Origin of the sequence: Microbacterium sp. DT81.1, assembly GCF_049844955.1 — a bacterium.
GTDB lineage: Bacteria > Actinomycetota > Actinomycetes > Actinomycetales > Microbacteriaceae > Microbacterium.
Genome location: NZ_JBNCMA010000007.1, coordinates 1 through 225,793 on the forward strand (window position 1 = coordinate 1; position 225,793 = coordinate 225,793).

At 68.6% G+C, this 225,793-nt stretch carries 213 protein-coding genes and 1 pseudogene (1 of these 214 cut by a window edge); 137 read left to right on the forward strand and 77 right to left on the reverse strand.

The genetic code is table 11. The annotated features are described in order from the left end of the window. Positions 1-521 precede the first annotated feature (521 nt). Both ACLQ2Q_RS17795 and ACLQ2Q_RS17800 read right to left on the reverse strand, forming a co-directional pair. Complete coding sequence (locus ACLQ2Q_RS17795; RefSeq protein WP_425822341.1) at positions 522-995, reverse strand: hypothetical protein; 474 nt, start codon at positions 993-995, stop codon at positions 522-524. Between the two features lie 672 nt (positions 996-1,667). Continuing rightward, positions 1,668-2,291, reverse strand: coding sequence for a hypothetical protein (locus tag ACLQ2Q_RS17800; protein ID WP_425822343.1), 624 nt, complete (start codon positions 2,289-2,291; stop codon positions 1,668-1,670). A 527-nt stretch (positions 2,292-2,818) separates the two neighbouring features. On the opposite strand from ACLQ2Q_RS17800, the gene ACLQ2Q_RS17805 reads away from it, so the two are divergent. The 3 genes from ACLQ2Q_RS17805 (at position 2,819) to ACLQ2Q_RS17815 (ending at position 6,065) form a co-directional block, all read left to right on the forward strand. Beyond that, entirely contained in the window at positions 2,819-3,367 is a 549-nt protein-coding gene (locus ACLQ2Q_RS17805; RefSeq protein ID WP_425822345.1) for a hypothetical protein, read from the forward strand. Between the two features lie 263 nt (positions 3,368-3,630). Then, positions 3,631-5,424 (forward strand): ATP-binding protein, encoded by a 1,794-nt coding sequence (locus ACLQ2Q_RS17810; RefSeq protein ID WP_425822347.1) that lies wholly within the window; start codon positions 3,631-3,633, stop codon positions 5,422-5,424. Beyond that, positions 5,421-6,065: a response regulator transcription factor gene (locus ACLQ2Q_RS17815; protein WP_425822349.1), complete on the forward strand. Its 645-nt coding sequence runs from the start codon at positions 5,421-5,423 to the stop codon at positions 6,063-6,065. Before ACLQ2Q_RS17810 ends, ACLQ2Q_RS17815 begins: the two co-directional genes overlap by 4 nt. A 299-nt stretch (positions 6,066-6,364) precedes the next feature. Here ACLQ2Q_RS17815 and ACLQ2Q_RS17820 read toward each other — a convergent pair whose 3' ends face one another. Further along, on the reverse strand, positions 6,365-6,694 hold the full coding sequence (locus ACLQ2Q_RS17820; protein ID WP_425822351.1) for a hypothetical protein: 330 nt from the start codon (positions 6,692-6,694) through the stop codon (positions 6,365-6,367). A gap of 256 nt (positions 6,695-6,950) precedes the next feature. On the opposite strand from ACLQ2Q_RS17820, the gene ACLQ2Q_RS17825 reads away from it, so the two are divergent. From ACLQ2Q_RS17825 to ACLQ2Q_RS17835, 3 genes are all read left to right on the forward strand, one after another. Then, a complete protein-coding gene (locus ACLQ2Q_RS17825; protein ID WP_425822353.1) occupies positions 6,951-7,301 on the forward strand; it encodes an ATP-dependent DNA ligase in 351 nt (116 codons plus the stop codon). Further along, positions 7,288-7,497: a hypothetical protein gene (locus tag ACLQ2Q_RS17830; RefSeq protein ID WP_425822355.1), complete on the forward strand. Its 210-nt coding sequence runs from the start codon at positions 7,288-7,290 to the stop codon at positions 7,495-7,497. The genes ACLQ2Q_RS17825 and ACLQ2Q_RS17830 overlap by 14 nt, the downstream gene beginning before the upstream one ends. Positions 7,498-8,117: 620 nt before the next feature. Then, complete coding sequence (locus ACLQ2Q_RS17835) at positions 8,118-8,330, forward strand: three-helix bundle dimerization domain-containing protein (protein WP_425822357.1); 213 nt, start codon at positions 8,118-8,120, stop codon at positions 8,328-8,330. Positions 8,331-10,226: 1,896 nt separating this feature from the next. On the opposite strand, the gene ACLQ2Q_RS17840 is transcribed toward ACLQ2Q_RS17835, so the two are convergent. Both ACLQ2Q_RS17840 and ACLQ2Q_RS17845 read right to left on the reverse strand, forming a co-directional pair. Further along, the gene (locus ACLQ2Q_RS17840) at positions 10,227-10,883 is read right to left on the reverse strand and encodes a GntR family transcriptional regulator (protein ID WP_425822359.1); all 657 of its coding nucleotides are present in this window, start codon (positions 10,881-10,883) and stop codon (positions 10,227-10,229) included. An 86-nt stretch (positions 10,884-10,969) separates the two neighbouring features. Beyond that, complete coding sequence (locus tag ACLQ2Q_RS17845; protein ID WP_425822361.1) at positions 10,970-12,310, reverse strand: MFS transporter; 1,341 nt, start codon at positions 12,308-12,310, stop codon at positions 10,970-10,972. A 169-nt stretch (positions 12,311-12,479) separates the two neighbouring features. On the opposite strand from ACLQ2Q_RS17845, the gene ACLQ2Q_RS17850 reads away from it, so the two are divergent. From ACLQ2Q_RS17850 to ppsA, 6 genes are all read left to right on the forward strand, one after another. After that, positions 12,480-13,253 carry an SDR family NAD(P)-dependent oxidoreductase gene (locus ACLQ2Q_RS17850; protein WP_425822878.1) on the forward strand — a complete coding sequence of 258 codons (774 nt, stop codon included), beginning with the start codon at positions 12,480-12,482 and terminating at the stop codon, positions 13,251-13,253. 49 nt (positions 13,254-13,302) lie between these two features. Further along, entirely contained in the window at positions 13,303-14,199 is an 897-nt protein-coding gene (locus ACLQ2Q_RS17855; RefSeq protein ID WP_425822363.1) for a transketolase, read from the forward strand. Further along, entirely contained in the window at positions 14,196-15,188 is a 993-nt protein-coding gene (locus tag ACLQ2Q_RS17860) for a transketolase family protein (RefSeq protein WP_425822365.1), read from the forward strand. The genes ACLQ2Q_RS17855 and ACLQ2Q_RS17860 overlap by 4 nt, the downstream gene beginning before the upstream one ends. Before the next feature lie 18 nt (positions 15,189-15,206). Then, on the forward strand, positions 15,207-16,052 hold the full coding sequence (locus ACLQ2Q_RS17865) for a sugar phosphate isomerase/epimerase family protein (protein WP_425822367.1): 846 nt from the start codon (positions 15,207-15,209) through the stop codon (positions 16,050-16,052). Positions 16,053-16,184: 132 nt separating this feature from the next. Next, complete coding sequence (locus ACLQ2Q_RS17870; RefSeq protein ID WP_425822369.1) at positions 16,185-16,997, forward strand: pyruvate, water dikinase regulatory protein; 813 nt, start codon at positions 16,185-16,187, stop codon at positions 16,995-16,997. A gap of 53 nt (positions 16,998-17,050) precedes the next feature. Beyond that, positions 17,051-19,444, forward strand: a complete 2,394-nt coding sequence (gene ppsA, locus ACLQ2Q_RS17875) for a phosphoenolpyruvate synthase (RefSeq protein ID WP_425822371.1) — start codon at positions 17,051-17,053, stop codon at positions 19,442-19,444. 128 nt (positions 19,445-19,572) lie between these two features. Here ppsA and ACLQ2Q_RS17880 read toward each other — a convergent pair whose 3' ends face one another. Both ACLQ2Q_RS17880 and ACLQ2Q_RS17885 read right to left on the reverse strand, forming a co-directional pair. Then, a complete protein-coding gene (locus ACLQ2Q_RS17880; protein WP_425822373.1) occupies positions 19,573-19,701 on the reverse strand; it encodes a hypothetical protein in 129 nt (42 codons plus the stop codon). Positions 19,702-19,726: 25 nt separating this feature from the next. Then, positions 19,727-21,970, reverse strand: a complete 2,244-nt coding sequence (locus ACLQ2Q_RS17885) for an alpha/beta hydrolase-fold protein (RefSeq protein ID WP_425822375.1) — start codon at positions 21,968-21,970, stop codon at positions 19,727-19,729. A gap of 282 nt (positions 21,971-22,252) precedes the next feature. Here ACLQ2Q_RS17885 and ACLQ2Q_RS17890 point away from each other — a divergent pair, with 282 nt between their 5' ends. Together ACLQ2Q_RS17890 and ACLQ2Q_RS17895 are read left to right on the forward strand one after the other, a co-directional pair. Then, positions 22,253-22,753, forward strand: a complete 501-nt coding sequence (locus ACLQ2Q_RS17890) for a hypothetical protein (protein ID WP_425822377.1) — start codon at positions 22,253-22,255, stop codon at positions 22,751-22,753. A 472-nt stretch (positions 22,754-23,225) separates the two neighbouring features. Then, positions 23,226-24,365 carry a toll/interleukin-1 receptor domain-containing protein gene (locus ACLQ2Q_RS17895; protein ID WP_425822379.1) on the forward strand — a complete coding sequence of 380 codons (1,140 nt, stop codon included), beginning with the start codon at positions 23,226-23,228 and terminating at the stop codon, positions 24,363-24,365. Between the two features lie 417 nt (positions 24,366-24,782). Here ACLQ2Q_RS17895 and ACLQ2Q_RS17900 read toward each other — a convergent pair whose 3' ends face one another. The 3 genes from ACLQ2Q_RS17900 to ACLQ2Q_RS17910 all read right to left on the reverse strand — a co-directional run bounded on the left by ACLQ2Q_RS17900 (position 24,783) and on the right by ACLQ2Q_RS17910 (position 29,139). Next, positions 24,783-26,018, reverse strand: a complete 1,236-nt coding sequence (locus tag ACLQ2Q_RS17900) for a hypothetical protein (protein WP_425822381.1) — start codon at positions 26,016-26,018, stop codon at positions 24,783-24,785. Between the two features lie 79 nt (positions 26,019-26,097). After that, positions 26,098-26,964, reverse strand: coding sequence for a hypothetical protein (locus ACLQ2Q_RS17905; RefSeq protein ID WP_425822383.1), 867 nt, complete (start codon positions 26,962-26,964; stop codon positions 26,098-26,100). A 360-nt stretch (positions 26,965-27,324) separates the two neighbouring features. Further along, positions 27,325-29,139: a TIR domain-containing protein gene (locus tag ACLQ2Q_RS17910; RefSeq protein WP_425822385.1), complete on the reverse strand. Its 1,815-nt coding sequence runs from the start codon at positions 29,137-29,139 to the stop codon at positions 27,325-27,327. A gap of 188 nt (positions 29,140-29,327) precedes the next feature. Here ACLQ2Q_RS17910 and ACLQ2Q_RS17915 point away from each other — a divergent pair, with 188 nt between their 5' ends. Next, positions 29,328-29,738 carry a hypothetical protein gene (locus ACLQ2Q_RS17915; RefSeq protein WP_425822387.1) on the forward strand — a complete coding sequence of 137 codons (411 nt, stop codon included), beginning with the start codon at positions 29,328-29,330 and terminating at the stop codon, positions 29,736-29,738. 137 nt (positions 29,739-29,875) lie between these two features. On the opposite strand, the gene ACLQ2Q_RS17920 is transcribed toward ACLQ2Q_RS17915, so the two are convergent. Beyond that, the gene (locus ACLQ2Q_RS17920; RefSeq protein WP_425822389.1) at positions 29,876-33,286 is read right to left on the reverse strand and encodes a BTAD domain-containing putative transcriptional regulator; all 3,411 of its coding nucleotides are present in this window, start codon (positions 33,284-33,286) and stop codon (positions 29,876-29,878) included. Positions 33,287-33,638: 352 nt separating this feature from the next. Here ACLQ2Q_RS17920 and ACLQ2Q_RS17925 point away from each other — a divergent pair, with 352 nt between their 5' ends. From ACLQ2Q_RS17925 to ACLQ2Q_RS17935, 3 genes are read left to right on the forward strand one after another with little or no spacing between them, the layout of a single operon-like run. Then, the gene (locus ACLQ2Q_RS17925) at positions 33,639-34,181 is read left to right on the forward strand and encodes a hypothetical protein (RefSeq protein ID WP_425822391.1); all 543 of its coding nucleotides are present in this window, start codon (positions 33,639-33,641) and stop codon (positions 34,179-34,181) included. A gap of 25 nt (positions 34,182-34,206) precedes the next feature. Continuing rightward, positions 34,207-34,944 carry a hypothetical protein gene (locus ACLQ2Q_RS17930; RefSeq protein WP_425822393.1) on the forward strand — a complete coding sequence of 246 codons (738 nt, stop codon included), beginning with the start codon at positions 34,207-34,209 and terminating at the stop codon, positions 34,942-34,944. Between the two features lie 34 nt (positions 34,945-34,978). After that, positions 34,979-35,623, forward strand: coding sequence for a hypothetical protein (locus tag ACLQ2Q_RS17935; RefSeq protein ID WP_425822395.1), 645 nt, complete (start codon positions 34,979-34,981; stop codon positions 35,621-35,623). Here ACLQ2Q_RS17935 and ACLQ2Q_RS17940 read toward each other — a convergent pair. Next, the gene (locus ACLQ2Q_RS17940) at positions 35,608-36,363 is read right to left on the reverse strand and encodes an SDR family NAD(P)-dependent oxidoreductase (RefSeq protein ID WP_425822397.1); all 756 of its coding nucleotides are present in this window, start codon (positions 36,361-36,363) and stop codon (positions 35,608-35,610) included. The two genes, ACLQ2Q_RS17935 and ACLQ2Q_RS17940, sit on opposite strands and share 16 nt — an antisense overlap. Before the next feature lie 754 nt (positions 36,364-37,117). Then, on the reverse strand, positions 37,118-37,918 hold the full coding sequence (locus ACLQ2Q_RS17945) for a hypothetical protein (protein WP_425822399.1): 801 nt from the start codon (positions 37,916-37,918) through the stop codon (positions 37,118-37,120). A gap of 200 nt (positions 37,919-38,118) precedes the next feature. On the opposite strand from ACLQ2Q_RS17945, the pseudogene ACLQ2Q_RS17950 reads away from it, so the two are divergent. Further along, a pseudogene (locus ACLQ2Q_RS17950) lies at positions 38,119-39,069 on the forward strand (nucleoside hydrolase). Positions 39,070-39,147: 78 nt separating this feature from the next. Here ACLQ2Q_RS17950 and dinB read toward each other — a convergent pair. Continuing rightward, entirely contained in the window at positions 39,148-40,344 is a 1,197-nt protein-coding gene (dinB, locus tag ACLQ2Q_RS17955; RefSeq protein WP_425822401.1) for a DNA polymerase IV, read from the reverse strand. A 164-nt stretch (positions 40,345-40,508) separates the two neighbouring features. Next, on the reverse strand, positions 40,509-41,219 hold the full coding sequence (locus ACLQ2Q_RS17960; protein WP_425822403.1) for an alpha/beta fold hydrolase: 711 nt from the start codon (positions 41,217-41,219) through the stop codon (positions 40,509-40,511). 201 nt (positions 41,220-41,420) lie between these two features. Here ACLQ2Q_RS17960 and ACLQ2Q_RS17965 point away from each other — a divergent pair, with 201 nt between their 5' ends. The 6 genes from ACLQ2Q_RS17965 (at position 41,421) to ACLQ2Q_RS17990 (ending at position 48,755) form a co-directional block, all read left to right on the forward strand. Continuing rightward, complete coding sequence (locus ACLQ2Q_RS17965) at positions 41,421-42,053, forward strand: GntR family transcriptional regulator (protein ID WP_425822405.1); 633 nt, start codon at positions 41,421-41,423, stop codon at positions 42,051-42,053. Positions 42,054-42,258: 205 nt separating this feature from the next. Continuing rightward, positions 42,259-45,522, forward strand: coding sequence for a M36 family metallopeptidase (locus tag ACLQ2Q_RS17970; RefSeq protein ID WP_425822407.1), 3,264 nt, complete (start codon positions 42,259-42,261; stop codon positions 45,520-45,522). A gap of 93 nt (positions 45,523-45,615) precedes the next feature. Then, entirely contained in the window at positions 45,616-45,921 is a 306-nt protein-coding gene (locus ACLQ2Q_RS17975; protein ID WP_425822409.1) for a hypothetical protein, read from the forward strand. Between the two features lie 138 nt (positions 45,922-46,059). Beyond that, complete coding sequence (locus tag ACLQ2Q_RS17980) at positions 46,060-47,106, forward strand: hypothetical protein (RefSeq protein WP_425822411.1); 1,047 nt, start codon at positions 46,060-46,062, stop codon at positions 47,104-47,106. Positions 47,107-47,161: 55 nt separating this feature from the next. Further along, positions 47,162-48,229: a winged helix DNA-binding domain-containing protein gene (locus ACLQ2Q_RS17985; RefSeq protein ID WP_425822413.1), complete on the forward strand. Its 1,068-nt coding sequence runs from the start codon at positions 47,162-47,164 to the stop codon at positions 48,227-48,229. 169 nt (positions 48,230-48,398) lie between these two features. Next, entirely contained in the window at positions 48,399-48,755 is a 357-nt protein-coding gene (locus ACLQ2Q_RS17990; RefSeq protein WP_425822415.1) for a PRC-barrel domain containing protein, read from the forward strand. 83 nt (positions 48,756-48,838) lie between these two features. Here ACLQ2Q_RS17990 and ACLQ2Q_RS17995 read toward each other — a convergent pair whose 3' ends face one another. Continuing rightward, a complete protein-coding gene (locus ACLQ2Q_RS17995) occupies positions 48,839-49,798 on the reverse strand; it encodes a GlxA family transcriptional regulator (protein WP_425822417.1) in 960 nt (319 codons plus the stop codon). A gap of 185 nt (positions 49,799-49,983) precedes the next feature. Between ACLQ2Q_RS17995 and ACLQ2Q_RS18000 the strand changes: the two genes are divergently transcribed. Continuing rightward, positions 49,984-51,021, forward strand: coding sequence for an alpha/beta fold hydrolase (locus ACLQ2Q_RS18000; protein WP_425822419.1), 1,038 nt, complete (start codon positions 49,984-49,986; stop codon positions 51,019-51,021). Between the two features lie 132 nt (positions 51,022-51,153). After that, entirely contained in the window at positions 51,154-52,590 is a 1,437-nt protein-coding gene (locus ACLQ2Q_RS18005; RefSeq protein WP_425822421.1) for an MFS transporter, read from the forward strand. Positions 52,591-52,594: 4 nt separating this feature from the next. Here the strand turns inward: ACLQ2Q_RS18005 and ACLQ2Q_RS18010 are convergent, their stop codons facing one another. From ACLQ2Q_RS18010 to ACLQ2Q_RS18025, 4 genes are all read right to left on the reverse strand, one after another. Next, complete coding sequence (locus ACLQ2Q_RS18010) at positions 52,595-53,575, reverse strand: aldo/keto reductase (RefSeq protein ID WP_425822423.1); 981 nt, start codon at positions 53,573-53,575, stop codon at positions 52,595-52,597. Positions 53,576-53,778: 203 nt separating this feature from the next. Continuing rightward, a complete protein-coding gene (locus ACLQ2Q_RS18015; RefSeq protein ID WP_425822425.1) occupies positions 53,779-54,522 on the reverse strand; it encodes a ThuA domain-containing protein in 744 nt (247 codons plus the stop codon). Between the two features lie 31 nt (positions 54,523-54,553). Next, positions 54,554-55,597, reverse strand: coding sequence for a Gfo/Idh/MocA family protein (locus tag ACLQ2Q_RS18020; protein ID WP_425822427.1), 1,044 nt, complete (start codon positions 55,595-55,597; stop codon positions 54,554-54,556). Between the two features lie 133 nt (positions 55,598-55,730). Then, entirely contained in the window at positions 55,731-56,657 is a 927-nt protein-coding gene (locus tag ACLQ2Q_RS18025; protein WP_425822429.1) for a LysR family transcriptional regulator, read from the reverse strand. A gap of 131 nt (positions 56,658-56,788) precedes the next feature. Here ACLQ2Q_RS18025 and ACLQ2Q_RS18030 point away from each other — a divergent pair, with 131 nt between their 5' ends. Continuing rightward, positions 56,789-56,911 (forward strand): hypothetical protein, encoded by a 123-nt coding sequence (locus ACLQ2Q_RS18030; protein ID WP_425822431.1) that lies wholly within the window; start codon positions 56,789-56,791, stop codon positions 56,909-56,911. Between the two features lie 116 nt (positions 56,912-57,027). Further along, positions 57,028-57,294 carry a hypothetical protein gene (locus ACLQ2Q_RS18035; protein ID WP_425822433.1) on the forward strand — a complete coding sequence of 89 codons (267 nt, stop codon included), beginning with the start codon at positions 57,028-57,030 and terminating at the stop codon, positions 57,292-57,294. Positions 57,295-57,412: 118 nt separating this feature from the next. On the opposite strand, the gene ACLQ2Q_RS18040 is transcribed toward ACLQ2Q_RS18035, so the two are convergent. Together ACLQ2Q_RS18040 and ACLQ2Q_RS18045 are read right to left on the reverse strand one after the other, a co-directional pair. Continuing rightward, positions 57,413-58,723 carry an Nramp family divalent metal transporter gene (locus ACLQ2Q_RS18040; RefSeq protein WP_425822435.1) on the reverse strand — a complete coding sequence of 437 codons (1,311 nt, stop codon included), beginning with the start codon at positions 58,721-58,723 and terminating at the stop codon, positions 57,413-57,415. 124 nt (positions 58,724-58,847) lie between these two features. Beyond that, positions 58,848-59,783 (reverse strand): dihydrodipicolinate synthase family protein, encoded by a 936-nt coding sequence (locus ACLQ2Q_RS18045; RefSeq protein WP_425822437.1) that lies wholly within the window; start codon positions 59,781-59,783, stop codon positions 58,848-58,850. A 98-nt stretch (positions 59,784-59,881) separates the two neighbouring features. On the opposite strand from ACLQ2Q_RS18045, the gene ACLQ2Q_RS18050 reads away from it, so the two are divergent. After that, positions 59,882-60,991 carry a LacI family DNA-binding transcriptional regulator gene (locus ACLQ2Q_RS18050; protein ID WP_425822439.1) on the forward strand — a complete coding sequence of 370 codons (1,110 nt, stop codon included), beginning with the start codon at positions 59,882-59,884 and terminating at the stop codon, positions 60,989-60,991. Between the two features lie 153 nt (positions 60,992-61,144). Here ACLQ2Q_RS18050 and ACLQ2Q_RS18055 read toward each other — a convergent pair whose 3' ends face one another. The 4 genes from ACLQ2Q_RS18055 to ACLQ2Q_RS18070 all read right to left on the reverse strand — a co-directional run bounded on the left by ACLQ2Q_RS18055 (position 61,145) and on the right by ACLQ2Q_RS18070 (position 64,752). Next, positions 61,145-61,504 carry a hypothetical protein gene (locus ACLQ2Q_RS18055; RefSeq protein WP_425822441.1) on the reverse strand — a complete coding sequence of 120 codons (360 nt, stop codon included), beginning with the start codon at positions 61,502-61,504 and terminating at the stop codon, positions 61,145-61,147. A 126-nt stretch (positions 61,505-61,630) separates the two neighbouring features. Beyond that, positions 61,631-62,824: a hypothetical protein gene (locus ACLQ2Q_RS18060; protein ID WP_425822443.1), complete on the reverse strand. Its 1,194-nt coding sequence runs from the start codon at positions 62,822-62,824 to the stop codon at positions 61,631-61,633. Between the two features lie 98 nt (positions 62,825-62,922). Continuing rightward, the gene (locus tag ACLQ2Q_RS18065) at positions 62,923-63,906 is read right to left on the reverse strand and encodes a hypothetical protein (protein ID WP_425822445.1); all 984 of its coding nucleotides are present in this window, start codon (positions 63,904-63,906) and stop codon (positions 62,923-62,925) included. Positions 63,907-63,912: 6 nt separating this feature from the next. Further along, positions 63,913-64,752: an SDR family oxidoreductase gene (locus ACLQ2Q_RS18070; protein WP_425822447.1), complete on the reverse strand. Its 840-nt coding sequence runs from the start codon at positions 64,750-64,752 to the stop codon at positions 63,913-63,915. Between the two features lie 77 nt (positions 64,753-64,829). Between ACLQ2Q_RS18070 and ACLQ2Q_RS18075 the strand changes: the two genes are divergently transcribed. The 9 genes from ACLQ2Q_RS18075 to ACLQ2Q_RS18115 all read left to right on the forward strand — a co-directional run bounded on the left by ACLQ2Q_RS18075 (position 64,830) and on the right by ACLQ2Q_RS18115 (position 74,381). Further along, on the forward strand, positions 64,830-65,711 hold the full coding sequence (locus ACLQ2Q_RS18075; protein ID WP_425822449.1) for a sigma-70 family RNA polymerase sigma factor: 882 nt from the start codon (positions 64,830-64,832) through the stop codon (positions 65,709-65,711). Positions 65,712-65,839: 128 nt separating this feature from the next. Then, positions 65,840-67,060 carry a right-handed parallel beta-helix repeat-containing protein gene (locus ACLQ2Q_RS18080; protein ID WP_425822451.1) on the forward strand — a complete coding sequence of 407 codons (1,221 nt, stop codon included), beginning with the start codon at positions 65,840-65,842 and terminating at the stop codon, positions 67,058-67,060. A gap of 52 nt (positions 67,061-67,112) precedes the next feature. Next, a complete protein-coding gene (locus tag ACLQ2Q_RS18085; RefSeq protein ID WP_425822453.1) occupies positions 67,113-68,330 on the forward strand; it encodes a right-handed parallel beta-helix repeat-containing protein in 1,218 nt (405 codons plus the stop codon). 149 nt (positions 68,331-68,479) lie between these two features. Next, a complete protein-coding gene (locus ACLQ2Q_RS18090; RefSeq protein ID WP_425822455.1) occupies positions 68,480-69,604 on the forward strand; it encodes a right-handed parallel beta-helix repeat-containing protein in 1,125 nt (374 codons plus the stop codon). 81 nt (positions 69,605-69,685) lie between these two features. Then, entirely contained in the window at positions 69,686-70,951 is a 1,266-nt protein-coding gene (locus tag ACLQ2Q_RS18095) for an endo-1,4-beta-xylanase (protein ID WP_425822457.1), read from the forward strand. Positions 70,952-71,172: 221 nt separating this feature from the next. Next, entirely contained in the window at positions 71,173-71,559 is a 387-nt protein-coding gene (locus tag ACLQ2Q_RS18100) for a hypothetical protein (protein WP_425822459.1), read from the forward strand. Between the two features lie 22 nt (positions 71,560-71,581). Beyond that, complete coding sequence (locus ACLQ2Q_RS18105; RefSeq protein WP_425822461.1) at positions 71,582-73,117, forward strand: phage tail sheath family protein; 1,536 nt, start codon at positions 71,582-71,584, stop codon at positions 73,115-73,117. A gap of 2 nt (positions 73,118-73,119) precedes the next feature. Continuing rightward, positions 73,120-73,644, forward strand: a complete 525-nt coding sequence (locus ACLQ2Q_RS18110) for a phage tail protein (protein ID WP_425822463.1) — start codon at positions 73,120-73,122, stop codon at positions 73,642-73,644. Then, positions 73,644-74,381 carry a hypothetical protein gene (locus ACLQ2Q_RS18115; protein WP_425822465.1) on the forward strand — a complete coding sequence of 246 codons (738 nt, stop codon included), beginning with the start codon at positions 73,644-73,646 and terminating at the stop codon, positions 74,379-74,381. Before ACLQ2Q_RS18110 ends, ACLQ2Q_RS18115 begins: the two co-directional genes overlap by 1 nt. On the opposite strand, the gene ACLQ2Q_RS18120 is transcribed toward ACLQ2Q_RS18115, so the two are convergent. After that, on the reverse strand, positions 74,382-74,894 hold the full coding sequence (locus tag ACLQ2Q_RS18120) for a hypothetical protein (RefSeq protein WP_425822467.1): 513 nt from the start codon (positions 74,892-74,894) through the stop codon (positions 74,382-74,384). A 246-nt stretch (positions 74,895-75,140) separates the two neighbouring features. On the opposite strand from ACLQ2Q_RS18120, the gene ACLQ2Q_RS18125 reads away from it, so the two are divergent. From ACLQ2Q_RS18125 to ACLQ2Q_RS18195, 15 genes are read left to right on the forward strand one after another with little or no spacing between them, the layout of a single operon-like run. Beyond that, complete coding sequence (locus ACLQ2Q_RS18125; RefSeq protein WP_425822469.1) at positions 75,141-76,418, forward strand: DUF4255 domain-containing protein; 1,278 nt, start codon at positions 75,141-75,143, stop codon at positions 76,416-76,418. Beyond that, the gene (locus ACLQ2Q_RS18130) at positions 76,415-78,370 is read left to right on the forward strand and encodes an ATP-binding protein (RefSeq protein ID WP_425822471.1); all 1,956 of its coding nucleotides are present in this window, start codon (positions 76,415-76,417) and stop codon (positions 78,368-78,370) included. Before ACLQ2Q_RS18125 ends, ACLQ2Q_RS18130 begins: the two co-directional genes overlap by 4 nt. Further along, the gene (locus tag ACLQ2Q_RS18135) at positions 78,361-78,627 is read left to right on the forward strand and encodes a hypothetical protein (RefSeq protein WP_425822473.1); all 267 of its coding nucleotides are present in this window, start codon (positions 78,361-78,363) and stop codon (positions 78,625-78,627) included. Before ACLQ2Q_RS18130 ends, ACLQ2Q_RS18135 begins: the two co-directional genes overlap by 10 nt. Beyond that, positions 78,624-83,030: an eCIS core domain-containing protein gene (locus ACLQ2Q_RS18140; RefSeq protein WP_425822475.1), complete on the forward strand. Its 4,407-nt coding sequence runs from the start codon at positions 78,624-78,626 to the stop codon at positions 83,028-83,030. The genes ACLQ2Q_RS18135 and ACLQ2Q_RS18140 overlap by 4 nt, the downstream gene beginning before the upstream one ends. Next, positions 83,018-83,593, forward strand: a complete 576-nt coding sequence (locus tag ACLQ2Q_RS18145) for a hypothetical protein (protein ID WP_425822477.1) — start codon at positions 83,018-83,020, stop codon at positions 83,591-83,593. The genes ACLQ2Q_RS18140 and ACLQ2Q_RS18145 overlap by 13 nt, the downstream gene beginning before the upstream one ends. A gap of 13 nt (positions 83,594-83,606) precedes the next feature. Next, positions 83,607-84,266 (forward strand): hypothetical protein, encoded by a 660-nt coding sequence (locus ACLQ2Q_RS18150; RefSeq protein WP_425822479.1) that lies wholly within the window; start codon positions 83,607-83,609, stop codon positions 84,264-84,266. Beyond that, positions 84,263-84,568, forward strand: coding sequence for a hypothetical protein (locus ACLQ2Q_RS18155; protein ID WP_425822481.1), 306 nt, complete (start codon positions 84,263-84,265; stop codon positions 84,566-84,568). Before ACLQ2Q_RS18150 ends, ACLQ2Q_RS18155 begins: the two co-directional genes overlap by 4 nt. 2 nt (positions 84,569-84,570) lie before the next feature. Next, positions 84,571-85,683 (forward strand): hypothetical protein, encoded by a 1,113-nt coding sequence (locus tag ACLQ2Q_RS18160; protein ID WP_425822483.1) that lies wholly within the window; start codon positions 84,571-84,573, stop codon positions 85,681-85,683. Further along, the gene (locus ACLQ2Q_RS18165) at positions 85,680-86,183 is read left to right on the forward strand and encodes a phage baseplate assembly protein V (RefSeq protein ID WP_425822485.1); all 504 of its coding nucleotides are present in this window, start codon (positions 85,680-85,682) and stop codon (positions 86,181-86,183) included. The genes ACLQ2Q_RS18160 and ACLQ2Q_RS18165 overlap by 4 nt, the downstream gene beginning before the upstream one ends. Continuing rightward, positions 86,183-86,503 (forward strand): hypothetical protein, encoded by a 321-nt coding sequence (locus tag ACLQ2Q_RS18170; protein ID WP_425822487.1) that lies wholly within the window; start codon positions 86,183-86,185, stop codon positions 86,501-86,503. Before ACLQ2Q_RS18165 ends, ACLQ2Q_RS18170 begins: the two co-directional genes overlap by 1 nt. 4 nt (positions 86,504-86,507) lie before the next feature. Further along, positions 86,508-86,873 (forward strand): GPW/gp25 family protein, encoded by a 366-nt coding sequence (locus tag ACLQ2Q_RS18175; RefSeq protein ID WP_425822489.1) that lies wholly within the window; start codon positions 86,508-86,510, stop codon positions 86,871-86,873. After that, positions 86,870-89,377 carry a putative baseplate assembly protein gene (locus ACLQ2Q_RS18180; protein ID WP_425822491.1) on the forward strand — a complete coding sequence of 836 codons (2,508 nt, stop codon included), beginning with the start codon at positions 86,870-86,872 and terminating at the stop codon, positions 89,375-89,377. Before ACLQ2Q_RS18175 ends, ACLQ2Q_RS18180 begins: the two co-directional genes overlap by 4 nt. Continuing rightward, positions 89,374-92,067: a putative baseplate assembly protein gene (locus ACLQ2Q_RS18185; protein WP_425822493.1), complete on the forward strand. Its 2,694-nt coding sequence runs from the start codon at positions 89,374-89,376 to the stop codon at positions 92,065-92,067. The genes ACLQ2Q_RS18180 and ACLQ2Q_RS18185 overlap by 4 nt, the downstream gene beginning before the upstream one ends. Next, complete coding sequence (locus ACLQ2Q_RS18190) at positions 92,064-94,103, forward strand: hypothetical protein (RefSeq protein ID WP_425822495.1); 2,040 nt, start codon at positions 92,064-92,066, stop codon at positions 94,101-94,103. The genes ACLQ2Q_RS18185 and ACLQ2Q_RS18190 overlap by 4 nt, the downstream gene beginning before the upstream one ends. Before the next feature lie 36 nt (positions 94,104-94,139). After that, positions 94,140-97,364 (forward strand): DUF6519 domain-containing protein, encoded by a 3,225-nt coding sequence (locus tag ACLQ2Q_RS18195; RefSeq protein ID WP_425822497.1) that lies wholly within the window; start codon positions 94,140-94,142, stop codon positions 97,362-97,364. Between the two features lie 386 nt (positions 97,365-97,750). Here the strand turns inward: ACLQ2Q_RS18195 and ACLQ2Q_RS18200 are convergent, their stop codons facing one another. Further along, the gene (locus tag ACLQ2Q_RS18200; protein WP_425822499.1) at positions 97,751-99,091 is read right to left on the reverse strand and encodes an APC family permease; all 1,341 of its coding nucleotides are present in this window, start codon (positions 99,089-99,091) and stop codon (positions 97,751-97,753) included. 172 nt (positions 99,092-99,263) lie between these two features. Here ACLQ2Q_RS18200 and ACLQ2Q_RS18205 point away from each other — a divergent pair, with 172 nt between their 5' ends. Continuing rightward, a complete protein-coding gene (locus ACLQ2Q_RS18205) occupies positions 99,264-101,237 on the forward strand; it encodes a family 43 glycosylhydrolase (protein ID WP_425822501.1) in 1,974 nt (657 codons plus the stop codon). A 3-nt stretch (positions 101,238-101,240) separates the two neighbouring features. On the opposite strand, the gene pip is transcribed toward ACLQ2Q_RS18205, so the two are convergent. Further along, positions 101,241-102,224, reverse strand: coding sequence for a prolyl aminopeptidase (pip, locus tag ACLQ2Q_RS18210; protein ID WP_425822503.1), 984 nt, complete (start codon positions 102,222-102,224; stop codon positions 101,241-101,243). A 386-nt stretch (positions 102,225-102,610) separates the two neighbouring features. Here pip and ACLQ2Q_RS18215 point away from each other — a divergent pair, with 386 nt between their 5' ends. The 6 genes from ACLQ2Q_RS18215 (at position 102,611) to ACLQ2Q_RS18240 (ending at position 108,998) form a co-directional block, all read left to right on the forward strand. Continuing rightward, entirely contained in the window at positions 102,611-103,642 is a 1,032-nt protein-coding gene (locus ACLQ2Q_RS18215) for a LacI family DNA-binding transcriptional regulator (RefSeq protein WP_425822505.1), read from the forward strand. A gap of 98 nt (positions 103,643-103,740) precedes the next feature. Further along, on the forward strand, positions 103,741-105,030 hold the full coding sequence (locus tag ACLQ2Q_RS18220; protein ID WP_425822507.1) for a sugar ABC transporter substrate-binding protein: 1,290 nt from the start codon (positions 103,741-103,743) through the stop codon (positions 105,028-105,030). 59 nt (positions 105,031-105,089) lie between these two features. Then, positions 105,090-106,028 (forward strand): carbohydrate ABC transporter permease, encoded by a 939-nt coding sequence (locus ACLQ2Q_RS18225; protein WP_425822509.1) that lies wholly within the window; start codon positions 105,090-105,092, stop codon positions 106,026-106,028. A 1-nt stretch (position 106,029) separates the two neighbouring features. Beyond that, positions 106,030-106,971, forward strand: a complete 942-nt coding sequence (locus tag ACLQ2Q_RS18230) for a carbohydrate ABC transporter permease (RefSeq protein WP_425822511.1) — start codon at positions 106,030-106,032, stop codon at positions 106,969-106,971. Beyond that, positions 106,968-107,954 (forward strand): carbohydrate kinase family protein, encoded by a 987-nt coding sequence (locus ACLQ2Q_RS18235; protein ID WP_425822513.1) that lies wholly within the window; start codon positions 106,968-106,970, stop codon positions 107,952-107,954. The genes ACLQ2Q_RS18230 and ACLQ2Q_RS18235 overlap by 4 nt, the downstream gene beginning before the upstream one ends. Positions 107,955-107,957: 3 nt before the next feature. Continuing rightward, the gene (locus tag ACLQ2Q_RS18240; RefSeq protein WP_425822515.1) at positions 107,958-108,998 is read left to right on the forward strand and encodes a family 43 glycosylhydrolase; all 1,041 of its coding nucleotides are present in this window, start codon (positions 107,958-107,960) and stop codon (positions 108,996-108,998) included. Between the two features lie 40 nt (positions 108,999-109,038). On the opposite strand, the gene ACLQ2Q_RS18245 is transcribed toward ACLQ2Q_RS18240, so the two are convergent. Further along, complete coding sequence (locus ACLQ2Q_RS18245; RefSeq protein WP_425822517.1) at positions 109,039-109,842, reverse strand: alpha/beta fold hydrolase; 804 nt, start codon at positions 109,840-109,842, stop codon at positions 109,039-109,041. Positions 109,843-109,988: 146 nt separating this feature from the next. Between ACLQ2Q_RS18245 and fdhA the strand changes: the two genes are divergently transcribed. The 3 genes from fdhA to ACLQ2Q_RS18260 all read left to right on the forward strand — a co-directional run bounded on the left by fdhA (position 109,989) and on the right by ACLQ2Q_RS18260 (position 112,573). Continuing rightward, on the forward strand, positions 109,989-111,209 hold the full coding sequence (gene fdhA, locus ACLQ2Q_RS18250; protein WP_425822519.1) for a formaldehyde dehydrogenase, glutathione-independent: 1,221 nt from the start codon (positions 109,989-109,991) through the stop codon (positions 111,207-111,209). A gap of 37 nt (positions 111,210-111,246) precedes the next feature. After that, positions 111,247-111,648 carry a GlcG/HbpS family heme-binding protein gene (locus tag ACLQ2Q_RS18255; RefSeq protein WP_425822521.1) on the forward strand — a complete coding sequence of 134 codons (402 nt, stop codon included), beginning with the start codon at positions 111,247-111,249 and terminating at the stop codon, positions 111,646-111,648. Between the two features lie 64 nt (positions 111,649-111,712). Further along, positions 111,713-112,573, forward strand: a complete 861-nt coding sequence (locus ACLQ2Q_RS18260; RefSeq protein WP_425822523.1) for a LuxR C-terminal-related transcriptional regulator — start codon at positions 111,713-111,715, stop codon at positions 112,571-112,573. A 253-nt stretch (positions 112,574-112,826) separates the two neighbouring features. Here ACLQ2Q_RS18260 and ACLQ2Q_RS18265 read toward each other — a convergent pair whose 3' ends face one another. Next, positions 112,827-113,966, reverse strand: coding sequence for an ROK family protein (locus ACLQ2Q_RS18265; protein WP_425822525.1), 1,140 nt, complete (start codon positions 113,964-113,966; stop codon positions 112,827-112,829). Between the two features lie 116 nt (positions 113,967-114,082). Here ACLQ2Q_RS18265 and ACLQ2Q_RS18270 point away from each other — a divergent pair, with 116 nt between their 5' ends. The 5 genes from ACLQ2Q_RS18270 to ACLQ2Q_RS18290 all read left to right on the forward strand — a co-directional run bounded on the left by ACLQ2Q_RS18270 (position 114,083) and on the right by ACLQ2Q_RS18290 (position 120,821). Beyond that, positions 114,083-116,254 (forward strand): alpha-galactosidase, encoded by a 2,172-nt coding sequence (locus tag ACLQ2Q_RS18270; protein WP_425822880.1) that lies wholly within the window; start codon positions 114,083-114,085, stop codon positions 116,252-116,254. 102 nt (positions 116,255-116,356) lie between these two features. Beyond that, complete coding sequence (locus ACLQ2Q_RS18275) at positions 116,357-117,646, forward strand: ABC transporter substrate-binding protein (RefSeq protein WP_425822527.1); 1,290 nt, start codon at positions 116,357-116,359, stop codon at positions 117,644-117,646. Position 117,647: 1 nt separating this feature from the next. Then, the gene (locus ACLQ2Q_RS18280; RefSeq protein ID WP_425822529.1) at positions 117,648-118,586 is read left to right on the forward strand and encodes a carbohydrate ABC transporter permease; all 939 of its coding nucleotides are present in this window, start codon (positions 117,648-117,650) and stop codon (positions 118,584-118,586) included. Next, positions 118,586-119,503 carry a carbohydrate ABC transporter permease gene (locus ACLQ2Q_RS18285; RefSeq protein WP_425822531.1) on the forward strand — a complete coding sequence of 306 codons (918 nt, stop codon included), beginning with the start codon at positions 118,586-118,588 and terminating at the stop codon, positions 119,501-119,503. Before ACLQ2Q_RS18280 ends, ACLQ2Q_RS18285 begins: the two co-directional genes overlap by 1 nt. A gap of 154 nt (positions 119,504-119,657) precedes the next feature. Continuing rightward, positions 119,658-120,821 carry an acyl-CoA dehydrogenase family protein gene (locus ACLQ2Q_RS18290; protein ID WP_425822882.1) on the forward strand — a complete coding sequence of 388 codons (1,164 nt, stop codon included), beginning with the start codon at positions 119,658-119,660 and terminating at the stop codon, positions 120,819-120,821. A 19-nt stretch (positions 120,822-120,840) separates the two neighbouring features. Here ACLQ2Q_RS18290 and ACLQ2Q_RS18295 read toward each other — a convergent pair whose 3' ends face one another. Then, on the reverse strand, positions 120,841-121,827 hold the full coding sequence (locus ACLQ2Q_RS18295) for a glycosyltransferase (RefSeq protein ID WP_425822533.1): 987 nt from the start codon (positions 121,825-121,827) through the stop codon (positions 120,841-120,843). 458 nt (positions 121,828-122,285) lie between these two features. Continuing rightward, on the reverse strand, positions 122,286-123,161 hold the full coding sequence (locus ACLQ2Q_RS18300; RefSeq protein WP_425822535.1) for a helix-turn-helix transcriptional regulator: 876 nt from the start codon (positions 123,159-123,161) through the stop codon (positions 122,286-122,288). 120 nt (positions 123,162-123,281) lie between these two features. Between ACLQ2Q_RS18300 and ACLQ2Q_RS18305 the strand changes: the two genes are divergently transcribed. Then, positions 123,282-123,776 (forward strand): MarR family winged helix-turn-helix transcriptional regulator, encoded by a 495-nt coding sequence (locus ACLQ2Q_RS18305; RefSeq protein WP_425822537.1) that lies wholly within the window; start codon positions 123,282-123,284, stop codon positions 123,774-123,776. 37 nt (positions 123,777-123,813) lie between these two features. On the opposite strand, the gene ACLQ2Q_RS18310 is transcribed toward ACLQ2Q_RS18305, so the two are convergent. The 5 genes from ACLQ2Q_RS18310 to ACLQ2Q_RS18330 form a co-directional block, all read right to left on the reverse strand. Next, positions 123,814-125,166 (reverse strand): LLM class flavin-dependent oxidoreductase, encoded by a 1,353-nt coding sequence (locus ACLQ2Q_RS18310; RefSeq protein ID WP_425822539.1) that lies wholly within the window; start codon positions 125,164-125,166, stop codon positions 123,814-123,816. A gap of 81 nt (positions 125,167-125,247) precedes the next feature. After that, positions 125,248-126,111: a phytanoyl-CoA dioxygenase family protein gene (locus ACLQ2Q_RS18315; RefSeq protein ID WP_425822541.1), complete on the reverse strand. Its 864-nt coding sequence runs from the start codon at positions 126,109-126,111 to the stop codon at positions 125,248-125,250. Continuing rightward, complete coding sequence (locus ACLQ2Q_RS18320) at positions 126,108-127,085, reverse strand: glycoside hydrolase family 43 protein (RefSeq protein ID WP_425822543.1); 978 nt, start codon at positions 127,083-127,085, stop codon at positions 126,108-126,110. The genes ACLQ2Q_RS18315 and ACLQ2Q_RS18320 overlap by 4 nt, the downstream gene beginning before the upstream one ends. A 2-nt stretch (positions 127,086-127,087) precedes the next feature. Further along, complete coding sequence (locus ACLQ2Q_RS18325) at positions 127,088-128,962, reverse strand: glycoside hydrolase family 2 protein (RefSeq protein WP_425822544.1); 1,875 nt, start codon at positions 128,960-128,962, stop codon at positions 127,088-127,090. 42 nt (positions 128,963-129,004) lie between these two features. Then, a complete protein-coding gene (locus ACLQ2Q_RS18330) occupies positions 129,005-130,018 on the reverse strand; it encodes a LacI family DNA-binding transcriptional regulator (protein WP_425822545.1) in 1,014 nt (337 codons plus the stop codon). Between the two features lie 164 nt (positions 130,019-130,182). Here ACLQ2Q_RS18330 and ACLQ2Q_RS18335 point away from each other — a divergent pair, with 164 nt between their 5' ends. From ACLQ2Q_RS18335 to ACLQ2Q_RS18360, 6 genes are all read left to right on the forward strand, one after another. Then, a complete protein-coding gene (locus ACLQ2Q_RS18335; protein WP_425822547.1) occupies positions 130,183-131,493 on the forward strand; it encodes an ABC transporter substrate-binding protein in 1,311 nt (436 codons plus the stop codon). After that, positions 131,486-132,478: a carbohydrate ABC transporter permease gene (locus ACLQ2Q_RS18340; RefSeq protein WP_425822549.1), complete on the forward strand. Its 993-nt coding sequence runs from the start codon at positions 131,486-131,488 to the stop codon at positions 132,476-132,478. The genes ACLQ2Q_RS18335 and ACLQ2Q_RS18340 overlap by 8 nt, the downstream gene beginning before the upstream one ends. Continuing rightward, entirely contained in the window at positions 132,475-133,335 is an 861-nt protein-coding gene (locus ACLQ2Q_RS18345; RefSeq protein ID WP_425822551.1) for a carbohydrate ABC transporter permease, read from the forward strand. Before ACLQ2Q_RS18340 ends, ACLQ2Q_RS18345 begins: the two co-directional genes overlap by 4 nt. Then, a complete protein-coding gene (locus ACLQ2Q_RS18350; RefSeq protein ID WP_425822553.1) occupies positions 133,332-134,312 on the forward strand; it encodes a glycoside hydrolase family 43 protein in 981 nt (326 codons plus the stop codon). The genes ACLQ2Q_RS18345 and ACLQ2Q_RS18350 overlap by 4 nt, the downstream gene beginning before the upstream one ends. Before the next feature lie 271 nt (positions 134,313-134,583). Continuing rightward, positions 134,584-134,862, forward strand: a complete 279-nt coding sequence (locus ACLQ2Q_RS18355; protein WP_425822555.1) for a hypothetical protein — start codon at positions 134,584-134,586, stop codon at positions 134,860-134,862. Positions 134,863-134,942: 80 nt separating this feature from the next. Beyond that, complete coding sequence (locus ACLQ2Q_RS18360) at positions 134,943-135,245, forward strand: hypothetical protein (protein WP_425822557.1); 303 nt, start codon at positions 134,943-134,945, stop codon at positions 135,243-135,245. A 101-nt stretch (positions 135,246-135,346) separates the two neighbouring features. Here ACLQ2Q_RS18360 and ACLQ2Q_RS18365 read toward each other — a convergent pair whose 3' ends face one another. From ACLQ2Q_RS18365 to ACLQ2Q_RS18375, 3 genes are all read right to left on the reverse strand, one after another. Then, complete coding sequence (locus ACLQ2Q_RS18365) at positions 135,347-135,787, reverse strand: nuclear transport factor 2 family protein (protein ID WP_425822559.1); 441 nt, start codon at positions 135,785-135,787, stop codon at positions 135,347-135,349. 71 nt (positions 135,788-135,858) lie between these two features. After that, complete coding sequence (locus tag ACLQ2Q_RS18370; protein ID WP_425822561.1) at positions 135,859-137,607, reverse strand: FAD-dependent oxidoreductase; 1,749 nt, start codon at positions 137,605-137,607, stop codon at positions 135,859-135,861. A 111-nt stretch (positions 137,608-137,718) separates the two neighbouring features. Next, entirely contained in the window at positions 137,719-138,303 is a 585-nt protein-coding gene (locus ACLQ2Q_RS18375; RefSeq protein WP_425822563.1) for a helix-turn-helix domain-containing protein, read from the reverse strand. A gap of 101 nt (positions 138,304-138,404) precedes the next feature. Here ACLQ2Q_RS18375 and speB point away from each other — a divergent pair, with 101 nt between their 5' ends. From speB to ACLQ2Q_RS18425, 10 genes are all read left to right on the forward strand, one after another. Then, positions 138,405-139,364: an agmatinase gene (speB, locus tag ACLQ2Q_RS18380; RefSeq protein WP_425822565.1), complete on the forward strand. Its 960-nt coding sequence runs from the start codon at positions 138,405-138,407 to the stop codon at positions 139,362-139,364. A gap of 67 nt (positions 139,365-139,431) precedes the next feature. Continuing rightward, positions 139,432-139,827, forward strand: coding sequence for a YybH family protein (locus ACLQ2Q_RS18385; RefSeq protein WP_425822567.1), 396 nt, complete (start codon positions 139,432-139,434; stop codon positions 139,825-139,827). A gap of 27 nt (positions 139,828-139,854) precedes the next feature. Then, positions 139,855-141,255 (forward strand): purine-cytosine permease family protein, encoded by a 1,401-nt coding sequence (locus ACLQ2Q_RS18390; RefSeq protein ID WP_425822569.1) that lies wholly within the window; start codon positions 139,855-139,857, stop codon positions 141,253-141,255. Positions 141,256-141,262: 7 nt separating this feature from the next. Beyond that, entirely contained in the window at positions 141,263-141,898 is a 636-nt protein-coding gene (locus ACLQ2Q_RS18395) for a cyclase family protein (protein ID WP_425822884.1), read from the forward strand. Between the two features lie 17 nt (positions 141,899-141,915). After that, the gene (gene arfB / locus ACLQ2Q_RS18400) at positions 141,916-142,353 is read left to right on the forward strand and encodes an alternative ribosome rescue aminoacyl-tRNA hydrolase ArfB (RefSeq protein WP_425822571.1); all 438 of its coding nucleotides are present in this window, start codon (positions 141,916-141,918) and stop codon (positions 142,351-142,353) included. A gap of 128 nt (positions 142,354-142,481) precedes the next feature. Beyond that, positions 142,482-144,758 (forward strand): ATP-binding protein, encoded by a 2,277-nt coding sequence (locus ACLQ2Q_RS18405; RefSeq protein ID WP_425822573.1) that lies wholly within the window; start codon positions 142,482-142,484, stop codon positions 144,756-144,758. Continuing rightward, positions 144,758-145,147, forward strand: a complete 390-nt coding sequence (locus ACLQ2Q_RS18410) for a response regulator (protein WP_425822575.1) — start codon at positions 144,758-144,760, stop codon at positions 145,145-145,147. Before ACLQ2Q_RS18405 ends, ACLQ2Q_RS18410 begins: the two co-directional genes overlap by 1 nt. Next, positions 145,137-146,264: an adenylate/guanylate cyclase domain-containing protein gene (locus tag ACLQ2Q_RS18415; RefSeq protein ID WP_425822577.1), complete on the forward strand. Its 1,128-nt coding sequence runs from the start codon at positions 145,137-145,139 to the stop codon at positions 146,262-146,264. The genes ACLQ2Q_RS18410 and ACLQ2Q_RS18415 overlap by 11 nt, the downstream gene beginning before the upstream one ends. A 4-nt stretch (positions 146,265-146,268) precedes the next feature. Then, positions 146,269-147,858 carry a peptide ligase PGM1-related protein gene (locus ACLQ2Q_RS18420; protein WP_425822579.1) on the forward strand — a complete coding sequence of 530 codons (1,590 nt, stop codon included), beginning with the start codon at positions 146,269-146,271 and terminating at the stop codon, positions 147,856-147,858. A 176-nt stretch (positions 147,859-148,034) separates the two neighbouring features. Continuing rightward, positions 148,035-149,933, forward strand: coding sequence for a serine/threonine-protein kinase (locus ACLQ2Q_RS18425; RefSeq protein ID WP_425822581.1), 1,899 nt, complete (start codon positions 148,035-148,037; stop codon positions 149,931-149,933). Here ACLQ2Q_RS18425 and ACLQ2Q_RS18430 read toward each other — a convergent pair. After that, positions 149,861-150,382, reverse strand: a complete 522-nt coding sequence (locus tag ACLQ2Q_RS18430; protein WP_425822583.1) for a GNAT family N-acetyltransferase — start codon at positions 150,380-150,382, stop codon at positions 149,861-149,863. The genes ACLQ2Q_RS18425 and ACLQ2Q_RS18430 overlap by 73 nt on opposite strands. Before the next feature lie 10 nt (positions 150,383-150,392). Further along, positions 150,393-151,037, reverse strand: a complete 645-nt coding sequence (locus ACLQ2Q_RS18435; RefSeq protein ID WP_425822585.1) for a TetR/AcrR family transcriptional regulator — start codon at positions 151,035-151,037, stop codon at positions 150,393-150,395. A 93-nt stretch (positions 151,038-151,130) separates the two neighbouring features. Between ACLQ2Q_RS18435 and ACLQ2Q_RS18440 the strand changes: the two genes are divergently transcribed. The 4 genes from ACLQ2Q_RS18440 to msrA all read left to right on the forward strand — a co-directional run bounded on the left by ACLQ2Q_RS18440 (position 151,131) and on the right by msrA (position 153,034). Further along, a complete protein-coding gene (locus tag ACLQ2Q_RS18440; protein WP_425822587.1) occupies positions 151,131-151,541 on the forward strand; it encodes a DUF1761 domain-containing protein in 411 nt (136 codons plus the stop codon). Between the two features lie 27 nt (positions 151,542-151,568). Continuing rightward, positions 151,569-151,856, forward strand: coding sequence for a DUF1905 domain-containing protein (locus ACLQ2Q_RS18445; protein ID WP_425822589.1), 288 nt, complete (start codon positions 151,569-151,571; stop codon positions 151,854-151,856). A 117-nt stretch (positions 151,857-151,973) separates the two neighbouring features. Beyond that, the gene (gene msrB / locus ACLQ2Q_RS18450) at positions 151,974-152,492 is read left to right on the forward strand and encodes a peptide-methionine (R)-S-oxide reductase MsrB (protein ID WP_425822591.1); all 519 of its coding nucleotides are present in this window, start codon (positions 151,974-151,976) and stop codon (positions 152,490-152,492) included. Then, on the forward strand, positions 152,489-153,034 hold the full coding sequence (gene msrA, locus ACLQ2Q_RS18455; protein WP_425822593.1) for a peptide-methionine (S)-S-oxide reductase MsrA: 546 nt from the start codon (positions 152,489-152,491) through the stop codon (positions 153,032-153,034). The genes msrB and msrA overlap by 4 nt, the downstream gene beginning before the upstream one ends. Positions 153,035-153,523: 489 nt before the next feature. Here the strand turns inward: msrA and ACLQ2Q_RS18460 are convergent, their stop codons facing one another. The 5 genes from ACLQ2Q_RS18460 to ACLQ2Q_RS18480 form a co-directional block, all read right to left on the reverse strand. Further along, entirely contained in the window at positions 153,524-154,447 is a 924-nt protein-coding gene (locus ACLQ2Q_RS18460) for a carbohydrate ABC transporter permease (RefSeq protein ID WP_425822595.1), read from the reverse strand. Beyond that, positions 154,444-155,388 (reverse strand): carbohydrate ABC transporter permease, encoded by a 945-nt coding sequence (locus ACLQ2Q_RS18465; protein WP_425822886.1) that lies wholly within the window; start codon positions 155,386-155,388, stop codon positions 154,444-154,446. The genes ACLQ2Q_RS18460 and ACLQ2Q_RS18465 overlap by 4 nt, the downstream gene beginning before the upstream one ends. Before the next feature lie 194 nt (positions 155,389-155,582). After that, positions 155,583-156,935, reverse strand: a complete 1,353-nt coding sequence (locus tag ACLQ2Q_RS18470) for an ABC transporter substrate-binding protein (RefSeq protein ID WP_425822597.1) — start codon at positions 156,933-156,935, stop codon at positions 155,583-155,585. Between the two features lie 47 nt (positions 156,936-156,982). Then, positions 156,983-159,115, reverse strand: coding sequence for a beta-galactosidase (locus tag ACLQ2Q_RS18475; protein WP_425822599.1), 2,133 nt, complete (start codon positions 159,113-159,115; stop codon positions 156,983-156,985). Positions 159,116-159,286: 171 nt separating this feature from the next. Continuing rightward, on the reverse strand, positions 159,287-160,339 hold the full coding sequence (locus ACLQ2Q_RS18480) for a LacI family DNA-binding transcriptional regulator (protein ID WP_425822601.1): 1,053 nt from the start codon (positions 160,337-160,339) through the stop codon (positions 159,287-159,289). A 215-nt stretch (positions 160,340-160,554) separates the two neighbouring features. On the opposite strand from ACLQ2Q_RS18480, the gene ACLQ2Q_RS18485 reads away from it, so the two are divergent. After that, entirely contained in the window at positions 160,555-161,343 is a 789-nt protein-coding gene (locus ACLQ2Q_RS18485) for a ZIP family metal transporter (protein ID WP_425822603.1), read from the forward strand. A 10-nt stretch (positions 161,344-161,353) separates the two neighbouring features. On the opposite strand, the gene ACLQ2Q_RS18490 is transcribed toward ACLQ2Q_RS18485, so the two are convergent. Then, positions 161,354-161,866, reverse strand: coding sequence for an SRPBCC family protein (locus ACLQ2Q_RS18490; protein ID WP_425822605.1), 513 nt, complete (start codon positions 161,864-161,866; stop codon positions 161,354-161,356). Positions 161,867-162,011: 145 nt separating this feature from the next. Here ACLQ2Q_RS18490 and ACLQ2Q_RS18495 point away from each other — a divergent pair, with 145 nt between their 5' ends. From ACLQ2Q_RS18495 to ACLQ2Q_RS18515, 5 genes are all read left to right on the forward strand, one after another. Next, positions 162,012-163,307, forward strand: a complete 1,296-nt coding sequence (locus tag ACLQ2Q_RS18495; protein WP_425822607.1) for an endonuclease/exonuclease/phosphatase family protein — start codon at positions 162,012-162,014, stop codon at positions 163,305-163,307. 68 nt (positions 163,308-163,375) lie between these two features. Beyond that, positions 163,376-164,101 carry a histidine phosphatase family protein gene (locus ACLQ2Q_RS18500; RefSeq protein WP_425822609.1) on the forward strand — a complete coding sequence of 242 codons (726 nt, stop codon included), beginning with the start codon at positions 163,376-163,378 and terminating at the stop codon, positions 164,099-164,101. Beyond that, positions 164,085-164,924 (forward strand): ADP-dependent NAD(P)H-hydrate dehydratase, encoded by an 840-nt coding sequence (locus ACLQ2Q_RS18505; protein WP_425822611.1) that lies wholly within the window; start codon positions 164,085-164,087, stop codon positions 164,922-164,924. Before ACLQ2Q_RS18500 ends, ACLQ2Q_RS18505 begins: the two co-directional genes overlap by 17 nt. A 53-nt stretch (positions 164,925-164,977) precedes the next feature. Next, positions 164,978-165,808, forward strand: coding sequence for a DUF427 domain-containing protein (locus ACLQ2Q_RS18510; RefSeq protein ID WP_425822613.1), 831 nt, complete (start codon positions 164,978-164,980; stop codon positions 165,806-165,808). 110 nt (positions 165,809-165,918) lie between these two features. Continuing rightward, positions 165,919-166,092, forward strand: coding sequence for a hypothetical protein (locus ACLQ2Q_RS18515; protein ID WP_425822615.1), 174 nt, complete (start codon positions 165,919-165,921; stop codon positions 166,090-166,092). Positions 166,093-166,124: 32 nt separating this feature from the next. On the opposite strand, the gene ACLQ2Q_RS18520 is transcribed toward ACLQ2Q_RS18515, so the two are convergent. Beyond that, a complete protein-coding gene (locus tag ACLQ2Q_RS18520) occupies positions 166,125-167,360 on the reverse strand; it encodes an NAD(P)/FAD-dependent oxidoreductase (RefSeq protein ID WP_425822617.1) in 1,236 nt (411 codons plus the stop codon). 206 nt (positions 167,361-167,566) lie between these two features. Here ACLQ2Q_RS18520 and ACLQ2Q_RS18525 point away from each other — a divergent pair, with 206 nt between their 5' ends. Next, on the forward strand, positions 167,567-167,920 hold the full coding sequence (locus ACLQ2Q_RS18525) for an ATP-dependent DNA ligase (RefSeq protein WP_425822619.1): 354 nt from the start codon (positions 167,567-167,569) through the stop codon (positions 167,918-167,920). A 24-nt stretch (positions 167,921-167,944) separates the two neighbouring features. Here the strand turns inward: ACLQ2Q_RS18525 and ACLQ2Q_RS18530 are convergent, their stop codons facing one another. From ACLQ2Q_RS18530 to ACLQ2Q_RS18545, 4 genes are all read right to left on the reverse strand, one after another. After that, positions 167,945-168,313 (reverse strand): hypothetical protein, encoded by a 369-nt coding sequence (locus ACLQ2Q_RS18530; RefSeq protein WP_425822621.1) that lies wholly within the window; start codon positions 168,311-168,313, stop codon positions 167,945-167,947. Continuing rightward, complete coding sequence (locus tag ACLQ2Q_RS18535) at positions 168,306-168,452, reverse strand: hypothetical protein (RefSeq protein WP_425822623.1); 147 nt, start codon at positions 168,450-168,452, stop codon at positions 168,306-168,308. Before ACLQ2Q_RS18535 ends, ACLQ2Q_RS18530 begins: the two co-directional genes overlap by 8 nt. A gap of 156 nt (positions 168,453-168,608) precedes the next feature. Beyond that, complete coding sequence (locus tag ACLQ2Q_RS18540; RefSeq protein ID WP_425822625.1) at positions 168,609-169,256, reverse strand: class F sortase; 648 nt, start codon at positions 169,254-169,256, stop codon at positions 168,609-168,611. A gap of 11 nt (positions 169,257-169,267) precedes the next feature. Beyond that, the gene (locus ACLQ2Q_RS18545) at positions 169,268-169,951 is read right to left on the reverse strand and encodes a hypothetical protein (RefSeq protein WP_425822627.1); all 684 of its coding nucleotides are present in this window, start codon (positions 169,949-169,951) and stop codon (positions 169,268-169,270) included. Positions 169,952-170,224: 273 nt separating this feature from the next. On the opposite strand from ACLQ2Q_RS18545, the gene ACLQ2Q_RS18550 reads away from it, so the two are divergent. The 3 genes from ACLQ2Q_RS18550 to ACLQ2Q_RS18560 are packed head-to-tail and all read left to right on the forward strand — an operon-like array spanning position 170,225 to position 172,223. Next, entirely contained in the window at positions 170,225-171,454 is a 1,230-nt protein-coding gene (locus ACLQ2Q_RS18550) for a serine/threonine-protein kinase (RefSeq protein WP_425822629.1), read from the forward strand. After that, entirely contained in the window at positions 171,451-171,945 is a 495-nt protein-coding gene (locus tag ACLQ2Q_RS18555) for a hypothetical protein (RefSeq protein ID WP_425822631.1), read from the forward strand. The genes ACLQ2Q_RS18550 and ACLQ2Q_RS18555 overlap by 4 nt, the downstream gene beginning before the upstream one ends. Positions 171,946-172,004: 59 nt before the next feature. Next, positions 172,005-172,223 (forward strand): hypothetical protein, encoded by a 219-nt coding sequence (locus tag ACLQ2Q_RS18560; protein ID WP_425822633.1) that lies wholly within the window; start codon positions 172,005-172,007, stop codon positions 172,221-172,223. 29 nt (positions 172,224-172,252) lie between these two features. Here the strand turns inward: ACLQ2Q_RS18560 and ACLQ2Q_RS18565 are convergent, their stop codons facing one another. The 3 genes from ACLQ2Q_RS18565 to ACLQ2Q_RS18575 all read right to left on the reverse strand — a co-directional run bounded on the left by ACLQ2Q_RS18565 (position 172,253) and on the right by ACLQ2Q_RS18575 (position 174,356). Beyond that, a complete protein-coding gene (locus ACLQ2Q_RS18565) occupies positions 172,253-172,984 on the reverse strand; it encodes a YidC/Oxa1 family membrane protein insertase (protein ID WP_425822635.1) in 732 nt (243 codons plus the stop codon). Positions 172,985-173,091: 107 nt separating this feature from the next. Then, on the reverse strand, positions 173,092-173,382 hold the full coding sequence (locus ACLQ2Q_RS18570; RefSeq protein WP_425822637.1) for a DUF6412 domain-containing protein: 291 nt from the start codon (positions 173,380-173,382) through the stop codon (positions 173,092-173,094). A 218-nt stretch (positions 173,383-173,600) separates the two neighbouring features. Then, positions 173,601-174,356, reverse strand: coding sequence for a potassium channel family protein (locus tag ACLQ2Q_RS18575; protein ID WP_425822639.1), 756 nt, complete (start codon positions 174,354-174,356; stop codon positions 173,601-173,603). Positions 174,357-174,512: 156 nt separating this feature from the next. Here ACLQ2Q_RS18575 and ACLQ2Q_RS18580 point away from each other — a divergent pair, with 156 nt between their 5' ends. From ACLQ2Q_RS18580 to ACLQ2Q_RS18590, 3 genes are read left to right on the forward strand one after another with little or no spacing between them, the layout of a single operon-like run. Then, on the forward strand, positions 174,513-174,971 hold the full coding sequence (locus ACLQ2Q_RS18580) for a DUF6325 family protein (protein WP_425822641.1): 459 nt from the start codon (positions 174,513-174,515) through the stop codon (positions 174,969-174,971). 1 nt (position 174,972) lies between these two features. Continuing rightward, positions 174,973-175,128, forward strand: a complete 156-nt coding sequence (locus ACLQ2Q_RS18585; RefSeq protein WP_425822643.1) for a hypothetical protein — start codon at positions 174,973-174,975, stop codon at positions 175,126-175,128. Next, positions 175,128-175,583 (forward strand): DUF6325 family protein, encoded by a 456-nt coding sequence (locus ACLQ2Q_RS18590; protein WP_425822645.1) that lies wholly within the window; start codon positions 175,128-175,130, stop codon positions 175,581-175,583. The genes ACLQ2Q_RS18585 and ACLQ2Q_RS18590 overlap by 1 nt, the downstream gene beginning before the upstream one ends. 74 nt (positions 175,584-175,657) lie before the next feature. Here ACLQ2Q_RS18590 and ACLQ2Q_RS18595 read toward each other — a convergent pair whose 3' ends face one another. Then, entirely contained in the window at positions 175,658-176,458 is an 801-nt protein-coding gene (locus ACLQ2Q_RS18595) for an SDR family oxidoreductase (RefSeq protein WP_425822647.1), read from the reverse strand. Between the two features lie 151 nt (positions 176,459-176,609). On the opposite strand from ACLQ2Q_RS18595, the gene ACLQ2Q_RS18600 reads away from it, so the two are divergent. The 4 genes from ACLQ2Q_RS18600 to ACLQ2Q_RS18615 all read left to right on the forward strand — a co-directional run bounded on the left by ACLQ2Q_RS18600 (position 176,610) and on the right by ACLQ2Q_RS18615 (position 180,474). After that, positions 176,610-177,389, forward strand: a complete 780-nt coding sequence (locus ACLQ2Q_RS18600) for an MBL fold metallo-hydrolase (RefSeq protein WP_425822649.1) — start codon at positions 176,610-176,612, stop codon at positions 177,387-177,389. A gap of 133 nt (positions 177,390-177,522) precedes the next feature. Then, positions 177,523-178,023, forward strand: coding sequence for an SRPBCC family protein (locus ACLQ2Q_RS18605; protein ID WP_425822651.1), 501 nt, complete (start codon positions 177,523-177,525; stop codon positions 178,021-178,023). Next, positions 178,016-179,491 (forward strand): phytoene desaturase family protein, encoded by a 1,476-nt coding sequence (locus tag ACLQ2Q_RS18610; protein ID WP_425822653.1) that lies wholly within the window; start codon positions 178,016-178,018, stop codon positions 179,489-179,491. Before ACLQ2Q_RS18605 ends, ACLQ2Q_RS18610 begins: the two co-directional genes overlap by 8 nt. Next, a complete protein-coding gene (locus ACLQ2Q_RS18615; RefSeq protein WP_425822655.1) occupies positions 179,488-180,474 on the forward strand; it encodes an SDR family NAD(P)-dependent oxidoreductase in 987 nt (328 codons plus the stop codon). The genes ACLQ2Q_RS18610 and ACLQ2Q_RS18615 overlap by 4 nt, the downstream gene beginning before the upstream one ends. Here ACLQ2Q_RS18615 and ACLQ2Q_RS18620 read toward each other — a convergent pair. The 3 genes from ACLQ2Q_RS18620 to ACLQ2Q_RS18630 all read right to left on the reverse strand — a co-directional run bounded on the left by ACLQ2Q_RS18620 (position 180,467) and on the right by ACLQ2Q_RS18630 (position 182,047). After that, entirely contained in the window at positions 180,467-180,976 is a 510-nt protein-coding gene (locus ACLQ2Q_RS18620) for a DUF2231 domain-containing protein (RefSeq protein WP_425822657.1), read from the reverse strand. The genes ACLQ2Q_RS18615 and ACLQ2Q_RS18620 overlap by 8 nt on opposite strands. A gap of 84 nt (positions 180,977-181,060) precedes the next feature. After that, complete coding sequence (locus tag ACLQ2Q_RS18625) at positions 181,061-181,789, reverse strand: DUF72 domain-containing protein (RefSeq protein ID WP_425822659.1); 729 nt, start codon at positions 181,787-181,789, stop codon at positions 181,061-181,063. Positions 181,790-181,831: 42 nt separating this feature from the next. Next, positions 181,832-182,047, reverse strand: coding sequence for a hypothetical protein (locus ACLQ2Q_RS18630; RefSeq protein WP_425822661.1), 216 nt, complete (start codon positions 182,045-182,047; stop codon positions 181,832-181,834). Positions 182,048-182,228: 181 nt separating this feature from the next. Here ACLQ2Q_RS18630 and ACLQ2Q_RS18635 point away from each other — a divergent pair, with 181 nt between their 5' ends. After that, positions 182,229-182,660, forward strand: a complete 432-nt coding sequence (locus ACLQ2Q_RS18635) for a nucleoside deaminase (protein ID WP_425822888.1) — start codon at positions 182,229-182,231, stop codon at positions 182,658-182,660. Positions 182,661-182,676: 16 nt separating this feature from the next. Here the strand turns inward: ACLQ2Q_RS18635 and ACLQ2Q_RS18640 are convergent, their stop codons facing one another. Further along, complete coding sequence (locus ACLQ2Q_RS18640) at positions 182,677-183,639, reverse strand: cation diffusion facilitator family transporter (RefSeq protein ID WP_425822663.1); 963 nt, start codon at positions 183,637-183,639, stop codon at positions 182,677-182,679. 34 nt (positions 183,640-183,673) lie between these two features. Next, the gene (locus tag ACLQ2Q_RS18645) at positions 183,674-184,792 is read right to left on the reverse strand and encodes an alpha/beta fold hydrolase (protein WP_425822665.1); all 1,119 of its coding nucleotides are present in this window, start codon (positions 184,790-184,792) and stop codon (positions 183,674-183,676) included. A 173-nt stretch (positions 184,793-184,965) separates the two neighbouring features. On the opposite strand from ACLQ2Q_RS18645, the gene proC reads away from it, so the two are divergent. After that, positions 184,966-185,811 (forward strand): pyrroline-5-carboxylate reductase, encoded by an 846-nt coding sequence (gene proC, locus ACLQ2Q_RS18650; RefSeq protein WP_425822667.1) that lies wholly within the window; start codon positions 184,966-184,968, stop codon positions 185,809-185,811. A gap of 169 nt (positions 185,812-185,980) precedes the next feature. Here proC and ACLQ2Q_RS18655 read toward each other — a convergent pair whose 3' ends face one another. Further along, positions 185,981-186,652, reverse strand: a complete 672-nt coding sequence (locus ACLQ2Q_RS18655; RefSeq protein WP_425822669.1) for a potassium channel family protein — start codon at positions 186,650-186,652, stop codon at positions 185,981-185,983. Then, entirely contained in the window at positions 186,645-188,042 is a 1,398-nt protein-coding gene (locus ACLQ2Q_RS18660) for a TrkH family potassium uptake protein (protein WP_425822890.1), read from the reverse strand. The genes ACLQ2Q_RS18655 and ACLQ2Q_RS18660 overlap by 8 nt, the downstream gene beginning before the upstream one ends. 112 nt (positions 188,043-188,154) lie before the next feature. Between ACLQ2Q_RS18660 and ACLQ2Q_RS18665 the strand changes: the two genes are divergently transcribed. Beyond that, positions 188,155-188,577: an ArsR/SmtB family transcription factor gene (locus tag ACLQ2Q_RS18665; RefSeq protein WP_425822671.1), complete on the forward strand. Its 423-nt coding sequence runs from the start codon at positions 188,155-188,157 to the stop codon at positions 188,575-188,577. A gap of 15 nt (positions 188,578-188,592) precedes the next feature. Here the strand turns inward: ACLQ2Q_RS18665 and ACLQ2Q_RS18670 are convergent, their stop codons facing one another. The 3 genes from ACLQ2Q_RS18670 to ACLQ2Q_RS18680 form a co-directional block, all read right to left on the reverse strand. Then, positions 188,593-189,051: a hypothetical protein gene (locus tag ACLQ2Q_RS18670; RefSeq protein WP_425822673.1), complete on the reverse strand. Its 459-nt coding sequence runs from the start codon at positions 189,049-189,051 to the stop codon at positions 188,593-188,595. 62 nt (positions 189,052-189,113) lie between these two features. Further along, complete coding sequence (locus tag ACLQ2Q_RS18675; protein WP_425822675.1) at positions 189,114-189,902, reverse strand: ABC transporter permease; 789 nt, start codon at positions 189,900-189,902, stop codon at positions 189,114-189,116. Next, positions 189,899-190,795, reverse strand: a complete 897-nt coding sequence (locus ACLQ2Q_RS18680; protein WP_425822677.1) for an ATP-binding cassette domain-containing protein — start codon at positions 190,793-190,795, stop codon at positions 189,899-189,901. The genes ACLQ2Q_RS18675 and ACLQ2Q_RS18680 overlap by 4 nt, the downstream gene beginning before the upstream one ends. Positions 190,796-190,893: 98 nt before the next feature. On the opposite strand from ACLQ2Q_RS18680, the gene ACLQ2Q_RS18685 reads away from it, so the two are divergent. The 5 genes from ACLQ2Q_RS18685 to ACLQ2Q_RS18705 all read left to right on the forward strand — a co-directional run bounded on the left by ACLQ2Q_RS18685 (position 190,894) and on the right by ACLQ2Q_RS18705 (position 193,037). Next, positions 190,894-191,823 carry a TetR/AcrR family transcriptional regulator C-terminal domain-containing protein gene (locus tag ACLQ2Q_RS18685; RefSeq protein WP_425822679.1) on the forward strand — a complete coding sequence of 310 codons (930 nt, stop codon included), beginning with the start codon at positions 190,894-190,896 and terminating at the stop codon, positions 191,821-191,823. A gap of 89 nt (positions 191,824-191,912) precedes the next feature. Then, positions 191,913-192,104, forward strand: coding sequence for a helix-turn-helix domain-containing protein (locus ACLQ2Q_RS18690; protein WP_425822681.1), 192 nt, complete (start codon positions 191,913-191,915; stop codon positions 192,102-192,104). 114 nt (positions 192,105-192,218) lie between these two features. Continuing rightward, positions 192,219-192,317, forward strand: coding sequence for a 30S ribosomal protein bS22 (locus ACLQ2Q_RS18695; RefSeq protein WP_003792170.1), 99 nt, complete (start codon positions 192,219-192,221; stop codon positions 192,315-192,317). 106 nt (positions 192,318-192,423) lie between these two features. Continuing rightward, positions 192,424-192,717, forward strand: coding sequence for a rhodanese-like domain-containing protein (locus ACLQ2Q_RS18700; RefSeq protein ID WP_425822683.1), 294 nt, complete (start codon positions 192,424-192,426; stop codon positions 192,715-192,717). A gap of 53 nt (positions 192,718-192,770) precedes the next feature. Next, positions 192,771-193,037, forward strand: coding sequence for a glutaredoxin family protein (locus ACLQ2Q_RS18705; RefSeq protein WP_425822685.1), 267 nt, complete (start codon positions 192,771-192,773; stop codon positions 193,035-193,037). Positions 193,038-193,176: 139 nt separating this feature from the next. Here ACLQ2Q_RS18705 and aspS read toward each other — a convergent pair whose 3' ends face one another. Next, the gene (aspS, locus tag ACLQ2Q_RS18710; RefSeq protein WP_425822687.1) at positions 193,177-194,580 is read right to left on the reverse strand and encodes an aspartate--tRNA(Asn) ligase; all 1,404 of its coding nucleotides are present in this window, start codon (positions 194,578-194,580) and stop codon (positions 193,177-193,179) included. Between the two features lie 77 nt (positions 194,581-194,657). Here aspS and ACLQ2Q_RS18715 point away from each other — a divergent pair, with 77 nt between their 5' ends. The 6 genes from ACLQ2Q_RS18715 to ccsB are packed head-to-tail and all read left to right on the forward strand — an operon-like array spanning position 194,658 to position 199,981. After that, positions 194,658-195,107, forward strand: coding sequence for a DUF6264 family protein (locus ACLQ2Q_RS18715; RefSeq protein WP_425822689.1), 450 nt, complete (start codon positions 194,658-194,660; stop codon positions 195,105-195,107). A gap of 53 nt (positions 195,108-195,160) precedes the next feature. Continuing rightward, positions 195,161-195,790, forward strand: a complete 630-nt coding sequence (locus ACLQ2Q_RS18720) for a histidine phosphatase family protein (protein WP_425822691.1) — start codon at positions 195,161-195,163, stop codon at positions 195,788-195,790. After that, positions 195,790-196,389, forward strand: coding sequence for a TlpA family protein disulfide reductase (locus ACLQ2Q_RS18725; RefSeq protein ID WP_425822693.1), 600 nt, complete (start codon positions 195,790-195,792; stop codon positions 196,387-196,389). Before ACLQ2Q_RS18720 ends, ACLQ2Q_RS18725 begins: the two co-directional genes overlap by 1 nt. Continuing rightward, entirely contained in the window at positions 196,386-197,225 is an 840-nt protein-coding gene (locus ACLQ2Q_RS18730; protein WP_425822695.1) for a cytochrome c biogenesis CcdA family protein, read from the forward strand. The genes ACLQ2Q_RS18725 and ACLQ2Q_RS18730 overlap by 4 nt, the downstream gene beginning before the upstream one ends. Continuing rightward, a complete protein-coding gene (resB, locus tag ACLQ2Q_RS18735; RefSeq protein ID WP_425822697.1) occupies positions 197,206-198,924 on the forward strand; it encodes a cytochrome c biogenesis protein ResB in 1,719 nt (572 codons plus the stop codon). Before ACLQ2Q_RS18730 ends, resB begins: the two co-directional genes overlap by 20 nt. A gap of 4 nt (positions 198,925-198,928) precedes the next feature. Continuing rightward, positions 198,929-199,981 (forward strand): c-type cytochrome biogenesis protein CcsB, encoded by a 1,053-nt coding sequence (ccsB, locus tag ACLQ2Q_RS18740; protein ID WP_425822699.1) that lies wholly within the window; start codon positions 198,929-198,931, stop codon positions 199,979-199,981. A gap of 129 nt (positions 199,982-200,110) precedes the next feature. Here ccsB and ACLQ2Q_RS18745 read toward each other — a convergent pair whose 3' ends face one another. Next, the gene (locus tag ACLQ2Q_RS18745) at positions 200,111-202,090 is read right to left on the reverse strand and encodes a YhgE/Pip domain-containing protein (RefSeq protein ID WP_425822701.1); all 1,980 of its coding nucleotides are present in this window, start codon (positions 202,088-202,090) and stop codon (positions 200,111-200,113) included. Beyond that, positions 202,087-205,014 carry an efflux RND transporter permease subunit gene (locus tag ACLQ2Q_RS18750; RefSeq protein ID WP_425822703.1) on the reverse strand — a complete coding sequence of 976 codons (2,928 nt, stop codon included), beginning with the start codon at positions 205,012-205,014 and terminating at the stop codon, positions 202,087-202,089. Before ACLQ2Q_RS18750 ends, ACLQ2Q_RS18745 begins: the two co-directional genes overlap by 4 nt. Before the next feature lie 145 nt (positions 205,015-205,159). Here ACLQ2Q_RS18750 and ACLQ2Q_RS18755 point away from each other — a divergent pair, with 145 nt between their 5' ends. Continuing rightward, on the forward strand, positions 205,160-205,807 hold the full coding sequence (locus tag ACLQ2Q_RS18755) for a TetR/AcrR family transcriptional regulator (protein ID WP_425822705.1): 648 nt from the start codon (positions 205,160-205,162) through the stop codon (positions 205,805-205,807). A gap of 3 nt (positions 205,808-205,810) precedes the next feature. Here ACLQ2Q_RS18755 and ACLQ2Q_RS18760 read toward each other — a convergent pair whose 3' ends face one another. After that, positions 205,811-206,818 (reverse strand): o-succinylbenzoate synthase, encoded by a 1,008-nt coding sequence (locus tag ACLQ2Q_RS18760; RefSeq protein WP_425822707.1) that lies wholly within the window; start codon positions 206,816-206,818, stop codon positions 205,811-205,813. A 280-nt stretch (positions 206,819-207,098) separates the two neighbouring features. On the opposite strand from ACLQ2Q_RS18760, the gene ACLQ2Q_RS18765 reads away from it, so the two are divergent. Genes ACLQ2Q_RS18765 through ACLQ2Q_RS18785 form a run of 5 tightly spaced genes read left to right on the forward strand, consistent with a single transcriptional unit; the run spans position 207,099 to position 211,469 of the window. Further along, a complete protein-coding gene (locus tag ACLQ2Q_RS18765; RefSeq protein WP_425822709.1) occupies positions 207,099-207,434 on the forward strand; it encodes a PadR family transcriptional regulator in 336 nt (111 codons plus the stop codon). A 1-nt stretch (position 207,435) separates the two neighbouring features. Further along, positions 207,436-208,416 (forward strand): permease prefix domain 1-containing protein, encoded by a 981-nt coding sequence (locus ACLQ2Q_RS18770; protein ID WP_425822711.1) that lies wholly within the window; start codon positions 207,436-207,438, stop codon positions 208,414-208,416. Between the two features lie 10 nt (positions 208,417-208,426). Beyond that, on the forward strand, positions 208,427-209,227 hold the full coding sequence (locus tag ACLQ2Q_RS18775) for an LLM class F420-dependent oxidoreductase (RefSeq protein ID WP_425822713.1): 801 nt from the start codon (positions 208,427-208,429) through the stop codon (positions 209,225-209,227). A gap of 27 nt (positions 209,228-209,254) precedes the next feature. Beyond that, positions 209,255-210,277: a 1,4-dihydroxy-2-naphthoyl-CoA synthase gene (locus tag ACLQ2Q_RS18780; protein ID WP_425822715.1), complete on the forward strand. Its 1,023-nt coding sequence runs from the start codon at positions 209,255-209,257 to the stop codon at positions 210,275-210,277. Positions 210,278-210,284: 7 nt separating this feature from the next. Next, positions 210,285-211,469, forward strand: coding sequence for an AMP-binding protein (locus ACLQ2Q_RS18785; RefSeq protein WP_425822717.1), 1,185 nt, complete (start codon positions 210,285-210,287; stop codon positions 211,467-211,469). Here ACLQ2Q_RS18785 and ACLQ2Q_RS18790 read toward each other — a convergent pair. Next, a complete protein-coding gene (locus tag ACLQ2Q_RS18790; RefSeq protein ID WP_425822719.1) occupies positions 211,459-211,830 on the reverse strand; it encodes a VOC family protein in 372 nt (123 codons plus the stop codon). The two genes, ACLQ2Q_RS18785 and ACLQ2Q_RS18790, sit on opposite strands and share 11 nt — an antisense overlap. Positions 211,831-211,920: 90 nt before the next feature. Between ACLQ2Q_RS18790 and ACLQ2Q_RS18795 the strand changes: the two genes are divergently transcribed. Continuing rightward, entirely contained in the window at positions 211,921-212,901 is a 981-nt protein-coding gene (locus ACLQ2Q_RS18795) for a 1,4-dihydroxy-2-naphthoate polyprenyltransferase (protein ID WP_425822722.1), read from the forward strand. Between the two features lie 43 nt (positions 212,902-212,944). Here ACLQ2Q_RS18795 and ACLQ2Q_RS18800 read toward each other — a convergent pair whose 3' ends face one another. After that, positions 212,945-213,247 (reverse strand): DUF4229 domain-containing protein, encoded by a 303-nt coding sequence (locus ACLQ2Q_RS18800; protein ID WP_425822724.1) that lies wholly within the window; start codon positions 213,245-213,247, stop codon positions 212,945-212,947. 110 nt (positions 213,248-213,357) lie between these two features. Between ACLQ2Q_RS18800 and ACLQ2Q_RS18805 the strand changes: the two genes are divergently transcribed. The 5 genes from ACLQ2Q_RS18805 (at position 213,358) to ACLQ2Q_RS18825 (ending at position 218,568) form a co-directional block, all read left to right on the forward strand. After that, a complete protein-coding gene (locus ACLQ2Q_RS18805) occupies positions 213,358-213,801 on the forward strand; it encodes a PLD nuclease N-terminal domain-containing protein (RefSeq protein WP_425822726.1) in 444 nt (147 codons plus the stop codon). Between the two features lie 3 nt (positions 213,802-213,804). Further along, positions 213,805-215,586 (forward strand): 2-succinyl-5-enolpyruvyl-6-hydroxy-3-cyclohexene-1-carboxylic-acid synthase, encoded by a 1,782-nt coding sequence (gene menD / locus ACLQ2Q_RS18810; protein ID WP_425822728.1) that lies wholly within the window; start codon positions 213,805-213,807, stop codon positions 215,584-215,586. A gap of 18 nt (positions 215,587-215,604) precedes the next feature. Further along, positions 215,605-216,468 carry a polyphosphate kinase 2 family protein gene (locus ACLQ2Q_RS18815; protein WP_425822730.1) on the forward strand — a complete coding sequence of 288 codons (864 nt, stop codon included), beginning with the start codon at positions 215,605-215,607 and terminating at the stop codon, positions 216,466-216,468. Between the two features lie 103 nt (positions 216,469-216,571). Then, a complete protein-coding gene (locus ACLQ2Q_RS18820) occupies positions 216,572-216,715 on the forward strand; it encodes a hypothetical protein (RefSeq protein WP_425822732.1) in 144 nt (47 codons plus the stop codon). A gap of 137 nt (positions 216,716-216,852) precedes the next feature. Continuing rightward, entirely contained in the window at positions 216,853-218,568 is a 1,716-nt protein-coding gene (locus tag ACLQ2Q_RS18825; protein WP_425822734.1) for a DUF885 domain-containing protein, read from the forward strand. Here the strand turns inward: ACLQ2Q_RS18825 and ACLQ2Q_RS18830 are convergent. Next, positions 218,565-219,818, reverse strand: a complete 1,254-nt coding sequence (locus ACLQ2Q_RS18830; protein ID WP_425822736.1) for an amidohydrolase family protein — start codon at positions 219,816-219,818, stop codon at positions 218,565-218,567. The two genes, ACLQ2Q_RS18825 and ACLQ2Q_RS18830, sit on opposite strands and share 4 nt — an antisense overlap. After that, positions 219,815-221,113, reverse strand: a complete 1,299-nt coding sequence (locus tag ACLQ2Q_RS18835) for an isochorismate synthase (protein ID WP_425822738.1) — start codon at positions 221,111-221,113, stop codon at positions 219,815-219,817. Before ACLQ2Q_RS18835 ends, ACLQ2Q_RS18830 begins: the two co-directional genes overlap by 4 nt. Positions 221,114-221,135: 22 nt before the next feature. Here ACLQ2Q_RS18835 and ACLQ2Q_RS18840 point away from each other — a divergent pair, with 22 nt between their 5' ends. From ACLQ2Q_RS18840 to ACLQ2Q_RS18855, 4 genes are all read left to right on the forward strand, one after another. Continuing rightward, positions 221,136-221,714 (forward strand): DUF402 domain-containing protein, encoded by a 579-nt coding sequence (locus ACLQ2Q_RS18840; protein WP_425822740.1) that lies wholly within the window; start codon positions 221,136-221,138, stop codon positions 221,712-221,714. Between the two features lie 22 nt (positions 221,715-221,736). Further along, the gene (locus tag ACLQ2Q_RS18845) at positions 221,737-222,465 is read left to right on the forward strand and encodes a demethylmenaquinone methyltransferase (RefSeq protein ID WP_425822742.1); all 729 of its coding nucleotides are present in this window, start codon (positions 221,737-221,739) and stop codon (positions 222,463-222,465) included. Positions 222,466-222,506: 41 nt separating this feature from the next. After that, positions 222,507-223,568, forward strand: coding sequence for a polyprenyl synthetase family protein (locus tag ACLQ2Q_RS18850; RefSeq protein ID WP_425822744.1), 1,062 nt, complete (start codon positions 222,507-222,509; stop codon positions 223,566-223,568). Positions 223,569-223,640: 72 nt separating this feature from the next. Continuing rightward, positions 223,641-225,032, forward strand: a complete 1,392-nt coding sequence (locus tag ACLQ2Q_RS18855) for an FAD-dependent oxidoreductase (protein WP_425822746.1) — start codon at positions 223,641-223,643, stop codon at positions 225,030-225,032. Between the two features lie 11 nt (positions 225,033-225,043). On the opposite strand, the gene ACLQ2Q_RS18860 is transcribed toward ACLQ2Q_RS18855, so the two are convergent. Continuing rightward, positions 225,044-225,793 carry the final stretch of an alkaline phosphatase D family protein gene (locus ACLQ2Q_RS18860; protein WP_425822748.1) on the reverse strand. Its footprint extends 915 nt past the window's final position, so 750 of the gene's 1,665 nt are visible here — the last part of the coding sequence; its start codon lies beyond the right edge, outside the window; it ends in the stop codon at positions 225,044-225,046.

Below are 225,793 nucleotides of genomic sequence, written 5' to 3' on the forward strand. Positions count from 1 at the left end.
CACGTCGCGCACGTGGTCGCCGAGATCAACAACCGGCCGCGGAAAGGACTCGACTACGACACCCCCGCCCGACGCCTCCGCGCCGAAGGTCGCGCACAGGCAACCACCCTCAGATAGCCTGTAAACACTTGATCTGTTGCGTCGATCCTCAGAATCCGCCGGACCATCATCGGGCATGCGCGAGTGCGGGTCTTGCGGGCATCATGGCTCCGCGGAACGTCGCGGGTCACGTTCGCGGGCAACGAGGATCACCGGCACGCCACTGAAGCACCGGCTTGCGGGCGGTTAGGTCAGAGAATCGCAGCCTCTGCCCACCGTTCGAAATCCTTTCGGACGTTGGGCGCAGTAGTGAACCTTATCGTGTAACGACGGCGAGCATCTCTTCACCGGGCAGCGGCCGTTCAGAGATCCGCTTCCCCCAATAGCGTCGGTACCCGCGACAGCGCTTCTGAGCGGATCCCGGACCTACGACGAGCTGCGAATCGTTCGGCAGAGAATTGCTGACTGTTGAGAGGGCCGCATTAGCGGGCTCGACGAGCGTAGGTTGGCCGCGCCTTAATCTCGGCCATCTCCTTTCGGTAGTCGGTGTAGCCGTTGTCAATAATCAGAACCAGTGCCGCTGCTCCGAAGATGGTGCCGACGAAGCTGCTGGTGGCCTCTACCGCGATACTGGGGTCGATTTCTGCAGTTGCGCCGAAGCGAGTTTCCGTTACGGCGAGCACTACCAGGGTTGCCGCGAACAACAACCATGCGACGGCTACTGTACGCATGCCAGCGGTGGCGGCGTCGAACCGCTCGTCCGGGATGGTGCGTCGGGCGAGCCTTGTGGCCATTAGCAGACCGAGTACAGCGGCGAGCGCGCCTAGACCTGTCGGTACTAGCAGAGCACCATCGAAGGGCGGCGAGAGGGCGGCAGCGACGAGGAGGTACAGGCTGAGTGCGGTCGCCACACCGTAGGCCGTGAGCCACCGCTTCTGGTAGGTGGAGATTCGCACGTCTAACCTCGGGGCAGCCGCGGATGCCGGGGTAAGCGGGGCAGGATCGGCGCCGCCTGCTCTCCCGCCGGTTGATGGGGGAGCCGTGGGGGCGGAGGCCGACTCGGTCAGTCCGGCGGAATGCGTGTCTGCCCGGTCGTTGGCCTCCACCTCATTGGAGGAGATAGGGGTCGAAGTGGTGGTCGTGCTCGGATCGAGCACCGACGGCGATCGCCAGAAGTCCCAATCACTGGGCGCGGGTCCCCACGTGGGATCGGGTTGCCAACCGGGAGTCGGTCGCCATCCCGGTGGAGGCGGTGGCCAATTGGGCGGGACCTGGAAGTGGGGGGCAGTCATGAGAGCGCCTCGCTGACTCGTCGAGTGATTCGTTGGTCGCGGGGCGCGCCTTGCAACGTGTTGAAGGCGCTCATAGCGATGCAGAACGGCACGGTTTTGTCCGAAGGCTCGAACCGGCCGCGTGGTAGCGGCCCGTAAGCCCGGTTAGCGGGTTTCATATCACGCTCCTAGTCAGATGTCATGTTGATGGTGGGAACGATGTTGCGCTGGCATCACGATTGATGACTTGTCCGACGTACGGCCCTGGCGTATACGCCGAGCCGGGACTGAATAGCATCGTGGTCGGTGGACTGGACGCGGGCAGCGGCAAACAGCGGCCGAGAGTCTTCGGGTCGGCTAGGGCAACCGAGTGAGCGGCCACCCTGTGTTCGCATGTGAACGACCGGCCTCGTCCGAGCAGTAGTCGAGGAACCCCACCCACGGCCACATACCCACCCGCACTCGGGTCACAGTTCCCTCCAGGTCTGTATCGAAAGCCATGAGCCGCGAATCCTCGGTCGGTTCCGCCCCTGGTCGCGAGAAATCGTCAACCAGAATCATCGGTCCTCCCGTCTGAGACGGATACTCGTATTCCTCGATGATGTCCTCGCCGTACGCGTCGAAAACCTCGTCATATGTGCTTCCTGCCCCGATGCCCTCAGCCGTCCGCAGTTCCGGATCCTCGATGATGAACGCCATCGTCGCTGTATACGAATCCGACACCGTTGCCAGGCCGGCGTCCGCTGCAATGTTCAGCCAGCAGTCCTCGGTCTGACTTTTGGGACTGAATGTCACGCGCAAATAGCTTTCGACATCGTCGGTGGATAGCGCACCGCCTACCTCGAGAGGACCGATGCCGCGCTGCGTGATGACATCGCCGTCGGGCGGCGGGACGATGCCGCAACCCGACACGCCGCCGGCGAAGGAGAGCGCCACCGCAAGCAGGGCTGGAGGTGTTGTCCGACGAATTGACTTTGTCATGGGAACTTCTTTCTGAGGAGTGCAAGCCTTCGACGCGGTCGGTGTGACCGGCGCACCCGGTGGGCACGGAAGGACCGCGGAAGGCATTCGACTGCTCCGGCCGAAATGAACCGGGCTCGTTGAGCATCTAGTAGGACGATCCCGGGACGACAGGGCGCGTAATCCCGTTTGGGTGGGAATACCAGCGTCCCGTGGTATCGGGGGGAAGATCAACGGCCTCTTGCCGTCCGCCGCGGAGGAGTCTGTCACCTACCGCGGAACCGGCCATGCAGTGCTCACAAGTGCGTGTTGCCGGCCGTCCCTCGATCGGCCACTGATCTTCCCGTGGGGTCGGGAGTTTCGCCCCAGGCCTCCCGGGAAGGTCGTGGCGCACGCTGTTGTGATCCGGCTACCCGGCCGACGCAGTCAAAGGAGATCCCATGTCCGAATTCCCGTCCGCGGTTTCCACTCCGTCCACTTCACGCCAGGTTCCGTCATCGAGCCGGACGGGCCGAGCACTCGACGCCTTCGCGAGGATACCCCTCCCCGTGGTCGCCGCCATGCTGGTTCTAGGAGCATTTCTTTCTGGGCTCCATTTGGTCATCATCGAGGCGATCCACAATTCCGGCGCAGCCGAGCCGCCGCAGTGGGTCGGCTATCTCACCGTGAAACAGGCGAGCATTCTCATTCCTACGGGCCTGATCATGCTGTGGTCGCGACGTCGGGCGGTTCAGCGGCGGCTGGGGGCGGTGGGGGCCGCGATGCTCTTGGTCCTGCCCGTCGTGCACGTGATCCTCACGGTGTCCTCGATCGCATGGGGCGGGATCTTGGGGCGCGGGGACATGTCCTACCCATTCATGTATCTGGAGTTGCTTTCGCTCATCTCGTACGCCGGCGTCCTAGTCAGTGGTCTTGCATGGATTATTGACCGTGACACGCCGCGCCTCATTGGCCCGCTCATCATCACCGGGTTCGTGCTGCACTTCTTCGTTCCGTGGGGAATGCTCATCGGATACGGCGCTCTGGCGATCGTCCTCCTGCGCAGCGGGGCGGTGCGAAAGACCCGTGCAATCCGCAGCACCTCCTCGGTATCGTGAGTCACCTGAGGAGGTGAATGGTGACGCCTGCAGCCGTCGGGAGCGCGACCGCGGGGCCCGGTCGACGTTCCCTGGCCGCCGTGGTGATCGCCGGGTGCGGGATCACCATGGCCGCCGTCGGCCTGGTTCTCGAGATGGGTCTGCTCGCCAGCCGTGGAGCCGCAGATTTCCAGTGGTCGCTGATCCAGATCGGATCATTCGCTGTCGCCGCGACGATCTCGGGCGGGGTTCTTCTGCGGCATGCGGCAGCTCGGGCGGTCGGGGTGGTTCTCCTGGTCGGTGGCCTCAGCGGAGCGGCCAGCATCCTGCTGGGAGCACTCGGGAATCTCGCCCTCGTTGGTGGGTCAGCATCGGCGGTTGCGTTGCTATTGGCCTCGGTGTTCCTCTGGCCGTTCTTCGTAGTGGTCCCGCTCGCCCTCCTGCCGCTGGTCTTCCCATCTGGCCTGCTACCGGGATGGCTGTGGCGGTTGTTCGCGGCGCTCACCGGAGTGGCCGTTCTGACCCTGGCCGTCGCGACAGTCACGGACGACACCATCCCGGTAGGGCAAGGGGCGCCGGCCCTGGCCAACCCATTCGCGAAGCCTGAGCTCTCGCTCCTGCTGGAGAACACCGGGCGGCTGCTCGCAGTCATCTGCTTTCTGGCGGGACTCTCGGCTCTGATTGTTCGCTTTGTTCGCGGGTCCCGACTCATCCGTCAACAGCTCGCCCTAATAGGAGTGGCCGTCAGCCTCATGCTGGCGGCGATGACCCTGGGACCGCTGCTTCCCAACGAGCTGTTCCAGACCATCATGATCATCGCCCCGCTGTTGATCTTCGGATCGATCGCCGTGGCGGTGCTGCGCTACGAGCTTTATGACATCCACGTGGTGGTACACCGTGTAGCCCTGTACTCGGCGTTGACGGTGTCGCTCACCGCACTGTTCCAGATCATCTACGCAAGCGTGCTCGCGCTCGCGTCGCAGCTTCCGTTCACGCTCAACCCGTGGACCGCCGGCGCGCTCGGCGCGGCAGTCGTCGTCCTGTGCGCCGAACCCGTGCGGCGACGGCTGCAAGGCCTGCTCGAGCGCCGATTCCTCGGCGAGCGGAGCCGCCCCCTCGTCGCGATGGCCAAGCTCCGCGATTCGATGCTCGAGCTTGATGACGGCGCGATCACCGATGCCATCACCAAGACAATCGCCGATGCGGTCCGCTCACCGCGAGTGGACATCACGCTCTTCGGTATCGATGGCCGCGAACCGAGCCCGGGCAACCCGGAGTCACAGGGGGATCCGCTCGTCGTTCCTCTCCTCCACCTTCAGGAACGAATCGGCGAACTGCGCATTGACAGGCGAAGCCCACGCGAGGAGTACGGACCCCGCGACCGCGAGCTCCTCTCCCAACTTGCCGACCAGGCCGCGGCCATCCTGTACGGTGTACGCCGCGACCAAGAATTGGCAACCGCGCGCCGCGAAGCGATCACCACCGCCGCGGAGGAGCGGGCGCAGCTGGGTCGCGACCTGCACGACGGACTCGGCCCCCTACTGGCCGGCGCTGCGCTAACCACCGAAGCCCTCCGACGAGGCCTGGAGCCGGGTTCACAAGACGAACTGGACGCAGCCAGGCTCGCCGAACGCCTGCGCGTCGCCGCCGGCGAGATACGACGGGTCGCTCATGACCTGCAACCCGCCGCGCTTCCAGGCGGGAACCTGCCGATCGCCCTCACCGACTACATCGACTCCCTAGCCGGTGCGGACGTTCCACAGATCGAATTGCAAGTTGACACTGAGGCTCTCCCGGAGGCGGTCGAGCAAACCGCGTACTTCTGCGTCCTCGAGGCAGTCAACAACACCATCCGTCACGCCAAAGCATCCAGCGCCCGGGTCGTCGTTCACGAAAAGGAACAGGTACTCGCTGTAGAGGTAACGGACGACGGCGTCGGCATGACCACTCCCTACGTAAGCGGTGTTGGGCTGACCTCGATGCGACAAAGGGTGCAGGCATTGGGCGGCACCTTCTCCGTCTCTACGCCCTCGACAGGCGGAACAACACTGACCGCGCGTATCCCGGTACCGACATGACACCCATCAGAGTGGTCATCGTCGATGACCATGCCGTATTCCGGGAGGGTCTTCGCGCCCTACTCGCCCGCGTGAACGAAATCGACGTCGTCGGAGAAGCGGCGACGACAGGCGACGCGATCTCGCAGGTCGCCGAAACCCATCCGGACGTCGTACTCATGGACTTGCACATTCCCGGCGAAGGCGGCATCCACGCCACGTCCGTCGTCGTCGGCGGACTCGCACCTCCTGCGGTGCTCGTGCTGACGATGAACGCAGATGACTCCCACGTGCGGCGAGCCATCGCCGCCGGCGCTCGCGGCTATCTCCTCAAGGACGCGCAGCCCGATGCCATCGTGCGCGCCATCATCTCGCTGCACGAGGGGCAGCTTGTATTTGACGCAGGAATCGCAGAACAGATCCTGCAGCCAGGCCACACCCAATCCACCGCGCGGCCCTTCCCGACCCTGACCGCCCGCGAGTACGAAGTCCTAGAACGCCTCTCCCTCGGCCTGCGTAACGAAGCCATCGCCGCTCGCCTGGGCATCAGCACCAAGACCGTCCAAAACACCGTCTCCGCGATCTTCATCAAACTCCGCGCACGCGACCGCGGACACGCCATAGCAATCGCACGCGATGCAGGCGTCGGGAGCACCGGCTGAAATGCGGCAACGAATCTCCGACCGGCTCGCACGCCGGAAGGCCGCGGTCAGCACGCGAGTCATCGGCCCGAGTATCGCCGAACGGTTCATCACCGCGGTCCCAACCCACAAGGATGCGGCGCTCAGATCAGCCCTGAGAACCAACGCGGATCTGCCGCGGCGAGGGACCCCCAGGGCGACGATTGTCGACGAGCCGGGCCGCCGCCCGCAGAGGGATCGTCCTAGGCACCGCTTTGGCTAGCGCGCTCCCGCCCGAATGCGCGCTTTATGTGCATGAGGAAGGGTGTGGCGGACGGGGCTCAGAGGTCTTCTGCCCAGGGGATGCGCTCGGGTGGCTCTGCGTCAGTGTGAATGAGCGGTCTGAGCCTCTGAGTCTTCACCCGCAGGTCGTCGACGGTGTCGGTGTCCTCGAGTTCGCCGAACTCGGTGGTGGTCCTGGTGGCGACGATCTGGCTGGCCGGACCGACCAGCAGAATGGCTGTGCCGCGTGAGCCGTCGAGCTCCTGGATGGGGATCTCGATCGTCTCAGCCAAACCGGACTCCCCGAGGGCCTCGCTGTAGTGCAGCACCGCGAGGGCGATCGCATCGCCGGTGAGTACTTCCGTGTTTGCGTAGAAGATTCTCATCACACGGCCTGTGTACATCGCGCCGCCGCGCCCAGGCACACCCTTTGCATCTGACCACCTCATGCGTTACGGGAGCTTGTCGCGGCGGGACTTCCAAACCCCATCGATAGCGGTCGTTGGTTGGAAGGAAGCCCGGTTGACTTTTCGGTCCTGCTGACCTGGGAATGAGCGCATACTAAGGACACTGGCCGTTTCTTCGGGTGGCACGCTCGGCACCGACCGAGAGCCCATCGACGCAGCCCTCTGGAGAGGCGCGATCATGGGCAAGTTCATTTACGACGGGCTGGTGAAGGTCGATCTTGAGGATCGTCTGCTGGCTCACCTGCAGCTGGTGATCGGAGCGAAGATCCGCCGTGGCGAATCGTTCCACTTCACGTGGAAAGACGACGACAGCATCGGCAACGGCAGGACCACCGTGTGGGTGCACCCGCGGGTCTCCATCGTGTACAAGTTCTACGGCAGCAAGGCGCCTAACATCAACAAAGCCTGGGTGGACGTGCTGATGTTCACCGCGAACTCACCCACCGGGCTCTACGCCGTGCCCGAACCTCCCGAGCACGGCAACGGCACGCCCACGGGAACCATCGGGAAGGTTCATGAAACGCATTGACCTTCACTACGGCGGCGAGCTGTGCAGCGTCCGAAAGCGTGAACTCGCAGACCTGCAGACCGAGATCAACCTGCTCATGGACACCGGTGGATGGCTCGTCGTCAACGACGGCGAAGGCATCCGACGGGACTCGCACCGATGGATCACACCAGGAGTGCCACTCGCCGTGATACCCATCCCCGACCCACTGCCATAAATTCCAGAGACCCCCTTCTGTCCCGGATCGCCGGCGCACAGGCTGTGCTGCGGGACCATTGCGGATGCGCCCGAGGCTACTTCCTGCCGAAAGACGCCAATTCACCCGGCCCAGCAGCTTGCGCGCCCGCGGCCCGACGAACACCGCCCGTGCCCGCAACAGGATCCCCATCTCCCATAGCCTGGTTCCAACATGCGTCGACCGGGACATACCCGCGACCAATTCTGCTTCGGCACGGCCACGATGGTAGCGCCCACTGGGTTCGTGTACGGGCGTCTCGGGTTGATGCGGAACCGGGGGCCAGGGTGGTCCCTCCGGTTGCCGCGGTTGCGTGGTGGGGTATAAATTTGACGCTCAGTCGCCCCAGACCCCGGCGCCGCCACCGAGGAACCGTTGCGAATGCGCGGGCTGGGAGTCTTATGGCCGGACGGGGACAGATCCCCACTCATGATCATCTCCGCACCCGGATCGCCCGCGCCACGCGGACCCATCCGCGTGCTCCGCCGACGCCGCGATTCACGGACCCGCTGGCGCACGTTCCAGCGCATCACGCCAGGCCAACGAACCGCGGCCGCACCGCCCTCCTCTGAACCGACAGCTCCCGAAAGGACGACAGGACCATGAGCTCCCCCGATCAGGACAAGCGTCTCGCCGCCATCATCGAGCGCCTCGAGAAGCAGTTCCCCGAACTTCCACCGCCCGAGGTCGAGGCCGTGACCCGCGAAGCACATGACGCCTTCAACGATCACCCGACCACAAACTATGTGCCCGGGCTGATCGAACGTCAAGCCAAGGAGCGCCTCCTCGGGCGTTCGGCCCAGGCAGCTCCATGACATAAGACCCCCGCGACCACCCCTCCCGGGTGGAGACGGCCCCAGCGCTCCCCGGGAGGGGGTTCCCCCCGCAGATCAGTCCGAACCAACGACTCACCTTTCTCGGCGAGACGGGGATGCGGGTGCGCATCGCGCAAGCCGGTGCGACTCACGGTGCTGACGGGCATCAGCGGTCGGCCCGTAGGGCGACGCCGATCGCAGATGGATATCTCGAATCCCCGAGGAGGACTCCCGAGGGGAGAAGGCCTGGGCCCGAGCGGGCCGGCGGAGTCCTCGCCCACCCGCGGCAACGTCTGAAGAGCCACGTTCACCTCGGCGCTCATGTGCGCATGTGCCACGAGATCTCCTCTTCTGCAGCGGTAGACCACGTTCGGTCACGGGTGATCGGCTGCACGATTGCCGCCGCGCGTGAAATCACATCCGGTCCGTCGCGCGGAACACCAGAGGCTATCCTGATGCCAGACCCGCCGCCGCGTCGGTGCCAGTTCCCCAGGCTGTGCACGTCACCGCGTACCTGAAGCGGCGGGGCGGCCAGCGGGTTCAGGTTCCTCCCGAGAACCATGGACTCTCATCAGCCCACGGCTCGGGAGGAACCGTCCCTCGAAGAGATGCGCTCGGGGTTCGAGTGAACCCGAGCGCATCGGTCAAAAGGCGTGACCGGCGACTGATCCCCAGCAGCCTCAACCGACCCACCCGACTGCGATCGACAATACGCCGCAGCTCGAAGCGGGTCTAGACGTCGCCGCCACACTCTAACCACAGGCAGCGATGGAACCACACGCCTCCGGAGGCACACCCACGTCGACGCGGCATACTCCTGGACGCACGGCGAACACAGCCGAGGGATAGTCGCTGACTCAATTAGTCGAGGCGATCGAAGCGATTGAAGAGGTAGAGTCGGCGTCCGGCCCGATGATCGCAAGCGGATCCTGAGCGGGCGTATCCATCCCGTCACCCGCACGTCGACCGCGTCGCGGCGCGGGCGTAGGATGCCGCCACGCCTGCAACCAGCACGATGCTCGTGCGCAGGGTGGCGCAAGTAAGGAGGCCACCGCTGCGTCTCGATTGCGTCCGATTGACTGACTTCGAGAATCGCTGAACGTCGTCGAACGTGATCGCGAACCGCATCGAATCAACGTGAACGACTATGACGGAACCTGGACGCTCACACTCAAACGGGGTTCAAATCCCTCCGTCTCCGCCACAAGGTTCGCGCTCGAACGTAGTGGTCGAGGTCAAGCAGACCTCGAGAAGCCGCGCGCCGCCCTACAGCCAGCGAGGGGCAAGCGGAAGTTGGACACCACGCGCCCCGACAAGGCTGCTGGACGGCGAGGATGATCGCCTGCACCGACGTGTCCAGTGCTGGCGTCCCATCAGCCACGACAGAGCGGTGAGAAAGAACGTGAGAAAGAATGAGAGACAATCGCGGTAGACGAGAGCAGAGTCTGAACGCTCGGTCCCGCGGAAAGTCGCGGTTTCGAGACCGAATGCAGTCCAGCGCAGGCGTGGAGACCTCGGCGAGTATGGGTTCAAATCCCACCGTCACCGCCATGAAAACCCCCTTTCGCCGGGGGTTTTTTGGTCTGTCGGGCGGCGTAAGCAAGAATCGAGAAAGAACCGCGGCGGAACCGGCCCAACTAGTGCTCTGCGGCGACTTTCGCATCGACGACCGTCGAACCGATCTCGGGCCGCGCGGGTCCCGGCATATCAGAGGCCCGAGGCCACAACCCGCAGGTGTAGCGCTTCAAAATCCTCTGCAAAGTGTCCTCTTTGAGACGATTGACGCAGGGCATCGCACGGAGCCGCCGTGGTGTGAACGGCTTCCCCACGGTCGCCAACCACTGCTGTGGTCAGTCTCGGAGATCGAACGTGACGCCCGCGCAACAGCGCCGGTGGTCAGGAGACGAGCGTCTCCGTGGCGAGCGCCATGTGCTCTTCTACGGTCGCCGCGGCGTGATCCGGATCGCCGGTGGCGATGGCGTCGACAATCTCGAGGTGCCGAGGCACGTCCATGTTTCGGACGGCGCGATCGATCCCGGAGCGGGTGATCGACATGAGGATGGATCCCTCGAGGGCCGACCACGCCCGCAGCAGCGTCTCATTGCCGGTGAGCAGGCACATGGTGCGGTGAAAATCCAAGTCGGCGCGCATCCGGGCGTCGAGCGACTCGCTCTCCGCAGCGCGCATGCGATTCGCGGAGGCGGTAAGGAGTTGGACGGCGTGGTCGCGCTCGACGCTCTCGGAGAGGGTCCGAGCGGCCAAGGCCTCGAGCGCGGCTCGTACCCTGAACAGATCGCGGAGTTCGTCGTCGTCCATGAGCCGGACGAGGAGCCGGCCGCGAGATCCTTCGGTGAGCAGGCCCTCGATCTGCAGGGTGCGCATCGCCTCGCGCAGGGTGCCGCGGCTGATCCCGAGACGCTGGGACATCTCGATTTCTGACACGTGCGAGCCGGGGGGCAGTTCACCCGTCGTAATCGCCCGGCGGAGGGCCTCGATGGCCTGCATCCGCAGTGTGTTCCGTTGCAGGCCGAGGATCGCAGAACCGTCGGACATGATTCACCTCCCTCGGCCGAGTCTGTGTCGAGTCTACGAGGGCGGTGCATCGAGCGTGGGGCACCGCCCTCGTGACCGCCTTGCGGTCAGTTCACGGGCTCGAGTTGGCGCGCTTCGAGAGACGCCTTCTTGGCGTACTCCCGCTGGGCCTTCGTCCACGTCTCCGGGGTTACCATCGCGGAGATGAAGCCGATGAGCGAGTACAGGGCGAACAGCGCGGCGGGGCCCACCCAGCCGTACGCGCCGTACAGCAGCGTCGTGATGAACGGCGTGAAGCCGGAGACCATTGCGGAAATCTGATAGGCCAGGGATGCGCCGGAGGTGCGCGTGTTGGCGTTGAAGAGTTCCGGGAACCATGCCCCCTGCGCGCCGGCGAGGGCGTTCTGGAAGACGGCGTAGGAGAGCACGATGACCACGATGACCATGGGGTAGACCGCCGTGTTGACTCCTATGAACATCAGGAATCCCCAGAACACGCCCATGGCGGTGACGATGAGGTAAAGGGGCCGTCGCCCGATCTTGTCCGTGAGCCGGGCCCAGCTCCACGTGGCGATGATGCCGATTCCCGCGGCGATGCAGAGGGCAGTGAGCGTCTGCCAGCTTTCGGTGATCTTGTTCGTGTTGAGGTACGAGATCAGGTAAGTGATCGAGATCGCGTAGCCTGCGGTCTCCGCGACACGCAGTCCGATGCCGCGCAGGATGTTGCCCCAGTCGTTCTTGATGACCTCGACGAGCGGTGCCTTGAGGATTTTGCCTTCCGCCTTCACGTCCTCGAAGACGGGGGATTCGGGGACCTTGGCGCGGATGATGAGTCCGACGATGACGAGCAGGATGCTGGCCAGGAAGGGCACGCGCCACGCCCAGTCGCCGGGGAGGTGCACGCTGACGAGGAAGACCAGGTTGGCGAGCAGCAGTCCGACGGGGAAGCCGGCCTGCACGATCCCGGTGAAGCCGCCCTTGAAGCGCCACGGGGCGTGCTCGTAGGTCATGAGGATCGCACCACCCCACTCGGCTCCGAAGGCGAGGCCCTGGATGATGCGGACGATGACCAGGAGGATCGGTGCGACGATCCCGACCATCGCGTAGGTGGGGAGAAGCCCGATCGCGAAGGTTGCGAGGCCCATCAGGATCAGCGAGGCGACCAAGACGGGCTTGCGGCCCACGCGGTCCCCGAGGTGTCCGCCGATGATGCCGCCGATGGGGCGGGCCGCGAACCCGACGCCGAGCGTCGCGAATGACAGCAGCGTGCCGGTCACCGGATCGGAGCCGGGGAAGAACGCCGTGCCGAAATACAGGGCCGCGGCCGTGCCGAACCCGATGAAGTCGTAGGTCTCGATGACCGCCCCTACGCCCGAGCCGACCGCTACGCGCTTGCGTTCTGGTGTGCCGTTGACGACACCACGCATCGTGATGGCTGCTTCGCTCATCTCTCTGCCTTTCTCACGTCATTGTGTCCGACTCGCGGCGCGAGCGGTGGACCCAGTATGTGAGAACAGACCGCTGTTGTCAACAATCAAACAGTCGACTATTGAACTGTCGGCAATCCCGTCGTACTATCGAGTGTGCCGCCGCAACGGAGCGGCTGAAAGCAGGAGACTGATGACATCCACACGCACCGCCGTCCTCACCGGCGCAGCAGCCGAACGAGGCATCGGCCAAGCCACCGCCCGGGCTTACGCGAAGGCCGGCTGGGCCGTCGCCATCCTCGACCTCGACGGTGAGCTCGCCGCCCGCGTCGCCGCCGACATCGCCTCCGAGCACGGAGTGCCGGTTTACGGCGGAGCTGTCGATGTCGCGAACGAGGCATCGGTGTCGGCTGCCCAGCAGGAGATATCGGCGCGAGTGGCCGATGGCACGCTCCCACCCGTGGGCGCCCTGGCGAACATCGCCGGCATCACCTCACCCGTACCGTTCCTCGAGACGACGCTCGACCTGTGGAACAAGGTTCTGGCAGTCAACGCCACCGGCACCTATCTCGTCACCAAGGCGTTCCTCCCCGACATGATCGAGCGCGGCTTCGGACGCATCATCAACATGTCATCCGTGTCCGCCCAGCGCGGTGGCGGAGTCTTCGGCAAGGTGCCCTATTCCGCCGCGAAGGCCGCCATCCTCGGCTTCACCAAGGCTCTGGCTCGCGAACTGGGATCGAGCGGCGTCACCGTGAACGCGGTCACCCCTGGTGCCGTCGACACCAACATCCGCGTCGGATCCACGCCCGAGCAGGAGGCCGCGATCGTCCGCGACATCCCCCTCGGACGCCAGGCGACTCCCGACGACGTCGCCGCGGTCTTCGTCTTCCTCTCCAGCGACGAGGCCGGCTACCTGCAGGGAACGACGATCGACATCAACGGCGGCAGCCACCTGCACTGATCCCGGCCCCCGCCGCCCACACCTGGTATCGAACGAAGGAGTTTCATCCATGACTACAGCCACGACCACCGTCGAGCTCGGCACGCGGGTCAGCCGTGTGCGCGAAGCCGCGCAGCGCATCCGCCTCAACGCCCTCGCGATGGGGGAGGTGCAGGGCCAGGGCTATGTCGGCCAGGCCCTCGGCGCGGCCGACATGCTCGCCGCCGTCTACGCCGACCAGCTCCGGTTCCGCCCGGACGACCCGCACTGGGAAGACCGCGACCGCTTCCTGCTCTCCACCGGCCACTACGCGATCGGGCTCTACGCGGCGCTCGCCGAGGCCGGCATCATCCCGCTCGAAGAGCTCGACACCTACGGGTCGGACGATTCGCGCCTTCCCATGTCGGGAATGGCCAGCTACACACCAGGCATGGAGATCTCCGGGGGATCCCTCGGTCATGGACTCACCGTCGCGGTCGGGATGGCTCTCGGCCTCCGCCACCTGGGCAGCTCGTCGCGGGTCATCAACTTCCTCTCCGACGGAGAGCTGAACGAGGGCTCGACGTGGGAGGCGGCCATGGGCGCGGCATCCCACCGGCTCGGCAACCTGGTGGCGCTCGTGGACATGAACGCGCTTCAGGCCGACGGCCCCACCGCCGGAGTCCTGCGCATCGAACCGGCCGAGGAGAAATGGACGGCGTTCGGCTGGCACACCCAGCGCGTCGACGGCAACGACCCCGAAGCGCTTCTCCGGGCCTTCGACATCATCGGCGACAGCGACCCGGACGGCGCCCCCCACGTCCTCGTGTGCGACACGAAGGTCGGCCGCGGCGTCTCGCTCCTCGAGGCCCGGGAGAAGTCGCACTTCATGCGCATCGACGAAGACGAATGGGCGATCTGCCGCGAGCAGCTGATCGCGGGATACGAAACGGATGCCGCGGCCGCGGCGGAAGGAGCAGCATCATGAGCAGCACCACCAAGCCGAAGCTCAAGACCTCGGCGATGATCGCCTCCTTCGCCGACCCCGGCCAGAAGACGGCCTCCGCGCCTTTCGGTCACGCGCTCGCCGCCCTCGCCGAGACCGATCCGCGGGTGGTCGGCCTTTCGGCGGACCTCGCGAAGTACACCGACATGCACATCTTCCGCGACGCCCACCCCGACCGGTTCTTCCAGATGGGGATGGCGGAACAGCTGCTGTTCGGCGCCGCCGCGGGCATGGCGGAGGTCGGCCTTGTGCCGTTCGCATCGACCTACTCGGTCTTCGCCGCCCGTCGGGCGTACGACTTCATCTGCCTCGACATCGCCGAGCCGCGCCTCAACGTCAACATCGTGGGCGGTCTTCCGGGGCTCACCACCGGTTATGGCCCGAGCCACCAGGCGACGGAGGACGTCGCCATCTTCCGCGGCATCCCCGGCCTCACAATCGTCGACCCCTGCGACTCGGTCGACCTCGAGCAGGCGGTGCCGCAGCTTGCCGCTGATCCCGGCCCCACGTACCTGCGTCTGCTGCGCGGCCATGTGCCGACGGTCCTCGACGAGTACGACTACTCCTTCGAGCTGGGCAAGGCGAAGGTGATCCGCCCCGGAGCGGACGTCGTGTTCGTCTCCAGCGGGCTGATGACGATGCGCGCGCTGCAGGCGGCGGAGGCGCTTGCCGCGCACAAAGTGGATGTCGCGGTGGTGCACACCCCGACGCTCAAGCCGTTCGACGAGGACACCGTCCTGCGCGAGATCGACACGCCCCGCCTCGCGGTGACGCTCGAGAACCACACGGTGATCGGGGGCCTCTTCGAGACGGTCGCCTCGGCCATCGTGCGCCGAGGGCTCGGGCGACGCGTCATTCCGATCGCGCTGCCGGACCGGTTCCTCGACGCCGGCGCGCTCCCCACGCTGCATGAACGGTACGGCCTCGCGGTCGAATCCATCGTGGGTTCCGTCCTCCGCGAGCTCGGCTGAGCGGCAGGCGGGGTCGCTGTGAACGACCAGACCCGGTCCCGGTACTCCGTCTCGACGGTGTGCCTGCGGCAGTACGATCTCGTGCGGGCACTGGATGTCGCGCGGTCGCTCGGATTCGACAGCGTCGACCTCGTCGGCCTCCGCGGGCTGTGTGAGCACGTGCCGGTGAACGGCACAACGAGCGAAATGAGAGCGGCGGCGCGCACCTTCGCGGCATCCGGTCTTCGCGCGGTAAGCGTCAACGCCGACCCCGGTTCGTTCGACGGTTTCGATGACCCCGTCGACGTGATGCGGCGTGTAAAGCGGCTCATCGACTTCGCCGCCGAAGCGGGGGCGCCGATCCTCGTGCTCCCGGCGGGTGAGAAGTCGGAGCAGCGCACGACCGACCCGCAGATCGCCCGGATGGCCGACGCCCTCAACGAGGCGGGGGCAAAGGCGGCACGCAACGGCGTGCGACTGGCGGTCGAAGCGCCGTACTTCGGACGACCGATCGATCGCCTCGCACGTGCGGCCGCCCTGATGGATGCCCTGGTTCCGAGCGTCCAATTGGCCTTCGACGTGTCGCACATCGAGGCCGCCGACGAATCCGTCGCGCACGCGTGGCAGCTCCTCGCCGCGCGCGTGGCGATCGTGCACCTGCGCGACGCGGTCAGCGGCGACATCCGCAGGGTCATCGGTCAGGGGCGCGTCGATTTCCCGGCGGTGTTCGATGCCATGCGATCGACGGGCTATGTCGGCGACACCGTCTTGGAGCTGGAGACCCGGAACAGCCCCTACGCGACCAAGGAAGAGGAGGTGCTGGCGGCCGTCGAGTACCTCGATGCTGCCTGCACTGCAGCCTCCCGTACCCGATCTTACCGTTGACGAAAGAACGTCATTTCTTGATAGCCAATTTGGCCGCAGGAAGCGATGAACCTTCCGTATCGTGAGAGCCAAGCCCACCCCGAAGGAGTCGTCATCGACGCTGCAGTCCACGCCGAGCGAGGTGATAGGGGAGTGCCTGCGGGACGAGGGGCGTACTTCGTCTCGGACAGCACCGGCATCACTGCCGAGACTCTGGGCAGCGCGCTGCTCGCCAACTTTCCGGGTGTCGCATTCCAGCGGCACACGATCCCCTTCGTGGACAGCGCCGCAGGAGCGCGGAACCTGGTCGCCGACATCGAGCGCGCCGCGGACGGCGGAGCACGGCCGCTGATCTTCGCGACCGTCAAGTCGGCGGAGATCCTCAGCGCCCTGGGCGCATCGGGCGCCGTCGTCATCGACCTGCTGGGCGGGCACCTCACCGAACTGGAAGAGGCGCTGGGAACGACGGCGTCGGAGCAACTCGGACAGTTCCACGGTGTCGGGGACATCGAGCGGTACTTCGCACGGATGCGCGCGGTCGAGTACGCGATCGAGCACGACGACGGTCAGAGCGGGCGCGCACTGGACATCGCCGATGTCATCATCATCGCCCCGTCCCGGTGCGGCAAGACCCCCACAACGATGTACCTCGCCCTGCAGTACGGACTGCTGGTCGCCAACTATCCGCTCACCGACGACGACTTCCCCTCCGACGGCCTGCCGAAGACGGTGGCCCCGTACGTCCAGAAGTGCTTCGGACTCACGACCACCCCGCTCCGGTTGAGCCAGGTGCGGCACGAGCGGCGGCCGAGCTCCACCTACTCGAGCCTCGCCCAGTGCACGCTCGAGCTGCGCCGCGCCGAAGATCTGTACCGCCGCAACCGCGTGCCGTTCCTCAACTCCTCGACGAAGTCCGTCGAGGAGATGTCGGCCGTGATCATGCAGTCCATGCGGCTGCGCACCTGAACTTCTCCTCCTCCATCGCCTCGCGCGCCCACCCACACAGATCGGGACACGAAATGACGAACAACATCCTCTGGTTCACCGAGATCGGAATGCACGACGTCGGTCAGGTCGGCGGCAAGAACGCCTCGCTCGGCGAGATGGTGAGCAACCTGTCCGGCGCGGGAGTCAGTGTGCCGGGCGGGTTCGCCACCACGGCCGACGCGTACCGCGAGTTCCTCGCCGCCGACGGCCTGTACGAGCGCATCCGCTCGACCGTCGAGGCGCTGGACGTCTCCGACGTGGCAGAGCTCTCGCGGGTCGGCGCGAACGTCCGCGAGTGGATCGAGCAGCAGCCGCTGCCGGCGCAGTTCGACGCCGACATCCGTGCGGCGTACGCCGCTCTGGTCGCCGGCGATCCCGAGCCGGAGTCGGTCTCGTGGGCGGTGCGCTCCAGCGCCACGGCGGAGGACCTTCCTCATGCGTCGTTCGCAGGTCAGCAGGAGACGTTCCTGAACATCAGCGGCATCGACAACGTCCTCGCCGCCATTCGGAGCGTGTTCGCGTCGCTCTACAACGACCGGGCCATCGCGTACCGCGTGCACCACGGCTTCGATCACCACGACGTGGCCCTTTCCGCCGGCATCCAACGGATGGTGCGCTCGGATGTCGGGGCCTCCGGTGTGCTGTTCACCGTCGACACGGAGTCCGGCTTCGACCGCGCGGTGTTCATCACCAGCTCGTACGGGCTCGGTGAGGCCGTCGTGCAGGGCGCCGTGAACCCCGACGAGTTCTACGCGTACAAGCCCGCCCTCCGAGAGGGGCGGCCGGCGATCCTGAAGCGGTCGGTGGGGGAGAAGGCGATCCAGATGGTCTACGCCGACGGCACGCACGCCGGGGGAAGCACCGTCTTCACCGACGTGCCGGTGGCGGATCGCGCGCAATTCAGCATCACCGATGCGGAGGTGGAGGAGCTGGGCCGGCAGGCGCTGGTGATCGAGGACCACTACGGGCGGCCCATGGACATCGAGTGGGGCAAGGACGGCATCGACGGCAAGCTGTACATCCTGCAGGCGCGGCCGGAGACCGTGGTCTCCCGCGTCGACGGCAACCTGACGCGACGCTTCGTGCTCGAGGAGTCCGGCACGGTGATCACCATAGGACGGGCGATCGGGCAGAAGATCGGCGCCGGACCGGTGCGGGTGATGACCTCCCTGGCGCAGATGGAGACCTTCCGGGCGGGCGACGTGCTGGTCGCCGACATGACCGACCCGGACTGGGAGCCGATCATGAAACTCGCCTCCGCGATCGTCACGAACCGAGGCGGGCGCACCTGCCACGCGGCGATCATCGCGCGGGAACTCGGCATCCCGGCCGTCGTCGGCACGGGGGATGCGACGCACGTACTCCAGGACGGCCGGGAGGTCACCGTCTCCTGCGCCGAGGGCGACAACGGATTCGTCTACGAAGGCATCCTCCCCTTCGAGGAGGTCATCACCCGCCTGGACCAGATGCCCGAGAGCCCGACGAAGATCATGCTGAACGTCGGGACCCCCGACCAGGCGTTCGCGTTCTCGAAGCTCCCCAACAAGGGCGTGGGCCTGGCCCGCCTCGAGTTCGTGATCAACCGCCAGATCGGCATCCACCCCCGCGCCCTGCTCGAGCACGACAGCCTTCCCGCCGAGCTGCACGACGAGATCGCCCAGCGAATCGCCGCCTACCCGTCGCCGCGCGACTATTTCGTGCGGCGCGTGGCAGAGGGCATCTCGATGATCGGGGCCGCTTTCGCCCCAGAACCGGTGATCGTGCGCCTGTCGGATTTCAAGTCGAACGAGTACGCGAACCTGATCGGCGGCGAGCTGTACGAGCCGCACGAGGAGAACCCGATGCTCGGCTACCGCGGGGCATCCCGATACATCTCACCGGATTTCCGTGCGTGCTTCGACATGGAGTGCGAGGCACTTCGCTTCGTCCGCGACGAGATGGGCCTCACCAACGTCGAGATCATGGTCCCGTTCGTCCGCACTGTCGCAGAGGCCCGTGCGGTGATCGAGCTGCTCGCGGAGAACGGCCTCCGCCGGGGCGAGAACGGGTTGCGTGTCATCATGATGTGCGAGCTGCCATCCAACGCGGTGCTCGCCGATGAGTTCCTGGAGTACTTCGACGGGTTCTCGATCGGCTCGAACGACATGACCCAGCTCACGCTGGGCCTGGACCGCGACTCCGGGCTCGTCGCCGCGACGTTCGACGAGCGCGATCCCGCCGTGCTCAAGATGCTGTCGATGGCGATCGAGGGCTGCCGCCGCGCCGGCAAGTACGTCGGCATCTGCGGCCAGGGTCCCAGCGATCACCCCGACCTCGCCGAATGGCTCGTCGCCCAGGGCATCGAGTCGATGTCGCTCAACCCCGACACGGTCGTGGAGACCTGGCTGCGGCTGGCGAAGGCAGAGCCGCAGCTGGCACGGGTCTAGCTCCTGCCTCCAGAGCCTTGCCTCTTTGACGTGTATGCCGAGTCGCCGCGGAGTCTCGATCACCTCGCCGATCCGCAGCAGGAGGCTTGCCGTGGTGTCGGAGCCCCTCGGCGGGCCCCGCGGTCAGCTCAGCCGCCGCGATCCGCCTGCTGCGCGGTGCGGGAGTCGGTCACCGCGACCTCCGGCGGTTCGCCGGTCGTCCAGAGCCGGTGACCCGTGAGGGGGAGAACACCGCTCTCACCCTCACGGGTCGTCATCTCGACCGGAATGCCGGCCGAGGCGTCAGCCCTGGAACAGGCGCGGCAGCAGGTCGATCAGTGCCTTCTGCCACACGTCCCAGCTGTGCGGGCCGGGGATGATCGGAGCGAACTCGTGCTCGACACCCCGGTGCGTCATGCTGCTGATCAGGCTCAGCGTCGCTCCATAGGTGAAGTCCTGGACGTCACCCGAATAGACCCGCAGCAGCTTGGTCCCGTCGTTGATCGCCGCCACGTCCGCGTTTGCGGGAACGCTGCCGAACGCGGACATCGCGCCGATGTAGGCGAACTCGCCCGGGTGCGCCCACAGCGTGCTGAGGGTGTGACCCGAGCCCATGGACAGACCGGCGAGCGCCCGGTCCTCGCCTTCGCTGCTCACGTTGTACTGCGCCTCGGCGGTCACGGTGATGCGCTGCGTGATCTCGTCGGGGAAGTTCACGCCGTTGCCGTTCGCCATCACGACCACCATGGGAACGATGTTTCCCTTGGCGTAGTGGTTGTCAAGGATCTGGGCGGCGAAGCCGACCTCGATCCAGTCCGTCCAGGTCTGTCCGCCGCCGTGCTGGAGGTAGAAGACCGGGTAGGCCTCGGCGCGATCGGGGTCGTAGTCCGGGGGCGTCCACACGTAGGCGGAGCGAGTCGGGTTGCCGGTCGCACTGCTCGTGTAGTCCATGACCTCGACGTCACCGCGAGCCTCGGGTGCGACCGGCGTCGTGTACTCGCCACGGAGCGTCTCGTCGCCGGGCACCTGGAACGTGCTCCAGTTGGGCTCGGAGAGCACGGTCGTCGGGTTGGCCTGATCCTTTCGGTCGACACCTTCGACGACGAACTTGTAGTAGTACGAACCCGCCTCCACCGGCATCGTCAGACGCCAGCGCCCGTCGTCCTGCTTGGTCATGGGCGTGCGCGGCCAGCTTCCAGCAGGACCGAAGTTGCCCCACACCGTGACGTTGTTCGCGTTGGCGAATTCGGTGCCGGTCTCGAAGGTCACCACGCCGTTCTCGTCGATCCAGGGCGTCGGCGTGGTGCCGGCAGCCGGGAGCGAGTGCGGCTCGAGCGGAAGATGGCCCTCACTCGGTCCAGTCTCGCCCGAAGCCTGGAACACGCGCTGTACGAAGTCGTGCAGGCTCTTCTGCCAGGTGTCCCACGTGCCGCCGGTGTCGGGGTCGGCGCCGTCCGACTGGAACTCGACGCCGGCTGCGGTGAGCTTGTCGGCGAGGTTCACCGTCGAGTTGTAGCTGGGGTCGGTGACGTTGCCGACGTACAGACGGATGAGGTCGGTCGCGTCGTTGATCTGCTTCGCCTTGCCTTTGCTGATCTTGCCACTGCCGTTGCCGAGGTCACCCTCAAGGTCTCCCGAGAACGAGCCGACGTTCGAGAACTCTTTCGTGGCGTCGACCAGGAGGTTCAGGGCCTGCTCGGCCCCACGCCCGATACCGGCGACGGCGCGGTCTTCGCTGTCGCTGGAGACGTTGAACGCGTCCTCGGCGGCCGGAAGCAGGTTCTTGACCACCTCGCCGCGGATGTCATCGACCGCGCCGTCAGCCATCACGACGACCATCGGCTCGGCGTTCCCGTCGAGGGTCAGATTGTCGAGGATCTGCTGCAGTCGGCCGAGCTCAGCCCACTCGCGATAGCTCTGGCCCTCGTCCTGCAGGAGATAGAGCACTGGGTACGGCTCGGCGCGGTTCTCGTCATAGCCCGGCGGCGTCCAGACCAGCGCCGATCGCGCGGTCCGCGTGACGGAGCTGTCGTAGGTGAGCGTCTCGAGGATGCCGCCGCCCTCCGCGTCGGCGAGCCACTCGGCGCCCGGACCATCGACGAACAGCGTGTTCCATGTGGGCTTCGAGGTCACTTCCTGCGGACTGGCGGGGTTGCGGAACGGGATCGCGTCCTGGTTCCACGCCGGACGAGCCGAGTACTGGTAGTAGTAAAGGCCCGGCTCGAGGGGTCCGAGCGTGGTCGTCCAGTTTCCTCCGCCAGAACCCATGTTGAGCGTCGTCCAGGTCTTGCCGGGTGCGAAGTTCCCCTCGACCGCCACGACCGATCCCGTGATACCGGTCGCGGGCTGGACCGCCGCGTTGGGCACAGTGAACCGGTAGACGTCCGGGACGGCGTTGTCGATCTCGGCGACCCACGGGTCCTCGGCGGCTGCGGCCGGCTGCGCCGCGAGGAGTGTGGACACTCCCAGCGCGGCCGCAGTGGCCATCGCCACCAACACACGACGGGAGCGCTTCTCGGCGCCCCGCCCTTGATCTGTCCACATCATCTTCGATTTCCTCTCGTGTACCTCCCGCACGGCGTCATGCGTGAGAGCTGCGCGCCGGAGGGACGAAACTCCGGCGGAGCGGCGGACGAAGCTCCGTCTTGGCGGATTACAACGTCGTAAATGCCGTCCAGCCCATCGTCGCCTCTCAGGCGAGTGGAGGTCAAGAGTAAATTCCAACGTTGTATAAAAGGTGCCGCTCTTGAGCCCGTGCCGGATGCTCGCGGCCCGCGCGCCAAGATGGATCCTCTTGCGGCCGCCCTGCGGTCTGACAAGAGTGGATGAATGGCCGTTGTCCGCGTTCTTTCCTTCCTGCTGGTATTCCTCGTCGGCGCGGCGCTGGTCGCTGCGGCGATGTTCGTCGTGGGAGTTCGCACTCGCAATCCCCGCGCGCTGCGCTTCGCGCGCGCAGTGCAGCGCGATTTTCTGAATCCCGGGACACTGCGGGATGCCGGTAGCACCGGGTCGCCCTGGGCCGTCGTACGCGCGCCCGGGCGGGTCAGCGGCAAGGTCTACGACACACCAGTCGGCGTGCAGCACGTCGGCAACGACCTGTACATCTCGCTTGTCTACGGCGAGGGGACGCAGTGGCTTCGCAACGTCCTCGCCGCGGGCGGTGCGACCGTGATCCACGACGGCAACGCGATCGAAGCGACCGTGCCCGAACTCGTTCCCATCAAGCAGACGCCCGTGGCCGCCGCCGATCGGCTGGCCATCTCGATCTTCGGCATCACGCACGCGCTGCGGCTGCGGGCGACATCATCGGTGCCCATTTCCGCCCGATAGGTTCAGCTGCGCGCTGAGCTCCGGCTCGGGTGAGCCCGTTCGCGAGCGGATCCTCAGGTCACCTCGGCCGCCTTCGCGGACAACCCCGCATCCAACGCCGTGTCCCGGCGCGTCGGCTACGCATATGACGGGGAGACCATCTGATCCCCGCCAAGCAGATCGCGGCGATCACGCTCCAGGCTGGCGAGACGACGTTCGACGACCAGATCGCGTCCGGACCGTCGATCACAGCACACACGATCGAGGCACAACGCGCTCCGTGATGCTGGCGCAGTGAAGATCTCCCGGCCTGGGCGGCCGATCCCCCGGCCGGGACCTGGCCTCCCGATCGGGGAGGACGGTCACCCTCCGGACTGCGTGGCTGGGGTCTACTCTGGTCGTGTCGCGGCCTGCCGGCTCGCAGGGGGTCCGTCTGCCCCGGGGCTGTGACTGCTGGGAGGACTCTAACCGCCCGGCGTACGGAGGCGCTCAAATGAGAGTGTTCGTGTCCTACTCGCGAAAAGACGTGACGGCGCTCGAGTCGCTCACGCGTGGGCTGAAGGCGCTCGGTCATGAGGTCTGGCTCGATCAAGAGTTGAGCGGAGGGCTTGAGTGGTGGGTTGCGATCCTGGAGCGCATCCGTGACGCCGAAGCTTTCGTGGCCGTTGTCTCCAGGTCCTCCCTCGCGTCGGTTGCGTGCTCGCGGGAGCGCGAATATGCGGTTGCTCTAGCCAAGCCGATACTGCCTGTGGCGATTGAGCCCACTCCCATCCACCTGCTGCCACCCGATCTCGCGCAGCGCCAGCTGGTCGACTACATCACCCCCAACGACGATGCGGCGTTCGCACTGCTCCGCGGGATTGCGCGCCTTCCCGCGGCCCCGCCGCTGCCCGTCCCCCCTCCGCTGCCACCGCCCGTTCCAATGACGTACCTCTCCGAGATCAGCCATCAGATATATGCGAATACCCTCAGTCGTGAACAGCAGCTGAGCATCGTCGGACGTCTGCGAGACGCAATGACCAACGCGGAGTACTACGACCCTGCTCGTGAGCTCGTGACGCTGTTCGAGGGGCGCGACGATCTGTATGCCGTGACCGAACGCCAGCTCCGGGAGATCATGGCCTTGCCTCGACCGAGCCTGACCGAGCCCGACCATGGCGGTGACGCTTCCGGGGATCCTTCAGGAGAGGACCAACGTCCGTACACGGTGCCGCGCCGACGCACGGGCTCGAATGTCGGCCTGATCATCACCGTCGTCATGGCCATCGTCGCGATCCTCATCGGTGGACTGAACTCCGCACTGAGCTGGCTCCTGTGGGTCGGGTTCCTGTTGGCAGGCATCTTCCTCATCGTCGCGGTGTTCCGCGGGATGGCCGCGCTCTTCCGATTGACGAGCGGGAGCGATTCGCCTGGCGGCACCGCCGCTTCTGTCGGGGACGAACCACCGCGCACGAGTTCTCGCCGACGCAGCCAGGGCTCCATCAAAAGCCTCGCGCTCATCATGATCATCATCGGAGTCATCTTGGCGTTCATGGTGAACATCGAGGTGGGGTGGGTGAACCTCGCCCTGGTCGGTTACATCCTGATGGCGGCAGGAGCAGTCGTGTTCGTGATCGCGCTCCTGAAGGCGTGACCGCCTTCCTCTTCCGCGACAGATCAGCGGAACGAGGACACGGAGTCCGTTCGGCGGCGGTCGTTCCCAGCTCGGACGTGCTGCCCCCCATAGTCGTGGCGGATCCCCAGACTGACTTACAAGCCACCCATCCCCAGCGGAGAACCAGCGGCAGCATGGGTATCGTTGCCCGCTCGGGGCGAGCGGTGGCGGTGAACCGCCGCTGAAAACCTCAGAGAGCCGGCCGCCGTCGCCTACGCACAGCAATCACCGTGACGACGACGACCGCTGCCACTGGTACAAGCCATCGCCAGGAGTCGTGTCGAGTCCGATGAGTGAGCGCAGAAAAAGAATCCCACATCGAGGTCCCGCTAACGGGTGCATCCGCACACCAGCCGCCGGCCGTGCTGACGAGTTGCACGTGGTTCCCGGAGCCGCTCAGACGAGCGCGATAACGCTCGCCGCCGCGGTGATGACCGCTCCGCCGAGCATCGCCAGCCCGCCGACCCTGACCAGCGTAGGAGCCTGCCGCATGACGAGCGCGAACGCCAGAGCGCTTGCAGAGAGTGCTGCGAGCGCTATGGAGAGGGTGGCGAGATTGACAGCGTTCCCCGCCTGTGCCGCTCGATCCGCCGCGGCGTTCTGCTCCAGGCGCAGCGCCTCGAGTTGCGGGAGTGTCGCGGTAAGCGCCTGCACAAGGGCTTGGTCGACGCCGTCCACGGTTGTCGGCATCCTGGTCATCGGTTCCGTGACTGTTAGCCAGCGATCCGCAGCCTCCGCCTCAGCCTCGCCGAGGCGCGCCTCTGCCTCGTCGCCGAACTCGAGCGCGGTCAGCTGACGCGATAACGCGGCGAAAGAGAGGTGGGTGGACGCGATGGCCTGGTTGGAGGCGAGGCTGGCTTGAAGGTTGCCGGCTGCCAGTCCGGTCGTCGCCGCAACCGCCAGGCGGCTGGCGTCGGCGTCCGCCCGCTGCCCGCCGGCGGACATCCCCAGAGTCACGACGGGCATCAGGGTCAGCAGTATCCACGCGGTGAGGGAGGCGTACGCGAGCCCACGTACCTCTCGTGCCGCGAGCCAAGGCTGGGGCATGAGATCGACTTCCTCAGGTGGAGGAGTCGATCCGGGTGAACGGCCAACCGTGTGTGCCGCCGCTTGAACGAGCACCCAGAGGATCACGATCGGCACGCACAACAACGCCAGGGCTTGAGCGAGCGCGTTCAGCCGGTCGCCCTCCTGAAGGAGGTCTGCCGCGTCCGATTGTTCGGCTTCTCCCTCCCTCTCGGCACCGAGACGGCGGGGAATGTCGTAGCCACCCGTCGGCAGTTCGTATACCTCGCCAATCAACCGGTTGTGTCCCTCGCGGGCGAAGATGGTCTGCTCGACGGTCTCCTGGGCCGCGCGCGCATCAGCGGCCACGCGATCCAGATCTCCGCCGACAGCATCGCGGGGCGCGTCGGCGTCCGCGAGGTAGGTCTCGAGCACCGTGGAGCGATTGCGGTACGCGGCGATGTTGAAGGCATCCGGCGCTTCATCCAGGTAGACGAACCGGACATCCTCGATGGCCGCGGCCGACCACTTGATCTCCTCACGAGTGGCGCCCTCCCACGCGCCGGCAGCAAGGCCCGCGGTCACGGTCGCCGCCCCTAGCAGCACCGCGACAATGATGGACACCACTACCTGTCCGGAGTTGGTCTTTCGGCGGAGAAGGCCGAAAATCCGCCGCTCGCGGTGTGGAAGCGAACCCGTGGTCACGTCAACCCTCCGGTGTCCACTCGTATCCGACGGTGCCATACTCGCCGGTGAGGAACAGCGTCCCGTTCTCGATCGTCCAGATGAACTCCTCCGGTGTCAGGTCGTCGAGAGGCCGGTCGAAGTTGCTGCTCGGTGAGTCAGGGTCCTCCATGGCCTCATTCCCGCCTGTGGGCGTGAGCACGATCCGTTCCCCGTCGATGTGCACGAACCCAGTCGCCTGGATGATGAAAGAGAAGGTTCCACTGGGGCGCTCCTGCATGAGTATCGAAACCTGGTCGTAGGTCCCGTCGTCGAGGAATCGATAGATGGTTTCGGCATCACCCTGGTCGGTGCTCACCCACAACCCCAGCAAGTCCGCGGGCATAGCCATGTCGCCCCCGAACCCCGGGTCAGCTTCTTCCGGACCAACGTCGTCGGGGGCCACCCCATCGTCCGGGACGATCTCGTCCTCGGGGATCAATTCGTGGTCGTCGTCCGGCACGACCTTGCTCTCCGGTTCTGCCCGCCCGTTGTCCGGTGTCCCCTCAGCGCTTCGAGACGGTCCGGCGGGGGATATCCCTCCAGCGGACGCGCTGCAGCCGAGGAGGAACGCACCGGACACGGGTCCGATTAGTAACACGGTGACGATCACCGCGGCGCGTATGTCCCACGGCCGACGGGGCGTGAGGTTCGCGCGGGCGGATGCAATTGGCATGACGGTCTTCCTTCCTGGTGTACTCCCGAAATGGGCTTCTTGCACTGTCGCCGGCGCGTGTGGTCCGTCCGCATCGAGCGGGAGGTGCAACTCCGTCATCCACTTGAGGAACGAGACGGCGTCCGCGATACACTTCGCCTTACGTGTGGTGAAATTCACGACGTTTCCGTTCATTCGATCCGGACCTCGCGTTCGGCACGGTCACCGGGAAGGGCATGCGCCCCCGCGCTTGGCTCAGTCGACCGGGAGCCGTCCGCCACTGGGACTGGGAACCCTTGGCGGCAGGTCAACCCAGTCCTGGCGACCGGTCAATAGCCGAGTACGCGCACGCCTCAAGGCGGTTCTCCAGTGATGCGACGACTCCCGCCCCACCGTCAGCGAGTTCGGTGTAGTCCCGGGCAGCGATGTGACCGTCTCAGGCGTCCGCAAGCTGCCAGACGTGCCGGTACAGACCATCCGAGTCACCGCGGGAGACGTTGAGTTCGCGGATCAGTGCAATGTCGTCTGCGATGTGGCACGCCGCTTGCGGGGGCCTCACCGCCTGCCCCAGGCGGGGTACGCCGCTGCAGGGGCGGTGTCGGCGGCGGCCAACGGGTGAATGTTCTCTCCGGTGGAATCCATCACCCAGTAGCGGTACAGGTCGCCGTCACCCGTGCCGCTGTTGGAGCGAAAAGCGATCGATGTGCCATCCGGTGACCACGTCGGTTCGATGTTGTCCGAGCCGGAAGGGCCGATCGCGCGAAGGTCCGATCCATCGGCGGCCATCACGTGAATCCTGCGCTGCTTACCGGCTGGATCACCCCGCTCGAAGGCGATCTCGCTGCCATCTTCGTTCCAGACGGGGTGGCGGTCGAGGGTGGACCCGGTGAGATTGACGGGTTGAAACGGTCCGTCGACTCGGATTGTGAAGATGGAGCCCCCCGGATCGCCGCGAGTGCCGCTGAAGTACGCGAGCGAACTGCCATCCGGTGAGAAGCTGACATCGTCGACCCAGGCGTTGTTGATCGGAAACTCGGTCAGCACGCTGCCGTCAAGGCTGACGAGTCGAAGAGCGAAGTGGCCATCGACCAGGCACGCCAAGGCCAATCGATCCTGACGAACCGGATCCCAGGCGGGTGGCAGGTACCGGTCGCAGATCCTTTCGTCGAACAGCTCGCGATCACCGCTTCCGTCCGCGGCCACGACCCGGAGGTAACTCGATGCATCGCTGGTCTGCACGATGTATACGATCGATCTGCGGTCCGGCGAGATGGATGGCCAGGGAGGGTCATGCTCCTCCGCAACCGGGCTGCCGCCTCGGGTGACCTGTGTGCCCAGCTCCCCACTTTCGCTGTCGATGAGGAAGATGTCGGAAACCTCTCCGACCCTGCGGGCGATGGCCAACGTCGCGTCCGGAATCGCGTCGGACTGTGGGATCAACCCGTCGGATGTCGTGAGGGGTGGCACGGTTGCCGTGGGCTGCTCGGTGGGCTGCGTGGGCTGCTCGGTGGGCTGCTGCGTGGGCTGCTCGGTGGACCCGTCCGCTGGGAGCCGAATCCACAGCACCGCTGCTGCCGCCAGAATCACCAGCACGGCTGCGCCGGCACTGATCCACGCCACTCTTCGGTGTCGGAATCCTGCGGGGACCTCGTGCCCGGCGCTCGAATCGGGCGGCGCGTGTGGCTCGTCTTTCCGTTCGGAGGGTTCCTCCGACGGGGGACCTGGGGCCGTGGCCGCCCGTCGGATGGCGGCGATGCGCTCCGCATGCTTGAAGTAGAGATCGCGGCGAGCGCTCAGGATGTCTAGCAGGCCCAGAATCTCCGGCCGGACTGTGCTGTCCTCCTCGTCGAGCCCGGCCTCCAGCCGATCGATGATCTCTGCCTGCTGCTGGTACGAGAGCTCGGCCGCCCTCAGGTCCGTGGCGATCCCGGCGAGGAAGGCGTAGGGGACGGGCGGATCGGGTGGCAAGGTCGCAGGAAGCGGCTGGCGCCTCATCGCACTCGCGTTCACCGACGAGATCAGCTCGAGCTGGGCGGTCAGTTCACGTGACCGATAGTCGACGATCTGCAGGTCGGCGACGGGAAGGGTGTGCGGATGCTCGACCGGACCGATCTGGACCGGCAAGACGGGCAGGCCCAGCTTCCTCGCGTAGGACAGCTCCGCGCCGCACGGCTTCGACTTCAACGCATTGTCGGAGAGTGCGAGCACGAACACCTCGCAGTCCCGTATCTGCTTCAGGATCTCCTGCCACCACGGCTGGCCACCATGGAGCTTCTCGTCTATCCACACCTCGTAATGGGTATTGCGGAGGTCGCCCACCATCGACAGGACGGCTCGCTCATCGAGGCTTGAATAGCAGACGAACAGCATCGGCGTCCTCCCGACAGGCTATTGGGTATCCTCAGTCTGACCCTGCATCACCGCGAGGGCTACGTTAAGGCCTGCCATCGCGGTGCGCCTCATCAGAGTCTCTCGAAAAGGTCAGAAGCACTGCCACCGCCAGTTCAGGCAAGGACGTTTTGCGAGATGGTGGCCTTCCACGGCAATCAGCCGAAGGCATGTCCGATCTCCTCGAGGCTCAGTCCACCGATGTGCCAGCAGCAGGATCGGCTCTAGCCGCTATTCCGGACGGAGCCGCGGAGAGCGACGGTGTGGCGGTCGGTGCCGAGGTGGCTGGCGAACTGATCGCCCTGCGCGCGGACGACGGCTTCCGGGCGCCGGTGACGTACACGCCACCTGACCCACTCGTTCCGGGGGACTGGATGCCGACAGCGGCGACGCCACCCGTCGGCGCGTACCTCGGGCTTATGAAGCCGTTCGCCTTGCGTTCAGCCGACCAGTTCCGGCCGGACGGCCCATCGGCTCTCGACAGCCGCAGATGGGCGCGCGACTACAACGAGGTCAAGGAGATCCGATCGAGCACCAGTACGACGCGGACCACCGACCAGACTCTGGCTGCGAGGTTCTGAGCGGAAGCGCCCGTTCAGCAGGCGCGTGGCTCGTTCCGCGAATTCGTTCTCGACCACCAGCTCGACCTCGTCGATGCGGCACGCTTCATGGCGATGATCTCGGTGACGTACGCGGACGCGCTGACGCTGCAGCGGGCTCATTCACCGCATGCCGGGGCGTACGGCCGAGCCCCGAGGAGCTCCGCCCACTCCTGCCGGGATAGCGCTCGTCCGGCGACCTCGCACGCGCGTTCCTCCCACACCGCCGGCTCGGCGACGACGACCTGCCAATGCCCGTCGGACCGCTCGACCGCGACGGTGCGCTCATCGGGCTCGGCCGGTGCATCGTCCAGAAGCTGCCCGTCCGCGCGAAAAGCTGCCGGCCAGTCGCCGAAGTCCGACGTGATGATGGCGCCATCGGCTCCGGCCGTCACCAGCTCGCCGGTCGATCGGAACTGGACCGCGGTGACCGCGCCGTCATGATCCCGGAGCGTCTCCTCGATCTTGCCGGTGTCGGTGCTCGCCACCACGACGCCGGTGTCGGCCGCGATGGCGAGCAGACGGCTGCCTGGACTGAAGTCGGCCGCTGTGGGAAAGGACGACAGCGAGACCGTGATGGGTGCTGCTTGCCCGGAGGAGCCGACGATGCGCACTGCGCGCAGGCCATCTCGGACGGCCATCCGGCTGCCATCCGGACTGACGGCGAGAATCCCGGTGCCGGCGATCCGATGGAGCTCCTCGCCTGATGCCGTGTCAAGAACCACCGTCGGTCCGAATGCGCTGGCGTAGATGCGCGAGGCGTCCGGTGAGAACTTCACCGCGCCGTATTGCCAGGCCGGACCGGGCACGCCCTGACCGGGCGCGAAGGTCGGATCGGAACTGATCACGCCGAGATCCAGGAGCATGGGACCGGTCGGGTCTCCTGCCCCGCCTCGCCAGAGGCCGATGCTCACGGATGACTCGGGCTGCCGTGTCGCGGCGAGCGCTGCGAAAACGGATCCGTCCGCGGAGTACTCGACGTCTGTCGCGGTCCCACCCATCCCTGCGTAGGTTGCCACGCCTGAGCGGCCCTGCCCCGCGAGATCGAGCACACCCGTCCGCCGGACAGCGCAGGCGATGTCACTGCAGAGGTCGGATGTCTCGCTGAACGCGACGGAGCCCGAGACGGGATCGACAGCCGACGTCGCCACCGTCCTTCCGAAGGGGGAGTACTCGCCGAGCTGCGATCGGGCGTCCAGATCGAACAGTCGCACGTCTTGGTCGCTGTCGATCACGGATGCCCGAGTCCCGTCCTGCGCAACGGACATGCTCACGGCGGCGACTCCGTCTTCCGGGATCCGGATCACGCTGGTCAGACGGGGTGCGCGCGAGATGACCCGTACGAGGTTGACACGAGTGTCGGAATGGTCCCAGAGGTGGATGGCCTCCAGGGCGAGCAGCAGCGCCCGGTCGAATTCCGGCTCCTCCAGCGCCAGCCCGGCGACCCGCCGGGCTTCCGCGACCGTCGCGCGCTCGCCCGCCAGGTTCGCCTGGAACCCCCCGAAGAGGCTCGCTGCCACCGCGACGATCGCGAGACCGGCTGCGGCGGCGGAGACCCAGGACAGTCGGCGCACCATGCGTCGCTCCTTGCGCAGTTGGTTCTGCGCGGCCGCGAGTGCGGCGGTCTCATTTGCTGCGGAGGCATCGAGGAACTCTCGTTCCACGCCCGTGAGCGCGGGGCCGACCACGTCTCGCCAATGTTGGGCGGTGGTCAGTCGCCCTCCGCGATAGAGCTCGCTGTCTGGTCGTCCCATCGCATCCCAGGCGGCGGCGGCGGAAGCGAGGTGTCGCATGATGCGTTGGCCCTCGACGTCATCGGCGAGCCACTCCTTCAATCGTGGCCATTCCCGTGCGAGCGCTTCGTGCGACAGTTCCACGGACTCTTCATCCGTGGTGAGCAGCCGGGCATCGGCCAGCCGGTCGACGATCTGCGCATGGGCCTGGTCAACGGCGATCCGCGTCCGCTCGACGCGGCGCGATATCACGGCGCCGTCCGCGGATGCTTCGACCAGGCGGAGGAGGATGTCGCGCAGGAGCCGCACGCCCTCCCTGGAGAGCGTCGCGTAGACCTCTTCGGCGGTCTTTGCGACGGCACCGTCGATTTCACCGGATGCCCGGTACCCGTCGACGGTCAGAACGCGGCCCTCACGACGGGACCACACCTGACGCAGGGCGTGCGACAGCAGCGGAAGGGCCCGCCCATCGGCGTCGCGAACCAGGATCTCGACCAGGCCCGGCTCCAAGATGAGCCCGGCCTGCTCCGCCGGCCTCTCGATCACGGTTCGCACTCCGTCCGGACTCAGCGCGGTGAGCATCAGCATGTGCGACTGGATGATCTGGGCGAAGCCTTCGTGATCGGCCAGGTCTCCGAGGCGGTCGGCACGGATCGCGACGACGAGCATGCCGCGGAAGACCATCTTGGACAGGGCGTCGAAGAATTCGCGTGTCCGGGCCGCGTCGTCCGCGCCGAAGGCCTGCTCGCACTGATCCACGATCAGCAGCGAATCTCCGTAGGGGAGATCGAGGTCGCGAAGGGCATCGATCGGATGCTCGCCGGGCGTGACGACCGCGACCTCCTTGCCGCGCGCGATGAACTGTGCACCGATACCGGCCCTGACGAATGACGACTTCCCGACGCCCGATGAGCCGGCGACGAGGAGCACGCCGTGCTCGTCGAGCGCCCGGAGTGCCGCGGACAGTTCCTGCTCGCGACCGAAGTACCGCTCGGCGTCCGCCACGCCTGCGGGAGGCAGTCCGAAGTACGGACATTCGGCGCTCGCGATCCGGAAGACATGATCGGACAGCAGCGCTTCGTCCTGGCGGAGGATCGCCTGCTCCAGCGCAGCAAGCTCTGCGCACGGATCCAGTCCCAGCTCGGCAGCGAGGAGCGCCCGTGCTCTGCGTACAGTTGCCAGCGCATCCGCTTGCCGACCCTGGCGGTACTGCGCCACGCTCAGCACGACCCACCGCCGCTCGCGCAGGGGCGCTTCGGCGACACGTGCCCGAGCCGCAGCGGCCACCTCTTGAGACTCCCCCGCCTGGAGCCTCGCGTCGAGGAGCAGCTCCTCGGCTCCGAGCCGCATCTCCTCCAGGCGACCTGCCGCGATCTGAGCCGGCTCCCAGTCGAGGAGTTCGACGAACGGCTCGCCGCGCCACATGGCCAGTGTCTCCGCGAAGGTGTGCGCGGCACGCTCGGGCTCACCGAGCTGGAGCTGCTGCGCGCCTCGCATGAGCAGTCGCTCGAACCGCTCGGCATCGAGCTCCACGTGGTCTGGAACCAGCCGGTACCCGAGGGGGGTGGTCTCGATCAGCGCCGGCGCGATGAGCCGGCGCAGTCGCATGATGCACCCGGGGATGACGTGCGCCCACGACGCGGGGGGACGATCGCTCCAGAGCGCCGCCGCGAGCGATTCCGGCGACAGGGATGTGCCCATGTCGACCGTGAGCGCGGCCAGCACCGCACGATCGCGCGGCGTCAGCGGGATTCGGCCGTCGTCGAGTGTCAGCGCTCCGAGTACGCGGACCTCCATGACGCCCACTGTGCGCCCGTCTCCGACATCCGTCAAGGCACCTGATATCGGGCCGATACCGTGCGGACCGGCGCCGGTATCGTGCTGATATCGGCGTGTCCTTCACTGATCGAGCAGCCATCCCGCTGAACGGATCGAACGAAGGACGAGGACCATGTGGACTTCAACCCGGCGCTCCCGCGCCCCTCACGCGTCACACTGGCGGCGGGTGGGTGTTGCGGTCGCTTCACTGGCGTGCTTCGCGCTCGCCGCGTGCACCGCGGCGGAGGCGCCGTCCTCCGCATCGACCGCGGAGGCTGACAGGATCGCACCTTTCCCGGAGAGCGGCGTAATCGACGCCGGCACATACCTCGTGACCGGCTATCCGGTGCCCTTCGAAATCACCGTCCCAGACGGCTGGGAGACCTTCAACGGCGCGGAGCTGGGCAAGGACGACCCGGATCACCGGGATAGTTGGAATGTCGCCCTGGCTTTCTGGCCTGTCTACTATGTGCCCACAGACGCATGCGCCTGGAGGGGCGCGCTCGTTCAGGTCGATCCGACGGCTGAGGCGTTTATCGATGCGATGTCGGCGCAGGCGTCAACGGTGGCCACCCCTGCCGTCGAGGTCATGGTGGGCGATTACTCCGGCTTCGAGTTCGACCACGCCGCCGAAAGCGACGTCGACATCACCGAGTGCTACGGCGGCAAGTTATGCATCAGCTCTGATCTGGCGGAGTCCTGCTATGGACGCGAGTACCGAACTGTGGACCCGCGGGAAACCTACCTCGTGGTCGACCTGGACGGCGAGCGTGCTGTGATCGTGCTGTTCCAATCCAACGAATCGATCGATCCCGCACTGACGAGAGAGGCTCGCGCCGTGTTCGACTCGATCGCGTTCGTTGCACCCGACTGAAGAAATCGAACGGAAGGACGTGGACATGTCGACTTCAACACGTCGCTCCCGCGCCGCTCACCCGCCACGCTCGCGGCGGGTGTGTGCTGCGGTCGCCTCACTGGCGTGCTTCGGCCTGGCCGCGTGCACCGCGCTAGAGGCGCCGTCCCCGGCATCGACCGCGGAGGCTGACACTATTGCACCATTCCCACAGAGCGGCGACCTCGCCGGCACATACCTCGTCACCGGCTACCCGGTGCCCTTCGAGATCACCGTCCCGGACGGCTGGGTGACCTACAACGGCGCGGAACTGGGCAGGGACGACCCGGATCTCCCGGATGAATGGAATGCCTTCCTGCTATTTTATCCCGTCGACTATGTCTCGACCGACGCATGCGCGTGGCAGGGCGCGCCCGTCCAGATCGATCCGACGGCTGAGGCGTTCGTCGATGCGATGACGGCGCAGGCGTCAACCGTAAGCACTCCTCCCCTCGAGGTCATGGTGGGCGATTACTCCGGTTTCGAGTTCGATCACGCCGCCGAGAGCGACGTCGACTTCACCGCCTGCGACGGCGGCAAGCTATGCATCGACTCGGATGCTCCGCACGACTGCACCGAACGCCCGTACTCAACTGGAGGCGAGCGCAGAACCTACCTCGCGGTCGACCTGAACGGCGAGCGGGCCGTGATCGCGGTGGGACAATCCGACGAATCGATCGATCCGGCGCTGAGCGAAGAGGCACGCGCCATCCTCGACTCCATCGAGTTCGTCGCACCGGACTGATCGCGCTGAACGGATTGAACGAAAGGACGTAGTCATGTCGACATCGACTCCGCCCTCCAGCGCCGCTCACCCGACACGCTCGCGGCGGGTGGGTGTTGCCGTGGCTTTGCTGGCGTGCTCGGGCCTCGCCGCGTGCACCGCGCTAGAGGCGCCGTCCCAGGCATCGACCGCGGAGGCTGACACGATCGCACCGTTCCCGGAGAGCGGCAAGATCGACGCCGGCACATACCTCGTGACCGGACACCCGGTTCCCTTCAAGATCACCATCTCAGACGGCTGGGAGACCCTCGACGGCGCGGCCCTGGGCAAGAACGACCCCGATCACCCGGACAGTTGGAATGTCGCCCTGGCTTTTTGGCCCGTCTACTATGTGCCGACGGACGCATGCGAATGGGAAGGCACGCTCGTCCAACTCGATCAGACGGCTGAGGCGTTCGTCGATGCGATGACGGCGCAGGCGTCAACGGTCACCACCCCTCCCATCGAGGTCATGGCGGGTGAATACTCCTGCTTCGAGTTCGACTACGCCGTCGAGAGCGACGTCGACATCACCGACTGCTACGGCGGAAGGTTATGCATCAGCTCTGATTTCGCGGAATCCTGCGTCAAGATCGACGCTCGTCGCACCGAAGGATGCATTGCAGTTGAGACATCCCCGCGGCGCTACTGCGCCGTGTAGCCCCCGTCGACCAGGTGGTACGACCCGGTGATGAACGAGGCTGCGTCGGATGCGAGGAACGCCACGAGGCTCGCGACTTCCTCCGGGGTTCCCAATCGGCCGATCGCGTGCTTGCCCTTGAGGAACTCGAGTGTGTCCGCGTCGAGATTCTTGTCGAGGAGAGGTGTCTGGATGAAGCCAGGACCCACTGAGTTGACGCGCACTCCCCGCTGCGCGTACTCGAGAGCGGCGTTCTTGCTGAGGCCGACCACCGCGTGCTTGGCAGCGACGTACGCGGACGACTGAGCGAACCCCACGCTGCCGAGGATCGATGCGATGTTGACGATCGAGCCGCGACCCGCCTCGACCATCGCAGGCAGTTGGGCTTGCATGCCATAGAGCACGCCGTTGAGATTGATGTCCATGACCTTCTGCCACGAGTCGAGCGGGTAGTCGCCGGTCGTGGCCGAGGCGCCGCCGATACCGGCGTTGTTGACGGCGATGCCGAGCGGAGCGGCCTCGATTGCGAGACGGACGGACTCACTCGCGGCGTCAGGGTCGGCGACATCGCCGACGTGGGCGATCGCCGTGCCACCGCTCCGCGAGATCTCCTCCACGACCGTGTCGACAGCATCTGCATCGAGGTCGCTCACGACCACCGACGCTCCGTTCTCGGCCAGCAGATGGGCGACAGCACGCCCGATGCCGGACCCGCCACCCGTCACGATCGCTGACCGCTCTGCGACATCGTATGTTGCCATGTCAGTGTCTCCTCACCAGGTTGGTTGGGGAAATGCGTGGTGCGCCCCCGTCGGTGGCCGCATGCCGTGCGCGGATTGCGGCCACGCGCAACAGGCCGCCTGTGCTCAGCACGGTATGCCCCGTGCGCGCGAGGTCCGCACCCCGTTGACTCGTGGTGCGCGGGTGCTACCCTGTCGCATCCCACCGCCCTTGCCGCGGCCATAGCAGCTTCACCGCTGCGGGTGCACCATGCGCGCATGGGGGAAGTCCCGCCGTCAGGGGGCGAGGAGCAGGGCGGTGAGTGGCACGAGGCATCGCCCCGATTCGCAGGCAAGCGTTCGGTCAGGATCACACTCGCCGCCGTGGCGGCGGTGGCAGTCGGTGCCGTTGTCGCAACACTCGTCTTGGTCTCGAGCCCCCGTCCTGACTCGACGCTGCAGCTGGTCGGGTCAGAAGCGGATCTCCGAATCCTCGCGAACCTGGCCGGGGAGGAACAGTGGCCGGCCATCGTCCCATCCACCCTCCGGAGCTATGAGCCATACGGAGAGGTGGAGGTGTGGTCGGCGACGAACGGGTTCGGATCACCGTGCCTGATCGCGTTCGAGTGCACTCCACAGGAAGGGAATCTGCTCACCAGTAGTCGATGACGTCGGACGACACCAGTGACGGTCGGCCGGGTCCTCGCCGTCGGCGGTGAGAATGTCTCAGGCGTGGTTCGGGGTTTCGCCTTGGTGGATGACGAGCGAATCGGGCCATCCATCATCGGCGGCGGGGTCAGTGCGGAGACTGCAGCTGCTCGAGAGGTCGGAGGGCCGTGTCGGGTGAGCAGCCGAGCTCGCCGGGCTGCAGCAGGATCCGGGGCACGTGCAGCACCTGCACCCCGTCGGCGCCACGTTTGACGAGCAGGCAGTCGTCACCATCACCCATCGCGAAGCCGATGTCGCCGCCGGCGACTGTCGCTCTGGGCTCGAACGCCACCTCCCGGTCACCGCTCGGCTGCGGCATCCGCTCGACCACTTCGGCGAGGATGTCGTCGGCGGATGCCGTGGCTGACGCATTCGTGAACACCTCGACGACGAGCGCTTCGGCGCCATCCGGCACGACGTAGACCGGGCGCGTGTCGACCGGGGGCGGGATGCGCGCCGCGTCCGGCGGACAGGGGATGTCGTGGGCGACCGCGGTGTCGTTGCTCCAGTCCCCGAATTTCTCGGTCGCGACGCCCCAGAAGTCGAACTCGGACTCGAAGCATGCGACGTAGGGATCGCCGGCTTGGGTGGGTGGGACTGTCGCACGGAACTGCAACGCGCCGAACGGCTCACCATGGACCGCGCCGGGGTACTCCTCGAATCCGATGAGCTCGACACCGCCCGATGTCTGTGTGTCGGTGTCGGCCCAGCGGGCGTAGTCCTCGATCACGTCGGTGCCCTCGCGGTAGAGGCCGCGAGCGACGTCAGCGACGGCCGTACGGGCGGCCGCGTGGGACTTCGTGTCCGCGGCGGACCCGGACCCGCTCGCCGATCCGCCCGCACATCCGGCGAGCGCGCCCGCGGCGGTGAGGGCGACCAGGGCGACCACGGCGGAACGCTGTCGCCGAGTCGAGGCGGGGGGACGCATCTCCTGATCACATCACACTCGAGCGGCTGTCCTCGGCTGCGCGCTCGGACTTCACAGTCCCGACCGGGCCCGGAGTCGGCGGCACCCCCGGACGGGGCGAGGTAGCATGCCGAGAGCCGACCACAGGGCCGATTCCGACCACGGCGGGAGAGGACACCGCCATGACGACACTCCGAGAAGCCGGCATCCCCGTCATCATCGACTGCGACCCTGGACACGACGACGTCTTCGCGCTCTGGTTGGCAGCCGGCCATCCGGCGATAGATCTCCGAGCCGTGACGACCGTGGGCGGCAACGTACCGCTCATGCACACCAGTCGCAATGCGCGCGTCGCGCTCAGCGTCGCAGGTGTCGCCGACGTGCCCGTCGCCGCCGGCGCCGCCGGGCCGCTGTCCCGGGCACTCCAGACGGCGGAATGGATCCACGGAGAGAACGGTCTTGGAGGTCCGGACCTCCCTGAGCCGACGTTTCCGCTCGATTCGCGCCCGGCGACGGCGCTGATGGTCGACGTGATCGCCGCGGCTGCGGAACGGGTGACCATCATCGCCACTGGTCCCCTTACGAACATCGCCATCCTGGTTCGCGATCACCCCGACGCAGCCGAGCGCATCGAGGAGGTCGTGTAGATGGGCGGCTCGACAGAGCGCGGCAACGTGACCCCATATGCCGAGTTCAACGCATGGGTCGACCCGGAAGCGCTCGCGCTCGTCCTCTCCAGCGGCATCCGGCTCACGATGGTGGGGCTCAACGTGACGCACACCGCGCTCGTGACGGGCGCGGTCCGCAAGCATCTGGCTGCCGTCGGCACGCGTACGGCCGCCTTCGGCGAGGAGCTGCTCGAGTTCTTCTGCCACACCAATGACCAGGTGTTCGGTCTCCCCGACGGTCCGCTGCACGACCCGGTCGCCGTCATGGCAGTCGCCGAGCCTGAGGCCGTGCGCCGGGTGCATACGCGCCTCGATGTCGAGCTCGCGGGCAGCGAGACGGTCGGCGCGACGAGCGTCGACCTGGACGGCGTCCTGCACCGGCAGCCCAATGCGTGGGTGGCGAGGAGTCTTGACGTCGACCGCTTCTGGGCGTCGATGGGCAAGGCGCTCGCGCGGCTGCGCTGATCGCGGCGATCGTCTGCCGGCGACTTCGCCCGGAAGTAGGCAGGAACCCGGCTTGACGCCCAGATGCGAGGCCAGCGGTCACTCGTGTTCCGGCAGCACCGGGGTCGACCACCCCGGATCGCGCCCCAGCTGCGTGGCCCGACCGACCGACGCCGCGCCGAAGCGATCTCGCACCGTGTCGAGAACCGTGTCGAGGCGCGCCCCGTCATCCCAATCGATGGGCAGCTCGGGCTGGGCGCTGTCGGCGCGGCCCAACTGCGACAGCGAGACGCCGATGAGGGTGATGCCGCGCTGCTCGATCTCCGGCTGAGCGGCAGCGAGCAGCGCTCGGGCGACGGCGAGCAGCACCGCGGTGCGATCGGAGGGGAAGCGAAAGGTGCGCGACCGGGTGGCCTTCGAGAAGTCGCCGTAGCGCAGCCGCAGCACGACGGTGCGACACACCCGGTCGCGTTCGCGCAGGCGTCGGGCCAGCCGATCGACGATCTGGGTGAGCATGACATCGAGCTCCTCGACCGAGCGAGGATGGCGGCCGAGCGCGCGCTGGGAACCGATGGATCCCCGTCGCCGCGTGGTGTCGACCGGGCGCGGATCCCGCAGCCTTGCCAGAGCGTGCACGTGCGCGCCCGTCGCCTTGCCCAGCAGCTTCTCGGCGGTCGCCTCCTCGAGCTCCGCCAGCTCCCCGACGGTGTGGATGCCCAGCCGGTGCAGCTTCCCGGCGGTCACGGCGCCCACGCCCCACAGCCGTTCGACGGGGAGCGGAAGCAGGAACGCCTCCTCGCGCTCGGGTTCGACCACGAGCAGCCCGTCCGGCTTGCTGACGGCGCTCGCGACCTTGGCGAGGAACTTGGTCCGCGCGACGCCGACCGAGATGGCGAGTCCGACCTCCCGCCGAACGCGCTCGCGCAGTCGCACCGCGATCTGCTCGGGCGTGCCGGCGATTCGCCGAAGACCGCCGACCTCCAGAAACGCCTCATCGATGGAGAGCCCCTCGACGAGCGGCGTCGTGTCACGGAAGATCTCGAAGACGTCTCTGCTCGCGGCGGAATAGGCGTCCATGCGCGGCGGGACGATCACGGCATCAGGGCACAGATCGCGCGCCTGCCGGCCCCGCATGGCGGTGCGGACCCCACGGGCCTTCGCCTCGTAGCTCGCCGCGAGCACCACGCCCCCGCCGACGATGACCGGCCGGCCGCGCAGCGCGGGCGCGTCGCGCTGCTCGACCGACGCATAGAACGCGTCGAGATCGGCGTGCAGCACAGTCGCCTCGCCCCGCATCCCGCCCCCCGCCGCTCGTCCGTCCTGCGGATCGTCCCACGCACCGGGGACACGGCGCTCCGTCGGGGCCTGGGAAGGCGCGAGGCCTCCCGGGAGCCGATCCGGATGCCGGGCCGGCCCACAACCCGTCATGGGAGCCGGCCCAGCAAGGACAGAGCCGGCGTTCAGCCGACGCTGACGGCCGCGTTCTGTGCGGCGGTGGCGATGACGTCCGAGACGACGTCGGGCTGCGAGAGGAACAGCGCGTGGCTGGCCGGAACGTCGGTGATCCTCGCGCCGATGCGCGTGGCCATATGCTGCAGCATCGCCTGGTCGAAAGCATTGTCCTCCGTGCCGATGACCGCCCATGTGGGCTTGTCCCGCCAGGCGGCATTCTTCACCGGGGTCCCGAAGACCGACATGTTGATGGGCACCTGCGAGTCGCGCAGGAATGCGGCATCCGCATCGCTGAGGTCCCCTGCGAAGCCGATCTTGAACTTGTCGTCGTTGAGGAAGCCGAATCCGTCCTCGCCGACGTCGATGACGAAGTGAGGCGTCGGGGCGAACCCCTCGTACTGCTGGGCCGTGGTCTCGCCGGCGTCGGGCGCGAGCGCCGATACGTAGACGAGTCCGGCCACGTTCGGATGGATGCCGGCCTCGGTGATGACCGTGCCGCCCCAGGAGTGGCCGACGAGGACGGCGGGTCCGTCCTGCCTCTCGAGCACTCGAGTGGTCGCGGCGATGTCGTCCTCCAGCGAGGTGAGGGGGATCTGGACGATGGTGACGCGGTATCCCTGAGACGTCAGCCTGTCGTGAACGGGACGCCATCCCGAACCATCCGCGAACGCGCCGTGGACCAGTACGACGTTCCGGATCCCGTCGAAGGCGGTACTCATGTTGTGGTTCCCTTCTGTTTCGCACCGACCGGTGCGGGTAATGAGCGGCGGGGTTCTGAGCCCGGGACCAATATATTGCATTCAATAAACGCGGACAAGTGTTTGGCATTCTCGTCTCGAGGGAACTGCATACGCGGATTTGCATCGCCCGATGAACCGGGCGCAATATATTGCATGCCAATTCCGCAGAACGGTGTCGCCGTGGACCGATCGCTTCTCCGTGACGACGTCTACCGGCGCCTGCGCGACGCCATCGTCGACGGCACGTTCGTGCCGGGGGAGCAGCTCAAGGACGGTGATCTTGCGGAGTGGCTCGGAGTCAGCCGGACTCCTGTGCGCGAGGCGCTGCTCCGCCTCGGGGCGAGCGGGCTCGTGGTCGCGGTGCCTGGCCGATCGACGACGGTCAGCACCATCGACCCGCGGGCGGTCCGGGATGCGCGTGACGTCCTCGCCGCGATGCACGGGCTGGCGGTGCGCGAAACAGCGGGCCGACTTCCCGAGGAGGAGGTGAGCCGGATGCGCGATGCAAATCGCCGCTTCGCTGAAGCGCTGTCGTCGGGCGACGTCGCCGCCGCTCTGGACGCCGACGAGGAACTGCACAGGGTACCCGTGGCTGCGCTGGGCAACCGTGCGCTCGAGGCGGTCCTGGAGCAGTTCGAGCCATTGGTGCGGCGGGCGGAGCTGCTGCGATTCAGCGGTGACGGGCGCACGCCTGTGGAGCGGCATGACCGGCTGATCGAACTCCTCGCCGCCGGCGACGCGGAGGGGGCGGCGTCGGTGAACTTCGACATCTGGCACAGCCTGCCTGCGGATGATCCCGCCGCCGAGCGGTAGCCGCCCGAATCGATCGACGTCGGTCGTATCAGAACGGACCCACCGCGACTCCTCGCACTGATGGCAATCGCCGTCATCCATCGCAAGAAGAACCCCACGCCGGGTAATCGGCACCACTTGTGGCCGATTCGCCCCAGGACTAACGTGTCGCTCGTCGCGGCAGGGCCCGCGGTGGTGGGGGACACCAGGTTCGAGGAGGACCGGTATGTCCGTGCGCCACAACATCCCCAAGCTCGGCATCGTCGCACTCGTCTCGGCGGGACTGATCGCCTCCGGGGCCGTCAGCCCGGCGATCGCGGCGCACGATGAAGACGCCGGCCCTCCGGGAGTGTCGATCGACCCAGCCAGCGGCAGGGTGGTCGCGGACCCGACAGGGCACGCGTTCACCTCGCCGAGCGAGTCTTCTCCCGCAGACATCGCTCTGGGCTTCGTGCGAGGGAACGCCGCCGATTTCGGTCTCACGGCCGACGCGGCGGCGCAGCTGTATGTGCAGAAAGAGCTCTCGCTCTCGACCGGCGCAACGTCGGTGCACCTCGGCCAGCGGGTCGACGGGCTCCGGGTGCGTGATGCGGTCATGACCGCGGTCGTCGGCGCCGATGGCGCGCTGATCTCGGCGGCGGGATTCCTCGCACCGGGCGACGGCACGGGCACCACGGCGAAGCTCACGGCGCAGAGGGCGCTGGATGTCGCTGCCGACGCGCAGGACGCCGAGGCGAGCCGGCCACTGCGTGAGGCCGCCACGAAGACCGCCGCGCCCCGCGAGTATCCCAACGTCTACGCCGAAGGGGTGACCCAACCGGCGCCCGTGACGGCCGAGCTCGTCTGGTACCCGGACGCGAAAGGCACCGAACTGCGGCTGGCCTGGCTCACCGACATCGAATCCTCCGACCAGGCGTGGTTCGAGACGGTCGTGGACGCCACCACCGGCGACATCCTCGACCAGCGCAGCCGCTATGCGCACGCGGCGCCCGAGGGCGACGTGTTCCGCGAGCAGCACCCCGAGGCCACGGGCGCCGTCCGCCAGGCGACGTCGTTCTCGGGCATCAACGGCACGTGGGTTGCCGACCGCACCACGAGCGGCAACAACGTCAACGCCTACCTCGACCGCAACAACGACAACTCGAACAACGAGTACCAGCCTCAGACGCCCGCGAACGGCGACCCCGGATTCCAGGAGTTCGACTACGCGTTCACGGATGCCTGGCGCACCACCGCAGACGTGGACTCCGTGCCCGCGCTCGACGCCGACCGCGATGCGATCATCACGCAGCTCTTCTACTACACGAACGTTCTGCACGACTGGCTCTATACCCACGGATTCGACGAGGCGAGCGGCAACTTCCAGGTCGACAACTTCGGCAACGGCGGGAGCGGCGGCGACGCCGTGCTGGCCGAAGCCCAGGACGGCTGGGACATGGGCTGCGTCAACCAGATGGGCACACCGGATGACCCGTCCGACGACGTCCCGATCCGCTGCCTCAACAACGCCAACTTCGGCACCCCGGGCGACGGAGCGAGCCCCCGCATGCAGATGTACATGTGGGCCGAACCGGACCGCCCCTTCCGTGACGGCGACATGGACGGCGACGTCATCGCGCACGAGTACGGGCACGGTGTCTCGAGCCGCCTCGTCGGCGGCGGCACGCTGGGCTACGACGGCGGCGACCAGCGCGGGGCCCTCGGCGAAGGCTGGAGCGACGTCGTGTCGTACCTCAAGTGGGGCGACGCGGTGGTCGGCGAGTACGTGACGGACAACGCCACGACCGGCATACGCTCCGTCGCGTACGACAACTCGAACCTCACTTTCCAGAACTACAACACCAACTCGGTGAGCGGGCACGGCAACGGCCAGATCTGGGCCTCCGCGGTCTACGACATCCGCGCGCAGCTGCCAGGCGGTGTCGAGCCGATGGCGACCCTGGTGCTCGATGCGATGAAGGCGACGCCGGCGAACCCCACGTTCATCGATGCCCGCAACGGGCTCCTGACCGCTGACGGCGGGGCCAACAGGTGCCTCATCTGGTCGGCCTTCGCTGGCCGTGGGCTGGGTGTCGACTCGACGACAGGCGTGGATACCGTTCCGACGGCGAGCGCGGCCATTCCGCCCGAGTGCGAGCCGACCGCCGACGCGGGCGGACCGTACGTGACGCCCGAGGGGACGGATGTCGCGCTCGACGGAACCGGGTCAGCCGGCGGCAGCGATCCGAGCGCGGGTGCGATTACTGCCCATGCGTGGGATCTCGACAATGACGGGCAGTACGACGATGCCACCGGCGCCACCCCGTCCTTCACGACGGTCGGACAGGACGGCGTGTTCACCATCGGGCTCGAGGTGACCGACGCGTTCGGCAACACCGCGACCGACGCGAGCACGGTCACGGTGACCAACGTGGCACCGACCGTCACCATCGACGCGATCGCGCCGATCGACGAGTTCGGCACGGTGACCATCACCGGCACGGTGACCGACCCGGGCTGGCTCGACGACCTGTCGGCGACCATCTCGTTCGACGACGGGGCGCCTGCCGTCGCGGTGAGCGGAGCGGAGGAGAATGCGCGGCCCGATGCCACGATCGCCTTCTCGGTGCAGCACCAATACGGCGACAACGGCGACTTCACGGTCGAGGTGTGCGCCGCTGACGACGACACCGTCGACAACTGCGACACCGAGGTCGCCGCCGTGGCGAACGTCGCACCGGCCGCGACGATCGACACGTCCGGCGAGCAGGTGTACGACGGAGTGAGCGCCTTCATCCTCGAGGCGGGGGAGGAGCTCACCGTTCCCGCCGGATCCACCGACCCCGGCAGCGACGACCTCACGCTCACGTGGGAGTGGGGCGACTCGTCGTCCGACTCGGTGACATCGCTGGTGAATCCGCCCGCGAGCGACCCGGCGAAGTCCCCGTCCGTGCAGCCGCGTGACATCGCACTCGAGGCGAGCCACACCTACGGTGAGGCGTGCTTCTACGAACTCGGAGTCACCGCTGAGGATGACGACGGGGGAGCGTCGGCCACCGACACGGCCGCCGTGCTCATCACCGGGAACGCCACTGTGTCGAAGGGGCATGGTTGGTGGCTGAACCAGTACCGCGTCAAGTCCTCCAACGACTTCACGCCGGCCGAGCTGCAGTGCTACCTCGACATCGTGGGGTATCTGAGCCTGGTCTTCGATGAAGAGACGGATGCCTCCACCCGGTCCGCGGCGACGCTCGTGCTCAACAACCCGGCGAAGTCCCCGGCGGGGGTGATCTTCGACCAGCATGCCCTGGGCGCCTGGCTGAACTTCGCCAACGGCTCGGTCAGCCTGAGCACGCCCGTCGACACGGACGAGAACGGCACGCTCGACAGCACCTTCGGGGCGGTCATGCTCACGGCCGAGACCGTCAGGGTGAACCCGGCATCGACCAGCGCCCAGATCAAGGCGCAGAAGGACATCGTCGAGCGGATCGCCGTCCAGAGCGGGGACTGATCAGGCATGCTGCGGTGGGTTCCCGCGCTCGCCCTCGTCGGATTGCTGACGGGGTGCGCGAGCGCGGGGCCCGCTGCGCAGCCTGGAGGAACCGTGTCACCGCACCCGACCCCATCCCCGGCGAGCTCGGCCGTCCCGGCACCGCGTTTCGTCGGTCCGTCCGACAACGGGCAGACCTATGCGATGGCCGTCGGACAGACCACGACGCTTCGCATCAGCGATCCCGATGCGGCCGAGCCCGAGGCGGAGGGTACGGCGGTGCTGCTCATCGCCGTCGCCAACGTCACCGACAGTGGCGCACGCGAGTGGGAGGTGCGAGCGGTGGAGCCCGGCACGTCCGCCATCGTCGGCGCCGGCAAGGATGCGTCGTGGGAGATCACGCTCGTCGTCGAGGACTGAGGTCCACGACCCCGTGTGTCGGCCTCGACGCAGTCCTTGCCAGGGACCGCACGGCGCGGAGGGCGGATCGGCGAGCAGGCCGCTCGGCCGAGGTCAACGGCCTGGCGAGACGTCGTGTGCGCCACCTACTCTTCCCGCATGAGAGATCGGTTGGCACCGCTCGCGGTTTTGCTCCTGCTCGTCACGGGATGCTCCGACCTCGAATCGGGCGGCTGCGGAGCCGACGCCTCGCCTGCATCCCCGGCCGAACCGGAGGCGGAGCAGGGTCAGGCGGGCCTCGATCCACCGGACGCTCACGAGGCGGCGAGCCGCGACGACGACTCGCCGGCACCACTCACCGTCGCCGTGATCGGTGATGTCCCCTACGGCGTCGAGCAGGAGGAATCGGTCGGCCTTCTGGTCGACGCGATCAACGACGACCCTTCCGTGCGGCTGGCCATTCACCTCGGGGATGTCAAGAGCGGCACCACGGCATGCACCGACGAGCGTCTTGTCGCCGCCCTGGCGACCTTCGACTCCTTCGAGGACCCCGTGGTCTACACGCCGGGCGACAACGAGTGGACGGACTGTCATCGCGCTGACGCCGGCGGCTACGACCCGCTGGAGCGCCTCGCGGCGGTCCGGGCCACCTTCTTCGCCGAGCCGGGCTCCCTGCTCGGCGGCCCGCGAACGAGCGTCGAGTATCAAGCGGAACTGGTCGAGAACGTCAGATGGATCCAGTCGCGGGTCGCCTTCGCCACGCTCCACGTCGTCGGCAGCGACAACGGCCTCAGCGCGTGGACCGGCGACGGCCACATCGTCCCGACGAAGGAGCAGACGCAAGAGGTCGACGCCCGGATCGCCGCCGTGCTCGCGTGGATCGACGAGACGTTCGCGGCCGCTGAACATCGGAACCTCCGCGGGGTGGTGCTCGCGATGCAGGCGGACACCTGGGACCCGCTGCCGAGCAGCGGCCAGCGCGCTGTCGTGGACCGGATCGCCGCCTGCACCGCAGCGTTCGACGGGGAGGTGCTGGTGCTCCAGGGGGACTCCCACACCTACGTCGTCGACAATCCACTTGCCCTGGCGAACTTCACGCGCATCGTCGTGCACGGCGAGACGCTGCCATTCGAGTACCTGCGCTTGACGATCAACCCGGGTCGCGGTGAGCTCTTCGCCTGGGAGCGAGTCCCGGTGGCGAGTTGATGCGGCTGCTTCCGCGCAGCCGCCGGAATGCGGGCAGCAGGCCTACGCTCGTGGTGTGCTCACCGACCGTGACATCGCCCGCTGGCGGCTTCACTCTCAGCATCTGGCCGCTCCCGTCGATGGAGCGGAGAACGTCGTGCGGTCGCTGCTCGCCGTGCAGGCGGAGAACCCGTCGCAGTCGGCATGGGCCGTCGCGACCCGCACTCGCGAACCGCACCAGGCAGACCTCGCCGGACTGTTGGCGAGCGGACGCGTGCTGAGGACGCACGTCCTGCGCCCAACGTGGCACTACGTGCACATCGACGACGTGCTGTGGCTGATCGAGCTGACGCGGGACCGGGTGCTGCCCACCGTGGATCAGCAGCTCGCCCCGCTGGCCGACCGCATGCCCGCCCTCGCCGATGCCGTGGTGGAAGTCCTCACCGAGCTCCCCGACCGGACACGCGGCGAGCTTGCGGAATCCCTCGCCCAGCGTGGTCATGAGCTGACCGGGATGCAGTTGATGCTGCTCGCGGGTCATCTCGAGCTTCACGCCCTGATCTGCAGTGGCGCGCCGCGTGGCGCAGAGCATACCTATGCTCTGTTCTCGGACCGGGTCCGTGCACCACGTCGGCTGGAGCGTGACGAGGCGCTGGTCGAACTCGCGCTCCGCTACTTCGCCTCTCATGGACCCGCCACGGCGCGCGACCTCGCGTACTGGGCGACTCTCACGCTCACCGATGTGCGCCGCGGGCTGGCCGGTGCCGGCGAGCGGCTCGAATCGTTCGAGCACGGCGACCGCATGTACTGGCACGCGCCGGGCGAGCCGCCCGCATCCGCGTCTCCGCCAGGCCACCTGCTGCAGGTGCTGGATGAGATGTACCGCGGCTACCAGGACTCGCGCTGGGTTCTCGACGCGGACGGGCTGCTGTCGCGGGGGCGGGAGACCGCGATCGGGATGGCCCTCGTCGACGGTCAGGTGGTCGCCGCCATGAAGCGGACGGTCACCGCTCGGGCCGTCACGTTCGAGCTGCGGCCGCTCCGGCCGCTCGATCCGGAGGAGGCGGAGGCGATCCAGAATGCCGCGGCGCGCTACGCCCGCTACCTCGACCTCGAGCTGCGTCTCGCAGGGATGCTGGGTTAGACCGCGTCACGTCGGACCGATCCGCGCCCCAGGTGTTGAGGCACCTTTTACGCCTGTTCTTCCCGTTTGGCGATGGGGTCGCCTGTCGCCTGGCGCGTGCATACCGTGATCCCGTGCGACCAGCACGGTCGCGCATCGAAACCCGAATCGATGAGGACAAGGAGCAGAAATGTCTGCAACATGGGACGCGTGGAACTACCGTGAGTCGGCGGCACGAACGGCGGGTTCCGGTCTGGTGGGCTACCGCGTGCACGCCACCGACGGCGACATCGGCAAGATCGACGATGCCAGCGATGAGGTCGGCACCAGCCGGATCGTCGTCGACACCGGTCCGTGGATCTTCGGCCGGAAGGTGGTCCTTCCTGCCGGAACCGTTGAGCGGGTAGATGACACCGAGCAGAAGGTCTACGTCGACCTGACGAAGGAACAGATCAAGAACTCTCCGGAGTGGGACGAGTCCAGCACGATGGACGACTCCGAATACCGAAACCGCCTCGGATCGTATTACGGAAGCTTCTACAGGTGACCGCATGGGTGCCCGGCTCCGGCCGGGCACCCACGGCGTCATCGCCGATGCCGATCGACCGAAACGAGCCGACCGGGCTGAAGTCACACCGGCCCGAAGTGGTGCCGGTGATCGCCGGGAGTGGTGTTGAGGCGCCGCCGGAAGGCGCGGTTCAGGGTCTCGGGGGCCCCGTAGCCGCACGCGCGTGCGATCTCCCCCATGCCCAGGCGTGTCGTTTCCAGTAGGCGGCACGCCGCCTCCATCCGCACCGCCTCCACGTGCTCGGCCGGCGTGATTCCCACCTCGGCTTTGAACAGACGGCTGAATTGACGATCGGACAGGTGGGTGCGAGCCGCCATCGCGGGGATCGAGAGGTCGGCGGTCAGGTTTTCGGGTATCCAGGTGAGCAGGTCGCGGATGGGCTCGTCGTTCGCCGTCTGCGCGGCGAGCACCGCCGAGAACTGTCCCTGTCCACCGGAGCGTCGCAGATAGACCACGAGGCGCTGGGCGACGGTCGCGGCTGCCCTGCGTCCGTGGTCGTCGGCGACCAGGGCGAGTGCGAGATCGATTCCGGCCGTGACGCCGGCAGAGGTCCAGACGTTGCCGTCCTGCACGTAGATCGCATCCGGTTCGACGGAGATCGTCGGGTAGTCGCGCTCCAAGTCCGCGCACTCGGCCCAGTGCGTGGTCGCGCGCCGCCCATCGAGGAGTCCGGCCGCGGCGAGCAGGAACGCACCGGAGCAGACCGACGTGACTCGGCGCGACAGCCCCGCCAGGCGTTGGATGTTGCAGATCAGCTTGGTGTCGGCCGTGGCCTCATCCATGTCCCGGCCACCGGAGACCACCAGCGTGTCGATGCCCGCCACCACCTGGTCGATCGGTTCTGTCGCGAACTCGAGGCCACTGGTCGAGAGGACCGGGCCTCCGTCCGTGCTGACCAGCTGGGTCGCATACCTGGGTATCGGAAGAAAGCGCGATGCGGTGGAGAAGACCTCGAGTGGGCCGGTGATATCGAGGATCTGGGCGGAGGGGAATCCGACGATCACAATGCGCGGTTCGCTCACGGTGCTTCCTCGATGGCCGAGATCGTCAAGAGCGTGTCCTAGGGGGCTGAGCGACGAAATTCTACCGTGGAGTGATATCCGAGAACACGACTCGAGGCCACCTGGGCAGCTCGTCCTGCACCGGTCTCGGGGAACGTGGATCGTGTCCGAACTCCTGCAAATGAATCGAGTCTTCAATGAGTCAAGTGACCGAAACGGTCGCCTCCCCGGCTGCAGCACCGGTCCCCTCCCCGGGTGCAGCAACGGATGACAGCAGAGGGCTCGTGCGGCCCCGCGCCGGCCGCTGGCGCCGCGTCGCGCGCGCGTCCGGCATCGCCGTCGCCGCGCTGCTGGTGTTGGTGATGGTCGCCGCACTGATCAACGGCGCCTCGGAGCGGGGTGAGCGGCAGGCCCTTCCGGCCTATGGCGAACGGGTGGCCGTCTCCGGCGGTCACCTGAACGTCTATCGACAGGGCGACTCCGGGCCGACGATCGTGATGCTCGGCGGCTACGGGACGGCCGCCCCGGCTCTGGACTTCGCTCCGCTCATCCGTGAGCTCCACGAGTACCGGACCGTCGTGGTCGAGGGATTCGGCTACGGCTACAGCGACACCGAGGCGCCTCCGCGCACGATCGAGAACATCACCGCCGAGCTCCATGAGGCGATCACCGCGCTCGATCTCGACGAACCCTATGTCCTCCTCGGGCACTCGATCGCCGGAATCTACGACCTGTACTACGCCAACAGGTACCCCGACGAAGTGTCGGCCGTGATCGGGGTCGATGCGTCGGTGCCCGGACAGATGAACGGCCTCGCCGGCCAGGACAACCCAATCAGCCGACTTCTCGCCAGCTCGGGGCTGCTGCGCGTCGCGACGACACTGATGCCTTCGCTGGCGGAACCGGACGGTACCGCCTACGCGGGGCGGGAGCGCGAGCAGCTGCGGGCAATGATGAACTGGAACTGGGCGAATCCCGCCATCCTCGACGAGGCGAAGCAAGGGGCGCGCAACTTCTCCGTCGTGGAGGACATGACCTACCCCGAAGACATCCCGCTCCTGTCCTTCATCAAGAAGGAGGGCAGTCAAGCCGGTTGGCGGATGCTGCACGCCAGGCAGCTCGAGAACCGCGCGCACGGCGACCTGGTCGAACTCGACGGCGGCCACTACCTGCACTGGACCCATGCACCTGAGCTTGCGGAGCGGATCGACGAGTTCCTCGACGGCGTGCCCGGCAATCGATGAACGGCGACAACCCACTCACCGCTCGCCCCGCATGCGGCACGGGCGTCGCAGAAACCGGTGCCGCGCGACTATGCTCCCGGTACTGCAGGGCTCCCGGTAGTGGAGGGCTCCCGGTACTGGAGGCGATTGCAGATGCGTGACACCCGTACCCTGCCGCTGGTTCTCACACTGGTCTCGGCGCAGTTCGTGGTGATGCTCGACTCCAGCATCCTGAACGTCGCGCTGCCGTCGATCGCGACCGAACTCGACCTTTCGCCGGTGGGAACCGCGTGGGTGCTGAACGCGTACTTCCTCACCTTCGGCGGCCTCCTGCTGATCTCGGGTCGCGCCGCGGACGTCTTCGGGCGGCGTCCGATGTTTCTCCTCGGCGCCGGCGTGCTCGTCGCCGGCTCCTTCCTAGGCGGGTTCGCGACAACCGACGCCGTGCTGATCGCCGCACGGCTGGTGCAGGGCGTCGGCGCGGCGATGCTGAGCCCGGCCGCCATGTCGGTCATCCTCGCGCGCTTCACCGGCCCGGGCCGGGCGCGGGCGATGAGCGGCTGGGGTGCCGCGTCCACCGTAGGGGGAGCGGCCGGCGTCACCGTCGGCGGACTCCTCACGGCGGCATTCGGCTGGCAGAGCGTGCTCTTCGTGACCGGAGCGGTCGCGGGCGCCATCGGCGTTGCGGGCTGGGTGCTCCTTCCCCCGGGACCCAGGGGGGCGCGTCGCCCGTTCGACGCCACCGGCGCGACGCTGGTCACCGGCGCGGCCGTCGCCGTGGTGTTCGGAGTGCTGTCCGCGCCGCACAGCGGGCTGCTCTCGGTAGAGGTCGTCGGTGCGGCTGCCGTCGCCGTCGCGTGCCTGATCGGGTTCGGTCTGCTCGAGCAGCGGGCGGCCGACCCCATCCTGCCCACGCGCCTGCTCCGCGACGCCCGGGTCGGCGGTGGGGTGGGGGTGAACCTTCTCGGCGGGGCATCCCGGGTCGCATGTTTCGTGCTGGTCGCCCTGCTCCTTCAGCAGGTCCTCGAGTACGGGCCGGGGATCGCCGGTCTGGCCATGCTCCCCACGTCGCTGGCGGGATTCGCGATCAGCATCCTCGTGCTGCCGACGGCTCTGCAGAGGCTCGGACCCCAGAGAGTGGCGGTTCTCGGACTCCTCCTGCTGACCGTTGCGCACCTTCTGCTCGCCACGGTCGACAACGGCGACTCGTACGTGCTGCGCATCCTGCCGGCGCTCGTCATCGCCGCCGCGGGCGTCGCCTTCAGCTTCACCCCGACCACCCTCGTCATCGCCGAAGGCATCGCCGCCCGCAACTCGGGCGTCAGTTCCGGCCTCGCGTCTTCGACGGCCCAGATCGGTGGGGCGATCGGGATCGCGGTCTTCGGGGCACTCGACGCCGCCCGCCGCGCCGACGTCCTCCAGGCAGGGGGCACAGCGCTCGCAGCCGCCGAAGCGGGTCTGCAGGCCGCGAATCTCGCGGCCGCGATCGCCGCCGCCGCCGCGGCCGTTCTCGCCGTCCTCGCCTTCCCCGAACTGCGCGGACTGCTGACAGGTCGGCGGCGAGGCGTCGAAGCGGAAGCGGGTAGCTGACGGATCAGCGATCGATCGACTGCATGTTCGAGTCGTCGTGTCGCGCTCCCGCAGCCGGCTCCAGCGCGTTCAACCGGTCGATCTGAGACGGTGTCAAATCGATCGCGTCAGCGGCGGTGTTCTCCTCTACGCGCTCGACGCGACGGGTGCCCGGGATGGGCGCGATGTCATCACCCCTGGTCAAGATCCATGCGAGCGCCGTCTGGGCGGGAGTGGCACCGATCTCGGCTCCGATCGCTCGCACCTCGTCGACGATGCGAAGGTTGCGGGCGAAGTTCTCGCCGATGAACCGCGGGTTGGTCTTGCGCCAGTCGTCGTCGGGGAAATCATCCACCGTCCGTATCCGGCCGGTGAGCAGGCCGTGACCGAGAGGCGAGTACGGCACGAAGCCGATGCCGAGTTCTCGAAGCACCGGGAGGATCTCCGCCTCCACGTCGCGCGTCCAGAGCGAGTACTCGGTCTGGAGCGCGGTGACGGGCCGGACCGCGTGGGCGCGGCGGATGGTCGTTGCCGACGCCTCCGAGAGCCCGAAGTGCAGCACCTTTCCTTCTGCGATCAGTTCCGCCACCGCTCCCGCGCTCTCTTCGATCGGCGTGCGTGAGTCGACGCGGTGCTGGTAGTAGAGGTCGATGTGATCCGTGCCGAGGCGCCGGAGTGATCCCTCGACCGCTGCCCTGATGTTCGCGGCGCTGCTGTCGGTGACCCCCGGGCCGCCTCCGGAATGGGAGACGAGCCCGAACTTCGTGGCGATCCTGACCTGATCGCGGCGGCCCCGAAGCGCGTTGCCGACGATCTGCTCGCTGAGGTACGGGCCGTAGATCTCGGCCGTGTCGATGTGGGTGACCCCCAGGTCGATCGCGCGATGGATCGTGCGGATGGATTCCGCGTCGTCCAGGGCGCCTTCCGACGTGTAAGTGCCGGCCATCGTCATGGCGCCGAGGCCGATGCGGGAGACCTCCAGGCCGCCGAGGTGTGCGTTCTTCATTCTTCCGTCCTTGCTGCCGGCCGCGGAGGCCGACAGTGAGAGTCAACGCTGCCGGAGCGCGTTCAGCGTGGCCCTGTCTATAGGGGTTCCCGCAGGGCCCCCCTTGCCGCCGGCGTTCGGCGTGATTTCGGTGGAGCGGTCGAACGTCGCTCCACCGGGGGTCGCGCGGAAGGACGCAGCCACGCTGCGGCGCGTTCGGATCCCTACGACTGATACCAGCCGGGGGCGTGGTAGTCGGCGGTCAGGGTGCGCCGCGCGCCGCCTGGAGCCGCCCAGCGCACACCGTTGGCGAGAACACGCTGCACGTCCGAGTGGTGGTACACCGGGAAATCCTGGTCTCCGGGGGAGAAGTAGAAGACGCGTCCGAATCCGCGCGTGTACGTCACCCCGGAGCGGAACACCTCCCCGGCCTCGAAGGTCGAGAGGAAGACGGTCTCTTCCGGTTCGGGGATGTCGAAGTACTCGCCGTACATCTCCTGCTTCGGGATGTGGATGGGGTGCGGAACGCCTTCGGCGATCGGATGCCGCGGCGCGATCGTCCAGACGAGCTCGCGCTCGCCGTCGCTGCGCCACTTCAGCGAGCAGGAGGTGCCCATGAGCCGCTTGAAGATCTTGGAATAGTGCCCGGAGTGCAGCACCAGGATGCCCATGCCGCCGAGGACCGCCTGGTGCACGCGCTCGACCACCTCGTCCTCGACCTTGTCGTGTCCCACGTGGCCCCACCACAGCAGCACATCGGTGTGGTCGATGACCTCCTGAGTCAGGCCGTGCTCGGGCTGCTGCAGGGTGGCCGTCGACACCTCGGCGTCTGGGCCGAGGTGAGAGCGCAGACCATCGGCGATGACGGTGTGGATACCGTCAGGGTAGTTGGCGATCGCTCTCTCGTCGCCGGTCGTCTCGTGGATGTTCTCGTTCCAGACGAGCACGCGAAGGGCGGAAGCAGTCATGGTCGAACCTCTCTGTCTGTCCGGTAATTCATCACGGCCGCTGAACCGCTTCGACCCGCCCTGATGCCGCGGAGCGTGCAGCCGCCTCCATGAGGGCCAGGCTGCCGAGATTTTCGCGGCCCGTGCTCTCCGGGACGTCCCCTCGCGCCACCGCTCGGGCGAAGATCTCCAGACCCGCGACACGGTCGACCATGTCGGCGGGTTCCAGCGGCACCTTCTTCGCCCGGATCCGGCCGGGACGGCGGATCGTCACGACGTCGCCGGAGGCATCCTCCACCTCACCGCCCGCACGGGAGGTGAAGAAGAGCTCGCCCTGCTCGCCCTGGATGCTCCACTCGCCCGCCCACGCCGTCTCGAGACCTCGGCTGAGCCAGCTGCCGCGATAGCTGACGACCAGGCCGTCTTCCATCTCGATCGTGATGACGGCGGACGCTTCCTCGTCGTACTTGCTGAATGACGGGTCGCCGACCTTCGCGAACACGCTCACGGCCTCGTGCCCGGTGATCATGCGCAGGAGGTCGAAGTGATGGATCGCCATGTCGTTGATCAGCGGATGCGGGAATGCGTAGTGCCGGTGGGTCTCTTTGGGCGCGTCATTGTCCCACTTGCGGAAGTCGATGTTGATCGCGGTCAGCTCGCCCAGAACGCCGTTCGCCAAGAGGTTGCGCACGGTCCGCGGGGCGGGATAGTTACGGTAGTTCTGGCTGACCTGCAGGATCAGCCCCAGCTCCTCCGCCCGAGCGGCGGCGGTACGCGCCTCCTCGACGGTGTTGGCGAGGGGCTTCTCGACGAGCACATGCTTGCCCGCTTCGAGCGCCGTCAGGGCGAGCGGGACGTGGGTCGCGACGGGAGAAGTGATGACCACGGCGTCGGCGTCGACCGCGGCCAGAGCGTCGCCCAGCGATCCGAACGAAACGTCGGCGGCCACCCCGATGTCCGCGGCGACGGACTCGAGCGTCGGCCCGTGCGGGTCGACGATCCCGACGACATCGACCGAGGGAACCGAGGGGACGACGGTACGAGCCCAGTTGCCGCCCCAGCCGCCGAGGCCCACGTGAATGATGCGCACCGTCATACGTTCGATCCTTGCATCTGAGCATCACGCCTGTCGAAGCGGCGCTGCCGTGTCGGTGTGTCGCTCTGCGCATGACGGGGTCTGCGCGACTCATCGAGCGCTTATCCGGAACGGCCGGCGACAGGCATCCGGCTCATTGACGCTGTCCGGCGTGCGCCGCCTCGATCTCGGCGGCCCGCCGGCGCACGATCGAGAGGACGTTCCGGACGGCGAGGCGCTCTGCGACGTCCGGGCGAAGAAGGGCGACGATGTCGCGCTCCGCATCCACCCCCCGCAGTGGCTTCAAAATCACCCGACTCGGGTCGATACCGCCCGAGGTGTAGCGGGGGATGACGGAGATCCCGAGGTCTGCTGCGACGAACGCCTCCACCATGCGGAGGTCGCTGATGCGCTGGTACACGGTGGCGCGGCGTCCGGCCACCTGCTCGATGTCGTGCAGGATGCGCTCGAAAGGGAATCCGACGGGCACCCCGATCCACGGCTCGTCCACGACATCGGCCGGGGTGAGGTAGCTCCTGCCCGCCAAACGGTGATCCCGCGGAAGCGCGATGTCGAGGGGCTCGGTCATCAGCGGCACGGCCCGAAGGCCACGACCGCTCCATGCCCGCGCGCCCTTGAGGGAGTGCGCCAGCACGATGTCGAAGTCCGCGGTGAGCGACGGGAAGTCGAGCAGCTCCGCGTCGCCGTCCGAGCACAGCACCACAAGGCCGGGAATGAGCGCCACGTCTCGAAGGACTCCCGGAAGCAGCACCTGGCCCGCCGACGGGAACGTGGCCAGCCGCACCTCGCCGCTCGGGTGGTTGCGGAATTCGTCCCACACGGCGGTCGCGCGCGCGAGCGCCACCGCGACGTCGGTCGCGCTTCTGGCCAGCGCATAGCCTGCGCTGGTGAGCTGGATGCCGCGGCCGCTGCGCTCGGTGAGGGGCACTCCGGCCTCCCGCTCGAGCACCTTGAGCTGCTGCGAGACCGCGGATGGCGTGCGGTGCGCGGCTTGGGCGACGGCGGTGACGCTGCCGCGTTCGGCGAGCTCGCGGAGAAGATCGAGGCGGCGAACGTCCATGTAGCGAACCTACATCCATCATGCAGAATCATTCGATTGTGCTGAAGTTTCCGAGGCGCCACAATGGAAGAGTCGAAAGAAGCAACGGGGCTTGAACACATCGACGTACTTCACTTCTGAAAGGTTCGACAATGGTCGCGCTCCTCGTTCTCCTCTCCGCAACCGCGGTCGCCGCCGTCGCCGGTGCGCTGACCCTCACCGTGACCGATGGCTATGGCCGCATCCCCGAGCGCACCTACGTTCGCGTGATCTGACCCAGGTCACAAGCGCCTCTTTGCGGCTTCGACAGCCCGGATCGGTATCACTGCGCCCGTGCGCGCCCTCCTTGCTGTGATGGCAATCGCCGTCGTCCATCAATGAGGAGGAAACCATGACCAACACGGCCGACATCGACTTCGATGTGCACATCGAGAAGCTCCACGTCCAGCTGAGAGACACCCAGCAGGCCTTCAAGGCACTCCTCGACGACGTCACTCTCGACGAGCTCATCCCGATCTGGGAGCAGCCCGGCTGGACCACGCCGGCGGAGTACTTCTTCGTGTCCCGCAGCCTGCAGCAGATTCACGACGCTGCGCTCGGGCTGCAGGAGAACGTCCGGTCGCTGGTGAAGGGCTCCGCTCTCGTCGGGGAACGCTGACGGCATTGCCGGCTCCGCTCCCGCGGAGGCGGCAATGCCTTCGCAGCGTGCGCACGGACAGCACAGCACAGCGCGGCGGGTGGCCGGATGGCCCCCGCCGCGCTTCTGCGTTCGGCCCTCACCCTCCGATCAGCGTGAAGAGCAGCCGGATGGAGAGGGCGAGCACGGCCACGAGCCCGATGATCCCGGCGACGTTCTGCCACCACTTGTTGCGCATCGCGCCCATGAGTGAAGTGCGATTGGCCATGACCAGGATCAGGGCAGCCAGGACGGGGGCGACGAAGATGGTGAGCGCCTGGGCGATGACGATGAGTTGAATCGGCGAGGCCTGGAAGATGAGAGTGACGAGGATGCCGAAGGCGAGGATGCTGCCGCTGACGATCTTGGCGGTGATCGAGCTGGATGACGCTCCTCGTCCGAGCCCGTCGGCGAGCATGGTGCCACCCGCGGTCGCGTTGGCGATCATGGACGAGAACGCCGCCCCGAAGAACCCGAGCGCGAACACCGTCGATCCGATGGGTCCGGCGAGGGGCTCGAAGATGCCGGCGAGGGCGACGATTGTCGGTGCCGCTTCGCCGGTCTTGCCGAGTACCGCGGCGGCCACGATGATGACGAGCGCGGTCATGATGCCCGGCGCGATGATGCCGGGAATCGTGTCGACGACGGTGACGTCGCGGTAGTCGTCCTCGGTGCGTCCGCGCTCCTTGGTGCCGTAAGAGGTGTAGAAGGCGGCGTTGATGGAGAAGTTCGTGCCGACGAGCGCGACGATCAGCAGCCAGGAACCGTCCGGCACGGTCGGCAGCAATCCGGAGGCGGCGGCCGCCCAGTCGGGGTTGGCGATGAACGCTGAAGCGACGAATGCGATCGCCATCAGTGCGACGATGCCGACGAGCACCTTCTCGATGACCCGATACACGTTGCGCAGCAGCAGCAGCGCCGCAACCGCGACGGTGCAGATCACGGTCCACATGATGGGGTTTCCGCCGAACAGCATCGACAGGCCGAGCCCGGACCCGACGGCGTTGCCCACCGAGAAGCAGAGGGTGATGAGGAAGATGCCGATGCCGGCGGCGACGCCCACCCACCTTCCGAGGTGATCCTTGATCGATGCGATCAGGGACACGGGTGACTTGATGCCGAGGCGCACGCTCATATCGGTGAGGAAGATCATCAGGATCGTCGAGATGACGATGACCCAGATGAGCGCGTACTGGTATCCGCTCCCGGCCTGAACAGCCGTGGTGAGGTTTCCGGGGCCGAACTGCCATGCACCCGCGACGAATGCCGGGCCGATCAGCCCGAGCTGCTGCCAGAAGGTGCGGCGCTTCCTGCGTGACTCGACGATGCTCCGCATTGTGTCAGTCGAGACTCGGCCGTAGCCAGTGCCGGGGGTGGTGGACGTGTGCCGGGCGGCGGTGCGCTCGCTCATCGGTGGGGTCTCCTTCGTTGGAGGGCGGCGATGCCGCGGGGAGTCTTTTTCGACTTGTTGTGCCGCCGAGCGGCGGGGGGTTGAGGGTGGCGACCGCGTTGCGCGATCGCCACCCGTGGTGCGGTCAGGCGTCGACGGTGACCTTGCCGAGCCCGGCCGACGCGAACGCAGCGGCGATCTCGGCGGACGCGCCGTCGGGCAGCGGCAGGAGAGGCGTGCGCACGGTTGCGTGTTCGAGGATGCCGCGGCTGACGAGACCCCACTTGAGGGCGACGGTGCCCTCCATGTGGGACCCGCGGTGGTACACGTTCTTCGTCACGGGCAGGAGCCGCTCGTGGATCGCGTGGGCGGCTTCGTAGTCCTTCGCCTTGCCGGCGGCGATGAGCTCGATCAGGGGCTCGGGAGCGATGTTGCCGTATCCCACCAGCAGTCCGTCGACGTCGAACATCGTCGGAAGCAGGTATTCGTCGTGGCAGGAGAGGATCTGAAGGTCCGGGTACGCGGCACGCAGGGCGGGGATCTCGGTGTACCAGCGCCGCATGTTGCGAACGCCGTTCTTGGTGGCGAAGACGCCTGGCTGCCCTGCGATCTCGAGCTGGGTGTCGAGGTCGTACGTGGCCTTGGTGTTGTCCGGGTACTGGAACAGGATCAACGGAAGGCCCGACTCGTCGTAGATCTCCTGATACCGGGACTGCGGCGCCCCCTTCTGGTATCCGAATCGCAGCCAGCCGTGGGATGGGTACACGAGCCCGGCGGTCGCGCCGGCCTCGACGGCGGCCTTCGCTTCGAGCGCGGCCGTCTTGTTGCCCTCCTTGGTGATGCCGGCGATGACCGGCACCCGACCATCGGTGGATGCGACGAAGGCGCGGATGACGTCGAGCTGTTCCTCGTCGGTGAGGAACGTGCCTTCGCCGGCGTGGCCGAGGACGACGAGGCTCTTCACCCCGTCGATCGATCCGAGCCAGGAGCCGAGTCGCTCGATCGCGTCGTAGTCGACATCGCCGGATTCGGTGAAGGGCGTCACAGGGGCGGGGTTCAGGCCGCGGAGGTCGAGAGTCATTTCTGTCTCCTCTTCATCTCTTCGTTGAGTCCCGAATCAGGAACGATTGCGGGAACGTTTGCAGGAACGATTGCAAGTATGCCGCTAGCATGGTGCTCATGTCAACCTCGATTTCGGGTCGCGAGCTCTTCGAGCAGCGTTTGGGAGCGCTGCAGGCCGGAATAGACTCGGCCAGAGAACGATCGGGGGCGGCCGTGGCGGAGCGGATCGAGCGACGTGCGGTGACCCTGCGCGAGGTGGCCGAGGCATCCGGTGTCAGCATCTCCACCGTCAGCCGGATCCTGGACGATCGGATCCCCCAGTCCCGGTCATCGACCGCCGAGCGCGTGCGCCAGACAGCCGACGCACTGGGCTACCGCCGGAATGCCGCGGCGTCGGGTCTGCGCCGAGGTGCGACCGGAACGATCGGCGTGCTCGTGCCGCGGCTCACCGATACGGTCATGGCGCTGATGTTCGAGGCACTGGAGCGCGCCGCCCGCACTCGCGGGTACTTTGCGGTAGTCGCCACCTCCGGTGATGAACCAGACGAGGAGCGACGCGCGACCGAGACGCTGCTCGACCGAGGGGTGGATGCGGTCATCCTCGCGACCGCCCGCCTCGGGGACCTGCTTCCCGCTTCGCTGAGAGATCGCGGCATCCCGCACGTCCTCGTCCTGCGCAGCGACGGAGTCAGCCCGTCATCCCTGGGTGACGACGAGATGGGCGGCTATCTCGCAGTCCGCCACCTCGTGGATCTCGGACACCGCGACATCGCCGTCGTCACCGGGCCCGACTTCACCTCGAGCGCGCGTGCCCGCCTGGCAGGCGCACTCCGGGCGACGACCGAGGCGGGGTGGGAACCGCCTCCCGGCAGGGTGATCGCAGGGGGATACGGAGTGGACGATGGAGTCGCCGCCGGAGATGCGTTGTTCCGGACCGGTGACGCCCCCACAGCGGTGTTCGCGGCGAACGACAACATCGCACTCGGCGTGCTCGCGGCGGCGAACACCGCCGGACTGCGGATCGGAGCCGACGTGTCCGTCGTCGGCTACAACGACATCCCTCTCGCGAGCAGGCTGCCGGTGCCCCTGAGCTCCGTGAGAGTGCCGTTCGATCAGATCGCGACGACGGCGTTCGAGCTGCTGCAATCCGACACAGGAGGCGGCGCGGGCGCGGTGCGGAAGGCATTGCCGACCCTCATCCCGCGCGCCTCGACCCGTCCGCGGTGACCCCCCGGGTCACTCTGGGCGAAGGGAGTCGGTCTCAGCCCCTATCCCAGCGGAGTCGAGCAAGTCGGCAGGCATCGCGACGACGCTCCCTCCCGGCATCATCGTGTACGTGCGGTCGCGGCGATCAGCCAGAGGCCACGGCGAGCCGAGTCGCTAGCCGGTGCGCGGGCCCGTGCGGAGACGAATCCGGCCGCGAAGGAAGGGCAGAGGCGGCGCCTGGTACACGAGAGACGGCGCGTGCACCGGTTGGAGCGCGAATTCGGCCTGCCCGAAACGCCACAGCCGGTTGAAGAGGAAGACACCGACCACCACCGTCTCATCGGACGGGAGCTGCCATGTGCCGACGCCCCACTGGGCCGGCTGGCCCCGCCCCTGGATCACGAGCGTCGGCCTGACGCGGGCGTAGAGAGCGAACCACGGCTTGTGCAGCGTCAGCTGGATGCGGCGCGTCGCAGTGCCATCCGTGCTCGCCCAGCCGTCCGTCTCGGGTCGGGGGGCGAGGCTGTCGGACATGAAGACTCCTGGTGGTCGGTGGTGTCTGCGGGTGCTGTGCCACCGTGTAGCGACGTTCCGGATGTCGACCGCCCGATCGCGTTCCTGAAACCTACCATCCTGACCGACGGGGCCGTTCGGCCCGACTCAGAAGCGCCGGCGCGGCAGGGACGGCGCATCGGGACACAGGTCGGGCCCGAACATCTTGAGTACCACGAGGGGCTCCGTGCCGGTGTTGACGTACTCGAGCTCGTCGACGGCGCGGTCATGCACGACGAGCAGCTCGTCCCGGTCATGACTCTCGCCGATGACATCCACTCCGCCGATCGTGCCGACGCCGCGCCAGATGAAGAGACTGAAGACCCCGTTCTCCCGCGACCGATACCGCGCACCGGGCTCGAGGGTGAGCCGCTTGCCGCAGAACTTCGGCGACCCGTAGAAGATCCACACCTCGCTCGCCGCCGGTTCGTCCCGCAAGGGCAGCGGAACAAGGCGGTGGTTGTCGTAGAAGGACGGGTCGATGTTCGCGTCCCAGTCGATCCAGTGCAGGGGCGCCGTCTCACCGTGTTCGGCGAGGTCCGCCTCGCTGACATCCTTGGTCAGGAGCCGCTTGCTGATGATCGCGCCGGCGTTGAGCGCCTGGAACATCGCCATGGAGTCGGAGTCCTCCTGCAACTCGATCGTGAGCGCCGTGCCTGGCGCGTGCAGCACCCCCGAGGGGATGAAGAACCCCTCCTCCGGCACCTGCACGTAGGCGGGCGAGTGACGAAGCACACGGTCGTCGTTCCACTCGCGGACAGCGTCCACCAGCTCGCCCCACAGCCGGTCGCGGTGAAGCGAGGGGTGCACTCCGAGGAACGACTCCGGGTGCGGTCCCATATCGACACCGGGTGGGAAGTAGTACGCCTCGTCCTTCGAGTTGCGTCCGGCGCGGCGCGCGAACTCCAGGGGCGGGTGGATGTGAAGCGGGATCCGCACGGCGTAGTCGAAGATCTTGGCCAGACGGCCGAGGCCGGCGTGGGTCGTGGAGTAGTCCGACCCGAGAATCAGATCGCCGCACGCAGCGACGGCCTCAGCCAGGTTGATACGCGCTCCTCCGGTCGTGCGGATGGAGCTGATCCCTTCGTCGTCCGGTCCGACGACGTTGTCGGCCTTGGTCGTCGAGGCCAGCCACCGCTCGCAGACGTACCCGCGCTCGCCGAGGTCGTACTCCTCCGCGGGCAGCCCGAGCCGGCGTCCGGGCGGCAGCCAGTCCCTCGCCACCCAGGCGGGATCGAGCCGCAGGATGCCGCTCCGCGCCTGGATCTCGTCGGCCACCAGCTTCCGGAGTTCGCCCGCCATGCCGCCTCCTCTCGACGCCACGAGCTTTTCGCATCGGATGCAGGAAAGCGAGTCAGGAGCGCACGACGTGACGCCCTCTTCGATGAACCGAGGCGAGGTCAGACACGGCCGGCCGCTGTGAGGACGGTGAGGGCGTCGCAGGTGACCCACTCGTTGGATGCTTTCGACGAGGTCGGTCCCCAGGACACCGACTCGGTGTTCGAGCCGTGGTCCGCCGTGCGCCAATAGCGGGCATCGGCGCTCCATCCGCCGTCCGGTAGGCGGCGGGACTCCAGGTACCCGAGCGCGTCCTCGCAGCGCGGGTCCCCCAGCAGGCCGGCCTCGGCCAGACCGATCAAACCCGCCAGCGCGTCGTAGTGCCAATAGACGGGAAAGTGCAGCTTCATCACGTCCGGCGCAATCGGCGCGGGGGCCGTACGACGCCAGGCCACCCGGCGGCACAGGAAGACCTCGGCCGCCGACAGCGCCGTCTCACGGGCCTGTCGGTCGCCGGTCGCATCCGCGAACGCGAGCAGCCCCCTCATCGGCAGCAGCGTCTCGTTCACCGACGACATGGTCGTGGACGGTCGCCGATCGCAGTTCCAGCCGCCATCGGGCCACTGCCAGTCGCGCAGCCGTCCCGCAAGCAGCTCCGCACGGCCGTCGTCCACGCCGAGCCGCACCACCGCGAGGAGCGCTCCGCCCTGCTGCGACGCGCATCGGCGCGAGCGGCCGTCCACCCGCGGCACCGCGGCCTCACCCGTGGCCTTGGTGACACGGGAAACGTCACGGTCGCGCAGGTACCGAGCGGTCAGCCAGTGGTCGAGCACCGCATCCCGCAACGGGAATACGTCCGAGTCCGCGGGTGGGTAGCCGATCGCTGCGAGTGCGAGCAGCGCCCAGTGCGCACCCCGCCACTTCGCATAGGGATGCAGGCCCGCGGCGGAACGCAGGATCGCTCGAGCCCGGGGCGAGCGGCGCACTTCGTCCTGGAGCGCACGCACACCGGCCCCATCCGCCGGCTCACCGAGGATGAGCCGGCGAACCCGCCACCGCACCGCGGGGTCGTCGCTCTTCAGCAGCCTGGCGACGGCCTCATCCATCGCAGATCACCCTCCCAGGTTGCCCTCAACCTGGCCGCGACCGCTAGGGCGATCGAGGACCGACTCCGGATCGGACGCATGCCGATTCGTACATACTTCGCTTCCGGCGAGGAACTCTCGCCATGTCCTGCCTCGTCGATCAACGGGATCGCCCGCCAGGTTGGCTCCCGAGCGGTATGCGCGTCGGAGCGCTCCGGGCAGCGGCATCCCGAGCACCCGTCGGTGCCGCCCGAGGGTGGCGTTGTACTGCTTGACGAGGTCGGCGACGCTCAGGATCTCGGGGCCTGCGAGGTCGGCCACCCTTCCCGCAGGGGGACTCAGCGTCAACTCGGCCAACCGGGCCGCGACGGCGTCGCCGTCGATCGGCTCGAGGCGCACGTCCGCAGGCGCGAGACGCATGACCGCGAGCTTGGCCACGACCGGCAGCAGCAGGCTGTGCAGCTGTGCCACCCGGATGATCGTGTACGGCACGGCCGACTCGTGCACGATGCGCTCGGACGCTGCCTTCATGCGCACATAGCCGATCGGCACGGCGCCGGCTCCGGTCACCGAGATGAGCACGAGGTGCCCGGTACCCGCGCGCTCGGCGGCCTCGATGACATGCCGCGCGGCGACGTCATCCCCCTTCGCGGCGCCTGCGAGATGCAACACGGTCGATGCACCGCCGAACGCGGCATCCAGCCCCTCTCCTCGAAGAGTGTCGCCGATCACGTGGTGCACCCCAGGCGCGTCGGTTCCGCCGCGGCGGCTGAGCACCCGAACTTCGCGTCCCGCCGCCCCCAGCAGCGGGACCACGCGTCGACCGATGACACCGGTGCCGCCGGTCACGAGGATAGTTTCGTTCATGGTCTTCGTCCTTTCGTGTCACACACCGCTCGGCGCGCTCGTCGACTCAGTGACGATCCACACCGAGGAGATGTGACATGACCGACGAGAGGATCCTCGCCAGGCGTTTCGAGGAGGAGAGGCCGCGGCTGCGTGCCATCGCCAGGCAGATCCTCGGATCGGATGCCGACGCCGACGATGCGGTGCAGGAGACCTGGCTGCGCCTCGAGCGAGTGGACACAGACGACATCCGCAATATCGGTGCCTGGCTGACAACGGTGATCTCTCGTGTGAGTCTCGACATGCTGCGCGCTCCCCGCCGGTCGCGCGAGCGCTCTTGGCAGGTCGAACCGTGGCGCGACGAGCCGGTTGCGACGGGTTCCGATCCGGCAGATGTCGTCGCCGCCGCCGACCGCGTCAACGTCGCTCTCATGGTCGTGCTCGACACGCTGGCGCCCTCGGAGCGGATCGCATTCGTCCTGCACGACGTGTTCGGGCAGCCGTTCGACGAGGTCGCCGCCGTGCTCGAGAAGAGTCCGGAGGCCGCCCGACAGCTCGCATCCCGAGCCCGCCGCCGGCTGCGGGACGCGCCGGTTTCACGCCCGCGACAGCCCGTGACGCGTCAGTCGAGGCGGGTGGTGGAAGCCTGGCTGGCCGCCGCACAGGGAGGCGACCTCGCGGCGCTGCTCGCGCTCCTCGACGACAGCGCCGTGCTGCAGGCGGACTACGGCACGGGAACGCGCACGATCGAGGGCGCACGAGACATCGTCGCCCAGGCGGCTCTCGCGGGGCGCCTCGCCGCGCACTCCACCCCTGTTCTCATCGGCGGCCTGCCTGGGGTGGCCGCGGTTCTCGCGGGCCGTGTCGTGTCGCTGATGGCGTTCGACGTCGACGAGGACCGGATCATCGGGCTCCACGTGCTCGCAGATCCGGAACGGCTCGCCGGCCTCGGTGTGGAAAGGGTGCTCGGCGGCCAGTGAACTGCCCCTTGCCACGGCGGTCACGAGGACTATGATGTGCGGCATAGTCGCGCGACTGGGGATTCGGGACGATATCTGCATGGTGTCCCGATCACGCACTATGCGACTCGCACCGCAAGGGGACGACGATGACTCTGAAGCTGGATACGACCGCGCGCCGATCGATCGGTGAGCCGAGTAAAGCGAGTCGCATAGCGACTGCGGCGTACGTCCTCCCGGCAGCGCTGCTGCTCTCCGTCGCGCTCGGGGGGAGCGCGCGAGCAGCAGAGCCGGGGGTGACGTGCGGCAGCACCGTCACGACCGACGTGACCCTCACGGCGGACCTGTATTGTCCGTCCGGCGATGGACTCATCCTCGGCTCGAAGGTCACGCTGGATCTGGGCGGCCACAGCCTCATCGGGTCGGACTCGGGAGTGGGGGTGTCCTCGGAATTCCCGTTCGAGGGTGGGAACACCATTCGCAACGGCACGATCGAGAATTGGGCGATCGGGATCCGGCTCATGGGTATCGAGCCGAACCCCATCCCCTACGTCGCCACCGACCTGGTCCTCATCAATGCCCCGGTCGGCAACTACTTCACCAATGGCACGACCTTGCAGCTGACGCGAGTCACTGCCGTGGATTCGCCGATCCGTGGCGAGCTCGGCGGTGACCTTGCCATATCCGATTCCTCATTGACGCGTTCGCCGGTCGAGGTGTTCTTCGCCTCCGCAACGATCACGAATTCGAAGCTCGTCGAGACCTTCGTCAGCACGACGGCGGGGGGTGAATTGAGCATCGACTCGTCCAAGCTGGACGGCAAAGGGACAGCAGCGTTGGGCTACGTCAGCGAAACCGTCATCACCATCACTGACAGCGTCGTCAAGAATTACGCTCAGCCCATCAGCGGCTTCTGGGGCGGGGTGACCCTCACCGGCAACAAATTCTCGGACATGCCGAACGGCGTACTGGGCAGCATCACCTCGGGCATCGAGTCGGATGGAGTTTCGGGCATTACAGGCAACACCTTCATCCGCAGCGGTGTGGCCCTACGCGGGAACGTCCCCATGGTGGTCGAGAACAACACGTTCAGGCAGGGTGATGTAGGCGTCGAGTTCACGATGTCGGACCCGCTGCCCGGCAATCCGCCGCAGACCGCCGATCGATCGCGGGCCGTCGGCAACGTTCTGGTGAACAACACGGGATCGGGGATTCTGACCGAACTCCCGGGTCTCGAGGTGGGCGGCAACACCGCTAAGAACAACGGCGGATACGGGATCTATGCTCCCGGAGCCGTCGACCTCGGTGGGAACGTCGCATCCGGCAATGCGCTCGGTCAATGCGTCGGCGTCGTCTGCGCCCGCAAGTGAATGCGGCGCCACCCCTCATGCTCGATGCGCCTCGCAACGCGAGGGGACCACGATGACCAGGAAGGCCGACATGACCGCGCACCCGACGATCGGTGACTCACAAAAACCGAGCCGTCGGGCGATCGCCGCATGCGTGCTCCCGGTCGCACTGCTGCTCTCAGTCGCGCTCGAGGGGAGCGCGCAGGCAGCGGAGCCGGTGGCCACCTGCGGCAGCACCATCACAACGGATGTGACCCTCACCGCGGACCTCTTCTGCCCATCCGGGGATGGACTCATCCTCGGCTCGAACGTGACGTTGGATCTGGGTGGCCACAGCCTGATCGGATCCGGCTCCGGCGTCGGAGTGCAGACGACCTTTCCTTCCGAAGGCGGAAACACCATTCGCAACGGGACGATCGAGAACTGGGCGACCGGGGTCCAACTCCAGGAGGAAAGCCCGACCCGCACACCGTATGTCGTCATCGACGTGGTCCTCCGCAACGCGCTGCTCATCCACGGCCCGACGAACGGCACGGCGCTGCAGATGACGCGGGTCACTGCTGACGATTCGACCGTCTACGGCCAACTCGGCGGCGACCTCGCGATCTCGGAGTCGAGATTCACGCGTTCTCCCGTGAATTTGTTCTACGCCAGCGCGACGATCGTGAAGTCGACCCTCGTGCAGAGTCATGTCAGCACGACAGCGCGCGGCCAAGTGATCATCGACTCCTCCACGCTGGACGGGAAAGGCGCGGGCTCTCCCGGATCAATGAGCGAGACGGGAATCACCATCACCAACAGCGCCGTCAAGAATTTCGCGGAGCCCATTGGGGGCTTCTGGGGTGGTGTGACGCTCACGGGCAACAAGTTCTCCGACATGCCCGACGGTGTTCTGGGCGACGTCAGTTACTTCGCGTCCGAGGCTGTGTCGACCATCACGGACAACACCTTTCTCCGGACCGGAGTCGCGCTCCGCGGAAACGTCCCGATGATCGTGGAGAACAACACCTTCAAGCACGGCGAGGTCGCGGTCGAGTTCACCAGGGCTGAGCCGTTCCCCGGGGATCCGCCGCACACCGCTGAGGGGTCGCGGGCCGTGGGCAACGTCATCATGAACCACACGGGATCGGGGATCACGACCGAACTCCCCGGCCTCGAGGTGGGCGGCAATACCGCGAAGAACAACGGCGGATACGGGATCTACGCTCCCGGCGCCGTCGACCTCGGTGGGAACGTCGCCTTCAACAACGACCTCGGTCAGTGCGTCGGCGTCGTCTGCGGCCGCAAGTGAGCGCGTCGCTCGGTCGTGCTCTCAGCCACGTGAATCGCAAGGGGACGACGATGACTCTGACGACGCCGAATGCCACTGCGCCCCGAGATGCCCACCGCCAGCCAAGGGCGAGTCGAAGAGCGATCATTTCCTTCGCCCTCCCGACGGCGATGCTGTTCTCTGTCTTCGTAGCGGGAGGCGCGCAGGCGGCGGAGCCGGGAGTGACGTGCGGCAGCACGGTCACGACAGATGTGACCCTTACCGCAGACTTGTACTGTCCTTCCGGTGATGGACTCATTCTCGGCACGAACGTCACGTTGGACCTGGGCGGCCACAGCCTGATCGGGTCGGGCTCCGGCGTCGGCGTGCAGACGGATTTTCTCTCCGACGGCGGGAACACGGTTCGCAACGGCACCATCGAGAATTGGGCGACCGGACTCCGCTTCGCGGAGGCGAGTCCGATGCGCCCGCCGCATGTCGTCGCCGACGTAAAGCTCCAGAAGGCGCCTCTCATCCACCTCCTTTCCGGTGGCGCTGCGTTGCAGATGACGCACGTGACCGCCGTGGACTCCGGCATCTCGGGCCAACTCGACGGCAACCTTGAAATCTCCGAGTCGAGGCTGACGCGTTCTCCCATCGATCTGTTCTACGCCGGCGCGACGATCACGAACTCGACCCTCGTGCAGAGCCCTTTCAGCACAACTGCATTGGGCCAGGTGCTCATCGACTCCTCCAAGCTGGACGGCAAGGGCGCGGGGCGGCCCGGCTCCGTGAGCGAGACCGGAATCACCATCAGCAACAGCGTGGTCAAGAACTTCGCTCAACCCATCAGCGGCTACTGGGGTGGTGTGACCCTGACAGGGAACAGATTCTCGGACATGCCGAATGGTGTTCTCGGCGACATCAGCTCGCCCATCGGGTCGGACGGTGTATCGATCATCAAGGGCAACACCTTCCTGCGAACCGGAATCGCGCTGCGCGGAAACGTCCCCATGATCGTCGAGGGCAACACCTTCAAGCACGGCGAGGTCGGCGTCGAATTCACCAGGTCGGAGCCGTTCCCCGGCGATCCGCCGCTGACCGCTGAAGGCTCGCGGGCCGTCGGCAACGTTCTGACGAACAACTCGGGGTCGGGTATATCGGCCCGAATCGCCGGCGTAGAAGTCGGCGGCAATATCGCGACGAAGAACGGCGGATACGGGATCGATGCTCCCGGGGCCATCGACCTCGGCGGAAACGTCGCCTTCAAGAACGACCTCGGTCAATGCGTAGGGGTTGTCTGCACCCGAAGGTGACGGGAATCACGCTTTTCGGCTCTGTGACCGGTGCCTCTTCATCCGCCGGCGACAAGACTGGGGTGTGGGAGGTTTCTTGTCATGCCTGAGCTCACTCACCGCCTTGCGGATGCACAGCTTCTGCTCGTCGACGCGTCCGGCAGCCCGCTGGAGCGGTCGTCCGTGACGGTGGAGCAGACGCGTCACGCATTCGGGTTCGGGAACATCGGATTCGACTTCGTGGACTGGCTCGGCGGACCGCCCCGTTCGGGTGACGGCCGCGCCTCCGAGATTCTCGGCGGAGACGCGCCACCGCAGCCGGAAGCCCTGGCGGATGCGTGGCTGACGCTCTTCAACACGGTCACGCTGGTGTTCTACTGGCGGGGTTTCGAACCGGTGCGGGGGCAGCCCGAGACGACGCGTCTGCTGCGGACGGCGGAGTGGTTCAAGGCTCACGACGTGACGGTGAAGGGCCATCCGCTTCTCTGGCACACCCTCGCCCCTGAGTGGCTGCTCGGGCTCGACGACGCGGAGGTCGAGGCGGTCATCCGCAACCGCATACGGCGGGAGGTCACTGCATTCACGGGTGCGGTGGACCAGTGGGATGCGATCAACGAGGCCGTCATCCTTCCCGTGTTCACGGCCGAGGAGAACGCGGTCACGCGGCTTGCCCAGCGCAAAGGCCGAATCGCGATGATCCAGCTGGCCTTCGAGGAGGCACGCGCGGCGAACCCCGGTTCTCGTCTGGTGCTCAACGACTTCGATCTGTCCGAGGACTACGAACGACTCATCGAGGAATGCCTTGCCGCCGGCATCCGGATCGATGCGCTCGGTCTGCAGACGCACATGCATCAGGGATACCGTGGCGAAGAGCGCGTCTGGAACGTGCTCGAACGCTTCTCGCGGTTCGGTCTGCCGCTCCAGCTGACGGAGACGACCCTGCTGTCGGGGGAGCTCATGCCCCGGGAGATCGTCGACCTCAACGACTACGTGGTCGAGTCGTGGCCGTCCACCCCGGAGGGCGAGGTGCGACAGGCGGACGAGATCGTGCGCCACTACCGCAACGTCGTCGCCCACCCGGCGGTCGAGTCCCTCACGTACTGGGGCATCACCGATCACGGGGCGTGGCTCGGCGCTCCCGCGGGGCTGCTCCGGCGCGACGGCACGCGCAAGCCCGCCTACGACGCGCTGCGCGCCCTCATCCGCGACGAGTGGTGGTACCCGCGCACACAGCTCAGGACGGATGCCGCGGGCGGCGTCACGGTGCACGGCTTCGCCGGAAGCTACCGGATCTCCACGCCGTACGGCACGGAGGAAGTAGAGCTCTCGCCGGGTCGGACCGTGTCGACCGTCATCGTCGGCGCGTAGCAGCGAGGCGCCCGACCCAAGCGATGTCGGGACGTCACACCGCGGCGTTCCGGACGCCGGTTCCGGGTGTGATCGGCGTGTCGGGCGCGGTTTGACTGGTGGGGGTTATGCGGACCACGCGTCTGCGGTTTAATGATGCCGAATAGCGTCAGGCGGTCCCGTTCGGGTCGGATCGCCGCTCTTCCAGGCCCAATCGGCGTGCCCTCAGGAAGGTGTTTGCTGTGCCGGAAACCATCAACTGGTCGTTCTCCGTCGGGATCGCCGAGGGTCCGCGTGTGGCCGGCTCGGATGCTGTGGACGTCGGCGCGTACGACAAAGCCAGTGTCCTGCTCGCGGCGGGAGCCGCGGGCGTCGATGTGCAGGTGCAGCCGGCGACTGCCGCCGGAAAGGTGCACGTGCTCGTCATCGGTGCCAGCGCCTACGACGCCGGGATCACATTCAGCGCGGATGCCGGTGCCACCGCTTTCGTGCTCCTCGGGCCGCTGATCCTGATCGGCAGCGGCGCCGTGGAGCTCCTCGCCACCGCTCCGCAGGTTCTCCGGTTCGACAACACCACCGCGGACGACGTCACGGTCGACATCCTCGTCGGTCGGGATCCCGCCCCCTAGAGCATCATCGGAAGGCAGCTCCATGGCCATCACCGTGTCATATCCGGGCGTGTACGTGCAGGAGCTCGACTCCGGCGTGCGCGTCATCCCCGGCGTTCCGACATCCATCACCGCCTTCGTCGGACGCGCGCGACGCGGCCCGACGGATACGCCGATCCGCGTGCAGGGTCTCGGCGAGTTCGGTCGCCGCTTCGGCGAGCTCTGGAGCGAGGCGCCGATGGGCTACTCGGTGACGCACTTCTTCGTCAATGGCGGCTCGGATGCCGTGATCGTTCGTGTGCACAGTCTCAGCGGCGCCGACGACCTGGCGAGGGCCGACGTCCCTGCCGATGGCGGCACGCCGATGACGCTGACGGCGGCGAATCCTGGAATCTGGGGGAATCAGCTCAGGGCGACGATCACGCATCCCGACGCCGGTGACGCCTTCCACCTGACGATCCAGGAGGTGTCGCCCTCCAATCCCCTCCAGGTCGTCGCCGAGGAGCGGTTCCTGAACCTGACACTTACGGCGGGCGACGCGCGCTTCGTCACCGACGTCCTGCTCGCCCAGTCCCAGCTGAGCAGGGTCGAGACCCTGCCGTCGGGGCGGCCGCAGCTGACCTTGGGAGTGCCCATCCCGTTCGAGGATGGGGACGACGGTCTCCCGATCGATGCCGGGCAGGTTTCGGACTCGAATCTGGCCACGCCGCGCCACGGTATCTACGCACTCGAGAATGCGGATCTCTTCAATCTCCTGTGCATCCCGCCTTTCGCGCCCGGGATCAGCCCCGAGATCGACACCTGGGACGCTGCAGCGGCCTACTGCCTGACGCGGCGGGCGATGCTGCTCGTGGATCCCGATCCCGCGTGGGAACCGGCGACGTGGGTCGGGCCGGATGCCGTCATCGCCGGTGTCGACGCACTCATCACCCGATCGCCGAACTCGGCGATCTATTTTCCACGCATCCGGGTCCCCGACCCCCTGAAAGAGAATCGCCTCGAGACGTTCGCCCCGAGCGGTGCGGTCGCCGGAGTCATCGCCCGCATCGATGCCCAGCGCGGGGTGTGGAAGGCTCCCGCTGGCCAGGATGCGACGCTGAACGGGGTTCCGGAACTCACCGTGAGGCTGACCGATGGCGAGCAGGGCCAGCTCAATCCGATCGGCGTGAACTGCCTTCGCACCAGGCCCATCGCGGGCCGCGTGGTCTGGGGCGCGAGGACCACTCGCGGAGCGGACCAGCTGGCGGACCAGTGGGCGTACCTTCCCGTGCGTCGCACGGCCCTGTTCATCGAGGAGAGTCTGTTCCGCGGAACCCAGTGGGTCGTGTTCGAACCGAACGACGAGGGGCTGTGGTCGCAGATCCGGCTCAACGTCGGCGCGTTCATGAACGGGCTGTTCCGTCGCGGCGCCTTCCAGGGGACCACGCCCGCACAGGCCTACTTCGTCAAGTGCGATCGTGAGTCCAACCCTCAGGAAGACATCGATCGCGGAATCGTGAACATCATCGTCGGCTTCGCCCCGCTGAAGCCCGCCGAGTTCGTCCTCCTCAGCATCCAGCAGATCCGACCGACGGTGTGATCATGGCCCAATTCACAGTGAACGCGCAACGATTCGACCCCTACAAGAACTTCAAGTTCAGGGTGCGGTGGGACGGCAGGTACGTCCTGGGCGTGAGCAAAGTGAGCGCGCTCAAACGCACCACGGCGATCGTGAGCCATCGCGAGGGCGGCGACCCGGGTTCCAGCCGCAAGTCGGCCGGCCGCACGGAATTCGACGACATCACCCTCGAACGCGGAGTGACGCACGACCGCGAATTCGAGCGGTGGGCGAACAAGGTCTGGAACCTCGGATCCGGCCTCGGGTCCGAGGTGTCGCTGGAGGACTTCCGCAAGGACATCGTGCTCGAGTTGTACAACGAGGCGGGTCAGCTGGTGATCGCCTACAAGATCTTCCGATGCTGGGTGACGGAGTACCAGATCGGAGAAGTCGACGCTAACGCCGAGGCGGTTCTGATCGCGACGCTCAAACTGGCGAACGAGGGATGGGAACGCGACTACGACGTCGTCGAGCCCACAGAGCCGAAGTTCACCGAACCGAGCGCGTGATGACCGCGTCGCGGCTCGCGAGCGACGCGGAGCTGCTCGAGATGCTGGAGTTCGGGGAGGCGCAGTCCGTCCCGGAACGCGCCGCCCTGCTCTCCCGTGCCGCCGCCCAAGAGGTCGATCCTGGCGCCCTTGCGCTCGGGGTGCGCGACGGACTGATCCTGGATCTCCGACAGCGGATGTTCGGACCGACGATCGAGGCACAGGACCGCTGTCCGCACTGCAACGAGGCCGCGAGCATCGAAATCGACTCGGCTATGTGGCCGAGGACCGACCCCGCTCGCGCCGGGGATGTCATCAAGGTGCGCGTGGGCGATTACGAGGTGCTCTGCCGTCCGCCCCGCGGTGCAGATCTGAATGACGTTGCCCGCGCAAGCGATCCCGCCGTAGCCAAAGAGCTGCTCCTCGAGGCCACGGTCATTCACGCGTCCCGGGCCGCGACGGAGATTCCTGCGAAGGCGCTCCCCCCCGACGTCCTCGGGGAGATCGGCCGCCGTCTGGCCGAGGAAGACCCGCTCGCCGAGATATCGCTCACCGTCACGTGCGCCGCCTGCGAGGGCTCCTGGGACACGGTGCTCGACCCGGCGCAGTTCGTCTGGGAGGAGCTGCGGTCCTGGAGCCGGCGTGTGCTGTGGGAGGTTCATCTCCTCGCCGCCGCGTATGGATGGACGGAGCGAGAGATACTCGCGCTTTCTTCACGTCGCCGGCAGGCCTACCTCGGATGGGTGCTCGGTGCCTGACTACTTCGACCGCATCGTCGCCAGGGCGAGGGGTGAAGCCACCACGGCCCGCCCGCCGTCGCGCACCGTGCTCGAGTCGATTCCGGTGGAACCGCCGCCGGCAGACGCGCACCTCGAGGACGACGTCAGCGTGGACGCTGGGATGACGTCACCGCCGGTGCGCGATCCGCTGGCCGACAGAACGGTCCCTTCCGCACCGCCCGCGTCCTCCCCGGCGGATGAGCCGCCCGCATCGCGGAAGGGGCAGGTCCGACCGGCCGCGTCCTGGGTGCCGCTCGCGGGTCCCGATTTCGGCGAGGCCCCGGAGCGGCCGCCGAGCTCCTGGGCGCGGCCGACCGTGCCGGACGAGGCCTCCACAACGCTCGTTCGCCGTTCCGCAGCCGCTCCCTCCTCGCCACCCGTCCAGGCGACCCATGCGCCGGAACCCTGGGCCGCACCATCCGGAACAGGCCCGAAGCGCGCCGCGGCGTCGCCGGTTCCCGAAGAGGTGAGGCCCCGCGATGCTCCAGGCATCCCGACCACGCCATCATCACGTATGAGACCGTCAGCGCCTCTCGCCGTGCCCGCACCGGTGGTGGCCACCCCCGGTCCTCCACAGACCATCGTGCGTGTGTCCATCGGACGGATCGACGTCAAAGCCGCGCCGGTGGCGACTCCTCCGACGGCCGCGCGTCCATCCCCGCCCCTGAGGACACCGCCGGCGGCACCCACTCTTACCCTCGACGCCTATCTCGAACGCGCCGGGGGGAGGCGCCGACGATGAGCAACCACCTCGCGGTCGCCGGCGCCACCGCCACGCTTGTTCAGCTTCTCGACGAAGCGGTGAATCGGGACTTCAACGGCGCCCATGTCTCCGGCGGGCGCCCCGACGTCGCCGGTGCTCTCGAGCCCGACCCAGAGGTGCGGGTGTTCCTCTACCGCGTCGAGCCGATGGCGGCGCGCCGCAATGACGACCTGCCGACCCGGGGCGCCGACGCCTCGCTGACGCAGCGACCGCAAGCCGCGCTCACGCTGAACTACCTGCTCACCTTCCTCGGAAGCGAGACGGATTACGAACCGCACCGCCTCCTCGGAATCTGCGTCGGCACCCTGCACTTTCACCCGCTTCTCACACGGGGGGAGATCGAGCGGATGGTGCTGGCCGAATCCGGCGGGCCGCTCGCACTGGTCGACCTGGCGGAGCAGGACGGTCTCGTGCGCTTCACGCCCCTGAACCTCAGCATCGATGAGCTGTCCAACCTGTGGTCCTCGTTCTTCCAGGTCGAGTACCGGCTCTCGGTCGCATTCCAGGCCGAGGTCATCCTGCTGACCCCACCGGAGACCCCCGTCAGGTCGCTGCCGGTGCGCGAACGGCGGCTGTTCGCGTCCACCATGCTGAGACCCTCGATACGATCCGTGGTCGCCGCGGAAGGAGCGGAGCTGCCGATCCTCCCGGGCACGCTGATCCGGATCGACGGAGGCGACCTGCGTGGCGAGGAAGGCACGATCGTGCGCTTCGGCGAGGCTTCGGTGGGTCCGACCCTCGCCACCGGCACGCGCATCGAAGTCACCGTGCCGCCGGATGTGCGGGCCGGTGCCGTCGGGGTCGTCGTCGAACACCAGCGCCTGATGGGAGAACCGCCCGAGCTGCGTCCGGCGGGCCAGTCGAACGTCGCGCCGATCGTCGTGCATCCGCGGATCCGGCCGCTGGGCCCCGGCCACGACATCTCGGTGCGGGACGCCGTCGAGGACCCGGTCGGAATCCACGCGGGAATCTTCGACGTCACCGTGGACCCGGCCGTGGGCAGTCGTCAGGAGGTGTCGCTCCTGCTCAACGCCGTCGGCGGCGGTGGCTCGCACTCCTTCGCCGGTGAGCGTCGAGACGGTCCGTCGGCGCCGGAGGTCACGAACGATCTGAGCATCGCCTTCTTCGGCGTCGCGACGGGGGACTATCTCGTGCGCATCGTCGTGTCGGGCGCGGAGAGCGAATTGGATGTCGAGACGGCACCGGGCCCCACGCTCGGCGAGTATTCGGCACCACGGGTGAGCGTCCCATGACCGTCACCTGGGCGCAGGCGAATCAGCGCTACACCTCGACGGCGATGCGCCGGGTGGCGGCACTGCTTTCCGTGGACCCGGGCGCCGCCGTCGTGGAGGCCGATCGGGAGCTCGCATCCATCGCCGAGGGCGCTCAGCGACCTACCGCTCTCGCGGCTCTCGCGGAGGCGTTCCGCCTGTCGCCGTTCGAGACCGATGTGCTGGTGATGTGCGCGGGAGTCGAGCTCGACGAGCATGTGCGGATCGCGCTCGCGGCGCCCCAGGCGGACGATGGCGGCGCCCAGCGCCGTGCCGCGCCGACCTTCGGCCTGGCGCTCGCCAAGCTGCCGGAACCCCACTGGAGCGCGCTCACGCCCGAGTCCCCGCTGCGACGGTGGCGGCTCGTCGAGGTGGAGCCGGGTCCGGTCCTGACCGAGAGTCCTCTGCACATCAGCGAACGGGTCCTGCTCTACCTCGCAGGGGTGCACTACGTGGACGTGTCTTCGGGACTGCACCCGACGTCATCGCACGATGAGCTGGCCGGCAGCCACACGGCGGTTGCGAAGAGCATCGCGGCATGCGTGGCCGCCGCATCGGAGGCCGGTCCGCCTCTCGTGCAGGTGCTGACCCGCCATCGCGCCACCGGCAAGGCGATCGCCGCGGCGGCAGCCGCGGAGCTCGGGCTCACCCAGGGACTGCTCAGGGCGGACGACATCCCCACAGCACCCACCGAGCGGCAGGACCTCGCGCGCCGCATCGAACGCGAAGCGGTGCTCGCCGGCCTGCTGCCGGTGGTGGAGGCGATCGGCGCCGATCGCGAGGGGCTGGCCGTGGCGGTGCGGCTCGTGGAGGAGGTCGCGGGGCCTGTGCTGCTGATCGCTCGCGAACCTCTCGAACTGGGACGCGACGACGTGCGGATGACGGTGCCGCCCACCACGTCGGAAGAACGCCTGGCGCTCTGGACGGCGGCGCTGGGCCCCATGGCCGCCGGCCTCGACGGTGAGACGCGCCGGGCCGCGGAACTCTTCGACCTCGACCCGTCCGCGATCCGTGCGACCGCCTCCGAGTTCGCCGCGCTCGCCGACCTGGCGGGGGACAAGGACGACCCTCTGGCCCCCGCGTCCGGGTTCTGGGAGCTGGCGCGCGGACGGGCGCGGCCCCGACTCGAACACCTGGCCGAACGGGTCATGTGGTCCGCGAATTGGGACCAGCTGGTGCTCCCACAGCAGCAGAAGTCGACCCTGTACGAGATCGCGGCTCAGGCACGCTGGCGGTCGACGGTGCATCGGGAATGGGGGTTCAGCGCCGGCGGGGGACCTGCCCAAGGCATCTCCGTGCTCTTCTACGGACCCAGCGGCACCGGCAAGAGCATGGCCGCGGGCGTCATCACGACGGAGCTCGGGCTCGACCTCTACCGCATCGATCTCAGCCGCGTGGTGAGCAAATACATCGGCGAGACGGAGAAGAACCTCGGAACGGTGTTCGATGAAGCAGAGGGTGCAGGCGCGGTCCTGCTCTTCGATGAAGCGGATGCCCTGTTCGGCCGTCGAAGCGAGGTGAAGGACAGCCACGACCGGTACGCGAATCTCGAGGTGAGCTACCTGCTGCAGCGGATGGAGGCTTACGACGGACTGGCCATCCTGACGACGAACCAGCGGAGCGCACTCGATCCCGCGTTCCTCCGTCGGCTGCGCTTCGCCGTCCAATTCCCCTTCCCCGACACGACGGGCCGTGCCGACATCTGGCGCCGCGCATTCCCCGCGCGGGCGCCGATCGGCGAACTGGATGTCGACCGCCTGGCCCAGCTTCACGTCGCAGGCGGAAACATCCGCACGATAGCCCTCAATGCGGCCTTCCACGCGGCTGCGGATGGCAGCCCGATACGCATGGATCACCTTCTGCTCGCAGCGAAATCCGAGTTCGCGAAGCTCGAACGGCCGTTGCCGGAGGCGCAGGTGCGCGGATGGATCTGACCTCTCCGACCATGATCGAGATCGCGATCCAGGACATCTCCATCGAGGGCTTCGGCTTCGTCGACGGCGAGATCCTGCAGCATTCCCTGCCTCGTGATCTCGCACGACTCGTCGCCGATCGCGGACTCCCCGCATCCTGGACGTCCGGCACACCCCTCGGCGATCTCACCGCCACCCTGGACTGGGACGGCCGAGGCGGCACCGAGGCGCTGTCGCAGGCTCTCGCCGCGCAGCTTTATGAAGGAATGGCGTCGTGAGCGCCCTCACGTCCGCAGCCGCACCCGAGCGCACGCGTCGGCGGCCCGTGACGGCGCGGATGAAGACGCCGCTCGGTCACGACCGGATCACCGCACCGCCGGGTGAGCGCATCGCGCTTCCCCATCGCGAGACTCTGGAGGAGCGCTTCGGCCGACCGCTCGACACGATCGCCGTGTACGCGGGTCCGACGGTGAGCGCTGCGCTGTCCGAACTGAGGGCAGTGTCGGCCACACGCGACGAGCAGATCTTCCTGGCGAGCGCATCCGCTCCGCTTCCGGTGGTGGCCCACGAAGTCGCGCACGCCCTCCAGACCCGGAGTGCGGGAAGCAGCCCGACCGTCGAGCCGGAAGGGTCGCCGGCGGAGCGAGAGGCGTCCGACGCCGCGGTCGCTGTCGGCAGGCCGCAGCTGCCCGGCGATCGTGTCTCGATCAGCGAGGGGATCGGGCAGGACACGCTTGCTCTTCTGCGGGTGCCCGCGCACCGAGACGGTGCCGCCCCGACGCTCGGGCTGCCGTCGGCGACCCCATCCCTGCGCCCCGAAGCATCCGCGCCCGCTCCGCAGTCCCCGACCGCGGAGGCGGTTGAGCCGTCTTCCGCCGTCGGCCCGGCGCCGACGGAGACGACCTCCACTCCGGATGAGGCGCCCGCCGGCGGCCTGGAGCTGCCGCCCGCACCGGAGCTGACGGTCAACGCGGAGCAGGTAGCCGCACAGGAGGCCGCGATCGCAGAGGCGGAGAGCGCGCTGTCCGGCGCCGGTGACGCCGCAGCGCTCCTCGAGGCGTACGCCGCCGCGCCGCCGACTGTCAAGGCGCGCCGCGCTGCCACGCTCGGCTCGGACGTCGCCGCGGTATCCGCCACGGAGGGCGCGCAGTGGCAGTCGGACGTTCCCGACCTGCACGCGTCGCTCAGCGGCGCCGACCCGCCGGCGATCGCCGAACCGGTGGCGGCCCCGCCGGTGTCCTCCATCGACCTTGCGCTCACCGCACCGGCACCGGCACCCGAGCCGGAGATTCCCGACGTCGAAGTGCCGGGCACGTTCGAGGCCGAGCAGGACGTGACCCGATCGCTCGTCCCGGTGACCGAGGCCGATCCGCAGGCGCTCGCGGCGCAGATCGGCGACTCGCTGGATGCCGTGCAGACGATCGATCCCGCCGTGCCCCGGTCGGCCGGGCCGCCGCCGGGGATTCCGCTCGGCGGCGAGACCGATCCTGCCCGCGTGGCGGAGACGGAAAGCGCCGGTCGCGCCCAGGCCGCGGCCGCACGAGAGGAGGCGACGCAGGCGGTTCTCGCGGGCCCCGGACCCGAACAGGTGCAGCCGACTTCTGTCGATGAGCCGTTTGCGGTCGGCGAACTGCCCGTTCCCGACGTCGCGGCGGCCGCGACGCCAGAGGGCCCCGCAGCATACGTCGCGATGGAGTTGCCGGTGGAGGTGCAGGTCGCCTTCGATGAACAGCAGCACGCGGCGATGGAGCAGTCGATGGCCGCGACCGTCGCGCAATCCGAGCAGGCGACCGCCGACAGGGACACGGCCAAGGAGTCGGCGGTCTTGGAGGCCGAAGCGGGAGTCGCAGAGCTGAACGAGGAGGCAGACGGCTCGCAGACCTCGGCCGTCGCGGCCGCGCGCACCGATATCCAGACGGCCCGGCAGGACACCGTCGACGCGCAGCAGAGCGAGGTGGAACGGGTCGAGGCCGAGGCCGGCGAGCGGCGACTGATCGACGAGTCCGCGATCCAGACCAAGGTGGACGACGAACAGCAGATCATCGACTCGGCGTACGCCACCGCAGAGCACGACATCGGCGACCAGGTGGCGGAAGGTGAACGGCAGGCGGCGGCGACGAAGGAGGAGGCGGAACGGGCAGCGGAGGACGAGAGCTGGTGGGACCAGGCGGTCAGCTTCGTCAAGGATGCCTTCAACGCGCTCGTCGACGCGATCGGAGCGGTCTTCGACGCGGTCCGCAGCGCCGTCAACGACATCCTCGACGCCGTCAAGGCGGCGGCCCTCGCGGCGATCGACGCGGCCGCGAATTTCATCAAGGATGCGATCGCGGCATATGGCGAACTTCTCAAGTCCGTGATCACGGGCCTGCTGGGCGAGGTCTTCCCCGAGCTGGCCGCCGCACTCAACTCGGCGATCGATACGGCGGTCACCGCGGCGCAGAATGCGGTCGACTCCGTCGCGGACGCGCTGAAGGCGGGCGTCAACGCGCTCGTGGAGGGTCTCCGCGCGGGGCTCATGGCGATCATCGACGCATACCAGGCGGCGATCACACTGGCGCTCAGTGTCGCGTCCGCCGCGATCACCGGGGACTGGGGCGCGCTCGCGCTGCGCGTTCTGGAAGCCGTGCTCAGGCTGGTCGGCATCGACCCGGAGGAGTTCTACGCCTTCGTCGGTCGCGCCCAGGAGACCTTCCAGATGATCGTCGACGATCCGGCCGGATTCCTCGCCAACGTCGTGGCCGCGGTGACCGGCGGCATACAGAACTTCGCCGACAACATCGTGACGCACCTGCAGACCGGGGTCATCGGCTGGCTCACCGGGGCGCTCGGCCCCGTTGGGATCGTGCTGCCCCAATCGTTCGACCTGCTCGGGGTGCTCGACCTCGCGCGCCAGATCCTGGGTCTCACGTGGGACGCGCTCAAAGCCAAGGCGCGCAAGCTCATCGGGGAGCAGAACGTCGAGCGGCTGGAGGTCGTGTTCGGTTTCATCGAGACGCTCGTCACGGAAGGGTGGGGCGGACTCTGGACGAAGATCATGGACTCCGTCTCGTCGGTGCTCGACCTCGTCTTCGACGGCATCAAGACCTTCATCCGCGACCGCATCATCCTCGCCGCCATCACGAAACTCGCGAGCCTGTTCAGCCCGGTGGGGGCCATCGTCCAGCTCGTCCTGACGGCGTGGAACATCTACACCTTCCTGCGCGATCAGCTCGCTCGCATGATGGAGGTCGTCCAGACCGTGACGACGGCGATCGGCGACATCGCCCGCGGCGTGCTCGACAACGCCAAGGCGGGGGTCGAAGGGGTGCTGGCGCGACTCCTGCCGCTCGCGATCGACCTTCTTGCCCGTGTCATCGGGCTGGGGAACGTGGGCGAGAAGGTGCAGGAGATCGTCGAACAGGTGCGCGCCATGGTCGACAAGGGCATCGATGCTCTGCTGCAGCGGGTCGCGGCGGTGTTCACCGGCGGCGGCGCGGCGGGGGCGAAGCCCGCCGGCGCGACGGGCGGAGGGACCACCGGCGAAGAGTCGATCCCGAGCGAGCCGAGCGTGCTCCCAGAGAGCGAGACCATCTCGGAGCCCTTCTCGATCGCCGGCGAGGACCACACACTCCGCTCCGTCATCGTGGGAGACGAGGCCACCGCTGACATGGCGAGCGGGACATTCGGACCGCTCGTCGCACGAATCGCGACTCTGCGGAAGACGGTGACCAACGCCTATGTGAAGCCGGGCAGCCCGCAGTTCGTGGGCGACGTCGAAGCGACGGTGCTGACCGACAAGCTCACCGTCATCAGTACGCGCGCCGCAACCCTCGTCTCCGACCTGACGGCGGCGAAGGCCCCGCCCGGCTCTGACAAGAAGGCGCTCGCAAAGGCTGCGAGCGCCGAACGGAAGATCGTCCGCGACGGATTCACCGAGTTGCGGATACTCGTGGAGGGCCTCGGCCTCAAGACCGTCACATCTGCGGTGCTGCATCCCGGACACGGGCCGAAGGCCGGCGGCGCCGACTCGTACGGAAGACGCCTCTCGTTCAGCGTCAATCCGCTCAGCATCACCTCGCTCGATAAGGGGGGTGGCGCTCAAGATCCGGTTCCGGGAGTGCGACTGCTGCCCGGGTACGATCGCGGACACCTCGTGGCCAAGTCACTCGGCGGCCCGGGGTCGCCGGAGAATCTGGTTCCGATGTCGAAAGCCGCGAACACGAAGCGAGTGGGCATCCAGGCGGTCGAGGAGAGCCTGAGGACCGCACTGCGCTTCACCGCGGCGAATCCGGAGCAATTCCCGCCCGACAATCCCCAATACATCTTCAGCTACGACGTCTGGGTGAGGAGCTATCACTCGGACGCTGATCTCCAGCAGGACCTCGAATCGCATGCGGTGACGGCGCCGGGGTCCAACGCGGGCGCGCGCCTCTTCGCCCTCGCCGCGGGTGCGACGTCGAAGGGACCGTCGGACACGGTCCTGCTCGCCGCCGCCGCACCCGTTGCCGGCCTCGATGCAAAGACGATGGCCGCGCTGCCAGGCAACCTCCGTCGGCGGACCGCGTATTTCTTCCATCCGACGGAGGTCGTGGCGTCGGTCGAAGTGCTGCAGGAACCGAACGATTCGCGTACGAGGTTTCCGATCCACACCGGCGGACCGGTGCCGACGCACATGGATGTGGACGTGCTATGGCACGCATGATGACGCAAGAGGCAGAAGCAGCGAATGCGCGGCGCGCACCGGCGGCGCCGACCGCGATCCCGGCGGGCGGCGGAGCGCAGCAGGCATCGGGCATCAACTGGACACCGCTCGACCTGATCAGCATCGGGGTGACGAGCAGCAAGGGCGTTCCCGGGGGCACGATGGGCTCGGCATCCGCCAGAGTCATCGACCGATTCGGCGCCGCAGGGCGCATCGACTCCTTCTGCGAGACGCCGGCGCGCTATCCGCTCCGGTTCTGGTTCCACGTGGATGCCGACGGCGTGCCGCGTCCCACCCCGTTCATCCCCCCGCGGGTGTCCGTGTCCCTCGCGTTCACGCCCGAGCACGGCACCGCACCGACGGCGACCCGCACCGAGTCCGATCCGCGACCGACGTACGAGGGCCCCGGCATCCCCTTGCGCACCACTTTCGGCGAGACCCTCTGGATGGGGTCAACGAAGAGCGGGACGCTGGATGTCTCCGCCTCGCTCGCCGACCCGAGCACGGGGACCGCGATCCGGTACGACGACACCATCCCCTGCCGGCTGGAGCCGTGCGCATGAGCGAGGAGCGGCGATGACGACGAGCCCGATCTCACCCCCCGTGTTCAAGGGAGCCCTCGTGGCGGTTGACCCGCTGCGACCGACCTCGAGCGTGATCATCTTCCAGTACAACCCCGAGACCATGACCCGCACGCTGCAGGCCCGCACAACCGGGGGCGAGGCAGGTTCGGGGCCGCTGCGCCTCAGCGGCCCGCCCGAGGAGACGATCAAGCTGACGATCGAGATCGACGCGACCGACAGGCTGGAGGCCGGCGATCCGATCGCCGAGACGCTCGGTATCGCCCCGGCCCTCGCCGCCCTCGAACTGCTGCTGTATCCGAGCTCTGTCGCGGTCATCGCCAACGAGGTGCTCGCGCGGGTGGGCGTCGTCGAGATCCTGCCCATGGCGGCGCCTCTCACCCTGCTGGTCTGGGGCACCCGGCGCATCATCCCCGTGCGCGTGACCGACTTCTCGATCACGGAGGAGTCGTTCGACCCTTCCCTGAATCCGATCCGGGCCAAGGTCGACCTCGGGCTCCGCACCGTCAGCTACTACGACACCGGCATGCTCAGCGCGGCCGGAGCCCTCTCTCTCGCGGCGCACATCGCCCGCGAGGTGCTGGGCACCGTCAACACGGCCGAGGGCGCCGCGGCCGCCATCCGTTCCGCGGCTGGAGTGGGAGGACCCTCGTGACCGCCTACGATCCGAACAGTCGCTACTACGGCGTCGAAGTCGCCGAACTGACGGTACTCGATTCGAATGGCGAGTCCCGCACGATCGCGTATTCGCGGCGCCGCATCATCCCCGACTACGGCGACCAGCCGGTGCTCGCCGAACACCGCACCGCCGAGGGAGAACGGCTCGACCTGATCACGGCCCGCTACGCCGGGGATCCGGAGCGCTTCTGGATGCTGTGCGACGCGAACACGGTGCTCGAACCGTCAGAACTGGAGATCGTCGGGCGCCTCGTCCGGATCTCGATGGCGAGAGGCTGACGATGGCACTCGGCGGGGAACTGGGGATCCGGCTCATCGTATGGATGGGCCAGACCGTGCCGCGCCCCGCGCCGGCCGGAGTGCTCCAGGCGCTGCAGTCGGTGGAGGTGACGACCGATCGCGAGAAGGGCGACGGACTTCAAGTCGTCTTCCGGCTCGTGAAGGACCAGACCCTCGACTATCCGCTGCTTCGGGAGCCGCTCTTCACGCCCGGCAACCGCATCGTCGTCGGAGTGGCCATGGGGATCGTGCCGCAGATCCTGCTCGACGGCGTCATCACGCACCAGGAGGTCTCGGCGGGGGGCGACGGCACGTTCAGCATCACGGGACGGGATCTGTCATCGACGATGGATCTCGAGGAGAAGGACGAGCCGTTCGACAATCAGCCGGACTCGGTCATCGCGACGCGCATCATCGCCGCGTACCCGCAACTGGGACTGGTCCCCGCGGTCACGCCGACGACCGACGTCCCGCTGCAGGTGGAGCGCACCCCGCGGCAGCACGAGACCGACCTCGCGTATCTGAACAGGATGGCGGAGCGCAACGGCTTCGTCTTCTACATCGAGCCCGTCACGATCGGGGTCAACACCGCGTACTGGGGGCCGGAGAACCGGCTCGGTCTCCCGCAGCCGGCCCTGACGCGGGACATGGGCGCGATGTCGAACGTCAAGAGCCTCACCTTTTCGTTCGACGCGCTCGGACCGGTGGCACCGGAGGGCGTGTTCGTCGACCCGATCTTCAAGCTCAGCATCCCGATTCCGGCGCTCCCGTCTCTCAAGTTCCCGCCGCTCGCGGCGAGCCCCGCGCCGGCCCTGCGGAAGGAGAAGATCCGTGACACCGCCAACCGCAACGCGGCCAGCGCCGCGATCGCAGCCCTGGCCGCCGCCAGCAACACCCCGAATCCCGTGACCGGGGACGGCGAAGTGGACACGGCGGCATACGGGCACATCCTGCGCCCTCGCGGGCTGGTCGGCGTGCGCGGCGCCGGGCTCAGCCTCGACGGCCTGTATCTCGTCGACGCGGTCACCCACAAGCTCGCCCGGGGCGAGTACACGCAGAAGTTCCGCCTCAGCCGCGAGGGTCTGGGCACCACGACACCGGTGGTGCGGACATGAGCGGGCCCTTCTACGGCAAGTACCGAGGCGTGGTCACGAGCACGAAGGATCCGCTGACCATCGGCCGCATCCAGGCGAACGTCCCAGACGTCATGGGCGACCGGCCGAGTGGCTGGGCGATGCCGTGCGTGCCCTTCGCGGGCAGCGGGATGGGGTTCTTCGCACTGCCGGCCGACGGCGCCGGCGTCTGGATCGAGTTCGAGCATGGAGACCCGGACTTCCCGATCTGGAGCGGATGCTGGTGGGGCTCAGCCGCGGAGGTTCCCACCGAGGTGCTGACGCCGCCGCAGTCGGGGAAGATCCTGCTGCGCACGGACGGCGGCAGCAGCATCCTCGTGGACGACATGCCGGGCGCCGGAGGCATAACCATATCGACGTCGACCGGTCAGAAGATCGCCCTCACCGCGACCGGCATCGAGATCGACAACGGCTCCGGATCGACCATCTCCCTGCAAGGCCCGCAGGTCTCCATCAACGGCGGCGCCCTGGAGGTGACGTGATGCCGGGCTTCCTGCTCGATGCCGGCGCGACGGTGCTGTGTTCGCACGGCGGCCAGGCCGCTGCCGCGCAGCCGAGCCCTCGCGTGCGAGCCGGTGGCCAGCCCATCACAACCGCGACCGCCCCCCACACCGTCAGCGGATGCCCCTTCAACGCCGGGGGCTCGCCCATGCCGTGCGTGACCGCCCAGTGGACCACAGGAGCGACCAGGGTGCGATCACTCGGCGCTCCCGTCCTGCTGCAGGACAGCCAGGCGGTCTGCGCACCCAACGGCACCCCGGTCAGCGTCGTCACCACTCAGATGAGAGTTCAGGGGAAGTGATGCCATGACTTTTCTGGATCACCCGTTCTCATTCGGGTCCGACGGGCGAACCGCCGCGACCGGCCACACGGATCACGTGCGAGACCTCGTCGAGCAGGTGCTTTTCACCGCCCCCGGCGAGCGGGTCAACCGTCCTGACTTCGGTTCCGGCCTGCTGGGCCTCGTGTTCGAGCCGAACAGCGAGGCGCTCGCCGCGGCCACCCGGTCCCGCGTCGAGGGCTCGCTCAACCAGTGGCTCGGCGAGGTCATCCAACTGGAGGGTGTTGTGGTTCGAGCACAGGACGCCACACTCCAGGTGACGGTGCAATATGTGGTGCGTCTGACTCAGGAGCGTCGCGTCGAGACCATCGCCGGGCCGGTGAGCGCATGACGATCTGCGCGTGCTGCACGAGGAACCGGAGCGAAGCGGTCCGGGGGAGCGGACTGTCGAACGGCATCGACTATCTCGAGGTGGTCGATGGACCCGACGTTCCGGATGCCGACCGGCAGCGCATCCTCGAGGTGCACCTGATCAACCCGCCGTCGGCGGAACTGCTCGCGATCGGCCCGCGGAACGTCTCCGTCGACGGCGGTGTGCGGGTGGTCGGCATCCGGGCGCTCGCCGTCGGCTGGACCGGCGCGATGCTGACGGTGCGGGTCGACCGGCCCGGCGACTTCTCGATCTATTCGCTGACGCTGGTGACGGATTCCGGCGGCGTCATTCCCGGAATGGACCCGCGCCTGTCCCAGGTCGATTTCTCCTTCAAGATCGAGTGCCCCGCGGACTTCGACTGCGTCCAGGAGCCGTTCTGCCCGCCCGCCGCGCCGGACGCTCCCGAGATCGACTATCTCGCAAGGGACTACTCCGGGTTCCGCCGTCTGATGCTCGACAGGATGTCGGTGCTCGCCCCGGAGTGGAGGGAGCGCAACCCGGCCGATCTCGGGGTGGCGCTTGTCGAGGCGCTGGCCTACTCCGCCGATCACGTGAGCTACGAACTCGATGCCACCGGAATGGAATCGACCCTGCTCACCGCGCGTCGTAGGACGTCGGCCCGCCGGCATGCGCGTCTCGTCGACTACCGCACCCACGACGGGAGCAACGCCCGCACGTGGGTGCAGATCCGGGCCGCATTCGGTCAGTCGGGGGTTCTCGTCCCGGCCGGAACGCAGCTGCTGACCAGCATCCCGGCACTGGGCACTCACGTGGCGCCCGGGTCGCCGGAACTTCGCCAGGCGATGGCGTCCGGGCCGACCGTCTTCGAGACGATGCACGATCTCGAGCTCGACTCCGGGCGGAACGACGTCTTCTTCTACACCTGGGGGGAGGACTCCTGCTCGCTGCCTGTGGGGGCGACCGCCGCAACGCTCGTCGGTCACCCTCCCATCGGGCCCGACGATGTGCTGGTCTTCGTGGAACGTCTCGGTCCGCGGTCGGGCAGTCCAGCGGATGCGGATCCCGATCACCGGCATGCCGTCCGGCTCAGGACCGTGGACCCGACGGAGGACCCGCTCGGCGGGCAGTTCACCGATCCCGTGCAGGCGGCCGCGGTGCCCGTCACCGAGATCACGTGGCACGAGGAGGATGCCCTGCCTTTCCCGCTCTGCCTGTCGGCCCGAGCCGAGGACCGGCTGATCGTCGACGTGAGTGCAGGCCTGGGCAACATCGCGCTTGCCGATCACGGCCTCACCGTGCTCGCCGCCGCTGCCGCGACCGTACCCGACCCCGACCCGCGCCTGGCGTACCCCGCCGTCACGCGCTGCTGCGAGGTGCCGGAGCCCCGCCCGCGACCGGCGCGGTTCGCTCTCGCCGTCCCCGATGCCGACCTCACGATGGCCGGCACGATCGGCCGGTCGCTGGTCGGCGAGGACCCGCGGGCCTGGGCGTCGTTCGACCCGGAGGCATCCGCGACCGCCGCCATGACGTGGCAGGCCCGGCACGTCCTTCCCGAGGTCCGCCTCGATGATGGCGACGGCCGTCGATGGCAGCCGGTGCGCGATCTGCTCGCCAGCGGGCCGTTCCAGGCCGAGTTCGTGACCGAGGTCGAGGCGGACGGGCGGGCGCGGCTGCGGTTCGGCGACGGTGAGTACGGGATGCGTCCCGGCGCGGGCACCGTATTCGACGTGACCTACCGCCGCGGCACGGGGCCCCATGGCAACGTCGGGCCGGACTCCCTGGCTCATGTGGTGTCTGCGGACCCCCGGATCGAATCGCTGACCAACCCCGTTCCGGCTCGCGGCGGCACCGCGGCGGAGAGCATCGACCGCACCCGTCAGGATGCCCCAGCCGCGTTCTTCGTCCAGGAGCGCGCGGTCACCCCGGATGACTACGCGACGATGGCGGCTCGTCACCCACAAGTGCAGCGTGCGGTTGCCACACAGCGATTCACCGGCAGCTGGCACACGATCTTCCTCACTGTCGACCGCACGGGCGGCAACGCCGTCGATGCGGCGTTCGAAGCCGACCTGCGAGCGTTCCTGGAGCGGTTCCGGATGGCCGGCCACGACCTCGAGATCGACGGCCCCCGGTCCGTCGCGCTGAACGTCGTGCTGCGCGTGTGCGCCCTGCCCGACTACTACCGGTCTGACGTCGCGCAGGCCGTGCTCGCGAGGCTGGGCCGTGGACTGCTGGAGGACGGCCGGCCGGCGTTCTTCCATCCCGACCGCTTCACCTTCGGGCAGCCGGTCACGCTCAGCTCCCTCCTCGCGGCCGCGCACGAGGTGGAGGGCGTCCATTTCGTCGAGCCGATCACGTTCCGCCGACGCGGCGACCTGCGGTCGGACGCGCTGCGCGTGGCGGAGATCGCGATCGGTCGGCTCGAGATCGCCCGCCTGGACAACGATCCCAGCCTCGTGGAGAACGGAACGATCGAACTCGAGATGGAGGGCGGACGATGAACGAGACCCACGCGGACTGCGGCGGCTGTGCCGCGTGCCAGGGTCTCGCCGACAGCACACCGACCGAGATCGCCAACCGGCCGGGACTCGCCGCGATCGCCTACCGCCCGGGAACCTACTCCCGCTTCCGGGCCAGCATGCTGGCGGGTCTCACGCGGGAGGGGCGGCCGGCGCTGGCCGCGCTCAAGACGCGAGAGGCGGATGACTTCTCTCTTGCGCTGATCGACGCGTGGTCGGTCGCGGCCGACGTCCTCACCTTCTACACGGAGCGCATCGCCAACGAGCACTACCTGGGAACCGCGACCGAGCGACGGTCCGTCGCGGAGATGGTGTCGCTCATCGGGTACCGGCTCGCGCCCGGGGTCGCCGCAGAGGCCTGGCTCGCGTTCGCGCTCGAAACGGCTCCCGGTGCCCCCCTCAGGTCGACGATTCCCACCGCATCGCGCGTCCAGACGCTTGCGGGCCCGGGTGAGATCCCGCAGACATTCGAGACGACCGAGACCATCACCGCGATCGGTTCGTGGAACAGGCCGCAGCCGCGGATCCTCGAACCGAGGATTCCCCGGACCGGCGACGAGGAAGTGCTTCTCGCCGGTGCCGCGACCGGCGTGCGCCGTGGCGACCGCCTGCTCTTCGTCGCTGACGACTGGACCGCGACGAGCAGCCGCTGGAACACCGTGCGCGTCGTCGGGATCGTCCCGGATGCCGCGAGCCAGACGACCAGCGTGCGTTTCGCACCCGCTCTGACCGGTATCGATCTCGACGGATCGGGGGTGGGCGTATACGCGCTGCGCGCCAAAGCCGCTCTCTTCGGCTACAACGCCCCGAACCCGCTGCTGTTCGAGGCGACTGTCCTGGGCCAACTGGAGGGCCCCGGCCCCGGGGAGGTCGACCCCACCTCACACGAGTGGAATTTCGCCGAGATCACCGGTCAGGAACTGCACCTGGACGGGCTCTACGAAGGTGTCGAACCCGGCAGCTGGGCCGTCCTGACAACGGGTGCCACCTCCCTGCTCGCGGAGGTCGACGGTGTCGGTGAGACCGCCGCATCCGACTATGCCGTCAGCGCACGCGTGAGCACGCTCCACCTGGATCGCACCGACACCGATCTCGCCGGGTTCGGCGGGCCGCAGACCCGAACAACGATGGTCTCGTTCCGCAGCGAGGCGCTGCCGCTCGCCGAGGTCCGCATCACGGCACCGGTGGCGGGTGACCTCATCGCGCTGGCGCACGAACTGCCCGCTGTCACGGTCCCCAGGCGCATCCTCATCCGGGGTGCTCGCGCGCGCGCGGCGCAGGGTACAGGGGCCATCGTCGACGGCATCTGGCCGGGCGCCGGTTCCACACCCATCGTGGTGTCGATCGACGCCTCCGCAGATCTCGGCGGACTGGTGCGATGGGTCCTTCGACCCGACGACGGCGACGATGTGACCATCCTGGGCGAGGCGGACGCCGTCGTCCACATCCCCGCGGAGCCCGGTGACGAGATCGTCGGCGAGACGGCCGTGGCACTGGCGGCCCCAGAGCCGGAGGAGTCCGATCCGATCGATGCCATCGCTCTCGAGGCACCGCTGTCGACCGTCTACGACACTCAGGGGGACGCCCCCGTCGAGATCTTCGGAAACGTGGCGGCCGCCACCCATGGCGAGACGGTGTCGGCCGAGGTGCTGGGGTCCGGAGACGGTACGAGGGCCTTTCAGCGCTTCGTCCTGCGCAAGAAGCCGGTCACGTACGTGCAGGCCGCGACCGCGACCGGCGGTGAGTCCACGCTCGAGGTGCGCGTCAACGGAGTGCTGTGGCATGAAGTGCCGACGATGTTCTCGGCGAAGCCGGCGGACCGCATTTTCGTATCGGCGCAGGACGACATCGGCACGACGACGGTCACGTTCGGGGATGGTGTGACGGGCGCCCGGCTCCCCACCGGGATCGACAACGTCGTCGCCGGTTACCGTGCGGGCTTGGGCTTGGCCGGCGCGGCCCGCGCCGACCAGATCAGTCAGGCGCTGACCAGGCCGCTGGGTCTCAAGTCGGTCACGAACCCGCTTCCGGCGGGCGGTGCACAGGACGGCCAGCAGAGCGAGGATGCGCGCACCAACGCGCCGCGGTCGGTGCTCACCCTCGGGCGCGTCGTCTCACTGCAGGATTATGCCGACTTCTCCGCGGAATTCGCCGGGATCGCCAAGGCCTCCTCGACATGGACGTGGGATGGATCCAGCCGCGGAGTGTTCGTCACGGTGGCCGCGGCCGACGGACGACCGACGAGCCCGGGCTCATCGCTGCTCGACAATCTGCGCACCGGTCTGCGCGCCGTGGGCGACGCCCGCGTGCGACTCGACCTGTCGGACTTCCAGCCTGCGACCTTCTCGCTCCTGGGCTTGCTCAGGGTCGCTGCCGACTACGAGCCCGACCGGGTCCGCGCCGCAGTCTCCGCTCGGCTGCTCGAGCGCTACTCGTTCGCCGCCCGCACCTTCGGCGAGGGCGTCTCGCTCAGCGAGCTGGTTCACGCGATCCACCAGGTCGCCGGCGTCGACGCGGTGAGGGTCGATCGCCTGCACCGAGACGATGAGCCGGTGGGAGTGTCCACCTTCCTTGTCGCTGCGGCCCCCCGGGCCGGAGGTCCGCCGGGTGTTCCCGGCGCGGAGATCCTCACCCTCGTGCCCGAGAACATCGCACTGGAGGTCGGCTGGTGAGCGTCTCGGTGGACCACCTCTACGCACTGCTCCCCGCTCTCTATCGCGAGCGCGATGTCGCCGGCGGCGGCGCCCTGCGTGAGTTGCTCGAAGTGCTCGCCGACGAACTGGCCGTCGTCGCCGACGGCGTGGACCAGCTGTACGACGACCTGTTCGTCGAGACCGCCGCACCCTGGGCACTCCCGTACATCGCAGAGCTGATCGGGCTGCGAGGGCTTCCCGGCGCATCGATCGCCGGCCTCACTTCCCGCGCCGAGGTCGCGAACACCATCGCCTACCGGCGGCGCAAAGGCACCGCCGCCGTACTGGAACAGGTCGCACGCGACACCACCGGCTGGCCGGCACGGGCGGTCGAGTATTTCGAGCTGCTCGCCGCAAGCCAGCACATGAACCACATCCGGCCGCGCAACCAGGCGACCGTGAGCGTGCGCGGCCCGAGCAGGCTGCAGTTCGTGGGCACGCCGTTCGAGCGCGGCGCCACCGCCGACCTGGTCCACCTGGCCGAAGTCCGGAGGATCCCCTCGCGCAGGGGCCGCTACAACATCCCGAACGTCGGCATCCATCTGTGGCGACTGCGCCCGTACCCGGTGACCGAGTGCCCCGCGACGCCCGTCCTTCCCGGTGATGAGGAACGGTTCGTCATCGACCCTCTCGGCACACCGCTGCAGCTCTTCTCACTTCCGGTGACCGAGGTGGAGATCACCCACGCCGCCGAACCCATCAACGTCCCGCTGCCCCTGGCCCGCCGGCTGATGGCCGACGACTTCGCCTCCTACTACGGACCGGGACTTTCGCTCGACATCCAAGGCGCCGAGGTGGATTCGGCGAGCGTCTGCGACCTGAGCGACGTTCCGGGCGGCGGAGGCGCATGGGCGCACACGCCCGTACCCGCCGGCATGATCCGCGTCGACCCGGTGCTCGGCCGCGTCGCCTTCGGCGACGCTCAGACGGACCCGCCTCGGGTGTCGTATCACTACGGATTCAGCGCCGACCTCGGCGGCGGCGAGTACGACCGCGTGCACACGTTCGGCCGGGTGGATGGCGCTGTCGCGACCGTCGCTCAGGATGGAACAGCGGACCACGTCACCATCGCCGCCGCGCTCGCGGCGCTCGGTCCGGCAGGCGGCACCGTCGAGATCCGCGACAGCTGCCGGTATGAGGAGATGTTGGCGATCTCCGCAGTGGCCGCCGCGCTCGAAGTGCGAGCGGCGGATCGGCGACGCCCCGTCGTGGTGCTCCCGGGCGACCTCCCGGTCACGCTCGCCGACGATGCCGAGGTCTCGATCAACGGACTCGTGATCGCCGGGGGGGCACTGCACGTAACCGGCGCCGGGCGACTGGACCTCAGGCACTGCACGCTGGTGCCGGGCCTCGCCCTCGACGCCGCCGGGCTGCCGACCGCGCCGGGAGCACCGAGTCTGGATGTGGAGTCGGCCGGAGTGTCGGTGTCCCTCCTCCGCTGCATCGTCGGAGGAATCCGCGGTCACGTGGATTCCGATATCACGTGCGTGGAGACGGTGGTCGACGCGGGGCAAGCGGGGATCGCTCTGGCATCGTCGCCAGACGCGTCCGGCCCGGGTGGAACCGTCTCATTCGATGAGTGCACGGTGCTTGGCCGTGTGCATGCGCGGGTCCTCGCGCGGGCATCCAACAGCATCTTCCTCGCCGTCGTCCCGGCCGGCGACGAGGCACGCTGGCCTGGGCCGGTGCTCGTGGACCGCCGCCAGCAGGGATGCGTGAGGTTCTCGTACCTCCCGGCGCGATCCCGCACTCCGCGACGCTACAGGTGCGTTCCGTCGATCGATGCGGATGCCGCCGAACTCCGTCCCGTCCTGACATCGAGTCGCTACGGCCTTGCCGGCTACGTCCAGCTCGATCGTCGCACGCCGGCCGCAGTGTGGCGTGGCGCCGACGACGAGTCGGAGATGGGCGCCCTGCATCATCTCCAGCAGTCGCCCCGGGAGGCGTATCTCGAGGCCCGGCTCGTGGACTACCTCCGCTTCGGCCTCGAGGCCGGCCTTTTCTTCACGACCTGACAGTTCTTCCTCATTCACGCAGAGACAGGAGCCACCATGAAGGGCGATTTCAGCCGCCGCACCTTCGACCCGCGCAAGCACTACAGTGCGGTTCTCCAGGAGCAGGGGCGTGTCCTCACGGATGCAGACCTCGAGGAGGAGCACCGCATCCTGAGCAACGCGCACGAGCGCGCCGCCGCCGACATCATCGGAGGGTGCGGCGGGCCGATCGGCGAGGCGGGTTTCGCCGTGAGCTCTCCGGACGGGGTGCGCCTGGCGCTTTCCGCCGGCCGGTACTACGCGGCGGGCAAGCTGGTCGTGAACGAGGAGACCGTCGACTACACCGAGCAGCCGGATCGCTTCGAGGACGACATCGTCTGGCCGCCGCCGCCCGGAAGATACGCGATCGTGCTGGACGTGTGGCGGCGGTTCATCACCGCGCTGGATGACCCCTCGATCCGTGAGGTGGCTCTGGGTGGACCGACGACGTCCGGTCGCGAGCGCACCGTCTGGCAGGCGCGACATCGCGCGGTGCCCGCGAACTGGACGTGCGCCGACCCGCTGCCCGCTGCTCGGACGACCACGGGCGCCATGGCGGCGCGGGCCGAGCCCGAGGCGTCGACGACGACGCCCTGCCTCGTGCCGCCGCTGGCCGGATACACGGGTCTCGAGAACCAGTTCTATCGAGTGGAGGTTCTCACGCCGGGGGCGGCCCTCGACGTCGCCACGGCCGTTCCGTTGGCCGTCGTCGACTTTCCCGCGGGCACCACGAATCAGGTCGAGCTGTCGGCGGCGGATGCGGGCGGCCTCAGTCCGGGAGATGTCGTGGAGGTCGTCCGCACCGGCATCGGAACCGACCCGATGGATGCAACGTTCGCCCAGGTGGCGGACGTCAGCGGTACTGTCGTGACGCTGACCTCACGGCTGCCCGAGTTCGGTCCCACCGACACCGCGGTACTGCGCGCGTCCAACGCCAGCGTCGTCATCTCACGGGAGAACGGCTCGGTCGTCACCGCGATCGAACAGATCGACGGGCTGGAGGTGACGGTCGCCGGTCTCGGTTCGGATGAGGTCCTCGGGTTCGCTCCCGGCCAGTGGGTGGAGCTCAGCGATGATCTGATCGAACTCGAGCATCACCCCCGCCAGCTGCGGCAGATCGAGGCGATCGATACCGACCGCCTGGTCGTCACCCTGCGCACTGCGGCGGATCCCCTCGCCGTGACCGCGAGTGGTGTGCTGCCCGAGCGACACCCGAAGCTGCGCCGCTGGGACGGCGCCCGGGCGATCGCGTTCCAGGCCGATGGCACGGGTTGGATCCACGTCGAGAACGGGATCCAGGTGCGGTTCACTGCAGGTGCATACATCAGCGGTGACTACTGGGACTTTCCTGCCAGGGCCGCGACCGTCGACGAGGAGACCGGGAACATCGAGTGGCCGCGGGCCGGCACTGCGGCCGCCGAACTTCCCCCGTTCGGAGTGCGCCACCACTTCTGCAAACTCGCCGTGGTGGACGTCACCGTTGTCGGGGGCGCGCCGCACGTCGAGGTCGATCTGGACTGCCGCGACCTCTTTCCGCCGTTGACGGGACTGACGACGCTCCTCCACGTGGGCGGAGACGGACAGGAGGCGCGCCCGCAGGCGCCAGGCTTCCCGCAACTGCCGGCGCCCCTCACCGTCCGCGTCGCCAACGGCGGATTCCCGGTGCCTGGGGCACGTGTGCTCTTCACCGGACAGGGTCAGCTGATCCCGGCCGCCGCCGTCACCGATGCGAACGGACTCCTCACCTGCGCGTGGCGCCTGAATCCCGGCATCCCGGCGCAATCCTGCGTCGCCCAGTTGCTGGACGCGGGCGGAAACCCGATTCCGCACCAGGTTGTGCGATTCCATGCCACGATCGACGCCGGCGGTGGCAGCGGCGGCGGAGAGCACCGCAGCTGCTGCGTATGCGTCGGTCCAGGCGGTGACTTCGAGACGATCGAGGAGGCGATCAGCTCCCTCCTGGATCAGGGCGAGCGCGACCTGTGCCTGTGCCTGATGGTGGGCGATCACCCTGTCGGCCAGCTCGAACTCCCCGTGCCAGACCTGGAGGGGCCGCCGTTCCATCTCTCGATCAAGGGGTGCGGCCGACTGTCCCGGGTGCGCGTCGAAGGGGGGATGCTCATCGACGGTTGGCGGTCGGTGCGGCTGGTCGACCTCAATCTTCTGCTGAGCCGGGAGGCCGTCTGCCACACGCGCGGAGTGGCCGAGGTTCGCATCGACAACGTCCATGCGAACGGCAGCGCGCGGGGGGTGGGGCTCATCCGCATCCACGACGCATCGGCGGTCTACGTGGGTTCTTCGGTGATACGGACGCGCGGGAGGGGCTCGGGGCGAGACTTGCGCGAGCTGTTCGCCGACCTCCCCGCGCTGGAGGCGGCGTGGGACCGCATCGACGAGCCGGACTTCGACCTGATCGTCCGCTCCGCCACGACAGAGCTCGCGGCGATGGGCGTCGACGAACGGCGGCGCGGCGCGGCCATCATGGTGAGGAAGGCCCGGGCCAGGGATCGCCGGCTTTCGAGTGGGTTCCTGGCGGGACTCGATCGTCTCGCCGGCAGACTGTCGGCCGAACGGCCGTCCTCGGGACTCGCGCAGGACATCTTCACACTGGTCGCCGCGTTGGCCGCAGGATCGGACTTCGTCGCCCTTGAGATCGGATCCGGCGACGAGCAGCAGGAGGACATGGCCGACCCCGCGTCCACCACCTTCGCCGAGATCATCGTCGAGGACAACGAGATCTCGGGCGGCATCAGCCTCTACGGGCTCGCGGGAGGGGAGGCGCTCAACGTCGACGAGCGTGAGCGCCTGGAGGGCAGCCTGAAGGAGGGCGGGGCCCTCGGCGGGTTGGCCGGCACGGTCCATCTGCGGGACAACCGATTCGGTCGGCTGCTGCTTTCCGCCGGCATGCTGGAGGCCCTCCGCCGGTTCGCGCTGGGTGAGGGACCGGAGCAGCTCCTCACCGCCTACGAGACCTTGCTGGCGACGAACAACGTCGTGGATGGTGCGGAGAGCCAATCGCTCGCGCAGCACACCGTGCTCACCAGCAACGAGTTCACACTGGCGGCGATCGACGATCCCGTGCCTCCCCTCGTAGTCCTTCACCTCGTGGCCGATACCGGGATCGCAACAGGCAACCACGGGGACGCCCTGGTCGTGGCCGGCGGAGCCGCGCAGCCGGTGCGGGTGGAGGAGACGACTCGCGCGTTCACCGAGGCGGCGAATCTCGAGCTGGACTTCATCTAGCGAGGCATCGCGCGAGGGGCGGCGTGCACTCCAGCGCGAGCGGTGGCCCCCGTACGTCTCTTCTCGGGTGCCGGCGCCGCGCTGCCGGTCATCACACGGCGGGGTGACGTTACCCAGCACGCCAGTCGCGCGGTACCCCGCACATCGCGAACGTCACCGTGCGCAACGTTCGTACACATCGGGAAACGTGCGCACACACCGCGCAATCGATCTCGCGCGCGGCGCGACTAGCGAAGACCCGATTGGCCCGTCGCGGCATCCGTCAGTGGTCGCCAAGTGCGGGCGCACCCGCTGTGCACCCACGATCGGCGACCACCGAAGTCGGTCGACGGCCCGCGGCTTTCCGGGCTGTCGAGTGGCCCGTTCCTGCAGCTCCTGCCGAGCGGCTACTGACGCGCGGCCCGCTGCTCGCGTTTGCGACCGGCGCGGGCGATCAGGTAGAGCACCGAACCGACAACGACGTACCCGACTGATCCGAGCCAGACGATGCCGGACTGCTGCGCGAGCAGCACGAGGCTGGCGATGATCGCGAGCACGGGCACGATCCGGGGCACGGAGAAGTGGGCGTGGTCGACCTTGTCCTTCTTCAGGACCAGCAGGCTGACGTTGGCGGAGAGGAACACCAGGATCAGCAGCAGCACCGTGGTCTCGGCGAGCGTCGAGACGTCTCCGATGAGGGTCAGGCCGATCGTGGCCGCCGCCACGACGACGATCGAGACCCACGGCGTGCGGCGGTTCGGCAGCACGCGGGCGAAGGCGTGTGGAAGGAGATCGGCCTCCGCCAGGCCGTAGCCGACGCGGCTCGCCATCACCATGAACAGCAGGGCGCCGTTCGCGATGGCGACCAGCGCGATCAGGCCGAACAGCCACTCCGGGATCGGCACGCCGCTGCCCGCCACGACATCCAGCAGCGGTCCGGTCGACTCCGCGAGTTCGGCCGGGGGCAGCACGATGACCGCACCGATGGCGATCAGCAGGTAGACGACCGCGGCTGTGGCGATAGCCCCGAAGAGCGCCCGGGGGTACGCCTTCGACGGGTTGCGCACCTCCTCTGCCATGTTGGCGGCGGCCTCGAACCCGAGGAAGGAGAAGAAGGCGACGATGGATGCCGCGAACGCGCCCTGCAGCGGCGCCACATCCGGTGCGAACTCGATCAGGCGGCTGGGGTCGCCGTTGCCGCTGCCGAACACGATCCCGGCCACGACGATGACGATCACGAGCCCGCTCACCTCGATGATGGAGGCGATGAGGTTCGCCGTCAGCGACTCGCGGACACCGCGGAGGTTGATCAACGTGAGCAGGATGATGAAGACGACCGCTGCAGGAGCGGAGGGCACGTCGATGAGCGCGGCCAGGTAGTCGCCGGCGAACGCGTTCGCGAGGGCTGCGGCGGTCGTGATGCCGGAAGCCATCATGAGGAAGCCGACGAGGAAGGACAGATACGGGATGCCGAAGGCCCGGTCGACGTACCGTGCGGCACCGCCGGCGTGCGGATACTTCGTGATGAGCTCCGCGTAGGTGCCCGCCGTCAGCAGGGCCACGACCAGCGCGATGAGCAACGGCAGCCAGATCACGCCTCCGACGTCGGTGGCCATGGAACCCACGAGTGTGTATATGCCGGCTCCGAGCGTGTCGCCGACGATGAAGGCGAAGAGCAGGGGTGTGCCGACAGCACGCTTGAGCCCGAGTTCGGCGCTCGGCGGGGTCGCGGCGATGTCTTGAACCATTGGACTACTTCACCGGTCGGGACCGTGCGGCGCAACCCCTGGACGAATTCCGGCATCCGAATTTACCGGTCGGAAACGTGGATCCCGGGTTTAGCATGTTGGCGAGGCCGTCGACGTCCTCCATCGAGAGAGGGTCTGGTGCGACGGCCGTCCACCGTGGAGGAGCCTGTCGATGAAGAAGTTCCGTGGCACCCGTCTGACCGCCTTGATGGCCATTGCGTCGGCCCTCGTGATTGCCGCTCCTGCCGGCATTGCGACAGCAGACGCGGGCACAAGCGTCGGTTCGGCATCGGCGAGCGCCGACCGAGGCGGCAAGAATCCCGGCACGTACAGCAACCCGCTGCAGCCCGTGGTGCCCGGAGACGGGGTGGTGGAGAGCTGCGCGGATCCGAACGTGCTGCAGGGTCAGCGCCCCGGGGACACCACGTGGTACCTCTACTGCACGACCGACCCGCTCAACGACGAAGACGTCGATGCCGCCGGCAACCCCGTCTTCCATAGGGTTCCCACCATGACGTCGGAGAATCTCGTCGACTGGACATACGTGGGCGATGCGTTCTCCGGGCTGCCGAGCTGGGCGGATCCGACTTCGGCGATCTGGGCGCCGGACGTCGTCTACTCGAGCACGTTCGACAAGTACTACATGTTCGTCGTCGTGACGAACACGACGACCGCGGTGAGCGGACGGGACTGCGACAACGACAGCGCCATCGGCGTCGCAACCAGTGCCGGCCCGACCGGCCCGTGGACATACTCGGAGACCCCGGTGGTCGCCCCGCGGGCGAGGGGCGGGGGCTGCGACTTCCTGTGGACCTACGATCCCGACGTGCTGGGCGATTCCATCACCGACTCGGGCATCCTCTACTACGGCAGCTACAACGGCGGGATCTTCGGCACCACACTCCAGCTGACCGCGAACGGCGCCACCGCCGATACCGCCGGCGCCACGATGGTCACGATCGACAACAAGTACGAGGGCGCCAACGTCGTTGAGAAGGACGGCTACTACTACCTGTTCGTCTCCGCCACGAACTGCTGCAACGGTGCGCTCACCGGCTACAGCGTCTTCGTCGGCCGGTCGACCGATCCGCTGGGACCGTACGTCGATCGCGAGGGCGTGTCGCTGCTCGCCGAGCGCACGGGCGGAACCCCGTTCCTCACGATGAACGGCAACCGCTGGGTCGGTACCGGGCACAACACCGTGTTCCAGGACGCCAACGGCGACTGGTGGACGATCTACCACGCCGTCGACCAGCAGGATCCGTTCTACGCCTTCGACCCCGGGTTCACCAAGCGCCCCGCATTGCTCGACGCGGTCGACTGGGTCGACGGATGGCCGACGGTGAACGGCGGCAGCGGCGCTTCCGTCGACAAGGAGTTCGCGCCGGCAGGACAGCCGGGGCAGATCTCCCGCCACAAGTACCGCCCCGACGTGGTGCAGGACCCGAAGCGCCTGCTGGCCGAGTACTCCGATGAGTTCGACGGCACCGCGCTCAGCGGAGCGTGGGCGTGGCAGCGCGAGGACATCGCGCCGACGGCGACGGTCGCCGATGGCGTGCTGCGCATCCCGGTGCAGGTGGGTGCCGATCTGTATGTCGGATCGAACAACGCTGCCGTCCTCCTTCGGGACGCCCCCAGCGGCGACTACGTGATTGAGACGAAGCTGCGGGTGGACGTGCCGAGCGGATGCTGCTTCAACTACGCCCAGGCCGGGATCCTGGCGTACGGCAGCGACGACGACTACATCAAGCTCACCGAGACATCGATCTGGAACACCCGTCAGACGGAGTTCGCGAAGGAGATCTCGTCGGCACCGGAGGGCTGGGCGCTGTACGGCAACACCGTCGTGGGCCCCCCCGGCGACGAGTGGACTTACCTGCGGATCGTCGTGCAGCGCCTCTCCGGACCAGAGCAACGTGAGGCGGGCGGAGACACGCACGGTTACACGGCGTACACCAGCAGCGATGGGCAGACGTGGGTGAAGGGCGGCACGTGGACGCATGACCTGGGCCAGGATGCGCAGATCGCGCTGGCCGCGTACGGTCTGCAGGACCCCGACGGCGAGGGACCGGCGGTGCCGCCGTCCCTGACCGCTGAGTTCGACTACGTTCGCGTCTCGACCGTGAAGGAGCGCAAGCTGCGCTGATGTTCACTCGCGGCCGCGGGGATCCCGACCAGGGGCTCCCTCGGCCGCGAACCGATCGAGGGCGTCCGACAGCGCGCTGCACGAGCGCGGCCCCCCATGTCCCTCATCCTCGATGATCGTCAGCGTGCTCGCGGGCCACGCCCGGTGGAGCCGCCAGGCGGTGATCGGGGGTCCGCTGATGTCGCGGCGACCGTGGACGAGTGCGGCCGGGATGTGACGGATCTCGTCGATCCGGGCGAGCACGGCCATCTCGCCGGGCAGGAAGGCGTCGTTGCTCCAGAAGTGCGTGACGAGGGTCGCGAATGCTTCTCGCTCAGCGAGGTCCGTGTGACCGCGATGCCGGGATTCCGGGTGGTCGAGGGAGACGTGCACACCCTCCCAGGTGTCCCAGTCCCGTGCCGCCGCCTCCCGGTCGGTGGACTCCCCGCCGGCGAGCCGTCGGGCGTAGGCGTCCACGATCCGTTCGCCGCCAACCCGATCCGACGCTCGTTCGAACGCCGCCCATTCTTCCGGGAAGATGCGACCGACCCCTTCGGTGATCCACTCCACCTCTTCCCGGCTCGTGGTCGTCACGGCCGTCAGGGCGAGCGCGCGCACCCGGTCCGGATGCTCCAGCGCGTACGCCAGTGCGAGGGTGGTTCCCCATGACATCCCGGCGACGACCCAGCGCTCGACTCCGAGCGCATCGCGCACCGCCTCGATGTCCGCGATGAGCTGCTGGGTGGTGTGCGACGCGAGCGTGTCTCTCGCGTCGAGGATGTTCGGTCGGCTTCGCCCGCTGCCCCGCTGGTCGATCCCGATGAGCCGGTAACGGTCCGGGTCGAACATGCTTCGATGCCAGGCATCTCCGAGGGAGCCTCCCGGGCCGCCGTGCAGCCAGAGTGCGGGCACGCCGTCCGGGGTGCCCGACTCTTCCCAATAGATGGATGCGCCGCCGTCGGCAGCGATCGCTCCGTGTGCGTAGGGCGCGGGATGCGCGTGGGTCATCGTTCCAAGGTACCGAGGCGGCGGTGGTGGGACGATCGGCCGGGCGGGCCCACTGGCACTGATTCTCCGACCCCGAGGCAGCACCCGATCCTTCGCGCTGCACGTCTCTGCACGCGCGGTTCAGGTTGATGCCGCGCATGCCGCAATGTGCAGCGCGAACGGCGGGCGCCGCATCCGCTCGTTTCGGTCGCCGAGCGCCCTTCGTCTCCCTTCGCTCGCTCAGGGACCGCGTACTGAACAAACGCGGTTCCCATCCCGGTCGTTGAGCGAACGACGGGAGCCGAACCACCGGCACTTCGCATTGCTTGCTTGACGGATGCTCCCAATCGGCCCATACTCGTGTCAGGATAATCGATTTACCACTCCAAAGACGTAGGGACCCCGACGTGGCCAGAGCTCGCATCTCGGATGTCGCCGCCGCCGCCGGCGTGTCTGCGACGACCGTGTCACTGGTTCTCAACGACGTGGAATCGCGCATCTCGGAGAGCACGCGCCAGAGGGTGCGCGAGGCAGCGCTGTCCGTGGGATACACGCCGAGTTCCGTGGCGCGGGGCCTGCGCATGCAGCGCACCCGCACGGTCGGGCTCATCTCCGACGTGATCGCCACCACGCCGTTCGCAGGCCGCATGCTCGCCGGCGCACAGGACGTCGCCCGTGAACACGGCTACCTGGTCTTCCTCGTCGACACCGGCGCCGACAAGGGCATGGAGCGTGACGCGATCGCGGCGCTGACCGCGCAGCAGGTGGAGGCCATGATCTACGCGTGCATGTGGCACCAGGTCATCGTGCCGCCCGCGGGCCTGCCCGACAACACCGTCTTCCTGGACTGCACCCCCGAAGGGGGGAGTGCCCGCAGTGTCGTTCCCGACGACCGGGCCGGTGGGGCCGCCGCGGTTCGCGAGCTGCTCGCCGCGGGGCACCGACGCATCGCCTACCTCGACACCGACGACCGGGTGGTCGTCGCGTCGCGCCTGCGCCATGAGGGGTATCTCGAGGCCCTCGCCGAGGCGGGGGTCGAGGCGGACCCGGCCCTCCACGTCCGGGGCAATGACTCCTCGCCGCACGGAAGCCGCAACGCGGCGGACCCGCTCCTGGACCTTCCAGAGGAACAGCGCCCGACGGCGATCTTCTGCTTCAACGACCGCATGGCGGTGGGCGCCTACTGGGCCGCCCGCCGGCGCGGACTCGACATCCCGCGTGACCTGTCGATCGTCGGCTACGACGATCAGCAGCTGATCGCGCCGGACCAAGACCCCCCCTTGACCACCATCGCGCTGCCCCACTACGAAATGGGCCGCTGGGCGATGGAGGTCGCGCTCGGCGTCCGCGCGGAAGGGGACTCGGACGCCACGCACCTGATGGAGTGTCCCGTCATCCGACGAGACTCTGTTGGCCCGCCGCCGGCGAAAGTCGGCTAACCCAAACCGGCGACGGGTTTCACAACACCGAAAGGCCGCCATCGGCGGTCTCCGATCGGGTCGACGCGGGCGTCGGCCACAACAAAAGGAAACCACACATGAAGCGCAGGACTGCGCCGATCTTCGTATCGGCAGGCCTCGTCGGGGTGCTCGCCCTGACCGGCTGCGGACAGGCTGGCCAGGACACCACCACGGCGGACGGCAAGACCGAGCTGTCCATGTGGACCCACTCCGCGGGCAACCCCGCCGAGCTCGCGGTCTACGAGAAGATCATCGAGGACTTCAACGCCTCGCAGGACGAGTACACCGTCGTGAACGAGGCGTTCCCGCAGGGCGCCTACAACGACGCGATCGTGGCAGCCGCCGCATCCGGCGACCTGCCGTGCCTCCTGGATCTCGACGGCCCGATCATGCCCAACTGGGCATGGGCCGAGTACCTGCAGCCGCTCGAGCTGCCGACCGAGATCACCGACAGCCTCCTCCCCACCGCGGTCGGAGTGTGGAACGACGAGATCTACTCCGCCGGGTACTGGGACGCCGCGCTCTCGATCTTCGCCCGCAAGTCGGTGCTCGACGAGAACGGGATCCGGATCCCCTCCATCGACGAACCGTGGACTCAGGAAGAGTTCGATTCCGCCCTGGCCACCCTCAAGTCCGCCGGCTACGAGACCCCGATCGACATCGGCGCCGAAGACGCCGGCGAGTGGTGGCCGTACGCCTACTCGCCGATGCTGCAGAGCTTCGGCGGCGACCTGATCGACCGGGACACGATGCTCACCGCGGACGGCGCGCTCAACGGTCCGGAGGCGGTCGCGTGGGGCGAGTGGTTCCAGGGTCTCTTCGAGAAGGGCTACGCCTCCAACGGCGGGACCGTCGGCAACCAGGAGTTCGTGGACGACGAGGTGGCCCTCAGCTACACCGGCGTGTGGAACGCCCTCGCCTCACTCGACGCCATCGGCGATGACCTCCTCATCCTGCCCCCGCCGGACCTCGGCAACGGCCCGAAGATCGGCGGCGGCTCGTGGCAGTGGGGGATCTCATCCGGGTGCGCGGACGCCGATGGCGCCCGGGAGTACCTCGAGTTCAGCTTCAAGGACGAGTACATCACCCAGTTCGCCGACACCCAGATCGTGATCCCGGCGACGGAGGGTGCGGCGGCCGCATCGAAGTACTTCGGCGAGAACGGCGTCCTGCGCCCGTTCGTGGAGCTGTCGCAGAACTATGCGGTCCTGCGTCCGGAGACACCCGCCTACGCGGTCATCTCCAGCACCTTCCAGACCGCGGCGAAGGACATCATGAACGGCGCCGACGTGCAGAGCACGCTCGACACCGCCGTGAGCGACATCGATGCCAACATCGAGTCCAACGACGGGTACGGATTCCAGTAGAGAGCGGGTGGGGGGCGCTCTGCGCCTCCCACCGTTCCTCCTGAATCCCTGGTGATCCCATGACTGTCACGCCTCCCACGGTCGCCGCGGAAACCCCGCGACGCTCGCTCCGCCGGTTCCGCTCCATCAGGGGGCGAGAGACCTGGGCCGGACTCGGCATGATCGCGCCAGCCGCGATCCTGCTCGTGCTCTTCCTCATCATCCCGGTGATCCTGGCGTTCGCGCTCTCGTTCACGAACGCCCGGCTCATCTCGCCGAATCCTCCGAGGCTCGTCGGATTCGACAACTTCGCCCGGGCATTCACCGATCCGGTGTTCCTGCAATCCGTCGGGAACACGTTCGTGTTCGCCCTCGTCGTCGTCCCCGTCCAGGCCGGCTTCGCGCTGCTGCTCGCGGTCCTTGTGAATCGCAGCCTGCGCGGGGTCACATTCTTCCGCGTCATCTTCTTCATCCCCGTCGTCACCTCGATCGTCGTGGTGTCGATCCTGTGGAAGTTCATGTACCAGGAGAACGGCTTGATCAACTCCATGATCAACACCGTCACCTTCGGGGCATGGGCGGGAATGGACTGGCTGAACGACCCGAACACCGCCCTCGGCGCCATCATCGTCCTCTCGATCTGGCAGGCCGTCGGCTTCCACATGATCATCTGGCTCTCCGGGCTTCAGACGATCCCCGAGGAGCTGTACGAAGCCGCGCGGATGGATGGCGCCAGCCACTGGCAGCAGTTCGCCAACGTGACGTGGCCGGGACTGCGTCCGACGATGGTCTTCGTGCTCGTCACGATCACGATCCAGGCGCTCGGACTGTTCGTCCAGATCAATGTGATGACGCAGGGCGGCCCCGTCAACTCGACGTCGTCGATCGTCTACTACGCCGTCCGCAAGGGATCCCAGCAGCAGGAGATCGGCTACGCATCCGCGATCTCGCTCATCTTCTTCGTGGCGGTGCTGATCATCGCACTCATTCAGCGACGCCTGACCCGAGAGAAGGCTTGACATGGCCATCGACCAGTCCACCCGCCCCGACACCGGCGCGATGCCGGCGCCACGCCCCCGCACGGAGAAGAGCCGGCGGCGCGGTGGGAAGATCTTCTCCTACATCGTCATGTCGCTCCTGGCGCTGTTCTTCCTCTTCCCGCTCGTGTACATGTTCGTCTCGAGCCTGAAGCCGGACGCCCAGATCCTGCAGGACATCGACTCGCCCCAGGCGTTCCTGCCGGTCGGCGACATCAGCCTCGACAACTACTTCGGTGTCTTCGAACGCGTGCCCTTCGCGCAGTTCCTGTTCAACTCGGTGCTGATCACCGTGCTCACGGTGGGCCTGGGGCTGATCGTCAACTCGATGGCGGGCTTCGCCCTCTCCCGGCTCGAGTGGAAGGGACGGGTCGTCGTCCTGGCGGTGGTCATCGCCACGCTGATCGTCCCGTTCGAGACCATCGCCGTGCCGATGGTCTACTGGGTCGCCCAGCTGCCCACCCTCGTCTTCGAGGGCGGCGTGCTGAAGTACGACTTCGGCTGGCTGAACACGTACCAGGTGCAGATCGTGCCCTTCATCGCCAACGCGTTCTCGATCTTCCTGTTCGCCCAGTACTTCTCGACCATCCCCAAATCGCTCGACGAAGCAGCACGCATCGACGGCGCCAGCTGGTTCGCGATCTACCGCCGCATCATCGTGCCGCTCTCGGGCCCCGCGTTCGCGACCGTCGCGATCCTCACGTTCCTGCCCGCGTGGAACCAGTACCTCTGGCCGCTCATGGTCGTGCAGAAAGAGGAGCTGCGCCCCGTGATGGTCGGCGTGCAGTACTTCTTCCAGCTGAACGCGGCCTGGGGCGAGGTGATGGCGTACACCTCCTTGATCACCATCCCGGTGCTCATCATGTTCCTGATCTTCCAGAGGGCGTTCGTCAGCAGCATCGCCTCGAGCGGGGTGAAGGGGTGAGCTTCGAGCGGAAGGACGAGAGAACGCCGGGCGACCCGGAAGCGCGCGTGGTGGTGGTCGGCGAGGCCCTCGTCGACATCGTGCACCGTGCCGACGGCTCCGTCGATGAAGCGCCGGGGGGAAGCCCAGCCAACGTCGCGCTGACCCTCGGGCGCCTCGGCCGCGCTCCCCGCCTGGTGACCCGCCTGGCGGATGACGCGCGCGGGCGTGCCGTGCGCGCCTGGCTCGAGCGCTCCGGGGTCACCGTCGACGCGGTCGACGCGCCGCGGACGGCGACCGCCACCGCGCATCTGGATGCGACGGGTGCCGCCACGTACGAGTTCGACATCGACTGGGCGCTGGATGCGGCGCCGATCCCCGGCGCGGACCTGCTGCATATCGGCTCCGTCGCCGCGCTGCTCGAACCCGGCGCGGACGACGTCTCGCGGCTGGTCGATGAGCTGCGGGTATCGGCGACGGTCACGTACGACCCCAACATCCGTCCCTCGCTTCTGCCGGATGCCGCGACTGCGCGCGCCAGGGTGGAGTCCCTCGTTGCGCGGGCGGACGTCGTCAAGGCGAGCGACGAGGACCTGCGGTGGCTGCATCCGGCTGCCGACCCTGTCGCGGTCGCGACCCGGTGGCAGCGCTCAGGTCCCGCCGTGGTCGTCGTCACCACCGGCGGTGACGGCGCGTTCGCCGTCACAGCTGCGGGCGCGGTTCGCGTCCCGGCGGTTCCCACGTCGGTCATCGACACCGTCGGCGCCGGTGACACCTTCATGGGTGCCCTCATCGACGGCGTGATCGAGGCGGGGCTCTCGGGCGCCGACCGGCGGGCGGATCTCAGCGACATCGATCACTCCGATCTCGAGGCCATCCTGCGGCGCTGCGCGACGGCCGCGGGGATCACCGTGTCGCGACCGGGCGCGGATCCGCCATGGCGGGCAGACCTGACCTCCCACCTCTCACCGCGGTCCGCCCCGACCGCATCAGCGAAGGGCTGAACATTGTTCGACCTCCCCGGTTCGTGGGTCTGGGACTTCTGGTTCGCCGACGACGGCGACCGCTACCACCTGTTCTTCCTCTACGCGTCGCGCGCCCTGCAGGACCCCGACGCCCGGCACTACCGTGCTTCCATCGGACACGCGGTGTCGACCGATCTCGTGGAGTGGACCCAGGTCGCCGACGCACTCGTGCGCAGCGATGCCCCGGCTTTCGACGACCTCGCGACGTGGACAGGATCGACGCTGCGGCACCCGGACGGCACGTGGTTCATGTTCTACACGGGCTCCTCGCTCGCGCCGAACGGCAAGAATGTGCAGCGCATCGGCTACGCGACGTCTCCGGACCTCACGGTGTGGACGAAGGCACCCGGCCCCGTGCTCGAGGCCCGCGGTCCCTGGTACGAGACCCTGGAGTCGGAGGCCTGGCAGGACGAGGCATTCCGCGACCCGTGGGTGTTCCCCGATCCCGACGGCGACGGCTGGCACATGCTCGTGACGGCGCGGGCGCCCGAGGGTCCCATCGACGGGCGCGGCGTGATCGGTCACGCGTGGTCGCCGGACCTCCGCACGTGGGAGCTTCGGCCGCCGCTCAGTGCTCCGAGCCACCACGGCTTCGGTCAGCTCGAGGTCACGCAGGTCGAGGTCGTCGACGGCCGCCCGGTGCTGATCTTCTCGTGCCTCGCCGACCAGGCCATGCCCTCCAGGGCGGCCACCAGCGGCGGCACATGGGCGGTGCCGGCCGCGAATATTCTCGGTCCGTTCGACATCGACGCCGCCTACCCGGTGACCGACGACTCCTTCTATGTCGGACGCCTGCTCCGTCGCCGGGACGACGGGCGGTGGATGCTCTTCGCCTTCCACCACACCGGAACGGACGGAGGCTTCGTCGGCGGAGTGAGCGACCCGATGCCGGTGGGGTGGGACGGCGATCGCCTCGCGATCCTCAACGCCGCGGCATCCGATGGCGTCCCGATGTCGGGCCGCAGTCAGGATGAATCGCCCGGTGACGGGATGCGAGTGCTCCCGACACCGTTCTCAGCCTGAACGCGGCCCGGCTCGGGCGGCTGGGCTGAGCAGACGGGGGTCAGGTCGATGAATCCGCGAAGAACCGGAGGGCACCCTCGCGGAACACCCGCGATCCGGGCGCGTTGAAGTGATGCCGGCCCGGAATCTCGACGAACTCACCCCGCGGCGCGGCCGACGCGAGCCGCCGCGACGGTTCGAGGATCGCGTCGTCGCTTCCCGTCGCGAACAGCACCGGCTGCTGTGGCGGCCGGGCCGGGTCGGGGTCGGCATCCCCGAGGCGCATGCCCTCGGCCAGCGCGACCAGCACGCGGATGTCGTTGCCCGGCACCCGCTCGGCGAGGGTCACGTAGTTCTGCGTGACCCGGTCCTCGATCGGGGTGCCCCTCTCGGCGAACGCCCTGGCCTGCTCGATGTCCAGCCGCGCCAGCGGGCGCCCGTCCGGTATCCCGCCCAGCACGCCGCGCGAGACGCGGTCCGGCGCATCCACCAGCAGCTGCCACCCCACGCGACCGCCCAGCGAGTAGCCGGCATAGAGAACGCTGTCGAGCAGGTACGTCTCGAGCACGATCAGCAGATCGCCGACGAGCGCGTCCATGGTGTAGTCGTGCGGATCGTGCGGTTTGTCGCTCTGTCCGTGCCCCCGCTGGTCGACCCCCAGCACCCGGAAACCGGCCCGGGTGAGGTCACGGACCCAGCCCGTGTTCACCCAGTTGTCGCGGCAGTTGGAGGCGAAGCCGTGCACAAAGAGAACGGTGGGCGCAGCGCTGTCTCCCCAGGAATAGGTCGCGATGCGATGTCCCTCGGGCGACATGACGAACTGCGGGGACGGCATCTCGGTCAAGAGTGACGCGTCGGGGCTCATGCGGTCCATTGTGCCCTCCCGTGCGGCCCTGCTCGGAGTCCTACCCGATCGGGTAGGACGAACGGGTCGGACGAGTGATCGCCTAGACAGGCTCGGGCGGTGAGGCTTGCTGTCGCGGGGTGAACCCGCGGGACGGAAGGACGATGATGTCTGCCAACAGAGCGGTCGCATACGAGGGTCCGGGTGTCGTCAAGGTGATCGACACGGATTACCCGGAATTCGAACTCCACGACGGTCCCGGGGTGAATCCGGCCAATGTCGGGAGGAAGATCCCGCACGGGGCGATCCTGCGGACGGTCGCGACGAACATCTGCGGATCGGATCAGCACATGGTGCGCGGGCGGACCACCGCGCCGGCGGGCCTCGTGCTCGGGCACGAGATCACCGGAGAGGTCGTCGAAGTCGGTCCGGATGTCGAGTTCATCAAGGTGGGTGACATCGTCTCGGTGCCGTTCAACATCGCGTGCGGGCGGTGCCGCAACTGCAAGGAGGGCAAGACCGGGATCTGCCTCAACGTCAATCCCGATCGCCCCGGCAGCGCCTACGGGTACGTCGACATGGGCGGCTGGGTCGGCGGCCAGGCGGAGTACGTGCTGGTGCCGTACGCCGACTGGAACCTGCTGCGCTTCCCGGACCGCGATCAGGCGCTGGAGAAGATCCTCGACCTCGCCATGCTCTCCGACATCTTCCCGACGGGGTTCCACGGGGCGGTGACCGCCGGGGTGGGCGTCGGCTCGACCGTGTACATCGCAGGCGCCGGACCGGTCGGCCTGGCGGCGGCCGCCAGCGCGCATCTGCTGGGTGCGGCCGTCGTGATCGTCGGCGATCTGAACGAAGAACGGCTGGCGCAGGCGCGCAGCTTCGGGTGCGAGACCGTCAACGTCGGCGCGGGCTCCGTGCCCGATCAGCTCGAGCAGCTTCTGGGTGTTCCGGAGGTGGATGCCGCGGTGGACGCCGTCGGCTTCGAGGCGCGCAGCGAGGGGCACGGAGCAGACGCGAAGGAGGCGCCGGCAACGGTGCTCAATTCGCTGATGGGCGTCACCGCCGCCGGAGGAGCCATCGGCATCCCCGGGCTGTATGTCACGGGGGATCCGGGGGCGGTGGACGACGCAGCCAAGGTCGGATCGCTCTCGATCAGCCTGGGCACCGGCTGGGCGAAGTCGCTCTCGTTCACCACCGGGCAATGTCCCGTCATGCGCTACAACCGCCGGCTGATGATGGCGATCCTGCACGACAAGGTGCACATCGCCGATGCCGTCAACGCGAGGGCCATCACCCTCGATGAGGCGCCGCAGGGCTACGCCGAGTTCGACGCCGGTGCGGCGACCAAGTACGTGCTGAACCCCAACGGCTACATCGCCGCCTGATCACTGATTCACGCAACCCACGACAAGGAGCACCACCATGACCGGATTGACCCTCGCCGATGCCCGCACGATCATCGCCGCCGCAGAGAAGCGCGCCGACGAGATCGGGCAGCCGATGAACATCGCCGTCGTCGACAGCGGCGGAAACCTCGTTTCCCACGTGCGCCAGGACGGCGCCTGGATCGGCAGCATCGACATCTCCATCAGCAAGGCCTGGACGTCGCGGGCCTTCGACATCCAGACGAAGGACCTCGGCGACAACGCCCAGCCGACCCAGCAGTTCTTCGGCATCCACACGACCAACGGCGGCAAGGTCGCCATCTTCGCCGGCGGCGTGCCACTGCTGCGCGACGGTGTTGTCGTCGGGGGACTGGGTGTCAGCGGCGGCTCCGGCGAGCAGGACCAGACGGTCGCCGAGGCGGGCGCCGCGGCGCTGTAAGCGGGCTCGGGCTCGGCGGCTCCCCACCCTTATGGGTGGGGAGCCGCCGAAGTAGGTTGAGGTCATGAGCATCGACGAAGTCGCCACAGGATCTCGTCGCCAGCTGGTGGATCACGCGCGAACGGTCGCCGACCAGGCCGACCAGCACGCGGTCACCCTCGAATCGATGCTGGCCATCCTGCGGTCGCCGCGGCTGGGTGACCGCGCGGCCCGGACTGCCGCCATCGACACGGCGACGGCCGCCCTGATCGGGCTGCGCGCCGCCACCGACGAACAGCGCAGCTCGATGCTCGAGCCCGTCACCGGCGCATTCCGGCGCCTGCGCGACGACCTCGGGCCGTTGACGAGGTTCGGACACCTCGAGGTCGAACTCGTCGAGCCGCCGGCCTCGGGTCGCGCGCTTCCCGGTGAGGTCGCGCACGGGGCGCGCGCCATGGTGCGCACGGCGGTGCTGGCACTCGTCGACCGAGGCGACGCGCACCGTGTCCGCATCCAGTGGGACTGCGACGGGCTCAACCTCCTGGTCGGCATCCGCGACGACGGCCGGGGCGAGCTCTCGGTGCACGATGACTGGCTCCGTCCCATCGCCGAGCGGGTGGCCGCGCTCGACGGGGTGCTGGCAGTGACGTCGACGCCGGGATGGGGCTCGTCCATCGACGTGCGCCTGCCGCTGGATCCGCGGCCAGAGCCGCATCCGCTCGCCGACCTGATCCCGCTCACGAGCCGCGAGAAGGACGTGCTGCGCCTCGTCGCCTCCGGCGCACGCAACCACGCCATCGCCCGGGAGCTGATGATCAGCGACAACACGGTCAAGTTCCACGTGTCGAATCTGCTGCGCAAGACCGGGGCGGCCACCCGTTCGGAACTCGCCGCGCTCGCCGTCTCGCACTACGAGCACGACGACCCCCGGCGCGCCTACCCCTGAGCCGGGGGCCCGGCGGCGCGCATCCCGACACTTCTCAGAGCGCCCTTCGCTTGCGGCTGCACTTGTCTGAGCGCGCTGCGTGAATCGGCGGAGCGTGCGCACGAATCAGCAGCGCGAGCCGGAGTGGCGGGTCGGGATCTCCCCGGGGGTGGCCGGTGAGGGCTCGCCGGGGTGGCGGCTCAGATCTCGCGGGGGTGCCGGTCAAGATCCCGCCCCAGGGTCGGTCAGGAACGCGAGGCGTGTGACCCCGAGCTCAGCCCGGAAGGGCGGCCTCGTCGCCGAGGCGCGCGACGGCGGCCTGGATCGCGACGGCGGCGGCGCCGCGCGCCCACGCGCCGAAGCCGGCTCGATCGACGAGGATCTCGACGGGGTTCGCGAGCGGGTCGCGATCGGCGGCGGCGGCATCTCGAACGGCGTCCTCCGCGATCTCCCACAGCCCGAGGCCCTCTCCGGCGAGGACGACGGTGGGCTGCATGGTGAGGTTCGCCGCCAGGGCGATCAGCCGACCGAGGCCACGTGCCCCGGCATCCACCACCGCGCCCGCCGCGGGGTGACCGTCCCTCGCCATGGTGAGCACCTCGTCGTAGTCGACGGGTCTTCCCAGGGCCGCCTGCAGCTGCGCGCACATGCCCACCGATGTGATCAGCGCGCTGGAGCAGCCGCGGTGACCCTCCGGGCAGAGCGGCCCGGTGGGATCGAGCGGGATGTGACCGCCCAGCCCCACGCCCGCCTCGCGGGTGTGCACGGACTCGCCGCCGACGACGAGGCCGTAGCCGACGCCGGCGCCGACGGTGATGACGGAGAAACCAGAACGGCCCCGCCCCGCGCCGAACCAGCGCTCGGCCTCGACGAGAGCCACGACGTCGTTCTCGACGGCGACGGGAAGTCCGCAGGCCCGCTGGAGCTCGACACCCAGGTCGACGCCGTTCCACCCGAGGAACGGCGCCCGGAGAACGCGGCCCTCGTCATCGACGACTCCACCCAGGCTCACACCCACCCCCAGGACCGGCGGAAAGTTCTCGGCCAGAGCGGTGATCGTCTCGGCGAGCTGCGCCACGACCGCCTCGGGCGCCCTGTCGGTCACCGCGATGTCGTGCTGGGAGACAGCGCGGGCGCGCGCGTCGGTGAGCACGACGAAGGCGGTGTCGCCGGTGATCTTGATGCCGATGAAGGAGCCGAGGTCGGGCGTGATGTCGAGGGGGCGGACGGGCCGCCCGACGGCGCCCGAGCCGGCGTCCTCCACCTCCACGAAGAGTCCGCGCTCGAGGAAGGGCTTGGCCAGACGGGTCAGGCTCGCGGGGGAGAGGCCGAGCCGGCGCCCCAGCTCCCCGCGCGCGATGGGGCCGTGGATGAGCACTTCGCGTGCGAGCGCGCCCTGACTGTCCGTGAGCATCCGCACCCCCTTCGTTCCATCTTGGCACCAATTGCCCGCTCAATGCGGCTGAAACGCGCGAAGGTTTGCCTCTTGACGGTGAATTAGTTCCGCGGTAGAAATAACGCGTGGCGAATATCACCCAGCGGAGCGCGGAAGAGCGTGTGCAGCAAGCGAAGTCCGAGCATCCGGCGGACACGCTGCACTTGACCCGTGCGGGCACCAGCGTCGTCGTCGACCTGGCTGAGGGCGGCCCCGCGATCGTGCACTGGGGAGAGGCCCTTGCTTCTTCGACCCCCGCCTCGCTCGCCTCCCTCGCCGTAGCCGCCCGGCCGCAGCGCGTATCGGGTGGCCTCGACACCACGGGGCGGCTGAGCCTCGTCTCCACGGGGCCGACCGGCTGGCTCGGCACTCCCGGCATCGAGGGTCACCGCAACGGCGCCGGTGACAGCGTGCGGTTCGAGGTCGCCGGGGTGCAGGCGAACGACCACCGCGCGACCATCTCGCTCGTCGACGGCGAAGCGCGCCTCGCGGCGCAGGTCGAGCTTCGCATCGGACCCGGCGGACTCTTCCACCAGCGCATCCACCTGCGCAACACCGGCGAGACGCCGTACACCGTGCAGAACCTGCAGGCCGCCTTCCCCGTGCCGTGGGATGCCACCGAGCTGCTCGACACCACCGGTCGCCACCTGCGCGAGCGGGCGCCTCAGCGCCGGGACTTCACCTTCGGAACGCACCTGCGCGAGAGCCGGCGGGGACGACCCGGTGCGGATGCGACCCTGCTGCTGGCCGCCGGTCGCCCCGGGTTCGGCTTCGAGCAGGGCCGGGTGCACGGCATCCACGTGGCATGGAGCGGCAACCACCGCGCGCTGGCCGAGCGAGTCGTCACGGGCGAGGCGTTCCTGGCCGGGGGCGAGCTGCTGATGCCGGGCGAGCTGATCCTGGCTCCGGGCGAGTCGACGCAGACACCGTGGGTGATCGGGTCGTGGGGCGACGGCCTGACGGAGCTCTCCGCCCGCTTCCACAGCGAGTGGCGCGCCCGCCCGCAGCACCCGCGGCGGCCGAGGCCCGTGACGCTGAACACCTGGGAAGCCGTGTACTTCGATCACACGCTCGACAAGCTGACGGCGCTGGCGGATGCCGCGGCCGGCGTCGGCGTCGAGCGCTATGTGCTCGACGACGGCTGGTTCAGCGGTCGCCGCGACGATACGGCGGGCCTCGGCGACTGGTTCGTCGACGAGAGCGTGTGGCCGGAGGGGCTGCACCCCCTGATCGACCACGTGAACGAACTGGGGATGGAGTTCGGGCTCTGGGTCGAGCCGGAGATGATCAACCCCGAGAGCGAACTCGCCCGCCGGCATCCCGATTGGATCCTGCGCGGCCGCATGGATCTTCCCCCGTCGGCGCGCCACCAGCAGGTGCTGGATCTCGCTCATCCGGAGGCCTACGCCTACATCGCCGGGCGCCTGCACGCGCTGCTCGGGGAGTACCCGATCGCCTACCTCAAGTGGGACCACAACCGCGACCTCGTCGACGCCGGCAGCGGCCCCGGCGGAGTGGCGAGGGTGCACGCGCACACCCTCGCTGTGTACCGGCTGCTCGACGAGCTCAAGGCGGAGCACCCGGGACTCGAGATCGAAAGCTGCGCATCGGGAGGCGCGCGTGTCGATCTCGGCATCCTCGACCGCACCGACCGCGTCTGGACGAGCGACAGCCTCGACCCGCTCGAGCGCCTCACCAACCAGCGCTACACGAGCCTCGTCGTGCCTCCGGAGCTGATGGGGATGCACCTCACCAGCCCGGTCGTGCACTCCTCCGGGCGCACGGTCTCGCTCGGGCTGAGTGGTGCGGTCGCACTCTTCGGACACTTCGGCATCGAATGGGACCTGACGTCGGTCGACGCCGGCACGCGGGACGAGATCGCCTCATGGGTCGAGCTCGCGAAGCGGCTGCGGCCGCTGATCGCCTCCGGTCGCGTGGTGCACGTCGACGGCACCGATCCCGGTATCGACGTGCGCGGGATGATCGCCGCGGATGCGGCATCCGCCGTCTTCACGATCACTCAGACCGAGACATCCATCGCCTACCCGGCGGGTCGGGTGCGGCTGCCGGGGCTGGCGCCGGATCGCCACTATCGCGTCCGGGCGATCCGAACCGCCGACGAGGCGAACGATCCCGGCCAGTCGCCGCTCGCGTGGACGCAGCACGACACCACCCTCACCGGCCGGGAGCTCGCGGCGATCGGGCTCCGACCGCCGGTGCAGTTCCCCCAGCAAGCCACCGTCGTCGAACTGACGTCGGTTTCCTGAACACCGAACACCGACCACCGACCACCACGCCGCACACCACCGAAAACCACCGAACACCGGACAGCACCGAACACCGGGCACCAAGCGCAAGGAGGCGCACACATGAGAATGAGACACCGAAAGTCCGTCCGGGCGGTCGCGGTGCTCGCCGCGGCGGGCATCACGATCGGCTTGGGCGGCTGCGCGAGCAACGCCGGAGACGGCGTGACCACCCTGAACTTCTTCCAGTTCAAGGGCGAGGCGCTCGAGGACTTCAACGAGATCATCGCGGGCTTCGAGGCGGAGAATCCCGACATCCGGGTCGTCCAGAATCAGGTGGCGGATGCCGACACCATCATCCGGACGCTCCTGGTCAAGGACAAGGCGCCCGACGTCATCACCCTCAACGCCAACGGCGGGTTCGGCAAGCTCGCCCAGTCGGGGGTGTTCTACGACTTCTCCGCCGAACCGGTGCTGCAGACGATCAACCCCGCCGTGCAGGAGATCCTCGCCGATCTCGGCAACAAGGAGGGCGAGGTCAACGGCCTCGGATACGTCAACAACGCCAACGGAGTGATCTACAATCAGGAGATCTTCGAGGAGCAGGGCCTCGAGGTCCCCGAGACGTGGGACGAGTTCATCGCGGTGTGCGACGCACTCGCCGCCGCCGGCATCACGCCGTTCTACGGGACGCTCGCCGACTCGTGGACGGGGCTGCCCTCCTTCAACGCGCTGGGCGCGTACCCGTCGCAGGGCGACTTCTGGGATCAGATGCGCGCCGAGGGCGAGAACGTCGGCCCCGATTCGTCCGTCTCGTTCCAGAAGGACTTCCCCGAGGCGATGGACCAGCAGTACCAGCTCTTCTCCTACATGCAGAAGGGATACCGGGGCAAGACGTACGACGAGGGCAACGCCGCGTTCGCGAACGGCGAGGTGGCGATGCTCCTTCAGGGCATCTGGGCGATCAACCCGGTGAAGGCGGTCAATCCCGACATCAAGGCGGCCATCTTCCCCTACCCCGCCGTCGACGACCCCGATGACCGGCTGCTCGTCTCGGGCGTGGACGTCGTCGTCACGATGGGTGAGAACACCCCGCACCGAGAAGAGGCTCTGCGCTTCATCGACTACATGTTCGAGAAGGACGTCATCGAGCAGTTCGCGGCATCCCAGAACATGGTGCCCTCCGTCGAAGGCGCCGAGATCAGCGACGACCCGTCGCTCCAATCCGTGAAGCCCTACTTCGACGAGGGCAGGATCACCGGCTTCATCGATCACCAGATCCCGCCGAGCATCCCGCTCGCCGCGATCGACCAGCAGTTCCTTTTCAGCGGCGACGCAGAGGCGGCGCTCGCCACGCTCGACCGCGAGTGGGCAAAGGTTGCCGCTCGCACGATTCCTGTGACAGGAGAGTGACATGACGACCACCACAGAGGCCGTGCGTGCCTCGTCGACCGGCGGCACCGCGGAACGGCGGGCCGCGCGCACGCGGGCCGGCGGCGACCGGGCACCGGCCGCGTTCTACTGGATGGTGTGGCCTGCGGTGATCGCATTCGCCGCCTTCCATACCCTCCCGGTGCTCGTGGGCATCTTCTTCAGCTTCACGAACTATCCGGGTTACGGCGACTGGAACTTCATCGGGATCTCCAACTACATCAACCTGTTCAAGGACGACAGGGTGCTGCACGCCTACGGGTTCTCGTTCCTGTTCGCGATCGTCGCGACGATCCTGACGAACGTGATCTCGCTGGCGATCGCCCTCGGCCTGAACGCCAAGATCAAGGCGCGGAACTTCTGGCGGGGCGTGTACTTCGTCCCCTACGTCCTGGCAGTCCTCGTGATCGGGTACGTGTTCCAGTTCTTCTTCTCGAACTCGCTTCCGAAGATCCTGGCCGGCATCCCGCTCTTCGCCGACAACATCCTGACGAACGAGACCTGGTCCTGGACCGCGATCGTCGCCCTCGGCGTCTGGCAGGCCTGCGCGTTCGCGATCATCATCTACCTCTCCGGGCTGCAGACGATCCCATCAGAGCTGTACGAAGCGGCATCCATCGACGGCGCCAAGCCGTGGCGCCAGTTCACCTCGATCACGTTCCCTCTGATCAGCGCGTTCTTCACGATCAACGTCGTGCTGAGCCTGAAGGGGTTCCTGCAGGTGTTCGACCAGGTCGTCGCCCTCACCAACGGCGGCCCCGGAACCGCGACAGAGTCGGTGACCCTGCTCATCTTCCGGGGCGGTTTCACCGGCGGCGAATTCGCCTACCAGACGGCGAACGCCGTGGTCTTCTTCATCGTGATCACGATCGTCTCGCTGCTGCAATTCCGTGTCCTTCAGCGCAGAGAGGCCGATTTCTGATGACCACCACGACCAACACCGCGGCGCAGCTCGAGCAGGACGTCGCCGCAATCGACCAGCCCCGACGTCAACGGCGCGTTTCGCGCGACGCCGAGGACACCCGCAAGACCAACTGGTGGGCGACGGCTCTCATCGCCGTCTGCTCGCTGACCGTCTTGATCCCGCTCTATCTCGCCGTCGTCGTGGCGCTCAAGACGCCGGCGCAGCTCACCGAAGGAACGGGCTTCGAGTGGCCCGATCCGGTGCGGTGGGAGAACTTCCCGGAGGCGTGGCAGCGCACCAATTTCGGTCAGGCCCTCGCGAACACCGCGCTGATCACCGTCGGGGCCGTGGTCTTCACGCTCCTGACGAGCTCGATCGTCTCCTACGCGATCGCGCGCAATGTGCACCGGCCGTTCTTCAAGGGAGTGTTCTTCTACTTCCTGGCGGCCCTGTTCATCCCCTTCCCGATCATCATGCTGCCGCTCGTGAAGCAGACGGCGATCCTGGGGCTGGACAACCAGGCCGGGATGATCATCCTCTACACGATCTACGGGCTGTCGCTGAACATCTTCATCTACACCGCCTACATCCGCTCGATCCCGATCGAGCTGGAAGAAGCGGCGCGGATGGACGGCGCCTCGACGTGGCGGGTGTTCCGGTCGATCATCTTCCCGCTGCTCATGCCGATGAACGCCACGGTCGGCATCCTCACGTGCGTGTGGGCGTGGAACGACTTCATCATGCCGCTCGTGGTGCTCACCTCGCCGAGCGCCCGCACGCTGCCGCTGGCACAGTACGTGTTCCAGGGGCAGTTCAACACCGACTACACGGTCGCCTTCGCGTCGTACCTGATGGCGATGGCGCCCCTGCTGATCGTCTACATCTTCTCTCAGCGCTGGGTGATCTCCGGCGTCACACGGGGATCGATCAAGTAGGGCGGATGCCGGGCGGGTGCGCGGTCCGATCGGGCCGTGCGCCCGCCCGGCTTCTGCGCGCCGGATGCCGTGCGGCATCCGGCGACGAGAGGGAGCAGACTCGGGGAAGGACGATCACCGAGGAGCGACCGTGACCACCACGCCATCCGCCGGGGTGCGGAGCGCCAGCGACCTGCTGAACCTGGATGACGAGTTCAGTGCCTCCGAGCTCGAACTGCGGGCGCGCGTGCGCGAGTTCGTGGACCGGCGGGTGCGGCCCCACATCGCGGGGTGGTTCGACAGGGCTCACTTCCCCGTCGAACTCGTCCCGGAGCTTGCGGAGCTCGGTCTGCTCGGACTGCACCTGCCGGGCTACGGATGCGCCGGCGGCACCGCCGTCGACTACGGCATCGCCATCCAGGAGCTGGAGGCCGGGGATTCCGGCATCCGCACCTTCGTCTCGGTGCAGGGATCGCTGGCCATGTCGGCGATCCACAAGCACGGCTCGGAGGTGCAGAAGCAGGAATGGCTTCCCCGGATGGCGCGGGGCGAGGTGATCGGCTGCTTCGGCCTCACTGAAGCGGGAGCCGGCTCGGATCCCTCGAGCATGACCACGAGCGCGCGGCTCGAAGCGGGGGAGTGGGTGCTGAACGGCGCGAAGCGGTGGATCGGACTCGCCTCGATCGCCGACATCGCCATCATCTGGGCGAAGACCGACGAGGGGCTGCGCGGATTCGTGGTGCCGACCGACTCACCGGGTTTCACCGCCACCCCGATCGAGCCGAAGCTGTCGATGCGCGCTTCGGTGCAGTGCGACATCCGGCTCGCCGACGTGCGCCTGCCCGAGGATGCCGTGCTTCCGGGTGCGGTCGGACTGAAGGGTCCCTTCTCGTGTCTCAACGAGGCGCGCTACGGCATCGCCTGGGGTGCCGTCGGAGCCGCCCGCGACTGCTTCGACCAGGCGCTCTCCTACGCGCTCGAACGGAGGCAGTTCGACAAGCCGCTGGCCGGGTTCCAGCTCACGCAGCAGAAGCTCGTGAACTGGGCGCTCGAGATCCAGAAGGGCCAGCTGCTGGCGCTGCACCTCGGCCGGCTCAAGGACGCGGGACGGCTGCAGCACCACATGATCTCTGCGGCGAAGCTCAACAACACCCGCATGGCGATCGAGATCGCGCGGGAGGCGCGCGCCGTGATCGGAGCCAACGGGATCACCTTGGACTACTCGCCGCTGCGCCACGCCAACAACCTCGAGTCGGTGCGCACCTACGAGGGCACCGACGAAGTGCACACCCTCATCCTCGGCCAGCACATCACGGGCATCTCGGCATTCCGCGCGTAGCGACGCGACCGCACCGCCGTCAGACGCGTCGCGAAGGGGCGACGAGGGTGCGGCGCGACTCGAGCGCCTCGGCGAGCACCCCGTCCCACGCACGCAGGAAGGCGTCCAGCCCGTAGTGCTCGAGGGCGTGGCGCCGAGCCTGCAGGCCCCGCTCCACCGCGAAGGAGGGGTCGTCGATCAGCCGCCGGATCCCGGCCGAGAGCTCGTCGAGGTCGTTCGAGACGAGACCGGCCTCAGGCGGCACCGCGCGCGCCACCTCAGTGGTAGCGAGGCCGACCACCGGCATCCCGAGGTGCATCGCCTCGAGCAGGGCGAGCCCCAAGGATGTCCAGCGGAAGGGATGCAGGTACACCCGGCGTTTCGCCAGCAGCCCCTGCAGCTCGCTCGTCGACAGGTTGCCGGCGTGGGCGAGGGCGGCGGGCGAGACGCCGAGCGCGGACGGGAGCCCGTCGCCCTTCATGCCGAAGACGTCCAAGGGAGCGACCCGCGAGAACCAGGGCAGGAGGTCGGTCCCGGTGACGCGTCCGCGGCGCAGCGGCTCGTTCACTACCACCCCCACCCGCGGCAGCTCGCCCGTGTAGAGCGGTCCGGGATCGGGCACCCCGTGCTGCACCACTACGGTGCGGGCGATGCCGTTGTCCCAGAACAGCCGGTTGAAGTGCGTGACGTGCACGATCGGGATGTCGTCGCGGTCGGCGAGCGGATGCCTCGTGCCCGTGGCATCCGGTCCCGGCGTGTTGTGCTCGAGGAACACGGCGGGAAGGTCGTGCCCCGGCACGCGCCCGGTGAGTCGCTCGACGAGGGCGATCTCCTCGGGCCGCTGCAGCACCACGACGTCGATATCGGTCTCGTGCAGGGCCTCGAGCGGGACCTCGATCGCGGCGGGCCAGTTCCTGTCGCCGATGCCGCCGTCGCCGTTCTCGCCGACGGGCAGCAGGTACTCGTGGTCGCCACGGACGAAGCCGTCGGTGTACCCGCCGTGCACATGCCAGAACAGCACCTTCACCGCCGCACCTCCATGCCCTCGGGCAGCACTGACGTTCTTCGGGTACGCGTCATAGGGGCATCGTGCACCGTCAGAGGCGGTTCACCGAGGGGGTTGAGAAGTGCCGCACTTCTGCATCACAATGGCTGGTCGATCCCGAACCCCGCGCTGTGGGAACTCCTCGATTCGCGCCCCGCCGTTCGCGCTGCAGTTCTCGACGCTTCCCCGGCGCTCGCGCTGCACTTCTCTGCGCGCGCTGCGCGAATTGGCGCCGCGCGTGCAGGAAAGAGCAGCGCGAGCGGATGCCCGCCGGAAACAGCAGAGCGAGGGGATGCCGCGGCTCAGGGGTCGATGGCGACCGCCCGGCGCTCGCGCTGCACTTCTTCGCGCGCGCTGTGCGAATCGGCGCCGCGCGAGCAGGAAACAGCAGCGCGAGCGGATGCCGGCCGAGACGGGCAGCGCGAGCGGATGCCCGCCGGTCAGCGGTCGATGGCCACTGCGGCATGCTCGGCGGCCCACGATGCGAGCAGTCGCAGCCGATCGGCCGAGGGCGAGCCGGGTTCGGCCGTGTAGATCATCAGCACGACACCCGGTTCGGCGGTGACCGCCAGCTCCTCGTACGCCAGCACCATCTCGCCGACGACCGGGTGGTTGAAGCGCTTGGTGCCGGCGCCGTGGGTGCGCACGTCATGGGCGCCCCAGAGCGTGCGGAACACCTCGCTTCGCGTCGAGAGCTCGCCCACCAGATCCTGCAGCCCCTTGTCGTGCGGGTCCCGGCCGGCTTCTGTGCGCATGATCGCGACGCACATCTCGGCGAACAGCTCCCAGTCGGGATAGAACTCCCGGGAGGCCGGGTCGAGGAACTGGAACCGCGCGAGGTTGGGCGTGCGCCCGCCGTCGCCGATCAGCGGCGCGTAGAAGGCGCGCCCGAGGGCGTTCGTGGCCAGCACATCCTGGTGCTGGTCGCGCACGAACGCGACCCCGTCGGTGATGGCGTTCAACGCCCACTGCAGGCTGGCCCTGGATGCCGTCGGTCGTGCGGCTCGTCGGCGGGGACGCCCGGAGGAGGGGATGCCGTCGGCCGCGCGAGCCAGGTCGAGAAGATGCGCGCGCTCGGTGTCATCGAGCTGGAGCGCCCGCGCCATCGCGTCCAGCACCGACGCGGACGCGCCGGCGATCGCGCCGCGCTCCAGCTTGGCGTAGTACTCGACGCTGAGCCCCGCGAGCGATGCGACCTCCGTGCGCCGAAGGCCCGCGACACGCCTGTTCGATCCGGCGGGGATGCCCGCGGCATCCGGCGTCAGCTTCGCCCGGCGAGACATCAGGAACTCGCGCACCTCGGATCGGTTGTCCATGCGGCCAGACTAGGTGCGGCATCCGCGTCGAGGAATGCCCTGGCAGTACACCTCTTATCGGGAAACACCTTTCCGAGGAACCCCGCGCCGGATGCACTCTGGGATCGGTACGGTCGAAGGGTGACGAGTCAGAGTCCGGACGATGAGGTCGATCTGCTGATCGACGCGTGGTCGCGGCGTCTGCCCGAAGCCGACCTGACGCCGCTGGATGTGATGTCCCGGCTGAGACGGGCATCGATCCGGCTCGCTCGCCTGCGCTCGGAGGCGTTCGCCACTGCGGAGCTCGCCTCCTGGGAGTTCGACGTTCTCGCCGCCCTGCGAAGGGCCGAGCCGCCGCACGAGCTCAGCCCCGCACAGCTGATCGAGAGGACCATGATCGGCAGCGCGGCGATGTCGCACCGACTGGTGAATCTGGCGAACCGGGGGCTCGTCGAGCGCGAGCCCAATCCGCATGACGGCCGCAGCGTGATCATCCGACTGACGGATGCCGGGGCGGCCAAGGTCGACATGGCGATGACCGAGCTCGTGCGCCTCGAGCGCCAGGCGCTCAGCGTGCTGAGCCAGGACGACCGCGCGCACCTCGCGCGCACGCTGCGCGCCCTCATCCAGGACTGACGGACCGACTCCCGGCCGGCCGCCCACGGGGCCGTGGTCAGTCCGACGGCTCTGTCGGCTCGCCGCCGATGCGGTCGAAGAAGCCGGACTTCTCGGCCTCGTAGTCCGCGGCGCGGCGCTTCACGGCGTTGTACTCCTCACGCGCTCGCGGATCGTCCGCCATGCGGCGCCACGACGTCACGAACCGGCGATCGTGCTCGGAGCCGACGATCGTGACGGCGATGCCGACGGGCGGCCCGTCCGCGCGCTCGAAGGCGGCGAGCCACGGCGTCCAGATCTCCGGATGCACTGGTACGAAGCGCCCGGACATGCGGTGCAAGCCGGCGACGGCACCCGCGAACTGCTGCCGGGTCACCCGCAGCTGCAGGTCGATGTCTCCCTTGGTGAGCAGGCCCTCGAGGCTGCTGCCCCCGGTGAGGGTGAGTTCTCCCTCGATCCCCGCCTCCGCGAGCGTCCGGCGCTCCTCGTTGAGGATCATGCGCGCCGCGGCGACCGACTCCGCCGTCGTCGTGCGGAGCACAGGCCCGGTCGTGCCGCGGGGACGCAGCGGGCCGGCGAGGATGCGGGCGGTGAGGGCGTCGACATCCCACGGATCGGCGAGGGCTGGCCAATCCACCCCGAAGCGCAGCGGGCTGATGTCCTCGATCCACCAGGTCGCCAGGCCTTGGAGGCCCGTGATCAGCTGAGCCGATGCGTCGTCGTGCTCGGAGCGCCCGCTCACCACGACGTCGAACGGCTCGTCCGAGTCGCGGTGCTCCCGGACGTAGTCCACGACCTGCCGGAGCACCTCGGTGCCATCGGCCGCCCCGCCGAGCGGCATGACCCCCTGGTAGCGAGCGGCTCGCCGGAACGGCCGGCGATTCGGCCAGGCGCCGCCGACCCAGATCGGTACCGGAGTGACGGGAACGGGCAGGAACGTCATCGGCTCGAGCGTGTAGTGCGTGCCGCGGAACCCGAACTGCTCGCCCGACCACAGGCCCTTCAGGATCTCGAGACCCTCGTCGAGCTTCTCGGCCCGGATGCGGGGATCGGTCGAGTCGCCGAAGAAGCGGAAGTCCCACTCCGTCGGCTCACCGAGCCCGACCCCGAGGATGAGGCGCCCCTTCGAGAAGTTCTGCAGCGACACGGTCTGCCGCGCCAGTTCCCACGGGCGGCGGCGGGCGAGGGGCGTGACGAGCGGCCCGATCATGATCGTCGATGTCGCCGCCGCGACGGCGGTCAGCGCGACCCACGGATCGACATGCGCGTTCTTGTCGAACTCGCAGAAGAGCAGGTGGTCCCACAGGAAGAACCCGTCCCAGCCGGCGCTCTCCGCCTGCGCGGCGAGGTCGGCGAGAACGGCGGCATCGCCGAAGGCCCCGAAATTGGGCAGGTGCAGTCCGAACTTCATGGTGCTCTCCCTCTGCGCGGGCGCCGACCGGCCGCCCGCCGCCCGTTCACCCCGCGAGAAGGCTCTCAGGTACCACCGTCATCACTCACCCATCATGAGGCCCTCGATCGAGTGCTTCTGCGTGATCGGGGTCAGCTCGTCGACGATCGGGCTGACGAGATGCTGCTTCACCCGATCCGGCAGCGAGTCGTAGAAGGGCCGTGTGAGCGCCATGTCGTGATGCTCGGCATTGCCCGCGCCGGGGGCGTCCACCCCGAGCACGAGCACGGGCCGCGACTTGTCGGAGGTGTTGGCGGTGCCACGGTGCAGGGTCAGCGCCGACCGAGCCGAGATGTCGCCGCGCTGCGGGTACTTGCGCTGGGCCAGGCCGATGTAGCGCGAGTAGAGCGACTTGTCGGGGAACATGTCGTGCTCGAAGCCCTCCGGGAGGTCCCACTGCGTGGTCGGCGCGATCTCGAACGGCCCCATGTCGGGCTCGGTGTCCACCGCCGTCACGTTGAACGCGAGCGAGGTGAGGCGCCCCGTGCGGATGGTCTCCTCGGGCATCGGGAAGTCGCGATGCCACGGCTGATCCTTGGCGCCGGGGTTCGGCACGTCGAACCCGAGTTCGACGATCTGATAGTCCGGACCCAGCACGGCCTCGCAGACGCCCCGCACCCACGGGTGATCCACGAGGTCGAGCCAGCCGCGCATCTGCTCGGGATGGATCTCGACGTAGTGACGCTTTGGGCCTCGGCCCACCGCGCCGCCGGGGCGGGTGAGCGCCTCGGCGTACGCGACCTCGATGTCCTCCCGCATCCGGTCCACCCATTCGGGACTGAAGGCGGCCTTCTTTCCGATGATCCCTTCGGTGTAGATCGCCCGGACCGCCGCTGCGATCTCCGGGTCGAGGTCCTGCGAGAGGCTCTCCGCCCACTGCTCGCGCTGCTGGATGTCGGTCATCATCGCCCTTTCTCTTCTTCGATGGAGGTACTGTGCTGCCACGGCCGATCCAGGTCGACCACCGGACCGTCCGGCCGGAAGTCGATCGGGGCGAGGTGCAGCTGTCGTTCGGTGCCGTCCGCGTTCCAGGCGTGGAAGGCGATCACGTCGGAGCCGTCCGGCCCGACCACGAGGGAGTTGTGACCCGGGCCGATCAGCAGCTCGCTCGTCGCGAGGATCGGCGGCGCATCGTGCGGAGCCGCTTGCCATGGACCGAGCGGATGCGGCGCCGACGCCCAGGACACCTGGTAGCCCGGGCCGGTCCACGCTCCGCCGGAGTACGTCATCCAGTACGCCCCGTGCCGCTTCACGACCGAGGGACCCTCCAGTGTGTGCCAGTCGTACACGGCGCCGTACATGGATCGCGCCCGCTCGTAGAGCTGCCAGTCCGCGACGGGGATCAGGGCCATCACCACATCGGTGAGCTCCGTGGGCGAGTCCAGACGCCCGACCGCGAGGTGGGTGCCCGGTCGATCGCCCTCGAGCACGTCCCGGGCGAAGAAGAGGTACCACCGGCCGTCTTCGTCCCGGAAGGGGTGCGGGTCGATGGCGAAGCTCTCGCCGGGGGTCAGGTTCAGGCCGAGATCGAGGAACGGTCCGGTGGGCTGGTCGGCCCGCGCCACCCGGATGTGATGACCGGAGATGTCGTGGCCGACGGAGTAGTACATCCACCACGCGCCATCGCGCCCGCACACCTCCGGAGCCCAGTACTGGTCACCCGATTCGGGTCCGAGGCGCTGGAGCGCGGTACCGGCGTTCGACCACGAGACGAGGTCCGGCGAGAGCAGGACGTCGAAGATCCGGTCGCCGTCCGGGGGAGCGGGATGCGTGCCGTAGGCCGCGTAGCCCTCTTCGCCGAGGCGCAGCACGAAGGGGTCCGCGAAGTAGCCCGGTCGCGCGGGCGGGCGTAGCGCGTCCGTCGTGTGCTCGCTGCCCATGGTCACTCCCACGGCTCCCAGGGGTCTCGGGGTTCCCACGGCCGGCGTTCGATCGGGCCCACCATCGCCTTGCGGATGACCTCGACCGGCAGCTTCGGCGTACGGTCGGCGCGCACGAGTCCGTTCGTCTCCTGGAGCGTGTCCGACAGCTGGGTGTAGCAGAACCCGGCGAGCACGCGGCTGTCGTGCACGGCGCGCATGACGGACTCCAGGCGCACCTGGAACTCCGCGGCGGTCGTCGCGTCGGTGTAGCCCCAGGCGTCCTTCGTCAGCTCGATGTCGAAGGAGATGCCGCCGAATTCCGTCAGCATCACGGGCGCTTCGGACACGTCGCCCCGCACCACGAGCCGGCGTCCGGCCGGCCCCACTCCCGCGAGGAGCTCGTCGACGGCCGTTCGGTCGCGATACCGCTCGCGCAGGATATCGGCGTCTCCCTCGTAGTCGTGGATGCCGAGGATATCCGTGTCGACCTGCTCCCAGCCGTCGTTCGAGACGACCGGCCGCGTCGGATCGAGGGCCTTCGTCAGGTCCACCAGCGAGGCCGCATAGTGGCGCATGCTCGCGTCATGGGCGATGTGCTGCACGCCCCAGCTCTCGTTCAGGGGCACCCACGTCACGATGGACGGATGGGAGAAGTCGCGGTGCACGACCTCGAGCCACTCCCGCACGGTGCGCCGCACCGAGGTCGGCGTGAACGTGAAGTTCGCCGGCGCCTCGCCCCACACCATGAGCCCGAGACGATCGGCCCAGAACAGGAACCGCGGGTCCTCGAACTTCTGATGCATCCGCGTGGCGTTGAAGCCGAGATCCTTGATGAGCTGCACCTCGTCGCGCAGGGCGTCGGCCGATGGTGCCGCGAGGTGCGATTCGGGCCAGTAGCCCTGGTTCAGCACGGACTTGACGTAGAGCGGGCGGTCGTTCAGCAGGAACACCCCGCGGTCCACCACGGCGCTGCGCAGGCCGAGGTACGACGCGACGGCATCCGTTCGCTCACCATCCATGGAGAGCGTCACCCGTGCGTCGATGAGACGCGGTCGGCGCGGTGACCAGAGCAGCTCGTGGTACGCCTGTCCGTTGGTCTGCCTTGCGAGGGGGATATGGAGTTCCACCTCGGCGCTGCCGACGAGCACGCTCGCCCGCCCGAGCACCTTTCCCGCGAAGTCCAGCTCCACCTCGAGCATGGCGCCGGCCGCGGGTGCCGCGGTCAGGCCGACCCGCGCGTGGACCTGGGCGGTCGCATCATCGCTTCGCCAGTGGATCCAGTCGATGGCGAACACCGGGACCGATTCGAGCCACACGGGCTGCCAGATGCCGCTGGTGCGGTGGTACCAGATCACATGGGGCGACTCGCGCCAGTCCTGCTTGCCGCGGGGCTGGCTGACGTCGAGCGGATCGTCCTCGACGCGAACAACGAGGTGGTTCTCGCCCCCGGGCTGGATGACGTCGGTGATGTCGAAGGAGAACGGGGTGTGGCCGCCCTCGTGCGAACCCACTCGTTCGCCGTTAACCCACACGATCGCCCGGTAGTCGACGGCGCCGAAGCGCACGATGAGCCGGCGCCCCTCGACATGCCCGGAGGCCCGGATGTCGTCGTCGGACAGTTGCCGGTGATACCAGAGCACGTTGTGGAATCCCGTGTCATGCACACCGGATGCCGCAGATTCCGGCGGGAAGGGCACGACGATGGTCTGATCGAATTCGGTGCGGTTGTACCACCGCTGCCGCAGGCCTTCGCCGCCGACGTCGAAGGCGAACCCCCAAGGGCCGCTGATGTCAAGCCACTCGCTTCTCAGGAGCTGGGGGCGAGGATATGAGCCATCCTGCGTGCTCGCAGATGGCAGCTCAGTCCGGTCATCGGTGATCATGCCGACAAGCATGCCCGAAATATCCAGCGCTGTAAAACATCCATCGAAAAGAATTCAGGGGTGGATCGGAGCGCTCTCGCGCAAGACGAGCCGGTGATCGATCAGTTCGTGCCGGCCGACGCCTTCGAAACCCTCGATGCGCTCCACCAGCATCTGCGTCGCGCGGTGCGCCAGTGCCGACGTGTCCGGAGCGATCGAGGTGATGCTGGGGTAGGTCACCCGGCTCATCATGATGTTGTCCCAGCCGGTGAGAGCGACCTCTTGCGGCACCCGGATGCCGCGTTCCTGCAGCGCGCGCAGTGCACCGATCGCCGCCAGATCGTCACGGCAGACCAGGCCGTCGAAGCGGATCCCGGCGTCCCACGCGCTGCCCACCCCCACGACCGCGCCCATGGGCGTGACCGTCTCGCGGGGCAGGAGCAGCCGCGGATCGGGCCGGATCCCCTCGTCCTCCAGCGCCTGCTGGTAGCCCATGATGCGCTGGCTGGAGGCCGCCGACAGCTTGCCGGACTCGTGACCGGTGAAGGCCACGCGACGTCGGCCCATCCTGATCAGGTGGCGGGTGACGTCCCGCGCCGCGGTGAAGTTGTCGACCATGATGCGATCGAGCGTCAGGGGCGCGGCCGCCTCGCCCAGGATGACGATCGGCAGCACGCTGCGGCGCCGCGAGATCTCGAGGGACGACACGACAGCCGGCTGGAACAGCATCCCATCGACCAGGCCGGACTCCGAGTTCTCCAGCACCGCCCGTTCCCCTTCGAGCGTGCCGTCGGTCTCATCCAGCAGCACGCGGTAGCCGAGCTTGCTCGCCGAGGCGGACACCAGACGGGACAGCTCGGCGAAGTACGGGATGCCCACGTTCGAGAACGACAGCGCGATGAGCCCTGTGCGGCCGGTTGCGAGGCGACGGCCCATGAGGTTCGGCCGGTAGTCCAGCTCGTCGATCGCGCGCTGCACCCGCTCCCGGGTGGAGGGGCTCACGTGCTTGTAGCCGCGCACCACGTTGGACACCGTCTTCATGGAGACGCCCGCCAGATCGGCGACATCCTGAAGGCGCACTCCGTTCATGCGGCCCCCTCGTTTCCTTGAGCCGGTGCAGGCTCCGAGTGACTTCAGAGTACACACCTTGACAGCCATATTCCAGCGCTGTAAATTCTCGATCAGCGGTCGGGTGTCCTGTTCCGGCCGCTTCTCATCCGGCTCGTCCGGACAACTCAAAGGAGAGCAATCGCATGAAGAAGCCATGGGCTCGCCGCGCGATCGGTGCGGGAATCGTACTGGCAATCGGCGTCGCTGTGACGGGGTGCGGAGGATCGGGCGGCGCGAACAGCGGCGCTGTCGCCGGTGACGGCGAATACGACGGTCCGGCGGTCGACATCACGTTCTGGCACGGGTGGACGGGCGGTGCCGCTCCGGTCATCGTTCCCAAGCTCATCGAGGAGTTCAACTCGGAGCACGAGAACATCACGGTGAAGGGCGTCCCGCAGGAGTGGGGCGACATCGCCGCCAAGATGCCTCTGGCCATCAAGGCCGGGAAGGGGCCCGACGTCGCGGTGCTGCACGGCGACGACCTCGCCACCTATGCGGCGCAGAACCTGCTGCAGAACGCCGACGGCATCGTCGAGGGTCTCGGCTACACCGCCGACGACTTCCCCCCTGAGGTGTACGACAAGGGCAACTACGACGACGTCCAGTACGCGGTGCCGTGGAGCGTGACCCCGCTCGGCCTCTACGTCAACAAGACCGTGCTGGCGGAGGCGGGCATCACCGAGATCCCGACGGATCAGGAGTCCTACCTGGCTGCGCTCGAGGCGCTCAAGGGCGTCGGCGTGCAGGGCGAATGGGTGGACGGCTACGTGTTCACCGGAACATTCGAATTCCAGAGCCTGATCTGGCAGTACGGCGGCCAGCTCTACAACGACGACGTCACCGAGGCGACCTTCAACTCGGAGGCCGGCGTGCAGGCCCTCACCTGGATGACCGACCTCGTGAAGAACGGCTACAGCCCCGCCAACGTCGCGCAGGACGGCAACATCAAGGCCCTGATCGCCGGCGACACCGCGTTCAACTGGAACGGCGTCTGGCAGACCACCAACACGGCGTTCGAGGACCTCGACTGGGCGGCCGCTCCGGTCCCGCAGATCGGCACCGAACAGGCCGTGTGGTCGAGCTCGACCCACTGGGTGTTCCCGGCCAACAAGGGCCAGAACGCAGACAAGACGGCGGCGGCAGCCGTGTTCGTCAAGTGGATGAACGACAACTCGCTCGGCTGGGCTGAGACGGGTGAACTCCCCGCGGACAACGCGGTGCGGGAGGACCCCGCCCTGCTCGAGCAGTGGCCCAACCTCGCGCCGTTCATGGACGAGCTCGAGTACGCCCGCTACGAGACGGTGTCACCCGGCATCGGTGAGGCCAACGCGCAGATCACCCTCGCGCTCAACGAGGCGCTGAGCGGCAAGAAGACGCCGCAAGAGGCGCTGGATGACGCCGCGGACAAGGCGAACCAGATCCTCGAGTCGAACCAGGCGAAGTACGGTGGCTGACACCACCACCGCAACGGTCGTCGCTCCCCCGCGCCCACGCGCGGGGGGGCGCGGCCCGCGGCGCGAAGCGTCGCCCCGCTCCTCGACTCGCAGCGGCCGTAAGACCCTGATCGCCTACCTCTTCCTCGCGCCCTTCCTCATCCTGTTCCTGACGTTCGTCGTCGGCCCGGCGATCTTCGGGCTCTGGATGAGCTTCACGAACTACAGCCCGTTCCGCGATGGACAGGATTTCGTCGGGCTGCAGAACTACATCAACCTCTTCACGCCCGGCAACAACCTCGCCGACGACTTCTGGAAGTCGATGGGGGCCACCGCGCTCTTCGTGCTCATCAGCGTTCCCTTCCTGGTCGTCGTGCCCCTGCTCATCGCGATGCTGCTCAACCAGAACATCCGCGCGGCAACGACCTTCCGCACGACCTTCTTCGCGCCGTACGTCCTCGGCGTCGCCGTGATCGGCGTGATCTGGGGGTACATCCTGGACACGCAGTCGGGCATCCTGAACTACCTCATGGGGCTCGTCGGATTGCCGTCCAACATCCCCTGGACGGTCGATGTCCCGTGGGTCTGGGTGACGCTCGTCGGTGTCACCGTGTGGTGGACCATGGGCCTGAACACGATCATCTTCCTGGCCGGGCTGAAGGGCATCAACGCCGACCTCTACGAAGCCGCCTCCATCGACGGAGCGGGTCCGACCCGCAAGTTCTGGAACGTCACCATTCCCGGGCTGCGGCCGGTGATGATCTTCATCAGCACCACGACGATCCTCGCCTCGGCGAACATGTTCGGCCAGTCCTACCTGCTCACCAAGGGCGGGCCGGGAACCGACACTCGCACGGTGATCATGTACATCGCCGACCAGGGCTTGTCGCAGAACAACATGGCACCCGCCGCGGCGATGAGCTACATCCTGTTCGCTGCCCTCTCCATCGTCAGCATCATCAATTTCCGGCTGCAGCGTGAGCGGGTCGAGAAGGGCGTGAAATGACCGCCGTCGCAGTTCCGCAACGCAAGATGCCCCCGCGAAAGGTAGCGGGTCGGGTCCTGCTCTACGCCGCGCTGATCGTGCTCGCGCTGATCATCATCCTCCCGCTGTTCTGGATGCTGGTGACCTCGTTCAAGACCGACTCGGATGCGATCCGGCAGCCGTACTCGTTCCCGGATCCGATCTCCCTCGAGGCGTACCAGACGCTGCTCACGTCCGGCCAGCAGCCGATCTTCCGGTGGCTCTTGAACAGCTTCCTGGCGGCCACGCTGCAGACGATCCTCATCCTGGTCACCGCGTCGATGGGGGCGTACGCGCTCGCTCGGCTCGACTTCCCGGGAAAGAAGATCGTGTTCGGTGCGATCATCGCCACGCTGCTGGTTCCGCCGGTGGTGTTCCTCATCCCGAACTACCTGATCGTGCAGAACCTCGGATGGCTCGACACGCTCTGGGCGATCACGGTCCCCGGCGCGGCCGGCGCCTTCGGCATCTTCTTCCTGCGGCAGTTCTTCATCGGCCTCCCCCCGGAGATCGAAGAGGCGGCGAGGATCGACGGCGCGGGCGACATCCGGATCTTCCTGCAGGTCGTGCTGCCGCTGGCGCGGCCGGCGCTCGCGACGCTCGCGGTGCTCTCGTTCCTCGGCAACTGGAACGACTTCCTGTGGCCGGTCTACGTGCTGCTCAGCCCGGAGAACCTGACGCTGCAGCCGGGCCTCGCCCAGCTGCAGGGCGCGTACTCGACGCACTTCGCAATCGTGATGGCCGGAGCGGTGATCGCCTCGGTGCCGGTGCTGATCATCTTCGGACTCGCGCAGAGGCAGATCGTCGAATCGGTCGCGGGATCGGCAGTAAAGGGGTGAGCCATCGGATCTCGAAGGCGGCGGCGTTCGGTGTCGCGGCCGGGTTCCTCACTGCTGCGCTCGGGGCATGCGCCCCGTCCGCACCGGAGGCCGAGCCCGCTCCGACGACCGCCGCCTTCGCGATCGATCAGGACTTCCCTGACCCGGACGTCCTCGAAGTGGACGGCGAGTACATCGCCTTCGCGACCAACTCGCCCGCGGTGAACGTCCAGATGGCGACGTCCGACGATGTCGAAGAGTGGGATGTCTCGACGGACGATGCGCTTCCGGACCTGCCAGCGTGGGCAAGCGAGGGGCGCACGTGGGCTCCGGAGGTGTCCGCGATCACGGGCGGCGGCTACGCGATGTACTTCACAGCCGCCCATACCGAGTCCAACAAGCAGTGCATCGGAGTCGCAATCTCAGAGGTCGCCGGGGGACCATATCTTCCGGTGGAAGGCGATCCCTTCGTCTGCCCGCTCGAGGAGGGCGGCGCCATCGACGCCTCCGTCTTCACAGAAGACGACGGAACGCAATACCTGCTGTGGAAGACCGACGGGAACTGCTGCGGGATGGACACCTGGATCGAGGTGGCGCCCCTGACCGCAGACGGCACGGCGCTCGCGGGGCCGCCCACTCAGCTGTTCCAGCAGACCGAGCTCTGGGAGGGCAACCTCGTCGAAGCTCCCGTCCTCATCAAGCACGAGTCGAAGTACTACGTCTTCTACTCCGCAAACGACTACGGATCATGGAGCTACGCCATCGGCGTGGCATCCGCTCCCTCGATCACTGGCCCCTACACGAAGGAGCCGGACCCGTTCCTGTCGTCGGAGATGACGGAGGGCCGCTACATCGGACCGGGGGGTCAGGACATCGTCGCGACGCCCGAGGGTGATGTCATCGTGTTCCACAGCTGGGACGAGCTGATGATCTACCGCGGCATGCACGAACTCCCGCTCGAGTGGGACGGCGACGTGCCGTCCGTCCAGCTCCCCTGACCGTCGACCACGAAGCGATGCTCCCGCATTCGCCTCGATCGCCGAGCCTGTCGAGGCGTCGTCCCACTGCGGCGACCCTTCGACAGGCTCAGGGACCGGGTGATTCTGTGCGGCGATCCTTCGACAGGCTCAGGGACCGGGTGATTCTGTGCGGCGTCCTTCGACAGGCTCAGGGACCGGGTGATTCTGTGCGGCGTCCTTCGACAGGCTCAGGGACCGGGTGGCTGTCAAGGGGTTTCAGCCCACGGCTTCGAGTCATAGCGTCATCGACATGACCCCAGAGGAATCGACCCCCAGGCTCGGCACCGGCGACCCGGGGGAGCAGCCACCGGCGCCCCTGTCCGAGAGCGATCAGGTGCGCAAGGACATGTCGTACAGTCCGTCGAGCGAGGAGGAGACCCGGCGCAAGCAGGACGATCCGCTTCCCGAGGGCATCGACGACGACATCGACCCCGATCAGATCCGTGCGGTCCCCGGCACCGGCGGTCCGGACGACGTCGGTGACATCGAGGTGGATCCCGCTGATCTGAACATGCCCTGGCGGTCCTGAAGAAGGTCTGCTCCGCCGGGCATCGTGGCCTTCCGGCCGCCGGGTGTATCTGAACGGCGCCCCCCGGCCTCTAGAAGGTCATGAACAGCAAACTCAAGCTCGCCCTCTCCGTTGTCGGCTACATCCTCGGCGCGGCCGCAGGAGTCGCCGGCATCGTGGCCGGCATCATGCAGTCCGAGGCCGGCTTCATCGTCATCGGCGTCGCCTTCCTCGCCGCGGTCGTCGTGGCCTTCATCGCCGGTGCCACCGCCACTCCGAAGGGGGGCCTGCCCCCGAAGATCGAGTTCGGGGGCAAGTTCACGCCGCCGGACTGGGCGTGGTACATCGCAGCCGGGATCATCGTGGTCGGCCTCATCGTCGGCGGAATCCTGCTCGCCATCTGAGTGCGGGGTGGTGCGCGCTGCTCCGCCGCTCTGAGTTCCGCTTCCTCCAGAAAGCGGTGTGATCTGCATCGCGGGGGAGGGGTGCACGGGTCCGGAGCCCGCTAACGCCTGCGGCGGTTGCGCAGCCGGTAGATCCGGTGTCCGATGGCGAGGCCGAAGCCGGTGCTGCCATGCGGACCGTACGGCTCGTAGGCGCGCATCCGCGTGATCCTGGTCCCGTCGGTGTCGATCACGAACACCTGCGGAAAGTCGAGGTGCTTGTCGCCCACGTTGAGCACGTGGTGGGTGGAGAGCTCGACCGTCACGGACAGCCCATCGTCGGAGGAGAACCAGCGGTCGATGTCGAAGCCCATGCTCTTCATGCCGCCGAAGGCCCATGTGAGTCCTTCGCGCACCTCGGCGATGCCCTTCATGTCCGGGTAAGGGTAGTGCGGATCGTAGAGCCGGATGTCGTCCGACATGCCGGCGACCGCGGCATCCACGTCCTTGGCGGACACGCCGGCGAACATCGCTTCGACCAGTGTGCGGACATCGTTCGCCATGCGGCTCTCCTCTGCTGGCCGGTCCGGCGCCGGGCGACTCCGAGCATAGGGCGTCTATCGCGACGGGGGCGTCAACCGCCGGCGTGCGCGCCCAAGTGCGCGTGCACCGACGAGATGACGACCGATCCCTCGCCGACCGCCGATGCCACCCGCTTGACGGAGCCGCGGCGGACGTCGCCGACGGCGAAGAAGCCGGGGACGGATGTCTCGTGCTGCGCGGGTCCTCTGTCGCCTCCGAGCCACGCCCGGCGACCGCCCTCCTGCAGCACCTCCGGACCGGTGATGACGGAGCCCCACTGGTCGCGCAGCACCTCGGGCGCGAGCCACTCGGTGTGCGGACGGGCGCCGATCGTGATGAAGACGGCTTGCGCGGAGACCTCGGTGCGCTCTCCGGACTCGGTGCGCTCGAGCACGACGTAGTCGAGGTGATCCGCCTCGTGCGCGCCCGCGTCGACGACGCGGGCACCGGTGATCAGCCCGACGCCCGCAGCCTCCAGCTGTTCGATCAGGTAGCTCGACATGCTCGCCGCCAGCGAGGGGCCGCGCACCACCAGCGAGACCGAGCGGGCGTACCGGGCGAGGTGCAGGCCGGCCTGCCCGGCCGAGTTGCCCCCGCCCACCACGAGCACGTCGCGTCCGGCCTGCGCCCGGGCCTCGACGGATGAGGCACCGTAGAAGACGGATGCCCCGACGAAGGGCTGCAGCCCGGGGGCCGCCAACCGCCGGTAGCTGACGCCCGTCGCGAGCACGACGGCCCGCGCCCGCACCGTCTCGCCGCCCGCCACCTCGAGCTCGAACCGCCCGTCGGCGAGGCGCATGCCCGTGACGCGGCGCGTGTGCGCGAAACGTGCGCCGAACACCCACGCCTGCTGATAGGCGCGCTGCGCGAGCTCCGATCCAGAGACGCCGCGCGAGAATCCGAGGTAGTTGCGGATCAGGGAACTGGAACCTGCCTGTCCGCCGATCGACTCGCCCTCCAGCACCAGGGTGTCCAGCCCCTCCGACGCCGCGTAGACGGCGGCCGCGAGACCGCCCGGTCCCGCACCGACCACGGCGACGTCGACCGTGCGGTCGGGCAGCGCGGTCTCCAGCCCGTACGCCCGAGCCAGCTCCGAGTCATCCGGGTCGACCAGCATCCGCCCATCGGCCGTTCGCACGATCGGCACGCCCTCGTAGTCCAGACCCGACTCCGTCAGGAGCGACATCGCGTCCGGCGAATCCGCGGCGACGTGCTCGGCCGGCACGCCGGCACGGGCGAGGAGGGTTCGGAGCCCATGGGTACGGGGCTGTGCGTCGTCGCCGATCACGAGGAACCCGCGATGCCTCTTGCCGACCGACGCCTCCCACTCCCGAAGGAAGTCCGTGACCGCCCGATGAAAGGATTCGTCCGGCGAGTGCAGTGGGCGCACCACGTAGTAGTCGATCTGCACGTGCGACATGAGTTGGAGCACCGAGTCGGCGGTCGTCCGGTCGGCCCATGAACCCCACTCGATCACCAGACCGCGCCGCACGTCGGGAAAGGCCCGCTTGGCGGCCGCGAACACGTTCTCGTGCCCGTCCACCGGGGATGCGTCGTCGGACAGCACGAGCGCCAGGTCGCCGCCGGATGCGCGCAGTTGGTCGATCAGCGCCACTCCGCTCGTGGGGTTCTCGGCGTCGATGATCCGGTAGTCCAGCGCGTAGCGACGACGCAGGGGGTCAAGAAGCGACGCACGCGACTTCGGGTCTGCAGAGACGACCAGGATGCCGGGGGGCTGGCGCCCCGAGTCGGGGGCATCCATGCCATCGGCTTCTTCGCGACCGGGCGACCCTGCACTCACGCCGCGAGTGTATCGTCGGCACGCGCTGCGGGCCAGAGGCGGCGGGCCCGAGGCGGCGGCGGGTGCAGGCCGCGCCATATCCGGAGCGCGCCGCAGGCTCGGTGCGCCGGCTCAGGCCGAGCCACTCCAAGGGGCGGGAACCAGCACCCACAGCACCACGGCCGGTCGGCCGCCCACGACATGCCATGTGTGCGGTTCGCGGCCGGGGAATGTGATCGCGTCGCCGGCGGTGACCACGACACTGCGGTCGGCGAAGCGCAGGGCGACGGTTCCGGACACGACGTGGAGCACTTCCACCTCGCAGTTGATCGTGTAGAGGTCGGAGCCCCCGTGCGCATCCGGCTCGAGCTCGGACCGAAGCAGCTGCACGCGATGCTCTCCGCGGGGAGACATCAACCGCTCCTCGGCGTGCACACCGCCCAGGTTGATCCTCGGAGCATCCGCGAAAGCCACGTGCTGCACGTCCGGCTCGGTGAAGAGCGCTCCGACCGGGAGCGAGAGCACCTGGCACAGCTGCACCAGGGTCGCGACACTCGGCGACGTCTCATCGCGCTCGACGCGACTCAGGAATCCCTTACTCAGCCCGGTGGTCTCGGCGACGTGGGCGAGCGTCATGCCCTGCGCGGTCCGGGCCGACCGCAGCTTCGCACCGATCGGCGTGGCCACCTCATCCGCCGCAGGATGGATCGCACGCACGGCTTCCTCCTCCCGGGGTGACATCGAGTGCTTGACGACCGGCTGTCGCGGGCGTACCGTATGCGCAGTAGTTGTCTATACAGTATCGAAAGTTGTCAAATATGCAACCCTCCAGAAAGGGTGCGTCGACCCCTCGGGGGCCGGTGGACGCGAGCGTCGTGCCCCGCTTCGCCGGCATCGCGACCTTCGCCCGGCTCCCACGCCTGGACGAGGTGGAGCACGCGGATGTCGCGGTGGTCGGCATCCCCTTCGACAGCGGAGTGAGCTTCCGACCGGGTGCTCGCTTCGGACCCGCCCACGTCCGCGAGGCGTCGCGACTGCTCCGGCCGTACAATCCCGCCCAGGACGTGTTTCCGTTCGGAGCGCAGCAGGTGGCGGATGCCGGCGATCTCGTCGCCAACCCCTTCGACATCGCCGCTGCGGTCGCTGAGATCGAAGCGGGTGCGAGAAGCCTGCGCGAGCACGCCGATCGGCTCATCGCCATCGGGGGCGACCACACCGTCGCGTTCCCCCTCCTGCGGGCGGTCTCCGCGACGCACGGACCGGTCGCCGTCCTGCACTTCGATGCCCACCTCGACACGTGGGACACCTATTTCGGTGCGCCGATCACCCATGGAACGCCGTTCCGGCGGGCCTCCGAGGAGGGTCTTCTCGACCTGACGGCGAGCATGCACGTCGGCATCCGGGGCCCTCTCTACGCGAAGAGCGACCTCGAGGACGACTCGCGACTCGGCTTCGCCATCATCACGAGCGAGTTCGTCGAGGAGCAGGGGGTGGGAGCCGCCGTCGACCGCATCCGGGCGCGGGTGGGGGATGCGCCGCTCTACATCTCGATCGACGTCGACGTGCTCGACCCCGCCCATGCGCCGGGCACCGGCACACCGGAGGCAGGTGGGTTGACGAGTCGTGAACTGCTGCGGATGATCCGCGCGCTCGCCGACCTCCGGATCGTCGGTGCCGATGTGGTGGAGGTTGCTCCTGCGTACGATCATGCGCAGCTCACCGCCGTCGCTGCAAGCCACATCGTCTACGAGCTCCTGAGCGCCATGGCACCGCGCTGATCCGATGGCTGACCAGCCCCGATGGCTGACTCGACCCGTTAGCTGACTCGACCCGATGGAGGAAGCAATGAACCCGACAACTCCGACCGAGCAGGACGTGCTCGCAGCGGCATCCGCGATCGTCGACGCATTCGCCGCCACCGACGGAGAGCGCTATTTCTCTCTCTTCGCGCCCGATGCGACCTTCGTCTTCCACACCGAGCCGGAACGGCTCGAGAACCGCGCCGAATACGAACGACTGTGGGGAGAGTGGGTGCAGAGCGGTTGGAGCGTGACGTCCTGCGTGTCGAGCGGCCGCCTCGTGCAGCTCTTCGCCGGCGGTGCCGTCTTCACCCATTCCGTCAGCACGTCCGTCCAGACGCCCGACGGACCCGAGTCCTATGCCGAGCGCGAGACGATCGTGTTCCGCTCGGAGGCCGACGCGCTTCTCGCGATCCACGAACACCTCTCACCCCAGCCCTGATCCGACTCTCACCCGAGGAGCCCGACGATGTCGCTCTATTCCCGCCTTGAACGCCGCCTGGAAGACCAATCGGATGACGCCGGTCCGGTCCGCGGAACCTACTCCCTGGGTCGGATCCTCATGATCTGGCTGGCGGCGAACCTGGTCGTGACCACCCTGCTCACCGGCACGCTGTTCGTACCTGATCTGCCCTTCGGGCTCGTCCTCGGTCTGATCATCGCGGGCACGATCGTCGGAGCCGCTGTGCTGGTGACGATCGGTGCCATCGGCACGCGCACCGGACTGCCGACCATGGCGCTGACGCGAGGCCCCTTCGGGACGCGCGGCAGCCTGCTTCCTGTAGCGGCGAACGTGCTGATTCTCATGGGATGGAGCTGGGTGCAGGCGATGCTCGCCGGCATCGCTCTCAACTACATCGTGGAGTCCATGACCGGATTCTCGAGCCCTGTGGTCTTCGCGGTGCTGTGCCAGACCATCGTCGTGATCCTCGCGATCTTCGGCCACGCCGGTGTGGCACGGGTGGAACCGTGGTTCGCGGCCGTCATCCTCGCCATCGCCGCCTACATCTTCGTCGTCGTCTTCCGAACGTACGCGCCGTCGGAGTTCGCGACGATCGTCCCGCCGGCTGAGCCGTTCTACTCTGCCGGACTCGCGTTCGACGTCGTCGTCGCGACGGCCATCTCGTGGACGGTGCTCTCCGCCGATTTCAATCGCTTCGCCGCATCCACCCGGGCAGGGGTCATCGGCTCCGGGGTCGGCTACACGCTGTCCACGGTGATCTCGATGTCGCTCGGCGCGACGGCCATCGGCTACGTGGTGCTCCGTGGCGGCGAGGCTCTCGCGTTCGATCCGGTGACGATCATCGAGCCGTTCGGCGCCCTCTTCGCCGTCGCGATCTTCCTCTCGGTCATGGCGACCAACACCATGGTGGTCTACGGCATGGTCACGAGCGTCGTGAACGCCCTCCCCGGGCGGCGGGTGAAGTTCCTCCCGACCGCAATCGTCCTCGGAGTCATCTCCATCATCGGCGCGACGTTCTTCGGGCTGCTCGCGCAGTTCACGACGTTCCTCGTCACGATCGGCGCGCTCTTCGCGCCCATCTTCGCGATCATGATCGTCGACTACTACATCGTCGCGCGCCGCAGCTACCACCCCGACATCCTGAACACCCGCGGCGGTCGCTACTGGTTCACTTCGGGGATCAACTGGCTCGCCGTGGTCGCCTGGGCGATCGGCGCGGCATCCGCCTACATCTGGGCGTACGTGTGGCCACTGCCGTTCGGGGCGACCATTCCCGCCTTCCTCCTCACCTTCGTCGTCTACCTCGCCGTCTCGTGGCCACGACGGGCAAAGACGCCGTTCGAGCCGAGCAGGCATCTCACCGATGCGGCGGCCGCGCATCCGGACGCCGCGGCCTCGCCACGGTGACGTGTCGATGCTTCGCGACCTGAGCCACCCGATCACGGATGGGATGCCGGTGTATCCCGGCGATCCGGCCGTGCACATCCGCGCCGCGCTCGACCTCGAACGGGACGGCGTGGCCGTCACCGAGGTGCGCTTCGGGTCGCATACCGGGACGCACATCGACGCGCCATCGCACACCGTCGCCGGCGGGCGCACCATGTCCGACGTTCCCATCGACGAACTCGTGGGCGATGCGCTGCTGATCCGGATACCGGAGCTCCGCGAGCGCCGGATCTACGGGTGGGATCAGCTCAACGCGCGAGCGGCGATCCCCGCGCGCCTGCCGCCCATCGTTCTCATCGACACCGGCTGGGCCCAATGGTTCGACCACCCTCGGGCCACCGATCATCCGGCGTTGGACGTCTCGGCGGCACGCGAGCTCTTGGCGCGCGGGATGCGCATCCTGGCCGTCGACACCCTGAGCCCGGATCTGACCGATGAAGCCCTCACCGACTTTCCGGTGCACGAGGTCGTGCTCGGCGGCGGCGGGCTGATCGTCGAGAACCTGTGCGAGCTCGGAGAGCTTCCCTCGACCCTGCGGATCGGGTTCTTCCCGCTTCGCCTTGGTGGCGACGGCGCACCGGTGCGCGCCGTCGCGTTCCTCTGAGCGTCGATGATGTATCCATGCCCGCCGCCCACCGCCCCGGTCTCCGGGTCAATGCCGGAATCACGATTCCGGAGTCCGAACTGTCATGGCGGTTCTCACGGTCTTCAGGACCGGGCGGGCAAGGTGTGAACACCGCCGACTCCCGTGCGGAACTGGTCTGGGATGCCGCCGGCTCCGCTGTGCTCTCGCCGCTCCAGCGCGAGCGACTCCTCGAGCGTCTCAGTGGTCGCCTCGTCGATGGAGTGCTCACGATCGCGGCATCCGAGCACCGGGCGCAATTGCGCAACCGGGATGCCGCGCGCGCCCGGCTCGCCGCCATCGTGGCCGAGGCCCTGCGGCCACCATCGCCGTCGCGGCGACCGACGACCCCCGGCCGAGGCGCCAAGGAGCGGCGCCTGAAGGCGAAGAAGCAGCGCACCGACGTCAAGCGGCTGCGCCGGCCACCGCACGACTGACCCCCACGCACACCCGCCTCGGAGCCGGCGCGTGCGCGGCCGGCGGTATTGCACCGCGGGGGTCCCGCGAGGAGAATGACGCCGGACGTCGCGGGCGGACGCAGGTCTCTGGAGAGGAGGCCATGATCATGGGGCGCAGCCAGCAACTCCGCGAGGAGGAACTCCAAAGCCTCCAGCGCGGCTACGGTGATGCCACCGAGCAGTTCGCGGCGATGAACGAGGTCCTCATCGCCCTCGGCCGATCATCGTCAGAGCCGGATGCCGTTCTGCACAGCATCGTGGCAAGCGTCCGGCGCCTCTGCCGGTGCGAGGCCGCGGGCATCTACCTCATCGAGGGAGGCCACCTCGTCCTCTCATCCTCGGTGGGCTTCTCGACCGAATACGTGAGCTACCTTGGCGAACGCCCGTTTCAGCTCGACCGCGCGTCGCTGCTCGGACGGGTCACCCAGGATGGGCAGACCCAGCAGGTGCCCGACGTCCTCGCCGATCCCGAGTACGGACGGCAGGACGTCCAGAAGATCGTGAAGTTCAGAACCGTGATGGCGGCCCCCATGCTGCTGGACGACGAGGTCGTCGGCGCGCTGTCTCTGGTTCGTACGGAAGTGGACCCGTTCGACGATCGTGCGCTCGCGCTGGTGGGCGCGTTCGCGGCGCAGGCCGCGGTCGTCGTGCGCAACGTGCACCTCATCAGCGAGTTGGAAGAGCGTGGAGTCGAGCTTGCCCGCAAGGTGGAGCAGCTCGAGGCTCTCAGTGAGGTCGGCGGCGTCGTCAGCTCCAGCCTCGTCCTCGACGAGGTGCTGTCCAACATCATCATGAACGCCGTGCGCTTCTCCGAATGCGACGGCGGTTCGATCATGGAGTACGACGAAGACGAGCGTTCGTTCTCCGTTCGCACGGCGTATGCGACCAGTCCGGACCTCCTCGCGCGGCTGCGCAAGATCGCGTTCGATGTGGACACCACACTCGTCGGCCGGGCGGCCCTGGCGGGTCACCCCATCGCGGTGCCGGATCTCGGCACCGTGCCGCTGGATCCGCATCTGAGGCTGCTTTTCGACGACGGCTGGCGATCCGTGCTGGCGGTACCGGTGCTTCGAGGCGAGCGGATCATCGGCGCGCTCGTGGTAAGGCGCAAGACGCCCGGCGACTTCCCGGCCGAGATGGTCGAGTTCCTCGAAACATTCGCCAGCCAGTCGGCACTGGCGGTGTGGAACGCCCAGCTGTTCCGGGAGCTCGAAACCAAGACCGCGGAGCTGCAGGTGGCGAGCCAGCACAAGTCCGAGTTCCTCGCCAGCATGTCGCACGAGCTCCGCACACCGCTGAACGCGGTGATCGGCTTCTCGGAGGTGCTGCTCGAGCGGATGTTCGGCGAGCTCAACGAGCGCCAGGACGAGTATCTGCGCGACATCCTCAGCTCGGGGAGACACCTGCTGCAGCTGCTCAACGACATCCTGGACCTGTCCAAGGTGGAGGCCGGGCGGATGGAGCTGGAGCGCTCGACCTTTCCGGTGACGGGGGCGCTGGAGTATGGGATCTCGATGGTGCGTGAACGGGCGGCCGCGCACGGCATCGGAGTGACTCTCGAGGTGGAGGAGGGACTGGTGACCCTCGACTCCGACGAGCTTCGATTCAAGCAGGTGCTGCTCAACCTGCTCAGCAACGCCGTGAAGTTCACTCCGGACGGTGGACGTGTGGCCGTCGTCGCCCGGCGACGCGACGACGACCTGCACGTCACCGTGACGGACAATGGGACCGGCATCCGGCCCGAAGACCGGGAGCGGATCTTCGAATCGTTCCAGCAGGGTCGCCGCGGCGCGCAGAGCGAGGAGGGAACCGGCCTCGGCCTGACCCTCTGCCGGCGGATCGTCGCCCTCCTCGGCGGCACCATGTCGCTGGAGACGGAACTCGGGGTGGGCAGCACCTTCGGATTCACGGTGCCGCTCGCTGACGCGGTCACCGACTCCGGTCGGTCGACGGATGGCACCGCACACCTGCCCGTGGTGATCGTGATCGACGACGATCACGCCTCGCTCGACTTGACAGCCGCGTATCTCGACGGACTCGGCGTTCAGGTGGTGCCTGCCCGCAGCGGGGAAGAAGGGCTGGAGCTGATCCGCGCGCGCTCGCCCAAGGCGGTGGTGCTAGACATCCGCCTTCCAGGGTTGGACGGCTGGGATGTGCTCACCCGATTGCGTGCGGACGACGCCACACGCTCCGTCCCGGTCATCATCGCCTCCATCCTCGACGAGAAGTCGCGCGGGCTCTCGCTCGGGGCCGCGGAATACCTCATCAAACCGATCGGTCGGGAGGCGCTCGTAGGGGCGTTGCGGCGAGTGGGCGGGCTGCCCGAGGAGCCGATACCGGGCCGCGATGGTCGGCACCCCGCTCCGATACCGGGGACGGTCTGATGTCCGGCCACCGCATCCTCGTGGTCGAGGACAACTCGCTCAACCTGAAACTCGTGCGTGACGTCCTGATCGCCTCGGGATTCGAGGTGGTGGCGGCCGGCTCCGGCGAGGAGGCGGTGAGCCTCGCCGAGGGCCGGCCGCCCGACTTGGTGCTGATGGATCTGCAGCTGCCTGGAATCGACGGGTACGAGGCGCTGCGCTTGCTTCGTCAGAATCCGGGGCTCGGAGACGTCCCCGTGATCGCGGTCACGGCGTTCGCCATGAAGGAGGACCGCGAGCGCACGTCTCGCGAGGGCTTCGACGGCTACATCGCCAAGCCGATCAGCGTGCCCGCCCTCACGTCGCAGATCGGCGAGTTCCTGAGCAGGGGGCGGACCCGTGTCCGATGACGACATCACCATTCTCGCCGTGGACGACCTCCCACAGAACCTCCGTCTGCTGGACGCCGTCCTCAGCCCCCGCGGGTATCGTCTGGTCACGGCCTCGTCCGGGGAGGAGGCCCTCGCGATTCTGCCCACCTCCGGAGCCGACCTGGTCCTGCTCGACATCTTGATGCCCGGCATCGACGGGTATGAGGTCTGCCGGCGGATCCGGAGCATGCCCGGCTTCGAATTCCTGCCGGTCGTGATGATCACCGCCAGCGGCGACCAGGAGAAGGTCCGCGCGATCGAAGCGGGCGCGGACGATTTCGTGAGCAAGCCGCTGAACCAGGGGGAACTGCTGGCGCGCGTCGCCTCGCTCGCGCGGGTCAAGCGCTACCAGGACACCATCCAACGGCAGTCGCTCGAACTCGCGGCGTGGAACAGCGAGCTGGAGGGCCGAGTGCGCGCCCAGGTGGAAGAACTCCAGCGGGTGAACCGACTGCGCAGGTTCCTTTCACCGCAGTTGGTGGATCTGGTGATCGACTCCGGAGAGGAAGGCTTCCTGGCCAGTCATCGCCGCGAGATCGTCGTCGTCTTCTGCGACCTCCGCGGCTTCACACCCTTCGCCGAGTCCAGCGAGCCCGAAGAGGTGATGGGGGTGCTCGCGGAGTTCCACGCCGCGCTCGGCGAACTCATCTACCGCTTCGAAGGCACACTCGAGCGGTTCACGGGCGACGGGCTCATGGTCTTCTTCAACGATCCGATCCCCTGCGAGAACCCCGCAGAGCGAGCCGTGACGATGGCCGTGGCGATGCGCCATCGGGTCGCGGAGCTCGCAGGCGGGTGGGCGAGGCGAGGTCACGACCTCGGCTTCGGGATCGGCATCGCGCAGGGATTCGCCACGTTGGGCCGCATCGGGTTCGAGGGGCGCTCCGACTATGCCGCGATAGGCAGCGTCACCAACCTCGCGGCGCGGCTGTGCGTGGCGGCGGGGCCCGGCCAGATCCTCGTCACGCAGCGCGTGTTCTCGGCGACGGAGGAGTTCGTCGTCGCCGAACCGGTCGGCGACCTGGAGCTGCGCGGATTCAGCCGGCCGGTCCGTGCCTTCGATGTCGCCGCCATGACCAGTCGAGCGGGAGGGTGATGACATGACCGCACTCGAGACGACGGAGTCACCCAGCGCGGTGGTCACGCTTTCGGACCTCGACGAGGGAGCCCGCAACCTCAGGTTCCAGCGGTTGCAGGACCGGATGAGCGCCGTATGGGACTCGATGAAGCGGGACCGCGATGATGAGTCCGTGGTGGTCATCCCATCCGTGAGCCTGAATCGCTCGGCCCCGGGGACCGGCAGCATGATGCAGGCCATGGAGGAACGGTCCCTCTTCCTCCTGCTCCTGCTGCGCCAGCCGCGGTTGCGCATGATCTATGTCACCTCGATGCCGATCGATCCGAGGGTCATCGAGTACTACCTCGCCCTGCTGCCGGGCGTCATTCCGAGCCACGCACTCGCCCGGTTGACCACGCTCTCGGTGGGCGACTCCTCGGATCGGCCGCTGAGCGAGAAGCTGCTCGAGCGGCCCCGGATGCTGTCGAAGATCGCGAGGCTGATACCCGACAGGGCGTGCAGCCACCTGATCTACTACAACACGACCGCACGCGAACGGGACATCGCCTTGTCCCTCGGCATCCCGATGTACGGCGCCGATCCCCGACTCGCCGACCTGGGCACCAAGACCGGGTGCCGACGGCTGTTCGGTGAGGTCGGAGTCCGATTCCCACTCGGTGTGGAGGACCTGCACACTGTCGACGATGTGGCCGATGCGATCGATGGGATCCTGACCGCTCGGCCGACCGTGGGGCAGGTCATAGTGAAGCTGAACGACGGTGTCTCGGGGGCCGGGAACGCAGTGGTGGACCTGGATGGCGTCACCGCCGTGCCCCAGCCCGCTCGACGCGCGGCGATCCGGGACCGCGTTCAGCAGATGCAGCTGGAGTCGCCGGACCTGTCGTTCGACGCGTATGTCGCCAAGCTCGAATCGGATGGCGGCATCGTCGAGGAACGGATCGTCGGCGAGGAGCTCGTCAGCCCGAGTGTGCAGCTGCGAATTCGACCCGACGGCGTCGTCGAGCTCCTGTCGACCCACGATCAACTGCTGGGCGGCGCCAGCGGCCAGCGGTATCTCGGCTGCACGTTCCCCGCCGACCAGGCGTACTCACGGCTCATCAGCGGCCCGGCGATGGCGATCGGGGAACGATTGTCCACCGAGGGGGTGCTCGGTCGCTTCGCAGTCGATTTCGTCGTCGTCCGGGATGCCGCAGGCGAGTGGACCGAATACGCCATCGAGCTGAACCTGCGGAAGGGCGGCACGACCCATCCGTTCCTGACCCTCCAGTTCCTGACCGATGGCAGGTACGACGGGCGGTCGGGGCTGTTCCTGACCCCCGAGGGGGCCGTGAAGCACCTGGCGGCGACGGATCATCTCGAGGCCGATGAACTGCGGGCGATCTCGATCGGCGACCTCTTCGACGTGGTGGCCCGGCACGGCCTGCACTTCGACCAGTCCCGGCAGGTCGGCATCGTCTTTCACATGATCAGCTCGATCACAGAGCACGGCCGAGTGGGGATGACCGCCGTCGGCGACACCCCCGAGCAGGCCGTGCGGCTGTACGACCGGGCCCGAGAGCTGCTGCTTGCAGAAGCTCGAGCCGCAGGCCAGGAGCGCGCCCTCCCCGATTGAGGGAAGCTTCTGCTTCGGCTCCATCGCCGGTGTCGGCGGAGTGCGGACTCCCTCTGAGATCGACGCGATCGCGGCGTAGAAGCGCTCCTTCCACAGTCCGCGCCGTCGCGCAAGCCCGTGAGCCGCAGCCCCGGCGGGCGTAGCGTTCTCCGCAGGTCAGCAGGGGAGGCCGACCAATGAGTACTCCGACTACGCTCATCGCCGATCGGTATCGACTGGTGAAGATGCTCGGCGCGGGCGGAATGGGCATCGTCTGGCAGGCGTGGGACGAACGACTGCATCGACCGGTGGCACTCAAGATGCTGCGCACCCAGCCCGAGCTCACCGACCGCGAACGTCAGCTCGCGACGGATCGAGCCATGCGCGAGGCGCGGATCAGCGCCGGGTTGCACCATCCGCACGCGGTGACGGTGTTCGACGTCGTGGAGCACGAGGGGCAGCCCTGCATCGTGATGCAGCTCATCGAGTCGACACCGCTTTCGGACCTGCTTCGCGAGCACGGGACGCTCACTCCCGCGGAGACGGCAAGAATCGGAGCTGAGATCGGGTCGGCGCTGGCGGCGGCGCACAAGATGCGGATCGTGCACAGGGACGTCAAACCCGGGAACATCCTCATCACCGAGGATGGGTCGGCGATGATCAGCGACTTCGGCATCTCGCACGCCCTCGGCGACGCGACCATCACCGCGACCGGCATGATCCACGGCACGCCGGCCTACCTGGCGCCGGAGGTCGCCCGTGGCCAGCCTTCGAGCTTCGCGTCGGATGTGTTCTCGCTCGGTTCGACCCTCTACGCGATGCTGGAGGGCTCTCCCCCCTTCGGTGCCGACAAGAACGCCATCGCGCTCCTGCACAGGGTTGCGCGCGGCGGCTATCCGCCGCCCAAGCACGCGGGGTCGCTCGGCCCCCTGCTCTATGAGATGCTCGCGACCAACCCGAAGCGGCGGCCCACGATGGCGTCGATCGCCGCGACGCTGAAGGAGCTTCAGGAGCCGAGGCTCCCGGGGCAGACGCCGTTCCCCTCGGCTGTTCCGATCGAAGACGTCCCGACGCAGCCCATCGGCGGGGATCCGGCTCCGCCGCCGGCGATCCCGGCGGTCGATGCCGCGGCGCCGGCGATCCCGATCGCCCCTGCCGCGGCGCCGGCGATCGGCCCGCCCACGCCGGCGACGGTCCCGGTGGCGGATGCCGCCGCGTCGGCGATCGACTCACCTGGGCCGCTGACGATCCCGGTCGTGGATGCCGCGGCATCCCGCACGCAACAGCAGTCGATCACGCGGCCGACCGTGCCCGCAGATGGGCAGACGCTGCCGGCACCAGCGGGGCAGGACACGACCGGGAAGACGATTCCGGTGGATCAGCCCACGCGCTACGAACCTCCGACGGCCGAGACCGAGCCGCTCGGTCCGCCCGCCTCCGGACCACCGACAGGCCCGCTCGCGACATCCGTGCCCCCTCCCAAGAGCGCCCCTTCGGCCCCGGCCCCGAAACGTCGTCGGCGCGTCGGCGTCGTCGTCGGTGCGCTCGTGCTGATCGGCGCACTGGTGGTAGGCGCCGTGAGCCTCTTCCCCGTCCTCCTGCCGGATGCCGGCCAGGAGGCTGCTCCCCGCGTGAGCCAGAGCCCGGGTGGCGGGCAGACGTCGACCGCTCCCTCTCCCTCGGAGACCGAAGCGGCCGACTCCCCTTCGGCGGCGCCCAGCCCCAGCGCCCCGCCCTCGGAGGAAGAGGAGCCGGAACCGCCCCCGCCGACGGCCGAGGAACGGGTGATCGGCACGGTGACCGGCTACTACGGGATGCTGCCCGGTGATCTCGACAGCGCGTGGCCGCTGATGACCGCGGACTACCAGCAGAATCACGCGGGAGGTCGCGGGGGATACGAGGCGTTCTGGGGCGCGATCGCCGACGTCGAGGTCGCCGATGTCACCGTGCCCGCGCCCGATCGGGCCCAGGCGACGCTCACCTACTACTACCGCGACGGCCGAGTGGTGCAGGAGGTGACGGCCTACCGGTTCGTCGAAGAGGGCGGCGTGCTGAAGATCGCCGAGACCGATGTGCTGAGCAGCTCGCGGCTGTAATAGAAGGCGCGCTCGTCCGAATCCGGGTCCGTATTGCTGAACCCATGGCGCTCGTAGAACCGCTGGGCGTCGACATCGCCCTCGTCGACGTTGATCTCGATCGCGCTGACGCCGTCGGTCGTCGCGTCCGCGAGCAGTCGCTCGATGAGCGCGCCGCCGATGCCTCGGCTCCGCAGCTCCGGCACCACATACAGCTCGTCGAGCAGGGCGACGGGACCCTCGTACCAGACGTTCGGCCTCAGCGTCACGACGGCGATGCCGACAGGGGGTTCGCCTGCGAGCAGCACCCAGGTGACCGCACCCGAGAGGAGCGTGTGCAGGCGGTCGGAGAGCACCTGCACGCCGGGAGTCGCCGCCTCGAACTCGGTGTTGAAGTCGTGCAGGAGCCGGGCGGCGGCCGGGGCATCAGCCGGAGTGGCCCTCCGCACCGAGCGGTCTTTCGAACCCATGCCGCTCATGCTAGCTGCGGGGCCCGAAGCGCGCGAGGAAGGTCGCGACGGCCTCGTCGGCGATGCGATCGAGCTCCGCGGGCGGGACGTGTTCGGCGCCCGCCTGCAGGGTCAGCCGGTTGAGGGGAGCCGCGATCGCCAGCCACGTGAACTGCTCCGCAGCGGTACGCGGCGCATCGGTCGCGATCGCCCCGCGCTCCGCGAGGCGGCGAAAGGCGTGGGCGAGGGTGTCCAGGTTGCGGTCCCAGCTTCTCGCGACGTAATCGCGGGCGACTTCGGGGAACAGGGGCGCTTCGGCGGCGACGAGCGTGCGCATCTGGAGCACGGGGGTGCTCAGGATCGCCGCCTGCAGCACGCGCGCGAATTCCCGGAGGGCGGCTGGGGTGTCCGGCGCCGCCGCCAGCACCTCGGTGTGAGGACGCATGGCATCGCGACCGCGATCGACCCAGTCGGTGACCACCGCGGCGTAGAGCACGCCCTTGGACGGAAACTCCCGGTAGAGCGAGTTCTTGGAGATCCGTGCGGCGGCGGCCACGGCATCCATCGTCGTGCGGGCATAGCCATGCCGGAGGAACTCCGCCCGCGCGATGGCAAGCAGCTCCGCGCCGTCGCTGCCGCGAGGGCGGCCTCGTCGTGCGGTCGCTTCACCGCCCATCGTGCACCCCCTTCAGTACTTGACAGTACTGATTTGTCGACGTACTGTGTAAAAGATACAGTACGGTACTTAATACGACCGAGGGGGCCCGGCATGTGGGCAGTCGGATTGGCGATCTCGGCGGTCGTCGCCTTCATCCTCAGCTCCGCGTACTACGCGCTGGCGCCGCGGCGCGTGCGCGCGGGCCCAAACGACCAATCCGTCCCAGCCGGATCCGCAGACGCCGGATCCGCCGACGAGCGCACGCGGCCATGGCAGATCGCCGTCGAGTTCGTGCGCAGCGCGCTCGTGGCCGGTCTGATGACTGGTCTCCTGCTGGCCGCCGACTGGAGCGGGCCTGCGGCCGGTGCACTGCTCGGGCTCGCGCTGTGGGTGCTGCCGCTCGTGCTGCTCGCCGGATCCGTGGTCTGGGAGAAGGTGCCGGTGCGTTCGGCGCTGCTGCACGCGGGGGACTGGCTCCTCAAGCTCGTCGCCATCGGAGCGATCGTCGGTCTCTTCGTCTGACAGATCGTCGCTGTAGAAAGGAAAGCCATGTCCCAGACACCCCGTCCGCTCGACATCACCTTCACCGCAACCCTCGGCAAGGTGCGAGAGGGAGACACCTGGACGTGCGTGCAGCTTCCCGGTTCCGCCGAGATCTTCGGCACGCGGGGGCTCGTCAAGGTCGCCGGCACCATCGACGACCAGCCCTTCCGCGGAGCTTTCATGGCGCTCGGCGACGGCACGCACAAGCTGCCGGTGACCGCCGCCATCCGGCGTGCGATCGGAAAGGGCGATGGCGACGACGTGATCGTGCGCCTCACAGAGCGGATCAGCTGAGGCCGGCGAGGGCGGAAGAACTCACGGCGCGCTCACAGCCACCGCGGAACAGCCGTGCCCCGGCATCCGTTCTCTTCAGTGGCGCTGCAGCCAGCCGCGCCATACAAGGGAGAAAACGTGTCACAGGACTACCGCAAGACTCCGGAGGCGCTCGCGCGCCTCACCCCGAACCAGTACCGGGTCACCCAGGAGGAGGCCACAGAGCCGGCCTTCCGCAACGAGTACTGGAACAACCACGAGCCGGGCCTCTACGTCGACGTCGTCTCGGGTCAGCCGCTGTTCTCGTCGACCGACAAGTACGACAGCCGCTCGGGGTGGCCGAGTTTCACGCGGCCGCTCGCGCCCGATGCGGTCACCGAGAAGGTCGACCGTACGCTATGGATGAAGCGCACGGAGGTGCGCTCGGCGGGCGCCGACAGTCATCTCGGGCACGTGTTCGATGATGGACCCGCGGATGCCGGCGGCCTGCGCTACTGCATGAACTCGGCGGCGCTGCGATTCGTGCCCGCAGCAGAGCTCGAGGCGCAAGGCTATGGGGAGTACCGAAAGCTGTTCCCGCAGTCGACGAGCACAGTCACCACGAACACGGACACCACGAACACAGACACCACGAACAACGAGGAGCGCGCATCATGACCGACGACGGAAGCATCACCCGCACCCCAGGAACCGAGACCGCCGTTCTGGCGGGCGGCTGTTTCTGGGGCATGGAGGACCTGATCCGCCGGCAGCCGGGCGTGCTCGACACGCGGGTCGGCTACACGGGCGGACGCAACGAGCACGCCACGTACCGCAATCACCCCGGCCACGCGGAGGCGGTGGAGATCGTCTTCGACCCCGCGAAGACCTCGTACCGCGACATCCTCGCGTTCTTCTTCCAGATCCACGACCCGTCGACGCTCAACCGGCAGGGCAACGACATCGGATCGAGCTACCGCTCGGCCATCTTCCCGCTCAGCCCCGAGCAGGAGCAGGTCGCGCGCGACACGATCGCCGATGTGGATGCCTCGGGCCTCTGGCCCGCGAAGGCGGTCACCACCATCGAGCCGGCGGGCCCGTTCTGGCAGGCCGAGCCCGAGCACCAGGACTACCTGATCAAGTACCCCAACGGATACACGTGCCACTTCCCGCGCGCCGGTTGGGTGCTGCCCAAGCGCCAGGAGTCCGCGGCGGTTTAGTCCGGCGCCGGGGTCCGTTCCCCGGCGGTCTGGTTCGGCGTCCGGGCGTCCGATGGCCGAGAGTTGTACGGCCTTGATCCGGATGCGGCCCCGCGCGACCGGTTCGGGAGGAGATCTGGCTTCGGGAGGATGAATCTGCGGGCAATCCGTCCTCCGGGCCCGGATCTCCTCCCGAAGGACCGCGCCCCGTCACTTCCTGTGGCGCCCGAACGGCCGCGCGCGACCCGGTTCGGGAGGAGATCTGGCTTCGGGAGGATGAATCCCCGGGCAACCGTCCTCCGGAGCCGGGATGTCCTCCCGAAGCACCGCGCCCCGCGACTTCCTCTGGCGCCCGAACGGCCGCGCGCGACCCGGTTCGGGAGGAGATCTGGGTTTGGGAGGATCGATCCCAGGGAGTCGGTCCTCCGGAGCCGGGATCTCCTCCCGAGGCACCGCGTCAGTGCCGCGCTCCCGAAGCGCCGCGCCCCGGAAGCACCGCGCCCGCGTGCCTCAGCCCTTGACGCTGCCCGCGGCGAGCCCCGACTGCCAGTAGCGCTGAAGGAAGAGGAACGCGATGATCAGCGGAAGGATCGAGACGAACGACCCCGTGATGACCGTGGAGAACAAGGCCTGCGTTCCACCGCCGGCGGACGCGGCCGCCTGAAGCTGCGCGAGACCCACCGTGATCGGGTACAGCTCAGAGGTGTTCAGCATGATCAGCGGCAGGAAGTAGTTGTTCCAGGTCGCGACGAGCGAGAACAGGAAAACGGTCACGAGGCCGGGCCCGAGCAGCCGCAGGCCGACCTGCCAGAAGATGCGGAACTCGCCGGCGCCGTCGACGCGCGCGGCCTCGATGAGGGTGTCGGGGATCGCGTCCGCTGCGTAGACCCGCATGAGGTAGACGCCGAACGGGCTGACCAGCGACGGGATGATGACGGCCCACGGGGTGTCCGTGAGCCCCGCCTGCGAGAAAAGCAGGTACGTCGGCAGCGCCAGGGCGGTCAGCGGGATCATCACCGCGCCGAGTGTCGCGCTGAAGAGAACCTTCTTCCCCGGGAAGTCGTACTTGGCGAACGCGTAGCCGGCCATCGTCGCCAGGAGCGTGGCCCCGACTGCCGAGACCACCGAGTACACCAGGGTGTTCAGCATCCATCGGATGAAGATCCCGCCGCGGATCGTGAACAGCGTCTGCAGGTTCTCCCAGAGTGAGAACTCCGGGGCGAACCACATGCCGAAGGTGGAGAAGAGCGCCGAATTGTCCTTGGTCGACGACACGAACAGCCACCACAGCGGCAGCACGAAGTAGAGCACGAGCAGCCAGAGCAGCACGGTCAGCAGCAGGCTGCGGCGCTTCTCGGGGGCGTAGCGACGGGCGGGGCGGCGTCGGCCGGTGCCCGCGCCGGTGACCAGTGTGCGCGTCTCTGTCGTGGTCATGACATGCCCCTCTCGCGACGCTCGCGCCGTTGCTCGCCGAGCTGCACGATGTACGACACGATCGCGATGACGAGCCCCAGCAGGAAGGCGACCGCGGCCGCGTAGTTCAGCTCCTGGTTGATGAACGCGAGGTTGTAGGCGTAGTAGTTCGGGGTGAAGGCGTTGGAGATCGCGTCCGGGGCGATCGCGTTGAGCAGGCTCGGCTCTGCGAAGAGCTGGAACGAGCCGATCACCGAGAAGATCACGGTGAGCAGGATCGCGGGCCGGATGGCGGGGATCTTGACGCTCCACGCCAGACGGAACTGGCCGGCACCGTCGATCTCGGCTGCCTCGTACAGCTCCGACGGGATCGACCGCAGGGCCGCGTACATGATGATCATGTTGTAGCCGACGAACTCCCACGTGACGATGTTCATCATCGAGCCCAGGATGTTCTGGGGCGAGAGGAAGTCCGGAGTCCCGAGTCCGACGGAGCGGGCGATCTGGGCGATCGGTCCGAAGTCGGCTCCGTACAGGTAGCCCCACATCAGCGTCGCGACGACGGCGGGCACGGCGTACGGCATGAAGACGAGCAGCCGGATGGCTTTCGAGCCGCGGGCGCGGGCGGTGTCGAGCGCGAGGGCGAGGAACAGGGCCAGGCCGAGCATGATCGGCACCTGGATGACGAAGAACAGCCCCACGCGGCCGAGGCTGGCGAGGAACTGAGGATCGCTGAGCGCGCGCGCGTAGCTCGCAAGACCCGCGAAGACCTCGCCGCCGATGAGCTTGCTCTCGAAAAGGCTGAGGTAGCCGGAGTACACGAGCGGCACGACGAGCATCGTGAGGAAGACGACGAAGAAGGGGAGAAGGAAGAGGTAGGCGGCCAGGTACTGCTTGCGTTTGGTGGGACTCGTGTGACGCTTCGGCTTCGCTGGTCTGGAGGGACGCTCGACGGTGAGCATCGGTGACTGCGACACGGGGGCTCCTTCAATCGATGGATGCGGGGGTATCGATGGATGATGCGGAAATCGATGGATGCCGGGCTCGGCACGGTGGTCGGGCCGGGTAGGGCGCGGAGCGCTCGCCGCTGCTGCGACGAGCGCTCCGCGAGGATTCAGCCGATGGTGCTCATTCGGATGCGCTCACCCGTGCGGGCTCATTCGACCGTGAATCCCTGGTCCTCCGCGTAGCTGACGAGCTGGTCCTGCCAGACATCGAGCGCGGCTGCGATGTCGCCCTTGTCGGCGACGACCGTGCCGATCGTCTCCTCGTACGTGGAGTAGACGTAGTCCATGAACGGCACCCACTGGAAGTCGGTGTCGACGGTCGTCGAGATCTCGGCGAACAGCTTGTTCACTTCCTGGCCCCCGTAGAACTCCGACGCCTGGTCGACGAAGGCGGGGTCTTCGAGCACCGACACCTGCGGCGGGTACAGGAACTGCTCGGTCGCGAGCATCATGGCCGACTCGGCGTCGTTGTTGATGAATTTGGCGAGCTCGTACGCGGCGATGGGGTTCTTGCTGGAAGCGAGGACGGCGTCGGATGAACCGCCCCAGTTTCCGGAGACCTGCTCACCCTCCGTCCACTGCGGCAGCGGTGCCGCGCGCCAGAGTCCCGCTGTGCCCTCGGCCGTGCCCTGGAGGAACACCGGGGCCCAGGCCGCCGTCAGCCACCCGGCGTACTTCCCGCTGGCGAGGCCCTGGTACCAGGCGTCGTTGAAGTCCACGTCGGTGGAGATCAGGTCGGCCTGGATGAGCTCCGTCCAGTACGTTGCGACCTCTTTGGCCTCGGCGTTGTTGACGTCGATCTTCACCGTCTCCTGGCCGTCGTAGGCGAAGGGCTTGATGCCGGCCTGCCAGAAGAAGCCGATCATCTGGCCGGCCTGGGTTGCGCCGAGGTTGGAGATGTACGAGCCGGTCGCGTCCTTGACGGCCTTCGCCGCGGTGGCGTACTCCTCGTACGTCGCCGGCGGCTCGGTGATGCCGGCCGCGGTCAGGATGTCCTCCCGGTAGAGGTTTCCCATGGGACCGACGTCTTGCGGGATCGCCCAGACGGCCTCGTCCGGCGAAACCTGGTTCCACGCCCACTCCACGTAGTCGTCGGCCAGGTCGTCGGCCCCGTAGGGCGCGAGGTCGAGGAGCGATTCCGGCAGCACGAAGGAGGGGATGTACTGGTACTCGATCTGCGCGACATCCGGGGCGCCCTCGCCGGCCTCGATGGCGCTGCGCAGCTTCTGATAGTGAGCGAGACCCTGGCCGACGTTCTCGACCTTCACGTCGATCTCGGGATACTTCTCCTCGAAGAGCGCGACCTCCTTCTCGATTTCCGGGACCCACGTCCAGAAGGTGAGCTCGGTGGGGGTGCTCAATGCCTCATCGATCTGCTCCTGGGTGATGGGGCCGTCCGCTCCCGAGTCCCCGGTGGTCCCGGGTGTGCATCCCGAGAGGACCAGCGCTACGGCGGCGCCGGCCGAGCCCAGCGCCAGCGCTGTTCTTGGTGCTTTCCTCATGTCCATTCCTTCTCTTGGTGGAACCGGGACGCGGCGTCCCGGTCTGCTCATCCGTCGATCAAGGTCAGCGTCGACCATGCGGCGAGGGAGAGATCTGTGTCCGCCGGGTGGGCGGTGCCGTTGACCGGATCGCTGACCGGTCGGGCGAGGGTGATCGTGGTCTCGGTCCAGCTCCAGTTGAAGACGAACCACGCACGGCGGCCGTCGGGCAGCAGCCCGGACGAGATCGTGACGGGCGAGGCCACGCCTTCGGCCAGTGCGGAGGCGAGCGGGCCGGGAACGGCCCAGCGCATGAGGTCTGCTGAAAGCGCGGGGGAGGGCAGGCAGCCGACGACGGTGATGCGCCCGTCGCCGTGCGCGTTCGTCGTGACGGCGGGGAAGGCCGAGAACCGCGGATGCCGGTAGGAGACGAGCGCGTCGGCGCCGTCGCTGATGAGCCCGTCGGCCCACATCGTCGCCATCGCGCCGCTGGACGGTTCGAGCGCGCCCAGACCCGTGACCGCACCGGCGCCCGCACCCGAGCCCTCGACCGGGACCTCGGAGTGCAGATTCGAGAACTCCTCGTAGTGCACGCCGGCCGCTTCGTGCAGCCGGTCGGGGGCGACGGCGACGCGCGCTCGCGCCTCATCGTCGGCGTAGCCGGTGCGGATGCCGATCACGAGGTGCCCACCGGCGGCGGCGTAGTCGCGCAGCAGATCGAGGTCCGCATCCGTTGCTGCGTAAAGGGCGGGCGCGACGAGCACCGGGAAGCGGGCCGCCAGTTCCCCGGCTCCCAGATCGCGCGCCTGTCCGGTGTGCAGGATCCGCGCCTGCGCTCCCGCGTCGAGCACGCCGCGATGGAAGGCGTCGAAGATGCGCATGTAGGAGCTGGGGTCGGGATGCCCGTGCGCGTCGGGGAAGGGCGGACTGAACTCCAGCGCGAATCGGCTGTCGGTCGACCACAGGATGGCGACATCGGCATCCGGTTCGAACCCGTCGAGCCGCTCGCCGACCGCGGCGAGCTCGGCACCGAGGACCGAGAGCTCTTGGTAGACCCGTCCGGGAACGAGGCTGTGCGGCAGCACCCCGCCCCAGTAGGTCTCGGTGCCATACGGCAGGCTGTGCCAGTGCCAGTACTCGATCATCGCCGCGCCGCGTGAGATCAGGGCGTAAGCGGCCTGCCGGAGCTGGCCGGGGTACGGCGGCAGATTGAACTCGGGCCCGCCGATCGATGAGGCGTCGGTTTCGGTCACGAGGAAACGTGACTGCTTCGACGAGAACATCCGGTCGGCCTGGCGGAGCAGACCCGCGACACCGGAGGTCGTCCACGGGGTGACGGAGTCGAGCGACGCGGTCGCATCGAGGTGGTCCTGCATCGCGTAGTACGGGTTGCCGGCCGTCACATCGAGGCGGCGGACGAGCGCTTCGTCATCGACCGCCGGCCGCGGGTAGGCGATGCACGTGGTGACGAACTGCCCCGGATGCGCGTACTCGCGCACGATGCCCGCCTGCCAGGCGATGAACTCCGTCGTGAGCTCGGCCTGGTAGCGGCGCCAGGCGAGGTCGTACTGCGGGACGGTGTTTCCGTCCGGCCGCCAAAGGTCGGACCAGTCGCTCAGCCGATGCGACCAGTACGTGAGGCCCCACTCGCGGTTCAGGGTCTCGACGTCGCCGTACGTCGCCTTCAGCCGACGAACGAACCGCTGGAACGAACCGTGATTGTGGAAGAGCAGCATCCCCGGTTCGTTGTCGACCTGGTACCCGATCACCGCGGGGTGGTCGGCATAGCGCGACACCACCGCACGGATCACCCGCTCGGCGTGGAAGAGGAAGGCGGGATGCGAGTAGTCCACCTCCTGGCGTGCACCCCACGGCATCGGGGCTCCCGACCGCGGCTCGCCCGCGATCTCGGGATAGGCAGTCTGCAGCCACGGCGGCACCGCATAGGTCGGCGTGCCGAGGATGACGGAGATTCCTCGCTCGTGCGCCCCGTCGAGTACCGGCTGCAGCCAGTCGAGGTCGAATTCGTTGTCGCGCGGTTCCCACGTGGACCACACCGATTCGCCCACGCGGATGACGGAGAAGCTCGCCGCCTTCATCAGGTCGAGGTCGGTGGTAGTCCGATCCTCGAGGTGGTACTCGGCGTAGTAGGCCGCTCCGAAGAGAATCCGGCTGGGGCTGTACGGCGGGTTCGCTGCCATGCGATGCGTCACTCCGTTGTCTCGCGGGGCCGCCTGCGGAGGACGGTTGCGAGGAAACTATCGGGGTTTGTTACCGGTAACAAGAGTTCGTTACCGGTTTGTTACCGGTAACAACGATGTAAGCGCCGGGCCGGGCGGCGCCACCAAGCCGCACCGCGGGCCGGTCCGGGGTCAGCCGCGCGCGGGACCGGTGGACTCGCGCAGGATGAATTCGGCGGTCGCGAGCGGCGCGGGCTGCACCGACGGCCCCTCGATCAGCCGCAGCAGCCGGCGGAATGCCGCGCGTCCCTGCAGGTCGAAGTCCAGACGGACGGTGGTGAGCGGCGGGCGGTAGTAGCCCGCCTCGGGGATGTCGTCGAACCCCGTGACGCTGACATCCCCCGGCACGTGCAATCCCCGGCGCTCGAGGGCGAGCATGGCGCCCAGGGCCATCTGGTCGTTCGCGACCACGAGGGCGGTGGCTCCGAGATGTGCTGGAAGGCGCTCGGCGGCGCGAAACCCGGACTCGGCCGACCAGTCACCGTGCGCCGTCCCGAGCGATGTGATGCCGTGCGCGGCGAGGGCCCGCTCGTAGGAGAGCTCGCGATTGCGCGCGGACACCCAGCCGAGCGGCCCCGCGATGTGGAAGAACCGCCGATGGCCGAGCGAGACCAGGTGGTCGACCACCAGCCGCAGGCCGACGAAATTGCGCGTGGCGGGGTGACCGCCGATCGCATCGTCGTCCTCGGCTTCGATGAGGGTGGGAACGCGGATCGACGCGTCGTCGAACGCCCGCGTCATCACGTCGGTCGAGGTGAATGCCAGGAGACCCGCGATGTCCTGCTGCATGATCAGGACGAGGGCCTCCTGCACCGCTTCGGGGTCCTCCACATCGAGCGTGACGATGTCGAGCAGGTAACCGGCCTCGCGGGCGCCGGCGCTCGCGCCCTCCACGATCTTGCTGGGGCCCACCTGACCGATCTCCTGCGTGAGCGCTCCGACGCGGTGGGAGCGGCTGGTGGCGAGGGTGCGTGCCGTCATGTTGGGCCGGTAGTCCAGAACCTGGAGGGCGCGCGCCACGCGCTCCCGCGTTTCCGGCCGGATGCCGGGGAACCCCCGCAGGTGACGGCTGACGGTCTGATGCGACACCCCGGCGAGACGGGCGACATCGTAGATGGTCGCCGGCTTGGACGACGGCGTGCCCGACGCCGCGCGCACGGCATCCGCCGACTCGTACTCGCCCATCCGATGCACCCCGATCCGCCCCCGCGTCCACCGCGCCTGCAATACGGCGTCGGTGGTAGGGACTCTACCCGGCGACGTCGGGGCGCTCGCGAACCGGATCCGGCAGGCGGACGGCAACCCCCTTGTCGTGCGTAGAACCCGGTGACAGCATGAGCGGGTTCGTGCGGGACCGAAGATCCGACCACGCCATACCGAGAAGGCGAATAGGGGACAGCATGTGGGGAACCCTCGCGTTCGGTGCCATCGCATCGAGTGCACTGATCATCGGTGCCGCCATAGGGGTGCGTTTCGAGCTTCCCAAGCGGCTCCTCGCGATCATGCTGTCGTTCGCCGCCGGGGCGCTCATCACGGCGCTGAGCTTCGAGCTCTTCGAGGACTCCTACGAGCGCGGCGGCATCTGGCTCGCAGCCGGAGGCCTGTTCGCAGGGGCCATCGTCTTCACCGTGCTGAGCGCACTGCTCGACCGCTGGGCACAGGCGGGCTCCTCCCGCCCGGCCGACGAGTACCCGGGCAGCGCCAAGCTCGATACGGATGCCGCGGCGGAGGATCGCCCTGCGACCGCGGCGACGAAACGGGGAGCCGCCGGGCTCGCGCTGCTGGCGGCTGTCACCCTCGACGGCGTTCCGGAGAACCTGGCCCTCGGCATCTCGCTGACCGAAGGCACCGGGGGCATCGCGCTGCTGGCGGCCATCTTCGTCTCCAACTTCCCTGAGGCCCTCGTGGGAGCGGCATCCATGAAGGAGCAGGGCCGCTCGACCGCTCAGGTGCTCGGCCTGTGGACGGCGTGCGCGGTGCTGCTCACGCTCGCCGTCGTCGTCGGCGCCGAACTGCTCGTGGGCAGCGACCCCGCGGTGGTCTCGCTGCCCCTGGCCTTCGCCGCCGGAGCCGTCATCGCCTCGCTCGCCGACACCCTGATGCCCGAGGCGTTCGAGCACGGCGGTCCGGCCGTGGCGCTGAGCACCGCGGCCGGTTTCGTGCTGTCCTTCGTGCTGTCGCTCGCGTGAGCGCGGTCGGTCAGCGAGGGTCTTCGCCGAACAGCGGAACGAGCTTGTCCAGTGACTGCTCGAGACCCTGCCGCGACAGCTCGATCGGCTCCGGGGTCGTGTACCCGCTCTCCCGCACCGTCATCCGCGTGCGCCCATCGCCGAGCTCGTCGAACGAAATGGCGTGGTGCACCACCGCGGGCACGCCCGGCGGCGCTCCGGCCGCCTGCGGATCGAGTGGCAGGCCTTCGGCATCCGAGAAGCGGAATTCGAACTCGAGCCGCCGCGGCTCCACGATGAGCGTGTAGGTCCACGCACTGAACATCTCGGGGAAACCGAGGTCGGGCGCGGCCATCGATACCACGGAGGTGCCGCCGACCCGCACGTCCATCCGGGCGGTGGGGCACGTGAATCCCGTAGGGCCCCACCACCGGTGCAGCAGCTCCGGGTCGGTCCAGGATCTCCACGCCTCGGCGGGGTCCGCCGCGAGGTCGCGCACCGCCACGAGTTCGAGTTCGCCCGGGCGAGGCGTTTCGGCTGTCATGCCCCCGACGATATTCCTCGCGACTGCCAGCCGGAAGGCCTCCTGTCGGCGCGGAGGGGAATGATTCCCCGGACGTTCTTCCGCTCGACACCACCGCCGCCTAGCGTGGGAGCACCGTCGGCAATGTCGCACACGAAGGAGCCCCATGCCCCGTTCCGCTCGATTCCGCCCGTTCCTGGCCACCGCCGCGTCGGGCGCCCTTGTTCTCGCCGCCCTCGCGGGAGCGGGTCCCGCCTCGGCCTCGTCCGCGGTTCCGGCCACGCTCCCGGCTCGGGCGCATGGGCTGGGCGACCTCATCTACCAGCAGAAGCCGCTGCGGGTCGCGACCTACAATCTGTCGCTCAACCGGGGTGCCGCCGGCCAGCTCGTCACCGACCTGTCCACGCCGGATGATGAGCAGGCGAAGACGGTGGCGGAGGTGATCCAGCGCGCCGCCCCGGACATCGTGCTGCTCAACGAGTTCGACTACGTCGAGGCGGGGGTCGCGGTCGACCTCTTCCGGCAGAACTACCTGCAGGTGTCGCAGAACGGCGCGCCGGCGGTCTCCTACCCGTATGCGTTCGTCGCACCGTCGAACACGGGCATCCCGAGCGGGTACGACTTGAACAACGACGGCACGGTGGGCGGCGGAGACGACGCCTTCGGCTTCGGCCTGTTCCCCGGTCAGTACGGCATGGTCGTGCTCTCCAGGCACCCGATCCAGACCGAGAACGTGCGCACCTTCCAGAACTTCCTGTGGAGGGACATGCCCGGTGCGCTGCTGCCGGACGACCCGGCCACGGCCGCGCCGAACGACTGGTTCACACCCGAAGAGCTCGCGGTCGTGCGGCTCTCGAGCAAGTCCCACTGGGACGTTCCCGTCACGGTGGGGCCCCATACGGTGCACGTGCTCGCGTCGCATCCGACCCCGCCCACCTTCGACGGACCGGAGGACCGCAACGGTCGCCGCAATCACGATGAGATCCGGTTCTGGGCCGACTACATCTCGTCTCCGCGGTCCGGGTACATCGTCGATGACGCGGGCCAAAAGGGCGGACTCACGCTGAAGGATTCCTTCGTCATCCTCGGCGATCAGAACGCCGACCCCCGGGACGGCGACTCGGTGGATACCGCCATCGACCAGCTGCTGGAGAACTGGCGCATCCAGGATCCGCTGCCCACGTCGTCCGGGGCGGTCGAGGCGTCGGCCGTGCAGGGTGGCGCGAATGCGACCCATCAGGGTGATCCGAAGTACGACACGGCGGACTTCGCCGACACCGCGCCCGGAAACCTCCGCGCCGACTACGTGCTTCCCTCGCGGGCCCTTCGCGTCACGGACGCCGGCGTGTTCTGGCCCGAGCAGGCCGACCCGCTGTTCCGGCTGACGGGCGTCTTCCCGTTCCCGAGCAGCGATCACCGGCTGGTGTGGGTCGACGTGCGGGTTCCCCGCTTCCGACTCTAGGAGTCGCAGGCCGGCGCGAGTGTTGTCAATGGGTATCATCGCCCGCGCCGCCCCCGTACGGTGACCGCATGGCGGTGACACAGCTGTGGCTGGTACGACACGGGGAGAGCGTGGGGAACGAGGCCGCCACGCGCGCGGACCTCGAGGGCCTCGACGTCATCCCCCTCGACATCCGGGATGCCGACGTCCCTCTCTCCCACACGGGCGAGGACCAGGCGGACGCCCTGGGCACATGGCTCGCGGAACATCGATCAGCCATCGACGTGTTCTGGGTGTCGCCGTACATGCGAGCCCGTCAGACGCTCGCCATCGCCCTCGGTGACAGTCCGTCGCCGGCCGCCGTCGCGGTGGACGAACGGCTGCGTGACCGCGAGCTCGGCATTCTCGATCTGCTCACCAGGCGGGGCGTTGCGCGCCTTCACCCGGAAGAGGCCGAGCGGCGCAGGCACCTCGGCAAGTTCTACCACCGGCCGCCCGGCGGCGAGTCATGGGCGGATGTCGCGCTGCGGCTTCGTTCGTTTCTGAGCGACGCGCTGGCGGGGCCTGGCGGGAGCGCCCTCGTCGTCGCCCACGACGCGATCGTGATGCTCTTCCTGTACCTGCTGCTGCCGATGGAAGAGGAGCAGCTGCTGGCGTTCGCGGCATCCCACACCGTGCTGAATGCGTCGGTGACGCACCTCGTGCGCACGGACGCCGGATGGGAGCTCGCCGAGTTCTCGGAGGTCGGACACCTCCAGCGCGAAGGCGCCCGCGTCACGGTGCACCCCGGGAACCCCGATGTCCAGCCCGACTGACGTGACGCCCGCACTCCTCCGGGAGTGGGGGCTGCCGGATCCGGGCGACTCCAAGAAGTCGAGGGGCAGGGTGATGGTGGTCGGCGGATCGCGGCGCTCACCCGGTGCCGTGCTGCTGGCGGGCGAGGCTGCCCTGCGGGTCGGCGCCGGCCGTCTCGGGCTGGTCGTCTCGGCGTCTGTCGAGGGCCAGCTCGGGGTGCAGATGCCCGAGGCCGCGGTGCTTCCCCTTCCGGAGAGGGCGACCGATCCCATCGAGGGCGGCCTCCGCGAGGAGCTCGCATCAGCGGACGCGGTGCTGGTGGGACCGGGTTTCGACGACGCCGACGAGACGCGTGACACCCTGCTCGCCATCGCCGATGCCGGCCTGAGCTGTCTCGTGCTCGACGCGTATGCGCTCGGCGTTCTGCCGGGCATCGATCGCGGCCGGCTGCCGGCGACCCTGATGCTCAATCCCAATGTCGAAGAGGCTGCGATCCTGCTCGAGCGCGAACCGGGGGAGGACCGGGTAGCCGATCTGGTCGAGATCGCCCGGCGCTATGACGCCGTTGTCAACTGCTACGGCCTGGTGGTCACGGCCGCGGGGGAGTCGTGGAACGTACCAGGTGGCGGACCGGGGCTCGGCACGTCGGGCAGCGGCGACGTGCTCGCGGGCGCGATCGCCGGTTTCGCCGCACGCGGGGTGGATGCCGCGCGCGCGGCAGTGTGGGGAAGCTGGGCGCACGCCCGCGCCGGCGACCGCCTCACCGAGCGCACAGGCATCGGATTCCTGGCACGGGAGATCCCGCCCGAGCTCACGCTGGCCGTGCGCGAGGCGCTGGGCTGAGCGCGCTCGCCCGATCCGTTGCCTTCCCGCGCCGCGGCGAGCAGAATGCCCGCGTGGCTACTCGAATGGGCGAACTGATGGCGGGCATCCTGCCCGAGCTCCGGATGCATGCGATCGACAAGTGGATCCGGGCGGAGTCCGACGGAGAGGTGATCGTCGACACCCGGCGCGCGGTCGTCGTGTGGGAGCCGCGGCGGGTCGTCCCCTCCTATGCCGTGCCCGACGAGCACATCGCCGGAGAACTGGTGCCCTACGAGGGACCGGTCGGGGCAGAGCACGGTGTGCGGATCGGCGCGGACGGGCCGCCCGTGCTCGATCCGAGTACCCCGTTCACCGTCCACTCGTGTCCGGGGACTCCCCTGAGCATCCGCACCGCGTCCGGCGAGCTGTCCGGAGCGGCGTTCCGGCCGGACGACCCGGACCTCTCGGGATACGTCGTGCTCGACTGGTCCGCCTTCACGCAGTGGTACGAAGAGGAGCAGCCGGTTCTCGGCCACCCGCACGACCCGTTCGACCGCATCGACTGCCTCCCGAGCACGCGGCACGTCATCGTCTCCCTGAACGGGCGCGTCCTGGCCGACAGCTCCGCACCCACGCTGCTGTTCGAGACGCCGCTGCCCATGCGCTTCTACCTGCCGCGGAAAGACGTGCGCATGGAGCTGCTGCGGGCGAGCGAGCGCCACACCGTCTGCGCCTACAAGGGCCTCGCGTCATACTGGAGCGCCGAGATCGACGGCGTCTCGTCGCCGGACGTCGCCTGGTCCTACGAGCATCCCCTGCACGACGCGCTCCCGGTCGCAGGCCTCATCGCCTTCCTGACCGAACGGCTCGATCTGAACGTGGACGGCGTCGACATCGAGCGGCCCGTCACCCCGTGGTCGTGACGGATGTGCGGATTCCCCCCGGTGCGCAAGCCCCTCGCGTCACCCCGACGTTGAGGGCAGGCTTGGGTTCTCTCCGCACGACTCGTCGAAGTGAAAGGACCTTCACGCTCATGGACAGAAACGCCGAAAAGCCCAGCCAGGCCGAGGGCGAAGATCCGGATCGCCCCGCGGACGCGTCGGTCGAGCCCATCGACGGCCACCCCTCACAGGCCGAGGGCGAGGACCCGGACCGTCCGGCCGAGTCCGAGGGCGAGGATGTGACGTCGGCGGACTACGACGACTGACAGGACGGGCTCCACCCCGACCTGAACGTGCGTCAGGCGCGGCCCTTCAGGATCATGTGCCAGTAGACCCACGGCAGGATGTGCCGATCGAACACCCAGGTGAGCCGGCGTTCCCGGTACAGCGTTCTCCAGAACGGGATCGTGGGCCGCAGTCGATACCGGTCGTCGAACTCGGCGAACACGACGCTCGAGCGCGACACCGTGAACGGGCACACCGAATAGCCGTCGTACTGCGTGCTCGGCTCTTCGCCGTTCAGCACCGCAAGGAGGTTCTGCGCGAGTGTGAGCGTCTGCTTTCGCAGGGCCCCGCCCGACTTCGAGTTCGTGGTCGCCGCCGCATCTCCGAGCGACCACACGTTCGGGTACCGGACGTGCCGCAGGGTGCGCGGGTCGACCTCGACGAAGCCGTCCGCGCTGTCGGGGGAGGGGAGACTGCTCCTCTTGATCCACCCCGGTGCAGACTGCGGCGGCACGACATTGAGAACGTCGTAGTTCACCCGATCGGCGCGGCCTCCGCCGATCCTGCGCAGCACGACGGCCTGCGCGTCGGGGTCGACCCCGATCAGCTCGGTCTCGAAGTGCACCTCGATGCCGTACTCCTCGATCTTCCGTTCGAGCTCGCGATCGATCTCGGGGATGCCGAACAGGGTCGCGTCGGGTACGACGAGAACGACGCGGATGTCCTTCAGCACACCGGTGGCCCGCCAGTAGTCGCAGGCGAGGTACATCGGCTTCTGGGAGGCGCCGGCGCAGGTGGCGGGCCCCGGTGGCTGCGTGAAGACGGCGGTTCCCCGGCGCAAGCCACGCAGCAGCTCCGACGATTTCACGGCCAGTTCGATCGCGTAGTGCGAGGCGCCGGCGGGCGAGTGCATGGCTGAAGGCAGACCGGGGACGGCATCCCAGTCCTTGTGGATGCCCGGGCAGACGATGACGTGGTCATACGTGAGGCGACGTCCGGTGGCGAGCATCAGAGCGCTGGATTCGGGTTCGATCCCGACAGCGGAGTCCTTGATCCACTCGACGCCCTTCGGCAGCGCCTTCTCCTGCGGCCGCACGGCCATGCTCGCGCGTGCCGTTCCGCCCGCGACGTGCGAGAAGAGCGGCTGGTAGAGGTGGTGCTCCCGCGGTTCGACCACCGCGATGTCCTCCACCCCGTAGCGACGCAGCCGCCCCGCGACCGAAAGCCCCGCGTTGCCGCCGCCGATCACCAGGACGCGATGATGATCGTCCCGATGTGCGCTCTCCGTCGACCCATGAAGCTTCGGCATGCGCCGACGATAGGTGAGGACGGCGACGCCCGCCATGGCTTGCGCGGGGCACGGGCTCGCGGTAGAAGCACTTCGGCCGGGGTGCCGGATGCCGCCATCCGTGCTCCCCGGCGGGAGGCGATGGCCAAATAGACGGATACCCCACATTCGGCGGCGGAAAGGAGGAGGATGAGGGCAACAGCCGCCCCGACGCTGGGAGAATCGCCATGGGCAGGTTCACCTACGACGCAATCGTCAAGATCGACTTCGAGGACCGTCTGCTCGCGCACCTGCAGGTCGTCATCGGGGCGAAGCTGCGCCGTGGCGAATCGTTCCACTTCTCGTGGAAGGACGACCAGAGCATCGGCGACGGGCGGACGACGGTGTGGGTCCATCCGCGGTGCTCGATCGCCTACAAGTTCTACGGCGGCGGCCGGCCGCAGATCAATCGCGCCTGGGTCGACGCGCTGATGTTCACGGCGAATTCGCCGGCGGGGCTCTATGTCGTGCCCGAACCGCCCGAAGACCATCACGCCGTCGACACGGGTCACCTGCACATCGGACCCCCGCAGTCCCTCTGATCTGTGGGCACACGAAGGGACTTCCTACCGGCCGCTCATCCCTGATGTCCGCTGTCCGTCCGCCGGCACCCGCCCGTCGTAGCCGTTCTGCACCACCGTCGGACCGGTGGGCGGAAAGTGGGCGATGTGCGTCGGCCGCTCGCTGCCGCGGCGCTGCTCGGTCCATCGGATGAGGTCATCGAGCGCGTCGAAGGCCGTGGCGTAGCGGGTCTGCAGGTGGACAGGCTGGAGCCATTCGACCTCGACATGGCATTCGTCCGGCTCGTGCAGCCGCGCGACGGTGTATCCCGGGTCGCCCGGTCCGAAGACGTGGTTCTCGATCTGCCACCGCGTATCGTCGACGCGACGCAGCTCGAAGGCATCCGACGACATCGTCCGGTGCATCTCAACCACCGGGCCATACTTCGATGACGCCCGTGCGCAGCAGCTCCTCGCGCAGCGCGTCCTCGAACTCGTCGGCCGCATCCATCAGGTCGTCCTCCGCAAGGGAATTCGTCCAGGAACGGCCAGGGTCGCTGTCTTTCCTCTTCACAGCTCCGTTGTCCACCGCGCTCACCTCGTCGTCGTAGCAGTGGCAGGGCTTTCGACTCTGCGTACCCATTGTGCGACGACGAGCGCGTGCACGTCGGGGGGTTGACAGAAGCCGACTCGGTGGTTCGGCGCGTCGAGGCGACTCCGCGGCCCCGAGCTAGCCGCTCAGCGGCCGCGCTCCGACGAGCTGCATGAACACCACGATGTTGTCCGGGGCATGGGCGTCGGCATCCAGCCCGTTGGGGCGGAAGCAGCTGACGAGTGCGAGCCGACCGGGAACGATCGCCGCGACGCGCGGGTCTTCGGAGAAGTCCGACTTCGACATCGTGATGATGTCGTTGACGCTGTAGGTCATGACACCGTATCGGGTCGTGACGGTCGCCTCGTCGCCGATCTCGACGTCGCGAAGTCCGTTGAAGACGGCCGGCTGCGTCCACGTATGTCCGAACAGGTACACCGTGTTCGTCGCGTGGCTGCCTGCCAGCGCATCTTCGATGCCGGAGTACCACGAGATGGAATCGAGGCGCGGTGGGTTGATACCGCCGTCCGCCTCTGCGTCGGCAGCGGTGTACTCCTCGACGCCGCCGTCGATCCCTGCGGCAGGAAAGGTGAGGTGCGTGGGGGGCCCGACCGGCACGGCCGCCGTCGGAGCGCCGAGGTTCGGCGAGGCCGCAGATGCGCCCTGCGTGGCGGACGGCGAGGCGGCGTCATTCGCCCGCTGAGAGATGTTCTCGGGCGGCGGCGTCGCACAACCGGCGAGCGTGCCGACGAGGGTGGCGGACGCCAGAGCGACCGCCACCCTCATCGCGCTCGATCTCAGTTTCGCCGAGCCCACTGGAACAGGCCGGCCGACAGCAGCACGGCCATCACGCCGACGATGCCGGCGATCGTGAGCGCCGGCCACGAAGAGGCCACGAGGGCTCCGTCGGTCTGGCTCGACGGCAGCTTGTTCGTGCCGGGCGCCGCCACGGCGACGGGGTGAACCGGGGCTGCGGGCGCCGCGCCGGGTGCGGGCGGCGTGCCCGGGTCGACCGGCGGGGGCGGCGGCGGCGCGTCGCAGCCCGTGACGGTGATCCGCGGGTCCGGGAAGCGGACCGGGCCCGACGTGTACTCGAAGGTGCCGTCACCCGGAACGTCCGATCCGAACGCCGTCGCCGTCACCCTGCCGAGGTCCGCGCAGGTGTAGCCCGGAAGTTCCGCGGTGAACACTCTCGTCTCACCGGGGGCATACTCGCTCGGCCCGAAGTCGAAGATCTCGCCGTCCGGCGCTCCGATCGTTGCGGATGCGTATGCGTCCACCGCGGAGGTGTTCGTCGTGATGACGGAGACGGTTGCCCCCTCATCCGTGAAGGCGATGGTGACGGTGCCCTCGCCGGTGATCGGCTCTGCCGCCGACGCCGAGGCGCCGCCCGCCAGTGCCAGAAGCACCGATCCGGCGACCGCGACGGCCGCCAGCTTGGCTGGTCCGCGGCGCGCCGCGAACCCCTTGGATGTATGCACAGTTGTTCCCCCCTGTAGGTGTGCGAAGACAGGGCGGAGCAACGCAGAACGTACCGCAATCCTTGCGGGGTGTCTCGACCGGCGAGGTCTTGCCCTGAAAGTGGATGGTGCGATGGATCTGTGGTGCACCCCGAGGCTACAACGGAATATGCCGCGACACGCAACCGGGGACCGGGCGGAGACGTAACACGCTCCTACCGCGGCATGAAGCACGCGCACGGGGCGCTGTCAATGGCTTTACCGGTTGAAGTCCGGTCGGAGATGCTGGAGTAGATGACTGACGTGAGTTTCTCGAGCGCCGCCGTGGGGGAGCTGCTCGATGGACGCTACCGCCTGGAGCAGCTCATCGGCACCGGGGGGATGGCGTCCGTGTACCGTGCGACGGACGAGACGCTCGGTCGCACCGTCGCGATCAAGGCTTTCCATCCCGGCGCAGCCGGATCGGCGGATGTCGTGCGGCGCGAGTCCGAGAAGCGGCTGCTCGCCTCGCTCAGTCACCCGGCGCTCGTGACCCTCTTCGACGCCCATCTGTCCAACGACGACGGCGCCTACCTCGTGATGGAGTACGTCGACGGCGGCACCCTCGAGGCCCGCATCGAGCAGGGACCGATCGCGCCGATCGACGTCGCGGCCCTCGGCGCGGATCTGGGCGAGGCGCTGCACGTCGCACACGCCGCGGGCATCGTGCACCGCGACGTGAAGCCGTCGAACGTGCTCCTCCGCCCGCCGCTGATCTCCGACCACAGCTTCCGCGCCATCCTGGCCGACTTCGGCATCGCCTACCTCGTCGACACGGCGCGCGTCACGACGCCGGGCATGGCGATGGGCACGGCCGCCTACATCGCCCCGGAACAGGTGCGCGGCGCCGAGCCGACGCCGGCATCCGACATCTACTCGCTGGGACTCGTTCTCATCGAATCGCTCACGGGAACGCGCGCTTTCCCGCAGCAGTCCCCGCACGAGGCGGTCGCCGCACGACTGTCGATGCCGCCGGTGATCCCCGGGACGTTCGGCTACCGGTGGCGGTCTCTGCTCACCGCCATGACGGCGCTCGATCCGCAGGACCGGCCGACGGCCCTCGAGGTCGCCGCGCGCGCACGCAAGCTCGAGTACGACGACGTCCCGCCCGATGTGACGGGCTACGTGCCGGACGACGCAGATGCCGTCGGCAGCGACTCTGCGGTGGACGGTTTCGTCGCGTCAACAGCCGTGCCGCGGCAGCTCACCGCGGCGACCGCGCTGCTGCCCCGCGGAGCGGAATTCGCGGTGCCGGTGTCCCCGTCCGTCGCACGTTCGGGTGACCCGATCACGGCGGGCGCGTCCCGGCGCGGACGCCTGTGGATCGCTCTCGGCGCCGCGGCGGCCGTCGTCGCCGGGCTGATCGTGGCGGTCATCGTGTGGACGGGCACGGCATCGACGCCGCCCGCACCGCCGGCGCTTCCGCAGCTCGAGGAGCCGCTCGACTCCCACCTGGATCAGCTGCTCGATGAGGTGACACCGTGACGCCGCGCCGGCTCGCCTCCGGTCGGCTGGGCACGCTGCTCGCCGCCGCCGCGATCGTCGCCGGAGCCCTTACCGGATGTGCGCCCTCGTCCACGGACCTCTCCCACGCGGTGGCGGAGACGATGCAGCAGAGCGTGGTCTCCGTCGCCGAGTCCGCGGCCGCAGGCGACTCCCCGGCGGCGCTCGCCACTCTCGATCAGCTTCAGGCGCAGCTGGACGGTGCGCTCGCGAACGGCGACGTCAGCCCCGCCCGCGCCGCGGCGATCCAGAGCGCGATCGACCTGGTGCGCGCGGACCTTCAGCCGCCCCCCGCGCCGGAGCCAGAGCCGACGCCGGTCGACACGGGCGGTACGACCGTCGACACCGGCGGTACCGACACCGGCGGCCTGCCCGACACGGGCAACGAGAACTCGGGGCCCGGAAACAACAACGGCAACGGCAACGGCGACAACGGCAACGACAAGCCGGGCAAGGGCAAAGGCAAGGGCTAGTCCGGCAACCGACGGCTGTCCCGCCGCCACCACTATTCGTTCGATTTCAAGGAGAGCACATGCCCGGAAAGTTCAACCTCGACGTCGCCACGATCGGTCAGATCCTCGATGACCCGCAGGCGAAGGCGATCGTGGATGACGTCGTGCCGGGGATGAGCGATAACCCCATGGTGTCGATGGTGAGGGGCATGTCGGCGAGTTCGGTGCTCGCGATGGCCGGGAGCCAGGTGGATGGCGCAAAGGTGGCCGAGCTGCGCGAGCGGCTCTCGGCGCTGTAAACGATGCACCCTGGATGCACCCGCCGTCCTCACGACGGCAACGGGTAGATCCGGCGAAGCACGAGGCGCTGACCGAGCGTCCAGCTCACCGTGACGACGAGGTAGATCGCTGCGGCGAGCGGCACCATCGTGGCGACCACCGCCGTCGTGAACTGCAGTGCCCCGACGAGCCTGAGCGGTCCCGGAACGGAGGCCGCGTCATCCGCAGGCCGGAATGCGCGTCGAGTCCCCTCGGCGACCAGCGCGATGATCAAGACGATCGCCCCGAAGAGCGCGCAGGTGGCCGGGTCCGAGGCCCCGGTGGTGAGGGTGCCCACGAGGCTGACGCCCAGCGGCACTCCACCGAGTTCAGCGGTGAGCAGCGCGTTGGCGTGGCCGGCGATGGACGGGTGCAGGAAGACGGCGTAGAGCACGCCGATGATCGGTGCCTGGATCAGGATGGGTGCGCATCCGGTGAGCGGCGACGCGTTCTCGTCGGCATAGAGTCGCATCGTCTCGCGACGGAGGCGCTCTGGGTCATCACGGTGGCGCCGCTGGAGGGCGCGCAGGCGGGGTGCCAGCCGGGCCCTGGTCTGATCGGCCTTGGCCTGCGCGATGCCCGTCGGTACGAGCATCGCGCGCACGAGCAGGGTGACCAGCACGATCGCGGCGGCGGCCGCGCTCGTTCCGGTGAGGGGCTGGAGAGTGGCGGCGACCCAGAGCAGGGCGCCGGAAGCGGCTTCGAGCAGCGCAGCGAGCGGTGCGAGGGTGAAGGGGTCCAAGACGATGTCCGATCGGGAGAGGGTGGGCGTGGGCGCGGAGCGGCCACGAACACCCCACGAACACCGACGGCGCCCGTCACAGAGCGGGCACACCGAGCGCGCGGTGCCTAAGCGGCCGAAGCCGCGAAGCCCGGAGCGCGAGGCCGGGAATGGCCGGGCGCGCCCGGATCGCTCTGTGTGAGAGCGACGGAGATGTCGATGGATCGACGAGCACAGGAGAGTGAGCCGGACCGGCCACCGGCGCCAGGAAGTGCACGCCGCACAAGAGCGAGAACGGCGAAGACGACGGATGCCAGAACGAGCGCCACGGCGGTGCCGGCATCCCCGGTGGAGACCAGGCCGGCCGATGCCAGCGCGAACGCGAGAAGGGAGGGCATGGCCGCGATCGTCCGGAGCACGCCGCACCTCCTCATCCAGTCGGTCACCTCACGCTACCAACGGGCGCCCATGGCGGCCAGGGCCGTTCCGGTGCGCCGGGTTCCCGCCCCGCGCGCCCACGCGCCCGCGCGCTGCGAAAATCGCCGCGAGCGCCGAAAAGTCGCGCAGCGCCCGACAGGAACTGCAGCGCCGGCCGGGCAGAGGCCGGGCGGCGTCGCCGTTCTCGAACCGGAAGGAGTCAGCCGGGCGGCGTCGGCGGTGCAGCGCCCGGGTCGTCGGATACCGGGCCCGGCTCGCTCGGACTGCCGGGCGCAGGGGACGCGCCGAGGACCACGGCATCCGACTTGCGAGGGGCGAGGAAGAGGTTCGCGAGGTAGCCGGTGAACGTGCCGAAGATGCCCACTCCCACGATGATGATCACCGTACCGACCAGTCTCCCGGCGTTTGTAACCGGATACTTGTCTCCGTAGCCGACCGTGGAAATGGTGACCATCGTGAACCACAGCGCATCCGATGCGGTGGTGATGTTCGCCCCTCGTGCATACTGCTCGATCGCCAGGATCCCGATGCTTCCGAACTCCAGCACGAGGATGCCCATCAGCAGCAGAACGAGCAGCGCACTGTTCGCGCGGTCTCTGATGATCGTCCGCCAGACGCCGCGAGCGCCCTTCTTGCCCAGCAGCTGATTCACCTGGACGAGGCGGAAGACGCGCAGCAGCTTGAACACGGGGAATGGGATACACGACAGGAGATCGGCCCATCCGAACTTACGGAAGAAGTACCGACCGCGCGCTGGTGCCGTCTTGAGTCGATAGAGGAAGTCCCCGAAGAAGATGAGGCTCAAGAGCCCATCGATCACCGCCAGCACCAACTGCAGGTCCGGGTCGGCGAGGAACACGAACACGAGCACGAGGTTCACGATGGCGAGCGCCGACAGCGCTCCAATGAAGATCTCATAACTGGTGTTCTTCAGCTCTCCGCGCGGCCTCGCCATGCCTGGATTCTGGCACAGCGATGGGAGCACTCCTGCTCGCACGCGCGCCCCTCCGCTGTGATCACACAGATGAGGTGATGTGCCGGCCAGCCGGCGTGGGGACGATGGACCTGCACACTCGTGCGTGGTGAAGAGAGCGTTGGAGGGCGGGTACAGATGAGTGACTACGATCTGGCGGAGCTGGGACCGGTGGACTATCTGGTCGTCGAGTTCCCCGAGGGGCAGCAGAATTTCACGGGTGAGCTGGCGGAGGAGCTGGTGCGGCTTTCGGAGGCGGGCACGATCCGTGTGATCGATGTCCTGATCCTGGTGAAGGATGCCGACGGCAGCGTCGACGCCATGGAGCTTTCGGATGCCGGTGAGCTCGGCGCGCTTGTGCAGCTCGAGACCGAGCTGGCAGAGCTGCTTGCCGCCGACGATGTCGAGCATCTGGCCTACGCGATGGACCCGGGCAGCGTCGCGGGTGTGCTGGTGTACGAGAACCTGTGGGCGGCGCCGTTCGCGTCGGCCGCACGGCGGGCCGGCGGGCAGCTGATCGCCAACGGCCGCATCCCCATCCAAGCGATCATCGCCTCGATCGAGGCCGATGACGCACTCGAGACGACAGGAGCCTGACATGTTGAGAGCAGCACGAGTGGGACGGGTCGGCGTGATCGGCGCCCCCGTGGCCAAGGCCGCGGTCGTCACCGCGGCGGTCAAACCGGGCCCTTCGCCTCTCGCCAAGGCGGCCGTGGTGGGTGCAGTGGTGACGCCCGGACGCCGGCGCATCTGATGAGTGACATCAATCTCGACGAACTGGGACCGGTTGACTACTTGGTGGTCGAGTTCCCGGCCGGCCAGCAGAACTTCACCGGGGAGATCGCAGAAGAGCTGGTGCGGCTCTCGGAATCGGGCACGATCCGGGTGCTCGATGTGCTGCTCCTCATGAAAGACGAAGCCGGCGACGTCGACGTGCTGGAACTGTCGGACGGCGGAGGAGTCGATGAGATCGTGCAAATGGAATTGCAGCTCGCGGACCTTCTCGCAGCGGAGGATCTCGCCAACCTGGCCATCGAGATGGGGCCGGGCAGCGTCGCGGGTGTTCTCGTCTACGAGAATGTCTGGGCGGCGCCGCTCGGATCAGCCGCCCGACGGGCCGGTGGTCAACTGGCCGGTGGTGGCCGCGTTCCCATCCAGGCGCTCATCGCCGCCGCAGCGGGCGATGACCAGGATTCCAGCGAGGGCTGAACTCTCCGAACACAACGCAGAAGGCCCGCAGGTGCCACAGACGCCCTGCGGGCCTTCGCGGTCGGTGGGCCGGCCTACTTGCCCTCGCGCCAGTCGTTGCTCTCGATGTTGGAACCGCCCTGCGGGCCCATCTGCAGCATCCCACCGTCGACCACCCACGATGCCCCGGTGACGTACGACGAACCGGGGGAGGCGAGGAACGCGACGACCGACGCGATCTCCCGAGCGTCGCCGGGCCGGCCGAGCGGCACACCCGGTCGTTCCACACCGTGCGGATCGACGTCCTCCTGGTCGGTCATCGGGGTGGCGATCTCGCCGGGGGCCACCGAGTTCGCGGTGATGCCGTTGCTGCCCAGCTCCAGCGCGAGCGTCTTCATCAAACCCCCGAGGCCGTGCTTGGCGGCGTCGTATGCCGCGGATCCGACGCGCGGCTGATGCTCGTGCACGCTCGTGATGGCGATCAGGCGTCCCTCTTGGCCGGCGTCGACCATATGCCGCGCGGCCCGCTGCAGGCAGATGAATGCGCCCTCCAGATCGACCGAGACGGTGTGGCGCCATTGCTCCAGGGTCAGCTCCAGGAAGGGCGCATTGTCGCCCGTGCCCGCGTTGTTCACGAACACGTCGAGGCCGCCCAGCTCACCGATGAGGGAATCGACGACATCGCCGCACGCCGGGATGTCGCTCGTGTCCAGGCGAGCCACGACGGCGTTGCGGCCGTACGAGCGCACCTCTTCGGCGGTCTGCTGCGCGCCCTCCTCATCGGTGTGCCACGTGATGCCCACGTCCATGCCGCCGGCCGCGAGCGCGACGGCGGCCGCCTTGCCGATGCCCGAGTCCGAGGCGGTCACGATTGCGCGTGTCGGTGTGAATGTCATGCGGCGACCTTGCCGGGCCCGTCGAAAGCCCGATACGGGGTTGACAGGGCGCGAGCCGCTGTTCAGCATGCGCCCGACTGGCCGCTAGCACTCGGTTCGGGGCCTCGCAAGCCACTGTCCGGAGGCCCGGGTCGCGGCAAAGGTGGCCGTCATGGGAGCAACGAAATCCGCCGCGCGCGCGGTGAGAAGAGTGTGGCAGCAGGTCGCAGAAGGCGTCTACCGCATCGATCGGGCACACGTGAACTGCTATCTCGTGGTGACCCCCGATGGCATGACGCTGGTCGACGCGGGTCTGCCCGACAGCTTCAGCGGCCTCCGGGTGGTGCTCGCCTCGTTCGGTGCGAAACCCTCGGACATCGACGCCGTCGTGCTGACCCACGGTCACTTCGACCACGTCGGCATGTCGTCACGGCTCACGCACGAGCACCACGTTCCCCACTTCGTGCACGACGAGGATCGAAAGCTCGCCCGGCATCCGTATCGCTACGATCACGAGGCTCCGCGAGCGGGGTACCTCCTGCGCTACCCGAAGGCCATCCCCGTCATCGCCGGGATGGCGACGGCCGGCGCGCTGTCGGTGCGCGGCATCGAGGCCGCGGGCGCCCTCCATCCGGATCAGCCCATGGACGTGCCGGGGCGGCTGGTCCCCGTGTGGAGCCCCGGGCACACCTACGGCCACTGCGGCTTCACTCTGCCCGGCTCGGGCATCCTCTTCGCCGGCGATGCTCTGGTGACCCTCGATCCGTACACCGGCGAGACCGGCCCGCGGATCGTGGCGAAGGCGGCGACCGCCGACAGCGAGAGGGCCCTCGCCTCGCTCGATGCGCTGGAGGCCACCGGGGCCCGGACCGTGCTGCCCGGACATGGCGAGCCGTGGCAGCAGGGCATCGCCTCGGCCGTCAGCGCGGCTCGCGCGGTGGGTGCCGAGTGATCGGTTCGACGCCCCGGCCCTGCCACATGAGCGGGGCCTTTTCAAGCACTGCCGGATGCCGCGGCCCTCGCCGTAGTGTCGCACGAAACGGGTGCGGCGAGCGTCGCGCACCGATGGCGAGAGGAGAGGACCGATGTCGCGCAACGTGAGGGTGCTGAAATGCAGCCCGGCCGACGTCTTCGCGGTGCTCGGGAACGGCTGGCTCTACCCGTCGTGGGTGGTCGGCGCGTCCCGCATGCGCGATGTGGACGAGTCGTGGCCGCGCCCGCACTCCCGCCTCCACCACTCCTTCGGCGTGTGGCCCGTGCTCATCGACGACAAGACGGAATCGCTGGAGTGGGACCCCCCGCGTCGGGCGGTGATGAAGGCCCGCGGCTGGCCGGTGGGGGAGGCTCGCGTCACGCTCGATGTGAAACCCCGAGGGGCCGATGGCTGCATCGTCCGGATCCAGGAGGAGGCGGTCTCCGGCCCCGCCACACTGGTTCCTGCGCCGCTCATGGATGTGATGCTGCACTGGCGCAACACCGAGACGCTGCACCGCCTCGCCTACCTGGCGGAGGGCATCGGCAGAGGGTCGGCATCCGAACTGAGCACCGCCGAGCGCGAGTCGCTCGGCGCGGCCGCCGATGGGTGAGGTGGATGCCACGGTCGTGGGCGCCGGCCCGAACGGGTTGGCGGCGGCCGTCACCCTTGCGCGCGCCGGGCTCAAGGTGCGTGTCTTCGAGCGTGCCACGCAAGTGGGCGGAGGCTCGGCCACGAAGGAGCTGACGCTGCCGGGGTTCGCGCACGACGTGTGCTCCGCGATCCACCCGATGGCGTTCGAGTCGCGCTTCTTCCGCGAGTTCGGACTGACGGAGCGGATGCGGTTCGTCACCCCCGAGCTGTCGTTCGCCCACCCTCTGGACGGGGGTCGTGCCGGCCTCGCCTATCGCGATCTCGCCCGCACCCGCGAGGCGCTCGGCCGAGACGGACGGGCGTACGAGAGCCTGCTGCGCCCGCTGGTCGAGCGTGCCGGCCGGGTCGCGGACTTCACGGGCTCGACGCTCCTGCGCGTGCCGCCCGATCCGATCACCGCCATCGCGTTCGGGCTCGCATCCCTCGAGCAGGGCTCGCCGCTCTGGCAGCGCCGGTTCTCCGAAGACGCCGCTCCCGCCATGCTCACGGGCGTCGCGGCGCACACGATCCTCCCGCAGCCGAGCCTGGTGGGAGCCGGTGCGGGTCTCGCCCTCACCGCCTACGCGCACGCCCGGGGTTGGCCCGTACCCATCGGCGGCAGCCAGTCCATCATCGACGCCATGGTCGAGGACCTCCGGGCGTACGGCGGCGAGGTGATCACCGGCCATGACGTCGCGTCGCTCGAGGAGCTGCCGCCCTCGCGCGTCACCCTGCTGGATGTCACCCCCCGGGCGTTCACGCGGATCGCATCGCGAACGATCCCGACCCGGTACCGCCGGGCACTGGAGAGGTTCCGCTACGGTGCGGGATCGGCGAAGGTCGACTTCGCCCTCTCCGAGCCCGTCCCCTGGACGAACCCCGCCCTCAGGGAGGCGGGCACGCTGCACGTGGGCGGCACCCGTGAGGAGGTCGCGGCATCCGAGAACGCGGTGACCAAAGGCAGGCTCAGCGAGTCGCCGTACGTGCTCGTGGCGCAGCAGTCGCTCTTCGACGACTCTCGCGCGCCCGCCGGCCGGCACACCCTCTGGACGTACACCCACGTGCCCGCCGACTCGACGGCGGATCGCCGGGAGGCCGTCATCCGTCAGATCGAACGCTTCGCGCCGGGCTTCCGCGACACGATCCTCGCCGTGTCGTCGCGCACGGCCGTGGACGTGGCGCGGCACAATCCCAATTACGTCGGCGGCGACATCGCATCCGGCGCGCCGAGCCTTCTGCAGCTCGTGCGCCGACCGGTGCTCAGCCCGGACCCGTGGCGCACGCCGATCCCCGGGGTGTACCTCTGCTCGGCGTCGGTGACGCCCGGGCCGGGGGTGCACGGGCTCGTCGGGTGGCACGCGGCGCTGAGCGCCCTGCGTCACGAGTTCGGAACGCGCGCGCTCCCGGACCTCTCGCCCCGTGAACCGGTGCGAGGAGGCACTCGATGAAGCACCAGACCACGGCGGGGAAGACGGACCGCACCGCGCGAAAGGGCAGGGTCATCGTCATCACCGGCGCATCGAGCGGCATCGGCCGCGCCACCGCGCGGGCGTTCGCGTCACGCGGCGATCGGCTGGTGCTCGCGGCGCGGAACGAGCGCTCGCTCCAGGTTGTCGTCGAAGAATGCACGGCACGGGGCGGCGAGGCGATCGCGGTGCGCACCGACGTCAGCGACGAAGAGCAGGTCCTCGCGCTCGCACGAGCGGCCGTGAACGCCTACGGCCGGATCGACGCGTGGGTCGGCGCGGCATCCGTCATGAGCTTCGGGACCTTCGAGCAGACCCCGTCGGCGATCTTCACCCAGGTGATCGAGACCAACCTGATGGGGCAGGTGCACGGCGCCCGCGCGGCGCTGCGCCAGTTCCGCCGCCAGGGTGCGGGCACGCTCATCATGGTCGGCTCCCTCTATTCGGAGGTCGGGTCGCCCTACATCTCGCCGTACGTCACCAGCAAGTTCGCGACGCTCGGGCTCGCCGAGGTCCTGCGGCAGGAGCTCCGTCGCTCGCGGGGCATCCACGTCGTCGCCGTTCTCCCGGCGTCGATCGACACGCCGATCTACCAGCACGCCGCCAACTACACGGGACGGCACGTTCACCCCCTGGTGCCGATCTCCGCCCCCGAGCGCGTCGCCAAGGCCATCGTGCGCTCGCTCGGGCACCGGCGGCCGGTGGTGGTGGTCGGCCGGACCCAGCGCATCGCGACCGCCCTGCACGGAATCGCGCCCGGTCTGTACGACCGCCTCACGTCGCTGGCGCAGGAGTCCCTCGCGCTGCGAGGCAGGGGAGCGCCCCGCTCCAGCGGCACGGTGCTCACCCCCGGCACGGACGACGGCGGCGTCACGGGCGGCTGGCGCTCGACGCCGTTGCGGGTGCTCGGTGTCGGGGCGGTGGCGGGAGCTGGTGCCTTCTACCTGCGCCGCCGGGTCAGCTGAAGCCTTCGCGCTGGGTGTCCTCGGCCGCCACCCGAACACCGTAGTGATAGGCGAGCTTGCCGCCGAGCCACCCGGAGGCACCCAGGGCGGCGAGGCCGACGACGGTGAGGATGAGGCCGAGAATGCTGACGTCCTCGTGGTCGCTGCCGGCCCGCACGAAGTAGTTGATCGCGAACAGCACCACGGCCGCGAGATTGAGGATCATGTGGATCGTGCCGGTGCGGCGAGCCGGGGTGCCGGCCGCGAGCTGCCGGTAGTCCATGAACCCCCACACGGCGGCCAGCAGTGCGCCGATGATGCCGATCGCGATCAGCACCTGCGCACCGACGGCGTACGGCTCGGCGTCCTCTGCGAACAGGCCGAGGACGTCGAACACCAGGCTCGCCGTCCACGTGCCGATCGGGATAGTGACGAGGATCGGGTGGAAGGGATGCCCGTACGGTCCTGCCAGGGCGTTGAGGGGGCGCTTGGCCCGCATGAGGGGTGAGGTGCGGTCGTCCACGGTGTCCTCCGTATCGGGTGGATCGCCAGGCTAAGCGGCGACTCCGCCGCTCCCGCAGGGGCTTGACACGGTGGGCGGTGGCGGTCAGGCGCCCGTCATCCGCTTCAGCGTCAGGGCATTGCGCACCGCGTGCCCCTCGCCGTCGTTGTTGAAGTAGGCGTACACGTCGTGGCGGGTGTCCCGCCACTCGCGGATGCGCTCGGACCACCATTCCAGGTCGTCGTCGGAGTACGAACCGGCGTAGAGGTGCTCGGAACTCGGCCCGTGCAGCCGCACGTAGGCGATGTCGGTCGTGGCGCGCAGGATGCAGGAGAGACCCGCGCCGCTCAACACGCAGTACGCGGCGCGGTGACGCGACAGCAGGTCGAAGACCTCGTCGGTCTCCCACGACGGATGCCGGAACTCGACGCAGATGCGCATCCACTCGGGCACGCGCTCCAGAAAGTACGCCAGGCGCTCATCGTCACGCTCCATCTTCGGCGGCAGCTGCACGAGCACGACCGCGCGCTTGTCGCCCAGCTCGTGCAGGCCGGCGGCGATGCGCGTCAGCCACTCCTCCGGCGCATACAGCTTGCGCGCGTGGGTGAGCCCTCGCGGTGCCTTGACCGTCATCGCGAATCCGGGGGGAAGGCGCCGGTTCCAGCTCTCGAAGCGCGGCGGAGCCGGCCAGCGGTAGAAGCTGGCGTTGAGCTCCACCGTGTCGAAGACGCTGACGTAGCGCTGCAGCCGCTCTCTGGGCGGCATCCCGGGAGGATAGAGCACTCCCGCCCAATGGTCGTAGCTCCATCCGGACGTGCCGATCCGCACCGTCACGGGCGCGTTCCGCCCTCGTGGCGGTGCGGCGGCACCACGCGGTCAGTCGCGATCGAACAGGTCGTCGTCGGCGTCGTCGGGGTCGGCGGCGAGCCGGTCGGCGTCGGCGCTGTCGATCAGGTCGTCGTTCGCGTCGGGATCGAGCACCTCTCGGTCATCCACCTCGCGTGTCGCGGCGTCGTCATCCTGCGAGCCGAACGCGGCGGCGGCGGCGAGGCCGCCGGCGGGCGGGATGGGATTGGAGCTTGACATGGACATCGGTTCTCCTTTCGTTGCGCCAACGGTAGGCCGGTCCGCTCGTGCGGCGAACGGGCTTGACCGCCGCGCTCGGGCGCGCTAATCGTGCTCCCGCGGCGACGTCCGCGGCATCCGTTCGGATGCGGGACCGACGGGGTCGCGTAGGCTCAGGGCCGTGTCGCACGCGCTTTACGACGGCCCCATGGACCGTGCCCTCGCGCTCGCCGCGGAGGCGGCGGCCGACGGCGAGGTGCCGGTGGGTGCGGTGGTGACGGATGCCGGCGGCCGCATCATCGGCCGGGGGCGCAACCGCCGCGAGCAGACGACCGATCCCACGGCTCACGCCGAGATCGTCGCGATGCGCGAGGCCGCGGCATCCACCGGCTCGTGGAACTTGGGGGGCTGCACACTCGTCGTCACGCTGGAACCGTGCGTGATGTGCGCCGGCGCGCTGCTGCAGGCCCACCTCTCCCGACTGGTGTTCGGGGCGTGGGACGAGAAGGCGGGTGCTGCCGGGTCGGTGTATGACGTCGTGCGCGACCGTCGGCTGCCCTACAGGGCCGAGGTCGTGGGCGGCGTGCGCGAGGCGGAGGCGGCCGCGCTGCTCAGGGAGTTCTTCGAGGCCCGACGGTAAGGCGCGGCGGGCCGGGTCAGTCGCTGGACTTCAGAACGATGGCGTCGGTCTGCAGCGGCTGCCGGCCGGGTCGGTAGATGTCGGGCTCGAAGTACAGCACGCGGGCGGTCGGCACGGCGGCACGCACGCGGGCTTCGATGAGGTCGATCTCGGCGGCCACCTCGGCCAGTTGCTTGTCGCCGGCGAAGCCGAGCTTGGCAGCGACGAGCATCTCGTCCGGTCCGAGGTACAGCGTCTTCATGTGGATCAGGCGCGGGGCGTCGGGAGTGCCCTGGATCGCCCGCACGATCGCGTCGTGCTCGCGCTCGGTCGCGCCCTCGCCCACGAGCAGGCTGCTCGTCTCCATACCGAGGATGATCGCGATCACGATGAGCAGCGTGCCGATGAAGAGCGTGCCGATGGCGTCGAATACCCCGTTCCCGGTGATCCAGGTAAGCGAGACGCCGGCGAGCGCGAACATCAGTCCGACGAGGGCGCCCACGTCCTCGAGCAGCACGACGGGCAGCTCCGGCGCCTTCGCGCGGCGCACGAACGAGACCCATGACTGCCCCGACTCCCGTACCAGATTGCTCTCCTTGACGGCCGTGCGGAGCGAGAAGGACTCGAGTCCGATGGCGACCAGCAGGATGACGACCGGCAGCCACGGCATGTTCAGCGGGTGCGGGTGCGCGAGCTTCTCGATGCCCTCGTAGATCGAGAAGAGACCGCCGACCGAGAACAGGATGATCGAGACGACGAACGCGTACACGTACCGCTCACGCCCGTAGCCGAAGGGATGCTCCTTGTCGGCCGCCCGCTTGGCGCGGCGCCCACCGAGCAGCAGCAGCAGCTGATTGCCCGAGTCGGCGACGGAGTGGACGGACTCCGCCAGCATCGAGCTCGACCCGGAGATCAGGTAGCCGATGAACTTGGCGACGGCGATGCCCATGTTGGCCAGGAACGCCGCGATGATCGCTCTGCCGCCGCCGGATGCACTCATGCGACGAGTCTACGGAGCAGTGCGCGGGACCGCCTCAGTCCTCGGACTTCAGGATGAAGGCCTCCGTCGGCGGGTTGGGGTCGGTTCCCGGGTCGACCGCCCTCGGCCCGATGTGGGTGAGCAGGGCATGCCGGAATTCGTCGGGGCGCTCCAGATTCGGGGTGTGGCCTGTGTCCTCGAAGAGCGCCTCGGTCACCGAGCCGCCGGCCGCGGAGTAGGCGTGCAGCACGTCGCGCATCTGGCTCACCATCTGCTGTGCGGGTGCCACGTCCTCGCCCGGCCAGCCGGGGATGATGCCGAGCTTCCCCAGGTAGTTGACGTCGAAGAACGACTCATCCGAGATGATGGCGTCGGAGTCGCCGTGGATCCAGAGGATGGGCGGCTTCTCTTCGAGGTCGACGATGCCTGCGACGTTGTAGTACTTCGGCGACAGTGTGTTCAGCACACCGACGCGTCCGGGGGCGAAACCCGGCCAATTCGGGGAGTGCTCCGAGTCTCCCGGATAGTTCCCCGTCGCGGTCGAGGTCGTCAGCATGGACTCGACCCAGACGTCCTCGTGGGCGGTCACGAAGCCGGGAGCCACGTACGAGGCGCGGAAGACGTTGCGCGGCGAGGTCTGTGCCTCGTCGGTGGTGTCCTTGTCTGTGAGGCGCAGCACGAAGTCGGGATTCGCGCTGCCGGCGCCCGTGCCCGCGTCGTCGTCGGTCAGTCGCGACCCGTCACGCCGCGTGCCGCCGAAGCCGTAGGGCGACACGGGCGCCTCCAGGGTGAGGGTCAGCGCCTGGTGCTCGAGCGCGTATTGCATCACGACTCCCGCGCCCAGTGACCAGCCGACGAGATGGGCCGTGGGGATCTCCAGCGCCTCGAGGGTGGCGTGGATGTCGTCGCTGTAGTCCCGCAGGCCACGAGTGGCGTCGACGGGCGCGTGCTCGCTCGCACCGTATCCGCGGAGGTCGATCGCGATCACCCGTAGGTCGTTCGGCAGATCGAGCATCGTCGGCATGAAGAAGAGGCTGGAGGAGACGTTGCCGTGCACGAAGACGACGGTCTTGGCCGGGTTCGCCGCGGGGTCGTCTCCCACGCGTTCGAGGATGCCGACGGCGATGCCCGGGATGTCGAGAACGCGCTGCGTGATGCCGGGAAAGAGGGTCATGGTCGTCCTTCGTTGCGTGCACGAGGGGCCCCTGCGCCCCTCCCCGCTCACGAGCATAGACCCGCCTCAGTTCGGCATGAATCGACTCTCAGGTTCGGCCGCCGCCAGGCAGCGACCGCTCGTACGACATTCGCGTCCGTGCCGGCCGGGGGAGCGGTACATAGGATGGCGCCATGCCTTCCGAACTCCTCGCCCTCCCGCCCGTCGCCATCCTCGGAGCCGGTTCGATGGGCGGGGCGATCGCTCAGGGGCTGGCGCGCTCGGGCCTGGCGACGGCGGGCGTCACCGTGACCAATCGCACGCAGGAGAAGGCGGCGATGCTCTGGGGTCTCGAGAACGTCACCAGCATCGCGCTGGAGGACCGCGCCCATGGCAACACGGAGGCAGCCGCATCCGCCGACATCGTGCTCATCGGCGTGAAGCCGGCCATGGTTTCCGACCTGCTCCGCGAAATCGCGCCGCATGTTCGACCAGGCGCGGTGGTGGTGAGCCTGGCGGCGGGAGTTCCCATCGCCACGTTCGAGTCGATCCTCGGCGCGGAGATCGCGGTGGTCCGTTCGATGCCCAACACGCCCGCCGTGGTCGGCGAGGCGGTCACCGGCCTGTCCGCCGGGACGGGTGCCTCTGCAGGAGACCTGAGCCTCGTCCGGGCGCTGTTCGAGACCGTCGGCACGGTGATCGAGGTGCCGGAGTCCCAGATCGACGCGCTGTCCACGATCTCGGGATCGGGCCCTGCGTACTTCTTCCTGCTGGTCGAGGAGTTCACGAAGGCCGCGATCGGCAAGGGGTTCACCGAGGCCGAGGCCCGGCTGATGACGGAGCAGACCTTCATCGGCGCCGCCGCGCTGCTCCACGCATCCGGAGAAGAACCCGCCGAGCTGCGCCGCCGGGTCACGAGCCCGAAGGGCACGACCGAGAGGGCCATCGGCGTGCTGCAGGAGGCGCGCCTCGACGAGGTCTTCGCGAAGGCGACGGATGCCGCGCTCGCCCGTGCCCGGGAGCTCGCCGCCGGCTCCTGAGAGTCCTGCTGCGGACCGCGCCCGCGCTGCCGCCCGGGCCGCCCCTGCATCAGCTTCGGAAAATGTTGCGAACATCGGCCGGGATCACCGGAATCTTCCGAGGAACGCGACATTCGCCGAAGTTGGTGCGCCGCGGTGAGCAGCGGGCGCCCCAGCGGGCGCGACCGGGTCAGCGGTCGAGCGCCGCGAAACGCTCGATGTCGCTGTTGGTTCCCGACACGATGATCAGGTCGTGGTTCGTGACCACCGTGTTCGCCTCCGCATACCGGAACGGCTTGCCGGGCGACTTCACGCCGACGACCGTCACGTTGTACTTCGAGCGCACGCCCGACTCGTTGAGGCCGACGCCGCGGATGAACTTCGGCGGATAGAGCTTCGCGAGGGCGAAGTCGTCGTCGAACCGGATGAAGTCCAGCATCCGCCCGCTCACGAGGTGGGCGACGCGCTCGCCCGCCTCTCGCTCCGGGTAGATCACGTGGTTCGCGCCGACCCGCGCGAGGATCTTGCCGTGCGACTGCGAGACCGCCTTCGCCCAGATCTGCGGGACCTTGAGGTCGACGAGATTGGCGGTGATGAGGACGGATGCCTCGATCAGCGATCCGACCGCGACGACGGCGACCTGGAAGTCCTGCGCCCCGATCTGCCGCAGGGCATCGATGTTGCGGGCGTCGGCCTGCACGGTGTGGGTGACCCGCTCCGACCACTTCTGCACCAGCTCGAGGCTGTCATCGATCGCCAGCACTTCTCGATCGAGGCGGTCGAGCTCGCCGGCGCACGCGGCGCCGAAGCGACCGAGTCCGATCACCAGAACGGGCGCGTCGCCCCGGATTCGCTCAACCAACGATCGGCCTTTCCACTGGCAGCGAGTAGAGCTGCGAACGGGATGTCGCGGCCACGGCCGCGGCGAGTGTCACTGTACCAATGCGGCCCATGAAGATCGTCACGGCCATGACGTAGATCCCGGGGTCGCTGAGCTCGGCGGTGAGCCCCGTCGAGAGGCCGACGGTCGCGAAGCCGGAGATCACATCGAAGAGCACATCCGCGACGTCCGCCTGGCTGATCTGGGAGATGATGATCGTCGAGAGTGCGCAGATCGTGGCGCCCCACGCGACGACGGAGAGCGCCACGCGCTGCACATCGCTCGGGATGCGGCGGCCGAACACCTCGACGGATTGCCGTCCCTTGGCCTCCGACCAGACGGCGAGGGCGAGCACGGCGAGGGTCGTCACCTTGATGCCGCCGGCGGTGGACGCCGAGCCGCCGCCCACGAACATCAGCATCGACCCCACGACGAGCGACGACCCGTGCAGCTCGCCGATGTCGATGACGGAGAAGCCCCCGGAGCGGGTCATCGCCGAGAGGAACAGCGCTTGGAAGCTGGAGTCCCAGAAATTGAGCGCGCCGAAGGTCTTCGGGTTGTTGTACTCCAGCACGGTGAACGCCACGGCCCCCGCGAAGAAGAGGAACACGGTGGTGATCATGGTGATCTTCGCGTGCAGCGACCACTTGCGCACGTGCCAGACGTGCCTCCACAGGGTGTAGATCACGGGAAAGCCGATCGACCCCAGGAAGACGCCCGTCATGAGGACGGTGAGGAAGAAGTAGTCGTTGGCGAACGCGGCGATGCCGCCGGGATTCGGCGCGAATCCGGTGTTCGTGAACGCCATCGCGGCGTAGAACGGCGCCTCCCAGAGCGCCGTGAGCGGATCCACACCGCCGATCAGCAGCGACGGGTAGAGGAGGATGGCCAGGCCGGCTTCGATGACCAGGGTCGAAAGCGCGACGGTGACGAGCAGCTGGCCGACCTCCCCCAGTCGCACGGTCTGTCCCTCGTTCATCGGGCCGGCGTGGCTGCGGGCCGGGTTGGAGTCGCTGGCCGCGATGAGCTTCGCCCGCAGTCCGAGCCGCTTCGAGATGACCAGCCCCAGGATCGACGCCAGAGTGAGCACGCCCAGGCCGCCGATGTTGACGCCGACGTAGATGATCGCCTTGCCGAAGCCGGAGTAGTGCGTTGCGATGTCGACCGTCGAGAGACCGGTGACGCAGATCGTCGAGACCGCGGTGAACAGCGCGTCGGCAAGGGCCGTGCGGCGGCCATCGGCGGCGGCGGCGGGCAGGGAGAGCAGCGCCGTGAAGATCAGGATGAGGGCGACGAACACCACCACTGCAAACCTCGCAGGGGATGTCGTGGTGCGCGTGCGCACCCAGTCGAAGGCCTCCCGCCCCCGCATCCGCAGGGTCTGGCGGGGTCGCGCCTGGCCGGTTCGACCCGCCATGCGTCGCCCTCCTCGCTCCGAAGACGTTGTCATGGTACTCCGGCCATCACCCGACTAACCTAAGCACATGGCCGACATCTTCGACGTGATCGCCGACGGAACGAGGCGCGACATCCTGCAGCTTCTGCTTGACCGGGCCAGTGCCGGTGAGCAGTCCGGCACGAGTGTCTCGCACATCGTCAGCCGTCTCGGCATCAGTCAGCCGACGGTGTCCAAGCACCTCAAGGTGCTGCGCGATGCGGGGCTCGTCTCGGTGCGGGAAGAGGGTCAGCACCGCTACTACAGCCTGTCGTCGGCGCCGCTCGAGGCCGTGGACGACTGGGTCGTTCCGTTCCTGATCAACGAGACGGATGTCGATGAGGACCTCGACGGGGATGGCGCCAATCACGCCCTGCCCGACGGAGCCGCGCACGCCGCAGAGGTCGTCGGCCGTGCCGCCGCATCGGCGAAGCACGCGGTCGCGTCCGCCCTGAAGCGGCTCGGGGCGTAGTCGCGAGCGCCGCCGTCAGGCGCCCGGGGTCGGGGTGGGGCTGGGCGTCGTCGTGTCGTCCTGCCGGTCCTGCCCGTCGCGGCGATCGCCATCGCCGGGACGACCCGGACCGGGACCCGCGTCGGGACCCCATCGGTGGAACCCGCCTTCGCCGGGTGCGCCGGGGCCGCCGCCCTCGTCGGCGGCGAATCCGCCGCGGGTGAGCGCGCCGACGCCCAGGCCGGTGGCGACGCCACCTCCGAACACGAGCGCGAGCAGCAGCGCACCTCCCGCCGCGACGGCGCCGATCAGCCAGCCGCGGGAGACCTTCTTCTCCGTCCGGGGAGGCGCCTGCGGCGGTGCACCCTGGTCGGTCGGGGTTCCGACCGCGGGAGCGCCCGCCGTCGGGGTCACGGGGTCGAGGGGGGCGGTATCGCGGGCTTCGGCATCGGGGGCTTCCGTATCGCGGGAGGCGGCATCGTGAGTGTTCGACATGCCGCCACCCTGCGTCTGGGGTCGAGGTATCCGTTATGGGCGGGTTATGGATCCGCTGGGAGTCAGCGGCGACCCGCCTTGCGGCGGAACAGCCACGCACCCCAGACCACAGCGCCCGTGAGGATCGCGACGCACCAGCCGAGCGCCCACCACGGCTCCGTCCCCATCGGCAGGTCGAACAGCAGCCCGCGGATGGTCTCGATGATCGGCGTGATCGGCTGGTTCTCGGCGAACCACTGCAGCCAGGTCGGCATCGTGTCGACCGGCACGAAGGCGCTCGAGAGGTAGGGCAGGAACAGGATGATGAAGCCGTATCCGCTCGCCGCCTCTGGGCTGCCCGCCGCGAGGCCGATCGCCGCGAAGAGGTAGGTGATGGTGAGGATGTAGAGAGCGATCATCGCGACCGCCCCGATCCAGCCCCACACGTCGGCCGTCGGACGGAAGCCGACCAGCAGGGCGACCCCGATCACGACTCCTGTCGCGAGCAGGTTGCGTACGAGGCTCGCCACCACGTGCCCCGTCAGCACTGCGCCGCTGCGCAGCGGCATCGTGCGGATGCGATCGATGATGCCGCTCTTCATGTCCCCCGCGACATACACCGCGGTCGAGGCGGCGCCGAAGCCGGCGCAGAGCAGGATGATTCCAGGGACGACGTAGTTCACGTAGCCGCCGGCCGGATCGATCGCGTTGCCGAAGACGAACGTGAACAGCAGCATCAGCATGATCGGCAGCATGATCGCCATCAGCAGCGATTCGCCGTCCCGGAGAGAGTGGGTGAGACTGCGCTTCACGAACACCGACTCGGCGGTCAGGCCGGTGATGCGGGGGCGAAGAAGGGTCGCGGTGGTCATCGCTGCTCCTGAAGGTGCACGGGGCGGCCGGCGCCCGGATCGGTGAGGGTGAGGAAGACGTCATCGAGGCTCGGCCGCCGCAGTGTGACCGTTCCCTCGGCACCGCTGCGGTCGAGTTCGTCGAGTGCGCGGCGGAGCCCCCCGACAGTTCCGTCCGTGGGGATCTCCCTGATCGGCTCGCCGGCGGCATCGCGCACCTCGACGGTCTCGACGCCGACCGCGGCTTTGAGCTGGTCGGGTGTGCCGGTCGCGACGATGCGTCCGGCGTCGAGCACCGCGATGCGGTTCGCGAGCTGATCGGCCTCCTCCAGGTACTGGGTGGTGAGCAGCACCGTGGTGCCGGCGTGGGCGAGGGATCGGATGACGTCCCACAGCTCCCGCCGGCTGCGGGTGTCCAGACCCGTCGTCGGCTCGTCGAGGAAGAGCACGCTGGGCGCGACGACGAAGCTGAGGGCGAGGTCGAGCCTGCGGCGCAGCCCGCCGGAGTACGACCCGACCCGCCGACCAGCGGCATCCGTCAGCGCGAAGCTTTCGAGCAGTTCCGCGGCGCGCGCCTTCGCCGTCGCCGAGGAGAGCCCCGAGAGCCGCCCCATCATCACGAGGTTCTCGGCGCCGGTGAGCACGTCGTCGACCGCGGCGGACTGCCCGGTGAGCGCGATGCGCTGCGTCACCCCGACAGGGTCGCGGGCGACGTCGCATCCGGCGACCACAGCGGAGCCCTCGTCGAGCTGGAGCAGGGTGGTCAGGATGTTGATCGTCGTGGTCTTTCCGGCGCCGTTGACGCCCAGGAGGGCGAAGACTTCGCCCGGCTGAACCGCGAAGGACAGGCCGTCCAGAACGCGTTGCGCACCGAACGATTTGCCGACCTCGACCACCTCGATTGCTGGTTGCATGAGTGGACCCTTTATGTGTGCGGGATAAACTGTTTATGACGGTAACACACTGTTTACGACATAAACAGTCCTAGACTGAGGTCGACGAAGGGCAGGCTATGGGCGATTCCACGGACCTCGATCTGCCGCGCGGCGTCGCCCTCGCGTGGGGCGTCAGCGCGGACCCGCAGCGCGGGCCCAAGCGCGAGATGAGCGTCGAGAAGATCGTCGACGCCGCCGTCGAGCTGGCTGACGCGGAGGGACTGGGCGCGGTCTCGATGGCCGCCGTCGCCACCCGCCTCGGCTACACCCCGATGTCGCTCTACCGGTACGTGAGCGCCAAGGACGACCTCATGCTGCTCATGCAGGAGGCCGCGACGGGCCTCCCGCCGGCGTCGGTGCGAGACGTCGACGGCTGGCGGGAGCGGCTTCGTGCCATCTTCCGGGCGATGCTCGACATCTACCTGCGCCACTCATGGATGATCGACGTGCCGATCACCGGTTCCCCGACGACCCCCAACAGCTCGGCGTGGATGGAGGTCGTGCTCGAGGCGGTGGACGAGACGCCGTTGTCGGCGGAGGAGCGGCTTGCGGTCACCCTCCTCGTCACCGGGCAGGCGCGGTGGTACGGCACCGTGCTCGCCGGGTATGCGGCGACCGGCCGCGCGACCGGCCTCACGCCCGAGCAGATCACTCTGCGCGAGGCCGCGCTCTTCGACGGGCTCATCTCGGCGGACGAGTTCCCGTCACTGCGCCGCGCGATCGACGCCGGAGTGTTCCTCTCTCCCGACGACCCGTTCATGTTCGGGTTCGAGCGGATCCTCGACGGCCTCGCTGCGTACATCGACCGCCTCGAGGCCGGAGGTGCCCGCCCCGCTCCCGCCGGCTGGGCGACGCTGGACGATGCCGGGGTGGCCTCCGACAAGAAATACCGCGAAGCGCAGAAAGCGCTTCGGGATGCCGAGAAGGCACTGCGTGACGCGCAGCGCCATGTGCGCCAGACGCTGCGGGAGGCCCGCGAGCGGGCGGGCCGGCATCCGAGTGCGTAAGAGGCTTCGTCCCATCAGCCACATGGGTTTACAGGCGTCGCATCAACCCCATAGAGTGTGCTCAGCATCATACTGGGGGAGGGGGAAGCATGGCCGAACTGCCGGATGTCCGCTTCCTGACCGTCGCAGAGGTCGCCGCGATCATGCGCGTGTCGAAGATGACCGTCTACCGACTCGTGCACGCCGGGGAACTGCCCGCCGTGCGCTTCGGGCGGAGCTATCGGGTACCCGAGACCGCCGTGACCGACGCCCTCCAGCGACCGGTCTCCGACGTCGGTTAACGGCCTCTTCCCGCCTGATAGACTGCCCCGAGGCATTTTTCCGCTTTGCCCGTTCCCGGGTGGCGTGCGCACTTCCGCGTCGGCCGCCCAGACCCCGACTTAGTGAGGTTTTCCGTGGGTTCAGTCATCAAGAAGCGCCGCAAGCGCATGGCGAAGAAGAAGCACCGCAAGCTGCTTCGCAAGACTCGCCACCAGCGCCGCAACAAGAAGTAGCGGCCGGGTCGGTCCGCAAGGACCGATCAGCACACAAGCGCCTGTCCGAGGACGGGCGCTTCGTGTACCCCCGGCAACCGGGTCGGCATCCGAGTAAGGAAACCCCATGGAGTCCATCACCGTTGCACAGCTGCGGGAGCGCTCGGGCGTCCCGCTGATCGATGTGCGCGAGCCCGACGAGTTCGCCGCCGGCCGCGTGCCCGGCGCGGTCAACCTCCCCATGTCGCAGCTGGGACAGCGTCTGCACGAGCTCCCCGACGGGGCGTTCGACGTGATCTGCAAGGTCGGCGGCCGCTCGGCGCGGGTCGCCGAAGCGCTGACGGCCCGCGGCTACGAGGCCGTGAACGTCGACGGTGGCACCGACGCGTGGATCCAGGCCGGGTACCCTGTCGAGTCTTGAGGTTCCGGCTCGTCGGCCGGCCGGGGCCCGGAACGCGAACCTAGGATGGTTTCGTGACCACCCTGACCCTCATCGGCAAGCCCGACTGCCACCTCTGCGATGTGGCGCACGGGGTCATCGAGCAGGTCATCGCCGGTCTTCCGGATGACGTCGCGGACCGCATCGAAGTGCTCGAGCCCTCGATCCTCGACGACCCTGCGCTCCACGACCTGTGGTGGGAGAAGATCCCCGTCGTGCTGATCGATGGCACGCTGCACTCCCACTGGCGCCTTGCGCCCGAGCGCCTGCGCGACGCGCTGCTCGACGCCGACCGCCGCTGACCCCGACTCGCCAGAATCGGTCCGGTGACCGAAACGGCGCGCGACGCGCCGAGTCCCGGTCGCTCGACCGATTCTCGCCGCGGCGGTGGGGCCTCGGAAGGGGGTCAGGGGGCGCGGCGGTGGGGCCTCGGAAGGGGGGTCAGGGAGCGAGGCGCGTGGGGCCTCGGAAAAGATAAGTGACCTCGCGGATCGAGGACTCGCCGAGCATCAGCATCAGCACCCGGGCGAGGCCCATGCCGAATCCTCCGTGCGGCGGCACGCCGTAGCGGAAGAAGTCGAAGTAGAACTGCAGGTGCTCCGGGTCGAGGCCCTTCTGCTTCGCCTGCTCCATGAGGATGTCGACGCGATGCTCGCGCTGCGCGCCGGTGGTGATCTCGACGCCGTTGTAGAGCAGGTCGTAGCTCTTCGTCAGCCCTGTCTCGTCATCCCGCATGTGGTAGAACGCGCGGATCTCGTGCGGGTAGTCCGTGATGAACACGAATTCGTGCCCGTAGGTCTCCTTCACGTGCGCCGAGATCTGACGCTCGCCCTCCGGGTCGAGGTCGCCATCGGTGCGGGGGATGTCGTATCCCCGGGCGGCGACGATGTCGCGCGCCTCGGCGAGGGGGATGCGCGGGAAGGGCACCGTGGGGGCGCTCACCGCAACCCCGAAGAGCTCCTCGATCTCGGCGCCGTGCTTGGCGGCCACCGCACCGATCGCGAAGGACAGGAGCTCCTCCTGCATCCGCGCGACGTCCTCGTGCGAGTCGATCCAGCTGATCTCGGCATCCACCGACGTGAACTCGGTCGCGTGCCGACTCGTGAACGAGGGGTCGGCGCGGTACACGTCGCCGATCTCGAAGATCTTCCCGAAACCGGCCGACTGGGCCATCTGCTTGAAGAACTGAGGACTCTGCGCCAGGTACGCGGTCTGCTCGCCGAAGTACTCGAGCGCGAACAGCTCGGCGTTGGACTCGGAGGCGGATGACATGAGCTTGGGGGAGTGGATCTCGATGTAGTCGCGCTCGATCCACCACGTGCGCATCGCGTGCTCGAGTGTCGTCTGCACCCGGAAGATGAGGTTGTTGCGGCGCTGACGCAGGTCGAGGAAGCGCCAGTCCATCCGCTTGTCCATGGCGCTGTCGGCGGCGATCGGCGTCTCGGGGAGCGCGGCGGCCGCGACATCCAGCGAGGCGACCTTGATCTCGACGCCGCCGAGCTTGACGCGCTCGTCGTGCTTCAGCTGGCCGGTGACCGTGAGGAACGTGCCGGTGGTCAGGGTCGAGATCGTGTCGGTGAGCGCGAGCGCTTCGTCTCGCTTCGCTCGCTCAGCTGGGTCCTCGGCGGTGTCCTGCGGCTCGGCGGTCCTTGAGCCTGTCGAAGGGTCCACGGGCTCGGCCGGAGGGCGGGTGGCGGGGTTCACCAGCTGCACGGCGCCGGTCTCATCGCGCAGGATGACGAACTGCACCTTCTTCTGATCGCGGACGGTCTCGACCCATCCGGATACCGTGACGGGACCGTCGGGAAGGGACTGCAGCTGCTGGACCAGAACGCGTGTACTCACGAGGGATCAGTCTACGTCGGCGGATGACGGGGCCCCGGCGCTCCCGCGGGGCCCCGCCCTCTGCCTATGATGAGCTCGTGAGCACAGAGCCCCCCGCCTGGCAGCCGCCGCCGCCCCCGGCCGCCGGCTATCCGTCGGCCGGCTACCCACCGGCCGGATATGCGCCGGCCGGGTACGGCGCGCCGGCCCAGAAGCGGCCCGTGCGCACGTGGGACATCGTGGTCACCGTCATCCTTCTCGTGCTGCTCGGTGTGCTCGCCTTCTTCATGTCGTTCTTCGGCTTCTTCCTGGCGATGGCATCGGATCCCTGCGGCGCGGTCGGGTGCAACACCGACCTGATCGCGACGGGCATGCTGACGGCGGTCGTGCTGCCCTGGGTCTTCCTGCTGCTCGCTGTGGTGGGTGCCATCGTGCTGCTCGTGCTGCGCCGGCTCGCGTTCTGGGTGCCGATCGCGGCTTCGCCGTTCCTCGTCGGCTCGTGGTTTCTGGGCGCCGCCATCGCCTCGGCGGGGGTGCCCACCGGCTGAGCGGGGAGCCGCTCTCAGGCGGCTCACCAGGTGCCGCCGCGTAGACTGGAGGGGTGCCTGCAGCCCGCCTACATCTCGTGCGCCACGGGGAGGTCGACAACCCCCGCCGAGTGCTCTACGGCCGGCTTCCCGGCTACGTGCTGAGCGATGGGGGGCACCGGATGGCGGCCGCCGCTGCTCTCCACGTCAAGAACGTCGGACGCCCCGTGACCGCCCTCGTTTGCTCGCCGCTCGAGCGCACCCGCCAGTCGGCAGAGCCCTTCACGAAGCTGTTCGGCCTCGAGCCGACCGTCGATGAGCGGGTGATCGAACCGGTCAACGTGTTCGAGGGCCGGCGGATGCAGCAGGCGCTCGCCAACCCCCTGAACTGGCGCCATCTGGTTCGCCCGAGCCTGCCCAGCTGGGGAGAGCCGTACGTGTCCATCGTGAAGCGGATGCGCGAGGCCATCGATTCGGCGTGGGACGCCGCGCCCGATGGAGACGTCGTGATCGTCTCGCACCAGGCTCCCATCTGGCTCACGCACCTCTCCGTGGCGGGCGAGCCGCTTCGTCATGACCCGCGCGATCGGCGGTGCGCGCTCTCGAGCGTCACTTCCTTCGAACGGCAGAAGGGCGGATGGGTCGAGGTCGAGTATGCGGAGCCCGTCGCCACGACCGGCGCCGTCGACGTCGGGGCGGTCTGATGCCCGGCATCCGCCCGCTCGCCGCGGCCGCGCTCGCCGCGACCCTCGCGCTCGCTCTCGTCGGCTGCACCGACGATTCCCTTGCGGAGCAGTACCGCGCCGGAGACAACAAGGGCTACATCACGGCTGACGGCCGCGTGCAGGAGATCCCGGATGCCGAACGCGGCGAGCCGGTGGAGTTCGCGGGAGTCACGGAGACGGGCGAGCGATTCTCCAGCGCGGACGTCGCCGGCGATGTGGTCGTGGTCAACTTCTGGTACGCCGCGTGCGGGCCGTGCCGGGTCGAGGCCGAGGACCTCGAGTCGGTGTGGCAGGAGTACCAGGGCCAGAACGTCTCGTTCGTCGGCGTCAACACGCTCGACCAAGCCGACACCGCGCAGGCCTTCGCCGAGACCTACGGCATCACCTATCCGAGCATCATCGACGTGAACGAGGGATCGGCCAAGCTGGCCTTCGCCGGTGCGACGCCCATCAACGCAACGCCGACGACGCTCGTGCTCGATGCGACGGGGCGTGTCGCGGCCCGTATCGTGGGGCAGCTCGACGGCGTATCCACCCTCTCCACCCTCGTGGGCGACGCGCTCGCGGACAGCTCGTGAATCCCGTCGCGGTCATCTTCGACGGGGCGCTCTGGGTGGCCATCCCCATCGCGATGCTCGCCGGGCTCGTCTCGTTCCTCTCGCCGTGCGTGCTGCCTCTTGTCCCCGGTTACCTCGGATTCATCGGGGCCGCCGTGTCGCCGGCCCCGGCGCGCAGTCCGATCGCTATCGACGCCTCGACAGGCTCGGCGACCGGGGCCGCGTCGACGACCGGGCTGACGCAGGCGGTCGCTGAGCCTGTCGAAGCGTCGCTCCCCGGCCGCGGACGGCTGCTCGGGGGAGTGCTGCTCTTCATCGCCGGGTTCACGGTCGTGTTCGTGGCCGTCGCGGTGCTGGGCGGAACCCTCGGGCGCTTCTTCCTGGAGTACGCGGACATCATCACGCGGGTGCTCGGCGTGCTCGTCCTCCTCCTGGGACTGGTCTTCATCGGCGTGTTCGGCTTCGCCCAGCGCACCTACCGCCCGGCTCTCCGCGGCAACCTCGGCCTCGTCGGGGCGCCCCTCCTCGGGGTGGCCATGGGGATCGGGTGGACCCCGTGCATCGGCCCTACCCTCGCCGCCATCATCGCGCTCTCCTGGAATGTCGGGGATCCCGGTCGGGCCGCGCTGCTCGGCGTCGCCTACTCGCTCGGCCTCGGCATCCCGTTCCTCCTGCTCGCCATCGGATTCGGCTGGGCCACCCGCTCCGTAACCTTCCTCAAGCGCCACATCCGCGCGGTGAACATCCTCGGCGGGGCGCTCCTCGTGGCGCTCGGCGTGCTCATGGTCACGGGCGTCTGGACCGACGTGATGACGCGGCTCGGGGCGGTGATCGGCAGTGTCGAGCTCCCGCTCTAGCGCCACCAGCCCGGGTGCGGAGAACGACCCGCTGCGCCCGTCCGACCACCTCGAGAGCAACGACATCACGCAGCCGGCGCTCGGGCCGATGGGGTGGATCCGATGGGCCTGGCGACAGGTCACCAGCATGCGCACGGCGCTCGTGCTGCTGCTGCTGCTCGCGATCGCGGCGGTGCCGGGCTCGATCGTCCCCCAGCGCAGCGCCGACCCGAACGGGGTCACGCAGTACTTCACCGACAACCCGGACCTCGCGCCGGTGCTCGATAACCTGCAGCTGTTCGACGTCTACACCTCGGTGTGGTTCTCGGCGATCTACATCCTTCTCTTCGTCTCGCTGATCGGCTGCGTCATCCCGCGCACGCAGCACCACTGGAAGGCGCTGCGCGCCCGCCCGCCTCGCACGCCCGCACGGCTCTCCCGCCTCGACGCCTATCGCGAGGAGCTGGTCGAGGTGGCCGACGAGGGCGCGCACGGTTCCCCGTCGCCTGCCGCCGTCGAGGCTTCCGCCGCCGTCGACCGCGCGACCAAGCAGCTGCGAGCGGGCGGCTACCGGGTCGAGCGGTACGACTCCCGTGGATCGTTCTCGGTCTCGGCCGAACGCGGGTACCTGCGCGAGACAGGCAACCTGGTCTTCCACGCGGCCCTGGTCGGGGTGCTGCTCGCCGTGGGACTGGGCGGGGGCTTCGCCTACACAGGCCAGCGGGTCATCGTCGAGGGCACCACGTTCGTCAACACGCTGCTGGATTATTCATCGATGAACAGGGGGCGCTTCGTCTCCGAGGGCGCGCTCCCGCCGTACGCGATGACCCTCGACTCCTTCGACGTGACGTACCAGCCGTTGGGGACGAACGCCGCCGGCCAGGCGGGCGACTTCTCGGCGAACGTGACGGTGCGGACGCCGGACGGCGAGACGAGCGTGGGTGCGGTCAGGGTCAACCACCCGCTCGACATCGCGGGCGACAAGATCTACCTGCTCGGCAACGGATACGCCCCGACGATCGTGATCCGCAACGCCGAGGGCGAGGTGGTCTTCGACGAGTCCGTCCCGTTCCTTCCGCAGGACTCCAACATGACGTCCCTCGGCGTCGTCAAGGTGCCCGACGGCATGCCGGAGCAGCTGGGGATGGTCGGCTTCTTCTACCCCACTCAGGTCGCGCTCGACACGGGCGCCTTCACCTCGCGATACCCGGCGCTGGTCAATCCGTCGCTCACGCTGAACGTGTACGAGGGCGACCTCGGCATCGACGACGGGACCCCGCGCTCCGTGTACGTGCTGGACCCGAGCGAGATGACCCAGCTGACGGGCGGCAAGACCGGCGTGGACTCCATCGAGCTCGCACCGGGTGAGACCGCCGACCTGCCGAACGGCCTCGGCACGATCACCTTCGTCGACGAGACGCCGGCCGGCGCAGCCGCGGGATACGGCGAGTCGGTCAAGCGGTTCGCATCGCTGCAAGTGCACCGAGACGCGTCGGCGGTGTGGGTGCTCGTGTTCGCGGTGCTCGCCCTGCTCGGCCTGCTCACCGCGCTGTTCGTCCCACGGCGGCGGATGTGGGTGAAGGCGACTCCCGACGGGTCGATCGTGCGCATCGAGTACGCCGGCCTTGCCCGCGGCGAGGACCCGGCGCTGGCCGCCGCGGTCGAGCAGTTCGCCGCCCGCCACCAGTCGGCCGGGCGCGAAACCCCGCACGTAGACTGAGGACATGCCCGGCGAAGCCCTCTCCCTCGACGCCGTCTCGATCGTGCTGATCTGGACAGCGATCGCCCTCTACGCCCTCGCATTCGTGGCGTACGCGTTCGACCTGGCGCGACGCTCGTCGGCGGCGGTGGACGCTCAGGATGCCGCTGGCACGGCCCGCCTCGCGGAGCCCGTCCTGGTGGGGGCCGCCGTGCGCGGCCGCTCGGGCGCGGTCGAGGCCCGGCGCGGCTCTCCGCTGGGTGCCGGGGAGGGACGCGGTGACGGCCCGCGCACGCGCTATGTCATGGCGCGGATCGGCACGTCGCTCACGGTGCTCGGGTTCGCCTTCCACTTCGGTGCGGCCCTCACCCGGGGCATCGCGTCGGGGCGTGTTCCGTGGTCGAACATGTACGAGTTCGCCATGACCGGCACACTGCTGATCGTGGCCGTGTACCTCGTGGTGCTCCTGCGGTACGACCTGCGGTTCCTCGGAACCTTCATCACCGGGCTCGTCGTGCTCCTCCTCGGCGGGGCCGCCCTCGCGTTCTACGTCGAGATCGTGCCGCTGATGGATCCCCTGAAGAGCATCTGGCTCGTCATCCACGTCTTCGTCGCCTCGCTCGGCACCGCATTCTTCGCCCTCGCCTTCGCCCTCTCGGTGCTCCAGCTCATGCAGACCAAGCGCGAGACGCGGGCCCTCGTCGCGGCGGGGGGCGGCGAGGCGCCCACGCGCCGCAGCCCGGGATTCCTCCGCACGCTGCCGTCCGCCGAGGCGCTGGAGGCCCTCGCCTACCGCTTCGCCATCATCGGCTTCATCTTCTGGACATTCACCCTCATCGCCGGCTCGATCTGGGCGCAGGACGCCTGGGGACGCTACTGGGGCTTCGACACCAAAGAGGTCTGGACGTTCGTGATCTGGGTGCTGTACGCAGGCTATATCCACGCACGCGCGACGCGCGGTTGGCGCGGCACCCGGTCGGCGTGGCTGTCCATCATCGGGTTCTCGGCCGTGCTCTTCAACTTCACGATCGTCAACATGTTCTTCAAGGGCCTGCACGTCTATTCCGGACTGAACTGAGTTCAGCCGGGTGGGCCCGTCGGGACGGCGAGGAGCGATCGGTTCCGCACGGCCAGCGCGCGAGCGTGCCTGCGCGGGCGCGGGGTTTCGTGAGAACCTCCGCGCCCGCGCTTCAGTCGAGCTCGGGCGCTACGCCGGCACGGGGGAGGGTGCGAGCAGATCGGCCGGGCGCGCGATCCGCCTGCGGGCCACCGCCAGGGTCGTCGCCACGAAGGCCAGCACCGACCAGATCAGCAGTCCGGCGACCGCCGCACCGAGGCCGCCGGTCTCGGTCAGCGCCGCCAGCATGCCGTTGTAGGCGGGAGTGGTGGGAAGCAGCGCCGCCATGTCCGCGAGCACGCTGGGGACGGTCGAGACCACTCCGGTGGCCACGGCCAGCACGCCGACGAGGGCCGCGAGCCAGCGACCCGCACCCCCGAACACCGCCACGAGCGCCTGGTTGACCGCCGCGAAGGCCACGCCGGCGACGACGCAGAGCACCGCGAACAGCGACCAGGCTCCCCACTCGTACGAGGCTGCGAGCTGCACGACACCCGCCACCAGCAATCCCTGCACGGCACCGAGCACGGCGGCGGGTGCGAGGCCGCGGAGCGCCAGCACCGCCGACGGCGCACGCGAGGTGAGCGCACGGCGCGATGCCGCCTGCAGTGCCACGAAGGTGCCGAGGCCGCCGAACCACAGGGCGAGGGTCGCGAGCAGCGGCACGGCCGATGCGCCGAACAGCGAGGATCCGAGCCCGTCGGTCGCGACGGGGTCTGCGACGACGGTGGCGAGGCTGGTGGCCTCGTTCTCGGAATACGACGGCACCGCCTCGGATGCCTGGTCCAGGCCGTCCGCGAGCGTGGTGGTTCCCGTCGCCAGCTCGGTGATGCCACCGGCGAGCGAGGTCGCCCCCGTGCCGGCCTGATCGATGCCTCCGGCCAGCTGCGCGGCGCCGTCGCCGAGCTGCCGAGCGCCGTCCGCCGACTGCTCCGTGCCGCCGGCGAGCTGACCGAGGCCGCCCGAGAGGGCGCTCACGTTGTCCGCGATCGTGCGGAACCGACCGGCGAACTCGGCGGTCGCCGCCTGGTCGAACTGCGTCAGAGCGCCGGACGCGTACCCCGCCGCGGTGGCGGCGTCGACCGCGGAGAGCGCGGCGGCGCCTGTGCCGGCCGCTGCGGTGGCGAGCGTCGCGCAGAACGCGGCGTCGGTGCTGACCGTCGGGCACTGCGCCGCCAGCTGACCGAGCGTCGGGGCGACCGCCCCGATCTGTGCGGCGGTCGCGGCGGAGTCCGCCGCGGCATCCGCGGCATAGCCGCTGACCACGTCCGGCACGAGGCCGTTCGCCTCGAGCTGGTCGGCTCCGCCGTAGACGCCGGCCGCGAGCTGCGTGGCTCCGGATGCCGCGTCGCGCGTTCCGGAGGCGATGGTGTCGAGGCCGCCGGCGAGTTCGCCCGCACCGGAAGCAAGGCCGCTCGCGCCCGAGCTCAGCTGGCCCGAGCCGTCGGCGAGGGCGGTCGCGCCGCCGGCCGCCTGCGTGGCGCCATCCGCGAGCTGCCGGGCGCCGGACGCAGCCTCGCCGAGCTGATCGCCGAGGGTCGTGAATCCGAGGAAGACGTTCTCGAGATACACCTCGGAGAGCTGGGTGCCCATGATGCTCGCGGCCGCGGAGGTCACCTGCGCGGTGATCGCGTCGTCGACGACCTTCGAGTCCGGCGGCGTGGACACCTCGATGAGGGCCTGCTCCGGCGACCCGCCGGGGGCGGTCGAGGTGGCCGCAGCGGAGAAGTTCTGCGGAATGGTGACGACGGCCTGGTACGTGCCGTCGGCCAGACCCTCGGCGGCGTCCTCGGCGTTCGAGATCGTCCAGTCCAGGTTGCTGGCGATCTCGTCGGAGCCTTCGACGAGTCCGGCCGTCAGCTGGCGCCCGAGCGGAACCGTCTGGCCGTCGATCTCGACCGCCTCGTCCTCGTTCACGATGGCGGCGCTCATGGAGTCGAGCCGCTCGGCCGGGTTGTACAGGGCGGCGACGAGGATGCCGCCGATCAGCACGGGAAGAAGCAGCACGCCGATGATCGTGAGCCAGGTGACGGGGCGCCGCGTGCGGGCGCGCTCGATGTGGAGGGTCATGCGGGCACCTCTGTCGAAAGGGCGGATGTCGGAAGGGTCGACCGGGTGTCGTCGCCGGGCACGGCATCGAGGGGCGCGGGAGCGCCCGCGGAGGCGGGCCCGTGCGGCACGGAGACGTCGAGAACTGGCGCGTCGGGCCACCCGGCGTCGGAGAGGAGGGAGCGGGCGGCGTCGACGTGTGTCGATGACGCCAGCACGGTCAGCTCGGGGGTCGCGGCCGCGGCGTCGCGAAGGGCCGCGGCCGCCTGGTCGTGCTCGGAGCCGGCGGCGAAGGCATCCAGCCCGTCGATCACGAGGATCCGGGGCCGCCCCGCCAGTGCCTCGCGCACGTCGCGCAACGGGTCGGTGGAGCCCTCGAGCAGCGCGACGCCGACGTGCGCGCGCACCCACGCCTCGCGTCCGGGCAGGAGGTGGCCCCCGACCCTCAGGCGACCCTCGACCGGCGCCCGGCCGGAGAGCGCCAGCAGCAGCGCGCGCGGTCCGCGGGCGTCCGGAGCGGTGACCAGCACGGCTTCGCCGGGCTCCACCCGCAGCGAGACACGGTCGACGAGTCGTACGTCGCCGGCCGAGACGGCGACATCCTCGCCCACCACGGCGGCCGTGGTGTCCGGTTCGGGCCATTCGGCCAGCGACAGCTCGCGCTCGACGGCCTCGCCCTCGATGTCGAAGTGGGGCAGCGTGCGCTCCAGCCAGCGGGGCAGCCACCACGCGTTGTCGCCGAGCAGCGCCATCACGGCCGGCGTCAGCGTCATCCGCACGAGGAAGGCGTCGATCACGATACCGACGGCGAGGCCGAGTGCGATCGGCTTCAGCGACGCGTCGCCCTCTGGGACGAAGGCGGCGAAGACGGCGAACATGATGAGCGCGGCGGCCGTGACCACGCGCGCCGACGATGTGAAGCCCGACCGGATGGCCGCCAGCGCGGTGGCGCGCGCCTCCGCCTTCGTGGCCCCCGCCGTGCGGGCGTGGACGTAGTCCTCACGCATGCGGGAGACGAGGAAGACCTCGTAGTCCATCGCCAGGCCGAACAGCACGCCCATGAGCACGATGGGCATGAAGCTGATGATCGGTCCGGTGCGGGTGACGTGCAGCACGTCTGCCAGCCAGCCCCATTCGAAGACCGCGGCGACGACGCCGAATGCGGCGGCGACGGAGAGCAGGTAGCCGAGGGCGGCCTTGATCGGCACCGCGATGGAGCGGAAGACGATGGCGAGCAGCACGAGGGACAGGCCGACGACGAAGACGCCGAACGGGATCAGGGCGCGACCGAGTTGGTCGGAGATGTCGATGGCGACGGCCGTGAACCCGGTCACCTTGACATCGATGCCGAACTCGTCGAGCCACCGGTCGTGCTGGGCGCGCAGCTCGCGCACGAGCTCGGCGGTGGCGGGGTCATCCGGCGCCGTCTCGGGCACGATCTGCACGATGCCGGTGTCGGCCGTCTCGTTGGGGACGGCCAGCGCGATCGTCTCGACGCCCGGCAGGCGCTCGACATCGTCGGCGAGGTCCTCCATGAGCCCGAGGGGGTCGGTCGAGGTCACGATGGTGCCGGTCAGGATGAGCGGCCCGTTGAAGCCCGGTCCGAACTCCTCGGCCACGAGGTCGTAGCTCTGCCGCGCCTCGTTCTCCTCGGGGAGCATTCCGGCGTTCGGCAGTGCGAGCGCGAGGCTCGCGGCGGGGATCGCCATGATGCCGAGCGTGAGGACGACGGCGACGGTCGTGACGACGGGGTGCTTCGTGATGAGGGTCACCCAGCGTGTGGCGAACCCGCGCTTCTGGCGGGAGGCCGTCGCTCTCATCCGTTCGGTCCCCGAGCCTGTCGAGGGGTCGCCCTCTCGCCCCGACGACGCTTCGACAGGCTCAGCGACCGACGCCTTCGAGCGAGACGAAGCGCGCTTCGGGCGCCCGACGACGCGCCCCTTCACGAATCCGAGCATGGCCGGCGTAAGCGTCAGGGCCACCAGCACCGCGATCGCCACGGCCACGGCCGCCGCGATCCCCATGGTCGTCAGGAACGGGATGCCGGCGAAGCCGAGGCCGATGAGCGCGATGAGCACCGTGATGCCCGCGAACACCACCGCAGATCCGGCGGTGCCGGTCGCTCTCGCCGTCGACTCCTCCGGATCAACCCCCGCCCGCACCTGGTCCTGATGTCGGGCCACGATGAAGAGCGCGTAGTCGATGCCCACGGCCAGCCCCAGCATGAGGGCCAGCAGCGGGGTGGTCGAGGAGATGCTGGCGAACGCGGTCGACAGGAAGATCAGCGCGATCGACAGCCCGACGCCGATGATGGCGGTCAGCAGAGGGAGCCCGGCGACCACGAACGAGCGGAACGTGACGATCAGCACGAGCAGGGCGATGACGAGCCCGACGGCCTCGGTCAGGGTCACTCCGGGCACCGAGACGGCGAAGAGATCGCCGCCGAGCTCGACCTGGGAACCGGCGGGCAGTTCCTCTCGCAGCTCCGCCGCGATATCCGTCAGCGCGGTCTTCGTGCCGGCAGGCACATCCGTGGCCTGTCCGTCGAACTGCATGCGGACGATCGCGGCGTCTCCGTCGTCGGAGACCTGGCCGTTCACGATCTCATTGAAGGGGTCGGTGACGGCGAGCATCCCGTCGAGGTCCTCGAGCTCGGCGATGGTGTCGGCGATCGCGGCGGCGTACGGATCCTCGTCGATCGGCGCTCCGTCGGCCGTGACGATGATCGCCTGGGCGCTGGTGCCGCTGGCCTGCGGGAAGGTGCGGCTCAGCTGTTCGATGCCCGCCTGCGACTCGGTGCCGGGGATCGAGAACGAATTGTCCGTGCCCTGCCCGAGGGTCAGCGCGCCGGCGCCGGCGATGCCGAGCAGCAGCAGCCAGGCCACCAGTACGCGCCACGAGTGTCGGTACGACCAGCGACCGAGGGAGTACAGCAGGGTGGACACGACGCCTCCAGGATGACGATGCAGTTGTTACGACTTCGATGCAGCGGTTCCGATACGGCGATGTATCCGATACATAGGTGTATCGTATGGTAGCTGCTCATCACAAGCCTGTGGAGTTCGTGTGAGATCGCCCGAGGAGGTGCTCGTGACCGACACCGCACCGCGCGTAGCCACGCGCAGTCGTGAGAACACGCGCGCGCGTCTGCTGGATGCCGCCGCGGAGGTGTTCGCCGAGGTCGGCCTCGACGTGGCATCCGTCGAAGCGGTCTGCGAGCGCGCCGGCTTCACCCGCGGCGCCTTCTATTCGAACTTCGAGAGCAAGGACGAGCTGTTCCTCGAGTTGTCCGCGCGCGTGGCGCGCGAGCGGGTGGATGCCGTGAAGGCGCGCGTCGCGGAACTGGAGTCCGGCGGCGGCTTGGCGCCGGCACCGACCGACGCGCTGCAGATCGTCGAGCAGGTGCTCGATGTCAGCGGTGATGACCGTCTCGGCGTGCTGTTGATGAGCGAGATCCGCAACCACGCCCTCCGCTCACCGGCGCTCGCGGCCGCCTACCTCGCGCAGGAGGAGGAGATGGTCCGGGGAGTCACGCAGATCATCGATGACATCGCCCGCGCCAAGACTCTCCGCTTCCGCGTGCCGCCGGAGCAGGCCGCCAGACTGATGCTCACGACGTGGGAGAGCGCCTCGGTACGGGCCGCGATGGCCGGTCTCGACTACGAGGCGATGTGCCGTCGCACAAGCGAGGAGATCGCCCGCGTCGCACAGCTCATCATCGAGCCGCCCGCCGTCTGACCCTCAGGCCCCCGACTCCAGCATCGCGTGGCAGCGCGCGAGCCGGTCCAGCCACCAGGTCCGCCGATCATCCGTCGCCGCCAGAGCGTCCAGGCGCGCGGCATCCGGGGCGACCCGCCCCACGCCGATCGCGCCGCCGTGCGGCACCAGCGGCGGGTCGGCGACGTCGGTGACGAAGAGCGACGCGGTCCCGAGTCCGCAGTCGTAATCGAGCTCCGGCAGCGCCGCGGCGAGGACCGCGCCCATCGAGAGCCCCACCGACGTATCGAGCGCGCTCGACACCACCGCCGGCAGGCCCGCCTCTGCGACGATGGCCAGCGCCCGCCGCACTCCACCGAGAGGCTGCGCCTTGATCACGAGGATGTCGGCGGCCCCGGCTCTGGCGACCGCGATCGGGTCGGACGCCTTGCGCACACTCTCGTCTGCGGCGATCGGGATGCCCATGTACTTGATGCGGCGGCGCAGCTCCGCCAGCTCGTCGACGCTCGCGCACGGCTGCTCGACATACTCGAGGTCGCAGTCCGCGAGCGCGTGCACGGCGTGCTCGGCCTCGTCCACGTTCCAGGCGCCGTTGGCGTCGATCCGCACGCGGCCCTCCGGACCGAGCGCCGCCCGGACGGCTCGCACGCGGGCCACGTCGTCGGCGAGCGACTGTCCTGGTTCGGCGACCTTGACCTTCACGGTCCGGCATCCGTCATAGCGCGCCAGCACCTCGGGAACGGAGGCCGCCGGCACCGCCGGCATCGTGGCATTCACGAGCAGCGAGTTCCGCAGCGGGGGCGGCTGGCTGCGCCACCCGAAGTCGAGCGCCGCCGCGAGCCACGACGAGGCTTCACGGTCGTCGTACTCGGCGAAGGGCGAGAACTCGGTCCAGCCCTGCGGGCCCTCGAGCAGCAGCGCTTCGCGCGTATCGACCCCGCGGAACCGGGTGACGAGGGGGAGAGCGACCACGCGCGCGGTGGCGAGCAGTTCGTCGAGGGACGGAATGGATGCCGCGGCGTCGTTGCTCACGGATCCATCATGCCCGCTCGGCCCGCCCCCCTCGCGCACGCACCGGCAGTCCGCATATGCATCCCCAGAAGCCCGCCCCCTCGCGCGCGCACCGGCATCCGCCGGCACCGTCACTCGCCCTTCGACGGGCTCGCGCTGCTCTTTCCTGCACACGAGGCGCGAATCGACGCCGCGTCGTCCGGGAAGTGCAGCGCCGACACCGGCGGTGGTCACTGCGCACGAGGTCCCAATAACAATGCGCGATTGACAATAGTGTGCGATGCACAGTAATGTGACGGACATGAGCGATGACGACATCCTGGCGATGCACCTGCAGGAACTGCGCCGCGGCACCGTGGTGCTGGCGTGCCTGCAGCTGCTGCGCACCCCCGGTTACGGGTACGGGCTGCTGGAGACGCTCGATGCCGGCGGGTTCGCCACCGACGCCAACACGCTGTACCCCCTGCTTCGTCGCCTGGAGAAGCAGGGCTACCTCGAGAGCGAGTGGAACACCGACGAGGCGCGGCCTCGCAAGTTCTACCGCACCAGCCGGGCGGGCATCGCGCTCGCCGAATCCCTCACCGCCGAATTCCGCGCGATCGCCACGGCGATCGACACTGTCACCCCGGAGAACTGACATGACGAACCTCACCGAGCGCTACATCTACGCGGCGACGCGCAGCCTGCCCGAGAAGAGCCGCGCCGACCTCACGACCGAGCTCGAGGCGTCCATCGGCGACGCCATCGACGCCCGCGTCGACGGCGGAGAGCCGCGCGCCGACGCGGAACGCGCCGTGCTCACCGACCTCGGGGACCCGGACAAGCTCGCTGCCGACTACACCGATCGGCCGACGTTCCTCGTCGGTCCCCGCTACTACTTCGAGTGGTTGCGGCTGCTGAAGCTGCTGCTGTGGATCGTGCCGGCGTGCGCGGCCTTCGGCATCGCCCTCGGCCAGGTGCTGAGCGGGGCGCCGGTCGGGACCGTCATCGGCTCGACGGTGGTCGGCGTGCTCGGCGTCATCGTGCACATCGGATTCTGGGTGACGCTGGTGTTCGCGATCCTCGAGCGCAGCGTCGACGCCAAGAACGGAAAGCCGGAGCCGTGGGCGACCTGGACCCTCGATCGACTGCCGGAGCTCCGCCCGAAGGGCCTGGGATTCTCCGACATGGTCGCCTCGCTCGTCTTCCTCGCGATCGCCGCCCTGGCGATCCTGTGGGACCGCTTCTTCGGCTTCGTCTGGGACGGCGACGTGCGGATGCCGGTGCTCAACCCGGATCTGTGGCCCTGGTGGATCGCCGGTCTCTTCGTCGTCATGCTCGGCGAGGCGGCGATGGCGATCGCCATCTACAGGAATGGCCGCTGGACGCCCGCGTTCGCCGTGGTCAACACGGTGCTGGCGCTCGCCGCGGCCGTGCCCGCGATCTGGCTGCTGCTGAACGACCAGCTGCTCAACCCCGCCTTCTTCACGACGGTCATCCCCGCGGATTCGTCGGCGGAGGTCTACACCATCGTCACCGTGCTGACCGGCTTCGGCATCGCGATCATCGCCGGCTGGGACATCATCGACGGCATCCTGAAGACCTACCGGCCGGCCCGCACCCCCGCCTGCCGCTCCTAGGCTGTTGCGTATGCTCACCGATACCCCCGTCCGGCTGGGCGTCCAGCTTCAGCCCCAGCACGTGCAGTACACCGACATCCGAGATGCGGTGCGGCGCCTGGAGGACATGGGCGTCGACATCCTCTTCAACTGGGACCACTTCTTCCCGCTGTCGGGCGATCCGGACGGCCTGCACTTCGAGTCGTGGTCGATGCTCGGCGCCTGGGCCGAGCAGACCGAGCGCGTCGAGTTCGGGGCGCTCGTCAACTGCAACAGCTACCGCAACCCCGACCTGCAGGCCGACATGGCCCGCACGATCGACCACATCAGCGCGAAGGGCGGAGAGGGCCGATTCATCTTCGGCACCGGCGCCGGGTGGTTCGAGAAGGACTACGACGCGTACGGCTACGAGTTCGGCACACCCGGCACGCGGCTGAACGACCTCGCCGACGGGCTTGCCCGCATCACCGCCCGCTGGGAGGTGCTCAACCCCGCACCGACCCGGCGGATCCCGATCATGATCGGCGGCTCCGGCGAGCAGAAGACCCTCCGCCTCGTCGCCCGGCACGCGGACTACTGGCACAGCTTCGTGCCCGCCGAGCAGCTGCCGCACAAGCTGTCGGTCATCGAGAAGTGGGCCGAGAAGGAGGGGCGCGACACGTCGAACCTCGTGCTCTCCAACGAGCTGCACCGGCGAGGCCAAGACATCGCCGACGGGCTCTTCGACGCGGGGGTGCGCCTGTTCACCCTCGGCTTCGGCGGACCCGACTACGACTACGACCTCGTGCGCTCGTGGCTGCGCTGGCGCGACGCAAAGAACGGCACGGTCTGAGCCGCCGCGCAGCCATAGGCTAAGGCAATGGCTCATCCCGTTTCGGAGCTCTTCGACGCCGAAGAGTGGATGCCGGCACCCGGCGCCCTGGACAGCGACGGTGCCGACGCATACACCGACATCACGGCGCACGTCTCCACCGACGGCCGCCTCGCGCGCATCGCGTTCCACCGGCCCGAGGTGCGCAACGCGTTCCGCCCGCACACGGTGGACGAGCTCTACCGAGCGCTGGACATCGCCCGGCAGGACCCACGCATCGGGGTCGTGCTGCTGACCGGCAACGGCCCGAGTGCGAAGGACGGCGGATGGGCGTTCTGCTCCGGCGGCGACCAGCGCATCCGCGGCCGCCACGGCTACCAGTACGCCCCGGCGGCCGACCCTTCGACGGGCTCAGGGACCGACCCTTCGACGGGCTCAGGGACCGACCCTTCGACGGGCTCGGGGACCGACCCTTCGACGGGCTCAGGGACCGATGAGGGGTCCGCCCTCTCGGCCATGAGTCGCCTCCACATCCTCGAGGTGCAGCGCCTCATCCGCTTCATGCCGAAGGCCGTGATCGCGGTGATCCCCGGGTGGGCGGCGGGCGGCGGTCACTCCCTGCACGTCGTCTGCGACCTGTCCATCGCGTCCGCGGAGCACGGTCGTTTCAAGCAGACGGATGCCGATGTCGGGTCGTTCGACGCCGGCTACGGCTCCGCGTACTTCGCCCGGCAGATCGGCCAGAAGTTCGCCCGGGAGGTCTTCTTCCTCGCCGAGGAGTACTCGGCACAGCGGGCGTACGAGATGGGGGCCGTCAACCGCGTCGTGCCGCATGCCGAGCTGGAGCGCGAGGCGATCAAGATGGCCCGCGGCATCCTGACCAAGTCACCGACGGCCATCCGCATGCTCAAATTCGCCTTCAACGCCGTCGACGACGGCCTGGTCGGCCAGCAGGTCTTCGCCGGCGAGGCGACGCGCCTGGCCTATGGCACCGACGAGGCGGTGGAGGGCCGGGATGCCTTCCTCGAGAAGCGCGAGCCCGACTGGGCGCCATACCCGTGGCACTACTGATGCCCTCATGAGGCTGGAACCCGTCGCGGGCGATGACCCGCGCGACCTGCTCCGTGCGCTGCGGGCCGCCCTCAACGGCGGGGGACCGGCGGTGGGCCTCGGCATGCTCGGCGCCCAGGCCGCCGCTCCGCCCGAAGTGCCTGCCGGCACGGCGGTCGTCGTGGCGACCTCCGGCTCGACCGGCACGCCCAAGAACGTCGCCCTCAGCCGCAACGCCCTCACCGCGAGCGCCCTGGCCACGGCGGAGCGGATCGGCGAGGGCTCCTGGCTGCTCGCCCTGCCGGCCAGCTACGTCGCCGGCCTTCAGGTGCTCGTCCGCTCGCTCGTGCAGGGCAGGGAGCCGGCCCTGCTCTCCGGCACCTTCTCGGCGCAGGCGTTCACCGCCGCCGCCCTCACCATGGCCTCGAGCGATGGCGGCATCCGAATACCGACGTTCACCTCCCTCGTCCCGGCTCAGCTGACCCTGCTGCTCGATGCGGCCGAGCACGAGTCGGCCGTCCGTGCGGCCCTGCGGTCCTTCTCGGCTGTCCTCGTCGGCGGGCAGGCGCTGCCGCCGGTCGTGCTGGAGCGGGCGACACTCGCCGGCGTGCGCGTCGTGCGCACCTATGGGTCCACCGAGACCAGCGGCGGCTGCGTCTACGACGGCGTCCCGCTCTCGGGCGTCCGCGTTCGCGAGAAGGGCGGCGAGCTGCAGATCGCGGGCCCGACGCTCGCCGACGGGTATCTCGGGGATGAGGGGCTGACGGATGCGGCGTTCCCCCGTGATCCCGACCGCACCCGCTGGTACCGCACCGGCGATGCCGGCATCGTGGAGGACGGCGTCGTCCGCGTGCGGGGCCGCATCGACAACGTCATCGTCTCGGGTGGCATCAATGTGTCGCTCGACCGCGTCGAGCGCATCGTGCGCGCCGTTCCGGGGCTCGAGGCGGCCGTGGTGATCGGCGTCCCCGATCCCAAGTGGGGCGAGGCCAGCGTCGTGGTGGCGCCCCGTGGCGAGGCCCTGCGTCGCAGCGAGTCGACGCAGCTGCAGGAGGCGCGCGACGCGGTGGCAGCGGATGTCGGACCTCACGCGCGCCCCGGTCGCCTCGTGCTCGTGGACCGGCTCGACACCCTCCCATCGGGCAAGCCGGACCGCGAGGCCATCCGGCGCGCCGTCGCGGGCCTCTCCCGGCGCAATCCGTCTACGCGTTGACGTCCACCACGCAGAAGCGGTTGCCCTCGGTGTCTTCGAGCACCACGTAGTCGGCGTCCTCCGGATACCCGTCCCAGTCGACCTCCCGGGCGCCGAGCCCGAGCAGCCGCTGGATCTCCGCCGCCTGGTCATCGGCGTAGAGATCCAGGTGCAGCCGCGGCGGATAGTGCTGGGGATAGCCGGTCACCGAGAGCGCGATGCTCGTGCCCGGTCCGTCCCACGTGCCCTTCTGCGGCGGGTCGAGGATCACCCAGTCATCCGACGGCTCGCCCCGGTCGACGTACCCCAGGGCCGCACGCCAGAACTCTCCGGCGCGGTCGATGTCTTCGACGGTGAGCACCGTCGTCCCGATCGTCAGCATGCGTCCAGTGTTCTCGCACGAGCGTCGGCGGACAACCCCTCTGCACGCCGTGGCGCGGACGACCCCATCTGCGCCATAGGATCACTTCTCGTGGCAGGCAACCCGAGCAAGAACCGCAAGCGTCCCCCGGCGAAGAAGCAGAAGCCGCGGGGGAACCCGGAGAAGGCGCACGTCTCGCGCGACCCGCGCAAGGTCGAACCGGCGACCTTCCGCGACTGGGTGGGCGCCGCGCGCCTGCGCACGCTTCCTCTCGCGTTCACCCCTGTTCTCATCGGCACCGGTGCCGCGGTGCTCGCGACCGGCGAGCTCCACTGGGTCATCGCGCTGGCCTGCCTCGTCGTCGCGGTCTCCCTGCAGATCGGCGTCAACTACGCGAACGACTACTCGGACGGCGTCCGCGGGACGGACGACCACCGCGTGGGCCCAGCCCGCCTGACGGCGTCGCGGCGTGTGAAGCCTCGCGCGGTGCTCACGGTCGCACTCATCTTCTTCCTCATCGCGGCCCTCGCAGGGCTGGCGATCGTCATCCGCACGCAGCAGTGGTGGCTGCTGCTCGTCGGCGCACTGTGCCTGCTGGCCGGCTGGTTCTACACCGGCGGCAAGCGCCCCTACGGGTACTACGGGCTCGGCGAGCTCTTCGTCTTCGTCTTCTTCGGGCTCGTCGCCACGCTCGGCACGACCTGGGTGCAGGCCCTCATCATCCCCCAGGAGGCCTGGTTCGGCGGTGTGGCGGCGGGCCTGCTCGCCTGCGCTGTGCTGCTGGCCAACAACCTGCGCGACATCGACCAGGACCGCCTCGCGGGCAAGCGCACCCTGACCGTGCTGATCGGCAAGCGCGCGACGCAGTGGCTGTTCACCCTCTTCGTACTCGGCGCGTTCGTCATCGGCGTCTACCTCGCCGTGTTCTACCCGATCGCCTGGCTCACGCTGATGGCCCTGCTCGCCGGCATCCCCGCGATCCTCATCGTGTGGACCTACCGCGATCCGCGCGAGCTGGTCGTGGCGCTGGCGCTCACGTCACTGACGTCGATCGCGTACGGCGCCATCCTGTTCTGGGCGTTCGTCGGCTGACGCGCCCGCTGAGCGCCGGCTCCAACTCCGGCTCCAACTCCGATCAGCGTTCGCCGGATGCCTCGCCGCGGCGCGACGCGTCGACCGCGTCATCCTCGATGTCTTCGTCGGGGCGGGTATCCACCGTCTGGGCGGGGCGTGCCCTGCGGGCGGCGACGGATGCCGAGACATCGGACAGCGGGCGGCGGAGGAAGAGCAGCGAGAGACTGAACCCGATGAGCGCGGCGAAGATCGCGGTCAGCCAGTAATACTCGCGCATGATCGGGATCAGCATCAGCAGGCCGAACGGAACGAGGAATGCGAGCAGCCGCAGAACGGTGTAGACGACGACCGGTGGGAGCTTCACCCGTCCAGTTTAGGTCGCCGTCTGCGCGCCTCCGGGCGGGCCTGCTGTATACCCGCTCACAGTTCGGCAACGACCAGCCGAAGGCGAGCCGACGCGCCTAGGATGGGAGCGTGACACGGCTGCTCCTCATCCTCGGGTTGCTGGCGATCGCTTTCTGGGTCTACAGCATCGTCGACTGCGCCGTGCAGCCCTCCACCCGGCACCGTGGTGTGTCCAAGGGCGCCTGGATCGCCATCGTGGTCCTGCTTCCCGTCGTCGGCGGCCTCCTCTGGTTCGTCGTCGGCCGCAGCGGCAGACGCACCGCGAAGGCGATGCGAGCGCCCGACGATGATCCCGAGTTCCTCAACCACATCGGCACGGTGAGCGACCAGGACGAGCGCATCCGCCGCCTCGAAGAAGAGCTGGCTCAGCTCGACGCCGAAGACGACGACCCCAAGTGGAGCAATCCGCCCACCGGACCGACGCCCGCTGCGGGCGCGACGGGCGGAACGCCCTCGCCCGGCCCCGACCCCGACGGAGACGACACCCGGGGCCAGCGCGGCGCCGTCGGCTGACGCGTGACCGACCGCTCCCCGCGCGTCTCGTCACCCGCGACGGATGCCGCAGCCGCCCTGCTGGGCGAGCTCGTCTCCCTCGGCCTCCGGCACATCGTCCTCAGCCCCGGCTCGCGCTCCCAGGCGCTGGCCCTCGTCGCCGCCCGGCTGGAAGCCCGGGGCGACGTGCGCCTGCACGTGCGCATCGATGAGCGCGTCGCGGGCTTCACGGCTCTCGGCCTGGCACGAGAGACCCAAATGCCGGTTGCCGTGGTCTGCACGTCCGGCACCGCGGCTGCCAACCTGCTGCCGGCGGCGCTCGAGGCCCACCACGCGGGAGTGCCGGTGATGATCCTCACCGCCGACCGGCCGCCGGAACTCCGAGGCGTCGGCGCCAACCAGACCACGCGTCAGCCGGGGATGTTCGCCCCGAGCACCCGATGGGAGGCCGATCTTCCGGTCCCCGAAGAGGTGGACGACGTGGGAGACTCGTCATCCACTGCGATGCTCCGCGCCCTCGCCGGCGAGGCATTCGCCGCCGCGCTGGGCGCAGGCACTCGTGCCGCGGGGCCGGTGCATCTCAATGTGCCGTATCGCGAGCCGTTGGGCGGGCAGCTGCCGCCCTGGTTCGAGCGGGCCGAGACTGCGCCGGAACCTGAGGTCCCCGCCGACGCCGAGGTCGTCTCGGGGGCGCTGTACCAGGGAGGCGGGGGCATCGGCGAGGCCGATCAGCCCGCCGAGCCGCAGGACGAGCCGTTCATCCTCGAGCGAGGGCCGCGCACGGTGGTCGTCGCCGGTGCTGACGCGGGGCCGGATGCCGAGGCCCTCGCGTTCGAGGGCGGCTGGCCGCTCGTCGCCGAGATCGTCAGCGGCGCTCGCTTCGGACGGCAGGCGGTGCGCGGCTACCGCACGCTCCTGCGCGACGCGGAGCTCGGTGGACGGATCGAGCGCGCGGTCGTCTGGGGCCACCCCACCCTCAGCAGGGAGGTGACCGCCCTGCTGTCCCGGCCGGAGGTCGAGGTCGTGGCGCTGCGCGGCCCCGGCGAGCCGCTGAACCTGAACGGCCTGACGATCGCCGCCGACACGGTGCGCGTTGCGACGGGGGAGCCCGATCGGTCATGGCTCGGCGCGTGGCTGCGCGCCTCCGCCGCGGCATCCGTCGATCTCGACCCGCCCGCCCCCGACACGGCGGCGCTCTCGTCCTCCGACTCGGCCGAGCGGCTCGCCGCCGTGGCCGCCGAGCTGGCGGCCGTCCGGCGGCCACTCGATCGCGAGGGTCTCGTCGACGCTGTGTGGCGAGCCACCTGGCCGCACGACCGCCTCATGTTCGGGTCGTCCCGGCTCGTCCGCGTGGCCGACGACGTGCTGGCCGGCAAGAAGGTGCCGGTGCATGCCAACCGGGGTCTCGCCGGCATCGACGGCACCATTGCGACGGCCACGGGCGTCGCCCTCGGGAGCCAGGCCGGGGGAGCGCCCGGCGTGACCCGGGTGCTGCTCGGCGATCTCGCCTTCCTGCACGACATCGGGGCGCTGGCCCTTCCCCCGGGTGAGGACGAACCGCGCCTGCAGGTCGTCGTCGGCAACGACGGGGGCGGCACGATCTTCGACGGACTCGAGGTCGCCGCCGTCGCGTCGCCCGCCGACATGGACCGAGTGCTGTACACGCCCCAGGCGGTGGGGCTCGAGCACCTGGCGCGCGCCTTCGGCTGGGAGTATGCGCGCGTGACGACGCGCGCCGCGCTCGACCAGGCGCTGACCGCGCCGGTCGTCGGACGCCAGCTCATAGAGGTGCCCCTTTCGCGCTGAGCCCGCCACAATGGCTCCATGAGTCACGATGATGCGACCTCCTGGACGATCCCTCCCTCCGACGCCCTGCGAATCGGAGACGGCTTCCGGCTCTCCGACCGCGACCCGGAATCCACGCCGGGGTACGAGGGGAAGAAGGCCGACGGCACGGCCGATCTCGAAGAGGGGACCCCGTTCCTCGACGGTATGCAGGAGCGGCTCTACGCCGCTTCGGTGGGCGGAGATTCAAAGGATGCGCTTCTCCTCGTCGTGCAGGCGATGGACACCGCCGGGAAGGGCGGCATCCTCCGCCACGTGATCGGATCCGTCGATCCGCAGGGCGTCCATCTTGCGGCGTTCAAGAAGCCGACGGAGGAGGAGCTCGCGCACGACTTCCTCTGGCGCATCGAGAAGCAGCTGCCGGCGGCAGGCAAGATCGGGGTCTTCGACCGGTCGCATTACGAGGACGTGCTGATCGGTCGCGTTCGCTCCCTCGTGCCGCCGGAGGAGATCGAGCGGCGATACGAAGCGATCAACGCCTTCGAAGCGGATGTCGCCGGCCGCGGCATCCGCATCGTCAAGGTGATGCTGCACATCTCCAAGGACGAGCAGAAGACGCGGCTGCAGGCGCGACTTGACCGGCCCGACAAGCACTGGAAGTACAACCCGGGAGATGTCGATGAACGGCTGCGGTGGGACGATTACATGGCGGCCTACCAGACGGTGCTCGACCGTACGTCGACCGAGGTCGCACCGTGGCACGTCATCCCGGCGAACCGCAAGTGGTACGCGCGGCTCGCGGTGCAGGGGCTGCTGCTGGACGCGCTGGAGAAGATCGACCCGCAGTGGCCCGTCGCGGACTTCGATGTCGAGGTGGAAAAGGCGCGGCTCGCCGCGTCCTGACCCGCTTTCTGCGCCGAGTGCACGGCAACCCGCCGAGCACACGGCCTCCGCGCGTCGCGATGCCGTGCACCCGGCGAGAGGCGGTCCACTCGTGCTGAGATAGATGTTGCTCATCTTCACGGCCGGCTGGTGGTGGGCGCCGCTTGCCCTGATCGGCGGATTCGTGGCGATGCTCACCACGCTGGCCCGCATGCTGTTCGCCCCGCAGTCGCGGGACTCCCGGGTGGCCTCGCGTGTGGGGGAGTAGCGGGCGTTCCCTCCTTCGGAGGATGTCGCGCACGTCGGCCCTTTCTCCGGTAAGGAAGCCGAGAAACGCGACATTCTCCGAAGTTGCTCGTCGGCCCCGTCACGAAGCGTCGAGCGGTCGCCTCGTAGGGTGGCCGGATGACCGGAAGGCGCGAGCACGACCAGGTGGGCGACCGCAGCGACCGAGACCGGCTGTGGGCGATCGCCGACGGGTATGTCGCGGCGCTCGCCGTGCACGAGCCGGATGCCGCGCAGGCGCTCGGTCGCGATGATGGGCCGCTGCTGGCCGACATCGGACCAGCGTGGCTGCTCGAGCGGTACGAGCTGCAGGGTCGCACGCTCGCCGACCTGGACGCCCTGCCCCCGGCGGCCGGGGATGAGACCCTGCGGGCGGCGCTGCGCGAGCGGGTCGAGCGCGAGCGGCTGCTCTTCGACACCGGCTTCACGACGCGCCTCGTCGCCGGGCTCGCCAGCCCCGTCCACCTCATCCGCTATTCCTTCGAGGGTGCGCAGCTGACTCCGGATGCCGCGGGTGTGCGCCTCGTCGCGCGCCTTCGCGCCGTGCCCCGGGCGATCGGCCAGTACATCGACACTCTCCGGTGGTCACGCGCACAGGGGCTGGCCGGGCGCTTCTCCGGCACGGGCGTCGCGCCCGTCCGGCAGATCGACACCCTCGCCGCTCAGGTGGAGGCGTGGGCGGCGGATGACTGGTTCGGTTCGCTGACGGTTCTCGAGCGAGCGGATGCCGCGCATCGCGCCGACTTCCGGGCGGCGGCCGAAGAGGCGAACACCGCCTTGCGCGGGCTCACCGAGTTCCTTCGGGAGGACCTTCGGCCGAGCGCCCCAACCGCGGACGGGGTAGGCGAGGCCGTGTACGGCGACCTTGCCGCCGCTATGCTGGGCGCGCGCATCGACGTTGCCGACACCTATGCCTTCGGGTGGAGGGAGCTCGAGCGACTGACGGACGAGGCGACGCTCCTCGCATCCCCGCTCGGCGGCACCGGAGCCGACCCGGTCCGCTCGGCGGCAGACATCTTGGACTCCGATCCGCGCTACCGGCTCGAGGGCATCGACGCCATCCGGGAGTGGCTGACGCAGCGCGTGCACGAGACGATCGACGCCGTGTCCGGCACCGCCTTCGACCTCCCGCCCGCGGTGCGCGACGTCGAGTGCATCGTCTCTCCGTCCTCCGCCGGAGTCGTCTACTACACGCCGTCGCCCCCCGACGGCTCCGAGCCCGGCCGCATCGTCTGGACGATCCCGAGCGGCGTGCCGGCGGCCGCGACGTGGCAAGAGGTCTCGAGCGTCCATCACGAGGGGGTTCCCGGGCACCATCTCGAGCACGTCATGAATGCGTCCAACCTCGGCCTGCACCCTTGGCAGCGCCATCTCTGCCACATTCACGGCTACGCGGAGGGCTGGGCCCACTACGCGGAGCAGCTCGCCGACGAGCTCGGCCTGATCCGCGACGACGCGGAGCGACTGGGACTCGTGCTCGGCCAGATCTGGCGGGCCGTGCGGATCGTCGCCGACATCGGTTTGCACACGGGATGGGGCATCCCGTCGAACACCCTCATCGACGACGTGGAATGGACGCCCGAGGTCGCCCGCCGGCTGCTCGTCGAGCGGGCCCTCGTCGAACCGGCGCTCGCGCGCTTCGAGGTCGATCGCTACCTGGGCTGGCCGGGGCAGGCGCTGGCGTTCAAGGTGGGCGCGCGCCTGTGGCACGACGCGAGGGATGCCTGGGCGGCCGAACGCGGCGACGCGTTCACGCTGCGCGACTTCCACCGCGAGGCGCTGGGCTTCGGCCCGATGGGGCTGGGACCCCTGCGCCGGCTGCTCCTGCGCGACTAGAGCGACGACCGGGCCGCGCGGCCGGCATCGTCGCGGACGATCACGCCCGCCTTCATCACGAAGTCGATGCCGCGCAGAGCTGTCGTCCCGCGAGTCGGGTCCTCGGTCATCGCAATGAGGTCGGCCGCGTAGCCCGGTCGCAGCGCGCCGAGTTCGTCCCCGACCCCGAGCCACGACGCGGGGCGGAAGGTGGCGGCGCGGATGGCGCCGACCGGGTCCAGGCCGCCCTGCTCCATGTGCTCCAACTCGCGGACGGTCGCCGAGGTGCCCTCGAAGGCCCAGAATGGCGGCATGTCACTGCCGAGCAGCACGTCGACGCCGGCATCCAATGCGAAGCGGTAGGACTCGAGGTGCCGATCCGCCGCGCCGAGCGCGCGCTCCTGCATCCACGCCGGCACACCGAGCTCGTCGAAGAAGGAGCCCGCGCGCGTGACCACGAGCGTCGGCACCAGCGCCACGCCCCGCTCCGCCATGAGCGCCGCGACCTCGGGCGTGAGCTCGTATCCGTGCTCGACGCAGTCGAGGCCCAGCTCTACCGCGTCGGCGATGACGGCCGCCGGACCGGCGTGCGCCGTGACCTTGCGCCCCCAGGCGTGGGCGGTGGAGATCGCTGCGGCCATCTCGTCCCGCGTGAGCTGCGGGGTGGTGATCTGCTCGTGCTCGCCGGCGATGCCGCCGGAGATCATGATCTTGATGAGATCCGCTCCGGCCCGCAGCTGTCCGCGCACTCCGCGGGTGAATTCCACGGGCCCGTCGCACTCGAGGGTGTCGTCCGTGTCGTGACCGTGCCCGCCGGTGCAGGCGAGCGCTCGACCGGCGGTGAAGATGCGGGGGCCCGGCACCAGACCGGCCTCGATCGCCCGGCGGAGGGCGAAGTCCGCCCCGCCCTTCTCCGCGACGCAGCGCACGGTCGTGACTCCCGACAAAAGGGTGCGGCGGGCGCCGTCCGCCATGTACAGGGCGAGCTCGGGGTCATCGAGCGCGCTCACCGCGTCGCCGGACGGTCCCGGCAGCGACAGCGAGAGGTGCGTGTGCATGTTGATGAGCCCGGGCATCACGTGCGCGCCGCCGAGGTCGATGGCACCCGCATCGGAAGGAACGGAGCTCGCCGGGGCGATGTCACGGATGACCCCCTCCCGGATCACGACGGCCACGCCGTCCCGCGGTTCCGGGTCGATACCGTCGACGAGCCGCAGGTTCGTGAGGATCGCGTCGCCGTGGGGAAGGAGGCTGCGGACGGTGCCGGTCATGCGAGGGCGTCCACGATGGGGCGGAACTTCACGCGGGTCTCCAGCAGTTCGGCCTCCGGGTCGCTGCCGGCCACGATCCCCGCACCCGCGTGCGCGGTGACGGGGATCGTCTCCCCGCTGCCCGCGGAATCCTCTGACACATCGAACTGGGCGCACCGCAGGGCGATGGCCCACTCGCCGTCGCCGTTCCCGTCCACCCAGCCGACCGGCCCGGCGTAGCGACCGCGGTCGAACGGCTCGAGCCGCCGGATCACCTCGATCGCGGCAGCCGTCGGGGAGCCGGCCACTGCCGCCGTCGGATGCAGCGCTCCGACGAGGTCGAGCGAGGAAGCGCCGTCCGAGAGATCGCCCTCGACATCCGTCGCCAGATGGAAGACGTTCGGCAGCTTCAGCGTGAAGGGCTGCTCGCTCGCCGCGAGGGCGCTCGTGTGGGGACGGAGCGAGGCAAGCACGCTCTGCACGGCGTAGAGGTGCTCGTCCTGGTCCTTGGCGCTGGTGGCGAGGGCGAGGGATGCCGCGGTGTCCGCATCCGCGTCGGCTCCCCGTGGGGCGGTGCCGGCGAGCACACGGGCGGTCACGGTTCCGCCCGACACCGTGACGAGTGTCTCGGGACTGGCGCCGATGATGCCGTCCACGGCATACGTCCAGCAGTCCGGGTAGCCGATCGCGAGGGCACGCGCGAGGCGGCGCAGGTCGGCGCCTCTCGGCACGGTGCCGACGAGATCACGGGCGAGCACGACCTTGCCGACCTCGTGGGAGGCGACCGCCTCGAGCGCCTCGCGCACCGAGTCCTGGTACCCGGCCGGTCCCTGAGCACCGGGCCCCAGAGTCGCGGACCAGTAGGGCCCGTACGGGATGGGCTCGCCGTGCCTGGCGTCGCCGGAGGCGGAGTCGTCGAGCTCGATGCGAGTGATCCACGACCGGCCGGCACGTCGGCCGACGACGACCCTCGGCACGACCAGCACGCTCGGACGAGGCGATCGGTCGTCGAAGGCGAAGGCGCCGAAAGCCACGAGGCCCGTGCCGCGGAGCACCACCTCGTCATCGACCGTCGCGACGGCGGCGAGCTCCCGCCAACGCGCCGCGAACCGTGGCGCCCGCGGCATCCGCTCACCCGCCGGCGAGCCGTTGAGACGCAAGGTGAGCGCGCTGCCGATGCCGGCGATGCCGTCTCCGCGGCGCATCCAGTACAGCGGGGAATCCGGATCGGCGTACGCCAGCACATCGTCGATGGACTCGATCGCCCGCGTGGTGACCCGCAGCCGAGGGACGTCGGCGGAGGCGGGGTCGGTCACACCTCCAGCCTAGACTCGGAGGGTGACCCCAGAGCCGATGCGCCCCATCCCGGGCACCCGGCTGACGTTCCGCTGGCGCAAGTGGGACGGGTCCCCGCACTGGCAGCACGACTGCTACTACCTGGGCTCCGATCGGTGGGGCGACTGGTTCGGACAGCCGGCCGGATCGCACAGCTCCCGGCCGGGTCGCGATGTGGTGATCGAGCACGCCGACATCACGCTGCTGCCGCCCAGCGGCGACTACGCGCTGACCATGAACGCGCCGCCGAACCGGACGCGGATCTACATCGACATCGCGTGGGATCTCCGCTGGTCGGAGAACGGCGAGCCGACCGGGATCGACATGGATCTCGATGTCGTCGACCATGCCGTTCGCGGCATCTACATCGACGACCGCGACGAGTGGGACGAGCATCGCGTGCGGTACGGCTACCCCCTGCACATCGTCGAACGGCTCGAAGCGCTCGCGGTAAACTTGGAAGTGCGCGTGACGGCACACGAAGCACCCTTCGATGCGTCGACCGCCGAGCACTGGTTCGCCGTGCTGAAGGATCTCCCGCGCGCCCCGATGGGGCTCCGCCCCAAACCCCCGGCTTGCTGACGCGCGCCCTAGACTCGACCCCGTGACACCGCACGACGCTTCCGAGCCCATCCGCGCCGACCTCGGCAAGGATCCGGCGCGCGTGAGCGGCATGTTCGACCAGGTCGCGAAGAACTACGACCGCACCAACACGGTGCTGAGCATGGGGAACGATCAGCTGTGGCGCGCGGCGACCACGCGGGCTGTCGCCCCGAAGCCCGGCCAGCGGATCCTCGACCTCGCGGCGGGCACCGGCGCGTCATCCGTCTCCCTCGCGCGCAGCGGCGCCGAGGTGGTCGCGGCCGACTTCTCGCCGGGCATGATCGCCGAGGGGCGTCGCCGGCACGGCGGCATCCGGAATCTCACCTTCGCCGAGGCGGATGCCACGAACCTCCCGTTCGAGAACGCCTCGTTCGACACCGTCACGATGTCGTTCGGCCTGCGCAATGTGAACGATCCCCGCAAGGCGCTCGCGGAGCTGCTGCGGGTCACAAAGCCCGGAGGTCGTCTCGTGGTGTGCGAGTTCTCGCATCCTCCGTCGCGCGGCTTCAACGGGCTCTACGGGTTCTACAACAACCGGGTGCTGCCCGTCGTCGCCAAGTCGGTCAGCTCGAACGCCGAGGCCTACGAGTATCTCAACGAGTCGATCCGGGACTGGCCGGATCAGCGCACGCTCGCCGGCTGGATCCGCGAAGCCGGCTGGGCGGATGTCGCCTACCGCAACCTGTCGTTCGGCATCGTGGCCCTGCACCGGGCGACCAAGCCCTCCTGACCCGAACCCGTCTCCGCCCGGCACCCGGGTAGGCTGAGGGAGTGACACCGAGCCCCTCCGCGTCGGGCTCGCGCCTGGCGAGCAGACTCGGCCTCAGCGACCGCATCTTCATCGGTCCCCAGGCAGGGCGGCTGCTGTCGAAGGTCGAGGCGGGCCTCGACCTCGTCGAGGACGGGCTGGCGCTCGATCTGCGCGTCACCGATGCACTGGCCGACTCCGCGAGCCGGTATCTGTACGAAGCGGGCGGCAAGCGCGTGCGTCCCCTCCTCACGCTGCTCACGGCGCAGCTCGGAGACGGCAACATCCCGGGTGTCATCGACGCGGCGAAGGCGCTCGAGATGACGCACCTGGGGAGCCTGTATCACGATGACGTGATGGATGGCGCCGACCGGCGTCGCGGCGTGCCCAGCGCGCACGCGGTGTGGGGCAACAGCGTGGCCATCCTGACGGGCGATCTGCTCTTCTCCCGAGCGAGCCAGCTGATGGCGCACATGGGCGACCGCGCCATCCGCCTGCAGGCCGACACCTTCGAGCGCCTCGTGCTCGGCCAGATGCACGAGACCGTCGGCCCCCAGCCGGGCGATGATCCGATCGAGTTCTACCTCGAGGTGCTCTCGGACAAGACCGGGTCGCTGATCGCGGCATCCGCGCAGGCGGGCATCATCTTCTCCAACGCACCCGAGGAGCTCGAGGCGCCGATGGCCGTGTACGGCGACAAGGTGGGCGTGGCCTTCCAGCTGATGGATGATGTCATCGACCTTTCGCCCAATCCCGAGGACACCGGCAAGGTGCCCGGGACCGACCTGCGCGCGGGCGTGCCGACCATGCCGTATCTCCTGCTGAGCGCCCGGGATGACGCCGCGTCGCGCGCCCTCCGCAGCAGGATCGATGACGGCGTGGCGCAGATCGCCGACGGCGCGGACCCCCGCATCCTCGACCACGAACTCGACCAGCTGCGCGACGACGACGCCACCGAGAGCACCCGGGCGCTCGCACAGGAGTGGTCGCAGGCGGCCGTCGAGGCGCTCGCTCCGCTGCCCCGCGGAGCCGTGCGCGACGCGCTCACGCGTTTCGCCGACGCTGTCGCCGACCGCACCAGCTGACCTTCGCGGGCTCAGCCAGACCACAGGCTCCGGGACCGCCGTACGGACCCGGGGAACGGAAAGAGAAGACCCATGACCAAGCTTCGATTGGCCATCGTCGGCGCGGGCCCCGCCGGCATCTACGCCGCCGACATCCTGCTCAAGGCCGAGCGCAAGTTCGATGTCTCCATCGACCTCTTCGAGCAGCTCCCGGCGCCCTACGGCCTGGTCCGCTACGGCGTCGCGCCCGATCACCCGCGCATCAAGGGCATCGTCAGTGCCTTGAGGGAGGTGCTCGACCGCGGCGACATCCGCATCTTCGGCAACGTCCGCTACGGCGCGGACATCACCCTCGACGACCTCAAGGGCCATTACAACGCGGTGATCTTCGCGACGGGCGCCATCCGCGACACGAGCCTCGACATCCCCGGCATCGAGGCCGCGGGGTCGTACGGCGCGGCCGACTTCGTGAGCTGGTTCGACGGCCACCCCGATGTGCCGCGCACCTGGCCGCTCACGGCCGAGTCGGTCGCCGTGATCGGCAACGGCAACGTGGCGCTCGACGTATCGCGCATGCTGGCCAAGCACGTCGACGACCTGCTTCCCACCGAGATCCCCGAGAACGTCTACGAGGGACTCCGCTCCAGCCCCGTCACGGACGTGCACGTCTTCGGCCGCCGGGGCCCGGCCCAGGTGAAGTTCACCCCGCTCGAGCTGCGGGAGCTGGGCGAGCTGCGCGACGTCGACATGGTGGTGTACGACGAGGACTTCGACTACGACGACGCGTCGCGCGCGGCGATCGCCAGCAACAAGCAGGTCATGGTCATCGATCGGGTGCTGCAGGCGTGGCGCAAGCGCCCTTCGGCGAACAACTACGCCTCGGCCCCTGAGCCTGTCGAACGGGCATCCCGCCGGCTGCACCTGCACTTCTGGGCGAAGCCGCTGGAGGTGCGCAAGGACGCCGAGGGCCGGGTGTCGTCGTTCGTGTACGAGCGCACCCGCCCCGACGGCGAGGGTGGCGTTGTGGGAACAGGGGAGATCCGCGAGGTGCCGGTGCAGGCGATCTACCGGGCGGTCGGCTACTTCGGATCGCCGCTGCCGGGCGTGCCGTTCGACAAGCGTCACGGCGTCATCCCGAACCACGAGGGCCAGGCCCTGCACAAGGACTCCAATGAGCGCGTGCCCGGGGTGTACGCGACCGGCTGGATCAAGCGCGGCCCGGTGGGTCTGATCGGCCACACCAAGTCCGACGCGATGGAGACGGTGCGTCACCTCATCAACGATCAGGGCTCCTGGTGGCAGCCCTCCGACCCGTCGGAGGAGTCCATCCCGGCGCTGCTCGACGCCCGTGCGGTGCGCTGGACCGACCTCGACGGCTGGCACCGCCTCGATCAGCACGAGGTCGCGCGCGGACTGCCGCACGGCCGTGCCCGCGTGAAGGTAGTCCCGCGCGAGGAGATGGTGCAGGTCTCGCGCGCCGAGTAGCGCCAGCCGATTCAGTCCGCTGAGGTGCGGGCGCCGATCACGACCCGCGAGACCTCCTCGATGCGTGGATGCCGCTGGTCACCGTCGTGCACGACGCCCTTGTGCCACGTCAGCTCCAGGCCGTCCGGCGTCTCCACGAGCACCGAGAGGTTGTTGTCGAACCAGGGCCCCTTGGTCGTGGTCCACTCGAACGGCGGATCGGGCACCTTCGCCGAGCGCGCTACGACGGCGCCCACGGGTCGGGCGAGGCCGTACGACATCACGACCGAGAACCAGCGCATGAGAATCGGCAGCGGGTTGCGAACCGGCGAGCACACGGCCTGCACGATGCGGCCGCCGCCGGATCGTTCGACCTCGGCGATGTACGAGAAGTGCACGTCGCCGGAGAGGATCAGAAGCGACTCCGGCGCCGGGCCGCGGCCGCCGTCGGCGATCTCGGTGAGGGTTCGGGCCAGCGCCTGGAAGCTGTTCTGCCAGGCGGCCCAGTGCTCGAGGTCGACGATCTGCCGCAGCCGCTCACCGATCCGCGCGGGGAACCTCCCCCAGGCGCCCTGCGAGACGGCCTCGTCCCATGACTCCACGTGATGCAGTCCGATGGGCAGCAGGAACGGCAGGGAGCTCGCGATCAGCAGATGCCGGAACCCACCCCGCAGCTGCTCATCCAGCCACTGCCATTCGGTGGAGTCGACCAGTGCGCGGGCGGTGGGGGTCAGATCGCGTGCGGCTCGCGAGTCGATGACCACCAGACGGATGTCGCCGAA

Coding starts and splice junctions, on each gene's coding strand:
- ACLQ2Q_RS17800 (WP_425822343.1), bottom strand. CDS start 2,291: ATGACAAAGTCAATTCGTCGGACAACACCTCCAGCCCTGCTTGCGGTG.
- ACLQ2Q_RS17815 (WP_425822349.1), top strand. CDS start 5,421: ATGACACCCATCAGAGTGGTCATCGTCGATGACCATGCCGTATTCCGG.
- ACLQ2Q_RS17825 (WP_425822353.1), top strand. CDS start 6,951: ATGGGCAAGTTCATTTACGACGGGCTGGTGAAGGTCGATCTTGAGGAT.
- ACLQ2Q_RS17830 (WP_425822355.1), top strand. CDS start 7,288: ATGAAACGCATTGACCTTCACTACGGCGGCGAGCTGTGCAGCGTCCGA.
- ACLQ2Q_RS17835 (WP_425822357.1), top strand. CDS start 8,118: ATGAGCTCCCCCGATCAGGACAAGCGTCTCGCCGCCATCATCGAGCGC.
- ACLQ2Q_RS17840 (WP_425822359.1), bottom strand. CDS start 10,883: ATGTCCGACGGTTCTGCGATCCTCGGCCTGCAACGGAACACACTGCGG.
- ACLQ2Q_RS17845 (WP_425822361.1), bottom strand. CDS start 12,310: ATGAGCGAAGCAGCCATCACGATGCGTGGTGTCGTCAACGGCACACCA.
- ACLQ2Q_RS17855 (WP_425822363.1), top strand. CDS start 13,303: ATGACTACAGCCACGACCACCGTCGAGCTCGGCACGCGGGTCAGCCGT.
- ACLQ2Q_RS17860 (WP_425822365.1), top strand. CDS start 14,196: ATGAGCAGCACCACCAAGCCGAAGCTCAAGACCTCGGCGATGATCGCC.
- ppsA (WP_425822371.1), top strand. CDS start 17,051: ATGACGAACAACATCCTCTGGTTCACCGAGATCGGAATGCACGACGTC.
- ACLQ2Q_RS17880 (WP_425822373.1), bottom strand. CDS start 19,701: ATGACGACCCGTGAGGGTGAGAGCGGTGTTCTCCCCCTCACGGGTCAC.
- ACLQ2Q_RS17885 (WP_425822375.1), bottom strand. CDS start 21,970: ATGATGTGGACAGATCAAGGGCGGGGCGCCGAGAAGCGCTCCCGTCGT.
- ACLQ2Q_RS17890 (WP_425822377.1), top strand. CDS start 22,253: ATGGCCGTTGTCCGCGTTCTTTCCTTCCTGCTGGTATTCCTCGTCGGC.
- ACLQ2Q_RS17895 (WP_425822379.1), top strand. CDS start 23,226: ATGAGAGTGTTCGTGTCCTACTCGCGAAAAGACGTGACGGCGCTCGAG.
- ACLQ2Q_RS17905 (WP_425822383.1), bottom strand. CDS start 26,964: ATGAACGGAAACGTCGTGAATTTCACCACACGTAAGGCGAAGTGTATC.
- ACLQ2Q_RS17910 (WP_425822385.1), bottom strand. CDS start 29,139: ATGCTGTTCGTCTGCTATTCAAGCCTCGATGAGCGAGCCGTCCTGTCG.
- ACLQ2Q_RS17915 (WP_425822387.1), top strand. CDS start 29,328: ATGTCCGATCTCCTCGAGGCTCAGTCCACCGATGTGCCAGCAGCAGGA.
- ACLQ2Q_RS17920 (WP_425822389.1), bottom strand. CDS start 33,286: ATGGAGGTCCGCGTACTCGGAGCGCTGACACTCGACGACGGCCGAATC.
- ACLQ2Q_RS17930 (WP_425822393.1), top strand. CDS start 34,207: ATGTCGACTTCAACACGTCGCTCCCGCGCCGCTCACCCGCCACGCTCG.
- ACLQ2Q_RS17935 (WP_425822395.1), top strand. CDS start 34,979: ATGTCGACATCGACTCCGCCCTCCAGCGCCGCTCACCCGACACGCTCG.
- ACLQ2Q_RS17940 (WP_425822397.1), bottom strand. CDS start 36,363: ATGGCAACATACGATGTCGCAGAGCGGTCAGCGATCGTGACGGGTGGC.
- dinB (WP_425822401.1), bottom strand. CDS start 40,344: ATGCGGGGCGAGGCGACTGTGCTGCACGCCGATCTCGACGCGTTCTAT.
- ACLQ2Q_RS17960 (WP_425822403.1), bottom strand. CDS start 41,219: ATGAGTACCGCCTTCGACGGGATCCGGAACGTCGTACTGGTCCACGGC.
- ACLQ2Q_RS17970 (WP_425822407.1), top strand. CDS start 42,259: ATGTCCGTGCGCCACAACATCCCCAAGCTCGGCATCGTCGCACTCGTC.
- ACLQ2Q_RS17980 (WP_425822411.1), top strand. CDS start 46,060: ATGAGAGATCGGTTGGCACCGCTCGCGGTTTTGCTCCTGCTCGTCACG.
- ACLQ2Q_RS17990 (WP_425822415.1), top strand. CDS start 48,399: ATGTCTGCAACATGGGACGCGTGGAACTACCGTGAGTCGGCGGCACGA.
- ACLQ2Q_RS18005 (WP_425822421.1), top strand. CDS start 51,154: ATGCGTGACACCCGTACCCTGCCGCTGGTTCTCACACTGGTCTCGGCG.
- ACLQ2Q_RS18010 (WP_425822423.1), bottom strand. CDS start 53,575: ATGAAGAACGCACACCTCGGCGGCCTGGAGGTCTCCCGCATCGGCCTC.
- ACLQ2Q_RS18015 (WP_425822425.1), bottom strand. CDS start 54,522: ATGACTGCTTCCGCCCTTCGCGTGCTCGTCTGGAACGAGAACATCCAC.
- ACLQ2Q_RS18020 (WP_425822427.1), bottom strand. CDS start 55,597: ATGACGGTGCGCATCATTCACGTGGGCCTCGGCGGCTGGGGCGGCAAC.
- ACLQ2Q_RS18025 (WP_425822429.1), bottom strand. CDS start 56,657: ATGGACGTTCGCCGCCTCGATCTTCTCCGCGAGCTCGCCGAACGCGGC.
- ACLQ2Q_RS18030 (WP_425822431.1), top strand. CDS start 56,789: ATGGTCGCGCTCCTCGTTCTCCTCTCCGCAACCGCGGTCGCCGCCGTC.
- ACLQ2Q_RS18035 (WP_425822433.1), top strand. CDS start 57,028: ATGACCAACACGGCCGACATCGACTTCGATGTGCACATCGAGAAGCTC.
- ACLQ2Q_RS18040 (WP_425822435.1), bottom strand. CDS start 58,723: ATGAGCGAGCGCACCGCCGCCCGGCACACGTCCACCACCCCCGGCACT.
- ACLQ2Q_RS18045 (WP_425822437.1), bottom strand. CDS start 59,783: ATGACTCTCGACCTCCGCGGCCTGAACCCCGCCCCTGTGACGCCCTTC.
- ACLQ2Q_RS18050 (WP_425822439.1), top strand. CDS start 59,882: ATGTCAACCTCGATTTCGGGTCGCGAGCTCTTCGAGCAGCGTTTGGGA.
- ACLQ2Q_RS18055 (WP_425822441.1), bottom strand. CDS start 61,504: ATGTCCGACAGCCTCGCCCCCCGACCCGAGACGGACGGCTGGGCGAGC.
- ACLQ2Q_RS18060 (WP_425822443.1), bottom strand. CDS start 62,824: ATGGCGGGCGAACTCCGGAAGCTGGTGGCCGACGAGATCCAGGCGCGG.
- ACLQ2Q_RS18065 (WP_425822445.1), bottom strand. CDS start 63,906: ATGGATGAGGCCGTCGCCAGGCTGCTGAAGAGCGACGACCCCGCGGTG.
- ACLQ2Q_RS18070 (WP_425822447.1), bottom strand. CDS start 64,752: ATGAACGAAACTATCCTCGTGACCGGCGGCACCGGTGTCATCGGTCGA.
- ACLQ2Q_RS18075 (WP_425822449.1), top strand. CDS start 64,830: ATGACCGACGAGAGGATCCTCGCCAGGCGTTTCGAGGAGGAGAGGCCG.
- ACLQ2Q_RS18080 (WP_425822451.1), top strand. CDS start 65,840: ATGACTCTGAAGCTGGATACGACCGCGCGCCGATCGATCGGTGAGCCG.
- ACLQ2Q_RS18085 (WP_425822453.1), top strand. CDS start 67,113: ATGACCAGGAAGGCCGACATGACCGCGCACCCGACGATCGGTGACTCA.
- ACLQ2Q_RS18090 (WP_425822455.1), top strand. CDS start 68,480: ATGCTGTTCTCTGTCTTCGTAGCGGGAGGCGCGCAGGCGGCGGAGCCG.
- ACLQ2Q_RS18095 (WP_425822457.1), top strand. CDS start 69,686: ATGCCTGAGCTCACTCACCGCCTTGCGGATGCACAGCTTCTGCTCGTC.
- ACLQ2Q_RS18105 (WP_425822461.1), top strand. CDS start 71,582: ATGGCCATCACCGTGTCATATCCGGGCGTGTACGTGCAGGAGCTCGAC.
- ACLQ2Q_RS18110 (WP_425822463.1), top strand. CDS start 73,120: ATGGCCCAATTCACAGTGAACGCGCAACGATTCGACCCCTACAAGAAC.
- ACLQ2Q_RS18115 (WP_425822465.1), top strand. CDS start 73,644: ATGACCGCGTCGCGGCTCGCGAGCGACGCGGAGCTGCTCGAGATGCTG.
- ACLQ2Q_RS18120 (WP_425822467.1), bottom strand. CDS start 74,894: ATGCCTGGAGCATCGCGGGGCCTCACCTCTTCGGGAACCGGCGACGCC.
- ACLQ2Q_RS18125 (WP_425822469.1), top strand. CDS start 75,141: ATGAGCAACCACCTCGCGGTCGCCGGCGCCACCGCCACGCTTGTTCAG.
- ACLQ2Q_RS18130 (WP_425822471.1), top strand. CDS start 76,415: ATGACCGTCACCTGGGCGCAGGCGAATCAGCGCTACACCTCGACGGCG.
- ACLQ2Q_RS18135 (WP_425822473.1), top strand. CDS start 78,361: ATGGATCTGACCTCTCCGACCATGATCGAGATCGCGATCCAGGACATC.
- ACLQ2Q_RS18145 (WP_425822477.1), top strand. CDS start 83,018: ATGGCACGCATGATGACGCAAGAGGCAGAAGCAGCGAATGCGCGGCGC.
- ACLQ2Q_RS18150 (WP_425822479.1), top strand. CDS start 83,607: ATGACGACGAGCCCGATCTCACCCCCCGTGTTCAAGGGAGCCCTCGTG.
- ACLQ2Q_RS18160 (WP_425822483.1), top strand. CDS start 84,571: ATGGCACTCGGCGGGGAACTGGGGATCCGGCTCATCGTATGGATGGGC.
- ACLQ2Q_RS18165 (WP_425822485.1), top strand. CDS start 85,680: ATGAGCGGGCCCTTCTACGGCAAGTACCGAGGCGTGGTCACGAGCACG.
- ACLQ2Q_RS18170 (WP_425822487.1), top strand. CDS start 86,183: ATGCCGGGCTTCCTGCTCGATGCCGGCGCGACGGTGCTGTGTTCGCAC.
- ACLQ2Q_RS18175 (WP_425822489.1), top strand. CDS start 86,508: ATGACTTTTCTGGATCACCCGTTCTCATTCGGGTCCGACGGGCGAACC.
- ACLQ2Q_RS18180 (WP_425822491.1), top strand. CDS start 86,870: ATGACGATCTGCGCGTGCTGCACGAGGAACCGGAGCGAAGCGGTCCGG.
- ACLQ2Q_RS18185 (WP_425822493.1), top strand. CDS start 89,374: ATGAACGAGACCCACGCGGACTGCGGCGGCTGTGCCGCGTGCCAGGGT.
- ACLQ2Q_RS18195 (WP_425822497.1), top strand. CDS start 94,140: ATGAAGGGCGATTTCAGCCGCCGCACCTTCGACCCGCGCAAGCACTAC.
- ACLQ2Q_RS18200 (WP_425822499.1), bottom strand. CDS start 99,091: ATGGTTCAAGACATCGCCGCGACCCCGCCGAGCGCCGAACTCGGGCTC.
- ACLQ2Q_RS18205 (WP_425822501.1), top strand. CDS start 99,264: ATGAAGAAGTTCCGTGGCACCCGTCTGACCGCCTTGATGGCCATTGCG.
- pip (WP_425822503.1), bottom strand. CDS start 102,224: ATGACCCACGCGCATCCCGCGCCCTACGCACACGGAGCGATCGCTGCC.
- ACLQ2Q_RS18220 (WP_425822507.1), top strand. CDS start 103,741: ATGAAGCGCAGGACTGCGCCGATCTTCGTATCGGCAGGCCTCGTCGGG.
- ACLQ2Q_RS18225 (WP_425822509.1), top strand. CDS start 105,090: ATGACTGTCACGCCTCCCACGGTCGCCGCGGAAACCCCGCGACGCTCG.
- ACLQ2Q_RS18230 (WP_425822511.1), top strand. CDS start 106,030: ATGGCCATCGACCAGTCCACCCGCCCCGACACCGGCGCGATGCCGGCG.
- ACLQ2Q_RS18245 (WP_425822517.1), bottom strand. CDS start 109,842: ATGAGCCCCGACGCGTCACTCTTGACCGAGATGCCGTCCCCGCAGTTC.
- fdhA (WP_425822519.1), top strand. CDS start 109,989: ATGTCTGCCAACAGAGCGGTCGCATACGAGGGTCCGGGTGTCGTCAAG.
- ACLQ2Q_RS18255 (WP_425822521.1), top strand. CDS start 111,247: ATGACCGGATTGACCCTCGCCGATGCCCGCACGATCATCGCCGCCGCA.
- ACLQ2Q_RS18260 (WP_425822523.1), top strand. CDS start 111,713: ATGAGCATCGACGAAGTCGCCACAGGATCTCGTCGCCAGCTGGTGGAT.
- ACLQ2Q_RS18265 (WP_425822525.1), bottom strand. CDS start 113,966: ATGCTCACGGACAGTCAGGGCGCGCTCGCACGCGAAGTGCTCATCCAC.
- ACLQ2Q_RS18275 (WP_425822527.1), top strand. CDS start 116,357: ATGAGAATGAGACACCGAAAGTCCGTCCGGGCGGTCGCGGTGCTCGCC.
- ACLQ2Q_RS18280 (WP_425822529.1), top strand. CDS start 117,648: ATGACGACCACCACAGAGGCCGTGCGTGCCTCGTCGACCGGCGGCACC.
- ACLQ2Q_RS18285 (WP_425822531.1), top strand. CDS start 118,586: ATGACCACCACGACCAACACCGCGGCGCAGCTCGAGCAGGACGTCGCC.
- ACLQ2Q_RS18300 (WP_425822535.1), bottom strand. CDS start 123,161: ATGGACAACCGATCCGAGGTGCGCGAGTTCCTGATGTCTCGCCGGGCG.
- ACLQ2Q_RS18310 (WP_425822539.1), bottom strand. CDS start 125,166: ATGAAGTTCGGACTGCACCTGCCCAATTTCGGGGCCTTCGGCGATGCC.
- ACLQ2Q_RS18315 (WP_425822541.1), bottom strand. CDS start 126,111: ATGATGACCGACATCCAGCAGCGCGAGCAGTGGGCGGAGAGCCTCTCG.
- ACLQ2Q_RS18320 (WP_425822543.1), bottom strand. CDS start 127,085: ATGGGCAGCGAGCACACGACGGACGCGCTACGCCCGCCCGCGCGACCG.
- ACLQ2Q_RS18325 (WP_425822544.1), bottom strand. CDS start 128,962: ATGCTTGTCGGCATGATCACCGATGACCGGACTGAGCTGCCATCTGCG.
- ACLQ2Q_RS18330 (WP_425822545.1), bottom strand. CDS start 130,018: ATGAACGGAGTGCGCCTTCAGGATGTCGCCGATCTGGCGGGCGTCTCC.
- ACLQ2Q_RS18335 (WP_425822547.1), top strand. CDS start 130,183: ATGAAGAAGCCATGGGCTCGCCGCGCGATCGGTGCGGGAATCGTACTG.
- ACLQ2Q_RS18345 (WP_425822551.1), top strand. CDS start 132,475: ATGACCGCCGTCGCAGTTCCGCAACGCAAGATGCCCCCGCGAAAGGTA.
- ACLQ2Q_RS18355 (WP_425822555.1), top strand. CDS start 134,584: ATGACCCCAGAGGAATCGACCCCCAGGCTCGGCACCGGCGACCCGGGG.
- ACLQ2Q_RS18360 (WP_425822557.1), top strand. CDS start 134,943: ATGAACAGCAAACTCAAGCTCGCCCTCTCCGTTGTCGGCTACATCCTC.
- ACLQ2Q_RS18365 (WP_425822559.1), bottom strand. CDS start 135,787: ATGGCGAACGATGTCCGCACACTGGTCGAAGCGATGTTCGCCGGCGTG.
- speB (WP_425822565.1), top strand. CDS start 138,405: ATGCAACCCTCCAGAAAGGGTGCGTCGACCCCTCGGGGGCCGGTGGAC.
- ACLQ2Q_RS18385 (WP_425822567.1), top strand. CDS start 139,432: ATGAACCCGACAACTCCGACCGAGCAGGACGTGCTCGCAGCGGCATCC.
- ACLQ2Q_RS18390 (WP_425822569.1), top strand. CDS start 139,855: ATGTCGCTCTATTCCCGCCTTGAACGCCGCCTGGAAGACCAATCGGAT.
- ACLQ2Q_RS18395 (WP_425822884.1), top strand. CDS start 141,263: ATGCTTCGCGACCTGAGCCACCCGATCACGGATGGGATGCCGGTGTAT.
- arfB (WP_425822571.1), top strand. CDS start 141,916: ATGCCCGCCGCCCACCGCCCCGGTCTCCGGGTCAATGCCGGAATCACG.
- ACLQ2Q_RS18405 (WP_425822573.1), top strand. CDS start 142,482: ATGGGGCGCAGCCAGCAACTCCGCGAGGAGGAACTCCAAAGCCTCCAG.
- ACLQ2Q_RS18410 (WP_425822575.1), top strand. CDS start 144,758: ATGTCCGGCCACCGCATCCTCGTGGTCGAGGACAACTCGCTCAACCTG.
- ACLQ2Q_RS18420 (WP_425822579.1), top strand. CDS start 146,269: ATGACCGCACTCGAGACGACGGAGTCACCCAGCGCGGTGGTCACGCTT.
- ACLQ2Q_RS18425 (WP_425822581.1), top strand. CDS start 148,035: ATGAGTACTCCGACTACGCTCATCGCCGATCGGTATCGACTGGTGAAG.
- ACLQ2Q_RS18430 (WP_425822583.1), bottom strand. CDS start 150,382: ATGGGTTCGAAAGACCGCTCGGTGCGGAGGGCCACTCCGGCTGATGCC.
- ACLQ2Q_RS18435 (WP_425822585.1), bottom strand. CDS start 151,037: ATGGGCGGTGAAGCGACCGCACGACGAGGCCGCCCTCGCGGCAGCGAC.
- ACLQ2Q_RS18440 (WP_425822587.1), top strand. CDS start 151,131: ATGTGGGCAGTCGGATTGGCGATCTCGGCGGTCGTCGCCTTCATCCTC.
- ACLQ2Q_RS18445 (WP_425822589.1), top strand. CDS start 151,569: ATGTCCCAGACACCCCGTCCGCTCGACATCACCTTCACCGCAACCCTC.
- msrA (WP_425822593.1), top strand. CDS start 152,489: ATGACCGACGACGGAAGCATCACCCGCACCCCAGGAACCGAGACCGCC.
- ACLQ2Q_RS18460 (WP_425822595.1), bottom strand. CDS start 154,447: ATGACCACGACAGAGACGCGCACACTGGTCACCGGCGCGGGCACCGGC.
- ACLQ2Q_RS18465 (WP_425822886.1), bottom strand. CDS start 155,388: ATGCTCACCGTCGAGCGTCCCTCCAGACCAGCGAAGCCGAAGCGTCAC.
- ACLQ2Q_RS18470 (WP_425822597.1), bottom strand. CDS start 156,935: ATGAGGAAAGCACCAAGAACAGCGCTGGCGCTGGGCTCGGCCGGCGCC.
- ACLQ2Q_RS18475 (WP_425822599.1), bottom strand. CDS start 159,115: ATGGCAGCGAACCCGCCGTACAGCCCCAGCCGGATTCTCTTCGGAGCG.
- ACLQ2Q_RS18480 (WP_425822601.1), bottom strand. CDS start 160,339: ATGGGCGAGTACGAGTCGGCGGATGCCGTGCGCGCGGCGTCGGGCACG.
- ACLQ2Q_RS18485 (WP_425822603.1), top strand. CDS start 160,555: ATGTGGGGAACCCTCGCGTTCGGTGCCATCGCATCGAGTGCACTGATC.
- ACLQ2Q_RS18490 (WP_425822605.1), bottom strand. CDS start 161,866: ATGACAGCCGAAACGCCTCGCCCGGGCGAACTCGAACTCGTGGCGGTG.
- ACLQ2Q_RS18495 (WP_425822607.1), top strand. CDS start 162,012: ATGCCCCGTTCCGCTCGATTCCGCCCGTTCCTGGCCACCGCCGCGTCG.
- ACLQ2Q_RS18500 (WP_425822609.1), top strand. CDS start 163,376: ATGGCGGTGACACAGCTGTGGCTGGTACGACACGGGGAGAGCGTGGGG.
- ACLQ2Q_RS18505 (WP_425822611.1), top strand. CDS start 164,085: ATGTCCAGCCCGACTGACGTGACGCCCGCACTCCTCCGGGAGTGGGGG.
- ACLQ2Q_RS18515 (WP_425822615.1), top strand. CDS start 165,919: ATGGACAGAAACGCCGAAAAGCCCAGCCAGGCCGAGGGCGAAGATCCG.
- ACLQ2Q_RS18520 (WP_425822617.1), bottom strand. CDS start 167,360: ATGCCGAAGCTTCATGGGTCGACGGAGAGCGCACATCGGGACGATCAT.
- ACLQ2Q_RS18525 (WP_425822619.1), top strand. CDS start 167,567: ATGGGCAGGTTCACCTACGACGCAATCGTCAAGATCGACTTCGAGGAC.
- ACLQ2Q_RS18540 (WP_425822625.1), bottom strand. CDS start 169,256: ATGAGGGTGGCGGTCGCTCTGGCGTCCGCCACCCTCGTCGGCACGCTC.
- ACLQ2Q_RS18550 (WP_425822629.1), top strand. CDS start 170,225: ATGACTGACGTGAGTTTCTCGAGCGCCGCCGTGGGGGAGCTGCTCGAT.
- ACLQ2Q_RS18560 (WP_425822633.1), top strand. CDS start 172,005: ATGCCCGGAAAGTTCAACCTCGACGTCGCCACGATCGGTCAGATCCTC.
- ACLQ2Q_RS18575 (WP_425822639.1), bottom strand. CDS start 174,356: ATGGCGAGGCCGCGCGGAGAGCTGAAGAACACCAGTTATGAGATCTTC.
- ACLQ2Q_RS18580 (WP_425822641.1), top strand. CDS start 174,513: ATGAGTGACTACGATCTGGCGGAGCTGGGACCGGTGGACTATCTGGTC.
- ACLQ2Q_RS18585 (WP_425822643.1), top strand. CDS start 174,973: ATGTTGAGAGCAGCACGAGTGGGACGGGTCGGCGTGATCGGCGCCCCC.
- ACLQ2Q_RS18590 (WP_425822645.1), top strand. CDS start 175,128: ATGAGTGACATCAATCTCGACGAACTGGGACCGGTTGACTACTTGGTG.
- ACLQ2Q_RS18595 (WP_425822647.1), bottom strand. CDS start 176,458: ATGACATTCACACCGACACGCGCAATCGTGACCGCCTCGGACTCGGGC.
- ACLQ2Q_RS18600 (WP_425822649.1), top strand. CDS start 176,610: ATGGGAGCAACGAAATCCGCCGCGCGCGCGGTGAGAAGAGTGTGGCAG.
- ACLQ2Q_RS18605 (WP_425822651.1), top strand. CDS start 177,523: ATGTCGCGCAACGTGAGGGTGCTGAAATGCAGCCCGGCCGACGTCTTC.
- ACLQ2Q_RS18610 (WP_425822653.1), top strand. CDS start 178,016: ATGGGTGAGGTGGATGCCACGGTCGTGGGCGCCGGCCCGAACGGGTTG.
- ACLQ2Q_RS18615 (WP_425822655.1), top strand. CDS start 179,488: ATGAAGCACCAGACCACGGCGGGGAAGACGGACCGCACCGCGCGAAAG.
- ACLQ2Q_RS18630 (WP_425822661.1), bottom strand. CDS start 182,047: ATGTCCATGTCAAGCTCCAATCCCATCCCGCCCGCCGGCGGCCTCGCC.
- ACLQ2Q_RS18635 (WP_425822888.1), top strand. CDS start 182,229: ATGGACCGTGCCCTCGCGCTCGCCGCGGAGGCGGCGGCCGACGGCGAG.
- ACLQ2Q_RS18640 (WP_425822663.1), bottom strand. CDS start 183,639: ATGAGTGCATCCGGCGGCGGCAGAGCGATCATCGCGGCGTTCCTGGCC.
- ACLQ2Q_RS18645 (WP_425822665.1), bottom strand. CDS start 184,792: ATGACCCTCTTTCCCGGCATCACGCAGCGCGTTCTCGACATCCCGGGC.
- proC (WP_425822667.1), top strand. CDS start 184,966: ATGCCTTCCGAACTCCTCGCCCTCCCGCCCGTCGCCATCCTCGGAGCC.
- ACLQ2Q_RS18660 (WP_425822890.1), bottom strand. CDS start 188,042: ATGCGGGGGCGGGAGGCCTTCGACTGGGTGCGCACGCGCACCACGACA.
- ACLQ2Q_RS18665 (WP_425822671.1), top strand. CDS start 188,155: ATGGCCGACATCTTCGACGTGATCGCCGACGGAACGAGGCGCGACATC.
- ACLQ2Q_RS18670 (WP_425822673.1), bottom strand. CDS start 189,051: ATGTCGAACACTCACGATGCCGCCTCCCGCGATACGGAAGCCCCCGAT.
- ACLQ2Q_RS18675 (WP_425822675.1), bottom strand. CDS start 189,902: ATGACCACCGCGACCCTTCTTCGCCCCCGCATCACCGGCCTGACCGCC.
- ACLQ2Q_RS18680 (WP_425822677.1), bottom strand. CDS start 190,795: ATGCAACCAGCAATCGAGGTGGTCGAGGTCGGCAAATCGTTCGGTGCG.
- ACLQ2Q_RS18685 (WP_425822679.1), top strand. CDS start 190,894: ATGGGCGATTCCACGGACCTCGATCTGCCGCGCGGCGTCGCCCTCGCG.
- ACLQ2Q_RS18690 (WP_425822681.1), top strand. CDS start 191,913: ATGGCCGAACTGCCGGATGTCCGCTTCCTGACCGTCGCAGAGGTCGCC.
- ACLQ2Q_RS18700 (WP_425822683.1), top strand. CDS start 192,424: ATGGAGTCCATCACCGTTGCACAGCTGCGGGAGCGCTCGGGCGTCCCG.
- ACLQ2Q_RS18725 (WP_425822693.1), top strand. CDS start 195,790: ATGCCCGGCATCCGCCCGCTCGCCGCGGCCGCGCTCGCCGCGACCCTC.
- ccsB (WP_425822699.1), top strand. CDS start 198,929: ATGCCCGGCGAAGCCCTCTCCCTCGACGCCGTCTCGATCGTGCTGATC.
- ACLQ2Q_RS18745 (WP_425822701.1), bottom strand. CDS start 202,090: ATGACCCTCCACATCGAGCGCGCCCGCACGCGGCGCCCCGTCACCTGG.
- ACLQ2Q_RS18765 (WP_425822709.1), top strand. CDS start 207,099: ATGAGCGATGACGACATCCTGGCGATGCACCTGCAGGAACTGCGCCGC.
- ACLQ2Q_RS18770 (WP_425822711.1), top strand. CDS start 207,436: ATGACGAACCTCACCGAGCGCTACATCTACGCGGCGACGCGCAGCCTG.
- ACLQ2Q_RS18775 (WP_425822713.1), top strand. CDS start 208,427: ATGCTCACCGATACCCCCGTCCGGCTGGGCGTCCAGCTTCAGCCCCAG.
- ACLQ2Q_RS18780 (WP_425822715.1), top strand. CDS start 209,255: ATGGCTCATCCCGTTTCGGAGCTCTTCGACGCCGAAGAGTGGATGCCG.
- ACLQ2Q_RS18785 (WP_425822717.1), top strand. CDS start 210,285: ATGAGGCTGGAACCCGTCGCGGGCGATGACCCGCGCGACCTGCTCCGT.
- ACLQ2Q_RS18790 (WP_425822719.1), bottom strand. CDS start 211,830: ATGCTGACGATCGGGACGACGGTGCTCACCGTCGAAGACATCGACCGC.
- ACLQ2Q_RS18815 (WP_425822730.1), top strand. CDS start 215,605: ATGAGTCACGATGATGCGACCTCCTGGACGATCCCTCCCTCCGACGCC.
- ACLQ2Q_RS18820 (WP_425822732.1), top strand. CDS start 216,572: ATGTTGCTCATCTTCACGGCCGGCTGGTGGTGGGCGCCGCTTGCCCTG.
- ACLQ2Q_RS18825 (WP_425822734.1), top strand. CDS start 216,853: ATGACCGGAAGGCGCGAGCACGACCAGGTGGGCGACCGCAGCGACCGA.
- ACLQ2Q_RS18830 (WP_425822736.1), bottom strand. CDS start 219,818: ATGACCGGCACCGTCCGCAGCCTCCTTCCCCACGGCGACGCGATCCTC.
- ACLQ2Q_RS18855 (WP_425822746.1), top strand. CDS start 223,641: ATGACCAAGCTTCGATTGGCCATCGTCGGCGCGGGCCCCGCCGGCATC.